195 protein-coding genes, 3 tRNA genes, 1 other RNA gene and 1 pseudogene (2 of these 200 running past the window's edge) are annotated in these 230686 nt (G+C 67.9%); 76 read left to right on the plus strand and 124 right to left on the minus strand.

From position 1 onward, the window contains the following. From ABQJ54_RS11670 to ABQJ54_RS11685, 4 genes are all read left to right on the plus strand, one after another. Nucleotides 1–1010, plus strand: the 3' portion of a protein-coding gene (locus ABQJ54_RS11670; protein ID WP_367854483.1) for a TolC family protein. The gene continues 370 nt to the left of window position 1, outside the view; the window shows 1010 of its 1380 coding nt (coding positions 371–1380); the start codon falls outside the window, past its left edge; its stop codon occupies nt 1008–1010. Beyond that, the gene (locus ABQJ54_RS11675; RefSeq protein WP_367854484.1) at nt 1007–2098 is read left to right on the plus strand and encodes an efflux RND transporter periplasmic adaptor subunit; all 1092 of its coding nucleotides are present in this window, start codon (nt 1007–1009) and stop codon (nt 2096–2098) included. The genes ABQJ54_RS11670 and ABQJ54_RS11675 overlap by 4 nt, the downstream gene beginning before the upstream one ends. An 11-nt stretch (nt 2099–2109) precedes the next feature. Continuing rightward, nucleotides 2110–5208: an efflux RND transporter permease subunit gene (locus tag ABQJ54_RS11680; RefSeq protein WP_367854899.1), complete on the plus strand. Its 3099-nt coding sequence runs from the start codon at nt 2110–2112 to the stop codon at nt 5206–5208. Between the two features lie 240 nt (nt 5209–5448). Further along, nucleotides 5449–5796, plus strand: coding sequence for a GFA family protein (locus ABQJ54_RS11685; RefSeq protein WP_367854485.1), 348 nt, complete (start codon nt 5449–5451; stop codon nt 5794–5796). Between the two features lie 13 nt (nt 5797–5809). On the opposite strand, the gene ABQJ54_RS11690 is transcribed toward ABQJ54_RS11685, so the two are convergent. Then, complete coding sequence (locus tag ABQJ54_RS11690; RefSeq protein ID WP_367854486.1) at nt 5810–6283, minus strand: GNAT family N-acetyltransferase; 474 nt, start codon at nt 6281–6283, stop codon at nt 5810–5812. 126 nt (nt 6284–6409) lie between these two features. Here ABQJ54_RS11690 and ABQJ54_RS11695 point away from each other — a divergent pair, with 126 nt between their 5' ends. Next, nucleotides 6410–7924, plus strand: coding sequence for an RNB domain-containing ribonuclease (locus ABQJ54_RS11695; RefSeq protein ID WP_367854487.1), 1515 nt, complete (start codon nt 6410–6412; stop codon nt 7922–7924). 120 nt (nt 7925–8044) lie between these two features. Further along, the gene (locus tag ABQJ54_RS11700; RefSeq protein ID WP_367854488.1) at nt 8045–11347 is read left to right on the plus strand and encodes an EAL domain-containing protein; all 3303 of its coding nucleotides are present in this window, start codon (nt 8045–8047) and stop codon (nt 11345–11347) included. On the opposite strand, the gene ABQJ54_RS11705 is transcribed toward ABQJ54_RS11700, so the two are convergent. Next, on the minus strand, nt 11348–12355 hold the full coding sequence (locus tag ABQJ54_RS11705) for an Lnb N-terminal periplasmic domain-containing protein (protein WP_367854489.1): 1008 nt from the start codon (nt 12353–12355) through the stop codon (nt 11348–11350). A 119-nt stretch (nt 12356–12474) separates the two neighbouring features. Here ABQJ54_RS11705 and ABQJ54_RS11710 point away from each other — a divergent pair, with 119 nt between their 5' ends. Further along, nucleotides 12475–14379, plus strand: a complete 1905-nt coding sequence (locus ABQJ54_RS11710) for an esterase/lipase family protein (RefSeq protein ID WP_367854490.1) — start codon at nt 12475–12477, stop codon at nt 14377–14379. Nucleotides 14380–14388: 9 nt separating this feature from the next. Here ABQJ54_RS11710 and ABQJ54_RS11715 read toward each other — a convergent pair whose 3' ends face one another. The 4 genes from ABQJ54_RS11715 to ABQJ54_RS11730 form a co-directional block, all read right to left on the minus strand. Beyond that, entirely contained in the window at nt 14389–14721 is a 333-nt protein-coding gene (locus ABQJ54_RS11715) for a DHCW motif cupin fold protein (protein WP_367854491.1), read from the minus strand. A 133-nt stretch (nt 14722–14854) separates the two neighbouring features. After that, a complete protein-coding gene (locus ABQJ54_RS11720; RefSeq protein WP_367854492.1) occupies nt 14855–15460 on the minus strand; it encodes an OmpA family protein in 606 nt (201 codons plus the stop codon). Between the two features lie 276 nt (nt 15461–15736). Further along, nucleotides 15737–17512, minus strand: a complete 1776-nt coding sequence (locus tag ABQJ54_RS11725; RefSeq protein WP_367854493.1) for an acyl-CoA dehydrogenase C-terminal domain-containing protein — start codon at nt 17510–17512, stop codon at nt 15737–15739. A 94-nt stretch (nt 17513–17606) separates the two neighbouring features. Then, on the minus strand, nt 17607–18101 hold the full coding sequence (locus ABQJ54_RS11730) for a hypothetical protein (RefSeq protein ID WP_367854494.1): 495 nt from the start codon (nt 18099–18101) through the stop codon (nt 17607–17609). Nucleotides 18102–18248: 147 nt separating this feature from the next. Between ABQJ54_RS11730 and ABQJ54_RS11735 the strand changes: the two genes are divergently transcribed. From ABQJ54_RS11735 to ABQJ54_RS11785, 11 genes are all read left to right on the plus strand, one after another. After that, nucleotides 18249–18716 carry an SET domain-containing protein gene (locus tag ABQJ54_RS11735; protein ID WP_367854495.1) on the plus strand — a complete coding sequence of 156 codons (468 nt, stop codon included), beginning with the start codon at nt 18249–18251 and terminating at the stop codon, nt 18714–18716. Nucleotides 18717–18854: 138 nt separating this feature from the next. Continuing rightward, the gene (locus tag ABQJ54_RS11740; RefSeq protein WP_367854496.1) at nt 18855–19376 is read left to right on the plus strand and encodes an RDD family protein; all 522 of its coding nucleotides are present in this window, start codon (nt 18855–18857) and stop codon (nt 19374–19376) included. After that, complete coding sequence (locus ABQJ54_RS11745; protein ID WP_367854497.1) at nt 19376–20056, plus strand: RDD family protein; 681 nt, start codon at nt 19376–19378, stop codon at nt 20054–20056. The genes ABQJ54_RS11740 and ABQJ54_RS11745 overlap by 1 nt, the downstream gene beginning before the upstream one ends. Beyond that, nucleotides 20053–21030 carry a stage II sporulation protein M gene (locus ABQJ54_RS11750; protein WP_367854498.1) on the plus strand — a complete coding sequence of 326 codons (978 nt, stop codon included), beginning with the start codon at nt 20053–20055 and terminating at the stop codon, nt 21028–21030. Before ABQJ54_RS11745 ends, ABQJ54_RS11750 begins: the two co-directional genes overlap by 4 nt. Then, the gene (locus ABQJ54_RS11755) at nt 21020–22522 is read left to right on the plus strand and encodes a DUF4129 domain-containing protein (protein ID WP_367854499.1); all 1503 of its coding nucleotides are present in this window, start codon (nt 21020–21022) and stop codon (nt 22520–22522) included. The genes ABQJ54_RS11750 and ABQJ54_RS11755 overlap by 11 nt, the downstream gene beginning before the upstream one ends. After that, nucleotides 22519–23616, plus strand: coding sequence for a DUF4350 domain-containing protein (locus ABQJ54_RS11760; RefSeq protein ID WP_367854500.1), 1098 nt, complete (start codon nt 22519–22521; stop codon nt 23614–23616). Before ABQJ54_RS11755 ends, ABQJ54_RS11760 begins: the two co-directional genes overlap by 4 nt. A 50-nt stretch (nt 23617–23666) precedes the next feature. Continuing rightward, nucleotides 23667–24626 (plus strand): AAA family ATPase, encoded by a 960-nt coding sequence (locus ABQJ54_RS11765; RefSeq protein WP_367854900.1) that lies wholly within the window; start codon nt 23667–23669, stop codon nt 24624–24626. 190 nt (nt 24627–24816) lie between these two features. Then, the gene (locus ABQJ54_RS11770; RefSeq protein ID WP_367854501.1) at nt 24817–26124 is read left to right on the plus strand and encodes a DUF58 domain-containing protein; all 1308 of its coding nucleotides are present in this window, start codon (nt 24817–24819) and stop codon (nt 26122–26124) included. Nucleotides 26125–26332: 208 nt separating this feature from the next. After that, nucleotides 26333–27193, plus strand: a complete 861-nt coding sequence (locus tag ABQJ54_RS11775) for a hypothetical protein (RefSeq protein ID WP_367854502.1) — start codon at nt 26333–26335, stop codon at nt 27191–27193. A gap of 103 nt (nt 27194–27296) precedes the next feature. Then, nucleotides 27297–27683 carry a VOC family protein gene (locus ABQJ54_RS11780; protein ID WP_367854503.1) on the plus strand — a complete coding sequence of 129 codons (387 nt, stop codon included), beginning with the start codon at nt 27297–27299 and terminating at the stop codon, nt 27681–27683. 128 nt (nt 27684–27811) lie between these two features. Beyond that, complete coding sequence (locus tag ABQJ54_RS11785; protein WP_367854504.1) at nt 27812–28189, plus strand: hypothetical protein; 378 nt, start codon at nt 27812–27814, stop codon at nt 28187–28189. A gap of 157 nt (nt 28190–28346) precedes the next feature. Here ABQJ54_RS11785 and fusA read toward each other — a convergent pair whose 3' ends face one another. Beyond that, complete coding sequence (gene fusA / locus ABQJ54_RS11790; RefSeq protein WP_367854505.1) at nt 28347–30386, minus strand: elongation factor G; 2040 nt, start codon at nt 30384–30386, stop codon at nt 28347–28349. A 358-nt stretch (nt 30387–30744) separates the two neighbouring features. Between fusA and ABQJ54_RS11795 the strand changes: the two genes are divergently transcribed. From ABQJ54_RS11795 to ABQJ54_RS11805, 3 genes are all read left to right on the plus strand, one after another. Beyond that, nucleotides 30745–31653 (plus strand): hypothetical protein, encoded by a 909-nt coding sequence (locus tag ABQJ54_RS11795; protein WP_367854506.1) that lies wholly within the window; start codon nt 30745–30747, stop codon nt 31651–31653. A 30-nt stretch (nt 31654–31683) separates the two neighbouring features. Then, entirely contained in the window at nt 31684–33648 is a 1965-nt protein-coding gene (locus ABQJ54_RS11800; RefSeq protein WP_367854507.1) for a hypothetical protein, read from the plus strand. A 71-nt stretch (nt 33649–33719) separates the two neighbouring features. Then, a complete protein-coding gene (locus ABQJ54_RS11805; protein ID WP_367854508.1) occupies nt 33720–34133 on the plus strand; it encodes a DUF4019 domain-containing protein in 414 nt (137 codons plus the stop codon). Nucleotides 34134–34158: 25 nt separating this feature from the next. Here the strand turns inward: ABQJ54_RS11805 and ABQJ54_RS11810 are convergent, their stop codons facing one another. After that, nucleotides 34159–36426: a xanthine dehydrogenase family protein molybdopterin-binding subunit gene (locus ABQJ54_RS11810; RefSeq protein WP_367854509.1), complete on the minus strand. Its 2268-nt coding sequence runs from the start codon at nt 36424–36426 to the stop codon at nt 34159–34161. Beyond that, nucleotides 36423–36959, minus strand: coding sequence for a (2Fe-2S)-binding protein (locus ABQJ54_RS11815; RefSeq protein WP_367854510.1), 537 nt, complete (start codon nt 36957–36959; stop codon nt 36423–36425). Before ABQJ54_RS11815 ends, ABQJ54_RS11810 begins: the two co-directional genes overlap by 4 nt. A 224-nt stretch (nt 36960–37183) precedes the next feature. Here ABQJ54_RS11815 and ABQJ54_RS11820 point away from each other — a divergent pair, with 224 nt between their 5' ends. After that, nucleotides 37184–37768, plus strand: coding sequence for an outer membrane protein (locus tag ABQJ54_RS11820; RefSeq protein WP_367854511.1), 585 nt, complete (start codon nt 37184–37186; stop codon nt 37766–37768). A 70-nt stretch (nt 37769–37838) separates the two neighbouring features. On the opposite strand, the gene ABQJ54_RS11825 is transcribed toward ABQJ54_RS11820, so the two are convergent. Next, nucleotides 37839–39740 (minus strand): S53 family peptidase, encoded by a 1902-nt coding sequence (locus tag ABQJ54_RS11825; RefSeq protein ID WP_367854512.1) that lies wholly within the window; start codon nt 39738–39740, stop codon nt 37839–37841. A 325-nt stretch (nt 39741–40065) separates the two neighbouring features. On the opposite strand from ABQJ54_RS11825, the gene ABQJ54_RS11830 reads away from it, so the two are divergent. Next, nucleotides 40066–41583, plus strand: a complete 1518-nt coding sequence (locus ABQJ54_RS11830) for a fumarate hydratase (RefSeq protein WP_367854513.1) — start codon at nt 40066–40068, stop codon at nt 41581–41583. 93 nt (nt 41584–41676) lie between these two features. On the opposite strand, the gene ABQJ54_RS11835 is transcribed toward ABQJ54_RS11830, so the two are convergent. Next, the gene (locus ABQJ54_RS11835; RefSeq protein ID WP_367854514.1) at nt 41677–43092 is read right to left on the minus strand and encodes an FUSC family protein; all 1416 of its coding nucleotides are present in this window, start codon (nt 43090–43092) and stop codon (nt 41677–41679) included. A gap of 178 nt (nt 43093–43270) precedes the next feature. On the opposite strand from ABQJ54_RS11835, the gene ABQJ54_RS11840 reads away from it, so the two are divergent. The 4 genes from ABQJ54_RS11840 to murD all read left to right on the plus strand — a co-directional run bounded on the left by ABQJ54_RS11840 (nt 43271) and on the right by murD (nt 49286). After that, a complete protein-coding gene (locus ABQJ54_RS11840) occupies nt 43271–45883 on the plus strand; it encodes a bifunctional aspartate kinase/diaminopimelate decarboxylase (RefSeq protein ID WP_367854515.1) in 2613 nt (870 codons plus the stop codon). A 91-nt stretch (nt 45884–45974) separates the two neighbouring features. Further along, on the plus strand, nt 45975–46361 hold the full coding sequence (locus ABQJ54_RS11845; protein ID WP_367854516.1) for an endonuclease domain-containing protein: 387 nt from the start codon (nt 45975–45977) through the stop codon (nt 46359–46361). A gap of 15 nt (nt 46362–46376) precedes the next feature. Continuing rightward, nucleotides 46377–47792 (plus strand): UDP-N-acetyl-alpha-D-muramoyl-L-alanyl-L-glutamate epimerase, encoded by a 1416-nt coding sequence (gene murL / locus ABQJ54_RS11850; RefSeq protein ID WP_367854517.1) that lies wholly within the window; start codon nt 46377–46379, stop codon nt 47790–47792. Nucleotides 47793–47927: 135 nt separating this feature from the next. Beyond that, entirely contained in the window at nt 47928–49286 is a 1359-nt protein-coding gene (gene murD / locus ABQJ54_RS11855; RefSeq protein WP_367854518.1) for a UDP-N-acetylmuramoyl-L-alanine--D-glutamate ligase, read from the plus strand. Between the two features lie 48 nt (nt 49287–49334). On the opposite strand, the gene ABQJ54_RS11860 is transcribed toward murD, so the two are convergent. From ABQJ54_RS11860 to ABQJ54_RS11895, 8 genes are all read right to left on the minus strand, one after another. Next, nucleotides 49335–49712 (minus strand): YciI family protein, encoded by a 378-nt coding sequence (locus ABQJ54_RS11860; RefSeq protein ID WP_367854519.1) that lies wholly within the window; start codon nt 49710–49712, stop codon nt 49335–49337. A 154-nt stretch (nt 49713–49866) separates the two neighbouring features. Then, a complete protein-coding gene (locus tag ABQJ54_RS11865) occupies nt 49867–51933 on the minus strand; it encodes a M13 family metallopeptidase (protein WP_367854520.1) in 2067 nt (688 codons plus the stop codon). A 129-nt stretch (nt 51934–52062) separates the two neighbouring features. Beyond that, nucleotides 52063–53748 carry a DUF3300 domain-containing protein gene (locus tag ABQJ54_RS11870; RefSeq protein ID WP_367854521.1) on the minus strand — a complete coding sequence of 562 codons (1686 nt, stop codon included), beginning with the start codon at nt 53746–53748 and terminating at the stop codon, nt 52063–52065. Between the two features lie 182 nt (nt 53749–53930). Continuing rightward, on the minus strand, nt 53931–57674 hold the full coding sequence (locus ABQJ54_RS11875) for a translocation/assembly module TamB domain-containing protein (RefSeq protein ID WP_367854522.1): 3744 nt from the start codon (nt 57672–57674) through the stop codon (nt 53931–53933). Between the two features lie 190 nt (nt 57675–57864). Continuing rightward, nucleotides 57865–59643, minus strand: coding sequence for an autotransporter assembly complex protein TamA (locus ABQJ54_RS11880; protein ID WP_367854523.1), 1779 nt, complete (start codon nt 59641–59643; stop codon nt 57865–57867). Nucleotides 59644–59885: 242 nt separating this feature from the next. Further along, nucleotides 59886–60737 (minus strand): NAD-dependent epimerase/dehydratase family protein, encoded by an 852-nt coding sequence (locus ABQJ54_RS11885; protein WP_367854524.1) that lies wholly within the window; start codon nt 60735–60737, stop codon nt 59886–59888. 7 nt (nt 60738–60744) lie between these two features. Continuing rightward, nucleotides 60745–62451: a hypothetical protein gene (locus ABQJ54_RS11890; protein ID WP_367854525.1), complete on the minus strand. Its 1707-nt coding sequence runs from the start codon at nt 62449–62451 to the stop codon at nt 60745–60747. A gap of 141 nt (nt 62452–62592) precedes the next feature. Then, nucleotides 62593–64728: a RelA/SpoT family protein gene (locus ABQJ54_RS11895; protein ID WP_367854526.1), complete on the minus strand. Its 2136-nt coding sequence runs from the start codon at nt 64726–64728 to the stop codon at nt 62593–62595. 48 nt (nt 64729–64776) lie between these two features. Here ABQJ54_RS11895 and ABQJ54_RS11900 point away from each other — a divergent pair, with 48 nt between their 5' ends. After that, nucleotides 64777–65058: a hypothetical protein gene (locus ABQJ54_RS11900; protein WP_367854527.1), complete on the plus strand. Its 282-nt coding sequence runs from the start codon at nt 64777–64779 to the stop codon at nt 65056–65058. An 80-nt stretch (nt 65059–65138) separates the two neighbouring features. Here the strand turns inward: ABQJ54_RS11900 and ABQJ54_RS11905 are convergent, their stop codons facing one another. The 4 genes from ABQJ54_RS11905 to ABQJ54_RS11920 form a co-directional block, all read right to left on the minus strand. Beyond that, the gene (locus ABQJ54_RS11905) at nt 65139–66782 is read right to left on the minus strand and encodes an acetolactate synthase large subunit (RefSeq protein WP_367854528.1); all 1644 of its coding nucleotides are present in this window, start codon (nt 66780–66782) and stop codon (nt 65139–65141) included. 201 nt (nt 66783–66983) lie between these two features. Then, nucleotides 66984–68390, minus strand: a complete 1407-nt coding sequence (locus tag ABQJ54_RS11910) for an NAD-dependent succinate-semialdehyde dehydrogenase (RefSeq protein ID WP_367854529.1) — start codon at nt 68388–68390, stop codon at nt 66984–66986. Between the two features lie 139 nt (nt 68391–68529). Then, the gene (locus ABQJ54_RS11915; protein ID WP_367854531.1) at nt 68530–69327 is read right to left on the minus strand and encodes a helix-turn-helix transcriptional regulator; all 798 of its coding nucleotides are present in this window, start codon (nt 69325–69327) and stop codon (nt 68530–68532) included. Between the two features lie 227 nt (nt 69328–69554). Beyond that, nucleotides 69555–71387 carry an assimilatory sulfite reductase (NADPH) flavoprotein subunit gene (locus ABQJ54_RS11920; protein WP_367854532.1) on the minus strand — a complete coding sequence of 611 codons (1833 nt, stop codon included), beginning with the start codon at nt 71385–71387 and terminating at the stop codon, nt 69555–69557. 158 nt (nt 71388–71545) lie between these two features. Here ABQJ54_RS11920 and ABQJ54_RS11925 point away from each other — a divergent pair, with 158 nt between their 5' ends. The 9 genes from ABQJ54_RS11925 to pilH all read left to right on the plus strand — a co-directional run bounded on the left by ABQJ54_RS11925 (nt 71546) and on the right by pilH (nt 82401). Further along, nucleotides 71546–72295, plus strand: a complete 750-nt coding sequence (locus ABQJ54_RS11925) for a sulfite exporter TauE/SafE family protein (protein ID WP_367854533.1) — start codon at nt 71546–71548, stop codon at nt 72293–72295. A gap of 131 nt (nt 72296–72426) precedes the next feature. Further along, nucleotides 72427–73635: a ribosomal protein uL16 3-hydroxylase gene (locus ABQJ54_RS11930; protein WP_367854534.1), complete on the plus strand. Its 1209-nt coding sequence runs from the start codon at nt 72427–72429 to the stop codon at nt 73633–73635. Next, entirely contained in the window at nt 73632–74141 is a 510-nt protein-coding gene (locus ABQJ54_RS11935; protein ID WP_367854535.1) for a DUF7931 domain-containing protein, read from the plus strand. Before ABQJ54_RS11930 ends, ABQJ54_RS11935 begins: the two co-directional genes overlap by 4 nt. A gap of 216 nt (nt 74142–74357) precedes the next feature. Beyond that, a complete protein-coding gene (locus ABQJ54_RS11940) occupies nt 74358–77195 on the plus strand; it encodes a 2-oxoglutarate dehydrogenase E1 component (protein WP_367854536.1) in 2838 nt (945 codons plus the stop codon). An 82-nt stretch (nt 77196–77277) separates the two neighbouring features. Next, nucleotides 77278–78474, plus strand: coding sequence for a 2-oxoglutarate dehydrogenase complex dihydrolipoyllysine-residue succinyltransferase (gene odhB / locus ABQJ54_RS11945; protein ID WP_367854537.1), 1197 nt, complete (start codon nt 77278–77280; stop codon nt 78472–78474). Between the two features lie 137 nt (nt 78475–78611). After that, nucleotides 78612–80036: a dihydrolipoyl dehydrogenase gene (lpdA, locus tag ABQJ54_RS11950; RefSeq protein ID WP_367854538.1), complete on the plus strand. Its 1425-nt coding sequence runs from the start codon at nt 78612–78614 to the stop codon at nt 80034–80036. A gap of 323 nt (nt 80037–80359) precedes the next feature. Next, nucleotides 80360–80956 (plus strand): LOG family protein, encoded by a 597-nt coding sequence (locus ABQJ54_RS11955; protein ID WP_367854539.1) that lies wholly within the window; start codon nt 80360–80362, stop codon nt 80954–80956. Nucleotides 80957–80970: 14 nt separating this feature from the next. Continuing rightward, nucleotides 80971–81966: a YhdH/YhfP family quinone oxidoreductase gene (locus tag ABQJ54_RS11960; RefSeq protein ID WP_367854540.1), complete on the plus strand. Its 996-nt coding sequence runs from the start codon at nt 80971–80973 to the stop codon at nt 81964–81966. A gap of 69 nt (nt 81967–82035) precedes the next feature. Further along, nucleotides 82036–82401, plus strand: a complete 366-nt coding sequence (gene pilH, locus ABQJ54_RS11965; protein WP_367845065.1) for a twitching motility response regulator PilH — start codon at nt 82036–82038, stop codon at nt 82399–82401. Between the two features lie 144 nt (nt 82402–82545). Here pilH and ABQJ54_RS11970 read toward each other — a convergent pair whose 3' ends face one another. Both ABQJ54_RS11970 and ABQJ54_RS11975 read right to left on the minus strand, forming a co-directional pair. Then, nucleotides 82546–83445 carry a DnaJ C-terminal domain-containing protein gene (locus ABQJ54_RS11970; RefSeq protein WP_367854541.1) on the minus strand — a complete coding sequence of 300 codons (900 nt, stop codon included), beginning with the start codon at nt 83443–83445 and terminating at the stop codon, nt 82546–82548. A 98-nt stretch (nt 83446–83543) separates the two neighbouring features. Further along, the gene (locus ABQJ54_RS11975) at nt 83544–83987 is read right to left on the minus strand and encodes an Hsp20/alpha crystallin family protein (RefSeq protein WP_367854542.1); all 444 of its coding nucleotides are present in this window, start codon (nt 83985–83987) and stop codon (nt 83544–83546) included. 137 nt (nt 83988–84124) lie between these two features. On the opposite strand from ABQJ54_RS11975, the gene ABQJ54_RS11980 reads away from it, so the two are divergent. Together ABQJ54_RS11980 and ABQJ54_RS11985 are read left to right on the plus strand one after the other, a co-directional pair. Beyond that, entirely contained in the window at nt 84125–84610 is a 486-nt protein-coding gene (locus ABQJ54_RS11980) for a peroxiredoxin (protein WP_367854543.1), read from the plus strand. A gap of 99 nt (nt 84611–84709) precedes the next feature. Further along, a complete protein-coding gene (locus tag ABQJ54_RS11985; protein WP_367854544.1) occupies nt 84710–85123 on the plus strand; it encodes a DoxX family protein in 414 nt (137 codons plus the stop codon). Between the two features lie 29 nt (nt 85124–85152). On the opposite strand, the gene ABQJ54_RS11990 is transcribed toward ABQJ54_RS11985, so the two are convergent. The 52 genes from ABQJ54_RS11990 to ABQJ54_RS12245 all read right to left on the minus strand — a co-directional run bounded on the left by ABQJ54_RS11990 (nt 85153) and on the right by ABQJ54_RS12245 (nt 143327). Then, nucleotides 85153–87525, minus strand: a complete 2373-nt coding sequence (locus tag ABQJ54_RS11990) for a TonB-dependent siderophore receptor (RefSeq protein WP_367854545.1) — start codon at nt 87523–87525, stop codon at nt 85153–85155. Between the two features lie 103 nt (nt 87526–87628). Then, nucleotides 87629–88636: a FecR family protein gene (locus ABQJ54_RS11995; protein WP_367854546.1), complete on the minus strand. Its 1008-nt coding sequence runs from the start codon at nt 88634–88636 to the stop codon at nt 87629–87631. Continuing rightward, nucleotides 88636–89187 carry an RNA polymerase sigma factor gene (locus ABQJ54_RS12000; RefSeq protein ID WP_367854547.1) on the minus strand — a complete coding sequence of 184 codons (552 nt, stop codon included), beginning with the start codon at nt 89185–89187 and terminating at the stop codon, nt 88636–88638. Before ABQJ54_RS12000 ends, ABQJ54_RS11995 begins: the two co-directional genes overlap by 1 nt. Next, the gene (locus tag ABQJ54_RS12005; RefSeq protein WP_367854548.1) at nt 89184–90278 is read right to left on the minus strand and encodes a VirK/YbjX family protein; all 1095 of its coding nucleotides are present in this window, start codon (nt 90276–90278) and stop codon (nt 89184–89186) included. The genes ABQJ54_RS12000 and ABQJ54_RS12005 overlap by 4 nt, the downstream gene beginning before the upstream one ends. A gap of 159 nt (nt 90279–90437) precedes the next feature. After that, on the minus strand, nt 90438–93131 hold the full coding sequence (gene gyrA, locus ABQJ54_RS12010) for a DNA gyrase subunit A (protein WP_367854549.1): 2694 nt from the start codon (nt 93129–93131) through the stop codon (nt 90438–90440). 212 nt (nt 93132–93343) lie between these two features. Then, complete coding sequence (gene mtnA / locus ABQJ54_RS12015; RefSeq protein ID WP_367854550.1) at nt 93344–94357, minus strand: S-methyl-5-thioribose-1-phosphate isomerase; 1014 nt, start codon at nt 94355–94357, stop codon at nt 93344–93346. Nucleotides 94358–94387: 30 nt separating this feature from the next. Next, entirely contained in the window at nt 94388–94573 is a 186-nt protein-coding gene (locus ABQJ54_RS12020; protein WP_367854551.1) for a PspC domain-containing protein, read from the minus strand. 24 nt (nt 94574–94597) lie between these two features. Next, nucleotides 94598–95665, minus strand: coding sequence for a class III poly(R)-hydroxyalkanoic acid synthase subunit PhaC (locus ABQJ54_RS12025; protein ID WP_367854552.1), 1068 nt, complete (start codon nt 95663–95665; stop codon nt 94598–94600). Nucleotides 95666–95677: 12 nt separating this feature from the next. Further along, nucleotides 95678–96670, minus strand: coding sequence for a poly(R)-hydroxyalkanoic acid synthase subunit PhaE (locus ABQJ54_RS12030; protein ID WP_367854553.1), 993 nt, complete (start codon nt 96668–96670; stop codon nt 95678–95680). Between the two features lie 399 nt (nt 96671–97069). Next, nucleotides 97070–99166, minus strand: coding sequence for a polyribonucleotide nucleotidyltransferase (pnp, locus tag ABQJ54_RS12035; protein ID WP_367854554.1), 2097 nt, complete (start codon nt 99164–99166; stop codon nt 97070–97072). Between the two features lie 113 nt (nt 99167–99279). After that, nucleotides 99280–99549 (minus strand): 30S ribosomal protein S15, encoded by a 270-nt coding sequence (gene rpsO / locus ABQJ54_RS12040; protein ID WP_367854555.1) that lies wholly within the window; start codon nt 99547–99549, stop codon nt 99280–99282. A gap of 159 nt (nt 99550–99708) precedes the next feature. Then, nucleotides 99709–100638: a tRNA pseudouridine(55) synthase TruB gene (gene truB / locus ABQJ54_RS12045; RefSeq protein WP_367854556.1), complete on the minus strand. Its 930-nt coding sequence runs from the start codon at nt 100636–100638 to the stop codon at nt 99709–99711. A 9-nt stretch (nt 100639–100647) separates the two neighbouring features. Then, the gene (gene rbfA, locus ABQJ54_RS12050; RefSeq protein WP_367854557.1) at nt 100648–101019 is read right to left on the minus strand and encodes a 30S ribosome-binding factor RbfA; all 372 of its coding nucleotides are present in this window, start codon (nt 101017–101019) and stop codon (nt 100648–100650) included. A gap of 172 nt (nt 101020–101191) precedes the next feature. Then, entirely contained in the window at nt 101192–103981 is a 2790-nt protein-coding gene (gene infB / locus ABQJ54_RS12055) for a translation initiation factor IF-2 (protein WP_367854558.1), read from the minus strand. A gap of 126 nt (nt 103982–104107) precedes the next feature. Beyond that, nucleotides 104108–105613 carry a transcription termination factor NusA gene (gene nusA, locus ABQJ54_RS12060; RefSeq protein WP_367854559.1) on the minus strand — a complete coding sequence of 502 codons (1506 nt, stop codon included), beginning with the start codon at nt 105611–105613 and terminating at the stop codon, nt 104108–104110. A gap of 238 nt (nt 105614–105851) precedes the next feature. Next, on the minus strand, nt 105852–106391 hold the full coding sequence (gene rimP, locus ABQJ54_RS12065; RefSeq protein ID WP_367854560.1) for a ribosome maturation factor RimP: 540 nt from the start codon (nt 106389–106391) through the stop codon (nt 105852–105854). A gap of 198 nt (nt 106392–106589) precedes the next feature. Then, nucleotides 106590–106666, minus strand: a tRNA-Met gene (locus ABQJ54_RS12070). 103 nt (nt 106667–106769) lie between these two features. Beyond that, nucleotides 106770–108368 carry a tetratricopeptide repeat-containing sulfotransferase family protein gene (locus tag ABQJ54_RS12075; RefSeq protein WP_367854561.1) on the minus strand — a complete coding sequence of 533 codons (1599 nt, stop codon included), beginning with the start codon at nt 108366–108368 and terminating at the stop codon, nt 106770–106772. 145 nt (nt 108369–108513) lie between these two features. After that, the gene (locus ABQJ54_RS12080; protein WP_367854562.1) at nt 108514–110322 is read right to left on the minus strand and encodes a M61 family metallopeptidase; all 1809 of its coding nucleotides are present in this window, start codon (nt 110320–110322) and stop codon (nt 108514–108516) included. Nucleotides 110323–110554: 232 nt separating this feature from the next. Next, nucleotides 110555–113737, minus strand: a complete 3183-nt coding sequence (locus ABQJ54_RS12085; RefSeq protein WP_367854563.1) for a TonB-dependent receptor — start codon at nt 113735–113737, stop codon at nt 110555–110557. Between the two features lie 853 nt (nt 113738–114590). Beyond that, a complete protein-coding gene (nuoN, locus tag ABQJ54_RS12090) occupies nt 114591–116033 on the minus strand; it encodes an NADH-quinone oxidoreductase subunit NuoN (RefSeq protein WP_367854564.1) in 1443 nt (480 codons plus the stop codon). 12 nt (nt 116034–116045) lie between these two features. Next, nucleotides 116046–117554 (minus strand): NADH-quinone oxidoreductase subunit M, encoded by a 1509-nt coding sequence (locus ABQJ54_RS12095; RefSeq protein ID WP_367854565.1) that lies wholly within the window; start codon nt 117552–117554, stop codon nt 116046–116048. Between the two features lie 15 nt (nt 117555–117569). Further along, the gene (gene nuoL, locus ABQJ54_RS12100; protein WP_367854566.1) at nt 117570–119615 is read right to left on the minus strand and encodes an NADH-quinone oxidoreductase subunit L; all 2046 of its coding nucleotides are present in this window, start codon (nt 119613–119615) and stop codon (nt 117570–117572) included. Between the two features lie 4 nt (nt 119616–119619). Next, nucleotides 119620–119925: an NADH-quinone oxidoreductase subunit NuoK gene (nuoK, locus tag ABQJ54_RS12105; protein WP_077483669.1), complete on the minus strand. Its 306-nt coding sequence runs from the start codon at nt 119923–119925 to the stop codon at nt 119620–119622. Beyond that, nucleotides 119922–120566 (minus strand): NADH-quinone oxidoreductase subunit J, encoded by a 645-nt coding sequence (locus ABQJ54_RS12110; RefSeq protein ID WP_367854567.1) that lies wholly within the window; start codon nt 120564–120566, stop codon nt 119922–119924. The genes nuoK and ABQJ54_RS12110 overlap by 4 nt, the downstream gene beginning before the upstream one ends. 12 nt (nt 120567–120578) lie before the next feature. Beyond that, on the minus strand, nt 120579–121070 hold the full coding sequence (gene nuoI, locus ABQJ54_RS12115; RefSeq protein WP_367854568.1) for an NADH-quinone oxidoreductase subunit NuoI: 492 nt from the start codon (nt 121068–121070) through the stop codon (nt 120579–120581). Nucleotides 121071–121166: 96 nt separating this feature from the next. Continuing rightward, nucleotides 121167–122207: an NADH-quinone oxidoreductase subunit NuoH gene (gene nuoH, locus ABQJ54_RS12120; RefSeq protein WP_367854569.1), complete on the minus strand. Its 1041-nt coding sequence runs from the start codon at nt 122205–122207 to the stop codon at nt 121167–121169. Between the two features lie 4 nt (nt 122208–122211). Then, a complete protein-coding gene (gene nuoG / locus ABQJ54_RS12125) occupies nt 122212–124539 on the minus strand; it encodes an NADH-quinone oxidoreductase subunit NuoG (protein WP_367854570.1) in 2328 nt (775 codons plus the stop codon). After that, the gene (nuoF, locus tag ABQJ54_RS12130; RefSeq protein WP_367854571.1) at nt 124536–125873 is read right to left on the minus strand and encodes an NADH-quinone oxidoreductase subunit NuoF; all 1338 of its coding nucleotides are present in this window, start codon (nt 125871–125873) and stop codon (nt 124536–124538) included. The genes nuoG and nuoF overlap by 4 nt, the downstream gene beginning before the upstream one ends. A gap of 7 nt (nt 125874–125880) precedes the next feature. Continuing rightward, nucleotides 125881–126408, minus strand: a complete 528-nt coding sequence (gene nuoE, locus ABQJ54_RS12135) for an NADH-quinone oxidoreductase subunit NuoE (RefSeq protein WP_367854572.1) — start codon at nt 126406–126408, stop codon at nt 125881–125883. Between the two features lie 21 nt (nt 126409–126429). After that, nucleotides 126430–127686 (minus strand): NADH-quinone oxidoreductase subunit D, encoded by a 1257-nt coding sequence (locus ABQJ54_RS12140; RefSeq protein ID WP_367854573.1) that lies wholly within the window; start codon nt 127684–127686, stop codon nt 126430–126432. Nucleotides 127687–127690: 4 nt separating this feature from the next. Then, complete coding sequence (locus tag ABQJ54_RS12145) at nt 127691–128422, minus strand: NADH-quinone oxidoreductase subunit C (protein WP_367854574.1); 732 nt, start codon at nt 128420–128422, stop codon at nt 127691–127693. A 13-nt stretch (nt 128423–128435) separates the two neighbouring features. Continuing rightward, nucleotides 128436–128993: a NuoB/complex I 20 kDa subunit family protein gene (locus ABQJ54_RS12150; RefSeq protein ID WP_367854575.1), complete on the minus strand. Its 558-nt coding sequence runs from the start codon at nt 128991–128993 to the stop codon at nt 128436–128438. Next, nucleotides 128984–129340 (minus strand): NADH-quinone oxidoreductase subunit A, encoded by a 357-nt coding sequence (gene ndhC / locus ABQJ54_RS12155; RefSeq protein WP_367854576.1) that lies wholly within the window; start codon nt 129338–129340, stop codon nt 128984–128986. The genes ABQJ54_RS12150 and ndhC overlap by 10 nt, the downstream gene beginning before the upstream one ends. A gap of 252 nt (nt 129341–129592) precedes the next feature. Next, nucleotides 129593–129946, minus strand: coding sequence for a PilZ domain-containing protein (locus ABQJ54_RS12160; RefSeq protein ID WP_367854577.1), 354 nt, complete (start codon nt 129944–129946; stop codon nt 129593–129595). An 85-nt stretch (nt 129947–130031) separates the two neighbouring features. Continuing rightward, on the minus strand, nt 130032–130985 hold the full coding sequence (locus ABQJ54_RS12165) for a PIG-L deacetylase family protein (protein WP_367854578.1): 954 nt from the start codon (nt 130983–130985) through the stop codon (nt 130032–130034). Next, nucleotides 130976–131911, minus strand: coding sequence for a DNA polymerase III subunit delta' (gene holB / locus ABQJ54_RS12170; RefSeq protein ID WP_367854579.1), 936 nt, complete (start codon nt 131909–131911; stop codon nt 130976–130978). Before holB ends, ABQJ54_RS12165 begins: the two co-directional genes overlap by 10 nt. Further along, nucleotides 131908–132543 carry a dTMP kinase gene (tmk, locus tag ABQJ54_RS12175; RefSeq protein WP_367854580.1) on the minus strand — a complete coding sequence of 212 codons (636 nt, stop codon included), beginning with the start codon at nt 132541–132543 and terminating at the stop codon, nt 131908–131910. Before tmk ends, holB begins: the two co-directional genes overlap by 4 nt. Continuing rightward, on the minus strand, nt 132540–133562 hold the full coding sequence (gene mltG, locus ABQJ54_RS12180; protein ID WP_367854581.1) for an endolytic transglycosylase MltG: 1023 nt from the start codon (nt 133560–133562) through the stop codon (nt 132540–132542). The genes tmk and mltG overlap by 4 nt, the downstream gene beginning before the upstream one ends. Beyond that, nucleotides 133559–134374, minus strand: a complete 816-nt coding sequence (pabC, locus tag ABQJ54_RS12185) for an aminodeoxychorismate lyase (RefSeq protein WP_367854582.1) — start codon at nt 134372–134374, stop codon at nt 133559–133561. The genes mltG and pabC overlap by 4 nt, the downstream gene beginning before the upstream one ends. Further along, complete coding sequence (locus tag ABQJ54_RS12190) at nt 134371–135723, minus strand: aminodeoxychorismate synthase component I (protein WP_367854583.1); 1353 nt, start codon at nt 135721–135723, stop codon at nt 134371–134373. The genes pabC and ABQJ54_RS12190 overlap by 4 nt, the downstream gene beginning before the upstream one ends. A 1-nt stretch (nt 135724) precedes the next feature. Next, nucleotides 135725–136963, minus strand: a complete 1239-nt coding sequence (fabF, locus tag ABQJ54_RS12195) for a beta-ketoacyl-ACP synthase II (RefSeq protein WP_367854584.1) — start codon at nt 136961–136963, stop codon at nt 135725–135727. 196 nt (nt 136964–137159) lie between these two features. Continuing rightward, complete coding sequence (acpP, locus tag ABQJ54_RS12200) at nt 137160–137399, minus strand: acyl carrier protein (RefSeq protein ID WP_077483687.1); 240 nt, start codon at nt 137397–137399, stop codon at nt 137160–137162. A 291-nt stretch (nt 137400–137690) separates the two neighbouring features. Further along, the gene (gene fabG / locus ABQJ54_RS12205; RefSeq protein WP_367854585.1) at nt 137691–138434 is read right to left on the minus strand and encodes a 3-oxoacyl-ACP reductase FabG; all 744 of its coding nucleotides are present in this window, start codon (nt 138432–138434) and stop codon (nt 137691–137693) included. A 66-nt stretch (nt 138435–138500) separates the two neighbouring features. Continuing rightward, nucleotides 138501–139310 (minus strand): DUF899 domain-containing protein, encoded by an 810-nt coding sequence (locus ABQJ54_RS12210; RefSeq protein WP_367854586.1) that lies wholly within the window; start codon nt 139308–139310, stop codon nt 138501–138503. Continuing rightward, the gene (locus ABQJ54_RS12215) at nt 139307–139489 is read right to left on the minus strand and encodes a hypothetical protein (protein ID WP_367854587.1); all 183 of its coding nucleotides are present in this window, start codon (nt 139487–139489) and stop codon (nt 139307–139309) included. The genes ABQJ54_RS12210 and ABQJ54_RS12215 overlap by 4 nt, the downstream gene beginning before the upstream one ends. Nucleotides 139490–139492: 3 nt before the next feature. After that, nucleotides 139493–139936 carry an SRPBCC family protein gene (locus ABQJ54_RS12220; protein WP_367854588.1) on the minus strand — a complete coding sequence of 148 codons (444 nt, stop codon included), beginning with the start codon at nt 139934–139936 and terminating at the stop codon, nt 139493–139495. Continuing rightward, entirely contained in the window at nt 139920–140270 is a 351-nt protein-coding gene (locus tag ABQJ54_RS12225) for an ArsR/SmtB family transcription factor (RefSeq protein ID WP_367854589.1), read from the minus strand. Before ABQJ54_RS12225 ends, ABQJ54_RS12220 begins: the two co-directional genes overlap by 17 nt. 71 nt (nt 140271–140341) lie before the next feature. Further along, nucleotides 140342–141286 (minus strand): ACP S-malonyltransferase, encoded by a 945-nt coding sequence (fabD, locus tag ABQJ54_RS12230; RefSeq protein WP_367854590.1) that lies wholly within the window; start codon nt 141284–141286, stop codon nt 140342–140344. A gap of 127 nt (nt 141287–141413) precedes the next feature. Further along, the gene (locus tag ABQJ54_RS12235) at nt 141414–142388 is read right to left on the minus strand and encodes a beta-ketoacyl-ACP synthase III (RefSeq protein WP_367854591.1); all 975 of its coding nucleotides are present in this window, start codon (nt 142386–142388) and stop codon (nt 141414–141416) included. Nucleotides 142389–142548: 160 nt separating this feature from the next. Then, on the minus strand, nt 142549–142743 hold the full coding sequence (gene rpmF / locus ABQJ54_RS12240) for a 50S ribosomal protein L32 (protein WP_367854592.1): 195 nt from the start codon (nt 142741–142743) through the stop codon (nt 142549–142551). A 65-nt stretch (nt 142744–142808) separates the two neighbouring features. Then, nucleotides 142809–143327, minus strand: coding sequence for a YceD family protein (locus ABQJ54_RS12245; protein WP_437343358.1), 519 nt, complete (start codon nt 143325–143327; stop codon nt 142809–142811). Nucleotides 143328–143478: 151 nt separating this feature from the next. On the opposite strand from ABQJ54_RS12245, the gene ABQJ54_RS12250 reads away from it, so the two are divergent. The 6 genes from ABQJ54_RS12250 to ABQJ54_RS12275 all read left to right on the plus strand — a co-directional run bounded on the left by ABQJ54_RS12250 (nt 143479) and on the right by ABQJ54_RS12275 (nt 149180). Next, nucleotides 143479–143928: a hypothetical protein gene (locus ABQJ54_RS12250; RefSeq protein WP_367854593.1), complete on the plus strand. Its 450-nt coding sequence runs from the start codon at nt 143479–143481 to the stop codon at nt 143926–143928. Further along, complete coding sequence (locus ABQJ54_RS12255) at nt 143925–144515, plus strand: Maf family protein (protein ID WP_367854594.1); 591 nt, start codon at nt 143925–143927, stop codon at nt 144513–144515. Before ABQJ54_RS12250 ends, ABQJ54_RS12255 begins: the two co-directional genes overlap by 4 nt. A gap of 173 nt (nt 144516–144688) precedes the next feature. Beyond that, nucleotides 144689–145636: an AAA family ATPase gene (locus ABQJ54_RS12260; RefSeq protein WP_367854595.1), complete on the plus strand. Its 948-nt coding sequence runs from the start codon at nt 144689–144691 to the stop codon at nt 145634–145636. Then, entirely contained in the window at nt 145636–146583 is a 948-nt protein-coding gene (locus tag ABQJ54_RS12265; protein ID WP_367854596.1) for a DUF58 domain-containing protein, read from the plus strand. The genes ABQJ54_RS12260 and ABQJ54_RS12265 overlap by 1 nt, the downstream gene beginning before the upstream one ends. Next, the gene (locus tag ABQJ54_RS12270; protein ID WP_367854597.1) at nt 146580–148535 is read left to right on the plus strand and encodes a transglutaminase TgpA family protein; all 1956 of its coding nucleotides are present in this window, start codon (nt 146580–146582) and stop codon (nt 148533–148535) included. The genes ABQJ54_RS12265 and ABQJ54_RS12270 overlap by 4 nt, the downstream gene beginning before the upstream one ends. A 48-nt stretch (nt 148536–148583) precedes the next feature. Next, nucleotides 148584–149180: a Slp family lipoprotein gene (locus ABQJ54_RS12275; protein ID WP_367854598.1), complete on the plus strand. Its 597-nt coding sequence runs from the start codon at nt 148584–148586 to the stop codon at nt 149178–149180. 59 nt (nt 149181–149239) lie between these two features. Here the strand turns inward: ABQJ54_RS12275 and ABQJ54_RS12280 are convergent, their stop codons facing one another. The 8 genes from ABQJ54_RS12280 to ABQJ54_RS12315 form a co-directional block, all read right to left on the minus strand. After that, a complete protein-coding gene (locus tag ABQJ54_RS12280; protein WP_367854599.1) occupies nt 149240–149584 on the minus strand; it encodes a histidine triad nucleotide-binding protein in 345 nt (114 codons plus the stop codon). Between the two features lie 142 nt (nt 149585–149726). Then, nucleotides 149727–150323 carry a recombination mediator RecR gene (gene recR / locus ABQJ54_RS12285; RefSeq protein WP_367854600.1) on the minus strand — a complete coding sequence of 199 codons (597 nt, stop codon included), beginning with the start codon at nt 150321–150323 and terminating at the stop codon, nt 149727–149729. 97 nt (nt 150324–150420) lie between these two features. Further along, complete coding sequence (locus ABQJ54_RS12290) at nt 150421–150744, minus strand: YbaB/EbfC family nucleoid-associated protein (RefSeq protein WP_367854601.1); 324 nt, start codon at nt 150742–150744, stop codon at nt 150421–150423. A 15-nt stretch (nt 150745–150759) separates the two neighbouring features. Next, nucleotides 150760–152415, minus strand: coding sequence for a DNA polymerase III subunit gamma/tau (gene dnaX, locus ABQJ54_RS12295; protein WP_367854602.1), 1656 nt, complete (start codon nt 152413–152415; stop codon nt 150760–150762). Nucleotides 152416–152624: 209 nt separating this feature from the next. Next, nucleotides 152625–152721: signal recognition particle sRNA small type (gene ffs, locus ABQJ54_RS12300), an RNA gene on the minus strand. A gap of 68 nt (nt 152722–152789) precedes the next feature. Continuing rightward, a tRNA-Ser gene (locus tag ABQJ54_RS12305) sits at nt 152790–152882 on the minus strand. A 294-nt stretch (nt 152883–153176) separates the two neighbouring features. Beyond that, nucleotides 153177–153938 (minus strand): MBL fold metallo-hydrolase, encoded by a 762-nt coding sequence (locus ABQJ54_RS12310; protein ID WP_367854603.1) that lies wholly within the window; start codon nt 153936–153938, stop codon nt 153177–153179. Further along, nucleotides 153935–154660: a 3-deoxy-D-manno-octulosonic acid kinase gene (locus ABQJ54_RS12315; protein ID WP_367854604.1), complete on the minus strand. Its 726-nt coding sequence runs from the start codon at nt 154658–154660 to the stop codon at nt 153935–153937. Before ABQJ54_RS12315 ends, ABQJ54_RS12310 begins: the two co-directional genes overlap by 4 nt. 37 nt (nt 154661–154697) lie before the next feature. Here ABQJ54_RS12315 and ABQJ54_RS12320 point away from each other — a divergent pair, with 37 nt between their 5' ends. Further along, nucleotides 154698–155741: a glycosyltransferase family 9 protein gene (locus tag ABQJ54_RS12320; protein ID WP_367854605.1), complete on the plus strand. Its 1044-nt coding sequence runs from the start codon at nt 154698–154700 to the stop codon at nt 155739–155741. 214 nt (nt 155742–155955) lie between these two features. Here the strand turns inward: ABQJ54_RS12320 and ABQJ54_RS12325 are convergent, their stop codons facing one another. From ABQJ54_RS12325 to hisS, 5 genes are all read right to left on the minus strand, one after another. Further along, nucleotides 155956–156699 (minus strand): 3-keto-disaccharide hydrolase, encoded by a 744-nt coding sequence (locus ABQJ54_RS12325; RefSeq protein ID WP_367854606.1) that lies wholly within the window; start codon nt 156697–156699, stop codon nt 155956–155958. A 29-nt stretch (nt 156700–156728) separates the two neighbouring features. After that, nucleotides 156729–159161 (minus strand): GH92 family glycosyl hydrolase, encoded by a 2433-nt coding sequence (locus tag ABQJ54_RS12330; protein ID WP_367854607.1) that lies wholly within the window; start codon nt 159159–159161, stop codon nt 156729–156731. Nucleotides 159162–159411: 250 nt separating this feature from the next. Next, nucleotides 159412–159810, minus strand: coding sequence for a DUF6165 family protein (locus tag ABQJ54_RS12335; RefSeq protein ID WP_367854608.1), 399 nt, complete (start codon nt 159808–159810; stop codon nt 159412–159414). 18 nt (nt 159811–159828) lie between these two features. Beyond that, nucleotides 159829–161730, minus strand: a complete 1902-nt coding sequence (locus ABQJ54_RS12340; protein ID WP_367854609.1) for an HAL/PAL/TAL family ammonia-lyase — start codon at nt 161728–161730, stop codon at nt 159829–159831. Nucleotides 161731–161838: 108 nt separating this feature from the next. Further along, complete coding sequence (gene hisS, locus ABQJ54_RS12345) at nt 161839–163212, minus strand: histidine--tRNA ligase (protein WP_367854610.1); 1374 nt, start codon at nt 163210–163212, stop codon at nt 161839–161841. A 165-nt stretch (nt 163213–163377) separates the two neighbouring features. Between hisS and ABQJ54_RS12350 the strand changes: the two genes are divergently transcribed. Beyond that, nucleotides 163378–163454 (plus strand) — tRNA-Pro (locus tag ABQJ54_RS12350). A gap of 118 nt (nt 163455–163572) precedes the next feature. On the opposite strand, the gene ABQJ54_RS12355 is transcribed toward ABQJ54_RS12350, so the two are convergent. The 13 genes and pseudogenes from ABQJ54_RS12355 to ABQJ54_RS12410 form a co-directional block, all read right to left on the minus strand. Beyond that, nucleotides 163573–164121 (minus strand): hypothetical protein, encoded by a 549-nt coding sequence (locus ABQJ54_RS12355; RefSeq protein ID WP_367854611.1) that lies wholly within the window; start codon nt 164119–164121, stop codon nt 163573–163575. Nucleotides 164122–164550: 429 nt separating this feature from the next. Beyond that, nucleotides 164551–164946 carry a carboxypeptidase-like regulatory domain-containing protein gene (locus tag ABQJ54_RS12360; protein WP_367854612.1) on the minus strand — a complete coding sequence of 132 codons (396 nt, stop codon included), beginning with the start codon at nt 164944–164946 and terminating at the stop codon, nt 164551–164553. Between the two features lie 199 nt (nt 164947–165145). Next, nucleotides 165146–165955, minus strand: a complete 810-nt coding sequence (locus tag ABQJ54_RS12365) for a ferritin-like domain-containing protein (protein ID WP_367854613.1) — start codon at nt 165953–165955, stop codon at nt 165146–165148. Nucleotides 165956–166322: 367 nt separating this feature from the next. Next, complete coding sequence (gene purF, locus ABQJ54_RS12370) at nt 166323–167798, minus strand: amidophosphoribosyltransferase (protein WP_367854614.1); 1476 nt, start codon at nt 167796–167798, stop codon at nt 166323–166325. 13 nt (nt 167799–167811) lie between these two features. Then, nucleotides 167812–168438 (minus strand): CvpA family protein, encoded by a 627-nt coding sequence (locus ABQJ54_RS12375; RefSeq protein ID WP_367854615.1) that lies wholly within the window; start codon nt 168436–168438, stop codon nt 167812–167814. Between the two features lie 25 nt (nt 168439–168463). Beyond that, nucleotides 168464–169570, minus strand: a complete 1107-nt coding sequence (locus tag ABQJ54_RS12380; protein ID WP_367854616.1) for an SPOR domain-containing protein — start codon at nt 169568–169570, stop codon at nt 168464–168466. 76 nt (nt 169571–169646) lie between these two features. Continuing rightward, complete coding sequence (gene folC / locus ABQJ54_RS12385) at nt 169647–170927, minus strand: bifunctional tetrahydrofolate synthase/dihydrofolate synthase (protein WP_367854617.1); 1281 nt, start codon at nt 170925–170927, stop codon at nt 169647–169649. A gap of 106 nt (nt 170928–171033) precedes the next feature. Beyond that, on the minus strand, nt 171034–171165 hold the full coding sequence (locus ABQJ54_RS12390; protein WP_367854618.1) for a hypothetical protein: 132 nt from the start codon (nt 171163–171165) through the stop codon (nt 171034–171036). A gap of 100 nt (nt 171166–171265) precedes the next feature. Then, nucleotides 171266–173668 carry a heavy metal translocating P-type ATPase gene (locus ABQJ54_RS12395; RefSeq protein ID WP_437343359.1) on the minus strand — a complete coding sequence of 801 codons (2403 nt, stop codon included), beginning with the start codon at nt 173666–173668 and terminating at the stop codon, nt 171266–171268. 201 nt (nt 173669–173869) lie between these two features. After that, a pseudogene (locus tag ABQJ54_RS19145) lies at nt 173870–174088 on the minus strand (YHS domain-containing protein); the annotation flags it as partial. Next, on the minus strand, nt 174043–174468 hold the full coding sequence (locus ABQJ54_RS12400; RefSeq protein ID WP_367854620.1) for a MerR family transcriptional regulator: 426 nt from the start codon (nt 174466–174468) through the stop codon (nt 174043–174045). The pseudogene ABQJ54_RS19145 and the gene ABQJ54_RS12400, both read right to left, overlap by 46 nt. Nucleotides 174469–174531: 63 nt before the next feature. Continuing rightward, the gene (locus tag ABQJ54_RS12405) at nt 174532–176541 is read right to left on the minus strand and encodes a CocE/NonD family hydrolase (protein ID WP_367854621.1); all 2010 of its coding nucleotides are present in this window, start codon (nt 176539–176541) and stop codon (nt 174532–174534) included. A 121-nt stretch (nt 176542–176662) separates the two neighbouring features. Beyond that, a complete protein-coding gene (locus tag ABQJ54_RS12410; protein ID WP_367854622.1) occupies nt 176663–177136 on the minus strand; it encodes an Lrp/AsnC family transcriptional regulator in 474 nt (157 codons plus the stop codon). Nucleotides 177137–177301: 165 nt separating this feature from the next. Between ABQJ54_RS12410 and ald the strand changes: the two genes are divergently transcribed. Beyond that, nucleotides 177302–178420, plus strand: a complete 1119-nt coding sequence (ald, locus tag ABQJ54_RS12415) for an alanine dehydrogenase (protein ID WP_367854623.1) — start codon at nt 177302–177304, stop codon at nt 178418–178420. A gap of 276 nt (nt 178421–178696) precedes the next feature. On the opposite strand, the gene ABQJ54_RS12420 is transcribed toward ald, so the two are convergent. The 3 genes from ABQJ54_RS12420 to ABQJ54_RS12430 all read right to left on the minus strand — a co-directional run bounded on the left by ABQJ54_RS12420 (nt 178697) and on the right by ABQJ54_RS12430 (nt 181743). Next, nucleotides 178697–180538, minus strand: a complete 1842-nt coding sequence (locus ABQJ54_RS12420) for an ABC transporter ATP-binding protein (protein WP_367854902.1) — start codon at nt 180536–180538, stop codon at nt 178697–178699. Between the two features lie 204 nt (nt 180539–180742). Next, complete coding sequence (locus ABQJ54_RS12425) at nt 180743–181084, minus strand: transcriptional regulator (RefSeq protein ID WP_367854624.1); 342 nt, start codon at nt 181082–181084, stop codon at nt 180743–180745. Further along, nucleotides 181081–181743, minus strand: coding sequence for a hypothetical protein (locus ABQJ54_RS12430; protein ID WP_367854625.1), 663 nt, complete (start codon nt 181741–181743; stop codon nt 181081–181083). Before ABQJ54_RS12430 ends, ABQJ54_RS12425 begins: the two co-directional genes overlap by 4 nt. 203 nt (nt 181744–181946) lie before the next feature. On the opposite strand from ABQJ54_RS12430, the gene ABQJ54_RS12435 reads away from it, so the two are divergent. After that, nucleotides 181947–184394 carry a DUF3772 domain-containing protein gene (locus ABQJ54_RS12435; RefSeq protein WP_367854626.1) on the plus strand — a complete coding sequence of 816 codons (2448 nt, stop codon included), beginning with the start codon at nt 181947–181949 and terminating at the stop codon, nt 184392–184394. Between the two features lie 79 nt (nt 184395–184473). Then, nucleotides 184474–184899, plus strand: coding sequence for a VOC family protein (locus ABQJ54_RS12440; RefSeq protein WP_367854627.1), 426 nt, complete (start codon nt 184474–184476; stop codon nt 184897–184899). A gap of 93 nt (nt 184900–184992) precedes the next feature. On the opposite strand, the gene ABQJ54_RS12445 is transcribed toward ABQJ54_RS12440, so the two are convergent. The 3 genes from ABQJ54_RS12445 to ABQJ54_RS12455 all read right to left on the minus strand — a co-directional run bounded on the left by ABQJ54_RS12445 (nt 184993) and on the right by ABQJ54_RS12455 (nt 189323). After that, nucleotides 184993–185511: a DUF3761 domain-containing protein gene (locus ABQJ54_RS12445; protein WP_367854628.1), complete on the minus strand. Its 519-nt coding sequence runs from the start codon at nt 185509–185511 to the stop codon at nt 184993–184995. 353 nt (nt 185512–185864) lie between these two features. After that, on the minus strand, nt 185865–187514 hold the full coding sequence (locus tag ABQJ54_RS12450) for an alpha/beta hydrolase (RefSeq protein ID WP_367854629.1): 1650 nt from the start codon (nt 187512–187514) through the stop codon (nt 185865–185867). A 153-nt stretch (nt 187515–187667) separates the two neighbouring features. After that, on the minus strand, nt 187668–189323 hold the full coding sequence (locus ABQJ54_RS12455; RefSeq protein ID WP_367854630.1) for a serine hydrolase: 1656 nt from the start codon (nt 189321–189323) through the stop codon (nt 187668–187670). A gap of 121 nt (nt 189324–189444) precedes the next feature. Between ABQJ54_RS12455 and ABQJ54_RS12460 the strand changes: the two genes are divergently transcribed. The 4 genes from ABQJ54_RS12460 (at nt 189445) to ABQJ54_RS12475 (ending at nt 191462) form a co-directional block, all read left to right on the plus strand. Continuing rightward, nucleotides 189445–190221, plus strand: coding sequence for a phosphatase PAP2 family protein (locus ABQJ54_RS12460; protein ID WP_367854631.1), 777 nt, complete (start codon nt 189445–189447; stop codon nt 190219–190221). Between the two features lie 163 nt (nt 190222–190384). Then, complete coding sequence (locus tag ABQJ54_RS12465) at nt 190385–190798, plus strand: guanyl-specific ribonuclease (protein WP_367854632.1); 414 nt, start codon at nt 190385–190387, stop codon at nt 190796–190798. Continuing rightward, nucleotides 190795–191220 (plus strand): barstar family protein, encoded by a 426-nt coding sequence (locus ABQJ54_RS12470; RefSeq protein ID WP_367854633.1) that lies wholly within the window; start codon nt 190795–190797, stop codon nt 191218–191220. Before ABQJ54_RS12465 ends, ABQJ54_RS12470 begins: the two co-directional genes overlap by 4 nt. Beyond that, a complete protein-coding gene (locus tag ABQJ54_RS12475) occupies nt 191217–191462 on the plus strand; it encodes an RNA-binding S4 domain-containing protein (RefSeq protein ID WP_367854634.1) in 246 nt (81 codons plus the stop codon). Before ABQJ54_RS12470 ends, ABQJ54_RS12475 begins: the two co-directional genes overlap by 4 nt. Here the strand turns inward: ABQJ54_RS12475 and ABQJ54_RS12480 are convergent. Beyond that, nucleotides 191449–191916: a nucleoside deaminase gene (locus ABQJ54_RS12480; RefSeq protein ID WP_367854635.1), complete on the minus strand. Its 468-nt coding sequence runs from the start codon at nt 191914–191916 to the stop codon at nt 191449–191451. The genes ABQJ54_RS12475 and ABQJ54_RS12480 overlap by 14 nt on opposite strands. A 139-nt stretch (nt 191917–192055) precedes the next feature. On the opposite strand from ABQJ54_RS12480, the gene cynR reads away from it, so the two are divergent. Further along, nucleotides 192056–192982, plus strand: coding sequence for a transcriptional regulator CynR (gene cynR / locus ABQJ54_RS12485; protein WP_367854636.1), 927 nt, complete (start codon nt 192056–192058; stop codon nt 192980–192982). A 136-nt stretch (nt 192983–193118) separates the two neighbouring features. Then, the gene (locus ABQJ54_RS12490) at nt 193119–194309 is read left to right on the plus strand and encodes an amidohydrolase family protein (protein WP_367854637.1); all 1191 of its coding nucleotides are present in this window, start codon (nt 193119–193121) and stop codon (nt 194307–194309) included. A gap of 72 nt (nt 194310–194381) precedes the next feature. Here ABQJ54_RS12490 and ABQJ54_RS12495 read toward each other — a convergent pair whose 3' ends face one another. Next, nucleotides 194382–195302, minus strand: coding sequence for a LysR family transcriptional regulator (locus ABQJ54_RS12495; RefSeq protein WP_367854638.1), 921 nt, complete (start codon nt 195300–195302; stop codon nt 194382–194384). A 42-nt stretch (nt 195303–195344) separates the two neighbouring features. Next, nucleotides 195345–196160 carry an arylamine N-acetyltransferase family protein gene (locus ABQJ54_RS12500; protein WP_367854639.1) on the minus strand — a complete coding sequence of 272 codons (816 nt, stop codon included), beginning with the start codon at nt 196158–196160 and terminating at the stop codon, nt 195345–195347. A gap of 109 nt (nt 196161–196269) precedes the next feature. Between ABQJ54_RS12500 and msrA the strand changes: the two genes are divergently transcribed. Further along, nucleotides 196270–196947 carry a peptide-methionine (S)-S-oxide reductase MsrA gene (gene msrA / locus ABQJ54_RS12505; RefSeq protein ID WP_367854640.1) on the plus strand — a complete coding sequence of 226 codons (678 nt, stop codon included), beginning with the start codon at nt 196270–196272 and terminating at the stop codon, nt 196945–196947. 10 nt (nt 196948–196957) lie between these two features. Here msrA and ABQJ54_RS12510 read toward each other — a convergent pair whose 3' ends face one another. Continuing rightward, nucleotides 196958–199708: a putative bifunctional diguanylate cyclase/phosphodiesterase gene (locus ABQJ54_RS12510; protein WP_367854641.1), complete on the minus strand. Its 2751-nt coding sequence runs from the start codon at nt 199706–199708 to the stop codon at nt 196958–196960. A gap of 371 nt (nt 199709–200079) precedes the next feature. Then, on the minus strand, nt 200080–200868 hold the full coding sequence (locus ABQJ54_RS12515) for an iron-containing redox enzyme family protein (RefSeq protein WP_367854642.1): 789 nt from the start codon (nt 200866–200868) through the stop codon (nt 200080–200082). Nucleotides 200869–201285: 417 nt separating this feature from the next. Between ABQJ54_RS12515 and ABQJ54_RS12520 the strand changes: the two genes are divergently transcribed. The 8 genes from ABQJ54_RS12520 to ABQJ54_RS12555 all read left to right on the plus strand — a co-directional run bounded on the left by ABQJ54_RS12520 (nt 201286) and on the right by ABQJ54_RS12555 (nt 211492). Continuing rightward, nucleotides 201286–202107 (plus strand): YXWGXW repeat-containing protein, encoded by an 822-nt coding sequence (locus ABQJ54_RS12520; protein ID WP_367854643.1) that lies wholly within the window; start codon nt 201286–201288, stop codon nt 202105–202107. Between the two features lie 138 nt (nt 202108–202245). Continuing rightward, nucleotides 202246–204447: a penicillin acylase family protein gene (locus ABQJ54_RS12525; RefSeq protein WP_367854644.1), complete on the plus strand. Its 2202-nt coding sequence runs from the start codon at nt 202246–202248 to the stop codon at nt 204445–204447. Nucleotides 204448–204568: 121 nt separating this feature from the next. After that, complete coding sequence (locus ABQJ54_RS12530) at nt 204569–205411, plus strand: helix-turn-helix transcriptional regulator (protein WP_367854645.1); 843 nt, start codon at nt 204569–204571, stop codon at nt 205409–205411. A 175-nt stretch (nt 205412–205586) separates the two neighbouring features. Then, nucleotides 205587–206375 (plus strand): hypothetical protein, encoded by a 789-nt coding sequence (locus tag ABQJ54_RS12535; protein WP_367854646.1) that lies wholly within the window; start codon nt 205587–205589, stop codon nt 206373–206375. Nucleotides 206376–206422: 47 nt separating this feature from the next. Beyond that, nucleotides 206423–208006, plus strand: a complete 1584-nt coding sequence (locus ABQJ54_RS12540; RefSeq protein WP_367854647.1) for an amidohydrolase family protein — start codon at nt 206423–206425, stop codon at nt 208004–208006. Between the two features lie 123 nt (nt 208007–208129). Then, a complete protein-coding gene (locus ABQJ54_RS12545) occupies nt 208130–209356 on the plus strand; it encodes a YncE family protein (RefSeq protein ID WP_367854648.1) in 1227 nt (408 codons plus the stop codon). Between the two features lie 13 nt (nt 209357–209369). Beyond that, a complete protein-coding gene (locus ABQJ54_RS12550; protein WP_367854649.1) occupies nt 209370–210815 on the plus strand; it encodes an APC family permease in 1446 nt (481 codons plus the stop codon). Then, nucleotides 210812–211492 (plus strand): hypothetical protein, encoded by a 681-nt coding sequence (locus ABQJ54_RS12555; RefSeq protein ID WP_367854650.1) that lies wholly within the window; start codon nt 210812–210814, stop codon nt 211490–211492. The genes ABQJ54_RS12550 and ABQJ54_RS12555 overlap by 4 nt, the downstream gene beginning before the upstream one ends. Nucleotides 211493–212593: 1101 nt before the next feature. On the opposite strand, the gene bla is transcribed toward ABQJ54_RS12555, so the two are convergent. The 3 genes from bla to ABQJ54_RS12570 form a co-directional block, all read right to left on the minus strand. Then, nucleotides 212594–213466, minus strand: coding sequence for a class A beta-lactamase (gene bla, locus ABQJ54_RS12560; RefSeq protein WP_367854651.1), 873 nt, complete (start codon nt 213464–213466; stop codon nt 212594–212596). 103 nt (nt 213467–213569) lie between these two features. Beyond that, nucleotides 213570–214409, minus strand: coding sequence for a hypothetical protein (locus ABQJ54_RS12565; RefSeq protein WP_367854652.1), 840 nt, complete (start codon nt 214407–214409; stop codon nt 213570–213572). A 22-nt stretch (nt 214410–214431) separates the two neighbouring features. Further along, on the minus strand, nt 214432–215133 hold the full coding sequence (locus ABQJ54_RS12570; protein ID WP_367854653.1) for a glutathione S-transferase N-terminal domain-containing protein: 702 nt from the start codon (nt 215131–215133) through the stop codon (nt 214432–214434). A 182-nt stretch (nt 215134–215315) separates the two neighbouring features. On the opposite strand from ABQJ54_RS12570, the gene ABQJ54_RS12575 reads away from it, so the two are divergent. Then, complete coding sequence (locus tag ABQJ54_RS12575; protein WP_367854654.1) at nt 215316–216359, plus strand: NAD(P)-dependent alcohol dehydrogenase; 1044 nt, start codon at nt 215316–215318, stop codon at nt 216357–216359. Between the two features lie 110 nt (nt 216360–216469). Beyond that, entirely contained in the window at nt 216470–217297 is an 828-nt protein-coding gene (locus ABQJ54_RS12580) for an NAD-dependent protein deacetylase (protein WP_367854655.1), read from the plus strand. 66 nt (nt 217298–217363) lie between these two features. Here ABQJ54_RS12580 and ABQJ54_RS12585 read toward each other — a convergent pair whose 3' ends face one another. Continuing rightward, complete coding sequence (locus tag ABQJ54_RS12585) at nt 217364–217750, minus strand: carboxypeptidase-like regulatory domain-containing protein (protein ID WP_367854656.1); 387 nt, start codon at nt 217748–217750, stop codon at nt 217364–217366. 750 nt (nt 217751–218500) lie between these two features. Here ABQJ54_RS12585 and ABQJ54_RS12590 point away from each other — a divergent pair. Then, nucleotides 218501–218857: a DUF1428 domain-containing protein gene (locus tag ABQJ54_RS12590; RefSeq protein ID WP_367854657.1), complete on the plus strand. Its 357-nt coding sequence runs from the start codon at nt 218501–218503 to the stop codon at nt 218855–218857. A gap of 5 nt (nt 218858–218862) precedes the next feature. On the opposite strand, the gene ABQJ54_RS12595 is transcribed toward ABQJ54_RS12590, so the two are convergent. After that, a complete protein-coding gene (locus ABQJ54_RS12595) occupies nt 218863–219999 on the minus strand; it encodes an MBL fold metallo-hydrolase (RefSeq protein WP_367854658.1) in 1137 nt (378 codons plus the stop codon). A gap of 271 nt (nt 220000–220270) precedes the next feature. Between ABQJ54_RS12595 and ABQJ54_RS12600 the strand changes: the two genes are divergently transcribed. The 4 genes from ABQJ54_RS12600 (at nt 220271) to ABQJ54_RS12615 (ending at nt 223071) form a co-directional block, all read left to right on the plus strand. Then, nucleotides 220271–220498, plus strand: a complete 228-nt coding sequence (locus ABQJ54_RS12600; protein ID WP_367854659.1) for a hypothetical protein — start codon at nt 220271–220273, stop codon at nt 220496–220498. Between the two features lie 586 nt (nt 220499–221084). Beyond that, a complete protein-coding gene (locus ABQJ54_RS12605) occupies nt 221085–221450 on the plus strand; it encodes a hypothetical protein (RefSeq protein WP_367854660.1) in 366 nt (121 codons plus the stop codon). 62 nt (nt 221451–221512) lie between these two features. Then, a complete protein-coding gene (locus tag ABQJ54_RS12610; protein WP_367854661.1) occupies nt 221513–222055 on the plus strand; it encodes a Spy/CpxP family protein refolding chaperone in 543 nt (180 codons plus the stop codon). A gap of 296 nt (nt 222056–222351) precedes the next feature. Further along, a complete protein-coding gene (locus ABQJ54_RS12615) occupies nt 222352–223071 on the plus strand; it encodes a hypothetical protein (protein WP_367854662.1) in 720 nt (239 codons plus the stop codon). 19 nt (nt 223072–223090) lie between these two features. Here ABQJ54_RS12615 and ABQJ54_RS12620 read toward each other — a convergent pair whose 3' ends face one another. Then, nucleotides 223091–223963 carry an aldo/keto reductase family oxidoreductase gene (locus ABQJ54_RS12620; RefSeq protein WP_367854663.1) on the minus strand — a complete coding sequence of 291 codons (873 nt, stop codon included), beginning with the start codon at nt 223961–223963 and terminating at the stop codon, nt 223091–223093. A gap of 111 nt (nt 223964–224074) precedes the next feature. Between ABQJ54_RS12620 and ABQJ54_RS12625 the strand changes: the two genes are divergently transcribed. The 4 genes from ABQJ54_RS12625 to ABQJ54_RS12640 all read left to right on the plus strand — a co-directional run bounded on the left by ABQJ54_RS12625 (nt 224075) and on the right by ABQJ54_RS12640 (nt 227098). Further along, nucleotides 224075–224968: a LysR family transcriptional regulator gene (locus ABQJ54_RS12625; protein WP_367854664.1), complete on the plus strand. Its 894-nt coding sequence runs from the start codon at nt 224075–224077 to the stop codon at nt 224966–224968. Between the two features lie 174 nt (nt 224969–225142). Next, nucleotides 225143–225526 carry a DUF6632 domain-containing protein gene (locus ABQJ54_RS12630; RefSeq protein WP_367854665.1) on the plus strand — a complete coding sequence of 128 codons (384 nt, stop codon included), beginning with the start codon at nt 225143–225145 and terminating at the stop codon, nt 225524–225526. Nucleotides 225527–225769: 243 nt separating this feature from the next. Further along, nucleotides 225770–226249, plus strand: coding sequence for a VOC family protein (locus ABQJ54_RS12635; protein ID WP_367854666.1), 480 nt, complete (start codon nt 225770–225772; stop codon nt 226247–226249). A gap of 195 nt (nt 226250–226444) precedes the next feature. Further along, entirely contained in the window at nt 226445–227098 is a 654-nt protein-coding gene (locus tag ABQJ54_RS12640; RefSeq protein ID WP_367854667.1) for a glutathione S-transferase family protein, read from the plus strand. A 200-nt stretch (nt 227099–227298) separates the two neighbouring features. On the opposite strand, the gene ABQJ54_RS12645 is transcribed toward ABQJ54_RS12640, so the two are convergent. From ABQJ54_RS12645 to ABQJ54_RS12660, 4 genes are all read right to left on the minus strand, one after another. After that, nucleotides 227299–227778, minus strand: coding sequence for a YybH family protein (locus ABQJ54_RS12645; RefSeq protein WP_367854668.1), 480 nt, complete (start codon nt 227776–227778; stop codon nt 227299–227301). A gap of 169 nt (nt 227779–227947) precedes the next feature. Then, nucleotides 227948–228415: a c-type cytochrome gene (locus ABQJ54_RS12650; RefSeq protein WP_367854669.1), complete on the minus strand. Its 468-nt coding sequence runs from the start codon at nt 228413–228415 to the stop codon at nt 227948–227950. Next, complete coding sequence (locus ABQJ54_RS12655; protein WP_367854670.1) at nt 228412–230016, minus strand: flavin monoamine oxidase family protein; 1605 nt, start codon at nt 230014–230016, stop codon at nt 228412–228414. The genes ABQJ54_RS12650 and ABQJ54_RS12655 overlap by 4 nt, the downstream gene beginning before the upstream one ends. 530 nt (nt 230017–230546) lie before the next feature. Continuing rightward, nucleotides 230547–230686 carry the 3' end of an RcnB family protein gene (locus ABQJ54_RS12660; RefSeq protein ID WP_367854671.1) on the minus strand. 160 nt of this gene lie beyond the right edge of the window, so 140 of the gene's 300 nt are visible here — the last part of the coding sequence; its start codon lies beyond the right edge, outside the window; it ends in the stop codon at nt 230547–230549.

Below are 230686 nucleotides of genomic sequence, written 5' to 3' on the forward strand. Positions count from 1 at the left end.
CCACGGCCTACAACTTCGGCATCAGCGAAGACGTGAGCGCCTTGCTGCTGCGTTCTTCGCGCAGGCACGAGGCGAACGCGCAGGCCGAACAGGTGAATCTCGACCTGCTGTGGGCAGAGTGGCAGACCATCGCGCAGGCGCGCCTGCTGTTCGACCAGGTGCAGAGCCTGCGTGCCCAGCAGACCGAACTCGACGCCGAGCAACAGGCGCTGGCACCGGTGGACAAGGCGGTGCAGGCGGCACTCAACGCCGGCAACCTCGATTACGACGGCGCCAGCGCGGGACTCAACGCGATGGCCGATGCGCGCCAGCGCGCGGCCGACAATGCCGTGGCCCTGCACCAGGCCGAAAGCGACCTGCACCAGTTGCTGGGTCTTGCGCCCGGCGCGCCGCTGGATCTGGTGGGCGCGCCTTACCATGCCGATCCCGACGCCGCGCAGCTGCAGGCGGCGCTGGCCGACCTGCCGCGGCGGCGGCCCGACCTGTTGGCGCTGCAGGCGGGTTACCGCGCGCAGGAGGCGAGGCTGCGCGGCGCCATCCTCGCCCAGTTTCCCGCGATCACGCTGGGCCTCGATCACGCACGCGACAACACCGGCATCAAGTCCAGCGGCTTCAGCCTCGGCATCACCCTGCCGCTGTTCGACCGCAACCGCGGCAACATCGCGATCGAGAAGGCCACCCGCCAGCAGTTGAAGGACGACTACGCGGCACGCCTGCTGGCCACGCGCAACGACATGCAGCGCCTTGCGGCCGACCTGCAGACGCTGGACGCGCGGCAGGCGACGCAGGTCGCGCATGCGCGGCGGCTCGATGCGGCGCGCAGCGCCGCCGAACGGGCGTGGCGGCAAGGCCTGCTCGACTGGCCCACGTATCTGTCGATACGCAGCAACGCGCTGGCTGCCGACACCGACCTGATCGCGCTCAAGCAGGCGCGATCCACCGCCGCGATCGCGCTGGAGGCCCTGCTCGGTCGCACGGATTTCGTCATGCAACGGACGTCCAAACCATGAAACAGACCATGCTCGCGCGCTGTGCCGCGCTGGCCGTCGCGGCCTTGCTGCTGGCCGCCTGCGGCAAGGGCGGCGGCGACGATGACACCTCCGGCGACGCCAGGGGTGTAGCGCAGGTCACCACGGCGATGCCGGTGCAGCGCAGCTTCCACGACAGCGTGGCGGCCTGGGGCAGCGCGGTGGCCGATCCGCATCACGCGCGGGCGATCAGCCTCGGCCATGGCGGCCAGGTGGTCGCGTTGCAGGTGAGCGCGGGACAGACGGTCAAGCGTGGCCAGCCGCTGCTCGCGGTCGCGCCCGACCCGGCGGCGCGCAGCGCCTGGCAGCAGGCGCAGACGGCGCTGGCCCTGGCCAGCGGCGAGCTGCAACGCACCGGGCAGATGGCCGCGCAGCACCTGGCCACGCAGTCGCAGGTCGCCACGGCGCGCAAGGCGCTGGCCGATGCGCAGGCCGCGCTGGCGGCGCAGCGCGCGCTTGGCGGCGGCGCGGCGCAGGAGACCGTGGCCGCGCCGGACGACGGTGTGGTCACCACGCTGTCGGTGGGGCTGGGCGACCGTTTCGCCGCGAACGTGCCGCTGCTGGGTTTCATGCCCGCCCATGCGCTGATCGCCGAGTTGGGAGTCCAGCCCGACGCCGGCACGCAGCTGCGCGTCGGCATGCCCGTGCAGTTGCATGGCGTGTACGGCGACGGCAAGGCGTTCGAGGGCAAGCTCAGCATGGTGGGACGCGCGATCGATCCGCAGACCCATCTGCTGCCGGTGCAGGCCGAGATTCCCGCCGCTGCCGATGCCACGCTGGTGGCTGGCGCCGCGTTGCAGGCCAGCATCCAGAGCGATGACTACACCGCCTGGGCGGTGCCGCGCGCCGCCGTGCTGCATGACGGGCAGGGCGATTACCTGTACCAGCTCGACCAGGGCAAGGCGCATCGCGTGGACGTGCAGCTGCGCCAGCCGGCTGGCGACACCGTAGGCGTGCTCGGCAGACTCGATGCGAAGCTGCCGGTGATCGTGCAGGGTGCCTACGAAGTAGACGATGGCGACGCTGTGCGCCAAGGCGATAGCCAGGCCGATAGCGAGCCCAAGCCGTGACTGCCGCACCGATGACAGTCACCCGCTGGATGCACCGGCACCGGCGTTCGCTGCTGTTCCTCGCCTTCATCCTCGCCATCGGCGGCATCGCCAGCGCATTCAACTTGCCGGTCTCGCTGTTCCCCAACGTCTCGTTCCCGCGCGTGCGGGTGACGCTGGATGCCGGCGACCAGCCCGCCGACCAGATGGTGGTGAGCGTCACCCGGCCGGTGGAGGAGGCGATCCGCCGCGTGCGCGGCGTGCGCGAGGTGCGCTCCACCACCAGCCGCGGCAGCGCCGAGATCAACATCGGCTTCGACTGGGGCGCGGACATGGGGCGCGCCCTGCTCGACGTCGACGCCGCGATCGGCGAGGCGCTGCCCAACCTGCCGCCCGGCCTGAACGTGGAAGCGATCCGGCTCGATCCCACGGTGTTCCCGATACTCGCCTACAGCCTGCGTTCCGACACGCTCACGCCTACCCAGCTGCATGACATCGCCGAGTTCCAGCTGCGCCCGCTGCTGTCCGGCGTCACCGGCGTGGCCCAGGTGGACGTGCAGGGCGGCGACGTGGCCGAGTTCCACGTGGACGTGGACGCGGCGAAGCTGCGCGCGCAAGGCCTGACGCTCGCCGACCTCGATCACGCGGTGGCGAGCGCCGCCACCATCCAGTCGATGGGCCGGCTGCAGGATCACTACAAGCTCTACCTGCTGCTGGCGGACAACCAGCCGGCCACCGCCGCGGCGCTGGGCGACATCGTGCTGCGCGCCGACGCGCACGGCGTGCTGCGCCTCAGGGACGTGGCCACGGTGGGCATGAGCCACGAGCCGCAATGGGTGCGCACCACCGCCGACGGCCACGATGCGGTGCTGATGCAGGTGTTCCAGCAGCCCGACGGCAACAGCGTGCAGATCGCCCGCGACGTGAAGCAGCGCCTGGCCGACTACCAGCAGCAGGCGCCGCAAGGCCTGCACATCGCCAACTGGTACGACCAGACCCAGCTGGTGCTGGGCGCGGCCGGCAGCGTACGCGACGCGATCCTGATCGGCATCGTGCTGGCGGGATTGGTGCTGTTCGTGTTCCTGCGCAACGCGCGGGTGATCCTGGTGGCGCTGATCGTGGTGCCGGCCACGCTGGCCGTCACCGTGCTGCTGCTCGACCTGCTGCACATGAGTTTCAACATGATGACGCTGGGCGGCATGGCGGCCGCGGTGGGCCTGCTGATCGACGACGTGATCGTGATGCTGGAGCACATCATGCGCCGGCTGCGCGACGGCGCCGGGCCGGGCACGCCGTCCAGAATCAGTGAGCGCATCGCGGGCGCGGCGTGGGAGTTCACCCGCCCGCTCACCGGCTCCAGCGCGGCCACGGTGGTGATCTTCCTGCCACTGGCCTTCCTCACCGGCGTCACCGGCGCGTTCTTCAAGGCGCTGTCGCTGACCATGGCCAGCGCGCTGGTGATCTCGTACCTGCTGACCTGGGTGGCGGTGCCGCTGCTGGCCGAGTGGCTGATCGACGAACGCCATGCGGCGGAGCATCCGCCTGGTCGCTTTTCGCAGCGGATGCTCGCCGGTTACGAGCGCACGCTGGGGCGGCTGCTGCAACGGCCCGTGCTGATCCTGCTCGGCGTGATCCCGTTGCTGCTGGTGGGCGTGCTGGCCTACCGCCAGGTGGGCAGCGGCTTCATGCCGGACATGGACGAGGGCGGCTTCACGCTCGACTACCTGTCGCCGCCCGGCACCTCGCTGGACGAGACCGACCGCCTGCTGCAGCAGGTCGAGCGGATCATCCGCGCCAATCCCTGGGTGGACACCTATTCGCGGCGCACCGGCCTGCAGCTCGGCGGCGGCCTCACCGAGCCGAACACCGGTGACTTCTTCGTGCGCCTGAAGAACGGCGCACGCCCTTCCACCGCCGATGTGATGGAGCAGATCCGCGAGCAGATCGCGGCCCAGGTGCCGGGGCTGGACGTGGACGTGGCGCAGTTGATGGAAGACCTGATCGGCGACCTCACCGAGGTGCCGCAGCCGATCGAGATCAAGCTCTACGGCGATGACGAGGCGCAGCTGGCCGCCACCGCGAAGAAGGTGGCCGCGGCAATCGCCAAGGTCAACGGCGTGGCCGAAGTGCACAACGGCATCAACCCCGCGGGCGACGCGTTGGACGTGCGCGTCGACCCGGTCAAGGCCGGCCTCTACGGGCTCGACCCGGTGGCGGTGGCGCAGCAGGTCTCGGATGCGGTGGCCGGCAACGTGGCCGCGCAACTGCCGCAGGGACCGAAGATGATAGGCGTGCGCGTGTGGCTGCCGCCGGCTTCGCGCGCGCAGCTGGAGCAGTTGCAGGCTCTGCCGATCCGCACCGCCGACGGTCACGTGGTGCCGCTGTCCGGACTCGCCACGATCCAGGCGGTGCAGGGGCAGCCGGAAATCGATCGCGACAACCTCAAGCGCATGGTGGCGGTGACCGCGCGCATCGTGGGCCGCGACCTCGGTTCCACCGTGGCCGACGTGAAGCAGGTATTGGCCAGACCGGGCCTGCTGCCGGCGAGCATGTACCACGAGCTGGGCGGCCTGTACGCGCAGCAGCAGATGGCCTTCCACGACCTCGGCATCGTGATGCTGGCGGCGATCGCGCTGGTGTTCACGCTGCTGCTGTTCCTCTACGAGAGTTTCCGCGTGGCGCTGGCGATCATGGTGGCGCCGCTGCTGGCCCTGGCGGCGGTGTTCGTGGGGCTGTGGGTCACCGGCATCGAGCTCAACATCTCGGCGATGATGGGCATGACAATGATCGTGGGCATCGTCACCGAGCTGGCGATCTTCTACTTCACCGAGGCGACCGAGGCCGAGCAGCGCATGCCGCTGCACGATGCGCTGCGCTATGCCGGCCATCACCGCATGCGGCCGATCCTGATGTCCACCATCGCCGCGATCCTCACCCTGCTGCCGCTGGCCCTGGCGGTCGGCCAGGGCTCGCAGATGCAGCAGCCGCTGGCGGTGGCGATCATCGCCGGCATGCTGGTGCAGGTGCCGCTGGTGCTGCTGGTGATGCCCGTGATCTACGCAGTTCTGCGTAAATCACCGAAGAGGCCGCCGCCCGGGAGCGCTGAACCCTTCGGTATCACCGGACGCTGAACAGCGCGAACCCGCTGGCACGTCCGCGCCCTCTCCCGCTCGCGGACGCGGGGAAGGGCCATGGCTGGTCCTGTTTTCCTCGCTCCCCAGAGCCGAGTACATCCCTGTGCTCTCTCCGCGTGGAGGGGCGAGGAAGAGGGTTGGGGAGAGGGCACAACCTCGCGTGTTCCTCATCGAAACGGCACTGCAGCGTCTGCCACTCCATGAAATACTCCAGCCACCCCACCGCAGAGTCCGTCCATGTCCCACCACGGCAGCTGCCACTGCGGACGCATCGCGTTCGACGTCGAAGGCGGGTTCGATGCGGCGGTGGAGTGCAATTGCTCGCACTGCAGCCGCAAGGGCTATCTGCTGTGGTTTGTGCCGCGCGAGCGCCTGCACGTGCATACGCCGGAAACGGACATGGCGAGCTACCGCTTCAACAAGCACGTGATCGATCATCGCTTCTGCCCGCATTGCGGCTGCGCACCGTACGGCCTGGGCATCGGCCCGGACGGCAAGCCGATGGCGGCGATCAATGTGCGCTGCCTCGATGGCGTGGCGCTGGACACGCTCAAGCGCGTGCCGTTTGACGGTCGGAAGCTCTGACGTCCGGAAGCTTTCAACGCACCGGCTTTGCCAGCCGCAAAAGATCCGCGCTGAAGCCCGCCGCCTCGTACACCTTGCGCGCGCGCTCGTTGCCGGGGAATACCGCCAGCGTCACCAACTTGCACTGATGCTCGCGCGCCCACTGCTCGGCGTGCGCCAGCAACGCCTTGCCCACGCCGCGGCCCTCGTGTGCCGGCACCACGGCGAGATCGGAGATATGGCAGTTGCTGCGGCCGTTGAAGAAATCCTCGGTGCGCTGCAGATGGATGAAACCCACCCGCGTACCGTCGGCATCCTCGGCCACGAACAGGTAACTGTTCGCCGGCTGGTCCTCCAGGTGACGCAGCAGGTCGTCGCGGATACCCTCGATGCATTCGTGCCGGCGTCGCCATGCGGGCAGCGGGAAGTCCACGAAACGAGGCACCAGGGAAAGGATGAAGTCGTCGTCGTCTTCGGCCAGACGGACCAGCAGGGACAAGTCGCTCATGATCGTCATGGGTGCGGAAATCTCCGTCGGTTCTACACCGTCGCGGCGCGCGGTGGAAGTGCGCCGCACCGGCCGGCGGCATCGCAGCTATAGTGCGGCCTTCGTGCGCCGCCGCCAGGATGCCTCATGCCCGCCACCCGCATCCGCCTCCAGAGCGGCGCCGACGCCACGCTCGCGCAAGGCCTCGCCGCGATCCAGCGCGAGATGAAACTGCCCGTGGCGTTCCCGTCCGAGGTCGAGACCGCGGCGGCGCGGGCGGCTTCGCAGCCGCGGCTGCCCGCGCTGGATCGCACCGGCATTCCGCTGGTCACCATCGATCCGCCCGGCTCGATGGACCTGGACCAGGCCCTGCACCTGGAGCGGCGCGACGACGGCTATCGGGTGTTCTACGCGATCGCCGACGTGGCCGCATTCGTGGCGCCGGGCGATGCGGTGGATGCCGAGGCGCATCGTCGCGGCGAAACGCTGTACGGCGCCGATTCGCGCATCCCGCTGCATCCGCTGGCGCTCTCCGAGGGTGCCGCCTCGCTGCTGCCGGACCAGCTGCGCCCCGCGCTGCTGTGGACGATCGACCTCGACGCGGGCGGCGAGATCGTCGCCGTCGACGTGCGCCGCGCACGCGTGAAGAGCCGCGCCCGGCTCGACTACGCCGGCGTGCAGCAACAGATCGATGCCGGCACCGCCGCTCCGCTGTGGTCGCTGCTGCGCGAGGTGGGCGAGCTGCGCCAGCGCGGCGAGCAGGCACGCGGCGGCATCAGCCTCGCGTTGCCCGAGCAGGAGATCAGCGTGACGGACGGGCAGTGGCAGCTGGACTATCGCGTCAGCCAGCCGGTCGAGGACTGGAACGCGCAGATCTCGCTGCTCACCGGCATGGCCGCGGCGCAACTGATGGTGAAGGGCAAGGTCGGCCTGCTGCGCACGCTGCCGCCACCGGATCCGCAGGCGATCGCGCGGCTCAGGCTCACCGCACAGGCACTCGGCATCGCCTGGCCGCCGGCACAGGGCTACCCCGGTTTCATCCGTTCGCTCGACCCCGCGCAGGATACCCACGTGGCGATGCTCACCGCCTGCACCACGGTGCTGCGCGGTGCCGGCTATGTGGCCTTCGACGGCGAGTTGCCCGCGCAGCCCGTGCAGTCCGCGCTGGCGGCGGAATACGCGCATGCCACCGCACCGCTGCGCCGGCTGGTGGACCGCTACGTGGGGGAAGTCTGCGTGGCGTTGTGTGCGAACCAGCCGGTGCCGGACTGGGTGCGCGCCGCGCTGCCCGCCTTGCCGGAGCTGATGCAGGAGGCCGATCGCCGCGCGCACCAGTACGAGCGCCAGGTGATCGACCTGGTCGAGGCGGTGCTGCTGGCGCCGCGCGCGGGCGAGACTTTCCAGGGTGCCATCGTCGAGGCCAACGGCGCGGACCGGGATCGCGGCAACGGCCACGGCGGCGGCGGTGCCGCGCACGGCGGCGTGGTGATGCTGCGCGATCCCGCGATCGAGGCGCGCGTCACCTCCGCGCTGCCGCTGCCGCTGGGGCAGGAAGTGACGGTGCGGCTGGCCGAGGCCGATCCGGTGAAGCGCGTGGTGCGCTTCGAGTTGGTTTCCGGGGACAGGGGGGCTTCAACTCGCGCATCACCGGCCGATAGGTAAGCTGTTGCAGATGTGCAGGGGGCGCGACGAGCGCGGATAAGGCGGTCCCGCTTGCGCGGACAGGCATCAGTGACGCTGCTGTGCGGCGCAACGGAGATTCCGTGCGATGGTGACATACGCATGAACGGATTGAATTCCGCATGCATGGCCTGGCTGGTTTGCTGCCTGGCGGCGACGTCGGGCGCGGCTGCGCCTGCGTCCGGTCCCGCCACGCCCGCGCACATCCGCGTGGTCAGCGACAACAACTACCCGCCCTTCGTGTTCCTCGACAGCGACGGCAAGCCACAGGGCTACGAGGTCGACATGTGGCGGCTGTTCCAGGCCCACACCGGCATCCAGGTCGAACTGGCGCCGACGGACTGGGCCACCGCCCAGAAAGAACTGCAGTCCGGCCGTGCGGACGTGATCGACATGCTCTACCGCACGCCATCGCGTGAGGCGCTGTACGATTTTTCCGCGCCCTATGCCACGTTGTCGATCGGCATCTACGTGGATCGGCGCATCAGCGGTATCCGCGATGCGTCCGCGCTGCGCGGCTTTCCGGTGGGCGTGGAACGCGGCGACGCCTGCGTGGACAAGCTGCAGTCGATGGGCATCACGGACCTGCGGCTGTACACGGGCTACCGGGAGATCATCCAGGCCGCGACTCAGGGGGACCTGCGCGTCTTCTGCATGGACGAATACCCGGCGGAGTTCTACCTGTATCGCTACTCCGCGCTGGACCGCTACTACCGTGCCTTCGTGCTCTACACCGACCATTTCCACCGGGCCGTGCGCAAGGGCAACACGCCCATGCTGCGGGCGGTCGAACGCGGCATGGCCCTCGTCACGCCGGCCGAGCGCGCGGCACTGCGCGGGCGCTGGCTGGAGCAGCCATCCATCCAGAAGCATTACGAGCGCATCATCGGCATCGCGCTGGGGGTCGTGCTTGCGCTCGTCGCGCTGATGGCACTGTGGGTATGGGCGCTGCGTCGCACCGTGGCGGCCCGCACGTACGCATTGCGGGAGGAGGAAGGCAAGCTGCGCGCGATCTTCGACGCCAGCCCGGACGCGATGTGGGTCAAGGATCGGGAGGGCATCTATCGCGACGGCAACGACCGCGTGGTCGAGCTGTTCCGCATCGGGCGCAAGGACCTGATCGGCCACCGCTGCGACGAACTGTTCGATGCGGAGTTCGCGTCCAGGATCCAGGTGATGGACGAGGAGGTGATGCGGCTGGGTCGGCATCACACGTATCTGTCGCCAGTGGACGCGGGCGAAGATACGACCCGCCGGTTCGAGATCATCAAGGTGCCGCTGTACACGCCCGAAGGCTCGGTACGCGGCGTGCTGAGCGTGGCGCGCGATGTCACCGAGCGGCTGCAGACCGAGGCGCGGCTGCAGCTCTGGGCGCACGCATTCCAGAACGCCACGTTCGGCGTGGTGATCTTCGACGCGCGCACCCATCGCATCATCGCGGCCAATCCCACTTTTGCCCGCGAGCGGGGTTATACGCCGGAGGAGATGGTGGGCATGCTGGCGGATGCGCTGTACCCGCCCGACCTGGTCGCCGAGCGTGCGGCCGCGCGTCTCGAGATCGACCGGCAGGAGCATGCGATGTGGGAGACCGAGCATCTGGCACGCGATGGACGGCGTTTCCCGGTGCTGCTGGACTGCTCCATTTTCCACGACGACGATGGCAACGCGCGATATGCCCTCGTCTATGCGCAGGACATCACCGGGCGCGAGCAGGCCGAGAGTGAGCTGCGCCTCGCAGCGGCGGCTTTCCAGGCCCAGGAGGCGTTGATGGTGATGGATGCCGACCGCATGATCCAACGGGTCAACATGGCGTTCACCGCGCTCACCGGGTTCCGGTCCGACGAAGTGATGGGAAAACACTCGTCGATGCTGCGCTCGCCGCAGCACGAGCCGGCGTTCTACGAGCGCCTGTGGGAACAGGTCCAGCGCGAAGGCTTCTGGCAGGGCGAACGCTGGATCCGGATCAAGCAGGGCGAGCCCAGGGTGGTCCGCACGACGATATCGGCCGTCATGGATGCCGCCGGGCAGGTGAGCCACTTCGTCTGCTCCATGATCGACCTGACCAGCGAGCGCGAAGCGCATGCGAGCGTCGACCGCATGACGTTCTTCGACCCGTTGACCGACCTGCCCAACCGGCATTTTCTGCACGGCCGGCTGCAGCATCTGCTGGGCGGAACCGGCGCGGGAGGAGCCGCCCTGTTGCTGATCGACCTGGATCACTTCAAGCGGGTCAACGACCTGCGCGGCCATGCCGCGGGTGACCGCCTGCTTTCGCTCGTGGCGCAGCGCCTGCGCGGCCTGCTGGGTGACGAGTGCGTGCTGAGCCACTTCAACGGCGGCACGTTCGCACTGCTGGTGCCCTGTCATGCGGAAGATCCGGCGGTGCGCTCTACCCTGGTGCGGGACTGCGCCGAAGGCGTGCGCGAGGCCCTGCGCGAGCCTTTCCAGCTGGACGACGGCGCGCCGGTGGGAGTGACCGCCAGCATCGGCTGGGTCGAGCTGGTTCCGGGGCGCGACTCGCCCGAGTCGGTGCTCAAGGAGGCGGAACTGGCAATGTACGACGCCAAGGCCGGTGGGCGCGACCAGGTGCGCCGGTTCGTGCCCGCGATGCAGGTCGAGCTGGCGCGCCGCGAGGCACTGGTCGGCGACCTGCGCCGCGCCATCGCCGATGAAACGCTGCAATGGCACCTGCAGGCGCAGGTGAACCGGTGGGGCGGCGTGATCGGCGCCGAGATGCTGCTGCGCTGGACCCGTCCGTGCGGGGAGCAGGTATCGCCGGAACAGTTCATACCCATCGCGGAGGAGAACGGCCTGGTCCTGCCACTGGGCGACTGGGTGCTGCGGCAGGCCTGTGCCCGGCTGGCCGCGTGGTCCGTGCAGCCGCGCTGTCGCGACCTTTCCCTCGCCGTCAACGTGAGTGCGCGGCAGTTCGCCCAGCCGGATTTCGTGGACGGTGTGTGCCGGGTGCTCGCCGCGGCAGGCGCCGATCCGGCGCGGCTGACGCTGGAAATCACCGAGACGGCGATCCTGGGCGACCTGGCCGAGGCCGCCGCCAAGCTGCACCGCCTGCGTGCGCACGGCATCCGCATCGCGCTGGACGACTTCGGCACCGGCTATTCCTCGCTGGCCTATCTTTCGCGCCTGCCGCTGGACCAGCTCAAGATCGACCATGCCTTCGTCGCGCGCCTGCCGGAGAATGCCAACGACGCGATGGTTGCGCAGACCATCATCGGCATGGGGCGCGGGCTGGACCTGGAGGTGGTTGCCGAGGGCGTGGAGACCGTCGCGCAGCGGGATTTCCTGATGGCCCAGGGCTGCGACACCTTCCAGGGCTTTCTGATCTCCCGGCCGATGCCGCCGCCGATGTTCGAGGCCATGCTCGCGGAGCAGCCTGCCCAGGATTGATCAGGGCGCTTCCCGCACCCGTATCGCCCGCGAGAAATCCTCGCCCGGCCGGCTGGCGCGCGCCCGCCCGGTGATGCGCGCATGCGCGCTCCATTCGGCCAACGTGCGGCGATGGTCGAGCGCGCCGATCTTGTAGAGGTAGCCGGGCAGGTAGCCGGTGAACAGCAGGCGCGCGTCCAGCGGCAGGCCGGGGTCGAGGTGGCGCGCCATGCGGTACACCACCGTGGTGCAGTTCGAGGTGATGGTGTTGTAGAACGCGGGGGCGGTGGCCAGCCGGTTCGCGGTGCGCACATAGGACAGGAACAGCGCGCGCATCGTCTCGCGGCTGATCGCGAGCGGATAGAGGTAGTCGTCCTCGCCGCGCACGTTGGTGCGCACGCGGATCAGGTCGCTCTCCGGCGCGGCGATCAGGATCGCCTCGAAGTCCTTGAAGAAGCCGCCTATCGAGGAGAACTGCTGGCCGCGCCGCTTGCGGATCTCGACCGAGAACACCAGGTGGCGGCCGTCGTCGAAGCCGAACGAGATCATCGCGTGGGCGATCGCCTTGCTGCCCCAGTGCGACAGCACGGCATCGGCGGAGACCAGGTGGTCGAGATCGTAGCTTTGCGTTTCCCAGTGCGCGTCGTAGTCGGCGTCGCTGCGCCAGGTGAAGTCGCGCACGTTGTGCAGGGTGACCACGTTGCCGTGCACCTCGCCGCCGAGCAGGCGCGCGACGTCGTCGGCCCAGGCGCGGTCGTTGCTCGGCGCGATGGTGGACCACCACGCCAGCAGCAGCGCGTACAGCAGCGCGTAGCAGCCCGGCGGCCACCATGTGCGGCGCAAAATGGCGATGGCGAACAGGGCCAGCACCAGGGCGACCCACAATGCGCAGCCCAGGGTGCGCACCGCGATGCCGCCGGGCAACTGGTACCACAGCGCCAGCGCGCCCCAGGCGCCGGAGACGAAGACGAGCAGCGCGCCCAGCAGCAATGCCAGGCCCCGTCCCGTTGCCTGCAGGAGATTCGCCATGCGTGTCTTCATGTCCGTGCCGGATACCGCCAGCCTGCCGCGATGCGCGCGGGAAGACAACGGGGCGCTGGCGGCTGTGACTACAATCGCGCCTGATTCCATCGCGGAGGCGGCAGGGCATGCGGGGCGATCCGATCAGGCATGGCTGGCTGCCGCGGCTTCTCGTGCCGGCACTGCTGCTGTGCCTCAACGCCTGCGCGATGGTGGGCGTGAGCCGGCTCAAGCCCAGCGACGTGGTGAGCGAGCAGCGCGCCGACGTGATCGGCAGCAGGCAGTTCAGCGACAGCACCGTGCAGACGCTGAACGTGCTGGCGCTGAACGCGAAGCAGTGCACGAAATCCTTCGGCAGCTGCACCGAGATCGTCGAGCACGCCAGCGGACTCGACGAGGAGCGGCGGCTCTCCGCGCTGTCCGAGCTGTGGCTGGGGCGCGCGCTGCGCAGCGATCGCGGGCCGATGATGGACGACGCCACACTGGACGCCTACCTGCAGTGCGCGCGCTACGCCTACGCTTACCTGTTCTATACCCGGCGCACGCCCGCCGAGCGCGTGTTCGACCAGCGCCAGGCCAAGGTGATCGCGTTCTACGACTATGCGGTGGAGCGCGTGGTGGGACGCTGGTTCCAGGAACTGCCCCGGCTCAGCACCGACTGGACGCGGACCGCGCTGGCGGGCTGGACGGTGCTGCGGCCGGATACCGACCTGCACACGCGCGCCGCCACCACGGAACTCATCCCCGCCTCCACGCTGCGCTTCAAGGGGCTGCGCAACGTCTACCGGCGCGACGGCTTCGGCACGGATTTCGTGGCAGTGGCGCCACCGGTCGCGACGGATGCGCCCGCCGCGCCATGGCGCGAACCGCGCTACGTGGCGATGACCGGCGTGCTGGTGTTCGGCGGCCATACGCTGGACGAGGTGCTGGACACGCGGCAGGTGCAGCTGCTGGCGCGCGACCCCTACCTCGATGCGAGCGTCACCATCGCCAGCCGCAGCGTGCCGCTGGGGGCGAATTTCACCGCGCCCTACGGCCTGTGGCTGGCCCGCTCGGGCTTCGCGATGCAGTCGGTCCGTTCGCTGCTGGGGCGCGGTGGCGGCATCAGGGAGCCGCGCGTGCTGCTGATGCAGCCCTGGGATCCGAACCGTCTCACTGTGGTGATGCTGCATGGCCTGGCCAGCAGCCCCGAAGCCTGGGTGAATGTGGCGAACGAGATGCTGGGTGACGAGGCACTGCGTCGCAACTACCAAGTGTGGCAGGTCTACTACCCCACCAACGCGCCGATCGCGGTGAACCTGATGCAGATCCGTCGCGCGCTGGATGCCACCATCCGCCATTTCGATCCCGCCGGCACCGCGCGGGCCACGCACGACATGATGCTGGTGGGGCACAGCATGGGCGGCGTACTCGCGCGCCTGCTGGTGTCATCCAGCGGCGACAAGCTGTGGAGCCTGGTGCCGGAGGGCAGGAACCTGTCCGCCGCCAAGCGTGCACGCCTGCACGGGAAGCTGGCGCCCTACCTGCAGTTCTCGCCGATGCCGCAGGTGGACGAGGCGGTGTTCCTCGCCGCGCCGCACCGCGGCACGCCGATGGCGCGGCACACCCTGGCCCGCTGGGTGGCCGAGCTGATCCGCCTGCCGCTCGGCGTGCTCAAGGAAGTGGCCAACATTTCCGACCTGCTCGGCGACGAGGGCGGCAAGAGCGCGCCGCTGCACGTCTCCAACAGCGTGGGCAACCTCAGCGATACCGACCCCTTCATCGTCGCCACCGAGAACCTGCCGATCTCGCCCGGGGTGCGCTACCACTCGATCATCGGCCTGTACAAGCCGCATGGGCCGCTGGCGCAGAGCAGCGATGGCGTGGTGCCCTACGCCAGCGCGCACCTTGCGGGCGCGGCTTCCGAGGTGGTGATCCCGTCCTGGCACAGCGTGCAGGAGACGCCGGCGGCGATCCTGGAACTGCGCCGCATCCTGCGACTGCATCTGCAACGCGCGGACGGGAAGCTGCCGCCGGCGGCGCGCCGGCCCTGAGCCGCGGGCTCAGTCGACCACGAAGAGGCGTGCGCCGGTCGGCGTGGACGAGCGGTGCGCTGCATCGCCGTGATCGGAGACTTGATAGCTCATGCCCGGCATGAGCACGAAGCGGCGGCCGTCGCGCAGCTCGCTGTGCAACTCGCCCTCGAGCACGTACAGCACATGGCCGCGGTCGCACCAATGGTCGGCGAGATAGCCGGGGCTGTATTCAACCAGCCGCACACGCAGGTCGCCGATCTGAAACGTGCGCCACAGGGCTGCGCCGGTTTCGCCGGGATGGCGGGTGGCGGGCAGCGCATTCCAGTCCGTCACCGTGAAGGGCAGCGCGGGCAGTTTCATCGGTCGTGTTCCGGGGCCGGGGCTGGGCGCAATCTGTCATGTCGGCGGTAGGCACGGATGACCCGGAAGTCACGATGCAATGCCCGGACGAAGCCGGGCGATTGCATTCGGGCGATGTTCGACGGCAACTGCGTCAGGGCGACGGCGCTGCCGAGGCCACGGCGCCGGCACCGGTGGAATCCACCGTCAGCGAGACGCGGCGATTGTCGGCACCACGGTCGTGGCTGGCGCCCTTCACCACCTGGCGATTGGTGGCCGAGCCATAGCTCACCGCACGCACCTGCTCGGCGTTGATGCCGCTCGAGACCAGGAAATCGCGCACGGCCTTGGCGCGTTCCATGCCGAGTTTCCGGTTGTAGGCGCGCGATCCGGCCGGATCGGCGAAGCCTTCGACGGTGATCAGCACGTTCGGATGGTACTTGCTGATGGTTTCGGCGAAGTTCTGCAGCGCGGGCTTGTCCTGGTCGTTGAGGTCGGCGCTGTTGAAGGCGAAGTGCGCCACGGTGTCCACGCTGACGCGGCCCTGCATGGCGGTGATCTGCGTGTCGTACTTGGAGAACTGCGACTGCATCTCCTGCTTGATCGCGTCGATCTGCTGCTGCTGATCCTGCTGCTTCTGCTGGAGCTGCTGGATGGCGGCGTTGAAGTCGTCCTTCTTCACGTACTGCGAACAACCTGCGAGGCCGACGGCCAGGATGCTCGCCGCCAGCACGGCGGTTCGTGGGGTTCGGATGTTCATCGATGTCTCTCCTGGTGTGCGTGCCGGCGTTGCGGGTGACAGCGCCAGCACCGGCCGTTCATGGATCCCCCTGCCGTGTGCTGCCTTTTCGAACCTACCCCATGTCGGCGCGAAACCGCGCATATCGATGATCCATCGCTACGGTTGTGTTCAGTTTTTTCAGTTTTCCGTTGCGATGGCGCTGACGGGTGACGCTGCAGTCGCGTACGCGCGTGGCATGAAAAAGCGAAGCCCGGCGGATGCCGGGCTTCGCTTCGACGCCGGAGCGAACCGTGCTCAGGCGATGTCGGGCAAGGTCGCCACGCCCGCCTCGAGCGCCGCCTTGTGTGCCAGCGTGCGCGGCAGGATGCGTGCGAAGTAGAACGCGGCGGTGTCGCGCTTGGCCCGCTTGAACGCCTCGCCCTGGCTGCCTGCTTCCGCGGCGGCCACGCTGCGCGCCCAGAAGTAGGCGAGGGTGACGTAGCCCGAGTACCACAGGTAATCCACCGCGGCGGCGCCCAGTTCCTCCGGGTCGGCCTGCACGCGCTGTGCCAGTTGCAGGGTGAGTTCGCCCCACTGCTTCACCGCGGCGCCCAGCGGCGCCACGAAGGCGGCGAGCTTCGCGTCGCCTGCATGCGTCTTGCAGAACGCGCCGATCTCCGCAGCGAAGTGCTTGAAGCCGACGCCCTGCAGCTGGAGGATCTTGCGGCCAAGCAGATCGGCGGCCTGGATACCGGTGGTGCCTTCGTACAGCGTGATGATGCGCGCGTCGCGCACGAACTGCTCCATGCCGTTCTCGCCGATGTAGCCGTGGCCGCCGTACACCTGCAGCGCTTCCTTGGTGCATTCCTGGGCGAGTTCCGTCACCACGCCCTTGGCGATCGGGATCAGGAACGCCACCAGCTCGCTGGCCTGTCGGCGCTGTGTTTCGTCCGTGCCGCGCGCCTCGATGTCGGTCTGCAGCGCGGTGTACAGCAGCAGCGCGCGCGAACCTTCCACGAAGGCGCGCTGGGTGAGCAGCATGCGGCGCACGTCCGGTTGCACCAGCAGGTTGTCGGCGGCCTTGCCAGGGAACTTCGAGCCGGACAGCGCGCGGCCCTGCAGGCGCTCGCGCGCATAGTTCAGGCTGTTCTGCCACGCGCGCTCGGCCAGCGCCAGGCCCTGCACGCCCACCGAGAGGCGCGCGGCATTCATCATGGTGAACATCGCGGCCAGGCCCTTGTGCGGTTGTCCGATCAAATAGCCTTCCGCGCCGTCGAAGTTCATCACGCAGGTGGCCGAACCCTTGATGCCCATCTTGTGCTCGATGGCACCGGCGAAGGCTTTGTTGCGCTCGCCTGGCGTGCCGTCCGCGTTCACCTTGAACTTCGGCACGATGAACATCGAGATGCCGCGGCTGCCGGCCGGTGCGTCGGGCAGCCGCGCCAGCACCAGGTGCACGATGTTTTCGGCGAGGTCGTGCTCGCCCGCGCTGATGAAGATCTTGGTGCCGCTGATCGCGTAGCTGCCGTCGGCGTTCGGTTCGGCGCGCGTCTTCAGCAGGCCGAGGTCGGAACCGGCCTGCGGTTCGGTGAGGCACATCGTGCCGGTCCAGCGGCCTGCCACGATGGGCATCATGTAGGTCTTCTGCTGCTCGGCGGTGCCGTGCAGTTCCATCGCGTGGCAGGCACCTTCGCTGAGCAGCGGGTACAGGCTCCACGACAGGTTGCCGGACTGGAACAGCTCGGTGGTGGCGATGCCGATCGCGCCCGGCAGTGCCTGGCCGCCGAACTTCTCCGCCGCGGTGAGGCCGGCCCAGCCACCTTCGGCGAAGGCCTTGAACGCCTCCTTGAAGCCCTTCGGCGTGGTCACCGTCTGCGTGGCCTTGTCGTAGTGGCAGCCCTCGGCGTCGCCGGGTGCGTTGGTGGGCGCCAGCACCTGCTCGGCGAGCTTGCCCGCTTCTTCCAGCACCGCGTCCAGCAGGTCGCGGCCGTGTTCCGCGCCGTCCTGCAGCCTGGTGAGTATGGCCTCGGCGCCCAGCAGGTCGAAGAGGGCGAAGCGCTGGTCGGCTAGCGGAGCCTTGTAGATCGTCATGGTGTTGCCTCTGGGCTGCGGGTTGTGTCGGGTCGCGGCTGAAGCCGCTCCTACAGCGCAGTGGCGCGTAGGAGCGGCTTCAGCCGCGACATGCCTAGCGATAGGTGTTGGCGATGCCCGGCACCGGCGACAGGAAATCGTTGTGCTGGAACGGGAAGTCCTGCGCGTTCTTGTTGTCCGGGTGGTCGGCCAGGTCAGGCTGGGCGTGGATCGTGCCGCCGATGGCATAGGCCAGCGAGCCGGCGCTGCCCTTGGCGGCCACGGCGGCGAGCGCGCTGCCCATCGCGGGCGTGGGCAACACGTCGATGGTGGTCACGTCGCCGGCGAAGGAGGGGATGTCGAGGTCGAACGTGGCATGCAGGCGCACCGGCATCTCGCGGGCCACCTGCAGCGAGCCATTGATGGCGCTGAAATCCATGCCGCCGTAGCTGTTGTTCTGGATGCGCACGGTGAGGCGCCACGTGCCGTTCGGCAGCACCTGCATCTGCTGCACGGTGAGCGAGGGCGGGAATACGCTCTTGCGTTGCGGACCGCAGGCCGCAAGGCCGACGGCGAGGGCAAGGAGCACGAGACAGCGGAGCAATCGCATTGTGGCCACTCCTCAAACGATTGTTTGAATCTTGACCCGGCAGCGGCGCGCGCGTCAATGCCGGGTGGTTTCCGCAAGACGGGCGGTTTCCACAAAAGTGGACTCGCGGCATCATGCAGGGTTCCAACCACCACAGTCGTCCGCCACATGACCCGTCGCATCGCCGCCCGTCGCTCTCCCATCCATGGCAATGGCGTGTTCGCCGTCGCCCCGATCAGGAAGGGTGAAGAGATCATCCAGTACCGGGGCACGCTGATGACCCACGCCGAGGCCGACGGCATGTACGGCGACGGCGGCGAAACCGGCCACACCTTCCTGTTCACGCTCAACGACGACTACATCATCGACGCCAACCGCAAGGGCAACTCCGCGCGCTGGATCAACCACAGCTGCGCGCCGAACTGCCGCGCGGTGGTGGAGGAGAGCGCCGACGGCAACCCGCGCCACGACAAGGTGATGATCGAGGCGATCCGCGCCATCAAGCCCGGCGAGGAACTCACCTACGACTACGGCATCATCCTCGACGTGCCACATACCGCGCGCCTGAAGAAGCTGTGGAAGTGCCTCTGCGGTGCGCCGAATTGCACCGGCACCCTGCTCAAGTCCAAGCGCTGACAGCCGGGTCGCGGCCGTTTTTCGCGTCGCAAGTTCCTGTCGTCCGCGCTGCTAGCCAGACGGCAAAATGCGCCCCTATACTCGCGCGACACGCCCGGCATGGGGACGGGTGGCCAGGGACTGCAACAGGGGACGACGATGGAAAGCAATCCGTACGCCGCGCCAGCCGCGGTGGTGGAGGATGTGGGCGGCAACTACGCCGACGACCTGGAAAGCCGCAAGGCCAGCCGCGGCAAACGCCTCGGCGCGGCGATCCTCGATGGCCTGATCAACCTGCCCTGGCTCGGTCTGTTCGTGGGGGCGGGCGTGATGTATTACAACGCGGTCCGGCAGGGATTTCCGGCGCCGCATACCGCCGGCATGCTGATCTTCCTCGGCTTCCTGCTGATGCTTGGCGTGTTCGTGGTCAACTGCGTGATGGTGCACCAGAGCGGCCAGACCATCGGCAAGCGGATGCTGGACATCGCGATCGTGCGTACCGACGGCAGCCGCATGGGGCTGCTCCGGTACATCTTCCTGCGCGTGGTGCCGGTCGTGCTGCTCGGCATGATCCCGCTGGTGGGACGCTTCGTCGGCCTGATCGATCCGCTGCTGATCTTCGGCAAGGAACGACGCTGCCTGCATGACCTGATCGCCGACACCATCGTCGTCGACCTTTGATGCTGGACTCCGTCCGCGAGATCGAGACGCCCGAAGGCATCTCGTTGCGCCTGCGTGCGGTCGGCCCGTTGCCGCGCGCGCAGGCGTGGATGATCGACACGGTCATCCGCCTCGTGCTGCTGATGCTGGGGATGGCGCCGCTGTCGCTGCTCGGCACCGGCGGTCGCGGGCTGGCGATGCTGCTGATGTTCGCCCTGCTGTGGGCGTACTGGGTGATCTGCGAGCTGTGGCTGGACGGGCAGAGCCTGGGCAAGCGGGCGCTGGGCCTGCGCGTGGTCAACCTGGATGGCACGCCGGTGACCTGGCTGCCCTCGGTGACGCGCAACCTGCTGCGCGTGGTGGATGCGCTGCCGGGCGTGTACGGCGTGGGCCTGATCAGCACCCTGGTCGATCCCTGCGCACGCCGGCTCGGCGACATCGTGGCGGGCACGATGGTGGTGTACGCGAAGGAGCCGCCGATCGGCCACCAGGTGGCCGCCGCACCGGCGCAGCCGTTGCACGTGCCGCTGGCCCCCGAGGAGCAGGCGGCGCTGGTGGACTTCGCCGAACGTGCGGACCGGCTCACCCCGCAGCGCCAGGAGGAACTGGCGAACCTGCTGGAACCGCTGACCGGCTGCCGCGACACCGCCGCGGTGAGGCGCCTGCTCGGCTACGCCAACGGCTTGCTGGGGCGCCCATGAAACAGGAGCGCTTCGTGGCCCTGCACGCGCAGGAGTGGGACAGCCTGCAGGCCTGGCTGGGCGAGCTCGACCGCCAGCCGAAGCGCGGCATGCGCCGCGAGCAGGCGCTGGATTTCCCGGCCGCGTACCGGCGTGTCTGCCATCACCTCGCGCTGGCGCGCTGGCGCGGCTACAGCCACGAGGTCACCGAGCGCTTGCAGTTGCTGGTGCAGCGCGGGCATCGCGTGCTGTACCGGCCGCCGCCACCGCGCTGGCATCGCGCCGCCAGTTTCCTGGTCGCCGACTTCCCGCGCCTGGTGCGCGCGCAGTGGCGTTGCATGGCGCTCGCGGCGGCGCTGTTCTACGTGCCGGCGCTGCTGCTGCTGGCCTGGCTGCAGATACATCCGGAGTTGGCGCACACGCTGTTCAGCAGCGCGCGGCTGGCCGAGTTCGAGCGCATGTACGATCCCGCCAATCCGCACCTGGGCCGCAGCAGCGGCACCAACCTGCAGATGTTCGGCTTCTACGTATTCAACAACGTCAGCATCGCCTTCCGCACCTTCGCCTCGGGCCTGCTGTTCGGCGTGGGTGCGATCTATGTGCTGGGCGCCAACGGCATCCTCATCGGCGGCGTGGCCGGCCATCTCACCGCGATCGGCTACGGTGGCCCGTTCTGGCGCTTCGTGGTGACGCATTCTGCGTTCGAGCTGAGCGCGCTGGTGATCGCCGGCGGCGCCGGCCTGCAGCTGGGGCTGACCCTGCTCGCACCCGGTCGGCGGCGGCGCGGACCGGCGCTGGTGGAGGCCGGCTGGATCGGCGCGAAGCTGGCGCTGGGCGCTTTCGCGATGCTGGTGGTGGCCGCATGCATCGAGGCCTACTGGTCGTCGCAGGCGGCGCTGCCCGACGCGCTGCGTTTCGGCAGCGCCGCGCTGGCCTGGCTGCTGGTGCTGGCCTGGCTGGGTTTCGGCGGCAGGGCGGGCCAGCATGGAGCTTGAGCGGATCAGCGTGGTGCTGCGCCCGCGCGAGTCGCGCGAAGCCCTCGACCTGGGCGCCGCGATGCTGCGCGCGAATGCCGGCGCCGTGTGGCCGGCGTGGTTCGCCTTCAGCGTGCCGCTGTTCGTGCTGTGCAACGCGCTGGGCCTGCTGCTGGGCCTGCCGTGGCTGGGCCTGCTGCTGGTGTGGTGGCTGAAGCCGCTGTTCGACCGCGTGCCGCTGTACGTGCTCTCGCGCGCCGTGTTCGATCGCGCGCCGCGCTGGCGCGAGAGCCTGCGCGGCCAGCGTGCGTTGCCGTGGGGGCCGACCATGGCCGGACTGAGCTGGCTGCGCATCGACAGCCACCGCGCGCTGCGCCTGCCGCTGGAACTGCTCGAAGGCGCGCCGCGCCGGCAGCGCGTCGCGCGCTGGAAGGTGTTGCGGCGCAAGTTGGTGGGCGAAGCCAGCCTGCTCGCGTGGGGCTGCCTGCAATTCGAGCTGGTGCTGTTCCTCAGCGCGTGGCTGTTGGCGCTGTGGCTGCTGCCGCAGGAGTGGTGGCCGGCCTCGTTCGCCGATTTCTTCCGCCACGACGTGCACGGCGCCGCCACCGCCTGGACGCTGGCGGCGTCCGCCGTGGACTACCTCGCGATGAGCGTGGTCGAGCCGCTGTACGTGGCCTGCGGCTTCGCGCTGTACCTCAATCGCCGCACCGAACTGGAAGCCTGGGACATCGACCTCGCGTTCCGCCGCCTGCGCGCGCGCTTGCAGGATCTGGGCAAGCTGCTGTGCCTGCTGCTGTGCCTCGGCTTGCCGCTGGCCGGCCATGCCGCGACGCCGACGCCAAAGGCAGCGCCGGTGAGCACGCCGCAACAAGTGTTCCGGCAGCCGCTGGACGACGGCGACCAGCGCTTCGCGGCGGCCGCGGCGCAGGTGTATCGCGATCCGCGTTTCGGCGGCGAGCGCCACGTGCGTCGCTGGGAGTTGAAGTACACCAGCCGGCCCGCGCAGCCGGTGAATATGGGCATGGCGCCGCTGCGCTTGCTCTCCGGCGTGCTCAACGCCTTGTTGTGGCTGGCGCTGGCGGCGGTGGTCGCGGCGCTGGCCTGGTTTGCGTGGCGCTGGAGCGGCGGCTTGCGCGAGCAGTCGCCGCTGCCGTCGTTCGAAGCGAAGCTGTCGACGACGGTGGACGCGACGCCCGAAGCGCTGCCACGCGACGTGGTCGGCGCCGCCCGCGAACTGTGGCAGGCGCAGCACCGGCGTGAGGCCTTGGCGCTGCTCTACCGCTGCTGCGCGGAGCGCATCGCGCAGCAGCTGCAGCTGCCGTTCGCGGTCGACGCCACCGAGGCGGACTGGCTGCGCCACGCCACCGCGCTGGACGACCCGGCGCGCACGCGGCGCGTCGCCGCGATCGTGCGCACCTGGCAGTTCGCCGCCTACGCCGGTCGCTACCCCGACCAGGTCGCGTTCGAGCGGCTGCTCGATGGCTGGCCCCTGCAGCCGGAGACCGCCGCATGAAGCATCGCGGCCTGCTCGTCGCCGTACTGGTGCTGCTGGGCGTTGCGCTGCTCGCGGGCGTGTTCCTCGCCACCTTCCAGCGGCGCGACGTGGTGGAACCGGTCCCGCCCAGCGGCATGGCGCAGACCAATCCGTTCTTCGCGCTCGAGCAGGTGCTGCGGAACGTGGGCGAACCGGCGGCGTCGCTGACCACGCTGGATCCGGGCCAGGCGCCGCTGCAGCCGGGCGATACCGTGCTGGTGGGTGCCGATGCGGGACGCATCGATGCGGAAACCGCCGCACGGCTGGCCAGCTGGGTACGGCGGGGTGGCCATCTGCTGCTGGTGCCCGACGCAGGTGCGCGCGCGCCTGTGTTTGCGGCGCTGGACCTGCTCGATCCACGTCCGGGCGGCTTCGGCTGCAACCGCCTCGGCGACGAGAAAATGGCTGCCAGCTTGTGCGGCCTGCGCTTCCGGCTGAAACCTGCAGTCGTGCAGACGGTGGACGCGGCGATCGGCGACGCGGGCGACGGCTACCTGTTCGCGCGCAGCGCCGTCGGTCGCGGCCACGTCAGCCTGCTCGCCAGCCTTGCCCCGCTGGAACGGCTGCAGCTGAAGCAGGTCGAGGCGCAGCGTTTCGCCTGGCGCCTGCTGGCGCCGAACCGCGGCCGCGGCCAGATCTACCTGGTCTATGCGCTGGACGGCCAGCCCTTCCTGAAACTGCTGGCGACGCAGGGCTGGCCCGCCCTGCTGGCGCTGGCGCTGCTGCTGGCGGCATGGATGGCGATGCGCGGCGCACGCTTCGGTCCACTGATGCCCGCGCCTGCTCCGCACAGGCGCGCGTTGCTCGAACACGTGCAGGCCGCCGGCGAGTTCCTCTACCGCCGCGACGGCGGCCGCAGCCTGCACCAGCTGGCCTGTCAGGCCGTGCTGGCGCGCTTGCGCCGGCGCGATCCCGCTTGTGCGCGCCTCAACGGCGAAGCCCTGTACGGGCGCCTCGCCGAACGCAGCGGGCTAGCCGCCGCGCAGGTCGTGCAGGCCTTCCAGTCACCCGCGAACGCGCAGGCGTTCCGTGCCTCCCTCATCACCCTGGCGCGACTCAGGAGCCGCCCATGACCACCGAAACCCTTGCCGTCTCGGCCGCCGCGCCGGCCGTTTCGACGCCGATGCCGATAGCCGAGCTGGGCGAGCGCGCCCGCGCCTTGCGCGACCAAGTGGGGCGCGCCTTCATCGGCCAGCCCGAGGTGTTCGAACAGACGCTGCTGGCGCTGCTGGCCGCCGGCCACGTGCTGGTCGAGGGCGTGCCCGGGCTGGGCAAGACCCTGCTGGTGCGCGCGCTGGCCGCGGCGGTGGGCTGCAGCTTCGGGCGCATCCAGTTCACGCCCGACCTGATGCCGGCCGACGTCACCGGCCACGCGGTGTACGACCCCAAGGCCGAAAGCTTCCGCCTGCGCCGTGGCCCGGTGTTCGCCAACCTGCTGCTGGCCGACGAGATCAACCGCGCGCCGGCCAAGACCCAGGCCGCGCTGCTGGAGGCGATGCAGGAAGGGCAGGTCACCATCGAGGGCCGGCGCATGCCGCTGCCCGCACCGTTCATGGTGGTCGCCACGCAGAACCCGATCGAGCAGGAGGGCACCTACGCGCTGCCCGAGGCGCAGCTGGACCGCTTCCTGGTCAAGGTGCTGATCGGCTATCCCGGCCTGGAGGACGAGCGCCGCATGGTGGCCGCGGTGGTGGACGGCAAGCTGGCCGCCGACCTCGACGTGTCGCGGGTGGAGCAGGTGATCGACCAGGCCGGCCTGCTGGCCATGCAGCGCGGCGTGGCCGCGATCCGCATGGACGCGGCGGTGACCGACTACGCCGTGCGCATCGTGCGCGCCACGCGCGAATGGCCGGGCGTGGTCGGCGGCGCCGGCCCGCGCGGCGGCCTCGCGCTGGCGCGACTGGCGCGTGCACGCGCCGCGCTGGACGGGCGCGATTTCGTGGTGCCCGACGACGTGCGTTCGGTGGTGCTGCCCGCCTTGCGCCATCGCCTGCTACTGGCGCCGGAGGCGCTGCTGGAACGCCAGCGCCCGGACGACGTGCTGGGCGCGCTGCTGCACAAGGTGGCCGCGCCGAAGCAATGAAGACGCCACGGATCGCCGCCCATCCGCTCGTCATTCCGGCGCAAGCCGGACAAGCGCGTTGCGCGCAGAACGCCCGCAGGGCGGCCCCGAAGGGGCGAGCGCAGCGAGTCATCCAGTGCCTTTGCCCTCAGAGGTTCAAAGTCGCCGGATCCCAGCGTGCGCTGGAGCGAAGCAGTCTTGCGAGGCATCCATGAGGCCTGCACCATTCCTGCTGTGGTTGCTGCTGGGCTGGACGCTGCTCGGCGCGTCGGCCAGCCTCGGCCTGTTGCCGTTGTCGGCATGGCTGGCCGCCGGTGCCACGCTGACGGTGCTGGGCGTGCTCGACGCCTGGCGCCTGCGCCGCACCGCCTCACCCGAACTGCGCCGCGAACTGGCGCCGGTGCTGCCGCTGGGGCCGGAGGCGACGGTGGCGCTGCACCTGCGCAATCCCACGCGACGCCGCCAGCCGCTGCACCTGCACGACCTGCATCCGGGCGGCTGGGCGGTGCGCGGCATGCCGCGCCGCGTGACGCTGCCGCCGGGCGGCGCGCTGCGGCTGGACTACGCCACCACGCCCGACGCGCGCGGCCAGTTCCATTTCGGCGGCTGCCACGCGCTGCTGCCGTCGCCGTGGCGCCTGTGGCATGGGCGGCGCGTGCTGGGTGAACCATCCTCCACGCGGGTGTACCCGAACTTCGCCGTGCTGGCCGAACTGGCAGGGCTCAGCGTGGAACTGGCCTCGCGCAGCGTGGGCGCGCGCCTGCAGCGGCGCCGCGGCGAGGGCACCGAATTCCAGGAGCTGCGCGACTACCGTGTCGGCGACAGCCTGCGCAAGATCGACTGGAAGGCCACCGCGCGCAGCCACCGGCTGATCTCGCGCGAGTACCGCGAGGAGACCAACCAGCAGGTGATCCTGATGCTCGACTGCGGCCGCCGCATGCTGGCGCAGGACGGCCCGCTGGCGCACTTCGACCACGTGCTCAACGCCTCGCTGGCGCTGGCCGGCATCGCGCTGCGCGAAGGCGACGCGGTGGGCCTGCTGGCCTGCCTCGGCCAACAGCAGCGCTGGCTGCCGCCGCAGCAGGGCAGCGGCGGCATGGACCACCTGCTGGGCGCGGGCTACGACCTGCACGCCCAGCCGCTGGCCACCGACTACCTGGCCGCCGCCGGCGCGTTGCAGCTGCACCAGCGGCGGCGCGCGCTGGTGATCGTGGTCACCAACGTGCGCGACGAGGACGACAAGGAACTGCGCGCCGCGCTGAGCCTGCTCTCCCGCCAGCACCTGGTGGTGCTGGCCAGCCTGCGCGAGCAGGCGCTAGACGATGCCGCCCACGACACCGGCGCCACGCTGGAAACCACCATCCGCAGCGCCTCGGCGATGCACTACCTCGCCGAGCGCGAACGGGTGCATGAAACGTTGCGGCAGGAAGGGGTGAATGTGCTGGATGTGCGCTGCGCGGAATTGTCGGGGGCGTTGATCGAGCGGTATCTGGCGATCAAGCGGGGGAATAGGTTGTAGGGGGCTGAGTAAGGGTTGGGAGGTATGTCCCTGCCGCACTGCCGGCTTTGGGCGGTAGTACCGTTTCACGGCCGCTGCTGCCGGGAAGGGCCGCGAGCGTCCGTCAGCCGTTGTGCACTTCGGAATTGAGTTCGCTTTAGGATATGTCCAGGGCGGATTTCGCTGCTGCTTGAACTTCAGTGTTGGCTTTCTAACAAAGGAAATTCACATGGGATTTTTTGCAGAACTTGGAAAGTGGATTGCTCCGGCCGTTCGGGTGGTTCGGAGTGTGGTAGAGAAGGTTGATAATTGGATCAACGACTCACCGATTAGCAGTGACTATGCTGAGCTGACCAGGAAATTTGAAGAAAGAGAAGTGGTAAAAAGAAGGAGATCGGCATCGCCGGATTTCATGTCTGCGGTTGACGCTAAAGCCGTTAAAAGTCAGCTGGGTGCGGTTGAAAAGAAACTCGAAAAGCAGTCCAAAGATCAGGCTTTGACAAATAAGACCCTGGCGTTACAGACGGAAATTATGAAGCTTGCAGTTATCTCGACTGCCTTTGATAGATATTCCGGAAACATCAAATTGCATGCCTCCAATTTGTCGATACATCTGCAGACAATTAGAAATGTTAAAGGCTTGACGGATGACGTCAACTCCTTGCGCTTCGGGCTTCAGAAGGCTTTCAATAAGATAAATCAAATGGCTATGGCTATTAATTCTAGCGCCGACGGAAGTGGGCGGGCAAAAATAAATCAAATAGACGAGTCTGTGGATATTGATCGAAAAGATGGTGCGATATCGTTGCATGCGCCATATCGGGCATTTCTTAAGTCTAGAGATCTGTTGATTTCAGAAATTGGTGCTTTGTCGAATCTGGCGAATGAGCATGAAGAGGACATTAAAAGAGTGCAGGAAAGGGCCGCCGAGCTTGGTGCTTTCGGGCAACAAGTAATCGACTACCTTGAAGACGTCATTGTCCCTAAGCTTGCGGAGCACAAGCGCGTTGGCGTTGCTTTGAGGCGAGAGATGGCAGCATTGCCGATCATCACCAAAGAGAATGAGGAGGGTGGTGTCGACGAGAGCTAGTCGGGTATCCGCTGCTTGCCTGCACTGCATGCTCTGCGAGGTAATGGACGGGTTTTCCAAATGAGGCGAAGGCAATTAAGTTTGCGCCGTCTGAGGACCCTGCATGAAACGCGTTACCGGCATTGGCGGCATCTTCTTCAAGGCCAGGGATCCGAAGGCTCTGGCCGAGTGGTATCGGGTCCACTTGGGCGTCCCGGTCGAGGCATGGGGCGGCGCAGCGTTCCGCTGGGCGTCGCCCGACAACCCGTCCGGCACCGGAACGACCGCGTGGAATCCGTTCGCGGCCGACACCGGCTACTTCGAACCGAGCCAGGCACCTTTCATGGTCAACTACCGGGTTGCTGACCTGCACGCCTTGCTGGCTGCCCTGCGCAGCGAAGGCTGCAATGTCGTCGACAAGGTCGACGAGTCGGAATTCGGCAAGTTCGGCTGGGTTATCGACCCGGGGGGCAACAAGGCGGAGTTGTGGGAGCCCCCGGCTGGCCAGTGAGCGGGGGCAAGGGGGCGGGGCGGGCAGTTGCATCGCGGGCAGGTCGGAGCAGGGCACTGCGTGCGCTGGTCTGGGTGGCAAGGTGTTGCGCCTGCCCGTATATCCATCAAAACCGATCAGGGGGAGTCATGGAAAATCCGTATCAGAGCCCGGGTGCCGTGGTGGAGGACCGGGAAAAGCCGGGCTCGTCGCTGGGCGACGTGGCTTCCGGGCAGAAGCTGGTGATCTACGCGATCCTGCTGTACTTCCTCGCCGCCGTGCTGCGCACCGCGGTTGGCCCCATCGCCGCACTGACCTTCCTGGCCTGCCTTGTCATGTCGTGGGTGGGCATCTACAAGATCGCCCGCGGCCTGGACTACCCGGTCTGGTGGCGGATCGTGCTGCTGGTGCTGATGCTCGTCCCGCTGGTGGGACTGATCGAGTTGCTCGTGCTGAGTTCCAAGGCTACGTCGCGGCTGCACAAGGCGGGGTATTCGGTGGGGTTGCTGGGGGCGAGGGATTACTAGGCGCAGGCTCGCCGATCAGAGCCGAGCTCAAGCAGGAGCGCGTGCCTGATGTCGAAAGCGGACTGTCCTGCCCGCTTTCGACTCGCCGGGCCAAGGCCCGGCTCCGACGGATCAACCGCGGTCGCGGTTGATCCGCGAGCGGTCCATCCATGGACCGCTAATCCTCTTCGAGCTTCGGCCGCCACGCCTCGCTGAGCTGCTTCTGCACCGGCGCGGGCACGGGCTCGTAGTGGCTGAGGTCCAAGCTGTAGCGGCCGCGGCCGCCGGTCATGGCCTTGAGTTCGGTGGGGTAGTCGGTGAGTTCGGCCAGCGGGGCCTGGGCCTTGATCAGCAGTTCGCCGCCGCGCCGGCTGTCGGTGCCGAGGATGCGGGCGCGCTTGCCGGCGAGGCCGCCGGTGACGTCGCCGACGTCGCTCTCGGGGATAGCCACCTCCACGTCCACGATGGGTTCCAGCACGATGGGGCGCGCCTTGCCCACGGCGTCGAGGAAGGCTTTCTTGCCGGCGCTGACGAAGGCGACTTCCTTGGAGTCGACCGGGTGGTACTTGCCGTCGTAGACGGTGACGCGCAAGTCCTGCAGCGGGTAGCCGGCCACCGCGCCGCGTTCCATCGCCTGGCGCACGCCTTTCTCGATCGCGGGCAGGAAGGTGCCTGGGATCACGCCGCCCTTCACCGCGTCGACGAACTCGAAGCCGGCGCCGCGATCCAGCGGTTCCACGCGCAGGAACACTTCGCCGAACTGGCCGGCGCCGCCGGTCTGCTTCTTGTGGCGGTGGTGGCCTTCCGCCTTCGTGGCGATGGTCTCGCGGTAGGCGATGCGCGGCGGGTGGGTGACCACTTCCACGCCGTAGCGTTCGCGCATGCGTTCCAGCGTCACCTTGAGGTGCAGCTCGGAGAGGCCGCGCAGCACGGTCTCGTTGAGTTCCTTGTGGTGCTCCATGCGCAGGCAGGGGTCTTCCTCGGCCAGCCGCGCCAGCGCGTTCGCCAGCTTCTGTTCCTGCCCCTTGTGCTTCGGTTCCAGCGCGAGGCCGAACATCGGTTGCGGGAAGCGCATCGGCGCGAGGTGGATGCGGTCCTCCTCGTGCGCGTCGTGCAGCACGGCGTCGTAGTGGATCTCTTCCACCTTGGCCACCGCGGCGATGTCGCCGGGCACCGCCTGCTCGATCTCCACGTGGTTCTTCGCGTTGGGCCGGAGCAGGTGGCCCACGCGGAACGGCTTGCGGCCGTCGTCGACGAGCAGCTGCGCATCGCGACGCACCGTGCCCTGCCACACGCGGAAGATGCCGAGCTTGCCCACGAAGGGGTCGTTGACGATCTTGAACACGTCGGCGATCACGTGTTGCGCCGGGTCGGCGTTGACGGTGATCGCCTCGTCCTCGCCGTTGCGGAAGGGCGGCGGGTTGCCTTCCGCGGGATTCGGCAGCAGGCGGTCCGCGATGTCCAGCAGCTCCGTCACGCCTGCGCCGCTGCGTGAACTGGCGAAGCAGATCGGCACCAGGTGTCCTTCGCGCAGGCACTGCTCGAAGGCGTCGTGCAGCTGTTCGCGGCTCAGCGCGGCCTCGCCCTGGTCGAGGTAGGCGCCCATGGTGGCCTCGTTGATCTCCACCACCTGGTCGAGGATGCGCTGGTGCGCGGTGGCCAGCGAGGAGAAGTCGGTAGTGCCCTCGGTGTGGAAGAAGCAGTCCAGCACGCGCTTGCCGCCCTGCGCGGGCAGGTTCACCGGCAGGCATTCGGGGCCGAACTCTTCGCGCAGCGCCTCCACCAGTGCGCCGAGGTGGGCGCCCTCGAAGTCGATCTTGTTGACCACCAGCACGCGGGCGAGGCCGCGCGTGCGCGCGTGCTCCATCATGCGGCGCGTGCCGTGCTCGATGCCGTTGACGGCGTTCACCACCACCATCACGGTTTCCACCGCGGCGAACGCGGACAGCGTGCCGCCGCGGAAATCGTCGTAGCCGGCGGTGTCGATCAGGTTGATGTGGCAGCCGCCGCGGTCGATGCCGGCGATGCAGCTGTCGATGGAATGGCCGCGCGCCTTCTCCTGCGCGTCGGTGTCCGACTGCGTGGTGCCGCGCTCCACCGAACCTTGCGACTGGATCACGCCGCCGGCGTGCAGCAAGGCCTCGAACAGCGTGGTCTTGCCGCTGCCGGCGTGGCCGGCGAGCGCGATGTTGCGGATGCTTTCCGTGTTGTAGGACACGATGCGACCCTCCTCTTGCAGAAGTGCGGACTCGCATCGGCATGAGCGGCGCCGCACGAGAGCCGCGCGTGGCGACTGGCGGGCCGTCATGGTCGTCCGGGCGCGGACGCGGGGGCGGTCATGGCGGAACGATGGGATGGTACGTCGCGACAGGGTTAGCCTTGCGTCAACGCCGGCGGGGCAGGGCTGCGGGAACCGCCGCGGCCCGTCGCGGTCTTGGGGGTACGGTTCAAGCAGCGCCGCCCATACTTCTCCACTTTCCCGGCGCAAAGGCACTCCCATCGTCCACCGCACGCAGGCCGAAACCCGCGCCACGCCGCCGCCCGGTTCCGACCGGGACGGCTCGCTTGCGCTCGACATGGCCACGATTCCGCGGTCGCGCCGCCTGCGCCGGCGCGAGCCTTCGCGCGGACACCGGCTGGCGTGGCTGGTGTTGCTGCTCACCGTGCTGCTGCATCTGGTGTTCGCGCTGATGGTGTGGTGGGCGATGCGTCCGCCGTCGTCGTTGCGCCTGGGCGCTGCGGCGCCGGCCACCGACGTGCTCGAGGTGCGCTTCATTCCCGCCGCCACTGCGCCAGCCGCGAAGGCGCCGCCGCCCGTGCCGTTGCTGCCACCGCCGCCGTCGCGTACGCCGCCGCGGCACGCCGCCGCGCCCGCGGCGAAGCATGCGTTGAGCGTGCAATTGCCGGCGCCGGCGCCCGCACCTGCGGCCAGCGTGGCCGCGCCACGGCTGTTCGACCGCAACGGCCAGGTCATCCTGCCGGCTGCCGCCAACGGTGCGGCCGTGCCCGAATACGTGCAGGGCATGCCGCAGGGCGACACGCGGATCATGCAGCACGACAACCCGGTGAAGTACCAGGCCACCCGCTTCGACAAGGACTGGGGCAACGGCACGACCAACAGCATCGACGACGCGCTGCAGAAGGCCGTGGACAAGACCACGGTGAAGCACACCTTCCACCTGCCAGGCGGCATCCATATCCATTGCGCGGTCTCGCTGGCGGCACTGGCCGGTGGTTGCGGCGGCGACCCGCCGCCGCCGCCGCCGCCGAAGGACGGCGACGTGCGCATGGACATGGCGCCGGCCAGGCCGCTGGCACCCGACCCGAACGCACCGAAGCCACCGCCGCTGTCCGAGTGCATCGCGCTGTACCGCGCCGGCAAGCCGCTCGCCGACGGCTGCCCCAGCGACACGCCGATCCGCGCGGTGGACGATGAGTTGCGCGAGCAGCGCGCGAAGCAGGCAAAGCAGTCGGCGGGACCATGAAGTGGCGGCAGCGCCCGGTACACTCGCCGCATGCCGTTGCCCAGGGACCCGAACGCACCACGCCAACGCGCCCAGCGGCCGGCGCAGGTGCTGCTGAACTCGCCGCTGGCCGCCTCCCCGCGCATGCTCGGCCTGCGTGCGCAGCGGCGGCCCCGGCCGCGCGTGCTGTGGCGACGCGTGCTGGCGATCGCGGGCAGCCTGCTGTTGCACGTGTTCTTTCTGTTCGCCTTCATCCTGGGGGCGGCCTGGGAGCCGCCGCCGCCCGGCAAGGAGCCGCCGGCGCAGTTGCAGGCGCGTTTCATCGAGCTGCCCGACCTCGCGCCGCCACCGCCGCCGAAGGGCGAGCCGCCACGCCAGACGGGGCCGGCGCATCAGGGGCATGCGGCGGCGAATCCAGGTGAGCATCGCACCACGAGCGCCACCGCCGTGCGCAAGCTGCCGCGGCCACCTGCGGTCGTCGCGCAGGCGGCGGCCGCCCGGCCTGCAAAAGCGGTCGCGGCCCCCGTGCCGCCACCCAGCGTGCCGCAGCCGTCTCCCACGCCGCGCTTGCAGCCGGTGCCGCTGGCGAACCAGCCGCCGCCGGTGAACCTGCCCAAGCCCGTGCTGCGACCGCCGGTGCCACCGAAATTCCAGCCGCAGCCTGTGCGTCCTCCACAGGTTGAAGGCAACCAGCCGATCCCGCCACCGCCATCGCTGGCCATGCCGACGCTCCCGCCGCAGGCACCGCCCGTGATCGCGCCGCCCAGCGTGGCGCTGGACCGCGTGGCGCCGGACACGCCGGCACCGGCTGTCGTGCAGCCGGTGCACGTGGACCTGCCCGCGGCGCCGCCTGCGCCCGAGCTGCAGGCCGTACCTCTGCCGGCGCCGGCCGCGCCGCAGGTGAGCCTGCAGACCCGGTTGAACGCGCCCGCGCCAAACGCGCTGCAGCGCCTGCCGGAAGTGCAGGCACCCGCGCCGGTGCCCGCACCGGAGCAGCCGCTCGCGGCGATCCCGCAGGCGGCGCCTGCCATGCCCAGCGTGGCGCCGTCGCCCAAGGCCACGATCGAGATCGCCAACGACCAGGCGCTCATCCGGATCAGCCAGCCTGCGCCGGTCGCGGTGTCGCCCGTGGAAGGCACGACGGCGGCGAGCGCACCGGACGCATCGACGTCGGAGCCCGCGGCAACGAGCGCCACGGACGAAGCCCCGGGCAAGGCGGGCGCAACCACAGCGCCGGATGTCAGCACGGCGCCGAACGCGAATCCGCAAGGCAGGGACAACGCCCGCCCCGGCGAGCCGCAGGGCGAAACCAACGGCATCGAGACGGCCACCGCGCACGGCAACGGGCCGCCGGCATCGCACGGCCTGGGCAAGGCCACCACGGGCGCCGCCGGCAAGGGCGAGGGCAACTCGCCGGGTACGCCATCTGCCGGCACGGCGGCAACGGGCACGTCGCCCGCCGGCCAGGCACCCACGGGCACGGTGCCGGAGTTCATCCAGCTCAAGCCGACCGGCGACACCACGGTGATGCGCCACAACATCAACGGCGTCAACTACAAGGCCACGCGCTTCGACCCGTACTGGACGCCCGAGGGCGAAAGTTCGGTGGACACCGCACTGCGCCATGCGGCGGAAAAGACCACCCTGCAGCACACCTTCCACCTGCCGCGCGGCATCCGCATCAAGTGCAAGGTGATGCCGCTGGTGCCGGTGGCGCTCCTGGGCTGCGGTAACGCCGATCCGCCGCCGGCGCCGGTGGCGCAGAAGGTCTACGACCGGCTCAACCTGCCGGACCTGCCCGGCGGCAGCGTACCCAGCGTGCCGCCGCCCGCGCCCGCGGCGAGTGCGGCGACACCTGCGCATGTCGTGCTGGACAACAGCGTGCAATGTGCCGAAGCGCGTGTCGTCGGTGGCCCGCTGCCGCCGGGATGTCCGCCGACCGGGCCGGTGGTGAAGCGCTACGTGCCCGCGACCTCGGCCAGTTCCTGGGTGCCGGCCAGCGACCAGTTCCATTGAGATGAAGGCGCGTGCTGCGCGTGTGCTGCCGATCTGCTACAAACGCAGCGGAACAAGGAAGGGGGAGTTCGATGTCAGCACATCGTCCGCTGTCCGTGTTGTTCGCCGTCCTGCTGGCCGGGTGTTCCATGTCGGCCGATGTGGGGGTAGCCGAAAGGCAGGTCGTGCAGTTCCACCAGCAACTGGACGCGGGACAACTGCAGCAGATTTACACAGGAGCCTCGGATCGCCTGCGCGAGGCGACCAGCGAGCAGGACATGCAGGCCCTGCTGGCCGCGGTGCACCGCAAGCTCGGTGTGGTGAAGTCCAGCGTGCGCGGCGCCTGGAGCGTCCATGCCGGCACTACAGGCACCTTTGTCTCGCTGTCGTACCGCACGCATTTCAGCGAAGGCGATGCGACCGAGCGCTTCGACTACCAGCTCGAAGGCGACAAGGCGCTGCTGGCGGGCTACCACATCAACTCGAACACGCTGATCGAGAAATAGCCGCCCGAGCGGTGCGGGCAGGCTCCTACTGCAGCCGCAGAAATTCCTTCATCAGCGGCAGCCGCCGCACGCGCACCGCACTGACGCGGAACACCGCGTTGGCGAGCGCGGGCGCGACGGTGGGCATGGCGAGGAAGCTGGCGCCGGTGGGCGGAAGGCCGTCATTGGGGACGACTATCACTTCCACGTTGTCGGGCAGCTGGGCCATGCTGGCCAGCGGATAGTCCTTCCAGTCGTGCTGCTGGATCTGGCCGTCCTTGTAGGTGACGGCGAGGTTGAGCGCGGTGGAGAGCGCGTCCAGCGTGGCACCGGCGATCTGGCCCTCGAGGCCCAGCGGATTGATCACGCGGCCCACGTCCACGGCGCAGACGATGCGCTCGATGCCGAGCTTGTCGCCCTGCAGCGAGGTCTCGACGGCGTGCGCCACGTAGGCGCCGTCCATGTACCAGCAGGCGATGCCGAGGCCGTTGACACTGCGCAGCCAGTTCTTCCACTCGATGCGGTCGGCGACCAGCTGCAGCACGTTGCGCAGGCGGCCGGTGTCCAGCGTGCCGCCGTTCTTCAGCGCGACCATGCGCGGCTCGCCGATCAGGCGCTGGCGGGTCTTCAGCGGATCCTCGCGCATGAGGTGCGCGATCTCGTCGACGAAGCTCTCCACCGCGAACGCATTGCTGAGGTGCGGCATCGCGCGGTGCGGGCCGCGCGGCAGGGCGGATTCCAGCGCATACCAGTCGCTGCGGTAGTTCGGCACCAGTCCGGCGGGCAACTGGTCGGGCAGCACCTCCGAGCTCCACAGCCGGTCGGCGGGCACGCCGCGGCCGGTGAGCGCGGAGGCGCTGGCGAGGCGCTGGTTCCAGGCGGAAAGGTTGCGCTTGCCGTCGACGATCGCGCTGATCTTGTGCACGCAGGCCGGGCGATACCAGTCGTGGGCGAAGTCCTGGTCGCGCGTCCACAGCAGGCGCACGGGCTTGTTGACCGCCTTGGCCAGCATCACCGCCTCGGCCACGTAGTCGTGGTCGAGGCGGCGACCGTAGCCGCCGCCCACGCGCGGCACGCGGATCTCGATCTGGTCGGGCGCGAGGCCGGTGAGGCGCTGCACCACGGCCCAGGCCTGCTGCGGCGCCTGGCTGGGCACCACGAGGCGGGCATGGTCCTTGTCGATGCGCGCGAGGCAGTTCATCGGCTCCGGGCAGGCATGCGCCAGCCAGGGCTGGTAGTAGCTGGCCTCGAAGCGGCGCGCGGCATGCTTGCCGGCCTTGTCCACGTCACCGTCGTCGCGCACCCGCGTGGTGGGTGCGGCCTGGCCGTCGAGCAGGCTGGTGGCCTGCTGCTCCAGCGCGCCGCTGCTGGCGCCGACGCTGGCGCCGGGCTTCCATTCCAGCTTGAGCTTGTCGCGGCCTTCGAGCGCGGCCCAGGTGTTCTCGGCCAGTACCGCCACCGCGGGAGCGATCACGGTATGGCCCGGCGGCTGCCCCGGCTCGGGCTTGAGGTGCATCACCTTCACCACGCCCTTTACCGCCAGCGCAGGCGCAGTGTCGATGCGCGCCAGCGAACCATCCGGCCACGGGCAGTGCAGCAGCACGGCGACCAGCGCCTCGGCCTCGTGGTGGTCGATCGCGTACTTTGCCTGGCCGGTGACGATGGCATGTGCGTCCACGTCGCCCACCGGCTTGCCGATCAGGGTGTAGCGCTCGGGCGACTTCGGCGCGGGCGCCTGCCTGGGCAGGTCGAGCTTGCTGGCGTCGTCGACCAGGCTGCCGTAGGTGACGCGGCGGCCGTCCGGCGCGATCACCGTGCCGGCTTCGCAGCGCAGGCGATCGGCGGCGATGCCAAGGCGGCGCGCGGCGGCCTGGGTGAGCAGCCAGCGCGCCAGCGCGCCGGCCTGGCGCAGGTCGGCCCAGGCGGCCGGGATGGAGTCGCCGGTGCCGCCGCGCTGGCGGCCGTAGGTCCACTGCGGCTGGTTGTTGCTGGCGCTGACGCCGAGGCCCAGTTGCACCACGCTGACACGGTTCCAGTCGGCGTCCAGCTCGTCGGCGATGATCATCGGCAGCGCGGTGGCGACGCCGGTGCCGGTATCGGGGTCGCGTGCGCCGATCAGCACGTTGCCTTCGGCGTCGATGCGCACGTAGGCGCCCAGTTCGTGGAAGTGGTCGCCCAGCCATTCCGGCGGCAGCGGCGGCTCGGCAGCCTCGGCGAAGCGCACGCCCACCACCAGCGCACCCGCGGTGCCGGCGAGGATCTGCAGGAAGCGCCGGCGCGACAGCCCGATGCCGCGGGTCGTGTTCACGCTCATGCCTGCGCCGCCTTGCCGGTGGCGGCGCGCTTGATCGCGGCGCGTACCCGGGTCTGGCAGCCGCAGCGGCAGGTGTTGGACAACTGGTCGATGTCAACGTCGCCGGGTTGCGGCTTGCGCTGCAGCAGGTCCACGCCGGCGATCAGCCAGCCCGGCGTGCAGTAGCCGCAGCCGATCGCGTCCTCGTCGATGAAGGCCTGCTGCAGCGGGTGCAGGGTGCCGTCGTTCGCGGTCAGGCCTTCCACCGTGGTGATGCGCTTGCCGTCGAGCCCGGCCATCGGCTGGGTGATCGCAGAGACCGGCTTGCCGTCCACCAGTACCAGATCGGCGCCGTTTTCGCCGTGCGCACCGCCGTACTTGGTGCCGGTGAGCCACAGCACGTCGCGCAGGTACCACAGCAGCGGCATCTGCGGATCGCCGATGTGGACGAAATGCTCGCCGTTGACCGCGATGCCGATGCCGTTGCGCGCCGCCTCGGGCACGATGCCGCTGTCCGGAACGACCGGCACACCGTGGGCTTGGGCTGGCGCCATGCGAGATCTCCTCAACCGTATCCGCGCATTGTGGCATTGCCGCGGCCGGCATAGGAATGCGTGGCGCTGAACGGCGGCGGTTCCGGATGTGGACCTTCGCAGCCGGGCGCGTCTCCGCCCGTGTCTTCCGGTGCTTGCAGGGTGCGCGGGTGCCCGCCGAGAATGCGCGACCCGCGTGCATGGGGCCGCGGGAATGCAGCGATGAAGAATCGAACAGGGAAGCCATGAACAAGCGTATTCAAATGACTATTGCGGCCGTGTTGCTGGCCGCGGCATCGAGCGGGGCGATGGCCGCCGATGACGGCGCGTTTTTCATCAACGGCAATCTGGGTCAGTCGCGCTATCACGACAGCGGATTCGGCGACAAGACGGATACCGCCGGCGCGGTGCGGCTGGGCTACGACTGGAATGCCGGTGCGTTCAGCTTCGGCGCCGAAGGCGGCTATGTCGACCTGGGCAAGGCCAGCGGCATGGCCTATGTACCCTACGGCGGCGTCTACGGAATCAGCGCGAAGACTTCGGGCTGGCTGCTGGGTGGCAACTTCAAGTACCACTTCGCGAACGGCATGTACCTGTCTTCGCGCATGGGCTACTTCCGCTCCACCTTCGACACGAGCGTGAGTGGCATCGGCTCGCAGGACTTCAGCGGCAACGGCGCGTATGCCGGCGTCGGCTTCGGCTACGACTTCAACCGGAACTTCAGCCTTGGCGTGAGCTACGACCGCTATCACGGTCGCGCATCGATCTACGACGAAAAGGTCGGCGAGAACATCGACATGTTCTCGGCCTTTGCCGAATTCCGTTTCTGAGTTTCCGCTCCCGGACCGGAACAACGGCCGCTGGTGCGGCCGTTGTTCCGGCGAAGCCATGGCGCGGGCCTCAGCGGCCGCCCAGGAACAGGTTGAGGTTGGCCACGTCGAGCGTGCCGATGCCGGCGCCCGGCGTGTAGTTCGGCGCGCCGTAGTAGAACCAGTTGTCGCCCGCGCGCACGCTGTTGAAGGCCGACCACGGGCCGTAGCCGAAGATGTTCTGCAGCAGGTACACCTGCGGATTCCAGAAGCCCACGCGATGGCCGGTGCTCTGCGCGAGCAGGGCGCTGATGCCGTTGAGCTGGGGCGCCACGAAGCTGGTGCCGCCTTCCGAGATCACGCCGCCGTCGGTGGTGGATACCACGACGTAGCCGGTTTCCGGGTCCGCATTGAGCGCGATGTCGGGAACGTTGCGGCCGCCGAAATTGGCGGGCAGCTTGAGCAGGGTGGTGGGGCCGGCGTCGGGATCGTTGTAGACCAGGGACTGCTGCTTCTCGCTGCGCCGGGTGCCGCGCGTGAATGCCTGATAGAGCGGCTGTTGCCAGTACACGCTCACGCCGCCGCCGCCACCGACCGAGAACACGTCGGCGCGGCTGCTCACGAAGGGCAGCAGGTAGTCCCAGCCCCAGACGCTCTCCTGGTTGATGGACAGCACCACCTGTCCCGCGGAGTTCACGAACTTCACCGGCACCGTGGTGCCGCCGGCGGCGGTGATGTACGGATCGGAGGCAGGTGAATCCACCGTCAGCGGCGCGCTGTACTGGCCCGGGCCCGTGCCCGTGCCCAGCCCGCGCACGGTGTCGTAGGCGCCCGAGTCGCCAGCCGCGGCGAACACCGATTGCCCCTGCACGGCGGCTTCAAGCAGGATCTGGTGGAACGCGCGCAGGTCGCCCACGTCGGTGGTGTCGGTGTCCTTGGCGCCATTCACGTTGAGCGCGGCGAAGTTGTAGATCTCCGGCGCGCCCCAGCTGGTGGAGATGCTGTCCGCCTTGTTGTCGGCCACCGCCTGGGCGAACGCATCGATGAAGCCGTTGCCGGCGTTCGGCGCGTCGTACACGATGATGTTCGCGTACGGCGCGATGCCGCCGGACTGTTCCACGTCCAGCGCGGTCTCGCCGCTGCCGCCGTCGATGGCGCCGCCGCCGTCCACATGTACCTGGGTGATGCGGTTCGGCTTGGTGGCCAGGCCGATGGTGCTCCAGTAGGTCTGCGCGTCGGCCGGGTAGAAATTCGACAGGGTGACGATTGCCACCGTCGAGCCCTTGCCGGTGATGCCGTGCTGGTACAGCGGATTGATGTCGTAGAGATCGGCCACGTCGCCCACGGTGTAGTCGCCCGGCTGGCCGGTGGCGGTGGGATTGCCGCTGGTGCTCTTGCTGAGCGCCTGCAGCGTGAGCGTCCGCTGCGGTGCCGCAGGCAGCTGCGGCGCATGGATGCGATGCGACAGGAACTGCCGCTCGTTGCTGAGGCCGCTGACGGCAACCACGCTGTCGGCCAGCGCGGTCGGCATCTGCGGCGCCGTGGCCGGACGATGGAAGTGCCGGCCGCTGGCGGCCGAGACGTAGTCGTGGATCGGCGCCTGGAAGATCGCGCCGAACTGGGCGAGCGTGCCGCTGGTCTCGATCGCCAGGTGGCTGGCCAGCAGTTGCCCGCTCAGGCCGTGCTGTTGCAGGAACGCCTGCACCCGCGCGATGTCCGCGTCGCTGGCGCCGTACTGGCTGGCGAACTCGCTGGTGCTGAGGAACTGGCGGTAATGCGCGCTGCCGGGCGTGATGGTCTGCCGGATGTAATCCTGCAGCGCCGTCTCGTTGCGCAGCTTCAGCAGCAGCGTGACATGCACGGGCTGGCTCGAAGTGGCCACGCCCATGTCGATGCTGGGCCGCATGTCGGCAGCCAGTGTGGTGCCACCCATGCCCGCCAGCAGCAGGGTGAGGCAACCAGCCAGGGACTTGTGATGCAGCTTCACGAACATTGCACTTCCTCCTGATGGCAAGTAGTCCGGGCGTGCACGGGCGACGGCACGTCGCCGCGACGCCTTCCGGTCGATCCGCAAGAGCGTTTCGTCGAGATGTGCAGATGAAATCCGGGTTTCCCCAGCGACGTCGTCGGTCTCCCCTGACGACTGGCGTTGCGCCGCCGTGCGAGCCTACCGCGGCTCCCTGGTCGCCGGTAGTCCTGCAAGAAATTGCGCGACGGGGCCGCGGGTTTGGGCCGCGCGCACGGGCTGCGGCACAATAGGGAGTTGGCATTGCGGATTCACCGCCGCGGCGCCCCTCTTCCACACCCAAGCCATCGCCATGACCGCCATCAAGCAAGCCGACCTGATCCAGTCCGTCGCCGACGCCCTGCAGTACATCAGCTACTACCACCCGGTGGACTACATCAGGAGCCTCGCCGCCGCCTGGGAGCGCGAGGAATCGCCGGCCGCGAAGGACGCGATGGCGCAGATCCTGATCAACTCGCGCATGGCCGCGGAAGGCCATCGCCCGCTGTGCCAGGACACCGGCATCGTCACCGTGTTCCTGAAGATCGGCATGGGCGTGCGCTGGGACGACGCCAGCATGGGCGTGGAGGACATGGTCAACGAGGGCGTGCGCCGCGCCTACAACCATCCGGACAACAAGCTGCGCGCCAGCGTGCTGGCCGATCCGGCCGGCCGCCGCCTCAATACGAAGGACAACACGCCGGCGGTGGTGAACGTGTCGGTGGTGCCGGGCGACACCGTCGAGGTGATCGTGGCCGCCAAGGGCGGCGGCTCGGAGGCGAAGTCGAAGTTTGTGATGCTGAATCCCTCCGACTCCATCGTGGACTGGGTGCTTAAGACCGTGCCGACCATGGGCGCCGGCTGGTGCCCGCCCGGCATGCTCGGCATCGGCATCGGCGGCACCGCGGAGAAGGCGATGCTGCTGGCGAAGGAATCGCTGATGGAGCACATCGACATCCAGGAGCTGATCGCGCGCGGGCCGCGCAACCGCGTCGAGGAACTGCGCATCGAGCTGTACGAGAAGGTCAACGCGCTGGGCATCGGGGCGCAGGGCCTGGGCGGCCTCACCACCGTGCTCGACGTGAAGATCAAGGATTACCCCACCCACGCGGCCAACCTGCCGGTGGCGATGATCCCGAACTGCGCCGCCACCCGCCACGCGCACTTCACCCTGGACGGCTCGGGCCCGGCGACGCTGGACCCGCCCTCGCTGGAAGACTGGCCCAAGCTCACCTACAACCCGCAGAACGCGCGCCGGGTGAACCTCGACACCATCACCAAGGAAGAAGTCGCCAGCTTCAAGCCGGGCGAGGTGCTGCTGCTCAACGGCAAGCTGCTTACCGGCCGCGACGCCGCGCACAAGCGCATGGTGGAGATGCTCAACAGGGGCGAGCAACTGCCGGTCGACTTCAATGGGCGCTTCATCTACTACGTGGGCCCGGTCGACCCGGTGCGCGACGAAGTGGTCGGCCCCGCCGGTCCCACCACCGCCACCCGCATGGACAAGTTCACCGAGCAGGTGCTGGCGCAGACCGGCCTGCTCGGCATGGTCGGCAAGGCGGAGCGCGGCCCGGCCGCGATCGAGGCGATCAAGAAGCACCGGTCGGTGTACCTGATGGCGGTGGGTGGTGCGGCCTACCTCGTGTCCAAGGCGATCAAGGCCTCGCGCGTCGTGGGCTTCGCCGATCTCGGCATGGAAGCGATCTACGAGTTCGAGGTGCAGGACATGCCGGTGACGGTTGCCGTGGATTCCGCCGGCACCTCGGTGCACCAGACGGGTCCGAAGGAGTGGCAGACGCGCATTGGCAAGATTCCCGTGGTTGTCGCGTAAGACCACACTTCTCCTTCTCCCCTCTGGGGAGAAGGCTGGGATGAGGGGCGGGTGCTCGCGAGAGCATCCCATCGAAGCCACGCAATGCTTTCGTCAGGCTCTTTCGCCAGACCGGCCCCTCACCCCAACCCTCTCCCCGGCGGGGAGAGGGAGTGCATCGCGCAGTGTCTTCAACGCATCGAGCAACCGATCCGGCTCCTTCAACGCCTGCCTGGCCGCGCCCACTGCACGCCGCACATTCCCCGGCGTGGCGCCTTGCCCGATCAAGGCCAGCGCAGGCGCACGGCAAGCGGACAGCGCATCGATCCAGTCCGCCGGCTGACGCAGCCCGAGCACGCGCGCCGCACGGAACGCCGGTGCCAGCGATTCCACATCGTCGAGTGCATGCACGAAGCTCATCGTGCTGCGTTGTTCAGCGCCCGGATCCAGCGCCTCGCCCAGCGCGGCCAACGCGTTGGCCAGGCGCCGGCGCAACACGTCGCTGGAACGCACCGGCAGCACCAGCCACGCGGTGGCCACGCCGATGGCCGCGCCGGCCGCGATGGCCGCCAGGCGCAGCGTCATCGCCGATGCCGCGGGCAGCCCGGCGTAGTTCTGCAACAGCGCCAGCGCCACGGTGACGAACAGCGCCCACCAAGCGTAGTTGAGCTGGCGCAGCCAGGTGCCAAGGAACAGCGCGAGCAGGATCAACGCCGCGCTGCCGTGCGCACCGGCCGGCGCGGCGAGCAGGGCCGCGGCGACGCAGCCGCCCGCCGCACCGGCCAGGCGCAGCAGGCTCTTGTACGCCACCTCCAGGCGGCCACGGTTGCCGCTGTGCACGATGAAGGCGGTCAGCACCACCCACGGCCAGTGTTGGCCGAAACCGAGGTGGCCCACGGCGAAGGCGAGCGCCAGCGCCGCCGCCATCTGCAAGGCCATGCGCGTGGTGGCGGAAAGCCGTGCGTGGGTGGATGGGGCGCGCGCCGGCGCAGCGGCATGGCGCGTGCGCTCATCGGCCAGCCAGCCCATGCGCCGGCCCAGCATGTCGAGCAGCGACACCCAGGCCAGCGCCAGCAGCGCCACCAGTATCGGCACCAGGGCGGCAGGCAACCGCCCGTGCTGCGTGCCGGACAAGTGCGGCACGGTGAGCACGGTCACGAAGGGCAGGGCAATCAATCGGCTGGCGCGTCGCGCCAGCTCGCCGAACTGGCGCAGCCACACCGATGCCGCCACGCCCACGGTGAACGCCGCGGCGCCGATCCACGGCGCGTGCAACAGCAACCAGCCGACGCCGGTCGCGGCCACTCCCACCACGGGCAGGGCGATGGCCGCTTCCAGCCGGCCGCGGTGGCCGCGGTCGAGCCGGCTGCGCGCCAGCGACAGGCTCAGCACCACCGCCATTACCGCGCTGCCGGGGCCGGGCGCGAGCCATTGGGCGCAGGCCAAGGTGAGCAGGGCGGCCGCCATCGACACGACCGCCTCGGGCAGTGCCCGCAGCACGGTGGGCAGGGCGGATGGCGCGGCAGTCATGCGCTGGCGGTTCCTGGTCGGCAGCGCGCAGTCTAGCAGCGCGGCGGCAAGCTGCCGGTCGAATCGGAAAGTGGACGTCTGGACGTCCAAACGGAATCGCGTGCAAAAGATCTTGCAATCGCTTTGACGCGGCGCAACACTGGCGGGATCGCTTCCCCACCAACCACGCAAGAGCACCGTGAATCCGAACGCCCCCGCGCCGCTGCCTGCGGACGCCCCCTGGATCGTGATGAAGTTCGGCGGCACCAGTGTCGCCACCCTGCCGCGCTGGCAGAACATCCGCGAGCTGGTCGCCAGCCGCCGCGCCGAAGGCGCGCGCGTGCTGGTGGTCGTCTCCGCGCTCACCGGCATCACCGACGCGCTGAAACAGCTGTGCGGCGAGGGCGACCAGGGCAAACGCAAGGCGGCGGCCGGCGCGATCGCGCAACGCCACTACGACCTGCTCGCGCATATGCAGCTGCCGCTGCCGGCCACGCTGGGCGCGCGCCTGGACGAGCTGGCCGCGCTGGCCGCGGAAGGCCCGGCGCGGCTGGGCGAGCTGGCCTGGTCGGCACTGGTGCAGGCGCACGGCGAACTGATGTCCAGCGCGCTGGGCGCGGCCTTCCTCAGCGAGAGCGGCCTGCCCACGCGCTGGCTGGATGCGCGCGACTGCCTCGCCGCGGCCGCGCTGCCGAACCAGAACGAACGCACCCGCCTGCTGTCGGCGATGGTCGAGGCGCGGCCCGATCCCGCGCTCAACGCACGCCTCGCCGCGCAGGGCGAGGTGTTCATCACCCAGGGCTTCATCGCGCGCGAGAGCGAAGGCCGCACCGTGCTGCTGGGCCGCGGTGGCTCGGACACCTCGGCGTCCTACTTCGGCGCGCTGCTGAAGGCGGCGCGGGTGGAGATCTGGACCGACGTGGCCGGCATGTTCACCGCCAACCCGCGCCAGGTGCCGGGCGCGCGCCTGCTGCAGAAGCTGGACTACGAGGAGGCGCAGGAAATCGCCTCCACCGGCGCCAAGGTGCTGCACCCGCGCTGCCTGTCGCCGCTGCGCGAGCCGCGTGTGCCGCTGCTGGTGAAGGACACCAACCGTCCCGAGCTGGAAGGTACGGTGATCGGCCCCGAGGTGCGCGACCACGCGCCGTCGGTGAAGGCGATCAGCGCACGCAAGGGCATCACCCTGGTGTCGATGGAGTCGGTGGGCATGTGGCAGCAGGTCGGCTTCCTCGCCGACGTGTTCGCGCAATTCAAGCAGCACGGCCTGTCGGTGGACCTGATCGGCTCGGCCGAGACCAATGTCACCGTGTCGCTGGACCCCACCGAGAACCTGCTGGACTCCGACGCGATCGCCGCGCTGGCCGGTGACCTCGCCAAGGTGTGCCGGGTCAAGGTGATCGCGCCCTGCGCCGCGATCACCCTGGTCGGCCGCGGCATGCGCTCGATGCTGCACACGCTGTCCAGCGTGCTGGCCGAGTTCGACCAGCTGCGCGTGCACCTGATCTCGCAGTCGTCCAACAACCTCAACCTCACCTTCGTGGTGGACGAGGACGTGGTAGACGACCTGCTGCCGCACCTGCACGAGCTGCTGATCGCCGCCGGCGCGTTGCGCACCGACGATAGCGTGCTGTTCGGCCCCAGCTGGCAGGCGCTATACGGCAGCGGCGAGGCGCTGGCGCAGCCCTCGTGGTGGCGCGACGGCGAGCGGCAACGGCTGCTCGACATCGCCGCCGGGGCCACGCCGCGCTACGTCTACCACCTGCCCACCGTGCGTGCCCAGGCGCGCGAGCTGAAGTCGCTGGCGGCGGTGGACCGGCTGCACTACGCGGTGAAGGCGAACACGCACCCGGCGATCCTGCGTGCGCTGGCCGCGGAAGGCTTCGCCTTCGAATGCGTATCGCCGGGCGAGCTGGAAGCGGTGTCGGCGGCGGTGCCGGAAAGCGCACCGCTGCTGTTCACGCCGAACTTCGCCTCGCGCGGGGACTTCGCACGCGGCCTTGCCACCCGCGCCACCATCACGCTGGATGCGCTGCATCCGATCGAGCACTGGGGCGAGCTGTTCCGTGGCCGCGAGATCGCGCTGCGCGTGGATCTCGGCCGCGGCCTCGGCCACCACGAGAAGGTGCGCACCGGCGGCAGCGGCAGCAAGTTCGGCCTGCCGCTGGAACAGCTCGACGCCTTCCTGCGGCATGCCGACGCGCATGGCGTGACCGTGCGCGGCCTGCACGCGCACCTGGGTTCGGGCGTGCTCGATGCGAAGCATTGGGGCGAAGTGTTCAGCCAGCTCGCCAGCCTCGCCGAGCGTATCGGCAGCATCGCCTTCCTCAATATTGGCGGCGGCCTGGGCGTGCCCTCGCATCCGGGCGAGACGAAGCTGGACATCGCCGCGCTGGACGCGGTGCTGCGCCAGGTCAAGGCCGCCTATCCGCACTACCAGCTGTGGATGGAGCCGGGCCGCTATCTCGTCGCCGATGCCGGCGTGCTGCTGGCACGCGTCACCCAGACCAAGGGCAAGGGCAGCTGGCGCTACCTCGGCGTGGACACCGGCATGAACAGCCTGATCCGCCCCGCGCTGTACGACGCCTGGCACGAGATCGCCAACCTCAGCCGCCTCGACGAACCGGCCACCGGCCTGTTCCAGGTGGTCGGCCCGATCTGCGAGAGCGGCGACGTGCTGGGCAGCGACCGCCGCCTGCCGGAGCCGCGGGAAGGCGACGTGATCCTGATCGCCCAGGCCGGCGCCTACGGCAAGGTCATGTCCTCGCCGTACAACCTGCGCGGTGAAACCGAGGAAGTCGTGATCGACGCCTGATGCCGCTTTTCTCCCTCTCCCCGTTGGGGAGAGGGTTGGGGTGAGGGGCGGGTGCTCGCGATGGATTAACCAACAAAGCGAGGTTTCAAGGATGAAACGCATGAACGTGAATAGAGCACGGCGCTTGAGGGTTGACCAAACCGACGCCGAACAAAAACTTTGGTACCACCTGCGCAATCGCCACCTGCAAGGCTGGAAATTCCGCCGCCAGCACGAGATCGACCGCTACATCGCCGACTTCCTCTGTCGGGACGCAGCCCTGATCGTGGAGCTCGACGGCGCACAGCATGGCGAGCAGGTGGCATACGACGAAGCACGCACGCGCAAGCTGGAATCCATGGGATACCGCGTGCTGCGTTTCTGGGACAATGACGTACTGACGAATATCGAGGGCGTGCTGGAGGTGATTCTGGAAGCCTTGGCAAGCCCGGCCCCTCACCCCAACCCTCTCCCCGGAGGGGAGAGGGAGCAGGGCTAGCGGAGTATCGAGAGAGTGACGACTACCATCCAACCCCGCCTGACCCAGGTGTTCCGCTTCCTGCACGCACGCTACGCCGACGGCGTGGCCGAGCTGGCCTATGCCTTCGACGACGGCGAGCCGATGGTGGAGCGCATCCGCTTCCCGCATGCGCCGGCGCTGCCACACGAGCGGCAGGCGGCGTTCGACGCCGCGCTGAAGCTGCTGCACCTGATCGCCGGCGTGAGCTACTACAAGGCCGGTGTGCCGCCGAAGATCGAGGTCGCCGACGGCCCGCTCGACGCCGCCACCGCCGACCTGCTCGACGCGCTGTATCTGCACGGCCTGGCCGAGTTCGCCTACCGCAACGGCCTCGACCTGCGTGGTCGTATCACGTTTCCGCGCCTTGGCGCGGAAACAAAATCAGTAAGCCCGCGACTTTCTCCCTCTCCCCTCCGGGGAGAGGGTCGGGGGGAGGGGCCGGCCTCGCGACAAGCTCCATCGCTCGGCCTGCCCAAGCGCACTCTCGTCCCCATCGGCGGCGGCAAGGATTCCCTCGTCGCCGTGGAAGCGATCAAGTCCATCGGCGGCGACGCCACCGCCGTCTGGGTCGGCAACTCAGCCCTGATCGCCGCCTGCGCCGGGCGCACCGGCCTGCCCACGCTGAACATCCAGCGCGAGCTGGCGCCGGCGCTGTTCGAGCTCAACCAGCGCGGCGCGTGGAACGGCCACATCCCGGTGACCGCGGTGAACTCGGCGATCCTCGCCGTGGCCGCGATCCTCTATGGCCACGACTCGATCGCCTTCGCCAACGAACGTTCCGCCTCGGCCGCCACGCTGGAGTACGAAGGCCAGCAGGTGAACCACCAGTGGAGCAAGGGCTACGCCTTCGAGCAGCTGCTCGGCGACTGGCTGCACACGCACGTGGCCGCCGACCTCGACTACTGCTCGCTGCTGCGCCCGTACCCGGAGCTGGCGATCACCCGCGCGTTCGCGAAGCTCACGCCGTATTTCGACGCGTTTTCCAGTTGCAACCGCAACTTCAGGATCCTCGGCCCCAAGCCCGCCGACCGCTGGTGCGGGCAGTGCCCGAAGTGCCACTTCGTGTTCCTCGCGCTGGCGCCGTTCCTGCCCAAGCCACGCCTGCTGGCGATCTTCGGCCGCAACCTGCTGGACGACGAGACGCAGGCCGCGGGCTTCGACGCGCTGCTGGAATACCAGGACCACAAGCCGTTCGAATGCGTGGGCGAGGGTGCCGAGGCGCGCGCGGCCATGTATGCGCTGAGCCGGCGACCCGAATGGCAGGAGGACGCGCTGGTAGCGCGCTTCCGCGACGAGATCCTGCCGCAGCTCGACGTGTCGCAACTCGCGCTGGAGCCATGGCTGGAACCCTCCGCCGAGCACCGCGTGCCGGCGCGTCTGCAGGCGGCGCTCAAGGCCATCGGCGCATGAGCGTGGTCTGCGTGGCCCCGAACGGGAACGGCTGCAGGAGCGGCTGTAGGAGCGGCTGTAGGAGCGGCTTCAGCCGCGACTTCCCCCGGCCGGCACGGTCGCGGCTGAAGCCGCTCCTACGAGCATCGAGCTGTCATGCGCATCGCTGAGCTGGCGGGCAAGCGCGTCGCGGTGTGGGGCTTCGGGCGCGAAGGCCGCGCCGCGATCCGCGCCATCCGTGCGCAACTGCCGCAACTGCCGCTGGCGCTGTATTGCAGCGAAGGCGAAGCCGACGCGGCGCGCGCGTTCGACGCCGCGCTCACCGTCTACGGCCAGGAGCCGGGTTCGGTGGCGCTGTGCGCCTATGACGTGGTGGTGAAGTCGCCGGGCATCTCCATCTACAAGCCCGCGGTCACCACCGCGCAGGCGCAGGGCACGGTGTTCACCTCGGGTACCGCGCTGTGGTTCGCGGACAACCCGGACGCACGCGTGGTTGCCGTCACCGGCACCAAGGGCAAGAGCACCACCACCGCCTTCGTCGCACACCTGGCGCGCGCCCTGGGTGTGCGCACCGCGCTGGCCGGCAACATCGGCTTGCCGCTGCTGGAACTGCAAGGCCGGTCCGCCGACCTGTGGGCGGTGGAACTCTCCAGCTTCCAGACCGGCGAGGCCGGCCCGCTGGAACTGGGCGTGGTCACCAGCCTGTACGAGGAGCACCTCGACTGGCACGGTTCGCGCGAGCGCTATGTGGCCGACAAGCTGAAGCTGGCCGACGTGGCGCGCTCGCTGCTGGTCAACGCCACGCAACCGGCACTGCTGGAACGGGTGCGGCAGCATCCACGCCTGTTGCGCTTCGGCCACGACGCGGGCTGGCACGTGGCCGGCGACCATATCCGTCGCGGCACGCAGGCCGTGTTCCCGCTCGCGCGGGTGGCGGCGCCGGGCGAGCACAACGCGCTCAACGCGTGCGCCGCGCTCGCCGCGCTCGCCGACCTGGGCATGGACGCGCTCGCCGCGGCACCCGCGCTGGCCACGTTCAAGCCGCTGCCACATCGCCTGCAACCGCTGGGTACGCACGATGGCGTCGACTGGATCAACGACTCGATCAGCACCACGCCGCAGGCCACGCTGGCTGCGTTGGACAGCCTCGCCGGGCGCGAAGTCACGGTGATCGTGGGTGGCCACGACCGCGGCCTGGATTGGTCGGATTTCGTACGGGCCACGAAGGATCGCGGTGCCCTGCGCGTCGTGGCGCAAGGCGCCAACGGCCCGCGCATCGCATTGGCGCTGCGGCAGGCGAAGACCGGACTGCCGCTGGGCGAAGCCGAGGATTTCGCCGATGCGGTGACGATGGCGCGCACGGTGACGCCCGCGGGCGGCGTGATACTGCTGTCGCCAGGTGCGCCCAGCTTCGACCAGTTCCACGATTACGCCGAACGCGGCCGCCGCTTCGCCGAGCTGGCCGGCTTCGACGGCGCCGCCATCGCGGGCATCGAGGGCCTGGGCATCGCGTGACGAAACGGGGGCGGCAGCCTCCGGTCCTGTCACGTCATCAGGCAGGGCTTATCCGCCCGCTTCACGGGTCGCGCGCGGGCGCGGATCCTCGCTCACGTCGATCGGCCAGAACGGTCGCAACTCGATGCTGCCGAAGCGGGCCATCGGGTGGCGGGAGGCGATGGCAATCGCCTCGTCGAGGCTTGCGCAGTCGAGCAGGTCGAAACCGGCGATCCATTCCTTCGATTCGGCGAACGGGCCGTCGCTGGTCAGCACCTTGCCGCCCCGCACGCGCACGGTCGTTGCGTGGGTCGGTGGCCGCAGCCGGTCGCCCGTGATCCGTGCGCCGCTGGCTGTCACGTCGGCCACCCATCCGGCGATGTTGTCCTCCTCCGGGACATAGGGCTCGGCGGCCGGGTCCGCCACCACGAACATCATGAACTGCATGGTCCGCTCCTTTTCGCTTGTGCCGTGATGCGACGAACGTAACGGGGCCGAATCGACATGCCGGATCGACCTGCGCACCATCCTTTGCATGCGTGCAAAGGGCGCGCTTCCGGTGAAGCGCGCCCTTTCTCCCTGGCCCGGTGGCCAGCGGTCCCTACCAGATCTTCACCCGCTGGTCCGGCGCGAGGTACAGCTTCTGGCCGGGCTTGACGTCGAACGCCGGGTACCACGCGTCGAGGTTGCGCACGGTCAGCGCGCGGAACTGCGCGGGCGCGTGCACGTCGGTGGCGATGCGCTGGCGCAGCGCGGCGTCACGCATCTTCGAGCGCCAGGCCTGGCCGAACGCAAGGAAGAAGCGCTGGTCGCCGCTGAGGCCGTCGATCACCGGCGCGGGCTTGCCGTGCAGCGACTTGTGGTAGGCGAGATACGCAATGGTGAGGCCGGAGACGTCGGCGATGTCCTCGCCCAGGGTCTGCGTGCCGTCGACGTGCAGGCCGGGCAGCGCCTCGTACTGGTCGAATTGCTTGGCCAGCTGCTGGGTGGCGCTCTTGAAGTGGGCCTCATCGGCCGGCGTCCACCAGTTCTCCAGCTTGCCCTGCGCGTCGAAGTCGGCGCCGGTGTTGTCGAAGCTGTGGCTGATCTCGTGGCCGATGATGGCGCCGATCGCGCCGTAGTTCGCGGCGGCGTCGGCCTTCGGGTCGAAGAACGGCGCCTGCAGGATCGCGGCGGGGAAGTTCAGCGCGTTCTGCAGCGGCAGGTTCACCGCGTTCACCAGCTGCGGAGTCATCCACCACTCGCCGCGGTCCACCGGCTGGCCGAGCTTGGCGAGCTGGTGCTCGTACTCGTGCTTCACCGCGCGCAGGTGATTGCCCAGCGGATCGTCTGCGCTGACCTCGAGCGTCGAATAGTCGCGCCATTTCTCGGGATAGCCCACGCCGACCTTCAGCGTGACCAGCTTCTCCTTGGCCTTGGCGCGGGTGGCCGGGGTCATCCAGCTCAGCGTATCGAGGCGCTCGTCGAAGGCGGCGATCAGGTTTTTCACCAGTTGCTGCACCTCGGCCTTGGACGAGGCAGGGAAGTACTTCTTGACGTAGAGCTGGCCCACCGCATCGCCGAGGTCGACGTTGGTGGCGCCCACCGCGCGCTTCCAGCGCGGCTGCTGTTCGGGCGTGCCCTGCAGGGTGTGGCCGTAGAAGTCGAAGCTGAGGTCGGCGTAAGCCTTCGGCAGCAGCGGTGCGGCTGCGTTGAGCGTGTGGAAGGTGAGCAGGTCCTTCCATGCGGCCAGCGGTTCGCTGGCCACCAGCGCGGCAAGGCCGGTGGTGGCGGAGGGCTGCCACACGTCGATCTGCTTCTGGCCGTCCAGTCCCGCGGCCTTGAAGTAGGCGGTCCAGTCGAGGCCCGGTGCCTTCTGCGCGAAGTCGGCCATCGTCCACAGGTTGTTCGCCTTGTGCACGTCCTGGCTGTCGACCAGGCTTTCCTGGGCCTTGGCGATCCTGGTCTCCAGCGCGATCACGGTGTCTGCCTTCGTCGTGGCGTCGGCGATGCCGGCTTGCTTCAGCAGCGCCACCACGTAGGCGTGGTACTTGGTGCGGAACGCCGCCATGTGCGGGTCGTTCGAGAGGTAGTACTCGCGGCTTGGCAAGGCCAGGCCGCCCTGCAGCAGGTAGGCGATGGTGTGCGAGGGATCTTCCAGTCCCTGCGTCACGAACAGGCCGAACAGGTTCTGGGTGTTGAAGTTGGTGGCGTTGATCGGGTCGACGTCGGCGCGCAGGCGGCTGCCCAGCACGCGGGCGAGATCGTCCTTCGAGGCGATCGCATCGATGGCGGAGAGCTCGGGTTTCAGCGGTGCGAGGCCGTGCTTCGCGATCGCGGCCTCGTCCATGTATGCCGCGTAGTAGTCGGCGATCTTGCGTGCATTGCTGCCGGCGGCGGGATGGCTGGCGCCGGCATTCCTGATCAGGTCGGCAGTGTGCTGTTCGGTGAGCTCGAAGATCTTCAGGAAGGTGCCGGTGCTGGAGCGGTCGGCCGGGATCTGCGCGGTCTTCAGCCAGCTGCCGTTGGCGTAGTCGAAGAAGTTGTCGCCCGGCTGCACCGCGTGGTCGATGCCGGCGAGGTCGATGCCGATATCGGTGGCGTGCGCGGCGGGCGTTGCCGACCAGGCGGGGGAGCCGCAGAGTCCGGCGGTGATTGCCGCGGCCAGGATCCATCGAGTGCGTTGCATGGGTGCCACCTCGTTGTCTGGGAGGCGTGCACGATAGCGCCTGGCGGGCGACATTGCAGGTGTCTCGGGACAGCTGGTTCTTGCGGCCCGCCATCGCGATGGTCATGGCCATGGCGGGCCGCAAGAACCTCAGTGCTGCTGTGTGGCTTTGCGCTTCTTGTCCTCGCTCTGGGCCTTGCCGTTCCCGCGATGCGCGGGCGGCGCCGGGTGCGCATTGGCATGCGATGCCGGCTCGGGTCGGGCTGCTGCCGGGTGCGGGGCAGGGCGCAGCGGGGCGTGCTCCACCGGGCGTGGTGCGGCGGCGGCGTGGACGGGTGCCGGGCGCGGCGGTGCTTCGCGCACGGGCGCGGGGTGTGGCTGGGGACGGGCGACCCCATGGGGCGCTTCGTGCGCGACGGCGCGTTGCACCGGAGGAGCAGCCTGCGGGGCACGCGCCGCCGGGGCGGGCGGTGCGCGACGGGCCATTGGCGGATTCGGGCTTTCCGTACGCTGCTGGCTGCGCGGCGACTGCGGCCGCCCCGGTTGAGCGGGGGCGCTGCCGTGTGCGAAGCGTGCGGGTTCGGCGCCGCGCACCGGCGTACCGAAATGCGGCATGGTCATGGGCTGCGCGGCCGGCTTCGATGCGACCTGTCCCGGCATGGCCGCCGGCGCGCCGGCGGCGCGCCCGTTGACCGCACGCCGGTTGCCGACGTTGCTGTAGCCGCGATTGCCCGGGTTGCCGGTGGTCGTGCGGTTGTTGCTGTTGAGGTAGTTGACCGTGCGGCTGTTGTTGATGTTGTGGGTGGTGTAGCGGTTGACGACCGTGTTGGAACGCGAAACGTAGACGGTGTTGTTGTGCACCACCGCCGGGCGTCGCCAGCCGCCACCGCCCGGGCCGCCCGGTCTGCCGCCACGGCCGCCCCAGTTCATGCCCCAGCTGTTCCAGCCCCAACCGGGGTTCGGGCCTGGACCAGGGCCACCATCGTGATGGTGTTCGAACAGTGCGCCCACCACGATGCCCACGCCGAAGGCGATGGCGCCGGTCGCCACGATCTGGCCGGTGCTGTAGCCGGAAGGCTGCACATAGGTGTAGCCGGGGTAGGGCTCCACCGGTTCACCGTAGACGGTCTCCGGATCGTATTGCGGCACGTAGACCGTGTCGGACTGCGCCGGCAGGATCTCGATGGTCTGCCCCGGCGCCGGGACCACGGCGGGGCCGGCATATTCCGGCGGGGCATTCTCGTCCGCCACGCTCTCCTCGTCGGACGGAGCCGCCGCGGCCTGGCTGACCACCTGCATCTGCGACGAGCTGCGTAGGCTGCCCTTGCTCGCGGCACGTTCGCGCATCACCTGGATCGCGTTCATCACGTCGGAAGGATCGTTGACGTAGGTCTCGCCGAGCGCGGTGGTCCACTGGATGTTCTGCGCCATCTGGTCCAGCACGGAAGGGAACTGGGTCAGGCCCTTGACGCTGGGATCCCACGGCTGCGGATCGACTGCACTGGCCAGTTGCGCGCCTTTCAGGCCCGGTTGCTGCTGCAGCATGTTGTCGGCGGCGGTGATCTGGTCGGGATAGGTCGAACCGGCGAGCACCTGCGCCACCAGCTTGTCGGGGAACAGCGCGATCGGCGCCACCATCTGGTAGAGCTGGTCCGCCGTGGGCGGGGTGTAGGGCGCCGACTGTTGCGCGGTGCTGCCGGCGGCCGCAGGCGCCGTGCCGGCGGCGGCCGGGTTCGCGGCCTGCGGATTGGGTGACTGGCTGCAGCCGGCCAGCATCACGGCACCGGCGCAGAGCAACGCGCACGCGGCGTTCCGGGCAGGGGTTCGGTCGATCATCGGAGGCACTCCATTGAGGATGACGATGGAACGGAAGTGGTGTGTCATCGAGGATGACAATGGAACGGAGGTTGCGCGTCGATTATCGCCATGTGCATCACGCGACAATCGTTGCACGCGGTGTCTCGGTCATGCGCGATTCGGCCAAAAGGACGATGGCGCGCATTTTCTTGCGTGTGCGTTCAGCGCTCGTAGCGGTAGTTGAAGCTGGCGCGGTTGAATTCGGTGGCGCTCTGCGCCTCGAAGTTCCAGCGATGGTTCAGCCGATAGCGCAGGGTGATCACCTCGCCGGGTTCGAAAAGACCTACGCCATAACTGAGGTAGAGTCGCGGCGAGAGGTATTTGCCCACGGTGAACGCGGAGTTGCCGCCCAGCGCCTCGTTGCTGGAAACGCCGATGTCGTCCACGCCGATCTTCGAGCCGATGCTCTTGGCCAGCAGGTTGCCTGCCGCCGAACCCAGCGCCTGCGCGGCGGCGCCCAGCATGTCGCCTTCGCCGCCCTTCACCTGCGACAGCGGTTTGCCGGTGATCAGGTAGGAAAGCGCGTCGGATTGTTCCATCAGCGGATTGGAGAACACCGTGAGCACCGGGCGCTGTGCGGTGCCGGAGATCTGTAGGCCCACTTCCTGGCCTTCGTCGATGGTGGCGTTGGGGTTGAGCTTGCGGATCGCGCGGATGTCCAGGCCGGGATTGTCGATCGGCGTGCTGGCGAAGAGCAGCTTGCCGCGCTGGATCGCGAGGTTCTGGCCGTAGGCCTTGTAGGTGCCGCTCACCGTGATCTGGCCCTGGCCGGTGGTGGCGCGTCCCGGGCGCTCGTTCACCGTGAGCACGCCGGCGAGCCGGCCGTCCAGGCCCATGCCGGTGAGGTGCGTCTTGCGACCCAGGTCCACCTTCACCGTGGCGATGAACGGCAGCGCTGCGCCGGGTTCGGGCTGCTTGCGGTCGACCACCACCACGTCGGGCGAGGCCCGGCTGGCGCCGGCGCCCGGCAGCTTGTCGAGGTTCACGTCGGCGCTGTCCAGCAGTACCGAGCCGCCGAGATCGAGGCCTTGCGCGTTGCGCTGCAGACGCAGATCGGGACTGATCGCGACCTTGGCGGCAGGGATGTCGGCGGCGGTGAACTGGCTGCCCTTGATCGCGATGTCGGTGGTGATGGCGCCGCCCAGGCCGGCGACGCCGTTCACCGCGAGCGTGCCCGTGCCGGACTGCACGCTGCCATCCACGCGCAGGCTGTGCGTGTCGATCGCGCGCACCGTCAGCTTGCCCTGGGCGAGTTTCAATCCTGCCGCCGGAACCTCCGCGGCGAAATTGCCCAGCGTCGCCGCGCCGCTGACAGCCGGCTGCGCCAGCGTGCCGCCGAGGCGGAAGTTGCCGCTGGCCTGGCCATGCACGTTGGCCAGCGTGTTGCCGAGCAGTTCCAGGAAGGCGAGGTTGTTGAAGCGCAGGTCGAGCTGGCCGCCCAGCATCTGCTGCTTGCCGCTCAGGCTCATCTGGCCATTCAGGCTGCCACCGTGGTCGAGGCTGGCGCGCAGGCTGAAGCGCTGGCTGTTCGCGCCGAGCTCGGCGTCCAGCGCGAAATCGTCGTAGCTCAGCAGCGGCGCCTCGGCGTGTTCGGTGTACGTGATGCTGCCGTGGCTGGAGCCGATGCTGGCGTTGCCGCTGAGCACGCCGGCGGCGCTGCGGCGCAGCTGGCCGTCGCCCTGCAGGCTGCCGTCCACGCGCAGCGGCAGGGCGGATTCGCCGGCGGCGTTGAGCAGCAGTGCCAGCGGCAGCGCGCGCAGCCGGTAGCTGGCGTCGAGGTTGCCGGCCTTGTCCTGCTTCGCGCTCGCGCACAGCAGCGGGTCGCCCGCGCTGAGGCACAGCTCGCTGACGCTGAAGGCGCCGTCGCGCCAGGCCAGCTGGCTGGGGTGCTGCAGGCGCCAGCCGGGCAGGCCCTGCGGTTCGAGGTTCAGCGTGGACAGCGTGCCGTTCCATGCACCGTTCTTCAGCGCGCCGTGTAGCGCCAGCACGCCGGAGAGCTGGGTGCCGCGCGTGTCCAGTTCCAGCCGGTGGTCGCCCTGGCTGCCCTCGGCGAGCAGGTGGATGCGCTGGAACACCAGGCCGCCGAGATGCGCGCCGTTGGCGGTGAGTTCCAGCTTGCCGGCGGGATGGCTGATGTCGGGAACGCCGGCGACCAGTTGCAGCGTGTCCACGCGCTGCTGCTGCCACGCCAGCGCGCCGCCCTGCAGGTGGCCGTTGACGGCCAGTTTCGGCAACAGGCCGCGGATGTTGAATTGGCCGTCCAGACGGCCGCCGGCATCGGGCAGCCAGTCGCCCAGCGAGGCGATGGCGAGCTTCAGGTTCGCGTCATTGGCGCGGCCCGGCCTGGCGTCGAGTTGAACCGTGCTGCCGCCGGAAGCCAGCTGCAGTTGGCCGTCGAGCACTTTTCCGGGCGACAGGTGCAGTTTTCCGTGGCCACCCACGCTGCGTTCGCGCAGGCGCCCGGCAAGTTGCCTGAGTTCCAGCGTGGCGTCGGGGCCGGTTTTCGCCAGCGTACCCTGGCTTGCGAAGGCGAAATCCAGCGCGCCGTTCCACCCCGCGAACAACTGGCCGGGATCGAAGCGGCTGGCCTTGACGTCGAGCTGCCAACCCAATGTCGGCTGCAGTTGCAGCGTGCCCTCCGCCTGCAACTGGCCCTGCGGCTGCTGCAGCGTGAGCGGATGCAGGGCGATGGCTTGCGGCGTGCCGTCCAGGTTCAGCGCCAGATGCGCCGGTTTGCCGGGCGGGCCGATGCTGACGTCGCCATCGGCGTGGAAGCGGTCGGCGTTGCCCTGCGCGGTCAGCTTGCCCGCGCTGGCCAGCGCTTGGCCGACCAGGTCGGCGGGCAGTTGCACGTCGCTCCACTGCAGGGCGAGTTGGCCGCCCAGCGGTTTCGCGTCGAGCTGCAGCGTGCCGCTGGCATCGAGCCGGCCCTTGACCTGCGGCGAGCCGAGCGTGAGTTGCTGCAGCTCCAGCGTCTTGCCGTCGTCACTGAAGCGCGCGCGCAGCGGCTGCAGCAGCAGGCGGTACTGGTCGAGGTCCAGCGTGCCGTCGAGTTCGCCGCCATGGCGGTCGCCGTGGCCTCGCACGGTGACCGCCAGCGATTTCAGCGCGCTGTCGCCGAGCAGTGGTTTGGGGTCGAAGCGCGGCGCGCTAAGCGTGGCCTTCCAGTTGTACGTGCTGCTCTGGGTGAGTTCGAGATGCAGGCGTGCCGCCATCGGTTGCTGCAAGGTCAGGTCCAGCTGCGCCTGCGTGCCGTCGCTGCTGGCGACGAGCTGGCCCGCGTAGTCGGTCCCGCCCAGTTTCCACGCGAACCCGGCCTTGCCGCTGCCGCGCTGGCGGCGTGCGAGCGCGAACCGCCCTTCGAGATCGGCGTGGCCATCCGGTGCGCGCAGCTTCAGCGCGTCGATGGCGATGCCCGCGTGCGTCCAGCGGCCGGCGAGGTCGAGGCTGTCGGAGGCGAACAGCGGCTGGCCGGCCTGGCTCACGCGCACCGTGCCGACGTGGACGCGATCCAGCAGCAGGTCTACCGGCGGCTGCAGCGAGAAGCTGCCGGAGCTTGTGCTGTTCTCCGTGCTCTTTGGCAGCGCCACCGCCACGCCTTCGACATCGAGGTCGCGCACGTGCACGCGACGGGCCAACAGCGACCAGAAGCGCAGGTCGAGCCGCGCGCGGGCCACGTCGACCACGGTGCCCTGGCCATCGTCGTAGCGCAGGCCGTCGAGCTGCAGCGGGCCGATCAGCGAGCCCTGCGCCTGCTTCCATTGCAGCGCGCCGTGCGTGGCCGACTGCGCGCGCGCCAGCGCGAAGCGCAGGCCCGCGCCGGTGGCGAGCAGCCACCACAGCGTGGCCGCCACGACCAGCAGCACGATGGCGAACGCGATGGCGATGCGCTTCAGCCACTTCATGAAACCTGGATCCTCCGTTGCTGGTGCGTTTGCCGTATCCCGAAGTCCGGAGCCAAGCCTTGCTTATGGCCTGAAAACGGGCTCCTGCCCGTTTTCAGGCTCGCCGGAACCGCGATGCGGTTCCGGCTCCGCCGCATCGGCCACGCAGTGGCCGATGCGCGGGCGATCCATCCATGGATCGCGCGCCCGCTCACAGGTCTGGCCCGATGACGAGGTGCAGGACGACGCCGTGGCGTTGCGAGTCGTGGATCGGCGTGCCCAGGTCCACCCGGATCATGCCCACCGGCGAGCGCCAGCGCACGCCGATGCCGGTGCCGAGCTTCGGCCGGTAATCGGTACCGTCGAAGGCGTTGCCCGCATCGAGGAAGGTGGCGATGCCCCAGTTGCGGGTGAAGTAATGCTCCACCTCGGCGCTGGCCACCAGCAGGCTGGTGCCGCCGAGCACGCGGCCGTAGCTGTTCTCGGGGCCGATGGACTGGTAGCCGTAGCCGCGCACCGACTGGTCGCCGCCGGCGAAGAAACGCAGTTGCGGCGGCAATGCGGCGAAATCGTCGGTCCAGGTGTGGCCGGCGCTGCCGCGCAGGATCAGCCGGTTGCGCTGCTTCGCGCCGAACGCGTGTATCCATTTCGCATCGGCGGTGAGCTGGCTGAAGCTGGCCGAGGAGAGCAGGCCGCCTGCCGTGCTGCGCGCCGCGAAGTTCAGCGACCAGCCGTTGTGCACGAAGTCGAAGTTGTCCGCCTGCTTGCGCGACAGCGAGGCTTCGGCGAACACCAGCGTGCTGCTGCCGTGCTCGATGCCGGGCGTGCTGTCCGGCTCGTCGCCGCGCTTGCCCACGGTGAAGGTGCCTGACAGCGCGTGCAGGCCCACGGTGCGTGTCCAGTCGTGCCACAGCCGCGTCTCGTTGGCGACCAGTTCCAGCGTGCGCGACTGCGACGTGCTGGTGTCGGCGTCGCGGAAGTTGGCGCCGTAGTTGAAACTGCGCTGGTTGTCGCCGGGCATCGGGACGGAGTACAGCGTGGAGAGCGTCTTCAGCCGCTGCGCCAGCACCAGCTCGTTCTTCCACTTGTGGCCGCGCCGGTTCACCCAGCGGCGCTCCACGCCGCCGCGCACGCCGAAGCCGGTGTCGGTGCCGATGAACGGGCCGCCGGTGTAGATCGTCTGTTTCGCCGGCGCCAGCTCCACCTTGATGTCGACCTTGCCGTCGGCCTTCTCGTCGACCTGCGGGAGCACGTTGACCACGGCGAAGTAGTCCGCGCCGTTCAATGCCTGCTGCAGCTGCAGCAGCTGGTCCTGGTCGAAGTAGTCGCCGGACTTGAACGGCAGGTAGCGATCCAGGAAGCCTTCGCTGAACTGCGAACCTTCGAAATGCACCGTGCCGTAGCGGTAGCGTCGCCCCGCTTGCCAGGCCAGCTTGATCGCCGCGCTGCGCTGCGCGGTATTCACTTCCACGCGATGCGTCACCAGCTTCGCGTCGAGAAAGCCGTTCGCGGTGAGCGTGGCCGACAGCGCGTCGCGCGCGGCGTCGTAGCTGGCATCGTCCAGCCGCTTGCCGCGCATGCGCTCGATCGCGCTGCGTGCGCGGCGGATCGACGGCAGCGCCAGCGCGGCAGCATCGAGCTGCACATCCACCGCAGTGACCTTGACCGGTTCGCCCGGGCGCACGTCCAGCGTCACCTTCCAGTCCTTGCCCACCGCTTGCAGCTGCGCGGCAACGTCCGCGTCGTAATAGCCGTAGGGCTCCAGCGCCGCCTTTGCCTGTGCCGGCGCCTGGGCGTACAGGCGTCGGACCTGTGCCTCGCTGACCTCGCGATGCGCGTACTGCGACAGTCCCACCGAGGCGGCGACTGCCTGCTGCAGCGGCTCGTCCACCCCCCGCACCACCAGTTGCACGCCGGCCTGCGCCAGCGACGCGAACAGCAGCATCGGCAGCAGGGCGAACAAGGCCAGGCGTCGGCGGGGGCGGCGCATGCTTAAGGGATCCATCCTCGCGGGGCGTTGGTGCAGCCGGGACAGCTTACCGAAGTGGGGATGGGTTGCGGATGAACCTGCGATGGCGCCTGCGCGGACAACGGAACGGTTCCGCGCCGCCGCCACGGCGCGAACCACCTCCTGCGTGTCCGGGGAGAGCAGTCATCCGGCGACCGGCAGGGGCGCGAAACCGCTTTGCCGGCTGCGTGGCGATCCCGGGTCGGCTGCACGTGCCGCCGGGGTCATCCCTTCGCGGGAAACCACATCTCCGCCTCGACCCGGAACGGCCGCGGCCGTATCCCGAGCAGGCGTTCGAGTTCGTCGTTGTCCGTCACCAGGTCGGCATCGAGCCGTTGCAGCGGACCCTGCAGTTTCTTCGGCGCGACGCGTCGTCCCGCATGCAGCAGCCATGCCGGCAGCGGCAGCGGCAGGATGCCGCGCGGCAGGCTCTGGCGAACACGGGCGAACATCGCGCCGGCGCTGAGTCGCTCGCCGCCGCCGATGGAAAGGATGCGCCCCGCGCTGGCGGGGCAGGCCAGCGCCGCGAGTACGGCGAGCGCGATGTCCTCGGCGTGCACCGGCTGGCGCATGCCGCGGCCGGCAGGCAGCGGGAACAGGCGCGTGCGCAGCGCGCGGCGGGCGATCGGGCTGAGACTCTTGTCCAGTCCAGCGCCATAGATCAGGGTGGGACGCAGCACGGTCCATGGCGCGCCGTGGCGGGCGCAGGCGGTGGCCAGCGCCTGCTCGCCGTCACGCAATTGCCGGGAGATGGCGCGTTCGGCCGGTACGCTGGAATCACGCTTGGTTTCCGCACTCATCGAACTGGTGGCGATCACCCGCGGCGGCTCGCTGCCGAAGTCCGCGCGTGCCAGCCATTGGGCGAACGGTCCCAGCGGACCGAAACTGATGATGGCTGCGGGTACGGGCAGTTCGCCGGGTACGGCGTCGGGCAGTTCGCCCTGCAGCCAGCGCAGGCCGGGTTCGGAGGTGCGGGCGTGGCGACTCAAGGCCAGCACGGATGCGCCGCCGGCCAGCAGGCGCGGCAGCAGGAAGTGGCCGATCTGGCTGCTACCGCCGAAAACCAATACCGTCATGCGAATATCAGGATCCCGATTGCAGGCGCGCGGCGAGGTCGAGCACGCGCGGGTGGTTCGGCGCCAGCTTGCGCGCCTGTTCCAGCGATTGTGCGGCGCCGCTGCGGTCACCCTGGGCGAGCTGGCGGTCGGCCTGGTCCAGCCAGGCACTGGCAAGGCGCTGGCTCATGATGCCTTGCGCGGCGTCGCCGGGGGCGAGGTCGGCGAGGTTGTCCAGCATCTGGCCGGCGCGGGGGAGGTCGCCGGCGGCGAGCGCGCGGTTGAACAACTGCTCCACCACGCCCGGCAGCGACTGCAGGCCCTGTTGCGCGACCGCGCTGTCGCCGTCGATCGCCAGCGCGTTGCGGTAGAGGTCGTAGGCACTGTTGCCGGGCGGCAGCATGATGTCGCCACGCTGCGTGGCAGCCTGGGCCTGTTCCAGCAGACGACTGACCTGCGCGCTCTGTTGCGGCGTCAATGCGGGCGGCGGAGCGGGCGCCGACTGGTCGTCGTTTGCAGGGGCGGGGGCGGGAGCGGCCTTGTGTGCCTGCATGCCTTGCAGGCGTGCGCGGGCGGCGGCGAGGTCGGCGGATTTCGGTGCCAGCGTGGCTGCATCGTCGAGCAGCTTGGCGGCCTGCGCGGTGTCGCCCGCATCCAGCGCGGCGTTGGCCTGCACGGTGAGCGCCTGGGCCACCTTGCCCAGCCCGGCTTCGGCCTGCGGATTGTCCGGACTCAGCGCGAGTGCGGTCTTGTAGTGCGCCAGCGCGGTGTCGTCGCCGGGGCCGTCGATGCGACCGGCGCGCAGCGCCTCGTCGCCCTGCTGCAGCGCGGTGTCCAGCGCGGCATTGCCCTGTTGCTGGGCCTGTGCACGGGCGGCACGCAGACCCGGCAGTGCGGCGTTGTTCGGCTGCAGCGCGGCGAGCTGCTCGATATCGGCATCGGCGCTGCTGCCGTCGTTGGCGTCCAGCGCTTTCTGTGCCTGCGCGGCCAGCGCATCGCCCACCTGATCCAGGCCATGGCGTGCCACCGCATTGCCGGGATCGGCCTGCAGCACCTGGCGGTACAGCGCGCCGGCACCGTGATCGCCGCCGAACTGGTTGGCGGCGAAGGCCTGCTGCGCCTGCTGCACCAGCACCGAGACCTGCACCTGCGAGGCACGCTTCGCGGTGATCTGCTGGTCGAGCCGGTCGACGTCGCTGCCACCGCCGAGCAGCTCGCGCGCCACCGCGGCCTTCTGCGCAGCCACGTCGAACTGGCTGGCCTGCAACGCCGCATCGGCCTGCGACAGTTCGGCCATGCCGACCTGGTGCAGGCCGTTGCGTGCGATGTCGTTGTCCGGCTCCAGCGCCACCGCGGCCTGGAACAGTTCGCGCGCACTGGTACCGTCGTGGCCGTCCAGATGGCCGGCCGCCAGCGCCTGCTGCGCGCGGCCCAGCACGTCGTTGAGTTCGGTGCGTGGCACCAGGTTGCGCAGGCGGTTCTGTTCGATCCACGCCCCACCGATCACGCCGATCAGCGCGAGTACGAGCACGGGCACCAGCCAGCCGCGGCGACGGGAGTGGTTTCGCATCGTCGAAGCACGGCGCCAGCGGCGGTGCGGCTCGTTGTCCTCCCAGGACGGGTCGTCGCGTGGCGGCGCGCTGCGCGGTGGCGCATCGAGCTGGTCGAGATCGCCCAGCGTGGGCTCGGTGCGCCCGCGGGATTCGGATTCGTGCTGGTCGCGGCGTCCGCTCATGGAGGCTGATGGTTCAATGAAACTCGAAATGTGGCCGTGGGTGGCCGCCTGTTTGACTCTTGCAACCAGGATTGGTTGCAAAGATCCCATCGCAGCTTAACATCGCGTCGCTGCGCCGCCGCATGGCACGGGAATGCGCGTTCAGCTTGCGCGCGAGCCACCGATTCGGTGTGCTTCCACCACGTTCGGCAGCGCCAGCAGGCGGCCGAGCAAGGTCGACAGCTGCTCGAAGTCGCGCACGCGCAGGGCGAAGCGCATTTCCACCTCGCCGCTCCTGGCGAAGGCGCGGCTAGAGGACGCGATGATCGGCGTGCCGGCGTTGCTGATCACGCCGGTGACGTCCTTCTGCAGGCCCTTGCGGTCGTAACCGCGCAACTCGATGTCCACCTCATAGGCCTGGGCGCCGGCCTTGCCCCAGTTCACCTCGATCACCCGGTCCGGGTCACGCCGCGCGAGCCGCGCGAGGCTGGCGCAGTCAGTGCGGTGCACCGACACGCCGCGGCCGCGGGTGATGAAGCCGCGCACCGGGTCGCCCGGCAATGGCTGGCAGCAGCGCGCCAGCGTGGTGAGCAGGTTGCCGATGCCCTCGATGCTGAGTGCGCCGGGGTCGCGCGCCGGTGTCGGCCGTGCGGGTGCCAGCGGCACGGCGTCGTCGTCCAGCGGCTGCGCGGCCTCCTGCAGCGCGCGCGCGATCTGGCCGGCGCTGATCTCGTTGAGCGCCAGCGCCACCAGCAGCTCGTCCTGGTTCTTCAGGTGGAAGTGCGCGGGCAGCTTCGCCAGGTCGACCTCGGGCAGGGCGAGGCGCTTCAGCTCGCGCTCGAACATCGCGCGGCCCACCGCGAGGTTGGCGTCGTGCGCCAGCCGGCGGAACCAGGCGCGCACCTTGTCGCGCGCCCGCGAGCTGTTGAGGTAGCCGTGGTGCGGCGACAGCCAGTCGCGGCTGGGCTCGGCCTGCTTCGCGGTGAGGATCTCCACGCGGTCGCCGCTCTGCGGCTGGAAGGTGAGCGGTACGATGCGGCCGTTGACCTTGGCGCCGCGGCAGCGATGGCCGACTTCGGTGTGCACGTGGTAGGCGAAATCCAGCACGGTGCCGCCGTGCGGCAGGTCCACCACTTCGCCGCGCGGCGTGAGCAGGTAGACGCGGTCCTCCATCAGCTCGGTGCGCAGGTCGGCGGCCAGCGTGCCCTCGTCCTCGCTGCGCGTGTCCAGCAGCTTGCGCATCCAGGCGATCTTCGCCTCGAACTCGGCGTCGGCGCCGCCGCCTTCCTTGTAGCGCCAGTGCGCGGCCACGCCGAGCTCGTTGGCGCGGTGCATCTCATGGGTGCGGATCTGCACTTCCAGCGTCTTGTCGCGCGGGCCGATCACCGCGGTGTGCAGCGAGCGGTAGCCATTGCCCTTGGGGCGCGCGAGGTAGTCGTCGAACTCGCGCGGCAGGTGCGGCCACAGCGTGTGCACCACGCCCAGCGCGGCGTAGCAGTCGGCCACCGTGTCCACCAGCACGCGTACCGCGCGGATGTCGTAGAGCTCGGAAAAATCCACGCCCTTGCGCTGCATCTTCTTCCAGATGGAATAGATGTGCTTGGGCCGGCCGGCCAGTTCGGCGCGGATGCCGGCGGCTTCGAGCGCACGGCCCAGTTCGTCCAGCGATTCGCGGATGAAGGCCTCGCGGTCGGCGCGGCGCTCGTCGAGCAGCTTGGCGATGCGCCGGTAGGTGTCGGGCTGCAGGTGGCGGAAGGCGAGGTCTTCCAGCTCCCACTTCAATTGCCAGATACCGAGCCGGTTGGCCAGTGGCGCATGGATGTCGCGGGTGAGCCGCGCCAGTTCCTGCCGTTCGGCCTCGGGCAGTGCCGCCGCCGCGCGCAGGCGCGCGAGCTGGCGCGCCAGCAGCACGAACACCACGCGCAGGTCGCGGATGATCGCCAGCAGCAGCCGGCGCAAACCCTCGGAACCGCCGTCCTGCGTGCGCTGCGCGTGCAGGGCCCATACCTGCTCGGCGGCCTGTTGGCCTTCCACCAGCCGGCGCACATCCTCGGGCAGGCGTGGCGCCTCGGCCTGCCACAGGGCGGCGTCCACGCGCGACAAGGCGAACCATAGCGCCGCCGCCTGCGTGGGTGCATCGCAGCCCATCATCGCCAGCAGGTCGAGCACGTCGGCGCACTCGGCCTGGCCGACCGGCCGCGCCAGGCAGGCCTCCAGCGCCGCGTTGAGCGCGGGCGGCAGCGTGCCGGCGCGGTCGCGCCAGGCTTGCAGGCGAGCGGGTGGCGTGGGCGTGGTCATGGCCGGGAGCGCATCGGGGATGATCCATTCTAGGTGGATCGACGGCGCTTGGCTTCGCCGCCCGCTGGCTACAGAATCGTGCCGGCCCTCTTTCGGTTGTGGCAGATCCCATTCGTGCGCTGGTTTCGATCACTACTGGCTGTCGCGCTGGCTGCCGGCATCACCCTGCTCGCGGCATGGCTGCTGATGATGTGGAGCGGGGCAGGTGCGCCGTCGCTGCCCGATTTCACGCAACGTCATCCGATGATGGGAATCGCCTTCGGCCTGCTGTCCACTTTGATCGCGGTGGTGTCGGCGCTGTTGCAGCGGCGCCGGCGCAAGCTGCGCTGACTTGCCGCTTCCAGTTCCCTGGGCCGCCGTTGGTCCCGAGGCCCCCGGTCCACCCGGTTGCCCCTGGCGCAGGCGGGGATTCAGGACAGGTTGGGCGGGAAGGCCTCGCGCAGTTCGTTCACCAGCACGCGCTCGTTCTCCGAGTAGTCGATCGGCACCGACACCAGGTGCACGCCACCCGCCTGGAAGGCGGACTCCAGCGTGGGCGCGAACTGCGCGATGTCGTCGACACGATGCCCCTGGCAGCCGAACGCGCGCGCATACAGCCCGAAGTCGGGGTTGCCGAAGGTCATGCCGTAGTCGGCGAAGCCGTCCACCGCCTGCTTCCAGCGGATCATGCCGTAGGCGTTGTCCTGCAGGATCAGCACCACCAGGTTGAGCTTGAGGCGCACCGCCGTCTCCATCTCCTGGTCGTTCATCATGAAGCCGCCGTCGCCGCACACCGCCAGCACGCGGCGGTCCGGGTACAGCATCGAGGCCATCATCGCCGAGGGCAGGCCGGCGCCCATGGTGGCCAGCGCGTTGTCCAGCAGCAGGGTGTTGGCGACCTGGGTGCGGTAGTTGCGCGCGAACCAGATCTTGTATATGCCGTTGTCCAGCGCCACGATGCCGTCGGACGGCATCACCGCGCGCACGTCGCGCACGATGCGCTGCGGCGTGAAGCGGTCTTCGCCGGCGCGGTCGGCGAGATGCGCGAGGATGCCTTCGCGCAGCGGCAGCAGCGCCTTGGCGTTCGGCACCTTGCCCTCGATGCGGTCGGCCAGCAGCGCCAGCGAGCGGCCCATGTCGCCCACGACCTCGGCCTGCGGGAAGTACACCTGCTCCACGCTGGCCGGCTGGTAGCCGACGTGGATCACGGTAGGGCTGCCGGGACGCATCACGAAGGGCGGCTTCTCGATGGTGTCGTGGCCGATCGCGACGATGACATCGGCGCGGTCGATCGCCCCGTGCACGTAGTCGCGCTCGCTCAGTGCGGCCGTGCCCATGTACAGGCCGGAGCCGCCGGCGACCGCGCCCTTGCCCATCTGCGTGGTGAAGAACGGGATGCCCGCGCGCAGCACGAAGCGCGACAGCGCCTCGCTGGACGCCGGGCGCGAGGCCGCGGCGCCGAGCATCACCAGCGGCCGCTCGGCGGCGCGGATCAATGCGGCGGCGCGCTCCACCGACTCGGCGCCGGCCACCGGCGGCTCCAGCGCATGTGGCGGCACCAGCGGCACCGCTTCGCATTCCATCGCGGCGATGTCCTCGGGCAGCTCCAGGTGCACCGGGCCGGGGCGTCCTTCCTGCGCCATGCGGAAGGCGTCGCGCACCAGGGTGGGAATGGTGGTGGGCGAGACGATCTGCCGCGCCGACTTGGTCAGCGGCTTCATGGTGTTGACGATGTCGACGATCTGGAACTGCGCCTGCCGGCTGGAGCGGATGCCTTTCTGCCCGGTCAGGATGATCATCGGCATCGCGCCGAGGAAGGCATAGGCGGCGCCGGTGGTGAAGTTGAGCGCGCCCGGCCCCAGCGTGCTGAGGCACACGCCCGGCTTGCCGGTGAGGCGGCCGTAGGTGGCGGCCATGAACGCCGCCGCCTGCTCGTGGCGGGTGACCACGAGCTGGATGGAGGAATGGCGCAGCGATTCCACCACGTCGAGGTTTTCCTCGCCGGGTATGCCGAAGATGCGCTCGACGCCTTCGTTCTCCAGCGCGGCCACCAGCAGGTCGGATCCCTTGGTCATGTCGTGACGTTCCACAGGTTGGTTACGCGGTGATGTCGGGGCCTGTTCATCATTTTTCCCGGATAAGCGCATCGCCCTTTGTAGGAGCGGCTTCAGCCGCGATGCTTCCGACATGGCGTTCGAAGGATCTGGAAAGCATCGCGGCTGAAGCCGCTCCTACCCCCGGAAAGGCGAGGCATGCGGGACGCGGGCGGGGTTCGCTCAGAGACGGTCCACCCACACGGTCTGTGCGTTGACGAATTCGCGCAGGCCGAAGTGCGACAGCTCGCGGCCGAAGCCGCTGTGCTTCACGCCGCCGATCGGCACGCGTGGATCGGAGGCGGACCAGCCGTTGATGAACACGCCGCCGGTGACCAGCCGCCGCGCCAGCCGCTTGCCGCGCTCGACGTCGCCGGTCCACAGGTTGCCGCTGAGGCCGTACTCGCTCTGGTTGGCCAGTTCCACCGCGTGGTCGGCATCGCGCGCGGCGATGATCGCTGCCACCGGGCCGAAGGTCTCGGCATCGAACACCGGCATGCCGGGCTTGACGTCGGCGAGCACGGTGGGCGCGTAGAAGAAGCCCTTGCGGTCCAGCCGCTGGCCGCCGAGCAGCAGTTTTGCGCCGGCCTTCAAGCTGTCGGCGACCTGCTGGTGCAACTGCTCCAGCAGGTCGAGGCGGGCGATCGGGCCGACCTGGGTCGCCGCGTCGCGGCCATCGCCCACCACCAGCGCCCTGGTGCGTTCGACGAAGGCCTGGGTGAAGCGCTCCAGCACGGCTTGCTCGACGATCATGCGCTTGGCCGCGATGCACACCTGGCCGGCGTTCTGGAAGCGCGCCGCCACGGCGATTTCGGCGGCCTTCTCCACGTCGGCGTCGGCCAGCACGATGAAGGGATCCGAGCCGCCCAGTTCCAGCACCACCTTCTTGATCGCCTGGCCGGCCTGGCCGGCGATGGTGCGTCCGGCGCCCACGCTGCCGGTGACGGTGACCGCCGCGATGCGCGGATCGGCGATCGCGCTGGCGCTCTGCGCACGGGTGAGGTGGGCGCTGATGAAGGCGTCCGCGGGCAGGCCGGCGGCGCGCCAGGCCTCGTCCAGCAGTTCGGCGCAGCCCACCACGTTCTCGGCCGGCTTCAGCAGGAAGGCGTTGCCGCCCATCAGGATCGGCACCGCCGCACGCATCGCCTGCCAGTAGGGGAAGTTCCACGGCATCACGCCGAGCACCACGCCCAGCGGCAGGTAGGACACGTAGGCCTTGCCGTCCGGCACCTCGGTGGGTTCGTCGGCCAGCCAGCGCGGGCCGTGCTCGGCGTACCAGTCGCACAGGTGCGCGCACTTCTCCACTTCGGCGCGCATGTCGCGCAGCGGTTTGCCCATCTCGGCGGTAGCCATCGCGGCCATCGCCTCGTTGCGCTGGCGCAGCGAGGCGGCCATGGCGCGCAGCACCTCCGCGCGCTGCACCAGGCCGACGCTGCTCCAGCGTGCGAAGCCGGCCTGGGCGCGGTCGAGCAGCGATCCCAGCGCGGCGTCGGTGAGGAAGGGGCGCTCGGCGATCAAGGTGCCGGTGGCGGGGTCGCGCGACACCGAAACGTTGTCGCGCGCGGTCGGGCGGGAGGAGTCGGCAGGCATGGCGTGTTTCCTTCGGGAGTACGTGGCCGCTGCGGCCCACGGTCGATGGCGCGAAACATGGACCTGCGCACCTGCGGGAACAAGACGGGTGGCGATCCTGGGTGCCGTACCACCAGTCTTGGCAGGCGATCCTGGCAGGCTAGCCTTTCGTCCGTCGAAGGTAGGTGACCAGCGACAGGTCATGGCGGTTCTGCGGCACCAGCGCCACGTACTGCAGGTCGACCCGGCCCAGCACGGGGTGGTCGAGCTGCTTGATGCCTTCGTCGAAGCGGCGCACGTCGTGCTCGGGCCACCATCGGCGGAAAGCGTCGCTGCGTTCGGTGAGCTCGGCGATGAGTGCGTCGAAGGAGCGCTTGTCCGCCGCCTGCGCGTAGGCGGCGCGGAAGCCGGCAAGGGTGCCGCGCGCGATCTCTTCCCAGTTGACGATAAGCGTGCGGTAGGGCTGGTACAGGAACATCAGCCGCAGCGTGTTGCGCTCGTGCGGCGCCAGGCTGTCGTAGTCGACGAACAGCCCGGCGATCGCGCGGTTCCAGATCAGGATGTCGAAGCGGTTGTTGCGCACGTAGGCGGGCAGCGGGTCCAGCGCCTGCACGAACTGGCGCAGGCCATCGGTCAGCGACTCGTCGTGGGTGTCCTCCGGCGGCGGGTAGCCGGACAGGGCGAACACGTAGGCGCGCTCGGCGTCGCTCATGCGCAGCACCTGCGCCAGCCGTTCCAGCGCCTCGGGCGAGGCGCGCACGTCGCGGCCCTGCTCGATCCACGTGTACCAGCTCGCGCTGACGTCTGCGGCCAGCGCCACTTCCTCGCGCTTCAGTCCCGGCGTGCGGCGGCGGCCGATGGAGAAGCCCAGCCCGGTCGGCGACACGCGCGCGCGGCAGGCCATCAGGAACGCGCCAAGTTCCTTGCGTTGCGCCGCGTTGTGGGTGGGGGCAGCCATCGTGGTCGGTCGTCTGCGGGTGTTCCCGCATGATAGCGGGGGATCCTCCGGGGCCCGTTCAAAAACCCGCCGTGCTCGCATGGCCCATCTTGCCGGTGGGTAGGAGGTAGGAGCGGCTTCAGCCGCGATGCTTTTGGCAGGGTGTTCGAAAATCTGAAGAGCATCGCGGCTGAAGCCGCTCCTACAGCGGATGGATCGTAGGAGCGGCTTCAGCCGCGATGCTTTTCTCAATAAACATCACGGGCGTAGCGCCCTTCCTGCAGCAACCCGGCCAGCCAGGCGCGGGCATCCTCGGCGGAAAGCCCGCCGTGGGCGACGGCGACTTCGACCAGGGCTTCGTGCACGTCTTTCGCCATGTGCGTCGCGTCGCCGCAGACGTAGAGATGGGCGCCCCCGCGCAACCAGGAGTACAGTTCGCGGCCGTGTTCGCGCAGCCGGTTCTGCACGTAGGTCTTGGCAGCCGCATCGCGCGAGAAGGCGAGATCGAGCCGATGCAGCGCGCCGTCCTTCAAGGCCTGCTGCCACTCGGTCTGGTAAAGGAAGTCCTGCGCGAAATGGCGATTGCCGAAGAACAGCCAGTTGCGCCCCGTGGCGCCGACGGCCTGGCGTTCCTGCACGAAGGCGCGGAACGGCGCCACGCCGGTGCCCGGCCCGATCATGATGATGTCGCGGCTGGCGTCGGCCGGCAGGCGGAAGCGCTCGTTCGGTTCCACGAACACCGGCACGCGCTGCTCGTCGCCGGCCGCGGCGAGGAAGGACGAAGCCGCGCCGAGATGGGCGCTGCCATGGGCGTGGTAGCCCACCACGGCCACGGTGAGGTGCACCTCGTCCTCGCCCACCACCTTCGGGCTGGAGGCGATGGAATACAGCCGCGGGGTGAGCGGACGCAGCGCGGCCACCAGTTGCGCGGCACCCCAGCCCACCGGATGGCGGCGCAGCAGGTCGATCGGCTGGTGCGTGTCCAGCAGCCGGGTCAGTGCCTCGCGCTGCTCCGGCTCCAGCACGCGCGCGAGTTCGGCGTCGCCGCTGGCGGCGGCATGCGCGGCCAGCAGCGGGCGGCTCAGGCGGGTCAGCTCGCGCTCGTGGGTCAGCCAGCGCGCCAGCGGCAGGCGGCTACCATCGTGGGCGACCTCCTGCTCGCCGTCCAGGCGCAGCTCGCGCAACCACTCCCCGACCAGGGCGGGCGGATTGCGCGGCCACACGCCCAGCGCGTCGCCCGGCTCGTAACGCAGGCCGGAGCCCTGCAGCGAGAGTTCGATGTGGCGCACTTCGCGTGCGCTGTCGCGCGAGACGATGCGCTGGTTTTCCAGCACCTCGGCGGCATACGGGTTTTCCCGGCCGTGCAGCACGCTGTTCACCGCATGCAGGGCCACCGGACGCTGGTTCGCCGGAACGGGAGCGGCCGGCGTGCCCAGCGCCTCGCGCGCCTTTTCCAGCACGCCATCGCTCCAGCCCGTGCCCACGGCCTCGAAATCCACGTCGGCCTCGCCCAGCCCGGCGAAGCGCTGCGCGCCAAGTTCGGCGAAACGCGCGTCGAGCTGGCGGCTCACCGCGCAGAACTTCGGGTAGCTGGAATCGCCCAGGCCCAGCACCGCGAACTTCAGCTGCGGCAGCTTCGGGGCGCGTTTGCCGGTGAGGAATTCGACGAAGCCCAGCGCGTCGTCCGGCGGATCGCCGTCGCCCTGGCTGCTGATCACCAGGGCCAGGTGGCGCTCCTGGGCCAGCTCGCGCACGACGTAGGCGCCGGTGCGCAGCAGCCGCACGTTCAGGCCTGCCGCCGTGACGCGTTCGGCCAGCCGCTCGGCCACCCGGCGCGAATTGCCGGTCTGGCTGCCGTAGAGCACGGTCAGCCGCTCGCCCGCAGCCGCGCCCGGCGCCTCGGCCGCGGCGGCACCGGGCGGCAGGACGACACGAGTGGCCTGTGCCGCCAGCGCGGCGCTCCACGCCGAGATCCAGTACAGGTCCGCAGGCGGCAGCCCCTCGGTCAGCCGGCGCAGCAGTGCCAGCCGCTCCGCGGCCAGGCCCGGCGTCGACAGTATCGGTCGTGTGGCAACGCTCACGGTCTTTCCTTTTGGACGTCCATACGTCTTGGCGGCCATGTTAATTCCGCGTTCCACCGGCCTGAAAACACTTGTGGGCATGTGCTTATGCGGGCCGTTCATTTCCGGCCCGCCGGCGCGCGTGCTGACATTCCGCCACCACCTCGCTGCGAGTGCCGATGAGCGCCCTGCCGGAATTCCTCACCTTTACCCTCGTAGGTGTCCTCGCGCAGTTGGTGGACGGCGCGCTGGGCATGGCCTACGGCGTGACCTCGGCCGGGCTGCTGCTGGGCCTGGGCATGCCGCCGGTGATGGCCAGCGCCAGCGTGCACTACGCCGAGACCTTCACCTGCGGCGCGTCCGGGCTCAGCCACCTCGCGGCCGGCAACGTGCGGCGGAAGCTGTTCCTCGCGCTGGCGATCCCCGGTGTGATCGGCGCCCTGCTCGGCGTGTGGCTGGCCGTGCAGCTGCCTGCGTCATGGATGCGCATCGCGCTGACGCCTTACCTGCTGGGCATGGGCCTGTTCCTGTTGCTGCGCGGCGCGAGGCACCCCGGCGAACGCACCGAGCCGCCGCGCGACACGCCATTGCTGGGTGCGGCAGCCGGCTTCCTGGACGCGGTCGGCGGCGGCGGCTGGAGCGCGCTCACCGCCACCACCCTGCTCGCCCGCGGGCTGCAGCCACGTGCGGTGATCGGCAGCGTGCATCTGGCCAAATGCGTGGTGAGCATCGCTGCCAGCGTCGCGTTCCTGTTCGGCATTGGCACCGGCCATGTGGTGGCGGTGCTGGGCCTGATCGCCGGCGGCATCCTCGCGGCACCGTTCGGCGCATTCTTCATCCGCCGCATCCCGGCTCGGGCTGCCACCATGCTGGCGGGGTTGGCGGTGCTGGCGCTGGGCATCAACAACGCGGTGCGCGTGTTGCACTGAGAGTTTGCCTGTGGGCGCGCTTGTCACAAGCAAAAGCAAAAAGCCCCTCTCCCCAGCCCCTCACCCCCAGCCCCTCTCCCACAAGTGTGAGAGGGGAGAAAGCCGCGGCTCCTCCCCACTACAATGCGCGCATGAAACGCGCCCCCACTCCCCGCAAACCCTCGTTGCCCATCGAAGTCCGCGGCTCCGCCCGCCTCCCCTTGGGCATGCCGCCCGCGCAGTTCCTGCGCGACTACTGGCAGAAGCGGCCGTTGCTGATCCGCAACGCCTTCCCGGATTTCGTGCCGCCGATCCAGCCCGAGGACCTGGCCGGCCTGGCCTGCGAGGACGGCGCGCTGTCGCGGCTGATCCGTCACGACGAGGCGCGCGAGCGCTGGCAGGTGAAGACCGGTCCGCTCAGCGAAGACGACTTCGCGAAGACCGGTGACGCGAACTGGACCCTGCTGGTGCAGGACGTGGACAAGTGGGATGCCGACGTGGCCAGCCTGCTGGAAGCCTTCGCCTTCCTGCCCGACTGGCGGGTGGACGACATCATGATTTCCTATGCCGAGCCCGGCGGCGGCGTGGGTGCGCACGTGGACCAGTACGACGTGTTCCTGCTGCAGGGCCTGGGCCAGCGGCACTGGGCGATCAGCACCGATCCTGATGCACCGAAGGATTTCCGCCCCGACGTGGAGCTGAAGCAGCTGCGCGAGTTCACGCCGACCCACGAATGGCTGCTCGAACCTGGCGACATGCTCTACCTGCCGCCCGGCCTGCCGCACGACGGCGTGGCCTTTGGAGGCCCGTGCATGACGATCTCGGTGGGCATGCGCGCGCCCTCGCAGGCGGAACTGATCGGCGACCTCGCCGACTACCTCGCCGAGCGGCTGCACGAAGACCAGCGCTACGCCGACCCCGATCTCGCTCCGGCCAAGGCACCCGGCGAGATCGACGCGGCGGCGCTGGCGCGACTGCGCCGTGCGCTGCCGTTCGCCGCCGCACTGGACGAGGACACGCTGCGCGACTGGTTCGGCCGCTTCATCACCCGTTACCGCAATGCGCAGGCGCCGGCTCCGCCCGATCGCCCGCTGGGTGAGGCCGCCCTGCGCAAGCAACTCGCCTCCGGTGCCCGCTTGTTGCGCCATCCGTGGTCGCGCATGGCGTGGAGTCGCGGCAAGTCCGGCTGCACCCTGTACGCGAACGGCCAAGCCTGGTCGGCCCCGCTGGCGCTGGCACGGCAGCTCTGCGCGCAGCGCGAGGTCGTCGTCGATGCTGCACCGTCCACGGCGGCGGGCGAGCTGTTGCTGGCTCTGGTCAACGAGGGGCATCTGGTGCCGCGCAAGGCGCGCCGGCGGTGAGCGCAGCGGCAGCCGACGGTGATGACACCGGGCGCCGGGCGATCGACGGTCGCGAAGCGCTGGCCACCGCTCGGCTGCAGTTGCTGACCGCCGCGCGTCACCGCTTGGCGCTGCACCTGCCCCTGCTTGGCCGCGACGACTACGGCAATGACGCGGAACTGGCCGAACTCAAGCGCGTCGCCACCTCCGGCCGCCGCGCCGGGATCCGCATCCTGCTGCACGACCCGGCCACGGCGCTGCGCGACGGCCATCGGTTGATCACGCTGTTCCAGCGCCTTACCAGCGCGATCCAGATCCGCACGCCGGTGGAGGACGTGGACCGCCAGTGCGCCAGTGCCTGGCTGCTCACGGATACCGGCGGCTACCTGTTCCTGCCCGATGCCGGCCAGCCTCAGGGCCGCATGGCGCTCGTCGATCGTGCGGCACAGGTGCCCTTGCAACAGCAGTTCGACGAGATCTGGGAGCGCTCTGCCCGCGCCAACGAGCTGCAGGCACTGGATCTGTAGGGACCGGCAGCACGAACGCCGCAAAGTCCTGCCGCACGCCGGTTGCGACCAAAGTCGGTGCCCCGCGACGTGAATTCCGGCTAAGGAGCCCCCATTCCGGGTGGCGCCCGGGTTGCCGCGGCGCAGCAGGCCAAGGCTATAATTAACAGGATTTTTCGCCGGCGATCCGCGCTGCCGAAGGATCGCCGCAAGCCTCTCTTCCCTGCCGGTGGTGACGTGAGTACAAATCTGATCCGCGAGTTCTTCGAATCCTCCCAACTCGCTGGCGGCAACGCCGATTACGTCGAATCCCTGTACGACGCCTGGCTGGCCGACCCCGCGTCGGTTTCCGCCGAGTGGAACACGTATTTCGAGACCTTCAAGGGCCGCGAGGCCGGCGACGTCCCGCACGGCGGCGCCATCGCGCGCATCGAGGCGGCGCAGAAGCAACGCCACGTCGCAGCGGCCGCGCCGGTAGGCGACGAGCACGCGCGCAAGCAGGCCGGCGTGCTGCGCCTGCTGACCGCCTACCGTTCGCGCGGCCACCTCGCCGCCGACCTCGACCCGCTGGGCCTAGCGCACAAGATGGAGGCGCCCGACCTCGGCCTCGCCTTCCACGGCCTCGGCGAAGCCGACCTCGACACCGAGTTCGACTGCGGCACCTATGCCGGCGGCGGCCAGCGCCTGAAGCTGCGCGAGCTGTGGGCGCGCCTGAAGAAGGTGTACACGCGCAGCATCGGCGCGGAGTTCATGTACATCTCCGACCACGCGCAACGCAACTGGATCTATACCCGGCTGGAGCAGGCCAACGGCAGCGCCGGCCTCGACGCCGCCGGCAAGCAGCGCGTGCTGGACGGCCTCACCGCCGCCGACGGCCTGGAGCGCTACCTCCACACCAAGTACGTGGGCCAGAAGCGCTTCTCGCTGGAAGGCGGCGACAGCCTGATCCCGATGCTGGACGACGTGGTACGCGCCGCCGGCGACAACGGCATCAAGGAAGTGGTGATCGGCATGGCCCACCGCGGCCGCCTCAACGTGCTGGTCAACCTCCTCGGCAAGCCGCCGAAGACCCTGTTCGACGAATTCGAGGGCCGCTTCGAGCACCCGGACGACCCTGCGCACTCCGGCGACGTGAAGTACCACATGGGCTTCTCCGCCGACGTCAAGACGCCCAAGGGCGGCACCCACGTGGCGCTGGCGTTCAACCCCTCGCACCTGGAAATCGTCAACCCGGTGGTGGCCGGCTCCGTGCACGCGCGCCAGGTGCGCCGGCACGACGGCGCCCACCAGCAGTCGATGGCGGTGCTGATCCACGGCGACGCCGCGCTGGCCGGCCAGGGCGTGAACATGGAACTGTTCAACATGTCGCAGGCCCGCGGCTTCAAGATCGGCGGCAGCCTGCACATCGTGGTGAACAACCAGGTGGGCTTCACCACCTCCAACCCGCAGGACGCGCGCTCCACGATGTACTGCACCGATCTGGCCAAGATGGTCAACGCGCCGGTGCTGCACGTGAACGGCGACGATCCGGAAGCGGTGATCGAGGCCACCCGCCTCGCCTACGATTTCCGCAAGACCTTCCGCAAGGACGTGGTGATCGACCTGGTGTGCTACCGCCGCCACGGCCACAACGAGGCCGACGAGCCCACCGCCACCCAACCAGTGATGTACCAGGTCATCAAGAAGCTGCCGCCGGCCCGCGAGTTGTACGGCCAGCAGTTGGTGAAGGAAGGCGTGATCGCCGACGGCGACGTGCAGAAGCAGTTCGACGCCTACCGCGACCGCCTGGAAGCGGGCAAGCCGATGACCGAGCTCGATCCCGCCCCGAAGCGCGACATCCACATCGACTGGATGCGCTTCCTCAAGGGCAAGCTGTCCGACAAGACCGACACCACGCTGCCGAAGCAGCGGCTGCTGGAGCTGGCCAGCCAGCTGCTGGACATCCCCAAGGACATCGCCCTGCAGTCGCGCGTGGCGAAGATCTACGACGACCGCCGCAAGATGGCCGCCGGCGAGCAGCCGGGCGACTGGGGCTTCGCCGAGAACCTGGCCTACGCCAGCCTGATCGACGCCGGCCACAACCTGCGCCTGGTCGGCCAGGATTCCGGCCGCGGCACCTTCTTCCACCGCCACGCGGTGCTGCACGACCAGAAGGACGGCCGCACCTACATGCCGCTGGCCACGGTCCGCGACGGCGCCGACGTGGAGGTGATCGACTCGCTGCTCAGCGAGGAGGCGGTGATGGCCTTCGAATACGGCCACTCCACCACCGATCCCGACACGCTCAATATCTGGGAAGGCCAGTTCGGCGACTTCGCCAACGGCGCCCAGGTGGTGATCGACCAGTTCATCAGCTCCGGTGAGGCGAAGTGGAACCGCCTGTGCGGCCTGGCGCTGTTCCTGCCGCACGGCTACGAAGGCCAGGGTCCGGAGCACTCCTCCGCACGCCTGGAGCGCTTCCTGCAGCTGTGCGCGTTCGACAACATGCAGGTCTGCGTGCCGACCACGCCGGCGCAGGATTTCCACATGATCCGCCGCCAGATGCTGCGCCCGGTGCGCAAGCCGCTGATCGTGATGACGCCGAAGTCGCTGCTGCGCCACAAGCTGGCCGTGTCCACGCTGGACGAGCTGGCCGGCGGCAGCTTCCAGCTGGTGATCGGCGAGCACCGCGAACTCAACGCCAAGAAGGTGAAGCGCGTGGTGCTGTGCGCCGGCAAGGTCTACTACGACCTGCTGGAGGACGCCGAGAAGCGCGGCCTCGCCGACGTGGCGATCGTGCGCGTGGAGCAGCTCTACCCGTTCCCGCGCGCCGAGGTCTCCGCCGAGCTGGAGAAGTACCCGGCCGCGAAGGAAGTGGTGTGGTGCCAGGAGGAGCCGATGAACCAGGGCGCCTGGTTCCAGATCCGCCACCACCTGCAGGCCTGCGTGGGCAGCAAGCAGAGTCTCTCCTACGCCGGCCGCGCGCGTTCGCCGGCGCCCGCCGCCGGCCACCTCAACACCCACGTCGCCGAGCAGGCCGCGCTGGTCGAGCAGGCGCTGGTCGCGCCGATCGGCACCGACCACTCCGCAGAGTAAGCTTCAACGCATTGCGTGGCCACGGATGGCCGCTTTCGATTCTTGCGCTCCAGGGCGAGCGCACCAACCCCAAGGGTCCGTCATGTCCATCGAAGTCAAAGTCCCCGTCCTGCCCGAGTCGGTCTCCGACGCCACCATCGCCACCTGGCACAAGAAGGCCGGCGATGCGGTGAAGCGCGACGAGAACCTGGTCGACCTGGAAACCGACAAGGTGGTGCTGGAAGTGCCCGCCCCGGTCGACGGCGTGATCAAGGAGATCAGGCAGGAGACCGGCGCCACGGTGAACAGCCAGCAGGTGATCGCGATCATCGAGGAAGGCGCCGCCGCTCCTGCGCCGGCTCCGGCCGCCCCTGCTCCGGCTCCCGCGGCCGCGGCGCCCGCCCCGGCCGCGACCAAGGCTGCCGCCGCCGAGCTTTCGCCCGCCGCGCAGCGCGTCGCCACCGAGAACAAGGTCGACACCTCCGCCATCGCCGGCACCGGCCGCGACGGCCGCATCATCAAGGAGGATGTGGTCAACGCCGGCTCGCGTCCGGCCGCGGCTCCGGCCTCTGCGCCGGCGGCGAAGCCCACCCCGGGTGCGCGTCCGGAAGAGCGCGTGCCGATGACCCGCATGCGCGCGAAGATCGCCGAGCGCCTGATGCAGTCGAAGAACTCGATCGCCATGCTCACCTCGTTCAACGAAGTGAACCTGGCTGCGGTCAGCAAGATGCGCAAGGATCTCGGCGAGCAGTTCCAGAAGGAACACGGCGTCAAGCTCGGCTTCATGAGCTTCTTCGTCAAGGCCACGGTCGAGGCGCTGAAGCGCCATCCGATCGTCAACGCCTCGGTGGACGGCAACGACGTCATCTACCACGGCTACCAGGACGTCTCGATCGCGGTGTCCACCGACAAGGGCCTGGTCACCCCGGTGCTGCGCAACGCCGAGAACATGAGCTTCGCCGACATCGAGAAGGCCATCGGCGACTACGCCAAGAAGGCCCGCGACGGCAAGCTGACCCTGGACGACCTGCAGGGCGGCACCTTCACCATCACCAACGGCGGCACCTTCGGCTCGCTGCTCTCCACCCCGATCGTCAACCCGCCGCAGAGCGCCATCCTCGGCATGCACACGATCAAGGAGCGCGCCGTGGTCGAGAACGGGCAGGTGATCGCCGCGCCGATGATGTACATCGCGATCAGCTACGACCACCGCATCATCGACGGCAAGGACGCGGTGCTGTTCCTGGTCGACATCAAGAACCAGCTCGAGAACCCGCACAAGATGCTCCTGGGCATCTGAGCCCTTGTGCCCCTCTCCCACCGGGAGAGGGGTTGGGGTGAGGGTCCGGCACCGCCGCAACGCCTCGCTCCGCACGTACCCTCACCCGCCCTTTGGGCACCCTCTCCCGACGGGAGAGGGACAAAGCGAGAAACGACATGAGCGACAAATTCGACGTCATCGTCATCGGCGCCGGCCCGGCCGGCTATGTGGCCGCGATCCGCGCCGCGCAGCTGGGCCTGAAGACCGCATGCGTGGACGCCTTCACCGGCAAGGACGGCAAGCAGGCCCTGGGCGGCACCTGCCTCAACGTGGGCTGCATCCCGTCCAAGGCGCTGCTGGATTCCTCGCGCCAGTACTGGAACATCGCGCACAACCTGCCGGTGCACGGCATCAGCGTGAAGGACGCCAAGGTCGACATGGCCACCTTCATCGGCCGCAAGGACAAGATCGTCAAGCAGTTCACCGGCGGCATCGGCCAGCTGTTCAAGGCGAACAAGGTCACCCCGTACTACGGCACCGGCAAGCTGCTGAAGGGCAACAGCGTCGAGATCACCGCCGCCGACGGCAGCAAGCAGACGATCAGCGCCACCAACGTGATCCTCGCCTCGGGTTCGGTGCCGATCGAGCTGCCGTTCGCCAAGTTCGACGGCAAGAACATCGTCGACAACGCCGGCGCGCTGGACTTCACCGAAGTGCCAAAGCGCCTGGGCGTGATCGGCGCCGGCGTGATCGGCCTCGAGCTCGGCAGCGTGTGGCGCCGCATGGGTTCCGAGGTCACCATCATCGAAGCGCTGCCGGACTTCCTCTCGGTGGCCGATGCCGACATCGCCAAGCTCGCGGCCAAGGAATTCGCCAAGCAGGGCTTGGACATCAAGCTCGACGCCAAGCTCAACAAGGCCGAGGTGAAGAAGGATGGCGTGCACCTCACCTACACCGACAAGAGCGGCGAGCAGCAACTGGTGGTCGACAAGCTGCTGGTGGCCGTGGGCCGCCGCGCCTACAGCACCGGCCTGCTGGCCGACGACACCGGCGTGAAGCTGGACGAGCGCGGCCGCATCCTGGTGGACGAGCACTGCCACACCGGCGTGGACGGCGTGTGGGCGATCGGCGACGCGGTGCGCGGCCCGATGCTGGCGCACAAGGGTTCCGAGGAAGGCGTGGCGGTGGCCGAGTGGATCGCCGGCAAGGCCGGCCACGTCAACTACGACACCGTGCCCTTCGTGATCTATACCGAGCCGGAAGTGGCCTGGGCCGGCAAGACCGAGAAGGAACTGAAGGACGCCGGCATCCCGTACAAGGTCGGCACCTTCCCGTTCGCCGCGATCGGCCGCGCCGTGGCGATGAATGAGGCCGTGGGCCAGGTGAAGATGCTCGCCCACGCCGACACCGACCGCATCCTCGGCGTGCACATGGTCGGCCCGGGCGTGTCCGAGCTGATCGCCGAGTGCGTGGTGGCGATGGAGTTCAAGGGCTCCTCCGAAGACCTCGCCCGCATCGTCCATGCCCATCCGACCCTGTCGGAAGCCGTGCACGAGGCGGCGCTGTCGGTGGACAAGCGCGCCATCCACAAGGGCAATTGAAGTCAGGATGACTTCATCCCGGACAGCACAGGGATGTGCGTCGATCCGGGATCCACTTGGAATGGATGACCTCATCCCGTGCAGGCCGTGGATGGCCGACGACACGGGATCCACGCGGCCCGCTCATGGAAACATGGCGGGCCGCCTGCATTCACCGCCGTCATTCCGGCGTAGGCTGGAATCCAGTTTCAATACGCTGTGCGAAGCACTCAAAAAGGTTTTGTGTCCTTCGGACGCGTCACTTGAACTGGATGACCAGCTTCGCTGTTGTGAAGCTCCTCCGGCCTTCGCCGGTATGACGAGCAAAAAGCGAGCCCTTCGACATGCCCCAACCCACCTCCCTCTGCGTCTATTGCGGCTCCAGCTCCGGCATGCATCCCGAATACGCCGAACAGGCGCGCGCCTTCGGCATTGAAATGGCCAGGCGCGGCATCGCGCTGGTGTACGGCGGCGGCAATGTGGGACTGATGGGCATCGTCGCCGATGCGGTGCTGGCCGGCGGTGGCAAGGTGGTCGGCGTGATTCCGCGCCAGCTGGTCGAGCGCGAAGTGGCACACAAGGGACTCAGCGAACTGGTGGTGGTGGACACCATGCACCAGCGCAAGACACGCATGTACGAACTGTCCGACGCCTTCGTCGCCCTGCCCGGCGGCTTCGGCACCATGGACGAGATGTTCGAGATGCTGACCTGGGCCCAGCTCGGCCTGCACCGCCACCCCTGCGCGTTCCTCGATGTGCGCGGCTATTACCGTGACCTGCGCACGATGATGGACCACATGGTGGCCGAGGGTTTCGTGCAGTCCGGCCAGCGCGGCAGCCTGTGGTTCGGCGAGTCCATCGCCGCGCTGTTCGACTGGATGGCGCACTACGACGGCGGCAACGCCACCCGCGTGATCGGCCCGTCCAGCATCAAGGCCTGAGTGGAGAAAACCCCGTGACCAGCTTCCGCGCCTTCCGCATCCACAACGACGACGCCGGCTACCGCGCCGGCATCGAAGAGATGGCCACCGACGCGCTGACACCCGGCGAGGTGCTGGTCAAGGTCGCGTACTCCTCGGTCAACTACAAGGATGCGCTGGCCGGCACCGGCAAGGGCAAGATCCTGCGCCAATACCCGCTCAACGGCGGCATCGACGCGGCCGGCCATGTGGTCGCTTCCACCGACCCCGCATTCAAGGAAGGCGACGCGGTGCTGTGCACCGGCAGCGGCCTTTCGGAAACACGCGATGGCGGCTATGCGGAATACGCACGACTGGACGCGCGCTGGACGATCCCGCTGCCGCAGGGCCTGTCGCTGCGCGAAAGCATGATCCTCGGCACCGCCGGCTTCACCGCCGCGCTGGCGCTGGTGCACATGCTGGACAACGGCCAGGCGCCCGCGCTGGGCCCGCTCGCCGTCACCGGCGCCAGCGGCGGCGTGGGCCAGCTCGCCATCGACATCTTCAGCCGCGCCGGCTACACGGTGCATGCGATCAGCGGCAAGGCCGCGCATTTCGATTTCCTGCGCTCGCTGGGCGCGGCCGAATGCATCGACCGCCACGCACTCGCCTTCAGCGGCAAGCCGATGGACTCGGTCCGCTTCGGCGGCGCGCTGGACAACGTGGGCGGCGCGATGCTGGCCGGCTTGCTGCCGCTGGTCGCGCCCTACGGCAACGTGGCGATCTGCGGCAACGCCGGCGGCATCGCTTTCGACAGCACGGTGATGCCGTTCATCATCCGCGGCGTGAACCTGCTTGGCGTGGCCTCGGCCGGCACCGCCCGCCCCGTGCGCGAGCGCGTCTGGCAGCACCTGGCCGGCGACTGGAAGCCGCGTCAGCTGGAGCGCATCGCCACCCGCGAGGCGACGCTGGACGAACTGCCCGGGGTGTTCGGCCGCATGCTGGCCGGCGATTCCTTCGGCCGAACCGTGGTGCGTGTCGGAGGGGGTTGAAAATACACGGCTTGGAAGCACCGCCTCACCGGCATAGAATCCACCGAAACAACAAGGGGACACCTACGTATGGCACGCATCCTGATCGTCGACGACTCGCCGTCGCAGCTCCTGGGCCTGAAGCGCATCGTCGAGAAGCTCGGTCACGAGACCCTCACCGCCGAGGACGGCGCCGCCGGTGTCGAGGTGGCCAAGCGCGAGATCCCCGACCTGATCCTGATGGACGTGGTGATGCCCAACCTCAACGGTTTCCAGGCCACCCGCACGATCAGCAAGGACGCCAGCACGGCGCACATTCCGGTGGTGCTGGTGACCACCAAGGACCAGGAAACCGACAAGGTGTGGGGCATGCGCCAGGGCGCGCGCGCCTACGTCACCAAGCCGATCAAGGAAGAGGAACTGGTGGCCACGCTGAAGGAACTGCTGCCGGCCTGAGCCGGTGGCATGCAACAGCAAAGAAGAACGGCGCCCTTGGGCGCCGTTCTTCTTTGGGGGCTCGTCCGGAATCGTGCGCATCATTCTCGCGCTTCGCCCGAACCCTCACCCCTGCCCCTCGCCCGGAGGGAGAGGGACTTCGGATCAGTGGCGCGGATCGTAATCCGCGAACTGCGCCCGCAGCGCCTCGTAGGCCGCACGCTGGGCGTCGCTGGACACCGCCGGCGCACGGACCGACAGCTCCACCAGCTGGTCGCCAGGATGCGCGCCCGGCATGCCGCGCCCCTTCAGGCGCAACTTGCGCCCCGACTGCGAGCCGGCTGGGATGCGCAGCTCCACCGTGCCGGCCAGGGTCGGCACCGGTACCGTGGCGCCCAGCGCCGCCTCCCACGGGCTGATCGGCAACACATGCAGCACGTCGCGGCCGTCCAGCTTGAAGCGGGTATCGTCGCGGATGCCTACCTCCAGCAGCAGGTCGCCCTTCGGGCCGCCATGGCCGCCGGGATGGCCCTGCCCTGCCAGCCGGATCACCTGGCCTGGCTGGATGCCGGCGGGAATCTTCACTTCCAGCACGCGTTCCTCGCCGCGACCATCGACCAGGGACAGCCGGGTGCGGCCGCCGTCGAACGCGGTCTGCAGATCGACCTGCACCTGTGCCTGCACGTCCCGACCGCGCCGCGCGCGAGGCTGGCCATGCTGGCCATGGCCACCGGCGGCGCGACCGAACAGGCTCTCGAAGAAGTCGCTGAAATCGCCGTCGCCGCCGAAATCGGAAGACTGACCCTGGCCCCAGCCCGGCGGCGGCCGGAACTGCTCGCCACCGCGATAACCGCCGGCGCGCAGCTGATCGTAGGCGCGGCGCTTCTCGGCGTCCAGCAGCACTTCCTGCGCCTCGTTCGCGGCCTTGAACTTCTCCTCGGCGCCCGCTTCCTTGTTCTTGTCCGGGTGGTACTTGCGCGCCAGCTTGCGGTAGGCGGTCTTGATCTCCGCCTCGCTGGCCTCGGGCTTCACGCCCAGGATCTCGTAATAGTCTTTGAATTCCACTGCAACTCCCTCGCCCGGCCAACTACGGCCGCCGCAACGCCAGACGGCCCACGGCGGATCATCGTCCGCCGCGGGCCGCACCTGCAAGCTGCGATGGATCAGTGGGCCGTGTCGATCACGATGCGGCGCGGCGCGCGCTCGGCCTTCTTCGGTATCACGATCTCCAGCACGCCGTGGCGGTTGCTGGCGGTGATGTGCTCGGCGTCGACGCTGTCGGGCAGCACGAAGCGGCGATGGAACGGACCGTGCGACCGCTCCTGCCGCGAGAAACGGCCGGACGCATCGGCCGGCTCGGCCGCGCGTTCGCCGCTGATCGACAGCACGTTGCGGTCCATGTTCACCTCGATCGCCGCGGGATCGACGCCGGGGACGTCGGCACGGATCACGAAGCGCTCGCCTTCCTCGCGGATGTCGACGCGCGGCGCCCACGCCGCGGCACCCGTCGGCAGGCCGGCGTCGGACTCCGCGGAACGGTCGAACGCATGGTGGAATGCCCGCGCGTCGCGCGGTAGGCCCCACATCACATGATGGTCCAGGCTCATCGGAAACTCCTCTTGATGGATTGCGGCACGCTGCCGCCTGCCGGCAGAGATAGGTGCGCCGGGCGGCGATTCAAGGCGACAACATCGGGTAGCAACCGCTAGCATCAGCGGGTTGCCATTGCTTCAGGGAGCCCGCCATGAGCATCCAGATCGGCCAGCCGCTGCCCGACGTCGAGATCAAGGCCATCGTCGACGGCCGCATCGAGGCCACCCGTACCGGCACGCTGTTCGCCGGCCGCAAGGCGGTGCTGTTCGCCGTGCCCGGCGCCTTCACCCCCACCTGCTCGGAAAAACACCTGCCGGGCTACGTGCAGCAACACGAGGTGTTCCGCGCACGCGGCATCGCGGTGTACTGCCTTGCCGTCAACGACGCCTATGTGATGCAGGCCTGGGCTGCTGCACAACAGGTACCGCCCGACCTGCTGCTGCTCGCCGACGGCAACGCCAGCTTCACCCGCGCACTGGACCTGGAACGGGATGGCAGCGCCTATGGCATGGGCCTGCGTGCGCGCCGCTTCGCGCTGTACGCGGAAGACGGCGTGGTACGCCAGCTGCACGTGGAAGCACCAGGCGAGTTCCGCGTGTCCGGCGCGGAAGCGGTACTGGCGGCGCTCGGGGGCTGAGTCCTTTCGCGCGGCGGTCGGGGCGCGGTGATACAGTCCGCGCCAGCGCGGCGAAGCCCCGGCCTGCTGCGCCATCCGCCATCACCGAAGGGCATTGCCATGCGATACGCCTTGTTCGACAGCCGCCGCGATGAACTGCTTCTGCTGGCCCGCATCCTGCTGATGGTGCTGTTCGTGCTGTTCGGCTGGAGCAAGCTCACCGACTACGGTGGAACCAGCGCCTACATGGCGGCCGAGGGCCTGCCGCTGCCCGCGCTGGCCGCGGCCGTGGTCATCCTGATGGAGTTCTTCGTGGGCCTGGCGATCGTGCTCGGCTTCTGGACGCGGCCGCTGGCACTGCTGCTGGCCCTGTATACGCTGGGCACGGCGTTGATCGGGCACCACTACTGGACGATGGCTGGCGCCGAGCGCATGGCCAACATGATCAACTTCTACAAGAACCTGTCGATCATCGGCGGCCTGTTGCTGCTGTGCCTCACCGGCCCCGGCAGATATTCGATCGATCGCCGGTAAGCGCCGCGCATGGCGAGCGCTGCGAACGCTCAGAAATCCCGGCTTCCGCTCAACAGCACGCTGCGGCCGCAGTGCAACGGCACGAAGGTTTCGTCGAATTCGACGTCATGCAGATTGCGGTCGAGCAGGTTGCGCGCGCCCAGCGTGACGGTCCAGCGCCGTCCCTGCCATGACACGTTCGCGTCCACCTGCGCCTGGCCCGGTATGGCGAAATACGCCGAGTCGTCCGACAGTTCGCCGCGGCTGGCACTGCGCGCCAGCACACCACCGGCCACGCCCCAGCCACGCAACGGGCCGCCCTGCAGGCGGTAACTGGCCCACAGGTTGAAGTGCTGCCGCGGCAGGCCTACGGGTGGCGTACCGTCGTGATTGCTCACCAATGCGTTGCTGTATGCGGCGCTCAGGTCCAGCCCGGGGGCAAGTCTTCCGTTGAATTCCAGTTCGACGCCACGATTGGACTGCCCGGGGCCGGGAATGCCGTAATACGGCGGCCGCGGTGAACCGAGGTCGTTGCTGTGGTCAAGCATGATGCGGTAGACCGCCGCGGTGAGCATGGCGCGCTGGTCGAACAGCATCAGCTTCGTGCCGGCTTCCAGCTGCCGCGAATGCGAGGGCAGCAACGGCTGACCGTTCTTGCCCAGCACCTCGTTCGCCTGGAAACCGCTGTAGGCGCTGGCGTACAACGACAGCAGCGGCGTGAGCTTGTACAACAGCCCGGCGTTGGGCACCCACTGCGACTTGTGTTCGGTCAACGGATTGCCGCTGGCGTCCAGCGTGGCGAGTTCGTAGGTCGTGCGCCGCAAGGCCAGCAACACGTCCCAGCGTTCGCCCAGCGCGATCTGGTCCTGCAGGAATACCGCGTGATCGATCGCCCAGGGATCACCCGGCACATCCGCGTTGAAGTTCGAACCCGGGCCAGTCACCGACGACACCGGCGGCAGCGGTGGACTCGTGTACAGGTTGTAGCCGGACTGCGGCGGGAAGCCCAGCACGGCATCGACTCTGCCGGACTGCGACCGCGAGTAGTCGAAGCCGGCGACCAGCACGTGCTGGATCGCGCCGCTGTCGAAGCGTCCCACGATGTCGTTCTGCAGGGTGTAGAACGCATCGCCGTAGTGATACCGCTCGGCCATCGGGCTCGCGTCGCCGTCTGTCGAGAAACCGCCGAGGTACCATTCCTGCACGCTGGAATCCTGCCGCACGTACTGGCCACGGCTGCGGAACGTCCAGGTATCGTCGAAACGATGCTCGAACGCATACGACAAGCGGGTGGTGCGGAACAGCGAGTGGTCCGAGGGGTTGCCGGTCATCAGGCCCGGCGACGTCTCGCTGGACAGGCTGCCGCCCAGCATCACCGCGTAATCGGGAATCGGCTCGTGCCGCACGATGCGCTCGACCGACACCGTCAGCCTGTTCGCCCCGCTGCGCCAGCCAATGGAGGGCGCCAGGTAACCGTTGCGCTGGCCCCGCCGGCCCTGCCGGGTCCGGTCCGCGTATTCGGCGGAAGCCACCAGGCGATACGTCCACTCGCCTCCCTTGCCCAGCGGCCCACCCAGATCGACGCCGAGCTGGCTGCCGCCATACTGGCCCATCGAAAAGTAGAGCTTGTGCACGGGCGTTGCCGTCGGCTGCTTCATCACCAGGTTGATGAGGCCGCCGAAATTGTTGCTGACCGAGGCATCGCCGATGATCGCCTGCGGCCCCTTCAGCACCTCCACGTGGTCGATGCCGATCAGCGGTGGAAAATCGCCATAGGACACGATGCTGTTGGGCAACCCGTCGATCATGCCGTTGCCTACCTGGAAACCGCGCACCAGGAACACCGGCAGCGCATCCGAGCCATCCAGGAACAGCACGCCGGCCACGTTGCGCACGGCATCGGCCACGCTGCTCGCCTGCTGCGAATCAAGCAGTGCATGTGGCACCTCGCTCACCGAAGCCGGCAGTTCGAGCAAGTCGGTATCCACGCGCGTGGCGCCATCGCCGACATCCACCAGATAATCGCCCCGGTCGATCTCGCCAGTGGCGACCACCGGCGCCAATTGCCGGACATCGGGCCGCGTGGCGGGCGCCGTGGCTGTTTTCGATGCAGCAGGCAACGGCTTCACCACCACCGTCCGGGCATCGACGAAGCTGAAGGTCAGCCCCGTGCCCTGCAACAGCTGCCCAAGCGCGGCCGCAGCCGTGCAGTCGGCGCTGACGCCAGGCGAATGCACGGCATCGACCTTGCCGCCTGCAGTGAGCACCTGCATGTCCGCCTGCCGGCCGAACGCGATCAGCGCAGTGGCAAGCGACTGCGGCGGTATCGCGAAATGCAGGGCGGCCGCCGCATCGACGGCCCGGCATGGCGCAGCCGCCGCCGCGAGGGCAGCCATCATTGGCAGCAGGCCGAACCGGCTCATGGCATCCATTTGCCCCACGCGAAAGCCGCGATTTTCGCATGCGGAGGGGATGAAGTGAGATGCCGCCGGCTCACCTCCCGGAAGGTGGCCCCATCTTTTTCGTTCAGCGTTGCGGTACGGACGCCTTGCTGGTGGAGAGCGTCACCGCGCGCGCGCCCATGTCCACCTGCAGCGGAAACACCTGCGGCAACGCGCGCAGCCAGCCTTCGATATCGTCGGTGTGGACCGTGCCAGTGAAGCTGAGGTCGGCCAGGTCGGCGCCATCCAGCCGCACCGGCTTGTTGCTGTAGCGGTTGACGCTGGCGATCACCACGGCCAGCGATTCGTCCACGAATTCCAGGCGGTTGCTGCGCCAGCCGATGGCCTGCTCCGGCGTGACCGTACCCAGGCTCAGCGCGTGCGCGGCGGGATCCCAGACCACGCGCTGACCGGCCCCGGCATCGAGGGTCCGGCCCGGGGCCGAAGCTCCCACCACCGGTTCGGCGACCCGCACCTGGCCCCGGGTCACTGCCACCGCCACCCTGGACCCCGTAAGGCGGACGTCGAAGGCCGTGCCGATGTCGCGCACGGTGATGTCGCCGGCATCGACTTCGAACGGGTGTTGCGCGTCGTGTACCACCTGGAAATAGGCCTCGCCGGCCTCCAGCGACACCCGGCGTCCGCCATGGCCGAAACGCACGCTGAGGCGACTGGCGCCGCCCAGCGCCACCTTGCTGCCATCCGCCAGCACGATGTCGCGGTTCTGCCCGGTGGCGCTCGCATAGACCGCCGGCGCGCCGGTGTCGCCCGCAAAGCGCCACCACGACAGGAAACCAGCACCGATCACCAGCACCACTGCGGCTGCCGCGGCCAGCGGCAGCCAGCGGCGGCCAGGTGCGGCGGGCGGCGCGAATTCATCCAGCAACTGGCGGCGCGCAGCCGCATCCAGCGTGCGTAGCTGTTCGCCGAATGCGCTGACGTATTCGAAGGCCGCGAGATGGCGTTCGTCCTGCGCCGTCCAGTCCAGCCACTGCTCCATGGTGGCTTCGGCGCCGTGCGGATCGCGCAGGCGCGTCCACCAGTCGGCAGCGGCCAGCAGTGTCTGTTCGTCGGCATTTGGGGTGTTGGCCATCACGGCATCTCCCGTTCTTCGATCCGCGCGCGGCAGTGGGCCAGCGCGCGGGTGACGTGGTAGCGCACCATGCGTGCGCTGAGTTTCATGGCCTGGGCGATCGCCTCGAAATCACGCCCCTCGATCGCGTACAGCACGAATGCGCGACTGGTCTTGGCCGGCAATTCGCGCAGCGCCACATGCAGCTCCCGCCACTGCTGGGTCGCCGCGACATGGCGTTCGGGCAGCGGCGCCAGGTGCAGCTCGGGTTGTGCTTCCAGCCGCTCCTCGGTCGGGACGCCTTCGCGCAGCCTGCGCATGCGCAGGCGGTCCACGGCGAGGTTCGCCGCGATGCGGAACAGGAAGGCGCGCAGCGAGTCGATCTGCTCGGGGTGCTCCAGCGTGAGCATGCGCATATAGGTTTCCTGCGCCAGCTCCTGCGCATCGGCCAGCGAGCCGAGCCGGCATTGCAGGAATGCCAGCAGCGCACGATTGTGCTCGCGGAACAGTGCCTCCACCCGGGTCGCGTACCCGGGCAACGTCGCAACATCAATGAAATCCGGTTGATTCATGAGACTTCCACGCAGACTCCCTGGAACGGATGACGGGAGCCTGGCATTTCTGGTTGCGACATGCGCGGCCGATGGCGCTCCGGCATCGGTCCCAGCGCCCAGGTCAAAAGGCGCTCGGCCTCGATGCGCAGGGCCTCGCGCCTGCGGAATGCGGAGCGGTGCTGGCTGGGCACCGCTGCCTCGGTCTTGCGCTCCGGCTGCATCGGCAGCTCGAACCAGCCACCACCGACCACCCTGCCCTGCTGCTCCTGCCAGTACGCATCGTAATCCGCCACGAAGCGGCGGCGCACACTGCGCAGGGGATGGGCCGCATTGCCCACCGCCAGCACCCGTGCGATGCCCCAGTGTCGCGCCAGCGCACGAACCAGCGCCAGCATCAGGCACTTGGGGCGCATGCCATGCAGATTGCGCGTGAGCACGCGCACCGTCTCCCGCGCCTCGGTACCCACCGGTCCCTGCAGGCAGCCGATCACCAGGGTCGGATGCTGGTCGATCACCGTGACCACGATGCGATACAGCGGGTTGGCCAGCTCATCGGCCAGTTGGATGCACAGCTCGCCCTCGCAACCGAGGAAGATCGGCGGCCGCAGGCTCAGGATCAGCCGACTGCCGTCCTTCAGGGTCAGCAGCCCCAGCGGTGCGCCGCCCTCCGCGTAGACCGCGCGGAACAACGGAGCGGGCATCGCCGCGAGCAGGTGCCGGTAGTGCTGGCGGATCGCCCGCAGGCGCTGATGGCGGCTCCAGCCCAGGTTGAGGTAGCGATGGAAGTGGCGTTCCAGCATGCGCGGATCGCGGCGCCGGAATGCCTGCAGCATCGGTTCGTCTTCGACGAGGGCCAGATAGTCCCCGTGCTGGCGGAACATCAGCAGGCTGCGAACGACATACTTGACCGTCATCAGCGCATGCCTGCCCGTGTCTCCGCGCCAGTCGAAACGGCCGCGCAGCGAACGCAGGAAATGCGCGACCGGCAGTCCCGCGATTGCATCGCCGCGCCAGCCGGCCTGCATCGTCCCGGACCCTGCCACGCACCGCAGCACCGGCCGGTTCGCCACCGGCACGGCGGCAACCGCACTGCGCAGGGAGTGTTCCATTTCGTTCAAGGTCGTCGGTCCGCTATCGATCACGTCAGTTGCAAGACGTTTGCGGTCCCGAAAATTGAAACGGCGACGAAGCTGCCGCGAACTCCGTACGCGAAAAGCCCCGGACCAGGCCGGGGCTTTTCGCGGCGCACCTGCCATATCAGGCTGAAATCAGGTTTCGTCCGTACCCGCTTCCGTTGCAGCATCGCCTTCGGGCGGCATGCCTTCGATGACCGCCCCGGCTTCCTCGCCGTTGTCTTCCTCGGCCTCCAGGCGGACCACGCTGACCAGCGACTCCTCGGCCGGCAGGCGGATCAGGGTGACGCCCTGCGTGATGCGGCCGACCTTGGCGATTTCCGCGGCGCGCGTGCGCACCAGGGTGCCCTGGTCGGAGATCAGCATGATCTCGTGCGTGTCATCGAGAGACACGGCCCCGACCAGGTTGCCGTTGCGCTCGGAGCACTGGATGCCGATGACACCCTGGATGCCACGGCCCTTGCGCGGATACTTCGACAGCGGCGTGCGCTTGCCGTAGCCACGCGCAGTCGCGGTGAGCACGTAGGTTTCCGACGGGGATGCGGACTCGTCGACCAGATCCTCGGCCTCGTCCATGTCGCTCGCCTCGTCGCCGCCGGCCTGCTCGGCCGCATGCTCGACCACCAGCAGGGACACGACCTGTGCCCCTTCGGCAAGGCGGATGCCGCGCACGCCCGTGGCGGTGCGGCCCATGACGCGCACTTCGTTCTCGGCAAAGCGCACGGCGCGACCGTTGGAAGCAAACAGCATCACGTCGCTGCTGCCGTCGGTGAGCTCCACGTTGACCAGCGCATCGCCCTCGTCGAGGTTGATCGCGATCTTGCCCTTCTGCAACTGGAACGCGAATTCGCTGAGCGGCGTCTTCTTCACCGTGCCGTGCTTGGTGGCGAAGAACACGTAGCGGTCCTCGCCGTATTCGCGCACCGGCAGCACCGCCTGCACCTTCTCGCCCGCGGCCAGCGGCAGCAGGTTGATGATCGGTTTGCCGCGTGCGCCCGCGCCCGCTTCCGGTATCTGGTAGACCTTGAGCCAGTACACGCGACCGGTGCTGGTGAAGGTGAGCAGGGTGTCGTGGGTGTTGACCACCCACAGCTGCTCGACGAAATCCTCGTCCTTCAGCGCGGAGGCGGAACGCCCCTTGCCGCCACGCCGTTGCGCACGATAGGTGCTGGCCGGCTGGCGCTTGATGTAGCCGGTGTGCGACAGCGTCACCACCATGTCTTCCGGCGCGATCAGGTCGAGGACGTTCAAGTCCTCCTGCGAGTGCTGGATCTCGGTGCGGCGCGCGTCGCCGAATTCGTCCTTGACCGTCTCCAGCTCTCCGCGGATCACCGCGAGCAGGCGTTCCGGGTTTTCCAGGATCTCGATCAGGCCGCGGATGGTTTCCAGGATCTCGCGGTATTCGTCGGACAGCTTCTCCTGCTCCAGCCCGGTGAGGCGATGCAGGCGCATCGCGAGGATTTCCTGCGCCTGCACCTCGGAGAGCTGGTAGCCCGCGGGCTTGAGGCCGTCGCGCGGGTCCATGTCCTCCGGCCGCGAAGCCTCGGCGCCGGCGCCGGCGAGCAGCGCGCCCACCATGCCAGGCTGCCACTTGCGCGCCAGCATGCGCTCGCGCGCCTCCTGTGGCGAGGCCGAGGTCTTGATCAGCTCGATCATCTCGTCGATGTTGGCGAGCGCGACGGTGAGGCCTTCCAGGATGTGGGCGCGGGCGCGCGCCTTGCGCAGATCGAAGATGGTGCGCCGGGTCACCACCTCGCGGCGGTGGCGGATGAAGGCCTCGAGGATGTCCTTGAGGTTCAGCAAGCGCGGCTGGCCGTCCAGCAGCGCCACCATGTTGATGCCGAAAGTCACCTGCAGCTGGGTCTGCTGGAACAGGTTGTTCAGCACCACGTCGGCCATCGCGTCCTTGCGGATCTCGATGACGATGCGCATGCCGTCCTTGTCGGACTCGTCGCGCAGTTCGCTGATGCCCTCGAGCCTCTTTTCCTTGACCAGCTCGGCGATCTTCTCGATCAGCCGCGCCTTGTTCACCTGGTAGGGCAGCTCGTGGACGAGGATGGTCTCGCGGCCGTTGCTCTCGGTCTCGATCTCGGTCCTGGCGCGCACCAGGATGCGGCCGCGACCGGTGCGGTAGGCCTCGATGATGCCGGACGAGCCGTTGATGATGCCGGCGGTGGGGAAATCCGGCCCCGGGATGTAGTGCATCAGGTCGGCGACCGACAGCGTCGGCTCGTCGATCAGCGCGATGGTGGCGGCCACCACCTCGTTGAGGTTGTGCGGCGGCACGTTGGTGGCCATGCCCACCGCGATGCCGGCCGAACCGTTCACCAGCAGGTTCGGCACGCGCGTGGGCAGCACCAGCGGTTCGTGCTCGCTCTCGTCGTAGTTCGGGCCGAAGTCGACGGTTTCCTTGTCGATGTCGGCGAGCAGTTCGTGGGTGAGGCGCGACATGCGCACCTCGGTGTAGCGCATCGCCGCCGCGTTGTCGCCGTCGACCGAGCCGAAGTTGCCCTGGCCGTCGACCAGCATGTAGCGCAGCGAGAACGGCTGCGCCATGCGCACGATGGCGTCGTACACCGAGGCGTCGCCGTGCGGGTGGTATTTACCGATCACGTCGCCGACCACGCGGGCCGACTTCTTGTAGGGCTTGTTCCAGGCGTTGCCCAGCTCGTTCATCGCGAACAGCACGCGGCGATGCACCGGCTTCAGGCCGTCGCGCACGTCCGGCAGCGCGCGGCCCACGATCACGCTCATCGCGTAGTCGAGATAGCTCTGGCGCATCTCGTCTTCGATATTGACGCGGATGACTTCTTTGGCGAGTTCTGCCATCAATCGGCTTCCCTGATGAACGAGGAGGAGCGGCGTCGCGCCGCATTCGTGGACACGCGAAAATCAACCGTTCGAGTGTAGCACGGGCCAGCCTTTCGCGCCCCGCGAAAGACGAAAATTAAACGTTGTTTTTCAATATTTTGCGCAAAAATTGCGCAGCCTCGGCAGAGTGCCGCGAGGTGCGGTTCGCCAGCGCGTCGCGCATGCCGTTTTCAGGCGCCGAACAGGACACTCATCGCGGCCGCGTCCGGCCGCTCGATCACCCCGCGCTCGGTGACGATGGCATCGATCAGGTTCGCCGGCGTGACATCGAACACCGGGTTCCAGGCCTCGGCACCCTCGACCACCACGCGCCGGCCGCCGATGCCCAGCAGCTCGGTCGGGTCCCGCAGTTCGATCTCGATCGCCGCGCCCGAGGCCGTGGCCATGTCGACCGTGGAGGACGGCGCCGCCACCATGAACTTCACGCCGTGATGCTTCGCCGCGATCGCCAGTTGGTAGGTGCCGATCTTATTCGCGGTGTCGCCATTCGCGGCGATGCGATCGGCACCCACGATCACCCACTGCACCGCGCCCGACTTCATCAGGTGCGCGGCGGCGGAATCGGCGATCAGCTTGGCAGGGATGCCATCGCGCACCAGTTCGTACATGGTCAGCCGCGCACCCTGCTGCCACGGCCGCGTCTCGCCCGCGTACACGCGCTCGATGCGGCCCTGCGCCACGCCGGCACGGATCACGCCCAGCGCCGTACCGAAACCCGCGGTGGCCAGCGAGCCGGTGTTGCAATGGGTGAGCACGCCCGAGCCCGGCGCAATCAGCGCGGCGCCCAGTCCGCCCATGCGGCGGTTGGCGGCCAGGTCCTCGTCCTGGATCGCCTGCGCCTCGCGTTCCAGCATCTGCGCATCGGCGCCCGCCGCGATGCGCGCCTTCATGCGATCCAGCGCCCACATCAGATTCACCGCGGTGGGACGCGCCGCGCGCAGCATCGCCAGCGCCTCGTCCAGCACCCTGCCCTGCTGCGCCGCCAGCACCACGCCCCAGGCCGCGGCAATGCCGATCGCCGGGGCGCCGCGCACGGCGAGATCCCTGATCGCCTGCGTCACCTCGGCGGCGTCGCGGCAAGCTATCCAGCGCTCCTCCTGCGGCAACAGGCGCTGGTCAAGCAAGTGCAGGTGATCACCGCGCCATTGCACGGCGCGGACGCGGTCGTAACGGTCGTAATCCATCGGAATGTTCGTGTCGTGAAACGGAGAGAGTCAGGGCGATTCCGGCATCACCAGCCAGAAAATCAGGTAGATCAGGATGCCCGAACCGCCCAGCAGGGTGAGGATGATCCATGCCACCCGCACCAGGGTCGGATCCCAGCCGAGGTACTCGGCGATGCCGCCGCAGACGCCGGCCAGCGTGCGGTTCGTGCGGGAACGACAGAGACGTTTTTCCATGCTCGTGAATCCTGCGGTGAAAAGTCAGTCGCGCGCGCGCAACCACTGATGGATCGCCGGCGGCACTTCGCGCTGCGCGCGGCCGGAGACGTAGATGCCGATGTGGCCGCCCTTGAACGCCAGCTCGGTGTAGTCGGTGCTGCCCACGCGCCGGCCCAGCGCGCGCGACGCATCCGGCGGCACCAGGTGATCCTGCTCGGCGTAGATGTTCAGCACGGGCTGGTTGAGCAGGCCCAGGTCCACTTCGCGGCCGCCGATGACCAACCCGCCCTTCACCAGCTTGTTGCCCTGGTAGAAGTCCTTGATGAACTGGCGGAAGGCTTCGCCGGCCTGGTCGGGCGAATCGAAGATCCAGCGTTCCATGCGCAGGAAGTTCTCCAGCTCGACGGGCTTGTCCAGGATGTCGACCAGGCCCACGTATTTCTGCTGGTTCAGCCGCACCGGCTTCAGCGTGAGGTAGACCCAGTTCATCAGCATCGCCGGCACGTTGCCGAGGGTGTCGACGAACAGGTCCGCGTCCAGCTCGCGGCACCAGTGCGAGAGCATGTTGTCCGGCGTCTGGAAATCCACCGGCGTGACCATGGTGACGAGGTTCTTCACCTTGTCCGGGTGCATCGCCGAGTAGCACAGCGAGAACGCACCGCCCTGGCAGATGCCGAGCAGGTTGATCGCATCCAGCCCGTGGCGCTCGCGCACCGCGTCCACGCAGCGGTCGAGGTAACCGTTGAGGTAGTCGTCCAGGGTCAGCCAGCGGTCGGCGCCGTCGGGGTAGCCCCAGTCGATGAGGTAGACGTCCTCGCCCTGTGCCAGCAGGTTGCGCACCAGCGAGCGGTCGGGTTGCAGGTCGGTCATCCACACCGTGTTGACTAGCGCATAGACGATCAGCGTGGGTGTCCGCGCGGTGGGTGCGCGGTCGCCCTGCATGTGCCACAGCTTCAGCTTGTCCTCGGCATACACCAGCTCGCGCGGCGTGTTGGCATAACCGGGCTCGCTCATGCCGCGCAACTGGCCCATGCCGGCGCTGAGCTTGCGCTGGAACGTGCCGATTTCCTGCATCAGCCGGGTGGGATCGAGATGGAGCGGAGTGTCCATGGGCATTCCCTGTCAGCGCTTGCGCGGACTGCTGGCGGATGACGACTTGCCGCGCGCGGGCGCCTTGGCAGCCGCGCGCTTGGCCGTGGTCTTCGGTTTCGGCCCGGCTGGTCCGGCTGCAGCCAGCGCAGCGAGTTCGCGCTTCAAGGCCGCCACTTCGCGCCGCAGCGCGAGGATTTCATCGGCAGCTGCGCCACTGCCCTGCTTGCGCAGGTCGCGGCGCAGCTGCTGCAGACGCTCGCCCAGCGAGGAAACTTCCTCCCGGGTAGGCAGGCCCAGTTCGCGGCACAGCTGGCCGGTCTGGTGCTGCTGCAGCCGGCGCACGCGCATCTGGGTGTTGACCATCTCGCCGTAGGCCGCGCGGAACTCCTCGGACAATGCGATCTCTGCATAGGCCTCCTCGGCGGCGTCCACCCACAGGTCGTACAGCGCCTTCAACGACTCGATCGGCGGGCTCGTTGCGTCACGCTGCGCGAGCCGTGCCTGCAGGCGCTCCAGCCCCTGTGCGTTCGCGCGCTGGATCAGCTCCTGGTAGCGCGCGTTCGCCTCCAGCGCCGCCTGGATCGCGGCCGCCAGCTCCTGCTGCTGCATCAACTGTTCGCGATGCAGGCCGAACGCCGGTACCGGGCCATTGTTCATGGCGCCCGGCATGGAGAAGCCGCTGGTCTGCATCGACTGCAGCCAGGCCTGCCACTGCTGCACGAAACCCTGTGCGGCGGCGTTGTCGATGCCGTTGAAGGCCTGGGTGAAGGGCTGGTTGCCGGAACCCGCCCAGGCACGCAGCAGGGTCTGCCAGTCCGCACCCGGCTGGCTGGCACCGGCCGCCGCCACGCCCTGCATCCAGTCGAAGCAACCCTTGAGCCCGGCCAGCGTGCGTTCCAGCGCCTCGCTTCCGGCCGGCGGCGGTGCGGCGGGCTGTGGCTGCAATTGACGCAACCACGCATCCCAGGATTGCTGGGCGAGCACCTGCCAGTCCTTGATGAAATCGCCTGCCTGTCCGCTCATCGCGCGTCCTCGTCCGCCACGCATGCATCGTAGCAAAAGCGTGTTGCACGAAACGCTCGAAGTCCTTGCGACCGTCCCTGATCGCGAGAGCCTGTTTACGATCTCCGCATGGCCCGTGCCCGGTAGGAGCGCACCCTGTGCGCGAATGCTTTTCGCTCTGACCGAAGTGCCGGAGCCATCGCGCACAGGGTGCGCTCCTACCGGCTGGCATGGGATTGATGCCCGCGTTGCCTTGCCTCCGTGTTGCGGCCACGGCAAGGCAACGCAGGCCGTGCAGAGATCGTAAACAGGCTCTGAAAATCAAACGGGCGGCCATCCATGGCCCATTCCCCATAAACGAACGAGGCCCGGCATGGCCGGGCCTCGTTCAGACCACTTTCTCGTGACGGCTCGGGCTGCTCAGCCCTCGCCCTCGGCCACCGCCTTCATGGACAGGCGGATGCGACCCTGCTTGTCCACTTCCAGCACCTTGACCTTGACGATGTCGCCTTCCTTGAGCTTGTCGGAGACCTTCTCGACGCGCTCGTTGGAGATCTGCGACACGTGCACCAGGCCGTCCTTGCCCGGCATGATGGTGACGAACGCGCCGAAGTCCATCAGCTTGGCGACCTTGCCCTCGTAGATGCGGCCCGGCTCGACGTCGGAGACGATCTGCTCGATGCGCTTCTTCGCCGCCTCGCCCGCGTCGCGGTTGACCGAGGCGATGATCACGGTGCCGTCGTCGTTGATGTCGATGGTGGCGCCGGTCTCCTCGGTGATCGAGCGGATGGTGGCGCCGCCCTTGCCGATGACTTCGCGGATCTTGTCCGGGTGGATCTTGATGGTGATCAGGCGCGGCGCGTACTCGCTCATCTCGGTGCGCGCGGTGCTGAGGGCCTTGGCCATCTCGCCGAGGATGTGCAGGCGGCCGCGCTTGGCCTGGGCCAGCGCCACCTTCATGATCTCCTCGGTGATGCCGTCGATCTTGATGTCCATCTGCAGGGCGCTGATGCCCTCGGACGAACCGGCCACCTTGAAGTCCATGTCGCCGAGGTGATCCTCGTCGCCGAGGATGTCGGACAACACCACGAAGTCGTCGCCTTCCTTCACCAGGCCCATCGCGATGCCGGCCACCGGCGCCTTCAGCGGCACGCCCGCGTCCATCATCGCCAGCGAGGAACCGCACACCGAGGCCATCGACGAGGAGCCGTTGGACTCGGTGATTTCCGAGACCACGCGCAGCACGTACGGGAACTGCTCCATCGAGGGCTTCACCGCCTGCACGCCGCGCTTGGCGAGGCGGCCATGGCCGATCTCGCGACGCTTCGGCGCGCCGAAACGGCCGGCCTCGCCCACCGAGAACGGCGGGAAGTTGTAGTGGAACAGGAACGGATCCTTCGACTCGCCGGCCGGCGCGTCGATGATCTGCGCGTCGCGCGTGGTGCCGAGGGTGACCACCACCAGCGCCTGCGTCTCGCCGCGGGTGAACAGCGCCGAGCCGTGGGTGCGCGGCAGCACACCCACGCGGGCGGTGATCGCGCGCACGTCGTCGAGCTGGCGGCCGTCGATGCGCACCTTGGTCTTCAGCACGCTGTCGCGCAGGGTGCGGTACTCGAGCTCGCCGAACTCCTTGGCGAGTTCGGCCTTGTCCCAGCCCTTCGCCTCGGCGTCGGCCTTCAGCGACTCCAGCACGTCGGCCTTGATCGTGGCAATCGCGTCGCGGCGCTGCAGCTTGTCGCGCACCTGGAAGGCGGCTTCCAGCTTGTCGCCCACGGCGCCCTTGAGCGCGGCGACCAGCGACTCGTTGCGGGCCGGCGGCTGCCAGTCCAGCGACGGGCGGGCGGCCTCGGTGGCCAGCTCGGCGATCGCGCGGATCGCCACCTGCATCTGCTGGTGACCGAACACCACCGCGCCGAGCATCACGTCCTCGGACAGCAGTTCGGCCTCGGACTCCACCATCAGCACTGCACCGGCGGTACCGGCGACGACCAGGTCCAGCTGGGAGCCGGCCAGTTCGCTGGTGGTCGGGTTCAGCAGGTACTGGCCGTTCGCGTAGCCGACGCGGGCGGCGCCGATCGGGCCCTTGAACGGGATGCCGGCGAGGCTCAGCGCAGCGGAGGCGCCGATCAGCGCCGGGATGTCACCGTCGATCTCGGGGTTGAGCGAAACGACCTGGGCGATCACCTGGACTTCGTTCTTGAAGTCCTCCGGGAACAGCGGGCGCACCGGACGGTCGATCAGGCGCGAGGTCAGCGTCTCCTTCTCGGTCGGGCGGCCTTCGCGCTTGAAGAAGCCACCCGGGATGCGACCGGCGGAGTAGAACTTCTCGACGTAGTCGACGGTGAGCGGGAAGAAGTCCTGGCCTTCCTTCGCCTTGGCCGCGGCCACCGCGGTGACCAGCACCACGGTGCCGCCCATGCTGACCATCACCGCACCGGAAGCCTGGCGGGCGATTTCGCCCGTCTCCAGCGTGACTTCGTGATTACCGTACTGGAATGACTTGGTTACTTTCGCCATGTTGATTTCCTGATTTGACCTGTGCGTTCACGGGCGAACGCAGAACCTTGGAGAGCGCGGCCATGGACGGATGGCCGCCCTTTTGACTTTCGCGTTCAGGACGAACGCAAAAGTTACCTCCGGAGGCCGAGGCGCTCGATCAGGCTCTGGTAACGGGCCAGGTCGCGGTCCTTGAGATAGGCGAGCAGGCTCTTGCGGCGGTTCACCAGCTTCAGCAGGCCGCGGCGGGAATGGTGATCCTGCTTGTGCGACTTGAAGTGATCGGTGAGGTGGTCGATGCGGGCGGACAGCAGCGCCACCTGCACTTCGGCGGAGCCGGTGTCGTTCGGCACGCGGCCGAAGTCAGCGATGATCTTGCCGGTCTGTTCTGCGGTAAGAGACATGGTGATACCTGTTTCCTTGAAAATGCGATGCGAAGCTTGCGTTTGCACCATCCCCGATGGCGCAAACGCAAGCTTCGACTATGGATGAAAGTGTCGGAATAACTTGTTTATTCTAACGGCTGCGCGGGCTTGGCAACAAGGGCGATGGAACGGCCGGGTTCACGGCGGCGGCAGGTTGAAGCCGCGCAGGATGCGGCTGCGGCCATCCGCATCCAGTTCCAGCAGCGCCAGCAGGGCGCCGTCACTGGCAAATGCGGCATGCGGTCCGCTGACCCCGGCCACCACGATGGGCTGGCCCCGTGCGATGGCCTGGCTCTGCACCTCGTCCAGAGGCAGTTTCGGCCAATCGCCCAGCCCCGCCGCCACCGGCAGCAGCCATGCCAGCAGGGCTTCATCGCCCTGCCCGGCCGCCTGCTCCAGCTGCGCCAGCGTGACCATGTGCGGTTCGCGGAACGGTTCCACCCACAGCCGCCGCAAGGCACTGAGATGGGCACCGCAGCCCAGCGCCTCGCCCAGATCGACCGCCAGCGAGCGCACATAGGTGCCCGAGCCGCACTCCACCTCGAAAACCAGGGTATCCGCCGTACGGGAAAGCAGTTCCAGCCGGTGGATCTCCACTTCGCGCGGCGGCGCTTCCACGGCCTCGCCACGGCGCGCCTTGAGGTACAACGGCTCGCCGCCCTGCTTCAGCGCCGAATACGCCGGGGGCACCTGGACGATGCGGCCGCGCAACGGTGCCAGCGCCGCCTCGACGGTCGCGCCATCCAGCGCCGGCACCGATCGCTGCCGCAGCGGTTCACCCTCGCGGTCGGCCGTGGTCGTGGCGATGCCCAGCCGGCACTCGGCCAGGTAGGCCTTGCGCGCGCCGAGCAGGTTGCCGGCCAGCTTGGTGGCCTCGCCGAAGCACAGCGGCAGCAGGCCGGTGGCCATCGGATCGAGCGCGCCGGTATGACCGCCCTTGGCGGCGCGGAACAGGCGGCGCACCTCCTGCAAAGCCTGGTTGGAACTCAGGCCTTCGGGTTTGTCGAGCAGCACGATGCCGTGCAGGTCGCGCCAGGCGATGCGGGGGAGCTTGCGTTCGCGGGGCATGGACTCGGGTTACGGCTCGTCGTCCGACGGTGCGACATCACCGGCGTCGCGCAGCAACGCGTCGATGCGTTCGCCCTTGTCCACCGAATCGTCGTACTTGAAGCGAAGTTCCGGCACACGGCGCAGCCGCATGCTGCGCGAGAGCGCGCGGCGGAACTCGGCCGCCAGCGTGTTGAGCGCCTTCACCGTTGCCGTCGACTGGTCGGGCAGCAGCGCGGTCACCCATACCGAGGCGAAATCGAGATCCCGGCTCACCTCCACATCCGACACGCTGCACGACGGCAGGCCGTGGTCGCGCACCGCGGCATGCACCAGCAGGCCGAGTTCGCGGCGCAGTTCGGCGCCTACGCGGTCGGTACGTTTGAAGTCGCGGGAGGGCATGAATTCTCGTCTGTACGGGAAAGCTCGAAAGCCAAAGCTCGTTACCTATGCCAAAAAAGTGCAGTCCCGCACTTTTTTGGCTCGGCGAGTCGGGCTCATGCCCGACCGCCTCCGCGGAGCAATGGCGTAGCCATTGCTCCGCGTGCGGCCATCCATGGCCGCGCACGCACCTTTACAAGGTGCGTGCCACTTCGATGCGCTCGAAGCACTCGATCTGGTCGCCGACCTTGACGTCGTTGTACTGCTTCACGGCGATGCCGCATTCCATGCCGTTGCGCACTTCGTCGACCAGGTCCTTGAAGCGGCGCAGCGATTCCAGCTCGCCCTCGAACACCACCGTATTGTCGCGCAGCACGCGGATCGGCTTGCTGCGCTTGACGTGGCCTTCGACGACCATGCAGCCGGCGACCGCGCCGAACTTGGAGCTGCGGAACACCTCGCGCACCTGGGCGATGCCGATGATCTCCTCGCGGATCTCCACGCCCAGGAGGCCCGAGGCCGCCTGCTTCACCTGGTCGATCACGTCGTAGATGATCGAGAAGTAGCGCACGTCCAGGCCGGCGGTGTCGATCACCTTGCGCGCCGAGGCGTCGGCGCGCACGTTGAAGCCGATCACCAGCGCCTTGGAGGCCGCGGCCAGGGTTGCGTCGGACTCGGTGATGCCGCCGACGCCGGCGGAAATCACGTTGACCTTGACGTTCTCGTTGCCGATCGCGCCCAGCGACTCGCGCAGCGCCTCGACCGAACCCTGCACGTCGGCCTTGACCAGGATGTTGAGCGTCTGCTGCTCGTTGCCCTGGCCCATCTGCGCCATGATGTCCTCGAGGCGGTTGGCCTTGCTGACCATGCGCGTCTCGCGGCGCTTCTGCTGGCGCTCGGCGGCCACCTGCTTGGCCAGCTTCTCGTCGGCCACGACCACGAAGTCGTCGCCCGCCTCCGGCACGCCGGACAGGCCCAGCACCTGCACCGGGATCGAGGGACCGGCTTCCTGCACGGTCTTGCCGGTCTCGTCGACCAGCGCGCGCATGCGGCCGTACTCGATGCCGCAGACCACGAAGTCGCCGCGCTTCAGCGTGCCCTGCTGCACCAGCACCGTGGCCACCGGGCCACGGCCCTTGTCCAGGCTGGACTCGATCACCACGCCCGAAGCCGGGCCATCGACCACCGCGGTGAGTTCCATCACCTCGGCCTGCACCGAAATCGCGTCGAGCAGTTCATCGACACCCATGCCGGTCTTGGCCGACACCGGCACGAACGGCGTGTCGCCGCCCCACTCTTCCGGGATCACTTCCAGGTTGCCGAGGCCCTGCTTGACGTGGTCCGGGTTGGCGTCGGACTTGTCCATCTTGTTGAGCGCCACGATCAGCGGCACCTTGGCGGCACGCGCGTGCTGCACCGCTTCCGCCGTCTGCGGCATCACGCCGTCGTCGGCGGCCACCACCAGCACCACGATGTCGGTGGACTGGGCGCCACGGGCGCGCATGGCGGTGAACGCGGCGTGGCCCGGGGTGTCGAGGAAGGTGATCACGCCCTTCGGCGTTTCCACGTGGTAGGCACCGATGTGCTGGGTGATGCCGCCGGCCTCGCCCGAGGCGACCTTGGTACGGCGGATGTAGTCCAGCAGCGAGGTCTTGCCGTGGTCGACGTGGCCCATGATGGTGACCACCGGCGGACGCGGCTCCTTCTCGCCGTCCAGCTCCACGCTCTGGGTGTGCGCGGCCAGTGCGGCCTCGGCGTCGTTGGCGTTGGACTCGATCGCCTTGTGACCGAGTTCCTCTACCACCAGCGTCGCGGTGTCGCGGTCGATGGTCTGGTTGATGGTGGCCATCACGCCCATCTTGAACAGGGCCTTGACCACCTCCGAACCCTTGACCGCCATCTTCTGTGCCAGCTCGGCGACCACGTTGGCGTCGCCCACGACGACATCACGCACCACCGCGGCGGTGGGACGGGTGAAACCGTGTGCACCGCCGGTCGGCGACGCTCCACGCGCAACTTCGCGCACAGCGCCCTTGCCGGGCTTGCCGCGCTTGCCGCTGGAACGGCGGGCGCGGTCGGCTTCGCTCAGATGCAGCTCGCCGCCGGCAAAACGCTTGCCGCCAACCACGTCGTCACGGTCGCGACCGCCACCGTGGCGGGCTTTGCCGCGTGCATCGCCCGATGCCGCAGGCGCGGCGGCGCGCACGGGTGCCGGCGCGGGAGCGGGCGCGGGTGTCGGCTTGACCAGCTTTTCGCGCTTGCGCGGCTCGTGTACCTGCGGAACGATCATGCCGAGGCCGCGCGTATCGAGGCGCTGCACCACAGGCTGCACTTCGTCGGGAGCGCTGCTGGCGCGACTGGCGGGAACGACCGGCTCGGCCGCTTCCTGCGCCGGCTCGGCGGCTTCCTCGGGTTCGCTCGCGGCTTCGGTGGCGGCGGCAGCCTCGGCTTCGACCTGGCGGCGGCGCTCTTCGGCTTCTTCCTGCGCACGCTGCTGTTCTTCCTGCGCGCGCTGTTGCGCTTCCTGCTTGCGCTGCTCGGCCTCGCGGCGCCCCTGTTCTTCCTGCGCGCGCTGCTCGCGGGATTCAGCCAGCTTGCGCACGGCATCCTCGCGCTCGGGCTCGACACTCGCCTCCTCGGCGATCACGCTGCGCTTGACGTAGGTGCGCTTGGCGCGCACCTCGACGTTGACCGTCTTGGCCGTGCTGGCGGCACCGCGGCCACCGGGCGTGGCAACCTTGAGCTCACCCACGGTGCGACGCCTGAGCGTGATCTGGCGCGGCGCGCTGTCGGTGACCTCGGCGGCCGGCTCGTTCTTGCCGTGGGTGCGCCGCAGGAAGCCCAGCAGCTTCACCTTCTCGGTGCTGCTGATGACCTGCTCCGGGTCGGAGAATTTCATGCCTGCCTCGCCAAGCTGGCCCAGCAGCTTGTCGACCGGCATGCCCAGCACCTGGGCGAGTTGTTTGATCGTGACATCCGACATCGTGTTCTTTCTCCGCCGTTCCCGCGCTTGTCGTCCGTGCGGCCTGGCCTGCACGTACACCGCCGTCCCTGGTGGAAGGCTTGTGGCCTTCCTCGGCGCGCCCGTCCCGGGCGCTGCCGTTCGCGGTTAGCCGCCCTTCTCCAATTGTTCGATCATCGGCGCGCGCGCCGCCATGATCAGCGTCGCAGCGCGCTCCTCGGTCATGCCCTCGATGTCGATCAGGTCGTCCACCGCCTGGTCGGCGAGATCATCGACCGTGACCATCCCGCGGGCCGCCAGCGCATAGGCCGTGGTCTCGTCCATGCCCGGCAGCTCAAGCAGCTCCTCGCTGGGCTGGTGCTCGTCGATGGTTTCCTCGACGGCCAGTGCCTCGGTGAGCAGCGCATCGCGGGCGCGGGCGCGCAGTTCCTCGACGATGTCCTCGTCGAAGCCCTCCACCGCCAGCAGCTCGGCGCTGGGCACGTAGGCGATTTCCTCGACGCTGGAGAAGCCTTCCTGCACCAGGATGTTGGCGATCTCCTGGTCCACCTCGAGCTTGTCCATGAACAGCTGGCGCGCGGCCTCCTGCTCGGCCTCGCTCTTCGCGGCGACCTGGTCCTGCGTCATCACGTTGAGCTGCCAGCCGGTAAGCTTGCTGGCGAGACGCACGTTCTGGCCGCCGCGGCCGATCGCCTGCGAGAGCTTGTCCTCGGCCACCGCGATGTCCATCGAGTGCTTTTCTTCGTCCATGATGATGGACTGCACCTCGGCCGGCGCCATCGCGTTGATGACGAACTGGGCCTGGTTCTCGTGCCACAGGATGATGTCCACGCGCTCGCCATTGAGGTCGTTGGACACCGCCTGCACGCGCGAACCGCGCATGCCGATGCAGGCGCCGATCGGATCGGTGCGGCTGTCGTGGGCCACCACGGCGATCTTGGCGCGGTCGCCCGGATCGCGGGCGCAGCCCTTGATCTCGACCAGGCCCTGACCGACTTCCGGTACTTCGAGCTTGAACAGCTCGATCATGAATTCCGGCGCGGCGCGCGACACGAACAGCTGCGGCCCGCGCACCTCGGACTTCACCTCGAACAGGTAGCCGCGCACGCGGTCGCCCACGCGCACCGACTCGCGCGGAATGGTCTTGTCGCGCGGGATGAAGGCCTCGGCATTGCCGCCCAGGTCGAGGTAGATGTTGCCGCGCTCGACGCGCTTGACGATGCCGGTGATCAGCTCGCCCACGCGGTCCTTGTAGGCATCCACCACCTGCTGGCGCTCGGCTTCGCGCACGCGCTGCACGATCACCTGCTTGGCGGCCTGCGCCGCGATGCGGCCGAACTCGGCGTTCTCGATCTGCGTCTCGATGTACTCGCCCACCTGGGCGTCGGCGCGCTCGTCCAGTGCGTCCATCAGGCGCAGCTGGTAGAACGGCGACTCCATCTCGCCGTCGTCGGCGATGATCTCCCAGCGGCGGAAGGTCTCGTACTCGCCGGTATCGTGGTCGATCGCCACGCGGATGTCCGGCTCCTCGTCGGGGTAGCGTTTCTTGGCAGCCGAGGCCAGCGCAGCTTCCATCGCCTCGAAGATCACCTCGCGCGGCACGCCCTTCTCGTTGGCAACCGCGTCGACCACCAGCAAAAGTTCTTTGCTCATTGCAACAACTCCATGGGCGCCCACCGGCGACCGCTCGGTAACTTAACTTTTGCGCTCATCCTTGAACGCGAGGATCAAGAAGCAGCCCATCCATGGCTGCACTTTCAACACTTTTGCGTTCATCCGTGAACGCGAAGATCAAGAAGCAGCCATCCGTGGCTGCACTTTTTCAATATCCGTTCGTCCTTGCCGTGCTTCTGCTGCGACCGTCCATGATCGCACGCCTGGATGAAACGACTCAGATCTTCTTCTTGGCAGGCGCCTTGCCAGGCTTGGGCTTGGGTGCATAGCCCAGCGCCATCCAGTCCGGCACCACCCGCGCGCTTTCCACTTGCGCATGCTCGAAGGCAAACGTCCTGCCCTCGGCCTCCAGCGAGATGCGGTCACCCTCCACCGCCAGCAGCTTGCCGCGCAGGCGGCGACGCCCTTCAAGCGGCGCGCGCAGCAGCAGCTTCACCTCCTGCCCGACCACCCGCGCGAACTGCGCGGCGGTGAACAGCGGACGGTCGAGGCCGGGCGAGGAGACCTCCAGCACGTAATGGCCGGGGATCGGATCCTCCACGTCGAGCAGCGCGGAAAGCTCGCGGCTGGCCGCCTCGCAATCCTCGATGCCCACCTCACGGCGCTCGCCATCGGCGGCAGTGGCGCCCTCGGGAATGTCCAGATAGACCCGCAGGGTACTCTGCCCCTGCGATGGCGTGAATTCCACGCCCAGGCATTCCAGGCCGAGGTCGGCCAGGACAGCGTTGAAGCGTTGTGCGAGTGCGTGCGTATCCATCAATGCATTCCAGGTCGCAAAAACAAAAAATGGGCTCAAGCGGCCCATTCCCTGCTCCGTGCCGGAGCGTCCTCGCCGATGTCCCGACTCCAGGCAGCTCCTCCGGTGCCTGCGCGCGACGCGAGCCGCCACAGACACGGCGCATCCTGCGCCCAACAAAAAAGCCTCACGAGGAGGCTTTCTTGTCCAAGAAAGATCTGGTAGCGGGGGCAGGATTCGAACCTGCGACCTTCGGGTTATGAGCCCGACGAGCTGCCAGACTGCTCCACCCCGCATCAGAGTCCGGAGATTGTAGCGACGTGTTGCCGCATTCGCAAGCCGCATTCACTCGACTCCGTTCCGGAGCTTCGCCCGCCCGATGGCAACCGAGGCTGGGCTTCATCCATCTGCCGGCACCCCGGCAGCACGCAGGTACCCGCGCAGCGAATCAAGCTTGCTACCGTAATGCGCGACACGGGAGACGCCGCGATGGATCGGCTGCCGTACTTGCGCGGCGCTGGGCGTGCTCAATACCGCACGCGAAGTCTGGTGGGGCGCCAGACAGGCCGGATCGAAGGGCAGCTCGCAGAACTCCAGAAGCTGCCGGATCGTGCGCTCGGGTTGCAACACGAGATCCGCGTAGGCCAGGTCGAAGATCCGGCCCGGAAATGCTCCGAGCCAGAACCGTGTCAGCCGCCAGAAGTCGCCGTAAACCACGGCCATCTCTTCCAGACTGCAGCTGAAGCCTTCATCGCCGTGGAACCACTGCCGGTAGCAACCGAGGCAGGTTTCCACGGGGTCGCGCCGCACCACGACCACCTTCGCGGCCGGCAGCATCGACAAGGCCGTTCCCGCCAGCAACCAGTTCAGCAGGTTCTTGTCGGTCATGCGGGGCTTGCCGCGGCGCCAGCATGCCGTGCGCGCCAGGTACGCTTCGCCCAGTCGTTGCCAGTCATCCGCCTGCGCCCGCTGCAACCACAGCGGAAACGCCTCGTGACGACGCGCGGTTTCGCCATTGATCACGCTCGCCAGGTCCGTGATCTCGTTCGCTCCCTCCACTTCGTGATGCGACGCCAGGATCTGTTCCACCAGCGTCGATCCCGAGCGCGGGAGACTTGCGACGAAGATGGCTTCGCTGCCCAGCCCCGGCTCGGTGGCCGAGGCCATGGGATCCCTGAACACCTGCAGCATCGCCTCCACGCGCATGTGTTCGCCGGCACTGTCCCACCGCACGCATTGCCGGCGCGTCGCGTTGGCCCGCTGCAATACGGCCCATGCGCGGTCGTAGTCATCCTGATCCTCGAGCGCCCGGGCCAGCACGAAGCCGAGGCGCGCGCGATCCCCCGCCTCCAGGTTCGCCGTCGCCATGCACGCATCGAGCCGCCGCACATCCTCTGCATCGAATGCCAGGGTTTTCAGGTTGGCGAGCACCACCCAGGCGTCGACACAGCCGGGATCGCGATCGAGCACCGTGCGCAGATTTGCCGCTGCCGTTTCGGTCTGGCCCGTGCTGATCTGGACCCGCGCCAGCGAAACCCGGGCACGGGTGAACCCGGGGTCCATGGCAAGCGCCCGCTGCAGGGCAGCGATCGCAGCGGCGGTTTGCGCCTGTGGGTGCAATGCCTCGGCCAGGTTGTACCAGGCACGGGGAGATTGCGGTGCCAGATCGCAAACCCGCTGCAGATGCGCGACAGCCGCGGCATGCCGCCCGAGCCGGTACAGCGCCATGCCCAATCCGCTGTGCAAATCGGCATCGTCGGGCAATGCTTGCAGTGCGTGCTGGAAACTCTCGGCAGCCCTGTCATGATCACCGACGTTCCCGGCGGTGATGGCCATCCAGCGCAGCACTTCGGGGTGTTCCGGCGCCAGTGCCACCGCTTGGACCATGATGCGATATGCCGACACGGCCTGCCCTGTCGCGGACTCGGCGCGCGCCTGCCGCAACCGTTGCTCAACCGCTGGCGCAAGGGGAAGGATCGGGTTGCCTGCCTGAGCCATGGGGTCATTCCGTCCTTTCGGATAGTCGCGTGGTTCCGGCTCGCGGCAGCGAATGCTCAGCCCGGTTGCAAACCGTGCGGCGGATCGGATGCGCAACACGCATGGTCCCGGCTGGTTCCGGCCAGGACATGGCGATCCGCACGACTCATGGCTTCACTGGTGCAACGATCTGGTCCAGGTAATCGGGTGTGCCCTTGCCGCGCACCAGTTGCGGGTAGCGAAGTCCGCCGCGGTAATCGACATGCAGCGTCTCGAACTGCCCATCGTTCTCCACCAGCAGCGCGATGGGGTTCCTGGCATCCCCGGAAGCCGCAACGGCGTCGTCCAGCGCATCGGGCGAAAACGCCCTGCTGTTCACCGCAGTGACGCGCATGCCCGGGATGAGGCCCGCCTTGAAGGCGGGGCCGTTCCACAGCACGTCGACCACCTCACCGTCATCCTTCACGTCGAACCCGACGGAATACATCGCATCGTCATCGGCCGGCTGGTCGTGGCTGATGCGGGCTTTCCACATCGTGGATGGCATGCCGGTATAGGCCAGTTGGTAGCCGCCACGAGCAAGGCCGTCAAGCGGCGCGTGGTCCGCATGCGCGTCCAGCATCCGGCGCAGGAACGTCGCCCAGTCGTATGGCTGCACTGCATTCAATGCATCCACCACATCGGCGAACGTGTAGGTCCGGGTGACGTCGCTACCGTCGTCCATGCCGTAGAAGCGGCGCGCGAAATCGTCGAGCGATCGGTGGTCCTGGCTGAGTTCGCGCAGCTTGGTGTCGATGTTCAACCAGACCAGCACACCCTCGGGATAGAAGTCGGTACCGCGTCGCCAGTTTTTCCAGGAAGACGGCACGTAGTACAGCCGCGATGCCATGTCGGCAGTGTCCTGCAGCGACTGCCAGCTGCGCCCGGGCACGTGGTCCAGCTGCGCTGCCGTCATCGCCAGCGCCTGGCGGAACTCGGAAGGCGTCCAGAAACCGGCGCGCGTCGCCATCACATCAGCCCAGTATTCGGTCAGCCCCTCGTACACCCACAGCAAGTCGCCCTTCATCGGCACCGAATTGAAATCCGGCGTCCACAAGTCGTCCGGGCGGCGGAATTTCCCGTTCCATGAGTGGGTGTATTCGTGCGCAAACTCCGATGCCCCGGCCAGGAAGGCATCCGCATCGACGAGGTCGTCGGCCGACGCACGGATATCGAAGGACTGGTGATGTTCGAGCCCCAGCTCGGAGATGTGGTCGGACAGCGTCACCAGCATGTGGTAGCCGGCATAGTGGCGAGTCCCGAACATCCGGTTTTCCTGCACGACCAGCTGTCTGAATCCATCGACCTGCTTCGGCGTGATGGCCAGATCCGCCGGGGCGTCCGCCACCATGTCCAGCTCGACGGGAACCCTGGCCCCGGGCGCCAGATCGACCTGCCTGAAATAGCGCCCGGACACGACCGGCGAATCGACGAGCTGGTTGAGTGTGACCGCCGCGAAGCGGATCGGCCGATTCCCGCCCGTGCCCACATGCGGCACCAATGCCGTCGCATAGTGCCAGTCGTCCGGAAGCACCACGCTGGGCTGGAAGGTGATGGCCTTCGACGCATACCCGGCCGGATAGAACACCACCTGGTTCCACTCGAGGTCGGCAATCGCCGGACTCAGGGCCTTGTCGCCATCACCCAGTCCCAGGTCCCGCACGGCCGCCAGCACGTCGTAGTCGACATCCAGGCGGTCGACGTCTTTCGGCACGACCAGATGAATGGCGAACGGATCCACCAGATCGCGGCGCCAGGCCAGCTGCTGGCCGCTGGCCGAAAACCGCAGGCCCGCCACTTCGGTGATCGGCCCGCTGGGCGCGTGGTAACCGGGAAGCCACTTCGGGTAATACAGCGTCAACGGTCCGGGCCGCACCGGGATGGTTTCATGAACCATGTAGATCTTGCGCGCCGCCTGCGTCATGTCGACTTGCACGGTCAGCGTGCCCGGCCAGGGCGATCCGATGTCCGCGGCTGACGCGCTCCCATTCGAGCAGGTCGCCAGCAGTGCGGCACAAGCCGCAGTAACGAATCCGGAGGATTTCATCGCACGCCTCTGATCGCGACGGACCAGAGGCCGTCAGGTACGAACGCCCTTTCCGGCCCCCACGATCAAGCGGGAACCGCCCCCACCCCGGGCATGGCAAGGGAGGGGCCAACCGTGCCGATCAGAAGTCGTACGACACGTAGAAACGGACCATGCGCGGCGGTGTCATGCCCTGGACCAGACCATAGCCCGGATTGGGCGTCGTCGTTGTGCCGTAGTTGTTTATCAACTGGATCGGCGTCTGCTTGTTGAACAAGTTGAACACGGCAAGGTTGAAGTTCCACCTGTGCTGCAACCATCCCGGGCTGTAATTCACGTTGAGATCGAGCGTGTGGATCCACGGCATCGAACCCAGCGAACCCGGCGACGAGGGCTGACCACCGCACCAGTGGTAGGCGCTGCCGTAGCCGACGGGATCCGTCTGGCCGGGGCCGTAGTAGCCGATGCAGACCTTGGGTGTGCCGGAAGAAATGTACAGATTGCCGCCGATCCCCCAGTCCGGATTGATCTGGTAGAAACCGTAGGCCTTCAGTGCGTTGGTGTGGTTGTTGGGCTGCAGGCCATACGAATAGTCCATCAACGACGCCTCGTCCCACTGCGGCGTCAAGGCGAGCGAGGTACCACCGCCCCCGCCGCTCAGGCCGGCGTAGGAATCCACCGGCCCCTCCGTGTTGCCCCAGGAGCGCGACCAGATGTAGGTGATCTTGCCGTACCACTTGCCGTCGAAGGGATGTTCCAGCGAGAGATTGACCGCGTAATAGCGGCGCTCGACCTTGCGCGGGAATCCCTGGTCCTGCGGCGTGACCACCACCTTGTGCAGGTTCCCGTTGCCATCGGAAATGAGCAGGTCGGAAGTCTGGGTCGGGTTGATCAGCACGAAGCCGGGCGCGACATTGAAGCAGCTGGAGATTTTCTGATCCAGCGTCGAACCCGCGTACTGCAGCCCCTGCGCGATCGCCGCCCGGCACATGGCCGTGGTGTCATCCCAGTCATCGATGATGTTCGGGCCCATGTCCTGGTACACGGCATTGGCGCCGAACACATACTTCGACCCCAGCATGTTGAATTCCTGCTTCATGCCCAGCACGAAGTTGTCGGAATACTCGGCCTTGATGTTGGTCGACGCTGCCGCGGCCGCATTCACCGGCTGGCCGTAGGCGTTGAAGGCGGATACGCCAAGGCCTTCGCGACCGCCGTTGTTCTGCGCGATCGGCACCAGGCCGAGCGGCTCGCCGGTGGCCGGGTCGATGCCGGAATAGGTGAAGTATTTCGAAGCCTGGTACGCCGTCGCCGTGGCGTTCCAGGAGACGGCCGCCGGCAACGCGAGGTAGTAGCGGCCCGCGTTGCCGAACACCTGCAAGGTCGCATCCCCGTGCACGTCCCAGCTGAAGCCGAGGCGCGGCGCCCATTGCGGCTTCGTCAGCCGGACGAAGGGCTGTCCGGAAGCAGCGTAGTTGACGAACTGGTCGTTGCGCAGGCCCAGATCCAGCAGCAGGCGCGGGGTGACCTGCCAGTTGTCCTCGATGTACTGCGCCTGCTGGGTCAGGCGCGTCGTCGCTACCAGGATGTTGTAGACCTGCTGGACATAGTAGCCGCCCGGATTGGGGCCGTTCGAATCCGGTGCGGCGACGTACGGCGGCCGGTTGGGGTCGCTGCCGATGATGGGCGTGCCCGGATCGCCCTGCCCGTATGACCAGCCATAGCCCGGTCCGGTCATGACCGAGCCTTCGTCTTTGTCCGAGGTCTGCAGGTTGTCGATGCCGGCGCGCAGGTCGTGGTCGCCCAACTGGTATTCCAGGTCGATGCGGTAATTCATCTCCGTCGAACGATGCGCCGGATCCGAGATCGTCGAGGAAGTCTGGGTGTTGGAGATCGGCCCGTTGGACAAGAAGGCCGGATTCTCCGCCGAGGCATTGCCGATGTTCGGCAATGCGGGGTTGTATCCCGGGTACGGCTCCTCGATCACCGGGTATTCGGCGCGAACCTTGCCAAACATCGCATGCAGCGTGAGGTCGTCGGTGATGTAGGAGGTGTAGTTGGCCACCCACATGTCGTAGCTGGTCTTGGTGGTGAACGGCTTGGAGGAGAAGCTGCCGTTCTGCAGCGTGTCGTAGTTGAAGTTGTAATTGGACGACCAGACCTTGTTGGAGTTCTGCACGCCCGACAACGTCAGCACGTTGTTCTCGTTGATGTTCCAGTTGATCTTGGCGTACAGCTTCGGCTGGTGCTGGGTATATACATTGGTGTACGGCGAGCCGACCGGACCGGTCGACTCCCCGCTGATGTCGTCCCGCTCGACGCCCAGGAAGAAGGTCAGCTTGTCCTTGATCAGGGGGCCGCTCACATACGCGTCGTAGACACTTTCCTGCTGCCGGTTGCCCGCGTTGTACGTATTCAGATTCCCAGGCGTTTCCGCCGGATTGAGGGCGTATTGGCCGGTGTAAAGCGGGTTGTCCCAGTATTCGTTGCGGGTGTCGGCCGTCAGGCTGCCCGGCGTCCACTGGGCCTTGAAACCGAAATGCCAGTCGTTGGTGCCGGGCTTGCCGATTTCATTGATCACGCCACCGATCGTGCGGCCATAACGGGCGCCATAACCGGACGTCATGGTCTGCTGCTGATCGATGGCGCCGTACGGCAGCGGCACACCGCCCTGCCCGGTAACCGCATCGGTCGTATTCATGCCGTCGATGTAATACGCGTTTTCCGCAACCGATGCGCCGCCAAACGACAGCAGCGGATTGCCCAGTTGCCCTTTTCCCAGCGACGGCGCCCCCATCGCCACGCCCGGCGCCAGCAAGGCGATGGCTTCGGCACTGTTGGCCAGCGGAAGATGGGCGAGCTGGGCGGAGGTGATCGTGGTCACCTGGTTGCTGGTCGTCACGTCGATCGGCGGAACGGCGCTGGCGGTGACGGTGACACCGCTCAGCGCCTGCGGATTGGCCGATGTGCCGGCCGTGTTGGCAAAACTGACGGTAGCCGTGCCCGATGCCGCCGGGCTGACGTTCGTGCGGGATTGCACCGGCTTGCCATCGCGCAACAGGGTGACGGTATAGGTGCCGACCGGCAGGATCATCGAATACTGGCCCGACGAACCCACCGCGACGGTGCGATCGAAGCCGGTCGTGCTGGTGATGCGGACGCTCCCGTTCGGAGCCACCGGCACGGTGCCGCGAATGGTGCCGGTGACCGATTGCGCCAGCGCGCCCTCGGCGCAAACGAGGCAGAAACAACCGCCGATCGCCAAGGCCAGCACCTTGCGTGGCAGCGACCGGCAGCGCGATACATTCCCCGATTCATGCTTCATGACTTCACCCTCCCCGGTAGAAATCTGGCACGTATACCCGTTTCGCTGCGTGCATCGATGGCACCCGCATCACCAAGATGCGGCGCAGATCGATCTACATTCCCCACTGATGTATTAAGCTATTTTAATACAAATACGATGGCCGATCGGTGATGTCAAGCGACCGAGTCAGTTCGATGGATGATCCGCAAATAAAATCCAGCAGCCCCACGATTCGCAATTAATTGCGAATGTTTGATGTGCTTTCGTTTGATTATGAATCAGGGACAGATGCTTGCGACGGCAGTCGCCCCGGGCTTGCGATAACTGATCGAAGTGCCACGCGGGCTCCAATCAGGCATGCCTGACGCACAGCCAAGCGGAATCGCGCCGACGACGAAGACCGCCGCGATGAGGCATATGACCTTGATGGTGGCTTGTCCGGAGCGTCGAACGAACCATGCCGTGGCCTGGCGGCGAGCAACGGGGTTCACCCGGTCGGAAAGGAATCGGGCCGCCAGGTCTCGACCGACAGATGGACGCTTTCTACCGCGCCAGGCAAAACCGGAAAACCCGGTTGCGGAGCAGCCAGTTCGCCTGACCGGCGAACACTAGACACACGTCAAACACGCGCTCGTCTCGCCACGAGGAACATGGGCATCCCACTGCGGCAAGAAGGACACCGGGTTGCCTCGGTGTCGACGACCAGCGGCTTGGCTTCCAGTGCCCACGGCCGCACCGACGAACGATCCAGCCACTTCGGCGAGTCCGGCAGATGTCCGCACGCGCCTCAGCGAGGCAGTCATCTGCATGACTGGTTCACGACCGCCCATCCGTGGCCGGGCCGCCCGGGAGTTTGAAAATCCGCAAACGCTCAGCCCAGGCCGAACGAGTGACGGCACCAGCCCAGCAACGGGCCCCAGTACACGCCCAGCACCAGCAGCGCCAGCGCGTTGATCGACAACACCACGCGCAGCGAGGCATCGGCCTGGGGCTGATCGGCGCCACCCTCTTCCGGCTTGTCGAAGTACATCACCTTGACCACGTGCAGGTAGTAGTACAGGCCGATGATCGCGAACACCGCGCCGGTGAGCGCCAGCCACAGCAGGTGCGCGTCGATCGCCGCCTGCAGCACCAGGTACTTCGCGTAGAAGCCGAACAGCGGCGGCACGCCGGCCAGCGAGAACATCGCCAGCGCCATCAGCGCGGCGAACCACGGCGAGCGCTGGTTCAGGCCCTTGAGGTCGGCGATCTCCTCGCACTCGAAGCCGGCGCGGGCCAGCGCCAGGATCACGCCGAACGCCACCGTGCTCATCAGCGCGTAGCTGATCGCGTAGAACATCGCCGAGGCGTAGCCTTCCGGCCCCGCATTGACCAGGCCCATCAGCAGGTAGCCCATGTGCGAGATGGTCGAGTAGGCCAGCATGCGCTTGAGGTTGGTCTGCACGATGGCGACCAGGTTGCCGATCGCCATCGACAGCACCGCCACCGCGGCCAGCATCGGCTGCCAGTGCTGCGACAGGCCGCCCAGCCCCGTCTCCAGCAGGCGCCACGCCATGCCGAACGCGGCCAGCTTCGAGGTGGAGGCGATGAAGGTGGTGACCGGCGTGGAGGCGCCCTGGTAGACGTCCGGAATCCACATGTGGAACGGCGCCGCGCCCAGCTTGAAGGCGATGCCCACCAGCATGAAGATCAGGCCGAACACGAGCAGGTGCGGCATCGCGCTGTGGGTCACCGCGGCGTGCAGCTGGGCCAGGTCCAGCGTGCCGGTGGCGCCGTATACCATCGACATGCCGTACAGCAGCATGCCCGAGGACAGCGCGCCCAGCACGAAGTACTTGATCGCCGCCTCCGAGGACAGCGACGAGTCGCGGTTCAGCGCCACCAGCGCGTAGGACGACAGCGTCAACAACTCCAGCCCCAGGTAGATCATCACCAGATTGCCGGCCGAGACCAGCAGCATCACGCCCAGCACCGCGAAGATCATCAGCGTGTAGAACTCGCCCACGAACTGCTTGCGCTCGAGCAGGTATGGCCGCGCATAGATGAACACCAGCACGGTGCACAGCAGCGCGAACACCTTGAGGATTTCGGAAGTCTGGTCGCGGATGAACATGCCGCCGAACGCGGTCACGGTGACATCGGGCTGGCCGGCGATCACAAGGTAGGTGGCCACCAGCAGCACCACGATGGAGATCCAGTGCAGCGTGCCGCGCTGCTCCGGCTTCATGAAAGCATCCAGCAACAGCAGCAAACACGCCGCCGCCACCAGGTAGAACTCCGGCAGCAGGACCAGGATGTCGTTGAAGGTAGGCATGTTCTATCCCGATCAGATCTTGTGGATGGCCAGCTGCTGCACCAGCTGCGTCACCGAGCTGTCCATCAGGTGGATCAGCGGCTCCGGCCAGACGCCCAGCGCCACGGTCAGCGCGGCGAAGGCAAGCAGCACGAAGGTCTCGCGGCCGTTGATGTCCTTCATCTCCGCCACGTGCGGGTTGTGGATATCGCCCCACAGCACGCGCTTGACCAGCCACAGCGTGTAGGCCGCGCCGATGATCAGGGTGAACGCGGCGAACAGAGCGATCCACGGGTTGGCGCTGAAACTGGCCAGGATCACCATGAATTCGCCGACGAAGCCGCTGGTGCCCGGCAGGCCGCAGTTGGCCATCGCGAACAGCACGTAGAAGAAGCCGAACCAGGGCATCACGTTGATGACGCCGCCGTAGTCCTTGATCAGGCGGGTATGCAGGCGGTCGTACAGCACGCCGATGCAGGTGAACATCGCGCCGGAGACGAAGCCGTGCGAGATCATCTGCACCATCGCGCCCTGCATGCCGAGGCGTGCCGCGTCGACGTTGCCGAGCTGGCGCGCCAGCATGAAGGCGATGAAGATGCCCAGGGTGACAAAGCCCATGTGTGCCACGGACGAGTACGCCACCAGCTTCTTCATGTCCTCCTGCACCAGCGCCACGTAGCCGATGTAGACGATCGCGACCAGGCTCAGCAGCACCACCAGCCAGGTGAAATGCGCACCGGCGTCGGGCACGATCGGCAGGATGAAGCGCAGCATGCCGTAGGTGCCGACCTTCAGCATCACCGCCGCCAGCACCACCGAGCCGCCGGTCGGCGCTTCAACGTGGGCATCCGGCAGCCAGGTGTGCACCGGCACCATCGGCACCTTGATCGCGAACGCGAGCAGGAAGGCGAAGAAGATCCAGGCCTGCTCGGTGAACGTCAGCGGCAGCGCCGCCAGCGTGCGCAGGTCGAACGTGCCGGCCTTGTGGTACAGGTACAGCAGCGCGATCAGCATGAAGATCGAGCCGAGGAAGGTGTAGATGAAGAACTTCAGCGTGGCGTACACGCGCCGCGGGCCGCCCCAGATGCCGATCAGGATGAACATCGGGATCAGCATCGCCTCGAAAAACACGTAGAACAGCAAGGCGTCGGTGGCGCAGAACACGCCGATCATCAGGCCTTCGAGCGCCAGCATCGCGGCCATGTACTGGTGCGGCTTGTTCTGGATCACCTCCCAGGCGCCGACCACCACGAGGATGCCGACGATGGTGGTGAGCAGGATCAGCGCCACCGAGATGCCGTCCACGGCCAGGCCGTAGTGCACGTTGAGCGAGGCGATCCACAGGTGGCTTTCGACCAGTTGCATGCCGCCCCGCGCCGCGTCGTACTGCGGCAGCAGGAACAGGCTCACCACGAAGGTGAGCACCATGAACAGCAGCGCGAGCCAGCGCGCCGCGTTGGGGCGGGCGGAACCGGCCAGCAGCACCGGCACCGCGCCGACGATGGGCAGCCAGATCAGCAGGCTGAGCAAGTGATTGAACATGTTTGCTTGCTTCCCTTATTGCGCAGCCAGCATGGGACCGAACAGCCAGTACCCGCCGAGCAGCAGGATCAGGCCGATGATCATCGCGAAGGCGTACTGGTAGAGGTAACCCGACTGCAGCCGGCGCATGCCCGAGGCGATGCGACGGGTCATGGCGGTGGTGCCGTCGATCATCACGCCGTCGATCACCGCGGCATCGCCCGCCTTCCAGAACAGGCGGCCCAGCTTCACGCCGCCGCGGGCGAACACCACGTAGTACACCGCGTCGAACCAGTACTTGTGGTTGAGCACCTGGTAGAGCGGCTTCAGCGCGTTCTTGATCTTGTCGGCGAACGCAGGATTGAACAGATAGATGTAAGTGGTGATCACGAAGGCCAGCACCACCAGACCGAACGGACCGCTGGCAAAACCTTCCAGGCCCTTGTGCAGCGCGCCGGGGAACTCGCGGGCCATCTCGCCGAGCACGTCGTTCGCCGGATTCACATGGATCGCGTTGCCGAACCAGCCACCGAACAGCATCGGCTTGACGGTGAAGAAACCGACCAGCAGCGACGGGATCGCCAGCAGCACCAGCGGCAGGGTCACCACCCACGGCGACTCCTTCGGCACTTCGTGCATGATGCCCTGCTCGTGGTGGCCGTGGTCGTCCATGTGTTCGACATGGCCATGGCCATGGTTGTGCACCACGGTGAAGCGCTCCTTGCCGTGGAAGGTGAGGTACATCTGGCGGAACGTGTAGGTGGCGGTGACGAAGGCACCGGCCATCACGCAGAAATAGGCGTAACCCGCACCCCAGCGATGCGCCTCGCCCACCGCCTCGATGATCGCGTCCTTCGAATAGAAGCCCGAGGTGAACGGCACCGCCATCAGCGCCAGCGAGCCGATCCACATCGTGATCCAGGTGATCGGCATGTACTTGCGCAGGCCGCCCATGTAACGCATGTCCTGCTCGTGGTGCATCGCGATGATCACCGAGCCTGCGCCCAGGAACAGCAGCGCCTTGAAGAAGGCGTGGGTCATCAGGTGGAACACCGCGCCGGCGTAGGCCGACACACCCAGCGCCACCGTCATGTAGCCCAGCTGCGACAGCGTGGAATACGCGATGACACGCTTGATGTCGTTCTGCACGATGCCGATCAGGCCGGTGAACAGGGCGCCGGTCGCGCCGATCACCATCACGAAGCTGAGCGCCGACTGCGACAGCTCGAACAGCGGCGACATGCGCGCCACCATGAAGATGCCCGCGGTCACCATCGTCGCCGCATGGATCAGCGCGGAGATCGGCGTGGGGCCTTCCATCGAATCGGGCAGCCACACATGCAGCGGCACCTGGGCGCTCTTGCCCATGGCGCCGATGAACAGCAATACGCAGATCACCGTGGCCGCATCCCACTGCGTGCCCTGGGTGATCGCCAGCGTCTTGCCGACCAGGCTCGGCGCCGCGGCGAACGCGGTGGCGTAGTCCAGCGTGTTGAGGAAATACAGCACCGCGGCGATGCCCAGCAGGAAGCCGAAGTCGCCCACGCGGTTGACCAGGAAGGCCTTGAGGTTCGCGAAGATCGCGGTCGGCCGCTTGAACCAGAAGCCGATCAGCAGGTAGGACACCAGGCCCACCGCCTCCCAGCCGAAGAACAGCTGCAGGAAGTTGTTGCTCATCACGAGCATCAACATCGAGAAGGTGAACAGCGAGATGTAACTGAAGAAGCGCTGGTAGCCCGGGTCGTCGTGCATGTAGCCGATGGTGTAGACGTGCACCAGCAGCGACACGAAGGTGACCACCACCATCATCATCGCGGTGAGGCGGTCGATCATGAAGCCCACGCTGGCGTTGAACTTGCCGATCTCGAACCAGGTGTAGAGGTTCTGGTCGTAGTTCGCCGCGCCGCCCCAGACCATCTGGTACAGCACGTAGAACGACAGGCCGCAGGAGATCAGCAGGCCCAGGATGGTGACACTGTGCGCGCCGGCGCGGCCGATCTGCTTGCCGAGGAAACCGGCCAGCACGCAGCCCACCAGCGGCGCCAGCGCGATCGTCAGCAGAATGGAGGTAGACAATTCCATCGGATCAACCCTTCATGCTGTCGATTTCGGCGACGTTGACCGTGCTGCGGTTGCGGAACAGCAGCACCAGGATCGCCAGGCCGATCGCGGATTCCGCCGCGGCCACGGTGAGGATGAAGAACACGAACACCTGCCCCGCCACATCGTGGCCGAAACGGGAGAACGCCACGAAATTGATGTTCACCGCGAGCAGCATCAGCTCGATCGCCATCAGCAGCACGATCACGTTCTTGCGGTTGATGAACAGGCCGGCGACGGCGATGCAGAACAGGATCGCGCCGAGCACGATGAAGTGCGAAAGGGTAATCATGGCTTGGACTCCGGAGTCGGGGCCGGCACGGCATCGACGGGGCGCTCGGCCGCCATCTTCACCACGCGCACGCGGTCGCGCGGGTTGATGGCGACCTGCTGGCTGGCCAGCTGACGCTTCACGCCGCTGCGTTCGCGCAGGGTCAGCGCCACGGCGGCGATCACGCCCACGGTGAGGATCAGCGCGGCGATCTCGAACGGCAGCAGGTATTGCGAATACAGCGCCTTGCCCAGCCACGCGGTGTTGGAATCGCCGGCCGGATTCGCGCCCATCGTCTGCGCGTGCATCACGCGCACGCCGATCAGCGCCAGCATCTCCACCAGCATCACCGCGGCCACCACCAGGCCCACCGGCAGGAACCTCACGAAGCCCTCGCGCAACTTCTCCTGGTCGATGTCCAGCATCATCACCACGAACAGGAACAGCACCATCACCGCGCCCACGTAGACCACGATCAGCGCAATGGCGAGGAATTCCGCCTCGGCCAGCATCCAGATGCAGGCCGTGCTGAAGAAGGTCAGCACCAGCGCCAGCACCGCGTGCACCGAGTTGCGCAGGCTGATCACCGCCAGCGCCGAGACCACCGTGACGACACCGAAGGCATAGAAGCAGACGAGTTGGAACAGGTTCGGATCAATCATGGCGTTCCATCCTCAGCGGTAGGCCGCGTCTTGCGCACGGGCGGCGGCGATCTCCGCCTCGAAGCGGTCGCCGATGGCAAGCAGCTGCGACTTGGTCACCACGTTCTCGCCACGATGCTCGAAGTGGTACTCGTGCACGTGCGTCTCGACGATGGAGTCCACCGGGCAGCTCTCTTCGCAGAAGCCGCAGAAGATGCACTTGAACAGGTCGATGTCGTAGCGCGTGGTGCGGCGCTGGCCGTCGCTCTCGCGCGGCGCCGAGTCGATGGTGATCGCCAGCGCCGGGCACACCGCCTCGCACAGCTTGCAGGCGATGCAGCGCTCCTCGCCGTTCGCGTAGCGGCGCAGCGCATGCAGGCCGCGGAAGCGGTTCGACTTCGGGATGTGCTCCATCGGGTAGCGCATCGTGTACTTCGGGCTGAACAGATAGCGCCAGGTCAGCGCCATGCCCTTGAGCAGCTCGATCAGCAGCAGGCTGTTGAAATAACTGATTACGCGCTTCATGGAAAAGCTCTCGGCATGCTTCCCTTCTCCCCGCCGGAGAGAAGGTGGCCCCGCAGGGGACGGATGAGGGGTGGGTGCTCGCGGCGACGTCTCATCTCAGACCCCCGCGATGCCGTAGTACTTCATGCAACCGGCCACCAGCACCCAGACGATCGCGATCGGAATGAACACCTTCCAGCCCAGCCGCATGATCTGGTCGTAGCGGTAGCGCGGGAAGGTCGCGCGGAACCACAGGAACAGGAAGGCGAACGCGAAGGCCTTGATGAACAGCCAGATGAAACCGCCGGTCCAGATCCAGTTCACCCACGGTGAGACGTCGGCGGTGATCCAGCCCTGGAACGGGCTCAGCCAGCCGCCCATGAACAGGATCGAGGCGAGGAAGCTCACCAGGATCATGTTCGCGTACTCGGCGAGGAAGAACAGCGCGAACGCCGAGCCGGAATATTCCACGTGGAAGCCGGCGACGATCTCCGATTCGCCCTCGGCCACGTCGAACGGCGCGCGGTTGGTCTCGGCCACGCCGGAGATGAAGTAGATGACGAACACCGGCAGCAGCGGCCACATGAACCAGCTGAAGATGCCCTTGCTGCCGGCCTGCGCATTGACGATGTCGGTGAGGTTCAGCGAACCCGCCAGCACCAGCACGCAGACCAGGCACAGGCCCATCGCCAGCTCGTAGGAGATCACCTGCGCCGCCGAGCGCATCGCGCCGAGCAGCGCATAGCGCGAGTTGGAGGCCCAGCCGGCGAGGATGATGCCGTACACGCCCAGCGAGGTCATCGCCAGGAGATACAGCAGGCCGGCATTGGCGTTCGACAGCACCAGCTTGGTGCCGAATGGGATCACCGCCCAGGCCGCCAGCGCCGGGACCAGCGCGAGCAGCGGCGCGAGGTAGTACAGCGCGCGGTTCGCCTTGCTCGGCAGGATCACTTCCTTCAGCAGCAGCTTCACCACATCGGCGAAGGCCTGCAGCAGACCGAGCGGGCCGACCTTGTTCGGCCCCATGCGCACGTGCATCCAGCCGATGATCTTGCGTTCCCAGTACACGAACATCGCCACCGCGATCACCAGCGGCAGCACGATGCACAGGATGTGGATGATCGGCCAGACGAGCTGGTTGATTAGCTGTACGCCCATGTGCTTATGCCTTGCTCACGGTGATGGCCGCGCCGTAAGGCGGCAGCGTGGCGGTGGTGTCCTGCGCGGCCTCGATCCACACGGCGCCCTCGGGCACGGCATGGTCGACGACCAGCGGCAGCGTCGCGTCGGCGACGCGCACCTGCACGCCGTCGGCAAGACCCAGCCGCGCGGCTTCGGCCGCGTTGATGCGCACGGCCGGCGCACGGTTCAGCGGATGCGCGTTGAGCGCCGTGGCCCGGCGCAGCACGGCGTCGCCGCGGTAGATCGGCCAGGTGGCGATGCGGGCGAGGCCGGTGGCCGGCTTGCGCTCGGCCAGCGCGTCGCGCGCCGCGGCGGCGCGCGCCACGATGCCGTCGCGCAGGCCGCCCAGATCGTCGAACTCGAAGCCGGCGAACTGCATCTGGCCGCCCAGCGCACGCAGCACCCTCCAGCCCGGGCGGGCCTCGCCCGGCGCCCTCGCACCGGCCTGTACCGACTGTGCCAGCCCGTCGACGTTGACCAGGGTGCCGTCGGTTTCCGGCAGCAGCGCGATCGGCAGGATCACGTTGGCCACCTCGCGCAGCGCGGGGCTGGCGTAGGCGCTGAACGCCACCACCTGCTGCGCGCCGCGCAGCGCGGCCAGCGCCTGCGCGCCGTCGGCGAAGTCGTGCGGCGGCTCCACGCCGTACAGCACATAGCCCTTGCGCGGCTGCGCCAGCATGCCCTGCGCGTCCAGCCCGCCGTTGCCCGGCACCACGCCGAGCTGGCCGAGGCCGATCGCGTTTGCGCCCACCGGCAGTTCGTCGTAGCCGGCGCCGGTGGCGCTGGCGATGAAGCGCGCGATCGCGCGCAGCCACGAGGCTTCCGGATGGGTGGCCGCGGCCTCGCCGAGGATCACCACCGCCCTGCCCGCCTTCAGCGCGGCGATCGCGGCGTGGTCGCCCTCGTCGCTGGCCGCGGCATTGATCGCATCGGCCAGCGCGGCCGGCGCGGCAGCGCCTTCCGCCACCGCGGCGCGGGCCAGCGCCAGCAGCGCGTCGACCATGCCCTGCGGCGGCACGATCGCGGCGCCGGCCAGCTTGTAGTTGAACTCGAATGCGGCCGGGTTGACCGCATACACCTTGGCGCCCTGCTTGGTCGCCTGGTGCAGGCGATGGTTGAGCAGCGGCATTTCGCGGCGCAGGTCGGAACCGACCAGCAGCGCGGCCTGCACCTGCGACACCTCGGCCACCGGCAGGCCGAAGCTCGTGGCCACGGCATGGTCGGCGAAATCGAGCTGGCGCAAGCGGTGATCGACATGGGCGCTGCCCAGGCCGCGCGCGAGGCGCAGCAGCAGGTCGGCTTCCTCGTTGGTGGTGGCCGGGTGCACCAGCACACCCAGCTCACTGCCCGGCACGCTCTTCAGCGCCTCGGCGGCGGCGGCGAGCGCGTCTTCCCAGGTGGTCTGCTGCCACTGGCCGTTGCGCTTCACTTCCGGCTGGCCGATGCGGTCGGCCGCGTACATGCCCTGGTGGCTGTAGCGGTCGCGGTCGGACAGCCAGCACTCGTTGACCGTCTCGTTGTCGCGCGGCACCGTGCGCAGCACCTCGCCGCGGCGGGTGTGCAGCCACAGGTTCGAGCCGAGCGCGTCGTGGTAGCCGATCGACGGCTTGGCGATCAGCTCCCAGGCGCGCGCCTTGAACTGGAACGGCTTGTTGGTGAGCGCGCCCACCGGGCAGACGTCGATGATGTTGCCGGAAAGCTCCGTCTCCACCGTCTTGCCGATGTAGGTGCCGATCTGCAGGTTCTCGCCGCGGCTCATGCCGCCCAGCTCGTAGCTGCCGGCGATCTCGCTGGTGAAACGGATGCAGCGCGTGCACTGGATGCAGCGGGTCATCTCGGTGGCGACCAGCGGCCCGATGTTCTCGTCGGCGATGGTGCGCTTGCGCTCGGTGTAGCGTGACACGCTGCGGCCGTAGCCCAGCGCCACGTCCTGCAGCTCGCACTCGCCGCCCTGGTCGCAGATCGGGCAGTCCAGCGGATGGTTGATCAGAAGGAACTCCATCACGTCCTTCTGGAACTTCAGCGCCTTGTCCGAGCGCGTGGTGACCTTCATGCCCTCGCCCACAGGCGTGGCGCAGGCCGGCTGCGGCTTGGGCATCGGGCGGCCGCCCAGCTCCACGTCCACCAGGCACATGCGGCAGTTGGCGGCGATCGGGAGCTTGCGGTGGTAGCAGAAGCGCGGGATGGCGATGCCGACGGCGTCGGCCGCCTCGATGATCATCGCGCCCTTGCGGATCTGCACGGGCTTGCCGTCGACCTCGATGTTGACGAGGTCGGGGGCGACATTGCTGGTGGGCTGCGCACTCATGCAGCGACTCCACGGTTGGCGGCGAGCCGGTCCTCGGTCATCGACCGGCCGTGCTGCACGTAGTATTCGAATTCGTTCCAGAACTTGGCGAGGAAGCCCTGCACCGGCCACGCGGCGGCTTCGCCGAACGCGCAGATGGTGTGGCCCTCGATCTGGCCGGCGATGGCCTTGAGGCGATGCAGGTCGTCCTGCGTGCCGTTGCCTTCCACGATGCGGGTAAGCACGCGGTACATCCAGCCGGTGCCTTCGCGGCAGGGCGTGCACTGGCCGCAGGACTCGGCCTTGTAGAAGCGTGCGATGCGCTGGCAGGCCTTGACCATGCAGGTGGTTTCGTCCATCACGATCACGGCGCCGGAGCCGAGGCCCGAACCCGCCTTCTGCAGGCAGTCGTAATCCATGGTGCTGGCCATCATTTCCTCGGCGTTGAGCACCTTCATCGAGGAGCCGCCGGGGATCACCGCCTTGAGCTGGTTGCCGTCGCGCACGCCGCCGGCCATCTCGAGCAGGTCCTTGAACGAGGTGCCGAGGCGGATCTCGAAGTTGCCCGGATTGTTGACGTGGCCGGACACCGAGAAGATCTTCGGGCCGCCGTTGTTCGGCTTGCCGAGGTTGAGGAACCAGTCGGCGCCGTTGCGCAGGATTGCCGGCACCGAGGCGTAGGTCTCGGTGTTGTTGATCGTGGTGGGCTTGCCGTACAGGCCGAAGTTGGCCGGGAACGGCGGCTTGAAGCGCGGCTGGCCCTTCTTGCCTTCCAGCGACTCCATCAGCGCGGTTTCCTCGCCGCAGATGTAGGCGCCGGCGCCGAGCGCGCCGTAGATGTCCACGTCGATGCCCGAGCCCTGCACGTTCCTGCCCAGCAGGCCGGCCGCATAGGCTTCCTTCAGCGCCTCTTCGAAATGCTCGAAGGGCTCGTGGTGGAACTCGCCGCGCAGATAGTTGTAGGCCACGGTGGAGCCGGTGCAGTAACAGGCGATCGCCAGGCCTTCGATCACCGCATGCGGGTTGTAGCGCAGGATGTCGCGGTCCTTGGCCGTGCCGGGCTCCGACTCGTCCGAGTTGCAGAGGATGTACTTCTGCATCGAGCCCTTCGGCATGAAGGACCACTTCAGGCCGGTGGGGAAGCCCGCGCCGCCGCGGCCGCGCAGGCTGGACTTCTTGATCTCCTCGACCAGGCCGGCGGGATCGGGCTTCTCGGCGAGGATCTTGCGCCAGGCCTTGTAGCCGTCCACCTGCTCGTAGCTGTCCATCGCCCACGGCTTGTCGAAATGCAGCGTGGTGTAGACGACCTGGTGGTCCTGGGGGGCGGGTCCGACCGGACCGTGGGTGCTTGCCATCTCGCGCTTACTCCAGGCCGTCCAGAATCTGGTCGAGCTTCTCGGGGGTGAGCCGCTCGTGGTAGTGGCCGTTCACCGTCATCGCCGGCGCGTACACGCAGGCGGCGATGCACTCCTCCTCCTGCTTGAGGTAGACGCGGCCGTCCGGGGTGCTCTCGCCGAGCTTGATGCCCAGCTTCTTCTCGCAGTGCTTCACCAGGTCCTCGGCGCCGTTGAGCCAGCACGAGATATTGGTGCAGATCGCCACGTTGTTGCGGCCCACCGGCTTGGTTTCCAGCATCGAGTAGAAGCTGGCTACCTCGTAGGCCCACACCGCGGGCAGGTCGAGGTACTTCGCCACCGCCGTGATCAGCTCGTCGGTGAGGAAGCCCCGGTTCTGTTCCTGCGCGGCGAACAGCGCCTGGATCAGCGCCGAGCGCTTGCGGTCCGGCGGGAACTTGGTCAGCCAGTGGTCGATGTGGTGGCGCGTATGCTCGGTGAGCACGGCGAGCGGATCGACGTGCTTGACCTGGTCGTAATGTCCGGTGGCTTTCATGCGTTTCTCCGTCGTGCCGGCTCAGCGATCCACTTCGCCGAACACGAGGTCGTAGGTGCCGATCATCGCCACCACGTCGGGCAGCATGTGCCCGCGCACGATGGGGTCGATCGAGGACAGGTGGGCGAAGCCGGGCGCGCGCAGGTGCACGCGGAACGGCTTGTTGGCGCCGTCGGAGACGAGGTAGCAGCCGAACTCGCCCTTCGGCGCCTCGACCGCGGCATAGGTCTCGCCGGCCGGCACGCCGTAGCCTTCGGTGAACAGCTTGAAGTGGTGGATGAGCGCTTCCATGCTCTCCTTCATCTCCTCGCGTTTCGGCGGGGCGACCTTGTAGTTGTCCACCATCACCGGGCCGGGGTTGGCCCTCAGCCACTTCACGCACTGCTTGATGATGCGGTTGGACTGGCGCATCTCCTCGACGCGCACCAGATAGCGGTCGTAGCAGTCGCCGTTGACGCCCACCGGGATGTCGAAATCCATCTCGGCGTACTTCGCGTAGGGCTGCTTCTTGCGCAGGTCCCAGGCGATGCCCGAGCCGCGGATCATCGCGCCGGTCATGCCCCAGGCCTGCGCCTGCTCCGGCGAGATCACGCCGATGCCGACCGTGCGCTGCTTCCAGATGCGGTTGGTGGTGAGCAGTTCCTCGTACTCGTCCACCTTGCTCGGGAAGTCGTCGGTGAAGGCGTCGAGGAAGTCGAGCATCGAGCCTTCGCGCCAGCTGTTCAGGCGCTTCAGGTCCTTGCCCTTGTGCCACGGCGACTCGCGGTACTGCGACATCTGCGCCGGCAGGTCGCGGTAGACACCGCCCGGGCGATAGTAGGTCGCGTGCATGCGCGCGCCCGACACCGCCTCGTAGACGTCCATCAGTTCCTCGCGCTCGCGGAACGCGTACAGGAACACCGCCATCGCACCGAGGTCGAGCGCGTTCGAGCCGACCCACATCAGGTGGTTCAGGATGCGGGTGATCTCGTCGAACATCGTGCGGATGTACTGCGCGCGCTCCGGCGCCTCGATCCCCAGCAGGGTCTCGATCGCCTTCACGTAGGCGTGCTCGTTGCACATCATCGACACGTAGTCGAGGCGGTCCATGTAGCCGATCGACTGGTTGAACGGCTTGGACTCGGCCAGCTTCTCGGTACCGCGGTGGAGCAGGCCGATGTGCGGGTCGGCGCGGACGATGGTCTCGCCGTCCATCTCCAGCACCAGGCGCAGCACGCCGTGCGCAGCGGGATGCTGCGGGCCGAAGTTCATCGTGTAGTTGCGGATTTCCTGGGCCATCGAATCAGTTCCTGCGCCAGTCGTCGGCGGCTTCGGCCTTCGCCTGCATGAGGTCGGCGTCGTCGCGGATCACGCGCGGCACCAGCACGCGCGGCACCACCGACGTCACGGGTTCGTACACCACGCGCTTCTGCTCGGGGTCGTAGCGCACCTCGACGTTGCCGATCAGCGGGAAGTCCTTGCGGAACGGGTGTCCCACGAAGCCGTAGTCGGTGAGGATGCGGCGCAGGTCCGGGTGGCCGTCGAAGATGATGCCGTAGAGGTCGAACGCCTCGCGCTCGAACCAGTTCGAGCCCGGCCAGATGCCGGTCACCGATGGCAACAGCGGCAGGCTGTCGTCGTCGCAGAACACGCGCAGGCGCAGGCGCTGGTTGTGCTCGATCGAGAGCAGGTGGATCACCGCGGCAAAACGGCGCGGCTGGCTCGCGCCACGCGGACGGTCGGCCCAGTCGAAGCGGCCCATCGCCTCGCCTTCCACGCCGCGCGAGAAGCCGGTGCTGGTGACGTCGGTGGTGTCCCACTCGACCTGGCCGTAGCCGAGGTAGTCGACGCCGCACACGTCGACCAGCTCGCTGAAACGGAAACCCGGCTCGTCGCGCAGCGCGGTGGCCACGGCGAGCAGGTCGGCGGCAGCCAATTCAGCGGTGGTTTCGTTGCGCACGACGCTGATCTTCAGCGTGTCGCCGAACCGCGCGGCAAGGCGCTCGGCCAGCGAGGTCTTTGGAGTATCGGTCATGATGGCTCGTGCCTCAGCCGCGGGCGATGGTACTGGTGCGGCGGATCTTCTTCTGCAACTGCAGGATGCCGTGGATCAGCGCTTCGGCCGTGGGCGGGCAGCCCGGCACGTAGATGTCCACCGGCACGATGCGGTCGCAGCCGCGCACCACGGAATAGGAGTAGTGGTAGTAACCGCCACCGTTTGCGCAACTGCCCATCGAGATCACCCACTTCGGCTCGGGCATCTGGTCGTAGACCTTGCGCAGCGCGGGGGCCATCTTGTTGACCAGGGTGCCGGCCACGATCATCACGTCGCTCTGGCGCGGCGACGGACGGAAGATCACGCCGTAGCGGTCGAGGTCGAGGCGCGCGGCGCCGGCGTGCATCATCTCCACCGCGCAGCAGGCCAGGCCGAAGGTCATCGGCCACATCGAGCCGGTACGCGCCCAGTTCATCAGCGCGTCGACGCTGGTGGTGGCGAAGCCGCGCTGCACCACCGGGTTGTCGCCGGCCGGGCGCAGGATGTCGTCCACGACGTCCAGCGGCTGCGGGTTGTGCATCACCTTGTCGATGGAGGAGATCACTCCCATTCCAGTGCTCCCTTCTTCCAGACGTAGGCGAAACCGACCACCAGCAGCAGCAGGAACAGCGCCATCTCGATCAGCGCCACGATGCCGATCTGCTTGAACACCACCGCCCAGGGAAACAGGAAGGCGATTTCCAGATCGAAGATGATGAACAGGATCGCTAGCAGGTAGTAGCGCACGTCGAAGCGCGCGCGTGCATCCTCGAACGCCTCGAAGCCGCACTCGTAGGGCGCAAATTTCTCCGCTTCGGGACGGCGCGGGCCGGCAAGCATGCCGACCGCCAGCAACACGAGGCCGAGGCCGGCGGCCAGGACGATGAACAGCAATACAGGCCAGTATTCGGCTATCACGATGCAACCTACCTCCGCGCCATCGACGCATCAGTGACCGTGGGGCGACGGTCCGGCAATTCTTTTCGGCAGGCCATGAAGACCACGGGCCTTGCGGCCACGCTCGCGTCTGGTGACAACCACGGGCGTCCGACTCTCCACGATACGGGGGTCGTGAACCGGCGCATTGTATCAGCGCATGCGGACACCACAACAGCTTGACGAGCGCCGGTCGGGCATGAAACCACTCATGCGCGGCGCATCACATCACCGTCACATCGTGTGGGTGTGCCGCTCGGAATTGAGCACGCCGGCGAGCATGTTCTCGATGCGCTGACGCGCCACTTCGGCATCCGGCGAATCGTTGAAATGGATGCCGATGCCCGCGGTGCGATTGCCTTGGGCGCCAGGCGGGCAGATCCACACCACCTTGCCCACCACCGACAGTCGCTCACTCTCGTCGGCCAGGCTCACCAGCAGCACCACCTCGTCGCCCAGCGCATAGGGCTGGGCAGTGGGCGCGAACAGGCCGCCGTTGCGCAGGAACGGCATGTAGGCGTTGTACAACGAGGCGGCGTCCCTGATCTTCAGCGAGATGATGCCCTGGCGGGCGGCGACGGGATTCATGCGGGCTCCTGGGCGGCGTCTCGGCAACCGGTACGGCGGCGGCCACCCATGCTAACCACCATGGCGCAGCACGCAAAGCACCAGCTCACACTTCGTGCCAGCCCCAGTGGTCGAAAATCCACGGCGACGGCAACGCCAGCGACAACCGTGCGAAACAGGCATCACCCGCCTGCGCCTCCGGCCACTCCAGTCGCCAGCCCCCCTGCCCGTCGCGCCGCAGGGGAGCGGTCCGCCACGACCACTGCCGCGCCTGGCCGGAGCTGCTGGCCGTCGTCAGTCGCAGGCGCGGCCACAGCAGGGGCGATGGTCGCCAAGGCAGGGGGCGGTCCGAGCCGGCAGGCACAGGCACCGGCTGCGCATGACACTCGGGGCGTCCGGCCAGCTGGCGCAAGCGTCGGCCGCTCAAGGCCAGCTGGGTGCCATAGGCTGCCAGCGCGTGCTGCTTGGTAGCCAGTTGTGCAGGCGTACCCGCCTGCTCGAACGTCGGCAGACCGTCGCTGCGGCCATGGACCAGGTAGTCCAGCAGCAACGGCGAACGGCCCAGCCTGGCCAGCGCCATGCGCACCAGCACGTGGGCCGCACCGTGGTCGGGGTGACGGTCGCCCAATGCCGGGACGGCGACCAGGTCGGGGGCGAAGTCACCCAATGCCGCCGCCAGCCCGGCCAGCGCCTCCTGCTCCGGCTGCAGCAGGCAGTCGAGCACGCCCATGTCCGGCCAGCCCAGCGCCCGCAGTGCCGCGGCCGGCACATCCAGCCGGCACAGCGCTTCCTGCAGCTCGGCACGGCGGCGCCGGCCCCAGCGCTCGCGTTCGGCCGCGCGGATGGACCAGCGCCGCTCCAGCCAGCGCTGCGGCCAGGGATTGTTGTCGCCATCGGTGAGCAGCAGCACCTGCACCGTGCCGCCGGCTGCGCGCACGCGCTGGATCAGCAGGCCGTTCGCGATCGTCTCGTCGTCGGGGTGCGGCGCCACCACCAGCAGGCGGGTCTGCGCCGTGAAAGGCGGCAGTGACGACGCCCCCGGCGCGGCCGTCAGCGCCATTGCGCCAGCAATTCCAGCAGCAGCAGGTCGCCGCGCAATGGGCCGCGCAAGGCATCGCGGGTACGGTTGGCGGCGTCGTACCAGTGCCCCAGCGCCTCGCCATCCATCGCGCTGGCGAGCGGCGCCGCGGCCTGCATCGCCTGGGCGCGCCGTTCGTCGGCCGCGGCCTGCGCGGCGAACCACAGGCGCTGTGCGGCTGCGTCGTCCAGCCAGCGCCGCGCCATCTCCGTGACCTGGCCGCGACCGGCGGCCAGCGCGGCCAGATCGCGCCGCACCTCGACGCGGCGCTCCAGCGCACCCTCCTGTGCCCAGGCCAGGGCCAGACCGGGATTGCCCAGCGCCGCCTCCAGCGCCGTCTGCGCCTGCGCTACGCCCTGCCCTTCCAGCCAGGCCCGCGCCTCGCCAACCGCAGGCACCGCGAATTCGATGCGTTGGCAGCGGCTGCGTATCGTCTGCGGCAGGCGCCAGGGCGCATCGGCCAGCAGGACCAGCAGGGTCCGCCCCGCCGGCTCCTCCAGCGTCTTCAGCAGCGCGTTCGCCGCCGCCGCATTCATCGCGTCGGCCGGGTCGATCAGCGCCACCTGCCAGCCGCCGAACTGGCTGCTCATCGCCAGCCGTGCGGACAGCTCGCGGATCTGCTCGATCACGATCTCGGTGCGCGGCGTACCGTCCTTGCGCAGGCCGAAGCTGAGCGTGACCACGTCGGGATGCGTGCCCGCATCCAGCAACAAGCAGCTGCGGCACTGCCCGCAGGCCTCGCCGTCCTGCGCACGCTCGCACAGCAGGCCGCGCACGAAACGCTGCGCGAACGCGCGCTTGCCCAGCCCGGCCGGGCCACACAGCAGCAGTGCATGCGGCAAGGCATCGCGCTGCCGGCGCGCCTGCAGCCGTGCCCAGTCCGCCGCGTGCCAGGGCATCGCGTTCATGCTGTCGCTCCGAACAGATACGCGGTGGCAGCTATGGCATCACGTAGCACCGCTTCAGGCGATCGGCTGGCGTCGATCACACGGAAACGTTGCGGCTCGGCCGCAGCGCGTGCGCGATACGCGGCGCGCACACGTTCGAAGAAGCCGTCGGCCTCGACTTCGATGCGATCCGCCGCGCCGCGGCCCGCGGCACGGGCACGGCCGGTGGTCACCGGCAGATCGAGCAGCAGGGTAAGGTCGGGCTCCAGTCCGGCACAGGCCCATTGCTCCAGCGCGGCGATGCGTTCGGCTGGCTGGCCACGGCCGCCGCCCTGGTAGGCATAGCTGGCGTCCACGTAGCGGTCGCACAGCACCCAGCGCCCCGCAGCCAGGGCCGGGGCCATCGTCTCGCGCACCAGTTGTGCGCGCGAAGCGAACATCAGCAGCAATTCGCTCTCGGCACAGAGTTCGTGCCGCGCCGGATCGAGCACGATCGCGCGCACCGCCTCGCCCAGCACGGTGCCCCCCGGCTCGCGGGTGAGCAGCAGGTCGACGCCGCGGCTTTCCAGGTGCGCGCGCAGGCCCGCCAGCAAGGTGCTCTTGCCCGCGCCCTCGCCGCCTTCCAGCGTGATGAAACGGCCGCGTCCGGTCATTGGCTGCACTTCTTCAACTGGTAGCAGGCCACGTTGCGGCTCTGCTCGGCCAGGGTATCGGCGAACACGTGGGTGCCATCGCCGCGCGCCACGAAATACAGCGCGGTGCCGGGCTCGGGATGCAGCGCCGCCATGATCGCGGGCTTGCCGGGCAGCGCGATCGGCGTGGGCGGCAGGCCCGGCCGGGTATAGGTGTTGTACGGCGTGTCGGTGGTGAGGTCGACCTTGTGGATCTTGCCCTGGTAGCTCTCGCCCATGCCGTAGATCACGGTGGGGTCGGTCTGCAGCAGCATGTGGTTCTCGAGGCGACGCACGAACACCCCGGCGATCTTCGCGCGCTCGTCAGCGCGGCCGGTTTCCTTCTCCACGATCGAGGCGAGGATCAGCGCATCGTAAGGCGTGGCCAGCGGCAGGTCCTTGTCGCGGCCCGGCCACAGCTCGTCCAGGGTCCTGGCCATCGCCACATGCGCGCGTTTCAGGATGTCCAGGTCGCTGTCGCCTTTCACGTAGGCATAGGTCTCGGGCAGGAAACGCCCCTCCGGCTGTTCACCTGCCGCACCGATCCTCTGCATGATCGCGGCATGGTCGAGGCCGGCGGTCTCGTGCTTGAGCTTCTCCGCCTTGTCCAGTGCCGCGAGCAGCTCGCGGAAGGTCCAGCCGTCGACGATGGTGAAGTTGCGTTGCAGCACCCTGCCCGCCGCCATGTTGGCGAGCAGCTGGCGCGGGGTGATGCCGGCCGGCGTGGCGTACTCGCCCGCGTGCAACCGGCCGGCCACGCGCATCTGCACGGCCAGCAGGCGCCAGTACAACGGCGAGGCCGTGCTCAGGTCCTGGTCGCGCAGCTGGCGCACGATCTCCTTGAAGCTGCTGCCGCGGCCGATGTCGACGCTTTCGCCCGCTGCGGAAACGTGCAGCGGCGCACCGCTGAAGCGGCTGAAATCGCGCCAGCCCCAGAGCACGACGCCAGTCAGCGCCAGCAGCAAAACCAGGATCGAGTTGCGCCACGTCTTGCGGGTCATGCCTGCTCCATCGGAAAGCCGAGTCCGCGCCAATGCGCCTGCATCGCGCGGGCCACCGGGCCGGGGGCAAACATCTTGGTACCCACGGCCTGAACCGGCAGGATGCCGCGAACGCTGGAGCTAAGGAAGAGTTCGCCGGCCTGCAGGCACTCATGCAGAGGCAGATCACGCACCTCGACCCGCGGCAGTGCCTCCAGCAACTCGGCGCGCAATACGCCGGCCACGCCGCAGCGCTCCAGCGCAGGTGTCACTGGCACGCCATCGAGCACTGCGAACAGATTCGCCGCGGTGGCCGAAATCACGTTGCCGCATGCATCGCACAGCAGGCCTTCGGCGACCGCCGGATCGTTCCACTCGGCGCGCGCCAGTACCTGCTCCAACCGGTTGAGATGCTTGATGCCGGCCAGCCGCGGCTGCTCGGCGAGGCGCGTCCCGCACAGGTGCAGGCGTACGCCGTCGCGATACAGCGTTGCATCCGGCGCCGGCACGGGAAACGCCGCCACGATGCGGGTGACCCGCGCTGCTGCCGGCATTGCATAGCCGCGTTCGCCCACGCCGCGGGTGAGCGTGATGCGCAGCACCGCATGCGCCAAGCCGCCACTCACTGCCTGGGCCTCGCGCCACAGCAGCCCGGGATCGGGGATCGGCAGGCGCAGGCGTTCGCAGCTGCGTGCCAGCCGCTGCATGTGCCGCGACCACAGCGGTGCGACGGCGCCCACGAAACGAACTGTCTCGAACAGGCCATCGCCGTACAGCAGGCCGCGATCGAGCGCGGAGACGACATCCTGCGGCTGACCGTCGACCAGCATCATGCGTCCGCCGCCCCCAGCGCGCGCAGCAGGCCACGCGCCTTGGCGCGCGTCTCCTCCAGCTCCCGCTCCGCCACCGAATCGGCCACGATGCCGGCGCCCGCGCGCAGGCTCACCGTGTCGCCGGCAAGCGTCAGCGTGCGGATCAGGATGTTGAGGTCGAGGTCGCCGCTGCGGTCGAGGTAACCCAGCGCGCCGGTGTAGGCACCGCGTGGCGCGTCCTCCAGCGCGGCGATGATCTCCATGCAACGCACCTTGGGGCAGCCGGTGATGGTGCCGCCGGGGAACACCGCGGCGATCACCTGCCCCGGCGTCACGCCCGCGCGCAGGCGGCCGCGCACGTTGGAGACGATGTGATGCACGTGGGCGTAGCTCTCCACCGTCATCAGCTCGTCTACCTCGACCGTGCCGGGCACGCAGACGCGGCCGAGGTCGTTGCGCTCGAGGTCGATCAGCATCACGTGCTCGGCGCGCTCCTTGGGGTGCGCGGCGAGCTCGCGGATGCGCGCCAGGTCGTCGTCGCCAACAGTGCGCGGGCGGGTGCCGGCAATGGGGCGCGTTTGCGCCATGCCGGCGCGCACTTCCACCAGCCGCTCCGGCGAGGAACTGGCGATCGCCCAGCCGGGCTGCTGCAGCAGGCCGGCAAACGGCGCGGGATTGGCACGGCGCAACGCGGCATGCAGCGCCGCCGGCGCAGGTGCCTGCGCGTAATGCGCATGCCACGCGCGCGACAGGTTCACCTGGAAGATGTCGCCCGCCTGCAGGTGTTCATGGATGCGTGCCACGCCGTCGAGGAAATGTCGCGGCTCGTCTTCGGCCAGATGCTCGGGCGGCAGGAGCGAGGGAATCGCCGCCACCACGTCCAGATCCGCCGCCAATGCATCGAGCAGGTGCTCACTGCCCGCCTCGGCCACCAGCACGGTGCAGCCGCGCGCATGGTCGACGATCGCGGCTGCCGGGCAGCGCAGGGCCAGCGCCGCCGGCAGCCTTGCATCGATGCGCAGTTGCAGCCTCGGTTCGATCTCGCCCGCGAGTTCGTAGCCCAGCAGCAGCGCCCAGCCGCCGTGGAACGGCAGGCCGTCGTCCTCGCGCGGCAGACGCGCGGCCTGCCAGGCGACATCCAGTGCATCGAGAAAATGCACACCAACGACATCGCCGGCGGCATTGCGCACGCCACCGTCCGCCACGAGCATGAGGCTGTCCTGCGGAAACGCGAACAGGATATCGAAGCGCGCCTGCGGCGTGCCGTGCAGGACGCTTTCGAGCACGCAGGGATAGCGCTGCGGAAATGCAGCGGCCGGCGCGAGCAGGTCGCGCCGGCCGTGCAGAGTACGGCGATGAAGCGACGTCACGTCAAACGCGACGGAACGCCAGCGTGCCGTTGGTGCCGCCGAAGCCGAAGGAGTTGGAGATCACCAGGTCCAGCTTCGCTTCGCGCGCGGTGTGCGGCACGAAGTCGAGGTCGCAGCCCTCGCCCGGTTCATCGAGGTTGACCGTGGGCGGCAGCACCTGGTCGCGCATCGCGAGGATGCTGAAGATCGCCTCCACGCCGCCGGCCGCGCCGAGCAGATGGCCGGTGACCGACTTGGTCGAGCTCATCGCCAGCGTGTAGGCGTGGTCGCCGAACACGCGCTTGGCGGCCAGCACCTCGCCGAGGTCGCCCAGCGGCGTCGAGGTGCCGTGCGCATTGATGTACTGCACTTCGGACGGGTTGATGCCGCCGTCCTTCAGCGCGTTCTCCATGCAGCGCGCCGCGCCCTCGCCACCTTCGCTGGGCGCGGTGATGTGGTAGGCGTCGCCGCTCATGCCGAAGCCGACCAGCTCGGCATAGATGCGCGCGCCGCGTGCCTTCGCATGCTCATACTCCTCCAGCACCAGCACGCCGGCGCCGTCGGACAGCACGAAGCCGTCGCGGTCCTTGTCCCACGGACGGCTGGCCTTGGTCGGCTCGTCGTTGCGGGTGGACATGGCCTTGGCCGAGCAGAAACCCGCCATCGCGGTGCCGGTGGTGGCGAACTCGGCGCCGCCGGCGATCATCGCGTCGGCGTCGCCGTACTGGATCATGCGCGCGGCCAGGCCGATGTTGTGCGTGGCCGTGGTGCAGGCGGTGACGCAGGCAACGTTCGGGCCCTTGATGCCGAAGATGATCGACAGGTAGCCCGAGACCATGTTGATGATCGAGCTGGGCACGAAGAACGGCGACACGCGGCGCGGGCCCTTCTCGTGCAGTTCGATCGAGGTGTCTTCGATGGTGTTCAGGCCGCCGATGCCGGCGCCCACCGCCACGCCGATGCGCGGCGCGTTGGCCTCGGTCACTTCCAGCCCGGAATCGCGCAGCGCCTGGGTGCCCGCGGCGATGCCGTACTGGATGAAGGGATCCATCTTCTTGACGTCCTTGGGCGACACCCACTGCGTCGGCTCGAAGCCCTTCACCTGGCCGGCGATGCGGGTGGCATACGCGGTTGCATCGAAGTGGGTGACCGGCACGATGCCGCTGACGCCCTTGAGGATGTTGTCCCAGGCGGTGACCAGATCGTTGCCGACCGGCGAGATGATGCCCATGCCGGTCACTACCACGCGTCGCTTGCTCATGCTGTTGTTCCTTCGTGTCTCGGAGGGAACGGCCGTCGTACGGCCATTGCCCGCAAATCGCGGATGCCCGACGCCGCCGCACACCATACGGGATCGGACGTTGCAGATTGCAGAAACGAAAACTGCGCCATGTCGGCGCAGCTTCCGGTATCGCTACGTGGGCAGCAGCGCTTCGCGCCGTCCTGCCACCGCTCGATCATTCCTTGGTGTGGGCCTTGATGTAGTCAACGGCCTGCTGCACGGTGGTGATCTTCTCGGCGTCCTCGTCCGGAATCTCGGTCTCGAACTCTTCCTCGAGGGCCATCACCAGCTCGACGGTGTCGAGCGAGTCGGCGCCCAGGTCGTCCACGAACGAGGCATTCGCCGTGACTTCATCCTCTTTCACGCCCAGCTGCTCGACGACGATCTTCTTGACGCGCTCTTCGATGGTGCTCATGTTGCCAAACCTCCCACGGGGAATTGTGTTGTACGCCGGCCCGCGGCCGACAGGACCGGCGGATTGTAGTGGCTAAGCCGCAAGGCCGCCATGCATCCGCCGCTATGTCGCAACGCCGGCCTCCGGCCGACGCGAAAGCGCAATTGTCGCCGAAAACGCGGCAATGCGCGACTCTTTCGGCATGCGTCGCCGTATGGACGGCGCAGCGTTTGAAACTGCCGCGCCAACCCGGCATGCCTGCCCGGAGTCGGTCCGGTGTCTCCACATGGTCCGCGGAGACATCGGACCGGCTCAAGGCATATACATGCCGCCGTTGACGTGCAGCGTCTCGCCGCTGATGTAGGCCGCGGCCGGCGACGCGAGGAAACCCACCGCCTTGGCGATGTCACTCGCCTCGCCAAGGCGGCCCAGCGCGATCTGGTTCAGCAGGCTCTCCTTCGCCGACTCCGGCAGCGCGCGCGTCATGTCGGTGTCGATGAAGCCGGGCGCCACCACGTTCACGGTGATGCCGCGCGAACCGATCTCGCGCGCCAGCGACTTGGAGAACGCGATGATGCCGGCCTTGGCCGCCGCGTAGTTGGACTGGCCGGGGTTGCCGGTCAGGCCGATCACCGAGGCGATCGAGATGATGCGGCCCTTGCGCGCCTTCATCATGCCGCGCATCACCGCCTTGGAGGTGCGGTAGACCGAGCTGAGGTTGGTGTCGAGGATGGCCTGCCAGTCCGCCTCGGGCATGCGCATCAGCAGCTGGTCGCGGGTGATGCCAGCGTTGTTGACCAGGATGCTCACCGCACCGAATTCCTTGGCAATGCCGTCGATCAGCGCCTCCACGGCCGCGGAATCTGTCACGTCCAGCACGCGGCCATGGCCGCCGTGCACGGCCAGGCGCTCGCCGATCGCCGTTGCGCCGGCCTCGCTGGTCGCCGTGCCGATCACGGTGGCGCCCATGGCGGCCAATTCGTCCGCGATCGCCGCGCCGATGCCGCGGCTGGCACCGGTCACCAGTGCGATCTCGCCCGTCAGTGTCTTGTCCATCACCGTGTTCCGTCAGGATTCGAAGCCGCGAACCTTACACGGAAACGGACTCCTGCCGCACCTGACTCAACGGCAGCAGCTGGCATCCCTGGTGGCGTACTCGTCGTGGCGCCGCCACCAGGCACCCGTCGCCTCGTTGCGTCCCAGCGGCGCGCGATCCAGCCACTGGTACATGCCCCACAGGCCATCCAGCCCGCGCGCATAGGCGGAATAGCTGTGGTAGACCACGCCGTCCTCGAGCACGAACGCGCTCATGCCAGGACGATCGCGCACATAGGTGGCCGCCCCCGTGCCGCAGGTGGCCGCGAACTGGTGGACGATCTCCGGGTACTCGGCCTTGGCCATCGGATGACCGCCGCGCTGGTAGTTGTATTCGACGCCGCCGGCCTGTTGCTGTGCCTCGGTGATCGCGACGTTGAAGTCGTAATTGAAATCGCCATCGCTCGCGGATGCCCAGGGAAACGTCCAGCCCATGCGTCGCTGGTAGGCCTGCAGCTTTGCCAGCGGCGCGCGCGACACCGCGGTGAACGCCACGTCGTGGTTCTCCAAGTGTGTGACGATACCGTTGAAGCCGTCCGCGATCGACGAACAGGACGGGCATCCCGCCGTGTAGTCGGGCCCGAACATGAAGTGGTAGACCAGCAGTTGCGAGCGCCCCCTGAAAAGATCCGCCAGCGTGGCATCGCCTGCGTCGGTGCCGAAGCGGTAGTTCTTGTCCACGCGCACCCAGGGCAGCGCCTGCCGCTGGCGCGCCAACTCGTCGCCGCGCCGGGTCAGTGCCTTCTCCTCGCGCAGCAGTTCCATGCGCGCCTGGAGCCATTCTTCGCGCGATGCGAGCCGGTGCCCGCGCACCGTTCCGTCGAGTTTGCCGCTCATGACTTGCCTCCCGCCTTTTCCGGCTGCAGATCGATTTTCGACATCGGCTTGACCGCCCCGCTGGCGACGTCCGCCCGGCGACGGCGATGCAACTTCGCCGCCACCAGGGTCGCCAGGCCACCTGCCGATCCCGTGCCGGCCAGCGCGATCGCCGCGGCGCTCATGCAGATCGGGCACATGGCTCAGCCTTCCCCGGACAGTTGCGCTACCAGCGTGTCCAGGAAGAACGTCCAGCCCCCGGTATGCGCGATCGCCATCCGCTCGTCGGGCAGGCCTTCGTGGGTCAGGCGCAGTTCGGTCCGGCTGCCGCGTGGCGCGAACTCCAGCGTGACCACCGATTCCTTGCCATGCGTGTGCTCGCTCACCCAGGTGAACTCGAGCAGGCGTGGACGCTCCACGCGCAGGTAGCGGCCGTAGTGCGGGCGGATCTCGCCCGAATGCATCATGCCGAGATAGAACAGCCCGTCCGGGCGGGGATCCGCCACCACGTCGCCGCCTTCCGCGAGCCAGGCCTTCAGGCTGGCCGGATCCGTCCAGGCGCGGAACACCCGCTCCGGCGAAGCGTCGTAGCTGCGCGGTATCTCGAGGCGGAACCCGCCCATCGCCGATTCATTGCGGCCCTTCATCGTCGTCCTCCTTCTGCTGGTCGAGGAAAGCGCCCAGCGCATCGAGGCGCTGGTTCCAGAAGCGTTCGTATTGCGAGGTCCAGCGCGCCACCTCGCGCAACGGCGCGGCGCGCAGGCGCAGGTAATGCTCGCGACCCTCGCGACGGCGGCGCACCAGGCCCGCGCCCTCCAGCACCTTGACGTGCTTGGACACCGCGTTCAGCGACATCGCGAACGGCTGCGCGAGGTCGGTCACGCGCAACTCGCCGCGGGTCAGCCGCGCCACGATGCGGCGGCGGGTGGGATCGGCGAGCGCGGCAAAGGCGAGATCGAGGTTCGACACGGCAATATTCATTCAACCTTTTGGTTGAATAATATACCAACGAAAAGGCGCGTCAAGCGCGCCCTCTCGCAAAGCGTTCCCGCTCAGCCGCGCCAGTCGGCCAGCGCGGCGTCGAGTTCGACCGGCGCGCCGATCGCGCGCGCCTCCAGCCCCTTGTCGATGCGCTTGACCAGGCCGGCCAGCACCTTGCCCGGACCGCACTCGGCGATGCGCGTGACGCCACCGGCCGCCAGCGCCTGCACGCATCCGGTCCAGCGCACCGGCAGGTAGAGCTGGCGCTGCAGCGCACCGCGGATCTCGTCCAGCGAGGCGTAGCTCTTCGCCTCGGCATTCTGGATCACCGGGATGGCCGGCAACCGCCACTTGAGCGAGGCCATGCGCTCGTCCAGCCTGTCCGCCGCCTCGCGCATCAGCATGCAATGCGAGGGCACCGACACGGCCAGCTTGATCGCCTTCTTCACGCCCAGCTCGGCCAGCTTCGCCAGCGCGCGGTCCACCGCCTCGGTGTTGCCCGCGATCACCAGCTGGCCCGGCGAGTTGTAGTTGGCCGGCGCCACCACCTGGCCTTGCGCCACCTCTTCGCACACCTGCGCGATCTGCGCGTCGTCGCCGCCCAGGATCGCCGCCATCGCACCCACGCCCGCAGGCACCGCCGCCTGCATCAGGCGACCGCGCTCGGCCACCAGCGCTGCCGCATCGTGCAGCGACAAGGCACCGGCGCAGACCAGCGCGCTGTATTCACCGAGGCTGTGGCCGGCCAGTTGTGCGGGCTGCGCGCCGCCGAGCTTGCCCCACACCCGCCACACCGCCACGCTGGCGGCGAGCAGGGCCGGCTGGGTGTGCTCGGTACGGTTGAGCTGTTCCTCCGGCCCCTGCTGGCTGAGCGCCCACAGGTCGACGCCTGCACCCTGCGAAGCCTCGTCGAAGCTCGCCTTCACTTCTGCATGCGCGGCGGCCAGCTCGGCCAGCATGCCGACCGATTGCGAACCCTGGCCGGGGAAGACGAAAGCAAGCATTGCAGCGTTCATGGACAGGGTATCCCTCGAATGAAACCGTCATGGTGCCAGCATCGGCCGGCATGCGCAGCGGTATCGACCGCAGAAAAGCCGATGCCACCCCGCGGGCGGCATCGGCTGCAATGACGGAGTGCCGGAATCAGTAGCGCAACAGCGCCGACGCCCAGGTGAAGCCGCCGCCGAAGGCTTCCAGCAGCAGGTTCTGGCCGCGCTGCACCTTGCCCGAACGCACCGCGTAATCCAGCGCCAGCGGCACCGAGCCGGACGAGGTGTTGGCGTGCTGGTCGACGGTGACGATCACGCGGTCCATCGGCATCTGCAGCCGCTTCGCGGTGGCTTCGATGATGCGCAGGTTGGCCTGGTGCGGGATCAGCCAGTCGATGTCCGACTCGTGCATGCCGGCGGCCTGCAGGGTCTCGTCGACCAGCGAATCCAGCGTCTTCACCGCGACCTTGAACACCTCGCGGCCGGCCATCTTGATGCGCACACCGTGGTTGGGCTCGTCGCGGAAACCGGCGGAAACGCCGACCGGGTTCCACAGCAGTTCCTTGTAGCCGCCATCGGCGTGCATGCAGGTGGCGTGGATGCCGGGCTCGCCGGAGGCCTCCAGCACCACCGCGCCGGCGCCGTCGCCGAACAGCACGCAGGTCTCGCGCTCGTTCCAGTCGATCATGCGGGTCAGCGTCTCGGCGCCGATCACCAGCACCTTCTTCGACTGGCCGCTCTTGATGAACTTGTCGGCGATGCCGAGTGCATACATGAAGCCCGAGCAGGCGGCGTTGACGTCGAATGCCGCGCAGCCGTTCGCACCCAGGCGGTGCTGCACGAGGCAGGCGGTGGACGGGAAGATGATGTCGGGCGTGGTGGTGCCCACCACGATCAGGTCCAGCTCGGACGCCTTGACGCCCGCCGCCTCCAGCGCGCGCTGCGCGGCGAGGAAGGCCAGGTCGCCGGTGGTCTGCCCCTCGGCGGCGATGTGACGCTGGCGGATGCCGGTGCGGCTGCGGATCCATTCGTCGCTGGTGTCGACGATCTTCTCCAGATCGGCGTTGCTGACGACGCGCTCGGGCAAGGCGCTGCCGGTGGCGATGATGCGGGAGTAGATCGAAGCCATTCCGTTTTCCGTCAAACGTAAACCGTGCATTGAACGCCGTGGACGGCGCATGCGCAACCGTCCGGGGACAATGGCGGAGCCCATAACGCGAAACGGCGCGTCGCCGCGCCGTTCCGGTCGGTTCGCTCAGGCGGGCTCCCTTGGGAATCCGCCGCGACGATCAATCCTCGACCGCCACCGCGCCCTTGGTCTCGATGACCTTCTTGCCGCGGTAGTAGCCGTCGGCGGTGACGTGGTGACGCAGATGCACCTCGCCGCTGGTCGGATCGGTGGACAGCTGCACGGTCTTCAGCTTGTCGTGCGCGCGACGCATGCCGCGGGTGGACGGGGTACGGCGGCTCTTGGCAACGGCCATGGTAGTTCTCCAACTGAACCTGATGTTCGATATCTGATGATCGGAACCGCAAAGCCCCGACCGGCTTACTTCTTCAGTTCGCGCAACACCGCGAACGGGTTGTTCTCTTGTTCCGTAACATCGCCCGGCCTGGCCGCACCGCGATCGATGACGGCATCCGGCAGGCTGCTGTCCGGGTTCACCGGCACCAGCGGCAGGACCAGCAGCAGCTCGTCCTCGATCACGTCCGCCGGATGCAGGCGACCGTCCTCGGCCACCAGCAGCGGCTCGCAACCCGGCGGCAAACCCGCCTCGTCGCGCTCCCGCCGGATCAGACCGAGCCGGTTGTCCACCGTCACCGGCAACACGAACGGCTCGAGCGTGCGCTGGCAGATCATCGTCAGCGGCGCCTGCGCATGGACATCCACGTAGTCCGTACCCAGCTCGTCGCGGCCGAAATCCAGCCGAAAGCTCACTTCGCCCTCGCTGCCGGCCAGCGCGCCGCACAGGCGCTCCAGCGCGGCCACGGGCATCGATCCCTCGAACGAACGCCGCGCCGAGACCATGCGCCAAGCGTCCACGGACTCTGGCAGTGTCACGGACATAATCGGCGAATGGTAAATTCCTGAACGACCGAAGTCAACAGACGGATCAAGCGCTTGCGTCATCCGCATGCCGCCGTCCAGGCCGTGCATTTTGCCTGATGCGCCCCGCTTGCGGCAGACTGCACGCCCACTCCATCCGGGGCCTTGCCGTTTGAACCTTTCCCTGACGCTCGGCGTGCTCGCGCTGCTGGTGCTGGTCATCGCGGCGGCCTGGGCCTTGACCTCGCGCCGCTGGCAGAACCGGCGCGCCGCCGACCTGCAGCAGCTGCTCGACCTGGCCGACCGGCTGGAAACCGACCTGAAGAGCTGCCGCGCCGGCCTGGCACAGGCGCATGCGGTGATGGCGATCAACCCCGACCTGCCTGGCGCCAGCGAGCAAGGTGCCCGTCAGGCGGTTGACGCCGGACTGCAGGCTCTGTTGCGCCAACGCATCTGGATCCGCGACCGCGCCACCCGGGCCAGCCAGCATGAGCTGGACGAAACCGCTGCCGCAATGCGCGCCAGCCGCAATCGCCTGCAACCGCTGCTGCAGGCGTTGAGCGCCGCCCAGCGCGACCTGGACAGCGCGATGCGCGAACACATCCACCGCGACGCCGAATGAACGCGGCCCCGCCCCGCATCGTACTGGCCTCCACTTCGCGCTACCGCGCCGAATTGCTGCGCCGGTTGCTGCCAGATTTCGAGCAGCGCGCGCCCGGCACCGACGAGACCGCCCTGCCTGGCGAGGCACCGGACGCACACGCGGCGCGGCTCGCCGTCGCCAAGGCCGTGGCAGCCGCCGATGGCCTTGGCGATGCGCTGGTGATCGGCTCCGACCAGGTAGCCGAGCTGGACGGCACGCAGCTGGACAAGCCCGGCAGCGCCGCGAACGCCCGTGCCCAGCTCGCCGCCAGCTCCGGTCACACGGCGCATTTCCATACCGCGCTGTGCCTGCTCGACACCCGCGATGGTCGCCGGCAGGTCCATGTCGATCACACCCGCGTGCACTTCCGCACGCTGGACGCCATGGAAATCGAGCGGTATGTCGAACGCGAGCAGCCACTGGACTGCGCCGGCAGCTTCAAGTGCGAAGGCCTGGGCATCAGCCTGTTCGAGCGCATCGACAGCGAGGACCCCAGCGCCCTGATCGGCCTGCCGCTGATCGCGCTGGCCAGGCTGCTGCGGACGGCTGGCGTGGTCGTGCCGTAGCAGTGACAGCCCGCGCAAGCTGCCGCTAACCTGCACCCGCAACACGAGGGGCGACCTGTGCGCTGGAACCCTGCTGCGTGCGCCGGATCGGTTCATCCTTGACGGCGGACGCACCCGCCGGACACGACCACCCCGAACCGCCACCTGCCGACGAACTGCCGCGAGCCCGATCAATGAGCCAGCCCCTGCCCGCCCCCCCGTCCGCCGACGAACTGCGCCAGCGTCTCGCCGCCGCCGAGGCGCAGCTCAATCGCGTGGTGCTGGGCAAGGCGCGGCAGGTGAAGCTTGCGCTGGCCTGCCTGATCGCCGGCGGCCACCTGCTGCTGGAAGATGTGCCCGGCGTGGGCAAGACCACGCTGGCGCACGCGCTGGCCGCCAGCTTCGCACTGGAATTCCAGCGCGTGCAGTTCACCAGCGACCTGCTGCCCTCGGACATCCTCGGCGTCAGCATCTACGAGCGCGAGACCGGCCAGTTCCGCTTCCATCCCGGCCCGATCTTCGGCGGCCTGCTGCTGGCCGACGAGATCAACCGCGCCACGCCGAAGACGCAGAGCGCGCTGCTGGAGGCGATGGCCGAGGGCCAGGTCACCGTGGACGGCCAGACCCATGCGCTGCCGCAACCGTTCTTCGTGGTGGCCACGCAGAATCCGCTGGATCTGGCCGGCACCTTCCCGCTGCCCGATTCCCAGCTCGACCGCTTCATGCTGCGGCTGTCGCTGGACTATCCCGACCCGGCCGCCGAGCGCGAGCTGCTCACCGGTCTCGACCGTCACGACCTGCTGGCCACGCTCAAGCCACAGCTTGACGGTGCCGCCCTGCTCGCGCTGCGCCGGCGGGCACAGGCGATCACCGCCAGCCCCGCCCTGCTCGATTACCTGCAGGCGCTGCTCGCCGCCAGCCGCCGTCACGCCGAGATCCGCACGGGGCTGTCGCCGCGCGCCGGCCTGTCGCTGCTTGCCGTGGCCCGTGCCTGGGCGCTGCTGGATGGCCGCGCCTACGTGCTGCCGGAAGACCTGCAGGCGCTGTTCGTGCCGCTGGCCGCGCACCGGCTGGTGGCCGCGCGCGGCGTCGGCGGCGAGGCATTGGCCCGCCAGCTGCTCGCCGAGGTGGCGGTGGACTGATGTACGACCGGCTGCAAGAGCTGCAGCGATGGGCCGAACGCCGCCTACCCGCGCTCACCCGCCTGCGCCGCCCCGAACCGTTGCCGATCGAACTGGGCCGGCGCCGCATCTACATCGTGCCCACCGCATTCGGCCTCGGCTTCAGCGTACTGCTGCTGGTCATGCTGATCGGTGCGCTGAACTACGCCAACAACGCGGCCCTGCTGCTGACCTGCATGCTGGGCTCGGCCGCCGCGGCAAGCATGCTGCTCGCGTTCCGCACCCTGGACGGCCTGTGCCTGCGCGGCATCCGCGCCGGCCACGCCGTCGCCGGCGAAGCGCTGGAACTGGTGCTGGACTTCACGGCGCAACGCCCGCGCGAAGCGGTGCGCCTGGACTGTGCCGGCGAGTCGCTCGCCTTCGCGCTGCAAGGCGCCACGGAACTGCGGCTGCGGCTGGCGACCACACGGCGCGGCTGGCAGCCCCTGCCGCGAATCAAGCTGTGGAGCACCTGGCCGCTGGGCATGTTTCGCGCCTGGAGCTGGTTGCATCCGCAGCACTCCGTGCTGGTGTGGCCGCGCCCGGAAACCACCGGTCCGCCACCGCTGCTGCCGGGCGATGCACGCGAACGGCTGCGTCCGCAAGCGGGCGAGGAATTGGCCGCGCTGCGCGACTATCGTCGCGGCGACGCTCCCAGGCACATCGCATGGAAGGCCAGCGCCCGCCACCATGACCTGCTGGTGAAGGATTTCGACCGTCCCGAGCCACGCGAAACCTGGCGCCTGGATTGGCACGCCCTGCGCACGCTGGATCGCGAGGCACGCATCGCCCGACTGGCACGCTGGCTGGGCGAAGCAGAGGCACAAGGCCGACGCTACAGCCTGCAGTTGCCGAACGAGCGCATCGACATCGGCAGTGGCCCGGTCCACTACGCGCGCTGCATGAGTGCGTTGGCGGTGCTGCCGTGACGAACCTTGCAGCCACTCCGCTCGATGCACGCAGCTTCGACCTGGTCACGTTCGGGCTGGCCGTCGTGCTGGCACTGCATGCGCCGCACCTGCCGTGGTGGTTGACCGCCACGCTGGCGCCGATCCTGTGCCTGCGCTGGTGGCAACGCCGTCGCCGTCGCGCACGCACGCCGGCCTGGCTGAAACTGCCGTTGCTGGCCGTGCTGCTGCTGGCCATCGTGGGCTGGTACGGCAATCTGTTCGGCCAGGCCCCCGGTGCCGCGCTGGCGATTGGCCTCCTGGTGATGAAGCTGCTGGAAACCGAGTCCGTGCGCGATGCCCGCGTGGGCATGAGCTTCGCCTGCTTCACCCTGATGGCTGCGCTGCTGTTCGACCAGAGTCTCACCACCACCGCCGCGGTGGCACTGGGCCTGCTGCCGCCGCTGGCGGCGCTGCGCTCGCTGGAACCGGGGCGGCCACCACCCGCCGGATGGTGGCGCGAGCTGCTGCCCGGTCTTGGCCTGCTGGCCGCCGCGTTGCCGCTGGCGCTGCTGGCCTTCCTGCTGCTGCCGCGGCTGAACTCGCCGCTGTGGGGTGCTCCGAATGCCGGCGAACAGCGCAGCGGCCTCAGCGATCGCATGACGCCGGCCGGCTTTACCCGGTTGCTGGTCGACGACAGCCCCGCGCTGCGGGTGAGCTTCGACGGGCCGCCGCCGCCACCCGACCGGCGCTATTTCCGCGCCTTCGTGATGAGCCAATACGACGGTGCCAGCTGGACCTACCGCGACGTCGCCGACCAGCCGCCGGTACCGATCGAAGCCGGGCAAACCATCCGCTACCACGTCAGCCTGGAGCCGACCCGGCAACGCGTGCTGCCCACGCTGGACGTGCCGCTGGCCGCGCCGCCTGATGCAAGCCTGCGCCGCGATCGCGTGGTGATCGCCGACAAGCCGGTGGACAGCCTGCGCGACTACACGCTGGATTCCGCCACCCGCTACCGGCTGGAACCGCAGCTCGGCCAGCACCATGCCCGCTGGCTGCAGCTGCCTGCCGGCTTCAACCCGCGCACGCTGGCACTGGGCCGCTCATGGCGGGCGCGTTACGGCAGCGACGATGCCGCCATCGTCCAGGCCGCGCTTGCGCTGTTCCACGACGGCGGCTTCCGCTACACGCTGGCGCCCGCGCCGCTGGGCCGCGACGCGATGGACGACTTCCTGTTCGATACCCGCGAAGGTTTCTGCGAGCACTATTCGTCGGCCTTCACCGTACTGATGCGCGCCGCCGGCATCCCTGCCCGCGTGGTCACCGGCTACCAGGGCGGCTACTGGAACGCGATGGGGCATTACCTCCTGGTGCGCAACTCCGATGCGCATGCCTGGAGCGAAGTATGGCTGGCCGGGCGCGGCTGGGTGCGGATCGACCCCACCGCCGCGGTGCGCCCCCAACGGATCAGCCAGGGAGCCGCCGCCGCGGTACCCGGCCAGTTGCCGTGGTACCAGAGCAGCTGGCTGGAGTCGCTGCGCAACCACTGGGACATCGTCAACCGCTGGTGGAACCTGAGCGTTAATGGCTTCGATGCGCTGCGCCAGCGTGGCTTGCTGCAACCGTTCGGCATTCGCGAGGCGGACACTTCCACGCTTGCGCTGCTGCTGGCCATCGGATGCGTGTTGTGCATGGCCGCCGGACTGGCTTGGGTGTGGCGGCGGCGCGAACCGGAAGATGCCGCGCGTGCCGTCCTGCGCCGGCTGGAACGCAAGCTGGCGCGGCTCGGCGTGGCACGGCTGGCTGGCGAGGGACCGCGGGACTACCTGCAACGCGCCGCCCGCGCGCTGCCGGCGCAACACGACAGGCTGATCGAACTGATGCACCGCTACCTTGAGCTGCGCTATGCCCACCCCGAGCCAACGATTGAATCCCTGCGCGCGTTGCAACGCGCAGTACGGGATTTTCCTGTCGTCCGCATGGTCAAATAAGCGTTGATAGGGTTGCGCACACAATCATCCATAGATGGAGAAACCGCCATGTCCCTCTACCGTCCCCTCGCGCTAGTCGCGGCCATCGCCCTGCTGGGTGGCTGCGCGACCGTTCCGCAGCCGCTGCAAGGCAACTACACCGTCATCTCCAGCGCTGCCGCCCAGCAGGGCGGCGCCGGTGGCACCCGCGTGCGCTGGGGTGGCGAGATCATCAAGACCGAGCCGGGCCAGCAGCAGACCTGCTTCTACATCCTGGCGCGCCCGCTGGACAGCCAGGCCCGGCCGGAACTGGGCCGCTCGGGCGGCGACCAGGGCCGCTTCGTGGCCTGCCACAGCGGCTTCTACGACCCCGAGGTATTCAGCCGTGGCCGCGAGCTGACCGTGACCGGCACCATCCACGGCACGGTGACGCAGAAGGTGGGCGACTACGACTACCCCTACCCGCGCGTGGAGGCCGACGTGGTCTATCTGTGGCCGAAACGCCCGGTGTACGTGGGCACGGCCTACCCGCCTGGCTTCTATGACCCGTACTGGGGCGGCCCCTGGGGCTGGGGGCCGTGGGGCTGGGGTGGCTACGGCGGCGGCTACTGGGGTGGCCCGCGCGTGATCGTGGTGCGCCCCGCACCGCCTCCGGCCGGCAAGTGACCGCCTGATCGAAAACGCCGGCCCAGGGCCGGCGTTTTCTTTGGAGCCTTGAACGGACCTCAGCCTGGCGGCCAGTGCATGTGCCGCCCGGCCAGCAGGTGCAGGTGCAGGTGGAACACGGTCTGGCCGCCGTACTCGTTGCAGTTGACCACGGTGCGATAGCCCTGGTCGGCAAAGCCTTCGCGCCTGGCGTAGTCGGCGGCCGCCAGCAGCAGGCGGCCCAGCAGCGCCGCGTCCTCCGCGGTGGCGTCGTTCAAGGTCGCGATCGGTTTCTTCGGGATGAACAGCACGTGCACCGGCGCCTGCGGGTTCACATCGCGGAAAGCCAGCAGTTCCTCGTCCTCGTAGACGATGTCGGCCGGGATCTCGCGCCGGATGATCTTGTCGAAGATGGTGTCGGCCATGTCGTTGTCCTGATTTGAAGAGTGCGGCCAGGAACGGCCGCCCGTTTGACTTTCGCGATCATGGATGATCGCAAAGCCATTGAAGAGTGCGGCCAGGGATGGTCGCCCGTTTGATTCCCGCGATCATGGATGATCGCAAGGCTCAGAGCAGCTGGCGGCCGCCGAACGCATGCGCCAGCGTGCCGCGGTCCACGAATTCAAGTTCGCCGCCCAGCGGCACGCCGTGCGCCAGCCGTGTCGGCCTGATGCCGCCGGCACGCGCCAGCTGTGCCAGGTAGTGTGCGGTGGCCTCGCCTTCCACGGTGGGGTTGGTGGCGATGATGAGCTCCTCCACCTCGCCCTCGCCCAGCCGCTGCACAAGCAGGGGCAGACCCAGCTCCTCCGGTCCCAGGCCATCCAGCGGCGACAACCGGCCATGCAGCACGAAGTACTGGCCGCGATAGCCGGTGGCCTGCTCGATCGCGGCCAGATCCACCGGCGACTCCACCACGCACAGCAGCTGGCGGTCGCGACTGGCGCCGCCGCAGATGGCGCACAAGGCTTCCTCGCTGAAATTGCGGCAGCGCTGGCATTGTCCGATGCGCTGCATCGCTTCGCGCAACGCATCGGCCAGTTTCAGGCCTCGATCACGATCGCGCTCGAGCAGGTGGAACGCCATCCGCTGTGCGCTCTTGCCACCCACACCGGGCAGGCAGCGCAACGCCTCAATGAGGTTGGCGAGAAGTGGAGAGGTAGTCATAGGCGACGAGATTCGAGAGACGGGATTTGGGACCTGGGAGGACAGCGGGATACGCGCCTTTGCGAACCCCGCATCCCCGATCCCGAATCCCGGCCATTCAGAACGGCATCTTGAATCCTGGCGGCAGGCTCATGCCGGCGGTGACATTGCCCATCTTCGCGCGGCTGGCCTCGGCGACCTTGTTCACCGCGTCGTTGATTGCGGCGGCGACCAGATCCTCGGCCATCTCCGGGTCGTCAGCGAAGGTCTGCCGGTCGATCGACACCTTGCGCACCTCGTGCGCGCCGCTCATGGTCACGCTCACCAGGCCGCCGCCGGCGCTGCCGGTGACTTCCAGCTTGGCGATCTCTTCCTGCGCGCGCTTCATGTCTTCCTGCATGCGCTGGGCCTGCTGCATCAGCTGGCCGATCTGACCTCTCATCGCACTGCTCCGTCTTCAACTGCCAAAGGGTTTCACCGACTGCGGCACCACGCGGGCGCCGAAGTCGCGTTTCATGGATTGCACGAAGGGATCGTCCTCGATCGACTGCTCCGCTGCCGCCTGCGCCTCGTTGCGCGCCTGCGTGGCGCGCGCGGCCGGCGTGGCGGCGACGGCTGCCTTGTCGATGTCGACGAAGCGCAGGCGGATGCGTTCGCCCAGCGCCTGGCTGATGCGTTCCTCCATCTGGCTGACCATCGGTTCCACCGCCATGCCCATGTGCGCCGGCTGCAGCGCCAGCACCAGGGTGTTGCCGTCGCGTTCGCGCAGCACCGCGTTCTGCGCCAACACACTGAACGGGCCACGCAGGCCAGCCTGTTCGATCAGGCTTTCCCAGTGCGGCAGGCCGCCGGCTGCGCCCAGCGGCACAGCCGGGGCGGGTTCGCGCACGGCCGGTGCCGTGGCAGGGGCCGGCGGTGCAGCACGATACGCCGGAGCCGGCGGTGCGACCGGTGCGGCACTGCGCGCGGGCGACGCAGCGGGTCGCGGGGCTGGCACCGCGCGCTCCGCCACTGGACGCGAGGCCTCGTCGCCGGGACGGAACGCCAGCATGCGCAGTAGCGCCATCTCGAAACCGGTGCGCGCGTCGGGCGCCAGCGCGAGGTCGCGGCGACCGCCGATGGCGATCTGGTAGTAGAGCTGCACGTCCTCCGGCGCGATGCGCGCGGCCAGCGCGTGCAACGCCTCGCCATCGGATTCGTCGCCCGCCTGGTAACCGGGGATCAACTGGATCAGCTGCAGCCGGTGCAGCACGCCGGCGAGATCGTCCAGCACGCCGCCGAAATCCGGCGAGTACGAGGCGATCTGCGCGCACTCGGCGAGCAGGCGCGTGCCGTCGCCGTCGGCCAGCGCATCCAGCACGCCCAGCACCTGGCCGCGCGCCACGCTGCCCAGCATCGTGCGCACGTCGTCGGCATGCAGCGATCCGCCACCGTAGGCGATGGCCTGGTCGAGCAGCGACAGGCCGTCGCGCAGCGAGCCGTCGGCGCCGCGCGCCAGTTCATCGATCGCGGCGTCCTCGTAGGCGATGTTCTCGGCGCCGAGGATGTGCCGCATCTGGCCGGCGATCTGTTCCGGCAGCAGGCGCTTGAGGTTGAACTTCAGGCAACGCGACAGCACCGTCACCGGCAGCTTCTGCGGGTCGGTGGTGGCGAGCAGGAACTTCACGTGCGGTGGCGGCTCTTCGAGCGTCTTCAGCAGCGCGTTGAACGCCGGCTTGGAAAGCATGTGCACCTCGTCCACCAGGTACACCTTGAAGCGTCCGCGTGAAGGCGCGTACTGCGCGTTCTCGATCACCTCGCGTACGTCGTCCACGCCGGTGTTGCTGGCCGCGTCGATTTCCAGCAGGTCCACGAAGCGGCCCTCGTCCACCGCGGTGCACACCGCACACTCGCCGCAGGGATCGGCCGACTCGCCGCGCTCGCAGTTCAGCGACTTGGCGAAGATGCGCGCGATGGTGGTCTTGCCCACGCCGCGCGTGCCGGTGAACAGGTAGGCGTGGTGCATGCGCCCGGTGTCCAGCGCATTGGTGAGCGCGCGCACCACGTGCTCCTGCCCCACCAGTTCGGCGAACTTGCGCGGGCGCCATTTGCGGGCGAGGACTTGATAGGACATGCCTGACTACCTTGGGGCGAAGCCTGATTGTGCCAAGGCGAGGACTACAAGTCAGTAAAGGTGTGGGTGCATCGCAAGATTGGCCCCTCATCCCAAGCTTCTCCCCGATGGGGAGAAGGGGCGAACGTGCCGGGCGGGTCCGCTTTTGCCAGCCATCGGCAGCCTGGTGGTTTCAGGCTGCGGGAAAGGCTGGTTCCAAATGGCGGCGGCCCCGCCAGCCACACCCCGGCACCCGAATCATCCACTACCGTTGCTTCCTTCCGGACCTGGCGGGGTTTGCGGACTATCGTCGCGGGGGGACCGACGGGGCCACCATGGACGTTGGGCTTTCGAGCCCTGCGCGATGGCCGAGGCCGTCGCGCATTCTTTCTAACTGGCGGAGAGGGCGGGATTCGAACCCGCGATACGGGGATAAGCCGTATACACACTTTCCAGGCGTGCTCCTTCAACCACTCGGACACCTCTCCGGGATGAAACTCTTTGCAACTTGAAGCACCGGGCGGGATGGTTTGGCCCGTCCTGGGCCTCACCCCTCCGCGCTACGCGCTGCGGGGCCAGCCTGCGGCTGTCCAAAATTCGTTCCCGACGAATTTTGTCGAACCCGCGATACGGGGATAAGCCGTATACACAACTCCAGAGCATCCTGATTCAACCACTCGGACACCTCTCCGCACGCAAAGCCTTCCCACCGGCCCAACCGCGACTGGTGAAGACGCGGAAGGATAGCGGTCACCACGTCGACTGACAAGGGACGATGGCGCTCAACCGGCATCCGCATGCGGCGGCAACGGCGCTCCCAGCGCAACGCGCTGCCCTGCCGCAGCGACCCGATAGCCACGTGCCGCCAGCGCCGCGCCATCGGCCGCGCTGCCGTAGTGGTACAGCAGCAGGCGCGCGCGCAACACCGCGTCGTACTCGCGCTCGATGTCTTCGATGCCGGTGTGCGAGGGGTTGCCGATCAAGCCGCAGTCATGCGCCACCAGCACGTTCCCGCCGGCATGCTGGGCCAGCACCTCGGGAATCGGCCGGGTGTCGCCGGTGTAGACGAAACTGCCGGACAGCGCGAGGCCGAACGAGGTATTGGGCCGGTGGTGACGGGTGGCGAACACGTCGAACCACAGGCCGTCGAGCCAGAAGCCGCGCGTGCACGGCACCAACCGGAACGCCTCCCAGAAATTCACCCCGCCCTCGGCCAGCACCCCGGGATAGTCAGCCACCCGCGCCTGCAGCCATGGCAGCAATGCCGCGTGCGCGAACACCCGCGTGGTGCCGCGCAGGTGCTCGTCGAACCACAGCTTGATGAACAGGCCTTCCAGCCCCGCCACGTGATCCATGTGGGTGTGGGTGACGTAGAGCGCCGGCGGCAGGGCGCCGTAGGCATCGAGGTAACGGTCCAGCGTGTCCGGGCCGCAATCGACCAGCAGCACCGGCACGCCGTCGCGTTCCAGCACCACGGCCGAGGAACCCAGCTCGCGGGCCGCATGCGCCGCACCCGTGCCGAGGAAATGCAGATGCCAGTTCATGCGCTGAAGGTAGCCTCGTAGGCGTCGAGGAGAGGTGTCCAGACCGCCGCGCGAAACGCCTCTTCGCCCTGGGCGGCGGCGCCCAGCTTGACCAGCGAGCGGTGCAGCCGCTCAAGATTGGCCAGCCGCCAGCCCGCGGCCGGCGCGCGCAGGCATCCACGGTCGAAATCGATCAGGTGCAATGCCGAGGACGTCACCAGCACATTGTGCGCATTGAGGTCCGCATGCCAGATGCCGGCGCGATGAAAACGCGCCACCAGCGCGCCCGTCTCGCGCGCCAGCTCCGCGTCCAGCCGTCCGGCGGCGAGGCATTCGGCCAGCGTCTGCGCGTCCGCGATGCGCAGGGTGATCAGGTCGGCGCGGTAGAACAGGCCATGCCTCTGGTAACGCGCGGCTACCGGCGCCGGCCCGGGCAGACGCAACCGTGCGATCTCGGCCAGCAGGCGAAATTCGGCGAAGCTGCGCGTGGCATTCGCGCCACGCCACAGGTAGCGATCCCCCATCAGTTTCGCGACCATGCCACCGCGGCGGTAATGGCGCAGCACGCATTCGCCCGCCGGCGTGGCAATCAGCTGCACGCCGCCACGGCCGCCTGCCTGCGAGCGCAGCGCGCCATGCTCGCGCCAGTGTTCCGGCACGAACCAGTCGGCGTCGACTTGTGGCGATGCCGTGGCGTCGAACAGAATCGCACCATCGGCGTCTTCGCGCAGTTGTTCTTGCATCGGTGCCTTGCGCTCCTTCAGCTTCCGGCGATTTTACATGTCCCCTCCCGCTTCGCTTTGCCTGCTGCGCACCTCGGCCATCGGCGATGTCACCCATGTGGTGCCGCTGGTGCGCACGCTGCAGGCGGCATGGCCGCAGGCGCAGCTGACCTGGATCGTGGGCAAGCTGGAACGCAAGCTGGTGGGCGACCTGCCCGGCGTGGATTTCGTCACCTTCGACAAGGCGGCGGGCTGGGCCGGCATGCGCGAAGTATGGGCGGCGCTGCGCGGCCGCCGCTTCGACGCATTGCTGCAGATGCAGGTGGCGCTGCGCTCCAACCTGCTGAGCCTGGGCATCAAGGCGGATCGGCGCATTGGCTACGACGCGGCACGCGCCAAGGACCTGCATGGGCTCGTCGTCAACGAACGCATTCCCGCCCGCTCCGGGGAGCATGTGCTCGATGCCATCGGCAGCTTCTGCGAGCCGCTGGGACTGAAACAGACCGAGGTGCGCTGGGACATCCCGGTGCCCGGTGAAGCGCAGGCCTGGGCTGAGGAACAATTGCCGGGCGGCGCGCCTACGCTGCTGGTGAGTCCCAGCTCCAGCCATGCGCTGCGCAACTGGCGACCGGAGCGCTACGCGGCAGTGATGGACCATGCCGCAGCGCGCGGCTGGCGCGTGGCGCTGGTGGGTGGTCCCTCGGCCGCCGAGCGCACGATGGCCGATGCGGTACTGGCCGCATGCAAGCACGCACCGCCCGACCTCACCGGCAAGGACACGCTGAAGAAATTGCTGGCCCTGCTCGGCCGCGCGCAACTGCTGCTGACGCCGGATTCCGGCCCCATGCACATGGCCAACGCGGCGGGCACCAAGGTGCTCGGCCTGCACGCCGCCAGCAACCCGGACCGCTCCGGCCCCTATTCCGACCGCCGCTGGTGCGTGGACAAGTACGACGCGGCGGCGCGCAAATACCTCGGCAAACCGGCTAGCGAACTGGCCTGGGGCACGAAGATCGAGCGGCCCGGCGTGATGGACCTGATCGAAGCCGGCGACGTGATCGAGTGCTTCGACGCGGCCAGCGCCCATCTCGGGATCGGTTGAAGCCGCAGCGCCATCTGGAGCCGGTTCACGATCCGCACATGATCCGCGCCGGGTAGCAGCGCACCCTGTGCACGAAGGCTTTTGCTCCCATCAGCGCCAGCGCATTCGCGCACAGGATGCGCTCCTACCGGCCTCGGTGGAAGCGATGGCAGCCGCATGGTGTCCACGGCAACGCAACGCGGGCCATGCGGAAACCGTGAACAGGCTCTTGCAGCTACAACTCCCGCAGCTTGATGTCGCGGAACTGCAGCCGGATCGGCGTCTCGCCCTTGTCCTCCGTGCCCTGCAGGGAAACATGTCCCTTGCGGAAGCTGCCGAAGTCCGGCCACGCCTTGAACTTGGTGGAGGCGACCAGTTTCTTCCACTCGTCCGTCCACAACCAGGTGTCGAGCACCTTGTGGCCATTCTGGAAGAACTGCAAATGCCCGTGCTCGGCAATGATCTCGAAACGGTTCCATTGCGGCGCCTGGTTGACCCATTCCACCGGAGAGGAAATCAGGTCGAACAGGTCGCCCGAGCGCTCGTTCAGCACACGGCTGTCCGGCTTCGTGCAGGCCAGGTCGGCGATCTGCATCTCCGGCCCGGTCTCGTAAGGCTGCGCATATTTCGGTGACTCGTTCACGTAGAACATCACCCCGCTGTCGGCACACGGCGTCATCCGCCACTCCAGCTTCAGGTCGAAATTGGCGTATTCGCCGTCGGTGACCAGGTCGGCGAAATCCTCCGGGCGACCGCTTCGTCCGCGCTGCAGCTCGATGCTGCCATCGTGGACCGACCAGTCCCTTCCGGGCGCCTTCTGCAGGTAGGAATGCCAGCCATCGAGGCTGCGGCCGTTGAACAGCAGGTGCCAGCCCTGCGCCTTCTCCTGGGGAGTGAGGGTATTGGGCGCCTGTGCGCTCGCCATCCCGCAGGCCAGGCAGGCCCAGGCCATGAACAGCATGCGTTGCTTCATGAGCATGTGGCGGCTCCTACGTGTCGGTTGCGCCGTCAGGTACCGGCGTGTCCCGCATCGGGTGGGAAGGAAGGCGGCGCGGCGCGCAGGTCGCCACCCCAGGTCTTGTCGGGCGTCGCCTGCAGCGAGAAGCGCAGCCGTCCGCCGTGCGTGGCGAAAGTCGCCGGCAGCCACGGGCGCGCATACGGCTTGCCGTCGACCTGCAGGGCGTGCACGTAGGGCGTGTCGGCCGCAGCGCCCGGCGCATCGATCACCACGTCGCCGCCGCTGCGGCTGACGACGGCATGCTCGAACAGCGGGCTGCCCACGACCAGGTCCGCGCTGCCGGGAATCTCGGGATACAGCCCCAGTGCCGACCACACGTACCAGGACGACATCTCGCCCAGATCATCGTTGCCCGGGATGCCATCCGGCGTGTTCTTCCATAGCGCATTCACCACCGCGCGCACGGTCGCCTGGGTCTTGTACGGCTGGCCGGCGAAATCGTAGAGCCAGGGCGTCTCCACCGACGGCTCGTTGTTCAGTTCCGCATGCAGCGGTCCGGCGTTGGTGAAGGCCCAATGTCCATTGGCATCGTGGAAGAAGCGGTCCAGCCGCTCCATCGCCTTGTCGTAGCCGCCCATCGCGTCGAACAGGCCGTGCAGGTCGAACGGCACCATCCACACGTAGACCGCTGCGCTGGCCTCGACGAAACCGTCGTCGGTGGACGGCGTGAAGGCGGGCCAGCTGCCGTCGGCATTGCGGTTCTGGATGTAGCCGCCGTCGGGCGCGGCCTTCGGATTGAACACGTTGCGCCAGTAGCCGGCGCGGTCGAGGAAACGCCGTTGCCCTACCCGGTCGCCCACGTCGGCGGCGAGTTCGGACAGCGCGAAGTCGGCCGTCGCATCCTCCAGCGTCTCGGCGGCACCGCCCCATGCGTGCGACTTGGTGGCGATGTAGTGCAGCTTCAGCCACTGGTCCAGCGATGGCCGCTCGCCCACGCATTCCACGTTGCAGCCGTCGTCCGATCCGTCATGCGCGGTCGGTACGGTGGCGGCACGGACCAGCGAGGCATAGGCGCCACGCAGGTCGAAGTCACGGCCGCCGAACGCGTAGATGGCCGCCAGTGCCGGTACCGCGGGATCACCGCTCATCACGTGGGTGCCCCCGCTGTTGTGCGTCCAGCGGTCCCATTCGCCCCGGTTCTGTTGCGCCTGGTTGTAGAGCGACTGCGCGATGTCGCTGCCCACCTTCGGCATCAGCCAGGTCACCAGCTGCAGTTGCGAGCGGTACACGTCCCAGCCGGAGAAGTTGGCGTACTGCGCCTGCTGGTCGCCCTGCACGCGATGGATCTTCTGGTCGAAGCCGCGGTATTCGCCGTCGACGTCGCTGAACACGTTCGGGTGCAGCAGGCTGTGGTACAGCGCGGTGTAGAACACCGTGCGCTGGTCGGCGCTGCCGCCGTGGACCTGGATGCGGCCCAGTGCCTGGTTCCAGGCGTCGCGCGCGTGCTCCTGCACCTGCGCCAGCGTGGTCCCCTGCGGAATCTCGGCGTCGAGGTTGGCGCGCGCGTTCGCCAGGCTCACATAGGAGATGCCGACGCGCACCCCGATCGGCCCCTTGGCCGGATCGAACGACACCCACACGCCCGAGCCCTTGCCTGCGGTCGGGAAGCCCTTGGCGTCGTAGCCGGTGCCGCCCTGCGCGGCGGTTGCGCCACGATGCACCACCGCATCCTGCCAGGCGCCGGTGGCGGTGAACGGCTGGTCGAAGCGGGCGACGAAGTAAAGCGTGTAATAGCTGCGCTGGTCGGCCTTGGCCAGGTAGCCGCAGAAGTTGCCGCTGGTGACCGAGCCGCTGATCGTCCGCTGCGCCGTGTCGATCCACGTCTCGGCCGCGCTGCTGCTCACTTCCGAATCCGAGCTGCGGACCAGCAGGTTCGCCGGCTTGCCCACGGGAAAGACGAAGCTCGCCATGCCGCTGTGCATCGCCGCCGCCAATTCCAGCCGCACGCCGTTGGCCAGCGCCAACCGGTAGTCGCCCGGCGTCGCTTGCTCGTCGGCATGGCGGAAGTCGACGGCATAGCGGGTGTCGCCGGTGTCCACCGAAGGCGAGTCCGTGACCGGTTGGGTGACCGGCATGACGGGAATGTCACCGCTCGCCCCCGCGCAACCCGCTCCCGAGAGATGGGTGAGGCTGAAGCCGCGGATGCGCCGCGCATCGAACTGGTAGCCGCTGGGCGAAGCGGTACGCACGTGGTGCCCGCGCGTGTTCTCCGGACTCCACTGCAGCATGCCGAACGGCATGACTGCGCCGGGATAAGTGTTGCCGCCATTGCTGCTGCCGATCAGCGGATTGACCGCAGCGGCCGGCGACGTGTCCACCGCCGTCGCGCACGCCGTTGTCAGCGCAAGCAGGCTGCCCGACACCAACAAGCATGCGAGGGGGAAGAACTTCGGCTTGGCGCTGTTCCGGTTCCGCTTGCACATGGGCAGGTGTTCCCTTGGAATGATCGTGACTTTGGATCGATCTAAATCAAGGGTGCAAATCTAGTCCAAGCCACGCCATGAATCGAGCTGCAGAGCAACATCGCAGACACGAGGCATGGATTCACCGAGGCCAGGTGCGGCGCCGCCAACCGCTGCCTCGGTCTTCCGTAGGAGCGCACCCTGTGCGCGATGGCTCTGGCGCCGATCGGAGCAAAAGCCTTCGCGCACAGGGTGCGCTCCTACGGGTAAATCAGGGGGCGCGGTAGTCCTGGTAGGACTTTTCCTCGACCAGTTGCGAGCCGAGCTTCACATTGATCTCGCGCTTCACCGCCGCGCGCTCGTCGTTCCTGAAATACACCGAGCGCGCCAGCTCGATGAAGCCGGCATCGAAGGCCTGCGCCTTCTCCTTGAGGCGGATCTCGTCTTCGATCTCCCACAAGGCCTCGTTCACGGCAAGCAGGCGCGCACGCTCGTCGCGGATGTCGGTTTTCGAGGCGGGATGCGCGGCCCAGGTCGCATTGAGCAAATCCAGTTCGTTGCGCACGTTGGCCAGCTTGGCCGGATCGCCGATGCGCTGCGACTTGATTTCGAGGATGGTGATCTTGTCGATCAGCTCGCCGTAGGACACCGGGGTCTGGATCAGGCTCATGGGTGGCAACTCCGAAGATCAGGCCGCATGCGCGGGATGGAAGGCGCCCTGGCGCACGAGTTCGCAGACCGTGCGCACATCGCCGTCCAGCGCGCGGTCGCGATGCAGGAAACCGATGTGCTTGCGCAGCATGGCGTGGGCGCGGCGCACGTCGGCGCCGGCGTGGAAATCGCTGGTGGCCGACAGCGCCCCGGCCAGCTGGCGCACCTCGGCGACGAACTGCTCGTGATGCGGCTGGCCTTCGCGCGGCGCATTCGCCACCTTCGCCGCCAGCGCCTGCCAGCCGCCACGCTGCGCCAGGCGGCGCGCGGCGTTCAACATTTCCTGGCGGTAATCCAGCGCCTGTGCCGCGGTGTACAGCTCCAGCGCGATCACGTGGCCGAGGTCCTCGATCATCTCGAGCACGTGGCGCGCCTCGTTGGCACCCATCGAGACGTGGTCCTCGGCGTTCGCGCTGGTCGGCACCGAGTACACGCTGGCCGGATGCGCGCGGGTGGCGAGGTCGTTGACCAGCGCCGCGGCGGTGTACTGCACGATCATGAAGCCGGAATCGGTGCCGTCCTCGTTGCCGGTGAGGAAGGCCGGCAGGCCGTCGTTGGTGGCCGGGTCGACCAGCTTGTTGAGGCGGCGCTCGGAGATCGACGCCAGCACCGGGATCGCCGCCTTCACGTAGCTCATCGCCAGCGCCAGCGGCATGCCATGGAAGTGGCCGGCGGAGATCACCTGCTCTTCGATGAACTGCGCACCTTCCGCATCCGGGAAGATCAGCGGGTTGTCGGTCACCGCGTTCAGCTCGATGTCGAACACGCGGCAGGCCTGCGCCCAGGCATCGCGCACCGCGCCATGCACCTGCGGCATGCAGCGCAGGCAATAAGCGTCCTGCGGCTGGTGCTTCTTGCCGCCCTTGAACGGCAGGAAGCGCGCATAGAACGCCTCGCGGCCATGGCGCTGGTTGGCCGGCACCCAGTTCCAGCCGATGTCGAAACTGAGCGCCTGGTCGTCCAGCTCGTTCCACGCCTCCGCCGTCCACGGCTTGAAGTGCGGCACCAGGTGATAGGGGATGTCGACCAGGGTGGATTCCTGCAGCAGCTCGCGCACATGCGCGGCCACCGCGGTCTGGCCCGGATGCGGGCGCAGCGTGTGCACCTCGGGGCGCAACGCACCGCTGCGGCCGGCGAAGGCATCCAATGTCATCGCTGCGGCGAGGTCGGCGGCATCGAGCAGATGCTCCAGGTCGTGCAGGGCCAGTGCGCCGGTGGCCAGCATCTGCGCGGTGCCGTTGTTGAGCGCCAGGCCTTCCTTGAACGACAGGCGCACGGGTTCGAGACCCGCACGCTTCAAAGCCTCGCCACCCGGCAGGCGCTCGCCCTCGTAGAACGCTTCGCCACCGCCGAGCAGCACGATGGCCAGGTGCGAGAGCGGTGCAAGATCGCCGCTGGCACCCACCGAACCCTTCTCCGGCACCACCGGCACCACGCCGGCGTTGAGCATCGCGGTCAGCGCTTCCAAGGTTTGCACGCGGATGCCGGAATGCCCACGCATCAGCGTGTTGATGCGGATCAGCAACATCGCGCGCACCACATCGGCGCCGAACGGCCTGCCCACGCATACCGCGTGGGTAATGATCAGGTTGTGCTGCAGCTCCTCGAGCAGCGTGCCTTCCGGTGCTTCTGCGCGGCTGCCCGGCAACTCGTCGCGCACGCGGTGCGCGCCCAGCAGCTTGTCGGCATTGCTGCCGAAACCGGTGGTAACGCCATAGGTTGGCTCGCCGCAGTTGACCTTGTCGGCAAGGAAGTCCGCCGCGCGCTGCACGCGCTCCAGTTGCTTCGCGTCCAGCGCCACCTTGGCGCCGCCGCGGGCCACCGCCACCAGCTGCGCCCGGGTCAGGCTGCTGCCGTCGAGAAGAATGGTTTCGCTCACAAATGCTCCAACAAGCCCAACAACGCCAAGAACCAGGCCGTTCGCGGCTGAAGCCGCTCCTACGACGCACCGCCTTGTAGGAGCGGCTTCAGCCGCGACACGTATCCCTTACCCCATCGCCGCGGCCTGCTCCAGCTCCACCCGCAGCGTCTTGACCAGTTCGGTGCGCGCCACCTCGAACTGGTCGCCGCGGCGCAGGTCCTTCACCGTGACCACGCCCTTGGCCAGCTCGTCCTCGCCCAGCACCACGGCGAAACGGATGCCGGCGCGGTCGGCGTACTTGAACTGCTTGCCCAGCTTGCCGCCTTCCAGCACCACCTCGGTGGCGATGCCGGCGCCACGCAGTTCGCCGGCCAGCGCGAGGTAGGCCGGCAACTGCGCCTCGTCCATCTGGGTCACCAGCACGTCCACCGTGCTCTGCGCCGTGTGCACCAGGCCGGCTTCGCGCAGCTGCCAGTACAGGCGGCTGAGGCCGATCGAGATGCCTACGCCGGGCAGGTGCGATTTGGTGTACTGGGCGGCAAGGTTCTCGTAGCGGCCGCCGGAGCAGATCGAGCCGATCTGCGGATGATCGTTGAGCGTGGTCTCGTAGACGATGCCGGTGTAATAGTCGAGACCGCGCGCGATCGACAGGTTCAGCGCGTAATGCGTCTCCGGCACGCCGAGCGCATGGATCAGGCCCAATACTTCCTTCAGCTCGGCACGGCCCTGCTCCATCGCCTCAGGGCCGGGGCCCAGTGCGTCGAGCTTGTCGAAGGCATCCTGCAGCGAGGTGGAGCGCACCTGCACGAAGGCGAGGATCTTCGTCGCCACCTCCGCCGGGAGACCGAATGCCTCACCGGTGAGCGTGTCGCGCACGTAGTCGGCACCGCGCTTGTCCAGCTTGTCCACCTCGCGCAACACCAGCATCTGCTGCCCGGCGTCGGCCACGCCCAGGCTCTCGAAATAGCCGCGCATCAGCTTGCGGTTGTTGAGCTGGATGGTGAACGGGCCGATCGCCAGTTCGCGGAACACGCTGTAGATCACCGCCGGCAGCTCGGCGTCGTAGCGGATCGACAGGCTGTCCTTGCCGATCACGTCGATATCGCACTGGTAGAACTCGCGGAAGCGGCCGCGCTGGGCGCGCTCGCCGCGGTACACGCGCTGCATCTGGTAACGGCGGAACGGGAAGCTCAGCTCGCGCTCGTGCTCGGCCACGTAGCGCGCCAGCGGCACGGTAAGGTCGAAGCGCAGCGCCAGGTCCGGCTTCTCGCCCTGCTCCAATGCACCGGTGGACTGCACGAAATACACCTGCCGCTCGGTCTCGCCGCCGGTCTTGGTCAGCAGCACGTCGGCGTACTCGATCACCGGCGTCTCCACCGGCAGGAAACCAAAGCGCTCGTAGTTGCGGCGGATCGTGTCGAGCATGCGCTGGAACGCGATCTGGTCGAGCGGCAGCAGCTCGAGCACGCCAGGCATGGTGCGGGCCGGGGTAAGCGCCATGGAAACCTCTGGGAACGGGAGAACGCGCCGCCGGTCGAACCGCCGCGCAGCAGCCGCCAAGATTAACAGATGGCCCCCGCCAGCCGCAGTCGCCATCGCGGCTTCGCGCCGGATGCGGAAACTGTTGCCAAGCCCTCTGGCCGTCATTAAGATGTGCGGCTACCGCGGGGTGTAGCTCAGCCTGGTAGAGCGCTACGTTCGGGACGTAGAAGTCGCAGGTTCAAATCCTGTCTCCCCGACCAAGATTCGAACTTCTGGATCCACCGATTCCAGGAACAGGAAAGCCGCCCTCTCGGGCGGCTTTCCTGTTTGTTCCCACCAAGTACACCCGCACGGACCGCCACGGGGGCAGAGTCGACCTCAGGATTTCGAGGCCGCCGCATTCGGCATGAGGCCGAAACGCAGCATCACCAGTTGCCCGTTCGCGCTGCAGGCGGCTTCGGCACCGAGCTGCCCCTTGTCGAACTGCATCGGAACCAGCACGACGACATAACCCTGCATCATCTGCCCCTGGGCCGCGCCGCCGATCGATTTGGGCTTGCCGTACTGCTTCGTCAACTCTCCCCAGGCCTGCTGCAGCTTGTCGCTTGCCGGTTTGTGCGCGGGGTCGAACGACTGCATCGCGCCGTTGAAATCTCCCTTGTTCATGGCCGTGATCGCCTTGTTCGCCACACCGCCGCAACTCGTCGTCTGTGCGGTCGAGGCCGGCGTCGATTGCGGTGCCTGTTGCGGTTTCTGCTGCTGCATCTCTTGCTGGCGCATCTCCTGCTGCTGCGTCTCCTGTTGCTGCTGCATCTCTTGCTGGGGCATCTGCTGCGGAGCTTGCTGCGCAGGAGCCATCTGGGCCTGCACGCCGCTGAAGGCCATCAACATGGCCGGAAGTATGAAAGGGATGGCCAGTTTCTTCATGTCGTCTCCTCCTCGTGGGGATGGGAGCGCGACGGCAAGCGTGTCAGTCAAGGAGATTGCATCAGACCGAAGTGCGGTGCCGGCGGTGAAGCGGCCAGGGCCGTCGCGGAGGGAGCGCCGCCTATACGGCGCCTCCCCATCCTCGTGAGCCGGGATACTGCTGTCAAACCAGACGCGGGCAACCATTCAGCAAAATGGGCATCCGGTGTTCCACAAGCCACGGTTTCGACCTGTGGCGGCCAGGACGGCCAATTGGTTCATGGGGAAAGCAGCGGCTGGTTGGTTGCCTGGCGTGCTCATTGCGCGTTGCCCTGCTCTGCGGATTCAGCCAGACCGTCTTTCCTGTCCCCCAACCAGTGTTTCAACGAAAACGGCCGCCTCATGGGCGGCCGCTTTCGCTTTCGGCCAACTTCACCGGGCAAACTACCCTCAACTGCTCGATGTCGCAGCGCAGTGGTCGTTCGGACAGGCAAAATCCACCTCCGCGCCCCCTCCGGCCGTCAACGGAATTTTGGTGCGCGTATCGACGGTTTTGCCGTCCTTCTGCAGCAACACCGTGTACACCGCCATGGGCAGGTTGCGCAGGCTGTAGCGCCCATTGGCATCGACGGTAATATGGCGATGCAAACCGTTGCTGCTTTGCGCGAGAACGGTTTCGCCTGCCGGCGCCTGGCCGAAGATGTGTGCCGTCGTGCTTTGCGCGCTGACAGACAATGGCAACATGCCACCCGCCACTGCCAGGCCTGCAACCAGCGTCAACCGGAACGCCACACGCCCACTACACGCCACGCACAGGCGGTGCCTGGCATGTTCGATGATCGTCATGTTCCCCCTCCCTAGACATCCTCTGAAATGGGAATCCCGCCCATGATTTCGATAGGCTAGCCATCCCCGGTCCCCGCCCTGCAGAACCATGCCGGCGTCCTGTTCACCCCTGGCGGCACCGCAAAGCTAGCGACAAGTGGCGACGCGCCGCAAGTGAAGCCGGACCCTGTTCGCTTGCCGCCGCTCCCGGCGTGCTTGCTCAGCCCGCCACGGCCAGCGCCGCCAGTCGGTCCAGTTCATCTTCGACGAAGCCCGCCTCCAGCCTTGCAGGGCGATTGAACGGACCGCGCAGGCTGATGCCAAGATGGTCACGCAGCAAGCCGAAGAAATTCTCGAAGGGATCGATGCCGTCGCGCCCGCAGCACCAGCGGTACCAGCGCGTGCCGGCGGCCACGTGGGCCACTTCCTCGCGCAGGATCACTTCCAGCACGGCGATGGTGCGTTCGTCGCCGGCATGGCGCAAGCGCTCGATCATGCCCGGTGTCACGTCCAGCCCGCGCGCCTCCAGCACCCGCGGCACCAGCGCCATGCGCGCGGTGTCGGAGTGCGCGGTCTTCTCGGCCATTTCCCACAGGCCGTTGTGCGCGTCGAAGTCGCCGTAGGCGTGACCCAGTTCGGCCAGCCGCGCGGACAGCAGTGCGAAATGACGGGCCTCGTCGCACGCGCAACTGGCCCAGTCGCGGTAATAGTCGTCGGGCATGCTGCGGAAACGGTACACCGCGTCCCAGGCGAGGTTGATCGCATTGAACTCGATGTGCGCCACCGCGTGCACCAGCGCGGCGCGACCTTCGGCGCTGCCCAGACCGCGCTGAGGCACCTGGCGGGCGCTGACCAGCCGCGGCTTCGCGGGGCGACCCGGGGCGCCGATCGACTCGGGCGGCGAAGCGTCAGGATCGGGGCGCAGCTCGCCCGACTGCACGGCAGCCCAGGCGGCATGGGTGAGGCGGAGTTTCTCGGCCGGGTCGATGGCGTCGAGGCAGGCCTTGGCGGCGGCGTGGAGGTGGGTCATACCCTCCAGCAGGCTGCGTGCCCCCCTCTCCTTAACGGGAGCGGCCATCTTAACGGGAGCGGTCATCGTCGCTCTCGCCCAGCATCCACTTTCTCCAGCTGCGTGGCAGCGCGTTATGTTGCCCGAGGAAGACCGTGCCTTCGTCCCGGTGTTTCCAGGTACGCCATACGAGGACAAGCGAACCCACGACCAGCAGGCCAATCCACGCCAACACCAGCCAGAAATCCAGGGCCTTCGAATCGAAGGCAATCAAGATTCCAAGGACGACAAGGCAAACGGCCAGATCCCGGAAGGCTTTCGGGCTGCCCCACGAGCCGCGGCTTGACGGTTTGCCTCGCACCGGAAGTCCCTCTTCAGTCGCAGCTCCTCACGCGCTGCGGCGCGCGGCCTTGGCGTCGTCCGAGCGCAGCATCTCGATCTGCTGCAGGTAATGCTGGTCGAGGCCGGTGACGTATTCGCCGTTGAAGCAGGAGGAGTCGAATTGCTTCAGCGACTCGTTGCCGTCCTGCACCGCCCACACCAGGTCCTTGAGATCCTGGTAGATCAACCAGTCGGCGCCCAGCATCTGCTGCACCTCGGCCTCGGTCTTGCCGGCGGCGACCAGTTCGGTAACCGAGGGCATGTCGATGCCGTACACGTTGGGGTAACGCACCGGCGGCGCGGCGGAGGCGAAGAACACGTTCTTCGCGCCGGCATCGCGCGCCATCTGGATGATCTGTTTCGACGTGGTGCCGCGCACGATGGAGTCGTCCACCAGCAGCACGTTCTTCTTGCGGAATTCCAGATCGATCGCATTGAGCTTGCGGCGCACCGATTTCACCCGGTCGCCCTGCCCCGGCATGATGAAGGTGCGGCCGACGTAGCGGTTCTTGACGAAGCCCTCGCGGAACGGCACGCCCAGCGCCTCGGCCAGCGCACTGGCGGCGGTGCGCGCGGTGTCCGGGATCGGGATCACCGCATCGATGCCATGGTCCGGGCGCTCGCGCAGGATCTTCTCGGCCAGCTTCTGGCCCATGCGCAGGCGCGCCTTGTACACCGACACGTTCTCGATCATCGAGTCGGGCCGCGCCAGATACACGTATTCGAAGATGCACGGCGCGTGCATCGCGCTGTCCGCGCAGTGGCGCGTGTGCAACTGGCCGTCGTCGGTGATGAACACCGCCTCGCCAGGGGCCACGTCGCGCAGGCGCTTGAAGCCCAGCACGTCCAGCGCCACCGATTCCGACGCCACCGCGTACTCGCGGCCCTCGGCGGTGATGCGCTCGCCCAGCACCAGCGGGCGGATGCCGTTGGGGTCGCGGAAGGCCAGCAGGCCGTAGCCGAGCAGCAGCGCGATGCAGGCGTAACCGCCACGCGCACGCGCGTGCACGCCGGCGACCGCCTTGAAGATGTGGTCGGGGGTCAGCGCCATCCGCTCCTGGATCTGCAACTCGTGCGCGAGCACGTTGAGCAGCACCTCGGAATCGGAATCCGTGTTGATGTGGCGGCGGTCGTCCTCGAACATTTCCTTGCGCAGCGCCTCGGTGTTCACCAGGTTACCGTTGTGCGCGATGGCGATGCCGTAGGGCGAGTTGACGTAGAACGGCTGCGCCTCCTCGGCGCCTTCCGAACCCGCGGTCGGGTAGCGGCAGTGGCCGATGCCGATGCGGCCGCGCAGGCGGCTCATCGACGCCTGGTTGAACACATCGCGCACCAGGCCGTTGCCCTTGTGCAGGCGCAGCCGCGCACCGTCCACCGTGGCGATGCCGGCCGCGTCCTGGCCGCGGTGCTGCAGCACCGTGAGGCCGTCGTAAAGCGCCGATGCCACTTCGGTGGTACCGACGATGCCGATGATTCCGCACATGATGGATAGCCTGCTACGGGTGATTCGAGGAAGAAACGGTGGCGGCCGGCGCGGGGGTTGCGCCCGGTGTGGAGATGGTGGCTGGCAGCTGCTTGCGCAATGCCCCGTGCAAGATCGCGGGATCCAGGTGCTCGCGCAGCGAGTCCGACACCGCTGCCGGATGGAAATGTTCGCGCACGCCCGGCGGCACCTGCTGGCCCAGCCAGATCGTGGCGTTCTGGAACGGCGGCAGCAGCATCGACTGCCGCCACGGCTGCTCGCGCGTGAACGCGGTGAATTGGCACAGGAACACCAGCACGCATACCAGCAGCACGCCACGCGCCAGCCCGAACACCATGCCGAGCAGGCGATCCGTGCCCGACAGGCCGGTGCTCACCAGCAGCCGCTGCACGAAGAAGCGCAACAGCGCACCCAGCACCAGCACCAGCACGAAGCACAGCGCATAACCCGCGGCCACGCGCGCTGCCGGCATGGTGATCATGTGCAGCCGCTCGGATACCGCGGGCCCGAACAGCCACGCCACCCAGAACGCGGCGATCCAGATCACCAGCGCCAGCACCTCGGACACCAGGCCGCGCCATAGCCCGACCAGCACCGACAGGCCCAGCACGCCGAGTATCGTGTAGTCGATCCAGTTCATGCCCGGGCCTGTGCTGGTCTGTCGGTCAGGGAACGTTGACCACGTTGCCGCTGATGTTGAACTTCGCCTTGATCTGGTCGCGCACACGCTCGGCATCGGCACGCTGGGTCAGCGGGCCGGCGCGTACGCGCCACAGGCGCTTGCCACCCGCGTTCACCGAATCCACGAAGCCGTCGAAGCCACCCGCGCGCAGCTTGTCGCGCAGGGCATTCGCGTCGGCCTCGCTGCCCAGCGCGGCCAGCTGCACCGCATAACCGCCGGCGCGCGGAGTCGCGGCAGCGGCAACCGGGTTCGCGGTCGTCGTGGTGGTCGTACTGACCGGCGTCGACGCGATGTTGGAATCGGCGTGGCCCAACCCTTCCACCAGTTTCGCCGGCACGCCGGGAATCGACTGGGTGATCTTCAGCCGCGCCGCCTCGGCGGTAGTACGCGAGTCGAACGGGCCGGCGGTCACCAGGGTGAGCTGCTTGCCGGCCTGGGTGATGACACGGGTGAGCACCGGGTAACCGAGTCCGCGCACGCGGCGCACCAGGTGATCCACGCTGTTCGCATTGGCATAGGCGCTGAGATTGAGCACGTAGAGCGCACGATCCGCCGAGGCGGCTGCCGCCGCCGGCGCGGTCACCGGCGCCTGGACGGGCGCCACGGCCGAGGTCACGACCGTCTTCGCCGGAGCCTTGGCAGCCGGCGGCGTGGCGGCAGCACCGCCCTGCCCCTGCAGCGGAATCACCGGCTGCGAGGGCGAGGCGCCGGAACCCATCGCCGGCACGGCTTGCTGCTGTGCCTTGGGTGCCGCGGCGTCGGTACCCACGTCGGTGGGGCGGCGCGAGGCGATGTTCACCGTGGCGAGCTGGCCGCCCTGCCCCGGTGTCACCGTGGCGGTGCTGGCGGCCGGCGCCGCTGCGACCGTGCCGGCTGCCGTCGCAGTTGCGGCGCTACCGGCTGCCGCAGGTGCGCCTGGAGCCAGGCTCATGGTGCGGGTCTGCAGGTTGCTGTCCTGCGCGGGCGGGATCGCCAGGCTCACCGACTGGTCGCTCGCCGTGGCCGGCGGCGGATTGCTGGAGAAGAACATCGGCACGAAGATGACGAGCAGGGCTATCAGGACGAAGGCACCCAGCAGACGTGTTTTCAAGAGTTCGCTCCGAGGCGGCCTGCGTGGCCCGCGATCCGGCGATTATACCTGCCCCGATCCGCGCGCCGCCCGCGGCTCACCGGTGGCATTCAGCCATGACCGCCGCGGCCACGAAGAATGAACCGAACGCGAGGATGCGTTCGCCCGGTCGCGCCGCGGCACGCGCCGCTGCCAGCGCCCCGGCCACGTCGCCGTGCCGGTCGCAATTCGCCTGTGGCAAGGTCTGGCGCAGGATGTCGGCCAGTGCGTCCACCGCCAGGCCGCGCGGGCTGACGCCGTCCAGGCCGGCGAGGTGCCAGTGGTCGATGCGCGCGTCCAGCGCGGCGATCACGCCTGCCACGTCCTTGTCGGCCAGGGCGCCGTACACCGCATGAGTGCGCGCGGGTGGTTGCGCGTCCAGCCAAGCGGCCAGCGCGCGCGCGGCCTGCGGGTTGTGACCCACGTCCACGATCAGCGGTGGATCGCCTCCCAGCGACTGCAGGCGCGCCGCGATCCGTGCTTGACGCAGGCCGTGGCAGATCGCGGCATAGGCATCCTGCGGTGCCAGTGGGTCGCCATCGATCCACAGCGCGTGCAGCGCGGCGATCGCCGTGGCGGCGTTGGCGTACTGCACCGGCGCGGCCAGCGCGGGCGCCGGGAGATCCATCGCCGTGCCGTCGCGATGCCGCCAGAGCCAGCCGTCGGCATGCAGTTCGGCGAGGAAATCCGTGCCGGCACGCTCGATCCTCGCTCCGGTGGCAGCCAGCGCCTCGAGCAGCCCCTGCGGCGGATCGACCTCGCCCACGATCGCCGGCCGCCCGGCGCGGGCGATGCCGGCTTTCTCCCGGCCGATGCTGTCGCGATCCGGGCCCAGCCAGTCCATGTGGTCCAGGTCCACCGTGGTGATCACGGCCACGTCGGCGTCCACGATGTTCACTGCGTCCAGCCGTCCGCCCAGGCCCACCTCCAGCACCGCCACGTCGAGCCCGGCGCGCGCGAACAGATCCAGCGCCGCCAGCGTGCCGTACTCGAAATAGGTCAGCGGCGTGTCGCCGCGTGCCGCCTCGATGCGCTCGAAGCTGGCGACCAATGCCGCATCGTCCACGTCATGGCCATCGATGCGCACACGCTCGTTGTAGGCGAGCAGGTGCGGCGAGGTGAACACGCCCACGCGCAAGCCCGCGCCCTGCACTGTCGCCTCCAGCAGCGCTACGGTGGAGCCCTTGCCGTTGGTGCCGCCCACGGTGATGACCCGTCGCGCCGGCGCCGGTGCGCCCATCCGCCGCCACACGCTGCGCACGCGCTCCAGGCCCAGCTCGATGCTGCGCGGATTGACGTGTTCCTGGTAGGACAGCCATTCGGCGAGGGTGCGGGACATGCTCGGACTTCGCGTGCGCGGAAGGCGCGCAGCTTAGATCCTCCCGCTCCCTGCGCACAGGGCGGCACCCGTCAGCCGGATGCCGCGCAGGTCATTGGCGGCATTCTCAACCCAGCGGATGGATGACCGCGAGCAAGGACCAGACAAGGCCAAACGCGATCGACGCGCTGGAAAACAACGCCAGCATCAGCGGCGCAAGGCGGTCCACTGCAGTACGAACCTGGGCAATCGTGTTCATGGGGCATCTCCTTCGACCCGGGATTGGGTGCAAGAGAGATGCTCCTCTGTCGGCGCGGGCCGCGGCAGAAGCGTCCGTCAAGCATCGCCGGTGACAGTCGTCACAGGGCCGTATGGCGCAGCCTCGATGCGTTGCTCACCACCGACACCGAACTGAGGCTCATCGCCAGGGCGGCGATCATCGGCGACAGCACGATGCCGAAGACGGGATACAGCACACCCGCCGCCAGCGGCACGCCGACGCCGTTGTAGACGAAGGCGAAGAACAGGTTCTGGCGGATGTTGCGCACCGTGGCCTGCGACAGCGTGCGTGCGCGCAGGATCGCGCCCAGTTCGCCTTTCACCAGGGTCACTTGCGCGCTTTCCATCGCCACGTCGCTGCCGTTGCCCATCGCGATGCCCACATCGGCAGCAGCCAGCGCGGGCGCATCGTTGACGCCATCGCCGGCCATCGCCACCTTGCGCCCCTCGCCACGCAACGCCTTCACTGCCGCCGCCTTGTCCGCGGGCGAGACTTCCGCCTGCACTTCATCGATGCCCAACCGGCCGGCCACCGCCTGTGCCGTGGTGGCGTTGTCGCCGGTGAGCATCACCACGCGCAGGCCTGCCGCTTTGAGCGCCGCCACGATCTGCGGCGCCTCGGGCTTGATGCGGTCGGCCACCGCGAGCAGCGCGGCGAGTACGCCATCCACGGCGAGATGCATCACCGTGGCACCCTGCCCGCGCAACGCTTCGGCGCGGGCATTCGCCTCCTCGCCCAGCACGATGCCCAGCTCCTGCAGCAGCTTCGCATTGCCCAGCGCCACCGTGGCGCCATCCACGGCGGCCGCCACGCCGCAGCCGGTAAGCGCGCGGAATCCTGTCGCCGCGAGCATGGCCACACTTTCCGCATCGGCGGCGCTCACGACGGCATGGGCCAGCGGGTGCTCGCTGGGTCGCTCCAGCGCGGCGGCGAGTGCCAGCAGGCGTTCACGCGACTGGCCGCCCAGCACCACCAGCCCGGTGAGCGAGGGTCGGCCTTCGGTCAGTGTGCCGGTCTTGTCCACCACCAGGGTGTCGATGTCCTGCAACGCTTCGATCGCACCGGCGTCCCTGAACAGCACGCCATGCTGCGCGCCATGCCCACTGGCCACCATGATCGAGATCGGCGTGGCCAGGCCCAGCGCACAGGGGCAGGCGATGATCAGCACCGACACCGCCGCGATCAGCGCGTGCGCCAGTCGCGGCGACGGCCCGAACACGGCCCAGGCCATGAAGGCCAGCACGGCCACGGCAGCCACCGCGGGCACGAACCACGCGGCTACCTTGTCGGCCACGCGCTGCAGCGGTGCCTTGCTGCGCTGCGCCTGCGCCACCAGGGCCACGATCTGCGCCAGCAGGGTTGCGCCGCCCACCTTCTCCGCGCGCATGACCAAGGCGCCGTCGCGGTTCAGGGTGCCGCCGGCCAGCTTGTCACCGTTGCCCTTGGCCACCGGCATCGGTTCGCCGGTGAGCATGGATTCGTCGACATGGCTCGTGCCTTCCAGCACTACGCCGTCCACCGGCACCTTCTCGCCGGGGCGCACACGCAGCGTGTCGCCTGCCTGCACTTCGTCCAGTGGCACGTCGGCCTCGCTGCCGTCGGCGGCGATGCGCCGCGCGGTCTTCGGCGCCAGGCCCAACAGCGCCTTCAGCGCCGCGCCGGTGCGCCGGCGCGCGCGCAGTTCAAGGAAGTCGCCCAGCGTCACCAGGGTGACGATCACCGCCGCCGATTCGAAATACACGCCGACGCGGCCATGCATGTCGCGAAAGGCCGCCGGGAAGATACCCGGCAGCAGAAAGGCCACTGCGCTGTATGCCCAGGCCACGCCGGTGCCCAGCGCGATCAGGGTGTACATGTTCGGCGACCACGGCCTGAGCGAGCGCCAGCCGCGCGCGAAGAACGGTGCGCCGCCCCACAGCACCACCACGGTGGACAGCAACGCCTCGATCCAGCCCGCGATGCCGTCCCACGGCGAAGGCAGGTGCCAGTCGGACAGGTGCGGCCCCATCGCCAGCAGGAACACCGGCACGGCGAACGCCAGCAGCGTCCAGAAACGGCGCGACATCGCCGTGAGCTCGCCATCGTCGTCCTCGTCCAGCGTGGGCATCATCGGCTCCAGCGCCATGCCGCATTTCGGGCAGTCGCCGGGACCGACCTGTTGCACCTCGGGATGCATCGGGCAGGTGTAGATCGTCCCAGCCGGCGCCGGCGGTGCGGGCTTGCGCCCGCCCAGGTACGCCTCCGGGTCAGCCACGAACTTCTCGCGGCAGCGCGCGGCGCAGAAGTGGTAGTCGTGACCGTCGTGCGTGGCGTGATGCGCAGTGGCTTGCGGATCCACGGTCATGCCGCAGACGGGATCCTTGACCAACCGCGATGCATGCGGCGCCCGACTCCCCGCTCGCGGGAGAGGGGCCGGAGGAGAGGGCGGCTCTTGCGTGGCAGCCTGCCTGAACCCTCTCCCGGCTGGATTCGCGCCATCCATGGCGCTCACCCCGTCGGGGCCGGCTTCCTCGTTCCGCAGGGACTTCCGCGCCTGCAGGTCGTCCCACCTCCCCTGCAAGAGGGAGAGGGGTTCACCCGGCGGCGGATGGGTTTCATCCGGCGTTTGCACGGGCAGCGCCAACGACACAAGCTTCGACGGGCAGCAGCCGTCCGCGGTGGCGGGAACGCCACCGAGATAACGCTCCGGTTCCGCATCGAACTTCACCTTGCAACCGGCGCAGCAGAAATGCACCTCGCTGCCCGCATGCACGCTGCGATGCCGCGAAATGGCCGGATCGACCACCATCCCGCACACCGGATCGCGCGCCGCAATGTCTGCGCTGCCCATCGACGCACAGCAGCTTCCCTGCCCGTTCATGCCTGCGCCTCCTCGTCGCTCAGCGCACGCAGGATCGGACATTCCTCCGGCTTGCCGTGGCCGGGGCACGAGGCCACCAGTTGCGCCAGCCCGTCGCGCACGCGCTGCAGTTCGACGATGCGCTGCTCGATCGCCGCCAGCCGCCGCTCGGCGCGCTGCTTCACTGCCTTCACCCCGCGCTGGCGATCCGCCGACAGCGCCAGCAGCTCGCGGATTTCCTCCAGCGTAAAGCCCAGTTCCTTGGCGCGACGGATGAAGCGCAGCTGCGCGATGGTGCCTTCGTCATAGCTGCGATAGCCGGAAGCGCGCCGCAGCGGTTCGGGCAGCAGGCCCTCGCGCTCGTAGTAGCGAATGGTGTCGATGGCCACGCCGACGCGCTTGGCGACGGCACCGATGGTGAGGGAAGCGGTTTGCGTGTTCATGGGACAAGTCTAGACCTTTGATCAAGGTCCAGAGTCAAGTGAAAACGCGTTGAAGCAACCCCATCAACCGCTCTTGCCGGTCTTCCCCTCCGCGACCGGCTCACCATTCGGCACCACCGTGATGGTGATCCTGGACGGATGCTGGCTGTCGTGATGGATCACGTTGCGGGCGATGACGCCTTTGACTTCGTCGTAGTTGTTGCCGCCGGTGTTGAGGTTGCGGTCGAAGCGCGGGAAATTGCTGCTGGAAACATCCACGCGCAGCTTGTGCCCCGGCTTGAAGTAGTAGCTGGTGTCGATCGGCTGGAAGGTGACCTTGTATGTCTGGCCGGGCGACAGCCACGCCAGCGGCTTGTCGTAGCCGTTGCGGTAGCGCATGCGCTGGATGTTTTCGGTGATGTTGAAGGCGCGGCCGTCGGGATACACGTCGCTCACCTTGAAGGTGAAGTCGGTGTCCTTCGCGCTCGAGGAAACATACAGCGTCACCGTGATCGGCCCGCTGACTTCGGTACCCTGCTCGAACGGCTTGGAGTCGTAGACCAGGATGTCGTTGCGGGTTTCCTGCGGACGCTGGTCGTAGGAGCCGAATTTCACCGCCGAGCCCTGGCAGCAACCGCCACCGCCAAAGGTGGGCACCGGATTTTCCGGGTCGTAGACGAACTGGTCGGGATGGTCCGCAGCGGGCGGCGTGTCGACGAGTTCGCCGTTGCCGTAGAGCGTGTTGGCCTGGCCCTCGCTGGTGAAGTAGAGATCCTGCGTCCTGGCCCCGGCCGGCGGCCAGGTGTCGGACTTCTCCCAGCGGTTCGCGCCCATCACGTAGTACATCACCCCGGGCTGCTTATCCAGGATCGGGCTGTCTTCGCCCTTGAGATAGTGATCGAACCAGCCGTAGACGAGATCGTTGTAGTCGAAGCGCGCATCGCCCACGTCGAGGTCGCCGATCATGGTGTGCTCGCTGGCACGCGTATACGCGCAATGCAGCACCGGCGCGATGATCGCGTATTGCTGGTCGGCGACGGCTTTCGGCGCGGTGCGGCGCACCTCGTTGTAGGCGGCGAGATTGGGCGACACGGAAACGTCGAACCAACTCATGAACCACAGGCCCGGCTTGCTGACCTTGAGCTTTTCGTTCCACAGTCCGCCCTTGTACCAGGCGGGGTCGTTGGGCGTGCGCGCGATCATGTCGCCGCCGGTGGCCACCGGCATGTGCGTCTCGAAGATGCCCGGCGGGCCGCCCACGGCCTTGATCATGTCTTTCTCGGGCAGGTGCCAGAACGCCTTGTTCCAGTCGACCGGCGGCATCTGCGGAGCGAGATCGTAGAAGTGCGACGCGTTGACCAGGTCCGCCTGCGAGGTGCCGTGCGGGAACAGCGGCCGCGTCTGGTTCTGGATGCCGTAGTCGTAGATCCAGGAAATGAACAGCATCTGCACCGCGCCGCCGCGGTACCAGTTGCCCTGCTCGTAGTACGGGCCAACCTTGCCGATGCCGGCGCCGAAACCCTGCACGTTGAACGTGGCCAATGCGGGGTCGTTCTGCGCCACCACGGCAAGCTGCCACTCGGCGGTCGACGAGCAGCCGGTGGTGCCGACCTTGCCGTTGGACCATGGCTGCGATGACATCCACTTGAGCTCGTCGCTGCCGTCGCTCAGCGGCATGCCGAGAATGTCGTAGTTCCCCTCGGAGAAGAAGTGGCCGCGCTCCTGCATCTCCACGTACGCATAGCCGTGCTTGACCGCATCGAGCTCGCGCGTCATGTCGCGCGGCGCACCGAGCTTCACGTCCCAGAAATTGAAGTTGTACGGCGTGCGCGAAAAGATGATCGGCACCTTGCCTGCGCCCTTCGGGCGATAGATGTCGGCGGCCATCAGCTTGCCGTCGCGCATCTTCACCATCACCTTGCGGTCGATCACCGCGACCTGCTCGAGCTCCTTCTCGATGGCATTGCGCTTGGCGATCAACTGGGCCTGTGGATCGGGTCTCTGTTGCGCGGCGGCCGGGGTAGCCACCAGCAGCGACACCCCGAATGAAGTCAACGCACAGGCGAAGGCGGAAGCCAGCGGCTTGAGGCGCATGCTCGTAATCCCCTACGAATGTTCCCCGAGTGTCCGGCAGCCGGCAGGCTCAGGGAACATGACTAAGGGCATAGAGAGGGCTTGATGGCTCACCTCCGCACATCTGACCGACCACGGGCGGCTACACCGGCAGCGCCGTGGTCTTTTTCACCGTGCGCAGCGCCAGCGTGGATTGCACGCGCACCACGCCGGGCAGCTGGGTGAGGATGTCGGTATGGATGCGCTCGAAATCCGCGGAGTCGGCATAGGCCACGCGCACCATGTAGTCGGCGGTTCCGGCGAGCAGGCAGCACTCGGTGACCTCCGCATGACGCTGGATCGCCGACTCGAACGTGTCGAGCGCGGCGCGCCCCTGCTGGTCCAGCGTCACCAGCACGAAGGCGGTGCCCGACAGGCCCACGGCCTTTTCGTCGAGCAGCATCACGTAGCGCGAGATCAGGCCGCGCTCCTCCAGCAGCTTCACCCGGCGCAGGCAGGCCGAGGGCGACAGATTGATCCGTTGGGCCAACTCGACGTTGGTCAGGCGCCCGTCTTCCTGCAGCAGCTGGAGGATGCTGCGGTCGCGCTCGTCGAGCTCCACGCCAGGATGTGACACGAAATTTCATCCATATGAATCTTTGTCGCCAAAGATTCTACTGTTGCAGACAGTAAGCCGACAAATCCGCGGGAAATTGCTCGACACGCGGATCATACTTCTGCAGCTCCGGTCTGCATGCGGACCGGCTCCACCACTTATCCACCCAGCGAGAGACAGCCAGCCATGCGCATCGGTGTGCCGAAAGAAATCAAGAACCACGAGTACCGCGTGGGCCTCATCCCCTCGTCCGTGCAGGAACTGGTGCACCACGGCCACCAGGTGGTGGTGGAAACCGGCGCGGGCCAAGGCGCGGGCATCAGCGACGCCGACTACGTCGCGGCGGGCGCGACCATCGCGACCGGCCCCGATCCGATCTTTGCCGAAGCCGACATGATCGTGAAGGTGAAGGAGCCGCTGGCCGTCGAGCGCAAGAAGCTCCGCAAGGGCCAGATCCTGTTCACCTACCTGCACCTCGCACCCGACCTGGAGCAGACGAAAGACCTGATCGACTCAGGCGCCATCTGCGTCGCCTACGAGACGGTGACCGCCGCGAACGGCACGCTGCCGCTGCTGACGCCGATGTCCGAAGTGGCCGGCCGTCTCGCCCCGCAGGTGGGCGCGCACTCGCTGGAGAAGGCCCAGGGCGGCCGCGGCGTGCTGCTGGGCGGTGTGCCCGGCGTGCCGGCGGCGGAAGTGGTGATCCTGGGCGGCGGCGTGTCCGGCACCCACGCGGCGACCATCGCCGTGGGCATGGGCGCCAAGGTCACCGTGGTGGATCGCTCGGCTGATGCGCTGAAGCGCCTCGCCGCCCAGTTCGGCACCGCGATCTCCACCGTGTTCTCCACCCGTGCCGCGATCGAGGAGCTGGTGCGCCGCGCCGACCTGCTGATCGGCACCGTGCTGATCCCCGGCGCCGCCGCGCCCAAGCTGGTCACCCGCGACATGCTGAAGACCATGAAGCCGGGTTCGGTGATCGTCGACGTCGCGATCGACCAGGGCGGCTGCGTGGAAACCTCGCACGCCACCACCCACGCCGACCCGACCTACGTGGTCGACGGCGTGGTGCACTACTGCGTGGCCAACATGCCGGGCGCCGTGGCGCGCACCTCCACCTTCGCGCTCAACAACGTCACCCTGCCGTTCGCGCTGTCGCTCGCCAACAACGGCTGGAAGAAGGCGCTGGCGCAGGACGTGCACCTGCGCAACGGCCTCAATGTCTGCGAAGGCAAGCTGACCTGCGAGCCGGTGGCCGAGGCTCACGGCCTGCCGTACGTAAAGGCGGAGACCGCGATCGGGATGTAAGGCGGCACCTGCGAGCTCAGAGCCCCTCTCCCGTCGGGAGAGGGGTTGGGGTGAGGGTTCGGCAATACCGAAATGTCTCGCTCCGCACGTACCCTCACCCGCCTGGATTCGCGCATCCATGGCGCTCACCCCCTGCGGGGCCGGCTACGCCGTTCCGCAGACGCGTCAGCGCCTGCAGGTCGGCACCCTCTCCCGGAGGGCGAGGGATTCGCTCGGCAGCGTATATGCAAGCAACCAAAACCAAGGCCAGGCGCGCAGACGCCTAGCCTTGGTGTTTCAAGCCGACTCGTCCTCCACCGCCACGAAGCCGCCCGTCTGCCGCTTCCACAGCCGCGCATACAGGCCGTCGCGCGCCACCAGCTCGGCATGCGTGCCGGTTTCGACGATCCGCCCCTTGTCCAGCACCACCAGCCGGTCCATGCGCGCGATGGTGGACAGGCGGTGCGCGATGGCGATCACCGTCTTGCCCTGCATCAGCAGGTCCAGGCTGTCCTGGATCGCCGCCTCGGCTTCGGAATCCAGCGCGCTGGTGGCCTCGTCCAGCACCAGGATCGGCGCGTCCTTGAGCAGCACACGAGCGATCGCGATGCGCTGGCGCTGACCACCGGACAGCTTCACGCCGCGCTCGCCCACCAGGGCTTCGTAACCGGTACGGCCCTCGCCGTCGACCAGGGTGGGGATGAACTCGTCGGCTCGCGCCTTGCGCACGGCCTCGTGGATCTGCGCCTCGCTGGCGTCGGGCCGGCCGTAGAGGATGTTGTCGCGGATCGAGCGGTGCAGCAGCGAGGTGTCCTGGGTCACCACGCCGATCTGCGAGCGCAGGCTTTCCTGCGTCACCTGCGCCACGTCCTGGCCGTCGATGGTGATGCGGCCGTCCTCCAGGTCGTAGAGGCGCAGCAGCACGTTCACCATCGTGGACTTGCCCGCGCCGCTCGGTCCGACCAGACCGATCTTCTCGCCTGCGCGCACGGCCAGTTCCAAGCCTGCGATCACGCCGCCCTTCTTGCCGTAGTGGAAATGGATGTCGTGGAAGTGCACGGCACCGTTGGTCACCTCCAGCGGCATCGCGCCCTCGCGGTCCTGCACCGCGCGCGGCTGCGCGATGGTGGTGATGCCGTCCTGTACCGTGCCCACGTTCTCGAAGATGCCGTTGACCACCCACATGATCCAGCCGGACATGTTGTTGATGCGGATCACCAGGCCGGTGGACAGGGCGATCGCGCCCACCGTCACCCGCCCTTCGCTCCACAGCCACAACGCCAGCGCCGAGGTGCCGGTGATCAGGAAGCCGTTGAGCGTGGCGATGCTGGCGTCCATCACGGTGGTGACGCGGGTCATGCGTCGCAGCTTGTCGGTCTGCTCGCCCATCGCCTCGGCCACGTAGGCCTCCTCGCGCCGGGTATGTGCGAACAGCTTCAGCGTTAGCACGTTGCTGTAGCCGTCCACGATGCGGCCCATCAGCTTCGAGCGTGCCTCGGAGGCCTTCCACGAGCGCTGCTTGATGCGCGGGATGAACAGCCACAGCAGCCCGACGTAGGCGAACACCCAGGCCACCAGCGGCGCGGCCAGCCAGAAATCCGCATGGGCGAACAGCGCGATGGCGCTGCCGGTGTAGATGGTGACGTACCAGATCGCGTCCACGATCTGCACCGCCGACTCGCGCAGCGAGCCGCCCGTCTGCATGATGCGATTGGCGATGCGCCCGGCGTAATCGTTCTGGAAGAAGCCCAGGCTCTGGCGGATCACGTAGCGGTGGTTCTGCCAGCGGATGCGGTTGGTGAGGCTGGGCACGATGGCCTGGTTCACCAGCAGGTCGTGCAGGCCGTTGAACACCGGCCGCGCCACCAGCGCCACCAGCGCCATGCCCAGCAGTTCGCGGCCGTGCTTGTGGAAGAAGTCCGCCGCAGGCACGCCCTTGGCCATGTCCACGATGCTGCCGATGAAGCCGAACAGCGACACCTCGATGATGGCCACCACGAAGCCGACCACGATCGCCGCCACGAACACCGGCCACACCTGGCGCAGGTAGAACGCATAGAAGCGCCACACCGATTGCGGCGGCATGCCGTCGACCGGCTCCTTGAACGCGTCGATCAGGGATTCGAACCAGCGGAAGATCATGGGGACGCACGTCTTGCGGGGGAGATACCTAGCGTGGATGCGCATCCGCCGGTTCGCAAGGGCAGGCTTTATTTCTTCGTGCGTTTCCTGCGCGCGGCATGGCTGCCGGCGGCGGCGACGAGAATGACGATGAAGACGACGATGGCACCCGACATGGTTGGTTCCCCTTGGTTGATGGATCGAAAACCGGACGGCAGGCGCCTACTTCCGCTTCGCCACGACGCCAGGCGTCGGCAACTCCCGCATCACCATCGCGAGGCTCTGCCGGTAATCGGCCAGCGCCTTGCGGCCGGCGGCGGTGATGCGCAGCTCGGTCAGCGGGCGCTTGCCGCGGAAGCTCTTCTTCACCTCGACCAGGCCGCCCGCCTCCAGCTTGCTCATGTGGCTGGAGAGGTTGCCCTTGCTGAGCCCGCTGACCTGCTCGAGGAAACGGAATTCCACCTCCTTCGCATTGGCCAGCACGGCCAGGATCAGCAACCGCGCCGGCTCGTGCACCAGCCGGTCCAGTGCCATCACCTCGCCGATGCGCGACGGTGCGTTCATGACTCACCCGCCACGGCATTGCGCAGGCGCAACAAGCGCTCACGCAGTTGCAGGAAACGGCGATGATCGGCCATGCCGCGGGCGACCATCAGCAGCGCCGCCAGCGGAAACAGCAAAGCCAGCAGTTCCATCGGCAGGGCGTCCAGCGCGGCACTGGTACCGATCACCGGATAGACACGGCCCACGCACAGCAGCGCGGCCTGGCAGAACAGGAACACGCCGACGACGAAATCCAGCGGACTGCGCAGCCAGCGCCAGCCCGCCAGCACCAACAGCCAGACCAGCGCGAGATAGGCGGTCACGCCCGGCGACGGCTGCACGCCATGCATCAGCGCCGAAACCGTCTGCAGCGCGGCCACCACCAGCGTCACGCCGACGCAAAGACGATGGGTGCGGTGCTCGGCCGTGCCTTCCTGTTCCTCCACGTGGCCGAGGCGCTGGTAATAGCGATGCACCATGCTCCACCTGGCCAGCAGCCATACGAGCGGCAGGGCCACCAGCCCGATGCGCAACAGCGGTGTCAACGGCAGCAGGCCACCAAGCAGATACGAGGACAGGCAGAACACGCCACCCAGTACGGAAGCCAATCCACCTGCGCTGCGCGAATAACGCGCGTAATCGCGGGTCAGGGATTCCAGCTCGCACAATCGCTCTTGCATCCCGCCAACCATGTGCAACCTCAAAATGCACCTCGTTGCAAATAGGTTTGCATTGCAAACATGTTGTGTCAACAGGACAGCAGGAATGCGCCCGGCAAAGGCCAAGGTCCACCCGCTTGTATGCGTGTTCCGGCTGAACGCCACCCCAGTCCGCCTGGCCCGGCCGATTGACCGCCCGCGACGCCGCTCGGATCATGCCGGCCATGCCTACCCCGCTCACACGCCTGCCGGCGTTTCCGGCGATCCTGCTGGCCTTGGCGCTGGCGTTCGGCGCCGCCCCTGCCTGGGCGCGTGCCGATGCGGACAGTTCCACGCCTGCCGCCACGCCGGCGCAGACCCTGCAGCAGCTGAGCAACCAGCTCGACACGGCGAAGGCCGCGTTGCAGAACGCACAACAGGGCAAGGCCGGCAGTACCCCGCTGGCCGATCTGCGCACCAGTGCAATGCAGGTGCAGGACCAGGCGCGCCAGCTGGCCGACAGCCTCATGCCGCAGATGACCGCGCTGCAGGCGCAGCTCACCGTGCTGGGTCCGCCACCGGCCAAGGGCGGCCCACCGGAGGCGCCGGAAGTGGCCGTGCAGCGCCGCCAGCTGGACAAGGCGCAGGCCAATCTCAACGCGCAGATCGTGCAGGCGAAATCGCTGGGCCTGGATGCGCTGCAGCTGGTGGCGCAGATCACCGGCCTGCGCAACGACCAGTTCCAGGCTCGGCTGGCCGCGCGCACGAACACGCCGCTGGGCCACGCGTTCTGGTCCGACCAGGCGCACTCGCTGCCGAACGACCTGACCCGCTTCCAGCGCCTCGCCGCGCGCTGGTCCGATGCCTGGAGCGACGCCTGGCAGCCACCGAACCGGCAGCCGCTGCTGCTGTGCCTGGCCGCCGCCGCGCTACTGCTCGCCGGCGGCCGCTGGACGTTGCAGCGGCTGTGGCAGTTCGTCGCCACGCACTGGCTGCCGGACGGCCACCTGCGCCGCAGCGCCATGGCAGCGGTGATGGCGCTGTCCACCACGCTGGTGCTGGGGCTGGCCGCCAGGCTGGTGCACCTGGGCGTCGACTGGAACGACACGCTCGATGCGGACCTGGACACCATGGCCACGTCCATCGTGCGCGCCGTCTGCCTCGCCGCCCTGATGGCCGGCCTGGGCAGTGCGATGCTGTCGGCCCGACGCGCCTCGTGGCGGCTGCTGCCGCTGACGGATCTTGCGGCGCAGCGCCTGCGGCGCTACCCGTGGCTGCTCGGCGGCGCCTCGCTGCTGGTGTGGCTGACCGAGCGGATCATCCGCAGCATCGGCTCCAGCCTGCCGGCCACGGTGCTGCTGCACGCGCTGCTGGCGCTGCTGGTCAGCGCGCTGATCGGCCTGGTGCTGCTGCACCTGCGGCGCGCGCGGCGCGCGGCAGATGTGGTCGGCGACCCGCAAGCGCGACGACCACTGTGGGTGGGCCTGATGGGCTTCGCCGCCATGCTGGGCGTGGCGGTGTGCTGGCTCTCGGTGTGCCTTGGCTATGTCGCGCTGGCCTTCTTTGTGGCCTGGCAGATGTTGTGGACCGGGCTGGTGGCCGCCTGCCTGTACCTGCTGATGCAGCTGGTGCACGACCTGTTCGAGACGCTGCTGTCGCCGCACGGCCGCAGCGGAGCGCACCTGCAGGCTGGCTTCGACCTCGCCCCCGGCACGCTGGAACAGGCCGCCACCGTGCTCACCGGCATCACCCGGGTGCTGCTGGCCCTGGCTGCGCTGGCGCTGGTGCTGGCGCCATTCGACGCCGGCCCGACGGAACTGGCGCAGCGCACACTGCAACTGTTCAGCGGACATACGCTGGGGCGCTTGACTATCGCCCCCGGCACCGTGCTGGGCGCGATCGCGGTGTTCGTGCTGGGCCTGGTCCTACTGCGCATGCTCAAGCGCTGGCTGGGCGAACAGTTGCTGCCCAAGACCGCGATGGACCCGGGCATGCGCGACTCCATCGTCACCCTGCTCGGCTACCTGGGCGGCGTGCTGGTGTTTGCGCTGGCGCTGGCCGCGTGCGGGGTGAGCCTGCAGAGCATCGCGTGGATCGCCAGCGCGCTGTCGGTGGGCATCGGCTTCGGCCTGCAGGCGGTGGTGCAGAACTTCATCTCCGGCCTGATCCTGCTGGTGGAGCGCCCGGTGAAGGTGGGCGATTGGGTCAGCCTGTCCAGCGAGGTCGAGGGCGACATCCGCCGCATCAATGTGCGCGCCACCGAGATCCAGCTGTGGGACCGCTCCACCGTGATCGTGCCGAACTCGCAGCTGATCACCCAGACCGTGCGCAACGTGACCCACGCCAGCGCGCAGGGCCGCGTGCGCATCATGCTGCCGATGCCGCTGGACACCGACGCGGCGCGCGCGCGCCAGTTGATGCTGGACGCGCTGAAGGCGCATCCGTCCACGCTGAACACCCCGGCGCCGGTGGTGCGGCTGGACAACATCAACGCCAGTTCGATGACCTTCAGCATCACCTCCTACGTGCGCAGCCCGCGCGATGTGACGGCGGTGAAGAGCGACATCCTGTTCGACATCCTGCAACGCCTGCGCGAGGCGCAGCTGCCGTTGTCCACGCCGCAGAGCATGGTGGTGCGCACCCTGGGGCCGCTGGGCGAGGACAGCCCTGCGGCGCCATCCCAGGCTTCGTGACGGCGGCACGGAAAAGCCCGCGAGACCGCGAGACCTTGTGGGCGTAGGGTGTGCATGCCCGCCACCCATGGAGTACGCCATGGCAGCCCCCGCTCACGGCAGCACCCTGATCCCCTGCCTGCGCTACCGCGACGCCCATGCCATGCTCGACTGGCTGTGCCACGCTTTCGGCTTCGAACAGCATGCGGTGTACGACGACGATGCCGGCAGCGTGGCGCACGCGCAGCTCGTCCATGGCGGCGGCATGCTGATGCTGGGCAGCGTGCGCGACGATACGTTCGGACGGCGCATCGCCCAGCCCGACGAGATCGGTGGCCGCGAAACCCAGTGCACCTATGTGGTGGTCGCCGACTGCAGGGCCCACTACGACCATGCCAGGGTCGCCGGTGCCGAGATCGTGGACGACTACGAGGAGAAGGACTACGGTGGCGCCGGCTACAGCTGCCGCGATCCGGAAGGCCACCTGTGGTCGTTCGGCAGCTACGATCCGTGGCGCGCGGCGTAGCCGCCACTACTTTGCCGCCATAAGCGAAGACCGGCTTGCGCCGGCCTTCGTATTCCAGCCGCCTGACGGCGGCGGCTTTCCGGGATTACAGGATTACGGGCTGCAGGCCTTGCCGTGCTCTGGCTTGTTGCCCTTGGCCTTGGCGTCGGCTTCGCTCATGTACTCGCCGTGCTTGGTCTTGCCGTACCACTTGTCGCCCTGGCAGTGGTAGACCTTGCTGCTGTCGTTGACCCAGACCATGCCCGGGCCGCCGCCAGGCGCCGCCGCGGTTGCCGGCTTGGCTGCAGCCATCGACTTCTTCGCCGCGGCCGCCGGTGCTGCCGCAACGGCAGGTGCAGCAGGCGCGGCAGCGGCGGCAGGTGCGGCCGCCTCCGCGGCAGCCGCCGCCTTCGACGACTTCTTCGCCGCCTTGGCCGGAGCGGCGGCGGCGGCATACCACTCCTTCACGCCCTTGTGGCCCTTGCAGGAGCCGCGCTTGGTGGCATTGCTGGTGTAACTGCCGTCCTTGCACTGGCCGGTGGAACCCGCGGGCGCGGCGGACTGCTGCGCCTGCACGGCCGGGATGGCCAGCAGGCAGCCGAACGCCAGGGCGAACACGATGGACGCTTTCATCTTCAGACTCCTCCCTACGCGATGTTGGTTGTCGCAGCGGCCGGCGCCCACCCTGTCGACGAGCCCCCCGAGCCGCCGCACCATGTGCGCCGGTCACGTCCGCCTCGGGCGGAACCGGACCCATGCGCCATGGCAGCCCAAGCGCCAATGATCCCCGCGCTTGCCGCGCGACTATGCCGCAAGACGGCGTGAGCGCGACGCGACGGCGCACGCGTCGTTCAGACCGGGGTCCGCCCGTCGCCCCTGCCGCGGGCTGCCGTTGTCCCGGGCAGCCGCGCGCGTTTCCGGGCGGCCCCTCCGTCGCCGCCCGCATGGCGCATGGCTTCGCAGCCCGCGCCATGCCCGCCATCCGGTCAGGGTGCTGCGACGGCAGTCGGCTTCAGCGTGGAGTGCGGCCGCGCCACCGTGTACATCTGCCAACTGATGTCCTTCAGCAGTCCCTGACGGTCTTTGCCGACGACGTACAGGTCGAAATGCGTGCGGTCCGGGATGAAGCGGATGTCGGACTTCGCGTGCAGGCCGTCCAGCACCGCCTTGAGCTTGTGCGCGGCGCCGTCGAGGTAGAAGGTGTCGGCCGTGCCCACGTAGAGGTGGATCTTGCCGTCGAGGTCGGGCTTCAGCTCGGGCCAGTGCTGCGCGAGGCGGTGCGCGATGTCATAGTGGTCGCGCCAGTACGCCACCACGGCGGGATCGACGTCGCCGGTATCACGGTTGAACATCTGCTCCGGACGGCCGCCCTTGCCCTTGGGCGAGAACACCCACTCGAACGAGGCCATCTGGCCGCCGTAGGGACCAAGCACGCGTTCCAGCTGCGCGAACTGCTCGAAGGTGGCCAGCACCTTGCCGTGGTCGCGCACCAGCGGATACGGCGTGCCGTCCGGCTTGCGGTAGACGTTGGCGTGCGGCGCGTACAGGTCTACCCCGGTGAAGTCGTGGAAGTCGCTGGGATCGGGCGAGGTGGACCAGGTGCCGCCGAAGATCTTCGGGTAGCGCGTCTGCAGCCACAGCGTGGCCCAGCCGCCCGACGAGTGGCCCTGCAGGAAGCGGCCGCTGGATTTCGCGTCCATCCGGTAGGTCTTTTCCAGTTGCGGGATCAGCTCGGTGGTGAGCGCCACGCCCCACGGCCCGTTGTTCACCGAGTCGGCGAACTCGGTGGTGCCGGTGGGGCTGGATTCGTCGAGGAACACCCAGATCATCGGCGGCATCTCGCCCTTGGCCATCGCCGCATAGACGCTGACCAGGACGCCGATCACGCGGTCGTTGCTGCCGCCGAAACCCTGCGTGTAATACACGGTGGGATACGTGGCCTTCGCCTTCGCGTCGTAGTCCGGCGGCAGCAGCACGCGGCCATGCATCTGCATGGGCCGGCCCCAGAACGCGGTGAGCGCGGGGCTGGTGAAGTCGATGTCGTGCTCATGGGCACGCGCCGCGGCCAGCGCCTCTTGCATGTCCGGCGTGGCCCGGCGGCCGAGCTGCCACGGATCGCGCCCGGGCAGGGTCCGGTCCAGGCTGAGGTCGGGAATGCTCGCGGTGGGCAGGTGCACCTTCACCACCGGGCTGACCAGGTCACCCGCATCGCGGCCGCTGTAGTTGTAGTCGTGGTGCACGTCCAGCACGGCCTGCACGTAGTAGTCGCCCGGCGGCAGCTGCGACCAGCCCTGTGGGAACGCGGTGTGGTCGGCGTCGATGTCGACCGTCTGGCCTGGTGCCAGGCGGTCCACCTCGCGCGCGGCCACTGCGGTCTGGGTGGGGAAGAACGGACTGGTGTCCACCTCCTCCACCTTGCCGTCGCCACCATGCTGCTTCGCCGCGGCTTCGGCATCCTGCACCGTGGTGGCGAACAGCAGCAGGCGGCCGGATACCGCTTGCGTTTGGGCGCTGCCCAACTGCACATGGAAGAAACGGTGTGCCGGTACAGCCGGCGCGGCATCGCGCGCGAGCGCGGTGGTGGAAAGCAGCAGGCCGCAACTCAGCAGCGCGGCAACTACGGGACGACTACGCATGATGATCCCCTTTGGTTGGCGTTATCGGCTTATCCCTTCTCCCTCCGGGAGAAGGTGCCCGAAGGGCGGATGAGGGTTCGGTACTGCCGTGCGTTCCGCTTCGACTGAACCCTCTCCCCAAACCCCTCTCCCGGAGGGAGAGGGCTTCACAGCTCAATCCTGCTTTTCAGCCACCTTCACCGGCACCGGCCGCAGGTCCTGGAAATCGAAGCTGAAATCGGTCAGCGGCGAAATCGGCTTGATGCGCATCTCGCGCACGTGGCCGTCGTCGTCCAGCGCGAAGTTGACGAAGGCATCGGCATCCAGCGAACGGTCGTCCCAGCGCACGATGAAGGTATCGTGCTGCCACGGCGTCATCGTGCCGACCAGCTGCCTGGTCTTGCTGAAGCGCAGGCGCAGCTTGCCGCCTTCGTCGCTGACGAGGATGTCGCCGTACCAGGGATCGCGGTAGGTGCCGGCGTAGCCGGAAAGCGGCAGCGAGGGCTTGGCGTTCTTGTCGCGCGCGGCCTCGTGCTTCGCCCAGCTGTCGTCGGCCTTGGCCTCGCCCTGCTTCACCGCCTTGTCGTACACCGCCACCCAGTCGGTCTTGTGTCCGGGATTGAGGTAGGCGTCGAGCACGCGGTAGGTGATCGCATTGAACGCGGCACCGGATTGCTGGTTGGTCAGCACCACCACGCCCAGGTGCTGCCCGGGCACCAGGGTGAGGCGCGAGACGAAGCCCGGCCAGCCGCCGGTATGCCAGACGAGTTTCTGGCCCATGTAGTCGGAGAGGAACCAGCCCTCGCCATAGCCGGAGAACTGCGGAACCAGCGGCGCCAGCTCGGGGATCGGGGGCTTGCCGATCGGGATCGGCGTCAGCATCGACCACATCTCGCGATGGCTCTTTTCCGAGAACAGCTGCTTGCCGTCGGGCAGCTTGCCGCCAGCCAGCTGCACGTTCATCCACTTGGCGAGGTCGTTGACGCTGGCGTAGATGCCGCCCGCGCCGGGGTCGTTGAGCCAGGCCATCGGCGGTACCGGCTTCACGTCCTTGAAATCGTACGGCGCGTGACCGGCGGCCACGTCCATGCCGGGCTTGAGGTAGGTCATGTCGATCAACGACTCGTCCATGCCCACCGGCTGGAAGATGTGCTGGCGGATGAAGTCGGCATAGCGCTGGCCGGAGACCTTCTCGATCACCAGCGTGGCCACCGCGAACAGGATGTTGTCGTAGGCGTAGTGGCCGCGGAAGCTGTTCCTGATCGGCACGTCGGCGAGGCGCTTCACCACATCCTCGGTGCTGTAGCTGGTCGGCGGCCAGTACAAGAGGTCGCCCGCGCCGAGGCTGAGGCCGCTGCGATGCGCCAGGAGATCGCGGATGCGCATCTCGTGCGTCACGTAGGGGTCGGACATGCGGAACCACGGCAGGTAGTCGATCACCCGGCCGTCCATGTCCAGCTTGCCTTCGTCGGTCAGCATCTGCAGCGCCGCCGCGGTGAACGCCTTGGTGTTGGAGGCGATCGCGAACAGCGTGTCCGCATCCACCTTCGCCGGCTGGCCCAGCTCGCGCACACCGTAGCCCCTGGCCAGCACCACCTTGCCGTCCTTGACGATGGCCACCGCGATGCCCGGCACCTTGAAGGTCTTCAGGGTGTCGGCCATGTAGGCGTCGAAATCCTGCAACTGGGCCGGCAGGGCCGGCTGTACAGCCGCCGCCGCGGTGGTCGTCGGTGCCACCGACGCCGGTGCGACCTGGGCCGCCGCCGTGGTGGCAAGGGCGAACAACGCACTGCACACGGCCAGGCGCAGGGCAAGGTGACGCTGGGACATCACGGGCTCCGGTGACATGAACCGCGCCACTATCGCGGCAAAACCGCGGCGGGGCCAGCGCTGGAAGTCACGCCCGCCATCCGGCAAGCTTCGCCGTTCCCCGAACGCTTCCGGAGCCTCGATGGATGCCCTTCCCCTCTGGATCAGCCAGCACGCCCTGGCGCTGTGGGCTGTCGTGCTGATCCTGGCCCTGCTCGTCGGCGATTTCAGCTGGCGCCGCGCGCGCCGCCGTCGATTGGCAGCGACCGGCAAGGACGGCTACCTCGCATTGCGCCCGGGCACAGCCGTGATCCTGCTGGCGCTGCTCGCGGCGCTGTTCCTGCTGCTCGCCTGGGCAGTGTGGGCGCAAACCGCCCTGGTCCGTTTCGACGCGACGCTGGCGCAGGATCTGCACGACCAGCTTCCACAGGGGGTGCAGCAGGTCGTCGCCTTCGTCACCCACGCGGGCGATCCCTGGCTGATCGCGCTGGCCGCCGGCGTGGTCGCCCTGGTGCTGGCGCTGCGCCGACGCTGGCGCCTGTTCGTACCCTGGTGCATTGCACTGGCCGGTACCGCTGGCAGCGGCCATGTCGTGAAACACTTCGTGCAGCGGCAGCGGCCGTTCGACGGCCATGGCCTCATCGCCGAAACCGGTTTCAGCTTCCCCAGCGGCCACGCTGCCGGCTCGATGGTGTTCTTCGGCCTGCTCGCCTACCTGTTGCTGCGCCGGCTGCCGCCGCAACGCCATCGTGACGTGATCGCCGCCGCGGTGGCACTGGTGACGATCATCGGCCTCAGCCGCGTGATCATGCAGGCGCACTACCTCAGCGATGTGCTGGCCGGTTATGCGCTGGGCGCATGCTGGCTGGTGCTCGGCATCGTGCTGGCCGAACTGCTGCGCCGGTATCAGGCGCGGTAGTTGTCCACCTCGCGATAACGCCGCGCGTACAGGCCAAGCGCCAGCGCGGCGGCCAGTGCGCCGCGGACGAGCGCCCAACTTCGGGCAATTTCCGGCGGACAGGAAGGCGGGGCCGCGGCAACCCGATGCTAGACTCGTTCCTCACCCGTTATCGATCACCCGCATGCGCCTGTGGAAGCCGCTGCTCGTGCTCGCGATCCTCGCGGTCGCGTTGCTGTGGAACCGGCAGGCACGCACGCCGGCTCCGGTCGCGCCGGCGACCGTGCCCACTGCCCCGGCGAGCAGCGGCAATGGCGGCACGCTGCCGGCTTTTCTGCCGCCCGAAGCGCGCGACACGCTGATGCTGATCGCACGCGGCGGTCCGTTCCCGCACCGCCAGGACGGCGTGGTGTTCGGCAACTACGAAGGCCTGCTGCCGAAAGAGCCGCGCGGCTACTACCACGAGTACACGGTGGAGACGCCCGCCGCGCACAATCGCGGCGCGCGGCGCATCATCACCGGCGGCACACCGCCCGCGGTGTACTACTACACCGGCGATCACTATCGCAGTTTCCGCCGCTTCACCTGGCAGCCATGAGCGCATACGACGTCGACCTCGATCTCAGCCGCTCCGCCCACAACGGCGTGTACTTCGTGGACGAGTTCGACCTGGACACGATGGCCACCGCGGCGGCGCGTGAGGAACTGGGCGTGTGCCGCATCGACCTTGCCGGCTGCCGCGACAAGACCGAACTGCTGGGCCGCATGGCCGCCGCGTTGCCGTTGCCGGCCGATTTCGGCCACAACTGGGACGCGCTGGCCGATTGCCTGCGCGATCCGTCGTGGCATCCCGCCTGGGGTCATGCGCTGCTGTTCGGCCATGCCGCAGCGCTGCGCCAGGCCGACGAGACGAACTTCGACACCCTGCTCGGCGTGCTGGACGACGCCACCACTTTCGCCGCGGAACAGGACCGGCCATTCTTCGCCTTCCTCGCCCTGCCCGATGACGAACCCGCATGAAGCCGCAACGACTCACCTTCGAACTCGACCGCGACCACGTCGAACTGAACCAGCTGCTGAAACTGGTCGGCCTGTGCGACAGCGGCGGCGCCGGCAAGGCCGTGGTGGCGAGCGGCGCGGTGACCGTGGATGGCCAGCTCGAACTGCGCAAGACCTGCAAGATCCACGCGGGTCAGGTGGTGCGCGTCGACGACGTGGAGATCCGCGTGCTGGCCGACCCGCAGGGACTCACCGTGCGTTGAGTTCACGCCAGCGCCGGTACACCGCGATCGCGCCTTCGTCCTTCTGCTGCACCATGGGCAGGCGCCGCTCACCGATCGGCTTGGGGTATTCGGCGTAGAAGGTATCCAGCTCGAAATACTTGCGGTCGTCGCGGTAGAACGGCGCGTAGTCCTCGCGGGTAGTGATGTAGACGACCTGGCGCGGGCTGCAGTAGTACAGCGAGCCCAGGCACATCGGACACGGGCTGGCCAGGATGTAGATGTCGCAGTCGTCAAGGTGCTCCGTGCCCAGCTTCCGGCAAGCCTCGCCGATCGCCAGGATTTCCGCATGCGCGGTGGGATCCCTGGTCTGGGCGACCTGGTTCGGGCTTTCGGCGATCACTTCGCCATCGCGCACGATCACGGTAGCGAATGGGCGGCCGCCCTCTTCCACGTTCTTCATGGCCAGGTCGATGGTGCGTTTCACGAAATCCATGGGGAGCCTCGCTGTATGCGTCTGGATGGGGGCGCGGACGGATGCCGGGTGACAAGGGCACAGGGTAGGCGTCCATATCCATAACGTAAAAGACTCATTTACTATGATTGCCATCGTCCTTGCTTATGGATAAGGCAGCATGCTCCTGCGCCACATCAGATACTTCCTGGCGGTCGCCGAACATGGCGGTTTCACCCGCGCCGCGACGGCGCTGCATGTCTCGCAACCGGCGCTGTCGCAGCAGATCCGGCAGCTGGAGGAGACCCTGGGCGCGGGGCTATTCGACCGCAGCGGTCGCACCACGCGCCTGACCGACGCCGGCACGGCCTACCTGCAGCACGCGCGCCGGGCCCTGCAGGATCTCGAAGCAGGCCGGCGCGCCCTGCACGACGTGCAGGACCTGAGCCGGGGTTCGCTGCGCCTTGGCGTGATGCCGACGCTGGCTTCCTGTCTGGCCGGGCCGCTTGCCGCATCCTTTCACCGGCGTCATCCGGGCATCACCGTGGATATCCATGAAATGTCCCAGGAGCGGATCGAGGCTCTGTTGATCGACGACCAGCTCGACGTAGGCATCGCCTTCGACCAGGCCTGCTCCGCCGACGTGGAATCCGAGGCCCTGCTAACGGAAACGCTCGCCCTGGTGGTCGGGCGGGAGCACCCGAACGCGCACAAACGCTTCATGGCCTTGCAGGCCCTCGACCGCGAATCCCTGGTGCTGCTTTCCGAAGAATTCGCCACGCGCAAGCAGATCGACCGCTGCTGCCGCCAGCATGACGTGCACCCGCACGTGGCGATCGAGGCCAACGCCGTCGACGCGGTACTGGAAATCGTCCGACGCACGCAGCTGGCCACCCTGCTTCCCGCCTCCGTTGCCCAAGGGGACGACCTCCACGCCATCGCCTTGCGCCCTGCCCTGCTCGAACGGACGGTGGTACTGCTTCAGCGGAAAGGCGCTTACCAGGCCGCCTCCGCCCGGGCTTTCGTCGAACTGGCCAAAGCCCGGGCGCACGGAGAACGGCGGCCGAGCGGCCCGGGGCGCACCAAAGCTCATTTGCAAAGCCACTGAAATCCATCCAATCATTTAATTTGTAAATAAGTGACCAGGCCCGATAAGGTGGCCGCCGTTCTTCGTGCACGGTTGCCGCATACCGCAAGGCTGGCCTTCCATCGCCGGCAGCCATGCCGCCTCATCGGAGTGCGTCATGTTCGACCGACTGTTCGACAACGCCGTGGATCTCCATGGCAACAAGCTGTGCCTCGCCATCCGGGATGGACGCTTCGCCGGCATCGCCCCCACCGGTGACGCCTTCGCCGCCGCCGAGACGATCGACCTGGGCGGGCGCCTGGTGCTGCCGGGCTTCGTCGACGGACACATCCATCTCGACAAGAGCTTCGTTGGCGACCGTTGGCGACCGCATCTCCCCGCGGCCAGCCTGCGCGAGCGCCTGGCCATCGAGAAGCGCCAACTGGCCCAGTCGCGTCCCATGGCGGAACGCGCCGGCGCACTGATCGCGCAGGCCGCCGCCTTCGGCACGGTCGCCATGCGCTGCCATGTCGACGTGGACGCCAGCACCGGCCTGTCCCATCTCCATGCCGTGCTGGAGGCGCGCGAACAGTGGCGCGACCTCGTGGACATCGAGATCGTGGCCTTTCCGCAGGCGGGCGTCGTCTCCTGCCCCGGCACCGCAGACGTGCTCGAAGCCGCCGTGCAGGAAGGCGCGGCCGTGGTCGGCGGCATCGATCCCGCCACGTTCGATGGCGACGCCGAAGCCCAGCTGGACGTGGTCTTCGGCATTGCCGAACGGCACGGCAGCAAGGTCGACATCCACCTGCACGAACCGGGGGCGCAGGGCGTCGAGCAACTGCTGCGCATCGCGCAACGCACCAAGGCGCTGGGGATGGAGGGACGCGTGGCGGTCAGCCACGCCTACTCCCTGGGGGAAGTGCCGCCCGAGGCGGTCGACCGGACCGCGCGCACACTGGCCCATGCCGGCGTCGCCATCATGACGAACGCACCCGGCGACCGTCCCTTCCCGCCCGTGCTGCGGCTGCGCGAAGCCGGCGTGCGCGTGTTCGCCGGCAACGACAACATCCGCGACGCCTGGTGGCCCTACGGCAACGGCGACATGCTGCAGCGGGCCATGCTGGTCGGCTACCGCTCGGGCTTCTACACCGACGAACACCTGCACGTCGCCCTGGACATGGTCACCCATGCCAGCGCCGACGCCATCGGCAAGACCGGCTACGGGTTGGCGGCCGGCAACGAGGCCACCTTCGTCGTGCTCGATGTGCCCAACGGCGCCGCAGCCGTGGCGGGCGCCCCGGCCGACCGCGTCGTCGTGCGGCGGGGCGAGTTCGAAAGGCGACCGTTCGCCGCGGCCTTCCCGACGTAGGAGCGGCTTCAGCCGCGGTGCCCCTGGCAGGGTGCCTGAAAATCCTGAAGAGCGTCGCGGCTGAAGCCGCTCCTACCTCCGATGGTGTGCCAGCATCCGGGCCAGCTCGCCCGCCAGCTCCCGCGTGAGCGGATCCGCCATCGGCCGGTGCAGCATGGCGATGTCCATGGAGTCGATCGGCGGCAGCCCCTGCCGCCGCGTCAGCACCCGGTGTTCGGGGGTGGCCGCACGGGCGGGAAGCAGGCTGATGCCAAGTCCGCCGGCCACCGCCGCCTGCACGCCGAACAGGCTGGAACTGGTGAAGCTGATCCGCCAGTCGCGTCCCTGTCCCTCCACCACCTTGATCATCTCGTCGCGATACAGGCCATGCGGCGGGAAGGCCACCAGCGGCAGGGGATCGAGGCCGCTGGCGGGATGCCGGGCGCTGTCGATCCAGACCAGCTTCTCGGGCCAGCGAGCCACCGCCTCGCGGCTGTCGCGCCGCTGCTTGACGAGCACCAGCTCCAGCTCGCCGCGATCGTAGGCGCGAGCCAGGTCACGGCTCAGGCCCGTGGTCACTTCGAGCTTGACCTGCGGATGCCTGCGGCTGAAACCGGCCAGCAGACGCGTGGTGCGCCCCGCGACGAAGTCCTCGGGCACGCCCAGGCGCACCGTGACCACCGCCGTCCCCGCCAGGGCATCGAGCATCTCGCCGTTGAGCGCCAGCATGCGACGCGCATAGGCCAGCAGCTTCTCGCCCTGGTCCGTCGGCCGCACGTCGCGCTTGCCGCGCACCAGCAGCTCGTGACCCGCCATGTCCTCCAGCCGGCGCACCTTCTGGCTCACCGTCGACTGCGTGGAATGCAGCCTCGCCGATGCCGCGGTGAAGCTCCCGCAATCGGCCACCGCAAGCAGCGCGCGCAGCAGGTCCAGATCAAACAAGGCCCCGTTCGCCTTTCCACTGAAACCCATTCGGATCTTCGCCTGCGGGATGGACTGGACGGCTTCTAGCATGGCACTCCCGCGCGGACAACGCGCCCGCGGTTGCGGGAAGCCTCATGCCGGCAACGCCTCCAGCCGCGGCAGCAGCACGGCGCGGTCCGGCAATCGCAGCAGGAACTCCTGCTCCAGCACCCGGCATACCTCCCCGCTGCCGTGCAGCGTGCGCCGCTCGGGCTCCTGGCCCGGCCTGCGCACGGTGAACTCGCGGTCGCGCAGGGTCAGCCGGCGGTCGCGGGCGGTACGCGCCACGATCAGGTGCTGCACGAAGTTCGACGCCGGCCAGGTGGAAACATAGTGGTTCGCCACCACGTAGTCGATGAATTCGCGCGGCGCGAGATCGAAGCGGTACAGCGTCAGCCAGTCGCCGCGCACGCAGGCCTGCATGCGCCACTCGCCATGCCGCTCCAGCAGCCGGAACGGCTCCAGTGCGGTGGCCTGCGCCACACCCGGCTCGAGGCGCAATGCGCCGGCCAGGTTCATGCTGCCGAAACCCACGTCGGTCAGCCAGCTTTCGCCTTTCGCCTCCACCTTGAGCAGCATGTGGGTCTGCGCGGTGATCGCGTCCTCCGGCTGGTTCCACAGCACGCGCGCGATCAGGCCGTGCACCGTGAAACCGATCGCGCGCAATGCGGCGGCGAACAGCAGGTTCTGCTCGAAGCAGTAGCCGCCGCGCCCCTCGTGCAGCAGCTTGCGCTCCAGCGCAGCGAGCTCCAGCGGCACCGGCACGCCGCACAGCGGGTTGAGGTTCTCGAACGGGATCGCCGCCGCATGCGCCACCGCCAGCGCACGCAACGTCTGCAAGTCGATTGCCAGTGCATCGCGATAGCCGATGCGTTGCAGGTAGGCATCCAGGTCGATCGTGTCGGACATGCAAGGGACTCCCGGTGACGAGGGGCACGGTAGCATCGGGCGAGAGGTGCAGGTAACCAGGCGGGCTCCGCCGGCGAATGGCGGTTGAATCCCCGTCGCGAAGCCAGCCATGTCCACCTGCCGCCATCCTGCCCGCACCTTCGGCGCCACACTTGCATTGGGCCTGCTCAGTGCCTGCACGCTGCCGCCCACGGCCGCGGCCGCCGCGAAACTGCCGGCGCCCGCGCTGGATGCGCCCCGCACCACTGCGCACGGCGAACAGGTTGCCGTGTTCGCCGGTGGCTGTTTCTGGGGCGTGCAGGACGTGTTCGAGCACGTCAAGGGCGTGCGCAAGACCTGGGCCGGCTACAGCGGCGGCGCGGCGGCCACCGCACATTACGACCAGGTCAGCGAAGGCGACACCGGCCATGCCGAATCGGTGAAGCTGCTGTTCGACCCGGCCCAGGTCAGCTATGGGCAGTTGCTGCAGGTGTTCTTCTCGGTCGCGACCGACCCCACCGAGCTCGACCGGCAGGGGCCGGACAGCGGCACGCAATACCGCTCGGTGATCTTCTACAGCACGCCCGAACAGCAGCGCATCGCCAATGCCTACCTCGCCCAGCTCGGCAAGAGCCGGATCTACGCCGCGCCGATCGTCACCCGGCTGGTGCCGCTGAAGGCTTTCTACCCGGCCGAGAACTGGCACCAGGATTACGCCAGCCGCCATCCGGGTGATCTCTATATCGTGATCAACGACGCCCCGAAAGTGCGGAACCTGCAGCGCCTGTTCCCGGCGTTGTACTGGTGAGCGTTTCCGGTCAGCTGCGCTTGGGCGGCACCAGGCTCAGCTGCGTCGGCCCCTGCCGTGGACGCGGGCTAAGCAGGCGCTCGACGGCGGCAGGAGGCAGGGCGCCGGCATAGAGGTAGCCCTGCCCCTCGTTGCAACCGGCACGCAGCAGGAAGTCGTGCTGGGGTTCGGTCTCGATGCCTTCGGCGATGGCGCGCAGACCCAGGCTGCGCGCCATCGCCATGATCGCCTCGACGATGGCCACATCGTTGGTATCGTGCGGCAGGCCGGTGATGAAGGAGCGGTCGATCTTCAGGCTGGTCACCGACGGCAGCTTGAGATAGGCCATCGACGAGTAGCCGGTACCGAAATCGTCGATCGCCACCTCCACGCCCAGCCCGTGCAGCGCACGCATGGTGCGCTCGGTGTCGTCGCCCAGCCGCAGCATGGTGCCCTCGGTGATCTCCAGCCCCAGGCGGCCGGGCGCCACGCCATGCGCCTGCAGGGTACGGTCCAGATGGGCGATGAAACCGGCATGACCGAACCAGCGTGCCGATACATTCACCGCCACGCGGATCGCCGGCAAGCCGGCACGGTTCCATGCGCGGATCTGCGCACAGGCCGACTGCAGCACCCATTCGTCGATGCGGCGGATCAGGCCGAGGCTTTCCGCCACCGGGATGAACTCCGATGGCGGCAGTTCGCCGCGCCGGGGATGCTGCCAGCGCAGCAGCGCCTCCACCGCCACGATGCGCCCGCTGCGCAGCTCCACGCTGGGCTGGTAGCACAGGCGGAACTCGTCCTCGACCAGCGCGCGCCGCAGCTCCGACACCAGCAGCAGGCGCTGGCGGGCATCGGCCTGCATGATCGGCGTGTAGAAGCGGTAGGTATTGCGCTCGCTGTTCTTCGCCACGTACATCGCGGCATCGGCATTGGCGATCAGGGTGAGCGTGTCGCCACCATCCAGCGGATAGCCGGCAATGCCGATGCTGGCGCTCAACGCCAACTCGCAGTCGTCCACCACCACCGGCTCGGAGAGGCTGGCGAGCAGGCGCTCGGCCACGGCGCCGGCGTCCTCGCGCAACTCGAGCCGGTCCAGCAGCACGGTGAACTCGTCGCCGCCGATGCGGCCCGCCACGTCGCTGCCGCCGAGCTGCCGCCCGATCCGCTCGGCGACCTTCTGCAGCAGGCGGTCGCCGATGGCATGGCTGTAGCTGTCGTTGACGATCTTGAACGCATCCAGGTCCACGAACAGCACGGCCACCGCCGTGCGCGTGCGTGCCGCCGCGGCGATCGCCACCTCGCAGCGGCGCTCGAACTCCGCCCGGTTGAGCAGGCCGGTCAGCGGATCGTGGCTGGCCATGTGCTCCAGCCGGTGCCGCTGCGCCTTCAGCGCATGGATGTTGCTGAACACCGCCACGTAATGCAGCACCTGGCGTTGCGTGTCGCGGATCGCGCTGATGCTGAGCTGCTCGGGGTAGACGCTGCCGTCGGCGCGGCGTCCCTGCACTTCGCCGCTCCAGTGGCGACCGCCGACGATGCCGGACCAGATCGATTCCGGCAACGGCGTGCCGTCGGGCATGCTGCGCAATTCGTCGAAGCGCCGTCCCTGCAGCGTCTGTGCGGTGTAGCCGGTGATCTCCACGTGCGCCGCATTGACCGAAACCACCCGACGTTCGTCATCGGCGATGATCACGCCTTCGGCGATGCTGGCCAGCGCTTCCGCCGCCACGCGCCGCTCGCGCTCCAGGGCCACCCGCTCGGAAACGTCGCGGATGATCACCTGGCGCACGGTACACCGCCCCCACGCGGTGTGACTCACCTGCATCTCCACCGGCCGCTGCGAACCGTCGCTGCCGTACAGCATGGCCAGCAGCGCGGGGCCGACCGCGTGCATCGATCCGGGCACGAACAGTTCGTCGAAGCTGGCGCCGCTCAGGACAGCCGGATCGCGGCCGGTCCATGCCGAGGCCAGCCGGTTCGCCTCTAGGATGCAGCCGCCCGCCTCGTCCACCATCACGATCGCCACCGCCGCGCTCTCGAACAGCAGCCGGTAGCGCTCCTCGCTGCCGCGGATCCGGTCCAGCACGCGCCTTGCCATGCCCACCCACAACAGGGCCACCAGCAGCAGGGCCAGCAGCACTGCCACGAACAGCAAGCGGCCCAGCCACACCGCGCCGCGCACCATCTCCTCCGAGAAGCGCTTGCTGCGCGGCTCGACATAGGCATTGATCGTCCCGATGCGCGTGCGCTGGCGGGCGATTTCCGCCGGATCCGGCGTACCGGCCGCGTAATCGCGCTGCACTTCGTCGGCGATCGTGTCGAGCTGGTCGATGGAGGTGTCGGTAGAGCGCCAGGCCTCGATCGCCTGGGCCATGTACGGGGCGCTTGAGAAATGCGCCAGCATGAACGTCATGCCGTGCTCCGCCGACGGCAGGATGTTGCCCTGCTGGAATACCTGGTGGACACGCTCCGTGTCGTAGCGGCCGGCGATGATCGCGTCCCGGCCCCAGCGGTCGGCGGCGAGCAAGCCGTAGTTGCGACGGAAGCCCGCCAGGTCGCGCGGGTCGCCACGGGTGGTGTAGTTGTCCAGGTCGATGACCGCCTGCTTCTGCGCCTTCGACCAGACGCTCTCGCTGCTGAGGAAACCAGCGAGGGTGACCTGGACCTGGAATACACCCCAGGCAAGCGCGAGCACCAGCGCGACAGCCGCCGCCAGCCCCCAGGCCAACGGCATCAGGCGTCGCCACAGGGGCTGCTGCAGGCTTCCGATCGAATGCATGTAATCCCCTGCTGCGGAAACTCCGGAACCCGTCACCACGACGTTTCTTTCGAGTCGGCAAGTCCGGCATCCATCCGCACCCGCCCCATCGATCGGGCACCATCGTGCCAAATCACACGCGGCACGTCCCTGTGCCGCCGATGCCCCTGGATTCTCGATGCACCGGTGTGGATGATCCGTCAGCAGCCCCGCTTGGTCCAGCAGAGCCCGGGGAGCCTGCGTGGCAGAAGCCGTTCGGATTGCAAGGCCCACTGCGCAGCCCATGTGTCCGCCGTTTCCTGGCCCGTGGCGACAGCCATGGGTCTGCGCATCACCGAAACCCGCCCCGCGCGGAGGACGTTTCGCCTCGAACGTTTCTGCAGTACATGCTCCTAGGCGGCAGCCTCGCCCAGCATGCCACCCGGCATGGACACCTCGTGGTGCGTGCGGATGCAGCGGTCGCCGAGCAGGATCATGCACATGTAACTGCGTTCGATGCACTCGCGCAGATGCCCCACGTCGGCCGCCGCCGGCGTACGACCCATCAGGGTGCAGACGATATCCAGCGCCTCCCAGGGGTGGGTGTCGTCGTAGTCCGCGTGCAGGCGCAGCCAGCGCAGGCTGGAGGCGCGCGCCTCGGGCGCGAAGCTGTCGCGATACTTCTCGCTCCCGTACACCATGTGCGACCAGTCGCCGGTGACGCCTTCGATCGCGTAATTGGTGGCGACCATCCCGGCAGCCAGGGTGCCGTGCGCACTGATCTCCTCGCACCAGCGATACAGGACGTCGGTACCCGCCGGCGGAGGCTTGTGCAGCAGCTCGTCGCGCGGCACGCCGGCACCTTCGGCCCAGTTCAGCCAGTACTCGGCGTGGTTCTGCTCGACACGGATGTTGCGCACCAGCCAGCGTCGCGCCATGTCGTCGCCGGGACTGCGCCCGTAGCGGGTCTTCAGCAGGTTGAGCGCCATGTAGCTGGGGAAACGCTCGATGAAGGGCCACAGGCCGGTCATGAAGTTGTACGTGGACGGCTCGTCCAGTTCGAGCGCGACCATCCGCGCCCAGATCTCGTGGCCCAGCACCCGGTGACGGGCGGGCTCGCAATCGGCCACCATGTCCTGGGCCCACTGCGGGTAGCTGGCGAGTTCGGTCAACGGGCCGCTGCGTTCGAAACGGGTATGCATGACTTTCTCCTTGAACTGGTCGTGAGTGATGTCCCGGCTGCTTGCTGCATCCACACGACCGGCAGGAGAACCGGGCCCTCAGGCCGGCCGCGACCCCGCGACGCGAGGCGTCGCGGATACCCTTCCCATCCATCCCCCGGAAGCCGGCAGTGCCTTGCCATGGCATGGCAAGGCACGCACGGGTCCGGAGTCGATTGCGAACGCGAGCATAGCGTCCGCGCGGAACCGCGGCGCGGCGGATGGCGTTCAGTAGCCATACGGGAAGCCGCCCGCCCTTGCCCGGCAAGGCTCGCCGGGGGATGGCCGGCTTCGGAACGATGCCCTGCGCTGAACCCCGCCCAACGCGCCACCGGCCATCCGTCGCCATGACAGGCGCAGTTGCGTTATTGATGCCCACACTGCAACCGGGAGGTCGCCATGCAAACCCGCATCATCACGAACGGTTTTTCCCTGCGGCGCCAGTGGCTGGTGCGAGGCGCTGCAGCCTTGCTCGCCGCGGCCGTGATCGCCGTCATCCCCGGCCGCGCGCACGCCGGCGTGTTCGTCTCGGTGAACATCGCGCCGCCGCCGCTGCCGGTCTACGTGCAGCCGCCGATCCCTGCGCCCGGCTACATCTGGACGCCGGGCTACTGGGCCTGGAACGGCGCCGGCTACTACTGGGTGCCGGGCGCCTGGATCCTGCCGCCCTACATCGGCGCGCTGTGGACCCCGGGCTACTGGGGCTGGAGTGGCGGCGTGTACATCTTCCATACCGGCTACTGGGGCCGTCACGTGGGCTACTACGGCGGCATCAATTATGGCTACGGTTACGGCGGCCGCGGTTACAACGGCGGCTACTGGCGCGGCGGCGGCTTCTACTACAACCGCTCGGTGAACCACATCACCAACAACATCACCAACGTGTACAACAGGCCGGTGGCGGGGGGCAGAGTCGTCAGCCGCACCAGCTTCAACGGCGGCCCCAATGGCGTCCGCTACGCACCCCGGACAAATGCCGAACTGCGCTCGGCCAACTATGCGCCACGCACCGGTGCGGCAGGTTACCGACCGGCGGGCAACGGCGGCGGCTATCGCCCAACGCACTACCAGCCGCAAAACTACTACCGGGCGCAGACGTATCGCCCGGCTCAGGGCGGCAATGCGCGACCCGCCTACCGACCGGCCGCGCGCCCGGCGCAGTACGCGCACCCCGCGGCACGCAGCGGTGGCGGCAGCCAAGGGCGCCATGACCACCACTGACCTGCCGCAACGGCATGCGTGACGAACAGGCCCGCCTCATGGCGGGCCTGTTCGTTGGGGCAGGCCATGCGTTGCCTTGCCGGATCGCCATGGCAGCCGCAAGATGCCCTGACACCCACCCGCCACGATGCCACCCGCATGCCCACACGCCATCCGACTGCCATCTTGCACCGTGCCCGCCCGTGGCTGGCGCTGCTCGCCCTGGGCTTCACCGTCGCGGCACCGGCGCAAACCGCCGGACACGCGCGCCTGCAGCACGAAGCCCAGGCGGTGACGATCACCCGCGATGACTGGGGCATCGCCCACGTGCACGGCAAGACCGATGCCGACGCGGTGTTCGGCATGGCCTACGCCCAGGCCGAGGACGACTTCAACCGGGTGGAGACGAACTACCTCACCGCGCTGGGCTGGACGGCGCAGGCCGAAGGCGAATCCGCGATATGGCAGGACCTGCGCCAGCAGCTCTGGGTCGACCCGGTGGAGCTGAAGAAGCTCTACGCACAGAGTCCCGCCTGGCTGCAGAAATTGATGGACGCCTGGGCCGACGGCCTCAACTGGTATCTCGCCACCCACCCGGACGTGCACCCGAAGGTGATCGCGCACTTCGAGCCGTGGATGGCGCTCTCCTTCACCGAGGGCAGCATCGGCGGCGACATCGAGCGCGTCTCGCTGAAAGAGCTGGCCGCGTTCTACGGCGACACGCATCCGCAACTCGCGCAGGCGAACCCGCCGAGCTGGGCCGAACCCACCGGCTCCAACGGCATCGCGATCGCGCCGAAGCTCACCACCGACGGCCACGCACTGCTGCTGATCAACCCGCACACCTCGTTCTACTTCCGCTCCGAGCTGCAGATGTCCAGCGACGCGGGTCTGGACGCCTATGGTGCGGTGACCTGGGGCCAGTTCTTCGTCTACCAGGGTTTCAACCGGCACATCGGCTGGATGCACACCTCCACCGGCCTCGACGCCGTGGACGAGTTCGCCGAAACCATCGTGCACAAGGACGGCAAGCCGTATTACCGCTATGGCAAGGAGCTGCGGCCGGTGAGCGGACGCGCGATCGCCGTGCGCTACCGCGCCGCCGACGGCACGCTGCAGACGCGCAGCTTCACCGCGTATTTCACCCACCACGGCCCCATCGTGAAGAGCGAGAACGGCAAGTGGATCGCCGAGGCGCTGATGGACAAGCCCATCGCCGCGCTGGAACAGAGCTGGCTGCGCACCAAGGCGCATGACTACGCGAGCTACATGAAGGTGGCCGAGCTCAAGGCCAATTCCTCCAACAACACGCTGTTCGCCGACGACAAGGGCGAGATCGCCTTCCTGATGCCGCAGTTCGTGCCCAGGCGCGACAACCGCTTCGACTACACCAGGCCGGTGGACGGCAGCGATCCGGCCACCGACTGGCACGGCCTCACGCCACTGGACGAACTGCCGCAGGCGGTGAACCCGCCGAACGGCTGGGCGATGAACACCAACGACTGGCCGTATTCCGCAGCCGGCAAGTACAGCCCGAAGCAGGCCGACTTCCCGCGCTACATGGACACCTTCGGCGAGAACCCGCGCGGCATCCACGCCACGCTCATGCTCACCGGCGCCAGCGGCTTCAGCATGCCCAAACTGATCACCGACGCATTCGATTCGTACCTGCCCGAGTTCGCGAAGCTGATCCCCATCCTCGCCAGGGACTACGACGCCCTGCCCGCCAGCGATCCGCTCAAGGCGAAACTGGCCGGCCCGGTCGAACTGCTGCGCCACTGGGACTACCGCTGGGGCATCGCCTCCATGCCCACGTCGCTGGCAGTGTTCTGGGGCGACACGCTATGGGACGAGAGCGTGGCCAAGGCGAAGGCCGCCGACATCCCGCCCTACGGCTACATGGCGCGCGACGGCGGCGCGCAGGAACGCCTGCACGCGCTGGACGAAGCCGTGGATCGCCTCACGCAGGACTTCGACAGCTGGGGCGTGGCCTGGGGTGGGATCAACCGCTTCCAGCGCCTCGACGACGCGATCAAGCCGCATTTCGACGACGGCAAGCCCAGCATCCCGGTGCCGTTCGTCTCATCGCGCTGGGGCTCGCTGGCCTCGTTCGGCGCGCATCGCTGGCCGGGCACGAAGAAGTACTACGGCTCCAGCGGCAACAGCTTCGTGGCCGTGGTGGAGTTCGGCCCACGGGTCAGCGCCCGCGCCGTCACCGCCGGCGGCGAGAGCGGCGATCCCGACTCCCCGCACTTCGCCGACGAAGCCGAACGCTACGCCAGCGGCAACCTGCGCACCGTGTACTTCTGGCCGGACCAGCTCAAGGGCCACACCGAGCGGGTGTACCATCCCGGCGGATGATCCGGATCCGGCCGTGCAACGCGGCCGGATTCCATCGCAAGGGGGCTGACATGAAACGTGCACCCGTTTTGCTTGCCGTCAGCGGGCCTGTTTCTCGCATTTCCGGCACACCGGTGGACCCATGAACGCACCGGAGGCCGGGCTTCACCTGTCCTGGCGAGACCAGGACGCGATCATCGCCCTGTGGCACGAGTTGACGGAGTTTCCGGCGTCAGCTCCGCAGGAGGCCCTCGACCACTGCCTCCGTGCGCTGTCGCTGCAGATAGGCGCAGTCAACGCCACGTGGGTTGGCGCGGTCCGCGAGAAGGACTGGGAGCGCAAGAATCCCCACGATCCTTTGCTTGGCTGGCGGCCGAATGTCTGCCTGACTCTTCATCCCACGGATGAATGGCAGCGCGCCCACGAAGTTGCAATGGATGCCGTCCGCAACAATTACATGGACCCGCAAACGGTCGCCCTGGCAAGCCGGTTCGGACAGAACCGCTGCTTTTTGCGCGAGGAGGTCGTAAGTGATCGTGATTGGAAGCGGGACCGGATCAATCGGGAAGTGCTCGCGCCGCTTGGTATAGGCCACCGTTTGATCGGTGCCTCGGCGACGGCGTCGGACGCTGAATCGTATCTGATATTCGACCGCGGGGATGGGCGTGGTTTCGGTGCGCGCGAGCGCAACCTCCTGGCGTTTTTCCTGCGCGGCAGCACGCTCCTGCATCGGGAGATGTTGCAGATGCACGGACTGCTGAATGCTTTTCGGCCACTCAGCCCCCGCGAGCGCGATGTGCTGCGTCTGCTGCTGACCGGGGTCTCGGAGAAGGAGCTTGCCGGCGCGCTGAAGCTCACCCCGGCCACGACGCACCAATACGTCGTGGCAGTGCTCCACAACTTCGGCGCGCACAGTCGCGCCGAACTGATGGCGCAATGGCTGCGCCGTCTCGCGCCAGCTCCGATCGCCCCTACTGATCAGTAGGATTGTGTCGTTTCTGCGGGAGACGAAGAATCCTTCAATAGTGTTCCCTCATGACCCGGTAGTCAGTCAGGTCGGCACATATTCGGGTGGTTGCACGGGATCTGCCCACCCCACTTCGTCCGGCCGGGGAGCCGAGGATGGCTGCATGTCGGCCTCAATCATGATCGGAGGGCGTATGAAGATTCTGACTGTGTGTGTGGCAGCGGCACTTGCAGTATCGGGCGCCACCTGCGCGTATGCGGCGGACGATAGCGCGGCCGTCGTCACCCGCGATTTCACCGACACCGTGGCGCCGGCCCAGCAGGCGACCTACGAGGCCGGCGAGAAAGCGTGGAATGAATGCCTGCGACAACACGGATTCAAGTACAACGTGGTCGCGCTGCAGCACGCCACCGGCAATACGTACACCTACGCCTACGAAATCGGGCCTTACACCTGGGCCGACTTCGACGAGATGCATTCGACCGAGGACGCTTGCGACGCGACGGTGCGCTCGCAACTGAACCCGCATCTCAAGATGGAAACCAGCAATTTCTTCGTGGACCGGCCGGACATGAGCCACGTCGGGCCGGGAGGCCTCGACGCATGGCGCAAGCCAGGGATGCCGTTCATTGATGTCGTTGCCGTCACCCTCAACCCGGGTCGCGCCGCCAATGAAGCATTCATGTCGGCACTGAAGAAAATCGCCGCGGCCAACACCAAGACCAAGTCAACCGTGTATTACCGCGTCTTGACGGTGCAGGCCGGCGGCGAGGACGCGCCGGATTATGTGTGGGTCTTCCCGCGCAAGAGTTGGGCCGACTACGGCGTGTTTGTCAATTCATCACTGCGGAAGATGCTCGAGAGCGCGTACGGCAACGCGGAAGCAGATGCGATCTTGAAGTCGCTCGAAAGCTCGATCGCGAAGGAATCCGAGCACATCGACAGCTCCAACGCCGGCCTGAGCTATATCGCCGGCAAGTAAATCGGCGACGACCGTCCGGGCGTGCCGTGTTGGGTGTCCGGACGGCCGTGCCTGCCAGCAGGTTCCTGCGCACCGTGTGTTTCTGGCCGGGCCAGATGAAAGGCCATATCGAACGGTATACCATCCCGCCGTTCGAGTTTCGCAGTCCGGCGACCGCGCCGCTCGCGGCCTGGAAACTCTCGCCACAGGGGAATGCCGCCGTGAAACGTTCGCTCCTTTTCGGCGCGACGATGTTCGCGTTCGTTTCGCTCGCCCACGCTGCCCCGGAAAACCAGGTCGCCTACAGGCAGCCCGTCATAGCGTTCACCCACGCCACCATCGTCGACGGCACGGGCGGCGCGCCGGCCTACGACCAGACGCTGGTGATCGACAAGGGCCGCATCGCGGAACTCGGTCCCGCGTCGGGTACCGCCGTCCCGGCCGGCGCGACCGTGATCGACGCCCACGGCAAGACCCTGCTGCCCGGCTTCGTGATGATGCACGAGCATCTGTTCTATACGACCGGCAATTTCGGCGGGCCGCCGTTCGTCTATTACACCCCGATGCCATACAGTTTTCCGCCGCTTTACCTTGCCGGCGGCGAGACCACCATCCGCACCACCGGTTCGATGATGCCGTATGCGGATGTGAATGTGCGCAACGACATCGAGGCCGGCAAGCGCATCGGCCCCGACATCGATGTGACCGGCCCCTACCTCAATGGCGCCGAATCCCTGACGGAAGACATGCACGTGCTGGCCGACGCGGCCGACGCCACGCGCACCGTTGATTACTGGGCTGGCGAGGGCGTCACCTCGTTCAAGGCCTACGATCACATCACCCGTGCGGAATTGAAGGCTGCGATCGACGCGGCCCACGCGCATCACGACAAGATCACCGGGCACCTCTGTTCGGTGACCTACCGCGAAGCCGCGGATCTAGGCATCGACAACCTCGAACACGGATTCTTCGTGGCCTCTGATTTCGTCAAGGGCAAGCAGCCCGACGAGTGCCCGGGGTACACGGCCACCTTTGCGGCGGCAGCCGGACTTGATCCCGGTTCGCCTGCGGTCGAGTCGCTCATCAAGCTGCTGGTTGCCAAGCACGTCGCGCTGACGTCCACGCTGGCCGTGTTCGAGACCGGGGTTGCCGGCCAGCCGGAAGCTCCCCAGGCAGCACTGGCCCTGTTGAATCCGTCGTTGCGTGAGCACTACGAGAAAATGTGGTTGATAAGACGCACGCAGAAAACGCCTTTCATCAGCGAAGCGGTTTTCCACAAACTCGGGAAGTTGGAGAAGCGCTTCGTCGAGGCCGGCGGCCTGCTGATGGGCGGCAGCGATCCGACCGGCTACGGCGGCGTGATTCCGGGTTTCTCGTCCAAGCGCGAGCTCGAGTTGCTGGTGCAAGTCGATGGCTTCACGGTTCCACAGGCAGTCGAAATCCTGTCGCTCAACGCGGCGAAATTCGAGGGCCGTGAAAAGGAAATCGGTTCGCTGGCGGTCGGCAAGCGCGCCGACATCGTGGTGATCGACGGCGATCCGGTGAAGGACGTCACTGCCGTCGAACACATGCCGCTGGTGTTCAAGGACGGCATCGGCTACGACACTGCGGCGATCTTCAAGTCCATGCAGGGCCAGATCGGGATGAACTGACGAGAGCGAGCATCCGTCTGCAGGCCGGATCGACAAAGAACCCAGTGCCGCTCCCTTGGCTGCAATCGACGCGACAGGCGCCGTCGAAGGTGCACCGGCCGTCCATCAACAAGGAAACGAGTCATGAAGAAAGCGATGTTCAGCGGCTTGCTGCTGGTTCTGATGTTTCCGTTGATTGCGACAGCAGCGCCGGGTTCCAGCCACTATCTGTTCGTTTGGGCGATGGAGGCAAGTCATCCTCACGTTGCTGATACGGCAATGACCCCGGCCGATATTGCTGCAAGGCGCGATCGACTCGGACTGGGCAAAGACTTTCTCGCCGTATTCGACGTCGGTCCCGGGCCTTCGTTCGGGAAGCTTGTGGCGATGCTGCCCGTCGGCGAGGCGGTAATGGCGCATCACACGAATTACGCCGAGCCTGCGAACGACGTCCTGTACGCCAACGACTGGCTCGGGAACCTCACCTACGTCTTCGATCTTCGCGACCCCGTGCATCCGCGGCTCCTGCGCAAATTCGGCAGCGTCGGCGCTTTCAGCTATCCGCACTCTTTTGTTTACCTTCCCAACGGCAACACCCTGGCGACGTTCCAGTATTCCGGAGGGTTCAACCACGCTGCGGGCGGACTGGTGGAATTCGATCCGCAAGGCAAGGCCGTGAGGACGTCTTCGGCGGCCGCGCCCGGACATCCAAACATTCGCCCGTACAGTTTGGCGGTGGATGAGAAGCTCGATCGCGTTGTCACGGGCAGCGGGGACATGATGGGCGCGCAGCACAGCCATGTGGCCCAGGTCTGGCGCCTTTCCGACCTGAAGCTGATCAAGACCATGCCGCTGCCGCCGCAACCCGACTGGTTTTACGACACGGCGGCGGATTCATCGGAACCCCGGTTGCTGGCCGATGGCAAGACGGTCGTCGTGCCGACATTCAATTGCGGCCTGTTCCTGGTCCGGAATCTGGCGAGCGACCATCCAGCGCTGCAACATGTCTATGACTTCGGTTATCGCTTGTGCGAAGTGCCGTTGGTCGCGGGTAACTTTCTGGTGGAAGCCGCGCAAAGCGGGCACGCCATCGTGAGTCTGGACATGCGCGATCCGGAACATCCGCACGAGGTCAGCCGCATCCTGCTGCCGCCGGACGAATATCCGCACTGGCTGGCGCTCGAACCGGGCGGAGACCGTCTCGTCATCACGGGCTATGGGGCGCTCGACACCAAGGTCCGGTTCGCCACGATCGACCGCCAGACGGGAAAACTGACACTTGACCCGGCGACGATCGACATGACGCGCAGCTGGCCTGACGGCTGGCACGGCAGCGCGATGCCGCACGGCGCCGTGTTCGGCAATCCTTGAAAGACGCACCCGCATGAACGTTGAGTCCGCCTCCATTTCTCCGGGTACGTATCTGCCGTGCGACCCTCCCGGTACCGCAAAGTACGCGCAGGATCTTTCCCGCTCGCTGACTTTCAAGGAGAACATCCTCATCACGCTGTCCGGGGTGACGCCGGCGTCCAGCGTGTTCATCATCGCCCCCGCGGCGATCAGCGGGATCGGCGGCGCCGCGGCCGTCGCCTTCGCCATCGCCGCGCTGATCGGCATGGTGATTGCGTTCTGCTACGCGGAACTTTCCAGCTCGTTCCCGATTGCCGGGGGCGACTACACGATCATCGCGCGCACATTGGGCAAGCCCTATGGCCTCGCGTTCCTTTTCCTGAGCATGGCTTGCACCATTTGCATCCTTGGAGTGGTTGCGTCCGGCGTGGGCACCTACCTCGGTGTCGTGTGGAAGGGCATGGATTCCCCCTGGACCGGCATCGTCGTGATCCTTGCGACGGCCGTCGTCGCCTGTTTCAACATCAAGGCCAATGCCTGGGTGACGGGCATCTTCCTGTTCCTGGAAGTCGCCGCACTGGCCGTGCTGGCGGTACTGGGTTTCGTTCACGCCACCCAGCCGGTTTCCGTGCTCTGGCACGCCACCACGATGGGGCCGCACGGAATCCTGGTCGGCGCCTCGGCGGGCCTGGTCGTCTCGTTCACCGCGACGGCGTTGTTCGCCTACAACGGTTACAACTCCGCGGTCTATTACGCCGAGGAGACCAAGCGCGCCCGTACGACCATCGGCCGCGCCATCCTCTGGTCGCTGGCCATCACGGTCGCCGCGGAGTTCATTCCGGTGATCGCGGTGCTGCTCGGCACACCCAGCATGAGCGGACTGCTCGGCGCGGCCGACCCGATGTCGTACTTCCTGCGGGCGCGGGGCGGATGTGTCGTGAATGAAATCGTCAGCATCGGCGTCGCCATCGCCGTCATCAACGCCCTGCTGGCAAACATCATCCTGATTGGACGGCTGTTCTATTCGTCCGCGCGCGACCGCACCTGGCCGGACTGGATCAATCGGCCGCTGGCGAGCGTGCATCCGAAGCTGCGCACGCCGGTCGCCGCCACCCTTGTCGTGGGCGTCGCGGGCGCCCTGTGCGTCTGGCTGCTGCCATTCAACGTGCTGCTGATCGTGTCGGGTGCCTATCTTCTGGTCCAGTATTTGCTGGTCGGCCTCGCCGCGCTGGTCGGGCGAATCAGTGGTTCGACCCGGAAGGCCGAGTACCGGATGCCATGGTGGCCGATCCCGCCGATCGCGATGGTGCTGGCAACGGTGGTGGTGATCTACGAAAGCGTCATCGCCGCGTGGCTGCCAGTGGTGGTGACGCTTGGCATCTACGCCATCGCGCTTCCGTACTACTTCCTTTATCTGAAACCCCGGGCAGCGGATCGGTGGACCCTGCCGGAACCGGCCGACGAAGAGAATGGCGGGTGACGGTCCGCCACGAACATGCATGGGCGATGGCGGCACGGCAGCGCCATTCCGCACGGCGCGGTCTTCAGCAATCCATAGGCAAGACTCGAGGCGATCCCCACCACCATCTGCGGGGTACGAACATGAAAGCGTTGCGGTGCATGGCTCTTTTCGTCGGATTGCTGGGCACGGGCGTCGCGCTGGCCGCGACTCCGCGGGTCGATACGGCTGCGCTGGTGCGCGAGGCGTTGTCGGCGGCGCCGCCTGCCATTGCTGCCGGCGCCGCGGTGATCGTGCCCGACGGCCAAGGTCATCCAACCGTATTGCATCACGGTGCCAACGGCTGGACCTGCCTGATGACGGTCTCCGATCCCGTGCGCCTGCCGGTGTGTTACGACGCCAACGGAATGGCGTGGCGCGAAGCCATCATGGCCGGCCACGCACCCGATCCGGACCGGCCGGGACTGTCCTACATGCTGCAAGGCGGCTCGGCATGGAGCAACATCGACCCGAAGGCCGACAAGCTGCAGCCAGGCATGAGAACCTATATCCGCATCCCGCCGCACGTCATGATCCTGGATGCGGGGACCGCCAACGCAACCGGCCTTCCATCGGAGCAAGCCAACCCGGATACGCACAAGCCGTTCGTGATGTTCGGCGGAACGCCATACGCGATCCTCATCATCCCGGTGCATTGAGAGGAATTGGTGCGCGCCATTCCCGTGACCGTGCCGATGGGCGCGTGCAAGGCCTGACGCCGCCACGTCACCATGGCCAAGACGGCCCAGCAAAATGATGGATCACACTGGCTCGGGCAATGCCGTACTCGTGCCGATTCGCTCCACGCACCGCGTGCATCGCCTTTCCCGACCTTGTCGCCAGGCAAGTAGCCCCCGGGGGCTTTAATTGTGTGCGCCGCTCAAAGCGGCTGAATCGGGAGCGCCAACGCGACCCCGGTCTTTGGTGCCACCGTTCGGCGGCAGGCTTCATCGCAATGGCTGCGACGCCATCGGCGACCTGCGCACGGTTATCTCTGGCCCGACCAGCTCAAAGGGCGTACCGAGTGCGCATACCACCCCGGCGGCTGAATGACCGAGTGGGCTCACCGATCCTCCGGATCTCCATCGCCGACCTTCCGGTGGATCTCGAAAACCATCCCACGCTGGTTTCCGTATCATCGAAGGCGGCCCGGTACAGGCCGCCTTCGACGATCATGCGTGTGCGTATCGTGGCGAGCCGTCCATGGCCTGCAAGAACGCCTCGGGGTTTCGAGGTATCTCTCGATCTCTTTAATGCTACGGGTTCGCTCCGCCCCCGGCGGTACCCGACGACGCCGGGGCCTGCGCAGGCGGCGCGGCGCTGGTCGCCGCGGGCTTCGGAGCAGAAGCCGGCGCCGGTGGTGGTGACGGCGTAGCCGGGGCATGCGTGCTCGCCGCGTTGTTGGGAGCCCCGGAAGAGGGTGTCATCTCGCCGCTCTTGCCGCACGCCGACAATGCCAGCGTAGCTGCAACCAGCAGCCCTGCCGTGACTAAACCTTTCATATGTGGGGTCTCCGTTGCGGGGTTGGGTGCGAGCGCGGCGCTGCTGCAGCTCACGTTCCACTTCCACGGCGAAACCGTGATACCGCGCTCGCGTATCGACCCTACTCAGGCGTTTGTCGATATTCCGGAGTCATTGCATGAAAACGCACTTAACATCGTCGCGACAAGAGCAGCCCGCGCGTCACAATCACGTCTACCCATCCGGCAGCGAAAGCGGCCAGCCCAACCACGTGCCTGCCGGACTGGGATGATGCGGGCTCAGACCGACGCCGCGATCCGCCCCACTTCGGCCAGCACAGCGCTGCGCCCGTCTGCATCCGCCGCCGAGCCCGCCAGGTAGGCCGTCACCAGCAGCGGCTTGCGTTGCAGAGGCCAGAAGATCGCGATGTCGTTGGTTTCATCGTGGGCGCCGCTGCCGGTCTTGTCGCCCGCCTGCCAGCCGTGCGGCACGCCGGCGCGCAGCTTGTCGAGACCGGTGCTGGTGGCGCGCATCCATGCCGCCAGTTGATCGCGCGAAGTGACGGAGAGCGCATTGCCGAGCAGCAGCGCACGCAGGTCGCCGAGCATGGCGTCCGGCGTGGTGGTGTCGCGCAGGTCGCCGTCGGCGCCGACATTCAATGCCGGCTCGATGCGATCCAGCCGGGTCAGCAGATCGCCCAGCCGCCGCGCGAAGGCCGTCACGGCAGCCGGACCGCCCATGCTTGCCAGCAACAGGTTGGCTGCCGTGTTGTCGCTCACGGTGATCGCCGCATGGCACAACTCGGCCACGCTCATGCCCGGCGCACCGACACGGTGGCTGGTCACCGGCGCCCAGGAGAGCACGGCATCGCGACCGAACATCACACGCCGATCCAGCCGTTCGGCACCCTGGTCGACACGCGCCAGCACCGCGCTCACCGCCAGCACCTTGAACGTGCTGCACATCAGGAAGCGTTCGTCCGCACGGTGCCCGTAGCGGTGTCCATCGCCGGTATCGAGGATGGCCACGCCCAGCCGTCCGCCATGCTTCCGCTCCAGCGCGGCCAGCCGGGCTTCGACATCCCCCTCGCGGATGCTGCGGGCAAGCACGGGACGAAGAGCGAGCGCCGAGGTGCCCAGCAAGGCGGTCTTCAGCAGAGTTCTGCGGTTCATGGGGTTCCTCGGCCAGGGTGCTGGCAGCACATCGAGCGCTCCATCCTGACCATGTGCACGGGCTTTTCAAGGCTACGCACATGGCAAGACCGGGGCATACGACTCACTCTCGCGTGCGGAAGACCGCGACGCGATTGGCTGCCGGCGCATCTTCGCCCACCAGCCAGGGCTCGGCGGCCAGCACGGCCGTGCACGGCCCGAAACTGCACACGCGGAACGCACGCCGCCCGGCTTCGCCGCGCAACGCATCCAGCACGCTGCGCAGGATCGCTCCGGTGAACGGCGTGTACAGATAGAACACGCTGCCGACGGCGAAGTCCGTCTCGCGGGCATCGCCCTGCACGAATCGTGCGTTTGCCAGCCGCAGGTCCTGCGCGCAGGCACGCGCACTCCGCACATAGGCCGGTTCGATCTCGACGCCGAAGCCGCGCGCCGCGGTGCAGATCGCGGTGAGCAGCGGCACGTGGCCGAGGCCCGAACCCAGGTCGACCAGCACGTCGTCACGGGTCAATGCCAGGCGTTCAAGCAGATCGAACACGTGCCGTGCCGGCGTGGGCTGGTAGAACACCATCTCCGGCGCCAGTGCCGATGCTTCGTCCGGCTCGCCGAACGGCAACACGCCGCTGACCAGCTCGTCCCGCCAGTCGTAGGCATCACCGGAGTGGCGTGCATGGTCATCGCCTGCATGCCACCAGCGCCGCAGCGCATTGCCACCGTCGCCCTGGCGGATCGCCTGGCGGATGGCATCGAACTGCACCGCGGTCGCCGCTTCCAGCCGCTGCCGGATCGCCTGCGCGCGTTGCAGCAGCGCACCCGTGCCCGTCGCGGCCACCAGTGCGTCGAGGCGATCGAGCACCTCGATGCGCTCGCGCAGGCGATCCGGCGCATCCAGCGCATGCTCACGCTCCAGCGCCTCAACCAGGGCGAACAGCGAGCCGCTCATCGGCCACGCCTCCGCACGTGCATCAACGCGAGGGAATCTTCAGGCCGCGCTGCACCGCCGGTCGCGCCAGTCCGCGCTGCAGCCAGGCATCGACATGCTTGAAGCGGTCGTACTCCACCAGCTCGCGTGCCTCGTACCAGGTGATCAGGTTGTTGACCCAGCCCAGCGTGGCGATGTCGGCGATGGTGTATTCGCCGCCCATGATCCAGTCGCGCCCGGCGAGGCGCCCGTCCAACACGCCGAGCAGGCGCTTCGACTCGTTGACGTAGCGCGTGAGCGGCCGCTTGTCCTCGTACTCGCGGCCGGCGTATTTGTGGAAGAACCCCACCTGGCCGAACATCGGGCCGATCGAGGCCATCTGGAAGAACACCCACTGGATCGTCTCCCAGCGCAGCGCCGGATCGGCGGGCAGGAACTTGCCGGCCTTCTCCGCGAGATACATCAGGATTGCGCCCGACTCGAACAAGCCCAGCGGCTTTCCATCGGGGCCGTGCGGATCGATCAGCGCGGGGATCTTGCCGTTCGGGTTCAGCGCCACGAATTCCGGCAGGTGGCTTTCGTCGTTGCCGATGTCGACCAGGTGCGCCTCGTAGGGTAGCCCGGTTTCCTCCAGCATGATCGACACCTTCACGCCATTCGGCGTGTTGAGCGAATACAGCTGGATGCGGTCGGGATGTTGCGCGGGCCAGCGGCGATTGACGGCAAACGCGGACAAGTCGGACATGGGGACTCTCGACGGGGACGGTCCCGCCATGATGGGCACCACCCCGCCACGCTTCAATGGCCCGTTCGCAAGTCGGCCTTTTGAAGCGTGACGAGCGTCCCCATGACTTCCGCTGCCGTCCGCTTTCGCCGCGAGGCGTAAGCTAGTCGAGTTGCCCCGCTCCCCCGCATCGGAGAACCCGCATGACCCAGACCCACGCCTATGGCACCGCCTCCGCCAGCCAGCCGCTCGGCCCGCTCAGCATCGAGCGCCGCCAGCCGGGGCCGCACGACGTCAAGATCGACATCCTGTATTGCGGCGTGTGCCACTCCGACCTGCACACCGCGCGCAACGAGTGGCGGAACACGCTCTATCCCTCCGTGCCCGGCCACGAGATCGTGGGCACCGTGGTGGCCGTGGGCGATCACGTGACGAAGTTCAAGCCGGGCGACACCGTGGGCGTGGGCTGCATGGTGGACAGCTGCCAGCACTGCGCCTCCTGCGCCGACGGCGAGGAGCAGTACTGCGAGAACGGCTTCACCGGCACCTACAACGGCCGCGGCAAGGAGAACACCTGGGGCGGCTATTCCGAGAACGTCGTGGTGGACGAGAAGTTCGTGCTGCGCGTCGACCACGAGGCCAGCCAGCTCGCCGCCGTGGCGCCGCTGCTGTGCGCCGGCATCACCACGTATTCGCCGCTGCGCCACTGGCAGGCCGGCCCCGGCAAGAAGGTGGGCATCGTGGGCCTGGGCGGCCTCGGCCACATGGGCGTGAAGCTGGCCCACGCGATGGGCGCGCACGTGGTGCTGTTCACCACGTCGCCCGGCAAGCAGGCTGACGCGAAGCGTCTCGGCGCCGACGAAGTCGTGATCTCGAAGGATCCCGCGCAGATGGCGCAGCACGCCGGCAGCTTCGACTTCATCCTCAACACCGTAGCCGCACCGCACAACCTCGATGCCTTCATCACCCTACTCAAGCGCGACGGCACCATGTGCCTGGTCGGCGCCCCCGCCACACCGCACCCCTCGCCCAACGTGTTCAACCTGATCCTCGGGCGGCGCCGGCTCGCCGGCTCCGCGATCGGCGGCATCCGCGAAACGCAGGAGATGCTGGACTTCTGCGCCGAGCACGGCATCGTCTCCGACATCGAGATGATTGCGATGAAGGACATCAACGAGGCCTACGAGCGCATGCTCAAGGGCGACGTGAAATACCGCTTCGTGATCGACATGGCCACGCTGGGCTGACCACCGCCCCGTGTAGGAGCGCACCCTGTGCGCGATTGGCTTTTGAATTCGATCAAGCGCCAAAGCTATTCGCGCACAGGGTGCGCTCCTACAGACAGGCTTGGCTCATCATGACTCCGTTGCAACGCTTCATCGCATCACACCCGCGCCTGTTCGTGCTCACCGGCGCGGGCTGCAGCACCGCGTCCGGCATTCCCGACTACCGCGACCGCGATGGCCAGTGGAAGCGCACGCCGCCAGTCACCTACACGGCCTTCATGCACGAACCGCCCACCCGTCGCCGCTACTGGGCACGCAGCATGGTGGGCTGGCGCCGCTTCGGCCACGCCCAGCCGAACGCCACGCACCACGCGCTGGCCGCGCTGGAACGGCAAGGCAAGATCGAACTGCTGGTGACGCAGAACGTGGACGGCCTGCACCAGCGCGCAGGCAACACCCGGGTGGTCGACCTGCACGGCCGGCTCGACACCGTGCGCTGCATGGCCTGCGACTGGCGGGGACCGCGCCACGACTTCCAGCACGCCCTGATCGAGCGCAATCCGGACTGGACGGACCTCGACGCCGCCGACGCACCGGATGGCGATGCCGACCTGGACCACCAGGACTTCGCGAGCTTCGACGTGCCACCCTGCCCGCACTGCGGCGGCATCGTGAAACCCGACGTGGTGTTCTTCGGCGAGAACGTGCCGCGCGAGCGCGTGGCCGCCGCCATGGCCGCCTGCCGCGACGCCGACGCGATGCTGGTGGTCGGCTCCTCGCTGATGGTGTACTCCGGCTACCGCTTCGCCCATGCCGCCGCGCAAGCCGGCAAGCCCGTCGCCGCGGTCACGCTGGGCCGCACCCGCGCGGACGAATTGCTCGCGTTGAAAGTGGACGGGGCCTGCGAGGAAGCGCTGGGGTTCCTGCTTGCGGACACATCCGCTGCCTCCATCGCCTGAAGAAAGGCCCGGCGGGTTCCCCGCCGGGCCTTTCTCATTCGCCGGGGCGCATCCGCGCCCCGTGCCTCACTTCGCGTTGGCGACCTCGTCGCACTTGATCTCGCCGCACTGGAAATCCACCTCGACGCCACGACCCACGGTCACGGGCACGTTGAGATGTTTGGCAATCGCCTCGCCGCTCTGCTTCAGCGTGACCGTATAGGTCCCATTCGGCAATTCGTGTGCGAAGTAACGGCCTTTGGAATCCACCGTTACCGTTCGACCGACCCCGGTCAGGTCGCTGCGCACGGAAACGCTGTAGCCAGCGGGTGCCTTGCCAAAGATCGAGCCCGCAGTGGCCTGCGCGCTCGCCGTGGAGATGCCGGCAACGGCGAATGCCCCCATGACACCGGCCACGGCCAGACCGCGGGCGATGCGACGCGAGAAGGAGCGGATCGGGAAAATGGTGTTCATCAGTCACTTCCTTGGTTTATCAGTGGGGGAAAAGCACGGGCCTGCCAGGGGTTTGGCCTTGGCCCGCGCGACACGCGCGGACGATGCGCTCGATGCCGGCATCACGCCGGACACGTCGATCCACATTGTCCGCAGCCACCCGGCGAACAAACCACCGGATGGCGGCGCGCAGACTGACGTCTGCAACGCTTGCCCGCATGGGCAAGAAGTCATCCGCTTACGCCAGCAACATGCCGCCGACGGTCATCACGCAGATCAGCAGGCAGACGCTGAACAGGCTTTGCAGCAGCACGGTCTCGAATTTCATGATGGCTCTCCTTTGAGTGAGGTAATGAAGCTTTCGAGATGGATATGGCAAGCACCGTGCCAACACAGACGAAGCCCGGGAAACCGCATTCCAAAGCCATTCCTGCACCGACCGTCAAAAACGGATATCCGTCCGCGGACACTTGCAGCGGACATCGGACGCAGCGGACACGCCGGTCCCGCGTGGATTCCAGTCATGCGATAGTTCGGCAGCATCCGTATCTGGCGGAACGTGATCCGCACGGCGCGCGGTTCCACTGGACGAAGGCCACCGCCCATCGACTGGATGTTCCTTTCCGACCACCGCGCCACACTGGCCAGATCAGAAGGGCCAGCACGGCCAGGAATCGCCTGGGTGTCGGTCCATGTCGATCCTGCATGCACCGGTTCGTCGCCAGGAGGAAGGCGGCCACTCCGGTCGCCGCATCCCGCGGGAGACTGCACATGTCCTACATCGATGGTTTCGTGATCGCCGTGCCCAACGCCAACCGCGAGCGCTTCATTGCGCACGCCAACACCTTCGACGTCTTTTTTCTGGAATTCGGCGCCACGCGCGTGGTGGAGTGCTGGGGCGACGACGTGCCCGACGGCAAGCTCACCGACTTCCGCCGCGCCGTGCAGGCGAAGCAGGACGAGTCCGTGGTGTTCTCGTGGATCGAATGGCCCGACAAGGCCACCCGCGATGCCGGCATGGCGAAATGCATGAAAGATCCGCGCATGGCGCCCGGCACCGACATGCCCTTCGACGGCAAGCGCATGATCTTCGGCGGCTTCGCGCCGGTGCTCAGCCTGCCGGGCTGAGCCGATCAGTCCAGCGGCCAGGGCAACTGGCCGCTCAACTGGTCGCTGATGGCGACCTCGGAGGCATCCGGCTTGATCGCGGACACGTTGTCGACGGGTTGACCGCGTCGCCACCACGGCTCCACTTCGCGACGCTCGACGGGTTCGACCGGTTCGCCGAGACGCGGCAGCAGCAACGCGGTGTCGTCGGGGTCGGCCAGCGCGAGCAGGTCTTCGACCGGCTCGTCCCAGGCATGCGTGGCCAGCGCGAACGTACCCCAGTGCACCGGCATCAGCACGCCGCCGCCGAGCAGCCGATGTGCCGCCAGTGCATTGGCCGGGCCAAGGTGGATATCGCCCCAGGACGGGTGGAACGCACCGACTTCCAACATCACCAGGTCGAACGGGCCGAGCCGGTCGCGAATCGTTTCGTATTCGGTGGTGAGCCCGGTATCGCCGCTGAAGAACACGCGGTGGCGATCGCCGGCCATCACCATCGACGACCACAGGGTCTGGTTGCGGTCCTTCAGGCCGCGCCCGGAGAAATGCTGCGAAGGCGCAGCGGTGATGGTGAGACCGGTGCCGGGCACACGATGGCTTTGCCACCACACCAGTTCGGTGATGCGCGAAGGCGCGATGCCCCAGCTTTCGAGGTGTGCGCCGACGCCGAGCGAAGTGACGAACGGCACCTTCGACTTCGCCAGCGCGCGGATCGTCGGATAGTCCAGGTGATCGTAGTGGTCGTGCGAAATGACCACGGCATCGATCGCGGGCAGGTCGCGCAACCCGACCGGCACCGGCTGGAAACGCTTCGGCCCGAGCAGGGTGAACGGCGAAGCGCGCTGGCCCCACACCGGATCGGTGAGGACCCGCCAGCCGTCGATCTCCAGCAACACCGTGGAGTGGCCCAGCCAGGTGGCGCGCAGTCCGCTCGCGGGTTTCCGCAACCACGCGCCGCGTGGATCTTCCGCGGGCAGCGGCTCCGGCGGCGTGCGGTTTTCGTCGCCGCACAGGAACTCGCGCAGGGTCGGCCGCGGGGCCTGCGGATCGCGCAGGCCAGGCAGCACCGGATGGATATTGCGCAACCGCTCGCCGTCCCACATCGGCAGGTCGCGCAGCCGCTCCAGTCGCTCGCCCTGCGGCGGTTTGCCGAAGGATTTCATGTTACGCGCTCCGTCATCGCCAGCCACTTTCCGGAACCATGGGGGCGCGGCATACCAGGCCCAAGGTGGCGCTGTAGGGAGTCGGAGGACCGCCGGAGCAGGTTCGGGGCCGGCTTTCCGCGGCGAGGCCGATGCATGGACCGGGTCTGGAAATGGTCCCCGGCAGCCTTTCCGTCTCGGGTACATGCGTTATCGATAACATCACCGCCGGCTAACGATCGCTGGCGCAGATTCACTGCTCTGGCCGCGGAATGCGAGGAAGGTCCTGACCATGAAACTCGAATCGCAACCCCAATCGCCGCTGCACTTCCGCACATGGGTCCATTACTTCACGCACATCATGCATCCGTCGTCGACGGCGGCATCGGACCGGGTCTTGCGGCCGATGACGAGGCGGCAGCAGTTGCTTGAAGCGCAGGAGCAGAAACGGCGCGCGCAACGGGAACATATGCTTGAACTTCTTCGCGAGGTGAAGGAAAGGCACCGTCCCGGCGTTTGAGGCACCCGCATGTTCCGTCGCAACGGCCCGCGGCAATGCGGGCCGTTGCTTTTGCCAGAGCGGTGGACGTGCAGCAGGCACGGCGCCATCTAGCCGGAGCAAGTGCAGGTGCGCCCGCTGATGAAGTGGACCACCCGAACCGGCCGCGCGTCACCCTCGCGCATGTTCAGACAATGGCAATGGCCTCCGCCTGGCACGGACGACTGTGGGCGATCAACTTCGAGATCGTGCAAAAGGGGATTCGATGGCGGTCACGGCATACTTCAAGCCATGCGCATGGAAGACGCGAAGGCGTCCGGACGCCCCCAGGACGGCCCCCTATGCGGACCACCGGTTTGGCGTCAGGTGCAATTCCTTGCGCTCCGCCCGGGAAAATTGCCGCTGGCGCCTTGCTTGGACACCTTTTCCCCCGCCGGTGCGTGTTGCATCAATCCTCACATGACCTGCCATACACTCGGAAAACGGTGATCGGCATGCCATGCGTTGCTGGCATGGCCCATGTCAACGCCTTGTTCCATGGCCTCGCAGGCATCCGGTGTTGGCCGATGCATGCGGTAACCGTTTCATCAATGAGGAGGGTTCGTCGATGACTCGCACCTCTCGACATTCGTTGTCCCGTCAGATCGCCGCCGCGCTGGTCGCCGTCGCCATGACGGCGTCGGCATTGCCGGCACAGGCGCAGTACAACCGGCATGGTGGCTATCGCGGGCGGCCGGCTCCCCAGTACCACGGTCGCGATTACCGTCGTGGCGGTGGCGGCAACGGCACAGCGGTGATTGCCGGCGCCCTGCTGGGCGTGGTCGCCGGCGCGGTGATCGCCAATTCGAATGCGGCCCAGCCGCCACCGACCGTGGTCTACACGACGCCACCACCGCCGCCGCCGCCGGGAGTGGTGTACTACGACAACAACAACCCGCCGCCGCCACCGCCGCCTCCGGGTTACGGCAACTGAGCACGGCGACGGACCCGCATCTGGCCGTTGTCGATCCGACCACGTGAATCGGAGCATCATCCATGAAAAGCGCCATCCGTATCGTCGTATTGCCTGCCCTGCTTGCCTTTGCCTTCGTTGCAACGGCCGCCTGGGCACAACAGGAAACGTCTGCCACCCCGAGCACGGCCGCCACGAAGGCCGCGGCCGGGAAGACACACGCGCAACGGCGCGCAGACGCCGTGGAACAGCGCATCAGCGATCTGCACGCGCAGCTGAAGATCACCGAGCAGCAGGCAAAGCCATGGGATGCCTTTGCGCAGACCATGCGCGACAACGCCCGCAAGGCGGCCATGGCGTTCCATGACCGGTCCAAGAAGCTGCCGACGATGAATGCCGACGAAGCCATGAAGTCCTACGCGGAACTCACCCAGATGCATGCCGACGACATGCAGAAGCTCGCCTCCGCGTGGAGCGCCGTGTACGCCGTGCTGTCCCCCGCGCAGAAGCAGACCGCTGACGCGATGTACCGGAACCAGGGCGCCAGGCAGCACATGGCGCCGCACAAGCACAAGGGCACTGCGCCGGCGAGCGCCGCCTCCTCCGCTGCGGCGGCTGGCGGCTAGTCCCGCCGGAAGCGGGCCGGGGCGATTGGCGGGAAAGGGCGCCGGGAACAAGGTTCCCGGCGCCCTTTCCCTTTCATGCGTTCGCCACCGATCGATACCGTTCGCTGACCAGGGACCGCCGCCCGGTTCCGCGGCGTCGCCGGAGCGATGCCACGCGCGCTGCCCGGCGTGCTTCGCGTGCTGGCGGACTGAGCCGCCCGGCTGGACCTTCTGCCGTGCCCCCCCGACTTCGCTATCCAGGCGGTCCGTGTGTGACCATGGCCGCCATCCCGTCCAACAGCGAAGAGGCAAAGCCCATGAAACCCATCGGCCAGCGTTTCCTGACGATCTATGCCGGCGTGCTCACGGTGGTATTCGCCGCCACGGTGCTGAGCGGCTTCACACAGACGCCGAAGAAGCTCTCGCTCGACGAACTGGACGTGCACCGCATCAACGTGCGCGAACCCGACGGCACGCTGCGGCTGGTGATCTCCGACGCCGCCACCGCGCCGGGCATCATCATCAAGGGCAAGGAGTATCCGCACCCCGACCGCAAGGCCGCCGGCATGATCTTCTACAACGACGAAGGCACCGAGAACGGCGGGCTGATCTTCGGCGGCGAGAAGAACAAGGACGGCACCAAGGAATCGTACGGCCACCTGTCCTTCGACGCCTACGAGCAGGACCAGACCATGGCGTTGGATTCCCAGCAGGAAAAGGACGGCCGCTACACCAAGCTGCAGTTCAACGACTACCCGGATTATTCGATCATGGAAGAAATCCAGCTGGTGGACTCCATCAAGAACCTGCCGAAAGACCAGCAACAGGCCAGGCTGAAGGCCTTCTTCGCCGAGCACGGCGGCCCGACCCGGCGCATGGTGCTCGGCCGCAACACCGATGGCAGCGTGCAGCTCGCGATGGACGACCTGCAAGGCCATCCGCGCATCGTGATGAAGGTCGCCAAGGACGGCTCGCCGTCACTGCAGATGCTGGACGCCAACGGCAAGGTGATGGGCGAACTGGTGCCCAGGCACTGAACCGCGGCAGGCGCTGCGGTCAGGCGTGGGCGCCGATCGTCGCCAGCTCGGCCAGCGCCTCCCCGTCGAGCCGGATCGCCGCGGCCGCCAGATTCTCGCGGAAGTGGGCCAGCGAGGACGTGCCCGGGATCAACAGGATGTTGGGCGCGCGTGCCAGCAGCCACGCCAGCGCCACCTGCATCGGCGTAAAGCCCAGCCGATGGGCCACGCCTGACAAGCTGTCCGACTGCAGCGGGGTGAAGCCGCCCAGCGGAAAGAACGGTACGTAGGCGATGCCCGCGCGGCCGAGTTCGTCGATCAGCGCGTCGTCCTCGCGGTGGGCCAGGTTGTAATGGTTCTGCACGCAAACCACTTCGGCGATGCCGCGCGCCTCGGCCAGCTGTGCCGCGGTGACGTTGCTCAGGCCGAGCTGGCGGATCAGGCCGCGCTGCTGCAGTTCCGCCAGCGCGGTGAACTGCGGCTCGATCGAGCCCTCGGACGGCGCATGCACGTTGCCCATGACGCGCAGGTTCACCACGTCCAGCGCATCCACGCCCAAGTGGCGCAGGTTGTCGTGCACGGCGGAGACCAACTCGGCCGGGCTCTGCGCCGGGTTCCACGAGGCATCGGTACCGCGTATCGCGCCGACCTTGGTCACGATCACCAGGTCGTCCGGATACGGATGCAGTGCCTCGCGGATCAGCCGGTTGGTCACGTGCGGGCCGTAGAAATCGCTGGTGTCGATATGGTCCACCCCGCTTGCCACCGCCTCGCGCAGCACCGCCAGCGCCGCGGCATGATCCTTCGGCGGCCCGAACACGCCCGGTCCGGCCAGTTGCATGGCGCCATAGCCCATGCGGTTCACCGTACGGCGGCCCAGGGCGAAAGTGCCCGCGTTCGTCAGCTTGCTCATGATCGTCTCCGGACAAGGGCGGCCAGGTGGCGCCGAGGCCTGCACTGTACGCCACGGGCACCTGGCCGATAATCCCGTGCAATCGGCACGGGCCGTGCGGGAATCGGGACAATGGACACAGACCTGCGGGATCTCTTCGCCTTCCTCGCCGTGGTGCGCGCTGGCGGCTTCCGCGAAGGCGCACGCGGCAGCGGCATGTCGGCCTCGCGCCTGAGCGAGAGCGTGCGCCGGCTGGAAGCGCACCTGGGCGTACGCCTGCTCCACCGCACCACGCGCCACGTCGCCCCCACCGAGGCGGGCCAGCGCCTGGCCGAACGGCTGTCGCCCGCGCTGGGCGAAGTGCAAAGCGCGCTCGACGTGGTGAACCACTACCGCGACCGCCCCGCCGGCACGCTGCGGCTCAACGTGCCGGCCACGGTGGCGCGGCTGGTGCTGCCCGCCATCGTCACGCCCTTCCTCAAGGCCTACCCGGACATCCGGCTGGAAGTCATCGTCGAGGACAGCTTCGTGGACGTGCTCGCCGCCGGCTGCGACGCCGGCATCCGCTACGACGAGCGGCTGGAAAAGGACATGATCGCCGTGCCCATCGGCCCGCGCGTGCAACGCATGGCCACCGCCGCCGCGCCGGCCTACCTGGAAGCGCGCGGCCGCCCGCGGCACCCGCGCGACCTGCTGCAGCACGCCTGCCTGCGCGGTCGATTCGCCAGCGGCGCCATCCCGACCTGGGAATTCGAGCGCAAAGGCGAGATCGTGCGCGTCGATCCCGACGGTCCCCTGCTGGTGCGCCTGGGCGCCTCGGTGGACCTCGCCGTCGCCGCCGCGCTGGACGGGCTCGGCATCATCCACCTGTTTGAAGCCTGGCTTCAGCCGCACCTCGACAGCGGCGCCCTGGTGCCGCTGCTCAAGCCGTGGTGGCAAGCCTTCAGTGGCCCGTATCTCTACTACCCCGGCCGCAAGCACCTGCCCGCACCGCTGCGCGCGTTCGTCGACTTCATCAGATACTGATACCGGTGCTGCCTGACCGGCAATCCGGCCATCGTCGACCACGGCGCCGGCGACCTCTGGCCGGAAGCCATGGCCGGGGATACTGCGCTTTTCTTAGGAGCGACCAGGCATCTCCTGTTGCAGGCATTTTGGGAGTAGCTTCACGGTGCATCGCCGAGCTCGCGGGAGTGGGTCATGTCTCGAAAGTGGGCACTGAAATTCGTCATGGTCGTGAGCGGACTGTTTTTCCTGGCGGGCACCTATCCACTGGTCATGTCCCTGTGGGTCTGGCAGCACGCCGACGACCTCGTGCCGATGTTCCTCAGCCTCTATGTAACGCTCGGGGTTTTTCTGCTGGCCGCGGCGCGAAACCCAGCCGAACATCGCAGCCTGATCTGGTTCACGGCATGGTCCAGCTTCGCGCACGCGGGCGTCATGCTGGTCCAGGCCGGCCATGATGTCAGCGGCCGCCCGGAGTTGTTTGGCATGTCCGCCATCCTGGTGGCGATCGGGGTGCCCCTGGTCGCCCTGATGCCAAGAGCTGCTGCCGGCCACCCGGAAAGCCGTCTGACGCCATAAGCGATCCGCACCGGCGCCAATGTCCGGCCATCACCGGGACGCATGGCCAACAAGGCCGGAATACGCAGCCGGCGCGGTCGGGAATGGGTGTGTGCAGGCCACGCCATTGCGAGGACGGCGCCCCCTGTCCTCCCCACGTTCACCGCAACCGGCCCTCAAAGGCGCCGTTGGTGTCGATCTGCGCATCCACCGTTCGTCACAGAGATGAGAGGCATCCCCTGCCCCTGAACCTGGAGAACCGGAATGACCAGCAAGAACACGATCTGCCTCTGGTACGACGGCACCGCACTCGACGCCGCCACGTTCTACGCCAAGACCTTCCCGGACAGTGCCGTGGGCGCCGTCTATCGCGCGCCGGGCGACTATCCCGCGGGCAAGCAGGGCGACGTGTTGACGGTGGAGTTCACGGTCATGGGCATCCCGTGCCTGGGCCTCAACGGCGGCCCCGGCGTGCCGCACACCGATGCGTTCTCGTTCCAGGTCGCCACTGATGACCAGGCCGAAACCGACCGCCTGTGGAACGCGATCATCGACCACGGCGGCCAGGCCAGCGCCTGCGGCTGGTGCAAGGACAAATGGGGCCTGTCGTGGCAGATCACCCCACGCGTCCTGCTGGCCGCGATCACCGATCCCGATCCCGCCGCGTCCAAGCGCGCGTTCGACGCGATGATGACGATGACGAAGATCGACATCGCCGCGATCGAGGCGGCGCGGCGCGGCTGACTCGCTTCCCTTCTCCCTCCGGGAGAAGGTGGCCCGAAGGGCCGGATGAGGGTTCGGGCGGAGCGAGACAATGCAGGCATATCGGATCCTGCGCGTCGCGCCATGCCCGAACCCTCACCCCAACCCCTCTCCCGGCGGGAGAGGGGCTTCATACAACCGAACCCTATCGCTGATCGAATCTTCAGGAGCCGCCCCATGACCCCCACCATCACCGCCTTTGAAAGCTCCCCCGACCGCGGCCAGGGACTCGCCCGCGACATGCGCGTGCGCTGGGCGCTCGAAGAAGCGGGCCAGCCCTATGACGTTCGCCTTGTTTCGTTCAAGGCGATGAAGGAGCCCGCGCATCGCGCGCTGCACCCGTTCGGGCAGATTCCCACCTACGAGGAAGGCGGCGTTGCCCTGTTCGAGTCGGGCGCCATCGTGTTCCACGTCGCGCAGCGCCATGCGGGCCTGCTGCCGGACGAGGCGAACGCCCGGGCACGCGCGATCACCTGGATGTTCGCCGCGCTCAACACGATCGAGCCGCCCATCATTGACCTGCAAACCGCCAAATTCGCGGAAGGCGACAAACCCTGGACCGCGGAACGCCTGCCGCTCATCAAGGATCGCATCCGCGCCCGCCTGGGCGAGCTTTCCGATTACCTGGGCGAGGCCGAGTGGCTCGACGGTGCGTTCAGCGCGGGTGACCTCGTGATGGTGCACGCGCTGCTGCGGCTGAGGCCCTCGGGCATGCTGGACGAGTACCCGAACCTCGCCGCCTACGTCGCCCGCGGCGAAGCACGGCCGGCCTTCAAGCGTGCTTTCGCCGCCCAACTGGCGGTGTTCACCGGCAAGCCGGCAACCGGCTGACATGACATAGGTGAGCCCGAAGAATCGCGTCGGGAACAATGCGAACACTCAGCCAGTTTCCAGAAATTTGCCCCTGGTACCTTTTCCGTTGAACAGGGTGCTGCCGATCCGCCCCGCGTTGCTGCGGCGCATCGGCAGCCTCACAACACCGGGCTGTACCCGGTTGGCACATCGCCCAGGCTGGCGAATCGACGGCTGCCTCAGTTGGAGTGATCCAGGATGATTTTCCAGCCGCCTTGCGTCTTCTCCCACACCAGCGAGAACACGCCGTCGTCCTTGCTCGCCTCACCGTGGGCGTTGCGATCGAGATGGTAGTGGCCGGTCATGATCGCGTAGCGCACCTCGCCGCCGGAACCCGGCAACAGGCGCACGTCGAGTGCGGAGAACGTGAGCTGACCCATCTGCGCCTTGTTGGCGTAGGCCTTGCGGTAGCCGGCGAGAACCGCCTGGTAACCCTTGCGCACGCTGCTGCCGACGAAGGTGGTGTCGGGCGCATCCTTGTAGCAGTGCATGAAGCCGACCACGTCGCCGCGGTTCCACGCTGCCTGCGCCTGATCCATCACTTGGTCGATGGCGGCGACGTCGCTGCCCGTGGCTGCCGCCCGGGCCGCCCCGATATTCCCCAGGCCGGCCATTGCCAGCAGAAACGCGAGGCCGATAGAAAAAACCTTTCTCGTCATGGCGTGCTCCGGATGCGTTGAGTGATGTCACGTGGTTCGGGAAGCTTTGTCTCCGGCGCTTCTGCGCGCTGGCGTCGATCCATCCATGGCACATGTTCCCCGGAAAGCATGGCGGCCTCGGCCTGCATGCCGGACTCGACCTGCGCCAGCAACACGACAGGCGCCTGGCTCACGGCGAACCCTTGTGTGCAGGGTGCAGGGCCGCAACCTGGGCGGCCGTGACCGTGTCGCGGTAGTGATTGCCGAAGTGGCTGCGCACGTAATTGACCACGCGCGCGATCGCGGCATCATCCAGGTCGGTGTGCGCGTATGCCTCCAGCCCCCGATAGTCCGGGCGCGGCCCGAACGAAGGCATGTCGCTCCTGCCGTTCAACACCATGACTATCACGTAATCCGCCGAGGCCAGGCGCGCGTCGCCGGCCAATGCGGGGAAACGTGCGGCACCGCTGGCACCGCGCGCGTCGGACATATGGCAGGCCTGGCAGATGTGTTCGAAGATCTGCTGCCCGCTGGCCTGTGCCAGTTGCCCGGCATCGAGTATCGGACCAGCCTGGTCGGCGGCATTCGACGTGCCGCCAGCAGCCGTTCCAACGCAAGCGACCAGCACACCGAGAAGCGTGCGGGATAGGGTGTTCATGCCGACGCTCCTGCCGTGACGCGCTGGTGCAGGCGCCCGATCGCATCCAGCGCCGAGGTGATGGCGCCCTCCTGCCAGGCCGGCAACCAGGACGCGTGTTCTCCGGCCAGCGCGATGCGACCGTCGATGCGGCACAGGTCGTCATAATGTTTCGCGCGCAGCGCATCGCTCCATTCGCCATAGCAGCCCATCACGAAAGGCATCCGGTTCCAGGCCACGGTCACGCCGTTGTCGAATTCGCGCTCGTACTGCGGATGGATCTGCGCACCCTGGCGCACGATCTCGCGCAGCCGTTGCGCGGGCGTCATGGCCGTGAATTCGAGCGCCGGCGTGCCCCAGGTGTAGGCGCCCAGCAGCACGCCCTTGCCCGGGCTCTGGTAATCGCAGGACGGATAGCTGATGTTGCCGACAGGCAGGTCGGTATAGGTATTGCCGCCGAAGATGCCATCGTCCTCCTCCCAGAACCGGCGCTTGAACTGCAGCCCGGCCTTGAACGCGGCCGCGTAGGGCACGGCGGCGATGGCCTCCGTCATGGCCTCGCCCACGTTCATAGGAATCTGCGCCAGCACCGACAGCGGGATCGTGCACAGGCACCAGTCGGCGCGGGCCTGGCGCAGCGGCCCCGGCTCGCGCGCATCCACGTGATAGGCCGTCACGCCATGCGCGTTCTGCTGGATGCGCGTGACCTTGGCGTGGTACTCGATCGCGTTGCCCAGCTCGCGCCCGAACGCCTCGCCGATGCGGCCCATGCCGCCGACCGGCTGGAACAACGTGGTCTGCATCTCGTAGATGCTGGCCCAGAACAATTGCGACCAGAGCCCGGACTGCAGCAGCTCGTGCGTGCCGATCGGCTGCGAATACACCGGCTTGCCGTCGGGCCCTCCGCCCGGGTCCTTCCGGTAGCCGCGCACATCGCTGCTGGCGTCGCCGAACACGTAGCGGTAGTTCGCATCCAGCGCCCCGGTGCTGCGCAGGCTCGACAGCAGTTTTTCTCGGTCTTCCTTGTCCAGCGGCGCATCCAGCGCCCCCTGGTTCACGGCCTTGGCCAGCAGTTCCGACACGCTGCCGCGATAGTCGGCATCGATGAAGCGATAGCGTTGCGGCTTGCCGCCGAACGCCTTGCTGTCATGCAGATAGGCGTTGTAGTTGACCTGGACGAAAGCCTCCAGCGGCACGCGCAACAGCTTGCAGTAATGCAGCAGGTTGCCGTGATGGTATGGAATCCGCCACGGCCCCGGATTGATATACAGGCCCTCGTCGTAACGGCAATCCTGGCGTGCACCGCCCAGTTCGACATAGCTGTCGCCGCCACGCAGCGACCAGTTGCGCCCGCCTGGGCGGCCGTTGTACTCCAGCACCCGCACCTGGTAGCCCGCCTCGCGCAATTCGTAGGCGGCAGTCATCCCGGCCAGCCCGGCGCCAAGAATGAGCACGGAGGTGCCCGCCGGCGCGCGCCCGAGCCGCGCGGGAAGACGTGCGGATTCACGCGCGAAACCGAGTGCCGACATGGCCTGGTACATCGCCGCACCACCGGCCCCCAGGCCGATCATGCGCAACACGTCGCGCCGGCTCGGCGAAAAGCTCGCATCACCTGGTGACATTGGATTCCCCCGACACGCACGGCACCGCGGCCCCGACAGGCGTCGTGTTCCGCGCCACTATACGCCGAAGCCATCCCCTTCAATCCGGCCGGACGCCCCCTCCCATCGCACCCGCTTTCCATCGGCCATCCCGGGCCGGCCATGGTCGAACTCGTCAAGAAAATGATCGGTCCGGCCCGCGCATGGCGGTGCTTCGACTCCATCCGCTATCGCGGACTACGCTCAGCACGAACGGGGATTCATGAACTGACATTCGACGCCAATCAGGACCCGTTTTCGGTGTCTGGGCAGTCATCACGGCACAAGCCAGCGCCAGATCCACGTTCAGCCACTCATTCCCCGTGCGATAACTCGCAATATCGCCGATCGGCGACGGGAGGCCCGGCGTACCGCAATGCAAATGGATGAACCCTGCTGCCGACCGGTGAACCGACTCCATTGAAGCCGCTCGACGGTGCCTGTCATTCGCAGGCACCGTCCCCTTTGAGCGGTATTTTCAGTTCAATTCCCGGTGCTTGTCTTGATATTTGCTATTTGGATTCCGGCACGACATTCGGTCGATACTGGGTTTTGCTGATGATATGGGATTTCACCGAAACCAGCAGAATATTGCCTTCGTTGCCATGTATCCACTCATAACCATCCTGTGGCTTGCTCACGTGGTAGTGGC

It is taken from the genome of Rhodanobacter lycopersici (genome assembly GCF_040812335.1).
In the GTDB taxonomy this organism is placed as follows: domain Bacteria; phylum Pseudomonadota; class Gammaproteobacteria; order Xanthomonadales; family Rhodanobacteraceae; genus Rhodanobacter_A; species Rhodanobacter_A lycopersici.

Bases quoted from the DNA above. Each gene is read 5' to 3' on its own strand.
- ABQJ54_RS12655 (WP_367854670.1), bottom strand. From the start codon at position 230,016: ATGTCACCAGGTGATGCGAGCTTTTCGCCGAGCCGGCGCGACGTGTTG.
- ABQJ54_RS11680 (WP_367854899.1), top strand. From the start codon at position 2,110: ATGACAGTCACCCGCTGGATGCACCGGCACCGGCGTTCGCTGCTGTTC.
- ABQJ54_RS11930 (WP_367854534.1), top strand. From the start codon at position 72,427: ATGAAACGCGCCCCCACTCCCCGCAAACCCTCGTTGCCCATCGAAGTC.
- ABQJ54_RS12425 (WP_367854624.1), bottom strand. From the start codon at position 181,084: ATGAACGCACCGTCGCGCATCGGCGAGGTGATGGCACTGGACCGGCTG.
- ABQJ54_RS12255 (WP_367854594.1), top strand. From the start codon at position 143,925: ATGAACGCGGCCCCGCCCCGCATCGTACTGGCCTCCACTTCGCGCTAC.
- ABQJ54_RS12245 (WP_437343358.1), bottom strand. From the start codon at position 143,327: ATGTCCGTGACACTGCCAGAGTCCGTGGACGCTTGGCGCATGGTCTCG.
- ABQJ54_RS12110 (WP_367854567.1), bottom strand. From the start codon at position 120,566: ATGATTGATCCGAACCTGTTCCAACTCGTCTGCTTCTATGCCTTCGGT.
- ABQJ54_RS12310 (WP_367854603.1), bottom strand. From the start codon at position 153,938: ATGAACTGGCATCTGCATTTCCTCGGCACGGGTGCGGCGCATGCGGCC.
- ABQJ54_RS12335 (WP_367854608.1), bottom strand. From the start codon at position 159,810: ATGAGCCTGATCCAGACCCCGGTGTCCTACGGCGAGCTGATCGACAAG.
- ABQJ54_RS11695 (WP_367854487.1), top strand. From the start codon at position 6,410: ATGCCCGCCACCCGCATCCGCCTCCAGAGCGGCGCCGACGCCACGCTC.
- ABQJ54_RS12430 (WP_367854625.1), bottom strand. From the start codon at position 181,743: ATGCAAGAGCGATTGTGCGAGCTGGAATCCCTGACCCGCGATTACGCG.
- ABQJ54_RS12450 (WP_367854629.1), bottom strand. From the start codon at position 187,514: ATGCGTAGTCGTCCCGTAGTTGCCGCGCTGCTGAGTTGCGGCCTGCTG.
- ABQJ54_RS11685 (WP_367854485.1), top strand. From the start codon at position 5,449: ATGTCCCACCACGGCAGCTGCCACTGCGGACGCATCGCGTTCGACGTC.
- ABQJ54_RS12400 (WP_367854620.1), bottom strand. From the start codon at position 174,468: ATGAACACGCAAACCGCTTCCCTCACCATCGGTGCCGTCGCCAAGCGC.
- ABQJ54_RS12355 (WP_367854611.1), bottom strand. From the start codon at position 164,121: ATGAAGAAACTGGCCATCCCTTTCATACTTCCGGCCATGTTGATGGCC.
- ABQJ54_RS12605 (WP_367854660.1), top strand. From the start codon at position 221,085: ATGACTCGCACCTCTCGACATTCGTTGTCCCGTCAGATCGCCGCCGCG.
- ABQJ54_RS12440 (WP_367854627.1), top strand. From the start codon at position 184,474: ATGGCAGCCCCCGCTCACGGCAGCACCCTGATCCCCTGCCTGCGCTAC.
- nuoI (WP_367854568.1), bottom strand. From the start codon at position 121,070: ATGAAGCGCGTAATCAGTTATTTCAACAGCCTGCTGCTGATCGAGCTG.
- ABQJ54_RS11745 (WP_367854497.1), top strand. From the start codon at position 19,376: ATGCTGGACTCCGTCCGCGAGATCGAGACGCCCGAAGGCATCTCGTTG.
- holB (WP_367854579.1), bottom strand. From the start codon at position 131,911: ATGAACGCGATGCCCTGGCACGCGGCGGACTGGGCACGGCTGCAGGCG.
- ABQJ54_RS12575 (WP_367854654.1), top strand. From the start codon at position 215,316: ATGACCCAGACCCACGCCTATGGCACCGCCTCCGCCAGCCAGCCGCTC.
- bla (WP_367854651.1), bottom strand. From the start codon at position 213,466: ATGAACCGCAGAACTCTGCTGAAGACCGCCTTGCTGGGCACCTCGGCG.
- ABQJ54_RS12565 (WP_367854652.1), bottom strand. From the start codon at position 214,409: ATGAGCGGCTCGCTGTTCGCCCTGGTTGAGGCGCTGGAGCGTGAGCAT.
- ABQJ54_RS12275 (WP_367854598.1), top strand. From the start codon at position 148,584: ATGTCCCTCTACCGTCCCCTCGCGCTAGTCGCGGCCATCGCCCTGCTG.
- ABQJ54_RS12490 (WP_367854637.1), top strand. From the start codon at position 193,119: ATGTTCGACCGACTGTTCGACAACGCCGTGGATCTCCATGGCAACAAG.
- ABQJ54_RS12650 (WP_367854669.1), bottom strand. From the start codon at position 228,415: ATGAACACCCTATCCCGCACGCTTCTCGGTGTGCTGGTCGCTTGCGTT.
- ABQJ54_RS12075 (WP_367854561.1), bottom strand. From the start codon at position 108,368: ATGGCTCAGGCAGGCAACCCGATCCTTCCCCTTGCGCCAGCGGTTGAG.
- ABQJ54_RS12210 (WP_367854586.1), bottom strand. From the start codon at position 139,310: ATGAGCGGCAAACTCGACGGAACGGTGCGCGGGCACCGGCTCGCATCG.
- ABQJ54_RS12215 (WP_367854587.1), bottom strand. From the start codon at position 139,489: ATGTGCCCGATCTGCATGAGCGCCGCGGCGATCGCGCTGGCCGGCACG.
- ABQJ54_RS12095 (WP_367854565.1), bottom strand. From the start codon at position 117,554: ATGTTCAATCACTTGCTCAGCCTGCTGATCTGGCTGCCCATCGTCGGC.
- msrA (WP_367854640.1), top strand. From the start codon at position 196,270: ATGTCCACCTGCCGCCATCCTGCCCGCACCTTCGGCGCCACACTTGCA.
- ABQJ54_RS12545 (WP_367854648.1), top strand. From the start codon at position 208,130: ATGAAGAAAGCGATGTTCAGCGGCTTGCTGCTGGTTCTGATGTTTCCG.
- ABQJ54_RS11810 (WP_367854509.1), bottom strand. From the start codon at position 36,426: ATGAGCGTGAACACGACCCGCGGCATCGGGCTGTCGCGCCGGCGCTTC.
- ABQJ54_RS12280 (WP_367854599.1), bottom strand. From the start codon at position 149,584: ATGGCCGACACCATCTTCGACAAGATCATCCGGCGCGAGATCCCGGCC.
- pilH (WP_367845065.1), top strand. From the start codon at position 82,036: ATGGCACGCATCCTGATCGTCGACGACTCGCCGTCGCAGCTCCTGGGC.
- ABQJ54_RS12025 (WP_367854552.1), bottom strand. From the start codon at position 95,665: ATGGACACTCCGCTCCATCTCGATCCCACCCGGCTGATGCAGGAAATC.
- ABQJ54_RS12235 (WP_367854591.1), bottom strand. From the start codon at position 142,388: ATGGCTTCGATCTACTCCCGCATCATCGCCACCGGCAGCGCCTTGCCC.
- nuoF (WP_367854571.1), bottom strand. From the start codon at position 125,873: ATGGCAAGCACCCACGGTCCGGTCGGACCCGCCCCCCAGGACCACCAG.
- ABQJ54_RS12535 (WP_367854646.1), top strand. From the start codon at position 205,587: ATGAAGATTCTGACTGTGTGTGTGGCAGCGGCACTTGCAGTATCGGGC.
- ABQJ54_RS12145 (WP_367854574.1), bottom strand. From the start codon at position 128,422: ATGACCGATACTCCAAAGACCTCGCTGGCCGAGCGCCTTGCCGCGCGG.
- ABQJ54_RS11710 (WP_367854490.1), top strand. From the start codon at position 12,475: ATGCGGGGCGATCCGATCAGGCATGGCTGGCTGCCGCGGCTTCTCGTG.
- ABQJ54_RS12220 (WP_367854588.1), bottom strand. From the start codon at position 139,936: ATGAAGGGCCGCAATGAATCGGCGATGGGCGGGTTCCGCCTCGAGATA.
- fabD (WP_367854590.1), bottom strand. From the start codon at position 141,286: ATGAACGCTGCAATGCTTGCTTTCGTCTTCCCCGGCCAGGGTTCGCAA.
- ABQJ54_RS12140 (WP_367854573.1), bottom strand. From the start codon at position 127,686: ATGGCCCAGGAAATCCGCAACTACACGATGAACTTCGGCCCGCAGCAT.
- ABQJ54_RS12595 (WP_367854658.1), bottom strand. From the start codon at position 219,999: ATGAAATCCTTCGGCAAACCGCCGCAGGGCGAGCGACTGGAGCGGCTG.
- ABQJ54_RS12395 (WP_437343359.1), bottom strand. From the start codon at position 173,668: ATGGATGGCGCGAATCCAGCCGGGAGAGGGTTCAGGCAGGCTGCCACG.
- lpdA (WP_367854538.1), top strand. From the start codon at position 78,612: ATGAGCGACAAATTCGACGTCATCGTCATCGGCGCCGGCCCGGCCGGC.
- odhB (WP_367854537.1), top strand. From the start codon at position 77,278: ATGTCCATCGAAGTCAAAGTCCCCGTCCTGCCCGAGTCGGTCTCCGAC.
- ABQJ54_RS12360 (WP_367854612.1), bottom strand. From the start codon at position 164,946: ATGACGATCATCGAACATGCCAGGCACCGCCTGTGCGTGGCGTGTAGT.
- gyrA (WP_367854549.1), bottom strand. From the start codon at position 93,131: ATGGCAGAACTCGCCAAAGAAGTCATCCGCGTCAATATCGAAGACGAG.
- ABQJ54_RS12005 (WP_367854548.1), bottom strand. From the start codon at position 90,278: ATGGAACACTCCCTGCGCAGTGCGGTTGCCGCCGTGCCGGTGGCGAAC.
- ABQJ54_RS11985 (WP_367854544.1), top strand. From the start codon at position 84,710: ATGCGATACGCCTTGTTCGACAGCCGCCGCGATGAACTGCTTCTGCTG.
- ABQJ54_RS12620 (WP_367854663.1), bottom strand. From the start codon at position 223,963: ATGAGCAAGCTGACGAACGCGGGCACTTTCGCCCTGGGCCGCCGTACG.
- ABQJ54_RS11910 (WP_367854529.1), bottom strand. From the start codon at position 68,390: ATGCCTGCCGACTCCTCCCGCCCGACCGCGCGCGACAACGTTTCGGTG.
- pnp (WP_367854554.1), bottom strand. From the start codon at position 99,166: ATGGCGAAAGTAACCAAGTCATTCCAGTACGGTAATCACGAAGTCACG.
- rpmF (WP_367854592.1), bottom strand. From the start codon at position 142,743: ATGGCCGTTGCCAAGAGCCGCCGTACCCCGTCCACCCGCGGCATGCGT.
- ABQJ54_RS11780 (WP_367854503.1), top strand. From the start codon at position 27,297: ATGAAACGCGTTACCGGCATTGGCGGCATCTTCTTCAAGGCCAGGGAT.
- ald (WP_367854623.1), top strand. From the start codon at position 177,302: ATGCGCATCGGTGTGCCGAAAGAAATCAAGAACCACGAGTACCGCGTG.
- ABQJ54_RS11715 (WP_367854491.1), bottom strand. From the start codon at position 14,721: ATGAAACTGCCCGCGCTGCCCTTCACGGTGACGGACTGGAATGCGCTG.
- mltG (WP_367854581.1), bottom strand. From the start codon at position 133,562: ATGACCCGCAAGACGTGGCGCAACTCGATCCTGGTTTTGCTGCTGGCG.
- ABQJ54_RS12645 (WP_367854668.1), bottom strand. From the start codon at position 227,778: ATGACGAGAAAGGTTTTTTCTATCGGCCTCGCGTTTCTGCTGGCAATG.
- ABQJ54_RS11725 (WP_367854493.1), bottom strand. From the start codon at position 17,512: ATGACGATCTACAAGGCTCCGCTAGCCGACCAGCGCTTCGCCCTCTTC.
- ABQJ54_RS12525 (WP_367854644.1), top strand. From the start codon at position 202,246: ATGCCCACACGCCATCCGACTGCCATCTTGCACCGTGCCCGCCCGTGG.
- ABQJ54_RS11690 (WP_367854486.1), bottom strand. From the start codon at position 6,283: ATGAGCGACTTGTCCCTGCTGGTCCGTCTGGCCGAAGACGACGACGAC.
- ABQJ54_RS12330 (WP_367854607.1), bottom strand. From the start codon at position 159,161: ATGTGCAAGCGGAACCGGAACAGCGCCAAGCCGAAGTTCTTCCCCCTC.
- ABQJ54_RS12320 (WP_367854605.1), top strand. From the start codon at position 154,698: ATGTCCCCTCCCGCTTCGCTTTGCCTGCTGCGCACCTCGGCCATCGGC.
- ABQJ54_RS11860 (WP_367854519.1), bottom strand. From the start codon at position 49,712: ATGCAGTTCATGATGTTCGTGGTGGCGGACCCGGCCGCCGAGCCCTAT.
- fabF (WP_367854584.1), bottom strand. From the start codon at position 136,963: ATGAGCAAGCGACGCGTGGTAGTGACCGGCATGGGCATCATCTCGCCG.
- ABQJ54_RS12000 (WP_367854547.1), bottom strand. From the start codon at position 89,187: ATGAATCAACCGGATTTCATTGATGTTGCGACGTTGCCCGGGTACGCG.
- ABQJ54_RS11720 (WP_367854492.1), bottom strand. From the start codon at position 15,460: ATGAACATCCGAACCCCACGAACCGCCGTGCTGGCGGCGAGCATCCTG.
- infB (WP_367854558.1), bottom strand. From the start codon at position 103,981: ATGTCGGATGTCACGATCAAACAACTCGCCCAGGTGCTGGGCATGCCG.
- ABQJ54_RS12630 (WP_367854665.1), top strand. From the start codon at position 225,143: ATGTCTCGAAAGTGGGCACTGAAATTCGTCATGGTCGTGAGCGGACTG.
- ABQJ54_RS11895 (WP_367854526.1), bottom strand. From the start codon at position 64,728: ATGACCACGCCCACGCCACCCGCTCGCCTGCAAGCCTGGCGCGACCGC.
- ABQJ54_RS12260 (WP_367854595.1), top strand. From the start codon at position 144,689: ATGAGCCAGCCCCTGCCCGCCCCCCCGTCCGCCGACGAACTGCGCCAG.
- ABQJ54_RS12480 (WP_367854635.1), bottom strand. From the start codon at position 191,916: ATGGATTTCGTGAAACGCACCATCGACCTGGCCATGAAGAACGTGGAA.
- ABQJ54_RS11975 (WP_367854542.1), bottom strand. From the start codon at position 83,987: ATGAGCCTGGACCATCATGTGATGTGGGGCCTACCGCGCGACGCGCGG.
- ABQJ54_RS12475 (WP_367854634.1), top strand. From the start codon at position 191,217: ATGAAGCCGCAACGACTCACCTTCGAACTCGACCGCGACCACGTCGAA.
- ABQJ54_RS11755 (WP_367854499.1), top strand. From the start codon at position 21,020: ATGGAGCTTGAGCGGATCAGCGTGGTGCTGCGCCCGCGCGAGTCGCGC.
- ABQJ54_RS11835 (WP_367854514.1), bottom strand. From the start codon at position 43,092: ATGACTGCCGCGCCATCCGCCCTGCCCACCGTGCTGCGGGCACTGCCC.
- rimP (WP_367854560.1), bottom strand. From the start codon at position 106,391: ATGGATACGCACGCACTCGCACAACGCTTCAACGCTGTCCTGGCCGAC.
- ABQJ54_RS11815 (WP_367854510.1), bottom strand. From the start codon at position 36,959: ATGGCGCCAGCCCAAGCCCACGGTGTGCCGGTCGTTCCGGACAGCGGC.
- ABQJ54_RS12315 (WP_367854604.1), bottom strand. From the start codon at position 154,660: ATGCAAGAACAACTGCGCGAAGACGCCGATGGTGCGATTCTGTTCGAC.
- ABQJ54_RS12640 (WP_367854667.1), top strand. From the start codon at position 226,445: ATGACCCCCACCATCACCGCCTTTGAAAGCTCCCCCGACCGCGGCCAG.
- ABQJ54_RS11770 (WP_367854501.1), top strand. From the start codon at position 24,817: ATGAGGCCTGCACCATTCCTGCTGTGGTTGCTGCTGGGCTGGACGCTG.
- ABQJ54_RS11730 (WP_367854494.1), bottom strand. From the start codon at position 18,101: ATGCGATTGCTCCGCTGTCTCGTGCTCCTTGCCCTCGCCGTCGGCCTT.
- pabC (WP_367854582.1), bottom strand. From the start codon at position 134,374: ATGATGCTGGTCGACGGTCAGCCGCAGGATGTCGTCTCCGCGCTCGAT.
- ABQJ54_RS12085 (WP_367854563.1), bottom strand. From the start codon at position 113,737: ATGAAGCATGAATCGGGGAATGTATCGCGCTGCCGGTCGCTGCCACGC.
- ABQJ54_RS12590 (WP_367854657.1), top strand. From the start codon at position 218,501: ATGTCCTACATCGATGGTTTCGTGATCGCCGTGCCCAACGCCAACCGC.
- ABQJ54_RS11905 (WP_367854528.1), bottom strand. From the start codon at position 66,782: ATGACCAAGGGATCCGACCTGCTGGTGGCCGCGCTGGAGAACGAAGGC.
- rpsO (WP_367854555.1), bottom strand. From the start codon at position 99,549: ATGTCTCTTACCGCAGAACAGACCGGCAAGATCATCGCTGACTTCGGC.
- ABQJ54_RS11735 (WP_367854495.1), top strand. From the start codon at position 18,249: ATGACCCGTCGCATCGCCGCCCGTCGCTCTCCCATCCATGGCAATGGC.
- ABQJ54_RS12160 (WP_367854577.1), bottom strand. From the start codon at position 129,946: ATGAATCCCGTCGCCGCCCGCCAGGGCATCATCTCGCTGAAGATCAGG.
- ABQJ54_RS11675 (WP_367854484.1), top strand. From the start codon at position 1,007: ATGAAACAGACCATGCTCGCGCGCTGTGCCGCGCTGGCCGTCGCGGCC.
- truB (WP_367854556.1), bottom strand. From the start codon at position 100,638: ATGCCCCGCGAACGCAAGCTCCCCCGCATCGCCTGGCGCGACCTGCAC.
- ABQJ54_RS11890 (WP_367854525.1), bottom strand. From the start codon at position 62,451: ATGAGCGGACGCCGCGACCAGCACGAATCCGAATCCCGCGGGCGCACC.
- ABQJ54_RS12615 (WP_367854662.1), top strand. From the start codon at position 222,352: ATGAAACCCATCGGCCAGCGTTTCCTGACGATCTATGCCGGCGTGCTC.
- hisS (WP_367854610.1), bottom strand. From the start codon at position 163,212: ATGGCGCTTACCCCGGCCCGCACCATGCCTGGCGTGCTCGAGCTGCTG.
- ABQJ54_RS11925 (WP_367854533.1), top strand. From the start codon at position 71,546: ATGAGCGCCCTGCCGGAATTCCTCACCTTTACCCTCGTAGGTGTCCTC.
- ABQJ54_RS12585 (WP_367854656.1), bottom strand. From the start codon at position 217,750: ATGAACACCATTTTCCCGATCCGCTCCTTCTCGCGTCGCATCGCCCGC.
- ABQJ54_RS12365 (WP_367854613.1), bottom strand. From the start codon at position 165,955: ATGACCCACCTCCACGCCGCCGCCAAGGCCTGCCTCGACGCCATCGAC.
- ABQJ54_RS12510 (WP_367854641.1), bottom strand. From the start codon at position 199,708: ATGCATTCGATCGGAAGCCTGCAGCAGCCCCTGTGGCGACGCCTGATG.
- acpP (WP_077483687.1), bottom strand. From the start codon at position 137,399: ATGAGCACCATCGAAGAGCGCGTCAAGAAGATCGTCGTCGAGCAGCTG.
- ABQJ54_RS12610 (WP_367854661.1), top strand. From the start codon at position 221,513: ATGAAAAGCGCCATCCGTATCGTCGTATTGCCTGCCCTGCTTGCCTTT.
- ABQJ54_RS12635 (WP_367854666.1), top strand. From the start codon at position 225,770: ATGACCAGCAAGAACACGATCTGCCTCTGGTACGACGGCACCGCACTC.
- ABQJ54_RS11885 (WP_367854524.1), bottom strand. From the start codon at position 60,737: ATGACGGTATTGGTTTTCGGCGGTAGCAGCCAGATCGGCCACTTCCTG.
- ABQJ54_RS11870 (WP_367854521.1), bottom strand. From the start codon at position 53,748: ATGATCGACCGAACCCCTGCCCGGAACGCCGCGTGCGCGTTGCTCTGC.
- ABQJ54_RS12580 (WP_367854655.1), top strand. From the start codon at position 216,470: ATGACTCCGTTGCAACGCTTCATCGCATCACACCCGCGCCTGTTCGTG.
- ABQJ54_RS11915 (WP_367854531.1), bottom strand. From the start codon at position 69,327: ATGGCTGCCCCCACCCACAACGCGGCGCAACGCAAGGAACTTGGCGCG.
- ABQJ54_RS12435 (WP_367854626.1), top strand. From the start codon at position 181,947: ATGCCTACCCCGCTCACACGCCTGCCGGCGTTTCCGGCGATCCTGCTG.
- ABQJ54_RS12390 (WP_367854618.1), bottom strand. From the start codon at position 171,165: ATGAACACGATTGCCCAGGTTCGTACTGCAGTGGACCGCCTTGCGCCG.
- ABQJ54_RS11820 (WP_367854511.1), top strand. From the start codon at position 37,184: ATGAACAAGCGTATTCAAATGACTATTGCGGCCGTGTTGCTGGCCGCG.
- ABQJ54_RS12455 (WP_367854630.1), bottom strand. From the start codon at position 189,323: ATGTCCCAGCGTCACCTTGCCCTGCGCCTGGCCGTGTGCAGTGCGTTG.
- nuoK (WP_077483669.1), bottom strand. From the start codon at position 119,925: ATGATTACCCTTTCGCACTTCATCGTGCTCGGCGCGATCCTGTTCTGC.
- ABQJ54_RS11805 (WP_367854508.1), top strand. From the start codon at position 33,720: ATGTCAGCACATCGTCCGCTGTCCGTGTTGTTCGCCGTCCTGCTGGCC.
- nuoL (WP_367854566.1), bottom strand. From the start codon at position 119,615: ATGGAATTGTCTACCTCCATTCTGCTGACGATCGCGCTGGCGCCGCTG.
- nuoH (WP_367854569.1), bottom strand. From the start codon at position 122,207: ATGGGCGTACAGCTAATCAACCAGCTCGTCTGGCCGATCATCCACATC.
- nuoE (WP_367854572.1), bottom strand. From the start codon at position 126,408: ATGAAAGCCACCGGACATTACGACCAGGTCAAGCACGTCGATCCGCTC.
- ABQJ54_RS12600 (WP_367854659.1), top strand. From the start codon at position 220,271: ATGAAACTCGAATCGCAACCCCAATCGCCGCTGCACTTCCGCACATGG.
- mtnA (WP_367854550.1), bottom strand. From the start codon at position 94,357: ATGGATTACGACCGTTACGACCGCGTCCGCGCCGTGCAATGGCGCGGT.
- fabG (WP_367854585.1), bottom strand. From the start codon at position 138,434: ATGGACAAGACACTGACGGGCGAGATCGCACTGGTGACCGGTGCCAGC.
- ABQJ54_RS12570 (WP_367854653.1), bottom strand. From the start codon at position 215,133: ATGTCCGACTTGTCCGCGTTTGCCGTCAATCGCCGCTGGCCCGCGCAA.
- ABQJ54_RS11740 (WP_367854496.1), top strand. From the start codon at position 18,855: ATGGAAAGCAATCCGTACGCCGCGCCAGCCGCGGTGGTGGAGGATGTG.
- ABQJ54_RS12550 (WP_367854649.1), top strand. From the start codon at position 209,370: ATGAACGTTGAGTCCGCCTCCATTTCTCCGGGTACGTATCTGCCGTGC.
- ABQJ54_RS12325 (WP_367854606.1), bottom strand. From the start codon at position 156,699: ATGCTCATGAAGCAACGCATGCTGTTCATGGCCTGGGCCTGCCTGGCC.
- ABQJ54_RS11705 (WP_367854489.1), bottom strand. From the start codon at position 12,355: ATGGCGAATCTCCTGCAGGCAACGGGACGGGGCCTGGCATTGCTGCTG.
- purF (WP_367854614.1), bottom strand. From the start codon at position 167,798: ATGTGCGGAATCATCGGCATCGTCGGTACCACCGAAGTGGCATCGGCG.
- ABQJ54_RS12405 (WP_367854621.1), bottom strand. From the start codon at position 176,541: ATGCGCCTCAAGCCGCTGGCTTCCGCCTTCGCCTGTGCGTTGACTTCA.
- ABQJ54_RS11765 (WP_367854900.1), top strand. From the start codon at position 23,667: ATGCCGATAGCCGAGCTGGGCGAGCGCGCCCGCGCCTTGCGCGACCAA.
- ABQJ54_RS12500 (WP_367854639.1), bottom strand. From the start codon at position 196,160: ATGTCCGACACGATCGACCTGGATGCCTACCTGCAACGCATCGGCTAT.
- ABQJ54_RS11825 (WP_367854512.1), bottom strand. From the start codon at position 39,740: ATGTTCGTGAAGCTGCATCACAAGTCCCTGGCTGGTTGCCTCACCCTG.
- ABQJ54_RS11800 (WP_367854507.1), top strand. From the start codon at position 31,684: ATGCCGTTGCCCAGGGACCCGAACGCACCACGCCAACGCGCCCAGCGG.
- ABQJ54_RS12375 (WP_367854615.1), bottom strand. From the start codon at position 168,438: ATGAACTGGATCGACTACACGATACTCGGCGTGCTGGGCCTGTCGGTG.
- dnaX (WP_367854602.1), bottom strand. From the start codon at position 152,415: ATGTCCTATCAAGTCCTCGCCCGCAAATGGCGCCCGCGCAAGTTCGCC.
- ABQJ54_RS11750 (WP_367854498.1), top strand. From the start codon at position 20,053: ATGAAACAGGAGCGCTTCGTGGCCCTGCACGCGCAGGAGTGGGACAGC.
- murD (WP_367854518.1), top strand. From the start codon at position 47,928: ATGCGCATCGCTGAGCTGGCGGGCAAGCGCGTCGCGGTGTGGGGCTTC.
- ABQJ54_RS12470 (WP_367854633.1), top strand. From the start codon at position 190,795: ATGAGCGCATACGACGTCGACCTCGATCTCAGCCGCTCCGCCCACAAC.
- ABQJ54_RS11785 (WP_367854504.1), top strand. From the start codon at position 27,812: ATGGAAAATCCGTATCAGAGCCCGGGTGCCGTGGTGGAGGACCGGGAA.
- ABQJ54_RS11700 (WP_367854488.1), top strand. From the start codon at position 8,045: ATGAACGGATTGAATTCCGCATGCATGGCCTGGCTGGTTTGCTGCCTG.
- ABQJ54_RS11995 (WP_367854546.1), bottom strand. From the start codon at position 88,636: ATGGCCAACACCCCAAATGCCGACGAACAGACACTGCTGGCCGCTGCC.
- ABQJ54_RS11980 (WP_367854543.1), top strand. From the start codon at position 84,125: ATGAGCATCCAGATCGGCCAGCCGCTGCCCGACGTCGAGATCAAGGCC.
- ABQJ54_RS11990 (WP_367854545.1), bottom strand. From the start codon at position 87,525: ATGAGCCGGTTCGGCCTGCTGCCAATGATGGCTGCCCTCGCGGCGGCG.
- ABQJ54_RS12030 (WP_367854553.1), bottom strand. From the start codon at position 96,670: ATGAGCGGACAGGCAGGCGATTTCATCAAGGACTGGCAGGTGCTCGCC.
- nuoG (WP_367854570.1), bottom strand. From the start codon at position 124,539: ATGAGTGCGCAGCCCACCAGCAATGTCGCCCCCGACCTCGTCAACATC.
- ABQJ54_RS12290 (WP_367854601.1), bottom strand. From the start codon at position 150,744: ATGAGAGGTCAGATCGGCCAGCTGATGCAGCAGGCCCAGCGCATGCAG.
- tmk (WP_367854580.1), bottom strand. From the start codon at position 132,543: ATGACCGGACGCGGCCGTTTCATCACGCTGGAAGGCGGCGAGGGCGCG.
- ABQJ54_RS11760 (WP_367854500.1), top strand. From the start codon at position 22,519: ATGAAGCATCGCGGCCTGCTCGTCGCCGTACTGGTGCTGCTGGGCGTT.
- ABQJ54_RS12495 (WP_367854638.1), bottom strand. From the start codon at position 195,302: ATGCTAGAAGCCGTCCAGTCCATCCCGCAGGCGAAGATCCGAATGGGT.
- nuoN (WP_367854564.1), bottom strand. From the start codon at position 116,033: ATGCCTACCTTCAACGACATCCTGGTCCTGCTGCCGGAGTTCTACCTG.
- ABQJ54_RS12225 (WP_367854589.1), bottom strand. From the start codon at position 140,270: ATGAATATTGCCGTGTCGAACCTCGATCTCGCCTTTGCCGCGCTCGCC.
- ABQJ54_RS12150 (WP_367854575.1), bottom strand. From the start codon at position 128,993: ATGGGAGTGATCTCCTCCATCGACAAGGTGATGCACAACCCGCAGCCG.
- ABQJ54_RS12530 (WP_367854645.1), top strand. From the start codon at position 204,569: ATGAACGCACCGGAGGCCGGGCTTCACCTGTCCTGGCGAGACCAGGAC.
- ABQJ54_RS11775 (WP_367854502.1), top strand. From the start codon at position 26,333: ATGGGATTTTTTGCAGAACTTGGAAAGTGGATTGCTCCGGCCGTTCGG.
- ABQJ54_RS12520 (WP_367854643.1), top strand. From the start codon at position 201,286: ATGCAAACCCGCATCATCACGAACGGTTTTTCCCTGCGGCGCCAGTGG.
- folC (WP_367854617.1), bottom strand. From the start codon at position 170,927: ATGTCCCGCACCCTCGCCGAATGGCTGTCCTACCAGGAACACGTCAAT.
- ABQJ54_RS11880 (WP_367854523.1), bottom strand. From the start codon at position 59,643: ATGCGCCGCCCCCGCCGACGCCTGGCCTTGTTCGCCCTGCTGCCGATG.
- ABQJ54_RS12465 (WP_367854632.1), top strand. From the start codon at position 190,385: ATGCGCCTGTGGAAGCCGCTGCTCGTGCTCGCGATCCTCGCGGTCGCG.
- nusA (WP_367854559.1), bottom strand. From the start codon at position 105,613: ATGAGCAAAGAACTTTTGCTGGTGGTCGACGCGGTTGCCAACGAGAAG.
- ABQJ54_RS11795 (WP_367854506.1), top strand. From the start codon at position 30,745: ATGGCCACGATTCCGCGGTCGCGCCGCCTGCGCCGGCGCGAGCCTTCG.
- ABQJ54_RS11830 (WP_367854513.1), top strand. From the start codon at position 40,066: ATGACCGCCATCAAGCAAGCCGACCTGATCCAGTCCGTCGCCGACGCC.
- ABQJ54_RS12165 (WP_367854578.1), bottom strand. From the start codon at position 130,985: ATGGCGCTGACGGCCGCGCCGGGGGCGTCGTCACTGCCGCCTTTCACG.
- ABQJ54_RS12515 (WP_367854642.1), bottom strand. From the start codon at position 200,868: ATGCATACCCGTTTCGAACGCAGCGGCCCGTTGACCGAACTCGCCAGC.
- rbfA (WP_367854557.1), bottom strand. From the start codon at position 101,019: ATGCCCTCCCGCGACTTCAAACGTACCGACCGCGTAGGCGCCGAACTG.
- ABQJ54_RS11845 (WP_367854516.1), top strand. From the start codon at position 45,975: ATGAAACGCATGAACGTGAATAGAGCACGGCGCTTGAGGGTTGACCAA.
- ABQJ54_RS11875 (WP_367854522.1), bottom strand. From the start codon at position 57,674: ATGAAGTGGCTGAAGCGCATCGCCATCGCGTTCGCCATCGTGCTGCTG.
- ABQJ54_RS12445 (WP_367854628.1), bottom strand. From the start codon at position 185,511: ATGAAAGCGTCCATCGTGTTCGCCCTGGCGTTCGGCTGCCTGCTGGCC.
- recR (WP_367854600.1), bottom strand. From the start codon at position 150,323: ATGACTACCTCTCCACTTCTCGCCAACCTCATTGAGGCGTTGCGCTGC.
- ABQJ54_RS12625 (WP_367854664.1), top strand. From the start codon at position 224,075: ATGGACACAGACCTGCGGGATCTCTTCGCCTTCCTCGCCGTGGTGCGC.
- cynR (WP_367854636.1), top strand. From the start codon at position 192,056: ATGCTCCTGCGCCACATCAGATACTTCCTGGCGGTCGCCGAACATGGC.
- ABQJ54_RS12460 (WP_367854631.1), top strand. From the start codon at position 189,445: ATGGATGCCCTTCCCCTCTGGATCAGCCAGCACGCCCTGGCGCTGTGG.
- ABQJ54_RS11955 (WP_367854539.1), top strand. From the start codon at position 80,360: ATGCCCCAACCCACCTCCCTCTGCGTCTATTGCGGCTCCAGCTCCGGC.
- ABQJ54_RS12020 (WP_367854551.1), bottom strand. From the start codon at position 94,573: ATGGAAAAACGTCTCTGTCGTTCCCGCACGAACCGCACGCTGGCCGGC.
- ABQJ54_RS12265 (WP_367854596.1), top strand. From the start codon at position 145,636: ATGTACGACCGGCTGCAAGAGCTGCAGCGATGGGCCGAACGCCGCCTA.
- ABQJ54_RS11865 (WP_367854520.1), bottom strand. From the start codon at position 51,933: ATGCAACGCACTCGATGGATCCTGGCCGCGGCAATCACCGCCGGACTC.